At 34.7% G+C, this 209,387-nt stretch carries 165 protein-coding genes, 1 tRNA gene, 5 pseudogenes and 1 riboswitch; of the genes and pseudogenes, 76 read left to right on the plus strand and 95 right to left on the minus strand.

Features of this window, described 5'->3' with window-relative positions; all coding sequences use genetic code 11:
• Nucleotides 1–774, plus strand: a 774-nt coding sequence (locus H6F32_RS01900) for a formylglycine-generating enzyme family protein (RefSeq protein WP_190367652.1), incomplete at its 5' end; no start/stop codon positions are given.
• A gap of 733 nt (nt 775–1,507) precedes the next feature.
• Here H6F32_RS01900 and H6F32_RS01905 read toward each other — a convergent pair.
• From H6F32_RS01905 to lysA, 4 genes are all read right to left on the minus strand, one after another.
• Nucleotides 1,508–2,338: a DUF3598 family protein gene (locus tag H6F32_RS01905; protein WP_190367653.1), complete on the minus strand. Its 831-nt coding sequence runs from the start codon at nt 2,336–2,338 to the stop codon at nt 1,508–1,510.
• Between the two features lie 106 nt (nt 2,339–2,444).
• The gene (locus H6F32_RS01910) at nt 2,445–3,194 is read right to left on the minus strand and encodes an isoprenyl transferase (RefSeq protein ID WP_190367654.1); all 750 of its coding nucleotides are present in this window, start codon (nt 3,192–3,194) and stop codon (nt 2,445–2,447) included.
• Entirely contained in the window at nt 3,191–4,129 is a 939-nt protein-coding gene (cdaA, locus tag H6F32_RS01915; RefSeq protein WP_190367655.1) for a diadenylate cyclase CdaA, read from the minus strand. The genes H6F32_RS01910 and cdaA overlap by 4 nt, the downstream gene beginning before the upstream one ends.
• 391 nt (nt 4,130–4,520) lie before the next feature.
• Nucleotides 4,521–5,912 carry a diaminopimelate decarboxylase gene (gene lysA, locus H6F32_RS01920; protein ID WP_190367656.1) on the minus strand — a complete coding sequence of 464 codons (1,392 nt, stop codon included), beginning with the start codon at nt 5,910–5,912 and terminating at the stop codon, nt 4,521–4,523.
• 185 nt (nt 5,913–6,097) lie between these two features.
• On the opposite strand from lysA, the gene rimI reads away from it, so the two are divergent.
• The 7 genes from rimI (at nt 6,098) to H6F32_RS01955 (ending at nt 11,990) form a co-directional block, all read left to right on the plus strand.
• Complete coding sequence (rimI, locus tag H6F32_RS01925) at nt 6,098–6,625, plus strand: ribosomal protein S18-alanine N-acetyltransferase (RefSeq protein ID WP_190367657.1); 528 nt, start codon at nt 6,098–6,100, stop codon at nt 6,623–6,625.
• A gap of 458 nt (nt 6,626–7,083) precedes the next feature.
• A complete protein-coding gene (locus H6F32_RS01930; RefSeq protein ID WP_242031022.1) occupies nt 7,084–7,533 on the plus strand; it encodes a hypothetical protein in 450 nt (149 codons plus the stop codon).
• A gap of 297 nt (nt 7,534–7,830) precedes the next feature.
• Nucleotides 7,831–8,130 carry a hypothetical protein gene (locus H6F32_RS01935; protein ID WP_190367658.1) on the plus strand — a complete coding sequence of 100 codons (300 nt, stop codon included), beginning with the start codon at nt 7,831–7,833 and terminating at the stop codon, nt 8,128–8,130.
• Nucleotides 8,131–8,464: 334 nt separating this feature from the next.
• On the plus strand, nt 8,465–8,956 hold the full coding sequence (locus H6F32_RS01940; RefSeq protein ID WP_190367659.1) for a hypothetical protein: 492 nt from the start codon (nt 8,465–8,467) through the stop codon (nt 8,954–8,956).
• A gap of 156 nt (nt 8,957–9,112) precedes the next feature.
• Nucleotides 9,113–9,766 (plus strand): pentapeptide repeat-containing protein, encoded by a 654-nt coding sequence (locus tag H6F32_RS01945; protein WP_190367802.1) that lies wholly within the window; start codon nt 9,113–9,115, stop codon nt 9,764–9,766.
• 450 nt (nt 9,767–10,216) lie between these two features.
• Nucleotides 10,217–11,041 (plus strand): NAD-dependent epimerase/dehydratase family protein, encoded by an 825-nt coding sequence (locus tag H6F32_RS01950; protein ID WP_190367660.1) that lies wholly within the window; start codon nt 10,217–10,219, stop codon nt 11,039–11,041.
• A gap of 28 nt (nt 11,042–11,069) precedes the next feature.
• Nucleotides 11,070–11,990, plus strand: coding sequence for an alpha/beta fold hydrolase (locus H6F32_RS01955; protein ID WP_190367661.1), 921 nt, complete (start codon nt 11,070–11,072; stop codon nt 11,988–11,990).
• Between the two features lie 75 nt (nt 11,991–12,065).
• Here the strand turns inward: H6F32_RS01955 and H6F32_RS01960 are convergent, their stop codons facing one another.
• The 4 genes from H6F32_RS01960 to glmM form a co-directional block, all read right to left on the minus strand.
• Entirely contained in the window at nt 12,066–12,920 is an 855-nt protein-coding gene (locus H6F32_RS01960; RefSeq protein WP_190367662.1) for a sulfite exporter TauE/SafE family protein, read from the minus strand.
• Nucleotides 12,921–13,028: 108 nt separating this feature from the next.
• Entirely contained in the window at nt 13,029–13,538 is a 510-nt protein-coding gene (locus H6F32_RS01965; RefSeq protein WP_190367663.1) for a rhodanese-like domain-containing protein, read from the minus strand.
• A gap of 66 nt (nt 13,539–13,604) precedes the next feature.
• Entirely contained in the window at nt 13,605–14,291 is a 687-nt protein-coding gene (locus tag H6F32_RS01970; protein ID WP_190367664.1) for an MBL fold metallo-hydrolase, read from the minus strand.
• 504 nt (nt 14,292–14,795) lie between these two features.
• Entirely contained in the window at nt 14,796–16,226 is a 1,431-nt protein-coding gene (gene glmM, locus H6F32_RS01975) for a phosphoglucosamine mutase (RefSeq protein WP_190367665.1), read from the minus strand.
• A 370-nt stretch (nt 16,227–16,596) separates the two neighbouring features.
• On the opposite strand from glmM, the gene petC reads away from it, so the two are divergent.
• Nucleotides 16,597–17,136, plus strand: coding sequence for a cytochrome b6-f complex iron-sulfur subunit (gene petC / locus H6F32_RS01980; RefSeq protein ID WP_190367666.1), 540 nt, complete (start codon nt 16,597–16,599; stop codon nt 17,134–17,136).
• Nucleotides 17,137–17,229: 93 nt separating this feature from the next.
• Nucleotides 17,230–18,231: a cytochrome f gene (gene petA / locus H6F32_RS01985; RefSeq protein WP_190367667.1), complete on the plus strand. Its 1,002-nt coding sequence runs from the start codon at nt 17,230–17,232 to the stop codon at nt 18,229–18,231.
• Between the two features lie 117 nt (nt 18,232–18,348).
• Here petA and H6F32_RS01990 read toward each other — a convergent pair whose 3' ends face one another.
• The 4 genes from H6F32_RS01990 to H6F32_RS02005 form a co-directional block, all read right to left on the minus strand.
• On the minus strand, nt 18,349–19,041 hold the full coding sequence (locus H6F32_RS01990) for a DevA family ABC transporter ATP-binding protein (RefSeq protein ID WP_190367668.1): 693 nt from the start codon (nt 19,039–19,041) through the stop codon (nt 18,349–18,351).
• Between the two features lie 61 nt (nt 19,042–19,102).
• Nucleotides 19,103–20,278: an ABC transporter permease DevC gene (devC, locus tag H6F32_RS01995; RefSeq protein WP_190367669.1), complete on the minus strand. Its 1,176-nt coding sequence runs from the start codon at nt 20,276–20,278 to the stop codon at nt 19,103–19,105.
• Between the two features lie 61 nt (nt 20,279–20,339).
• Nucleotides 20,340–21,563 (minus strand): ABC exporter membrane fusion protein, encoded by a 1,224-nt coding sequence (locus tag H6F32_RS02000; protein ID WP_190367670.1) that lies wholly within the window; start codon nt 21,561–21,563, stop codon nt 20,340–20,342.
• A gap of 149 nt (nt 21,564–21,712) precedes the next feature.
• Entirely contained in the window at nt 21,713–22,042 is a 330-nt protein-coding gene (locus tag H6F32_RS02005; protein WP_190367671.1) for a hypothetical protein, read from the minus strand.
• A 1,026-nt stretch (nt 22,043–23,068) separates the two neighbouring features.
• Here H6F32_RS02005 and H6F32_RS02010 point away from each other — a divergent pair.
• The 4 genes and pseudogenes from H6F32_RS02010 (at nt 23,069) to H6F32_RS02025 (ending at nt 36,051) form a co-directional block, all read left to right on the plus strand.
• A pseudogene (locus tag H6F32_RS02010) lies at nt 23,069–29,872 on the plus strand (SDR family NAD(P)-dependent oxidoreductase).
• Between the two features lie 111 nt (nt 29,873–29,983).
• Entirely contained in the window at nt 29,984–32,644 is a 2,661-nt protein-coding gene (locus H6F32_RS02015; RefSeq protein ID WP_190367672.1) for a PfaB family protein, read from the plus strand.
• 42 nt (nt 32,645–32,686) lie between these two features.
• Complete coding sequence (locus H6F32_RS02020; RefSeq protein WP_190367673.1) at nt 32,687–34,327, plus strand: PfaD family polyunsaturated fatty acid/polyketide biosynthesis protein; 1,641 nt, start codon at nt 32,687–32,689, stop codon at nt 34,325–34,327.
• A 209-nt stretch (nt 34,328–34,536) separates the two neighbouring features.
• A complete protein-coding gene (locus H6F32_RS02025) occupies nt 34,537–36,051 on the plus strand; it encodes a thioester reductase domain-containing protein (protein WP_190367674.1) in 1,515 nt (504 codons plus the stop codon).
• Nucleotides 36,052–36,275: 224 nt separating this feature from the next.
• Here the strand turns inward: H6F32_RS02025 and bioB are convergent, their stop codons facing one another.
• A complete protein-coding gene (gene bioB / locus H6F32_RS02030; protein ID WP_190367675.1) occupies nt 36,276–37,250 on the minus strand; it encodes a biotin synthase BioB in 975 nt (324 codons plus the stop codon).
• Between the two features lie 179 nt (nt 37,251–37,429).
• Here bioB and H6F32_RS02035 point away from each other — a divergent pair, with 179 nt between their 5' ends.
• From H6F32_RS02035 to H6F32_RS02050, 3 genes are all read left to right on the plus strand, one after another.
• Nucleotides 37,430–38,002, plus strand: a complete 573-nt coding sequence (locus H6F32_RS02035; RefSeq protein WP_190367803.1) for a GNAT family N-acetyltransferase — start codon at nt 37,430–37,432, stop codon at nt 38,000–38,002.
• 80 nt (nt 38,003–38,082) lie between these two features.
• Nucleotides 38,083–39,561 (plus strand): YdiU family protein, encoded by a 1,479-nt coding sequence (locus H6F32_RS02040; RefSeq protein WP_190367676.1) that lies wholly within the window; start codon nt 38,083–38,085, stop codon nt 39,559–39,561.
• Between the two features lie 657 nt (nt 39,562–40,218).
• Nucleotides 40,219–41,289, plus strand: a complete 1,071-nt coding sequence (locus H6F32_RS02050; protein ID WP_190367677.1) for a transposase — start codon at nt 40,219–40,221, stop codon at nt 41,287–41,289.
• Between the two features lie 17 nt (nt 41,290–41,306).
• Here H6F32_RS02050 and H6F32_RS02055 read toward each other — a convergent pair whose 3' ends face one another.
• The gene (locus tag H6F32_RS02055) at nt 41,307–42,251 is read right to left on the minus strand and encodes an ADP-ribosylglycohydrolase family protein (protein ID WP_190367678.1); all 945 of its coding nucleotides are present in this window, start codon (nt 42,249–42,251) and stop codon (nt 41,307–41,309) included.
• Between the two features lie 273 nt (nt 42,252–42,524).
• Between H6F32_RS02055 and H6F32_RS02060 the strand changes: the two genes are divergently transcribed.
• Nucleotides 42,525–43,748, plus strand: coding sequence for an MFS transporter (locus H6F32_RS02060; protein WP_190367679.1), 1,224 nt, complete (start codon nt 42,525–42,527; stop codon nt 43,746–43,748).
• A 101-nt stretch (nt 43,749–43,849) separates the two neighbouring features.
• Here the strand turns inward: H6F32_RS02060 and H6F32_RS02065 are convergent.
• From H6F32_RS02065 to H6F32_RS02075, 3 genes are all read right to left on the minus strand, one after another.
• Nucleotides 43,850–43,923: transfer RNA gene (locus tag H6F32_RS02065), tRNA-Arg, on the minus strand.
• A 172-nt stretch (nt 43,924–44,095) separates the two neighbouring features.
• A complete protein-coding gene (gene ilvN / locus H6F32_RS02070; protein ID WP_190367680.1) occupies nt 44,096–44,614 on the minus strand; it encodes an acetolactate synthase small subunit in 519 nt (172 codons plus the stop codon).
• Between the two features lie 128 nt (nt 44,615–44,742).
• Entirely contained in the window at nt 44,743–45,648 is a 906-nt protein-coding gene (locus H6F32_RS02075; protein ID WP_190367804.1) for an alpha/beta fold hydrolase, read from the minus strand.
• 445 nt (nt 45,649–46,093) lie between these two features.
• On the opposite strand from H6F32_RS02075, the gene infC reads away from it, so the two are divergent.
• From infC to H6F32_RS02090, 3 genes are all read left to right on the plus strand, one after another.
• A complete protein-coding gene (gene infC, locus H6F32_RS02080; protein ID WP_190367681.1) occupies nt 46,094–46,627 on the plus strand; it encodes a translation initiation factor IF-3 in 534 nt (177 codons plus the stop codon).
• Between the two features lie 527 nt (nt 46,628–47,154).
• Nucleotides 47,155–48,801 carry a zinc-dependent metalloprotease gene (locus tag H6F32_RS02085; RefSeq protein WP_190367682.1) on the plus strand — a complete coding sequence of 549 codons (1,647 nt, stop codon included), beginning with the start codon at nt 47,155–47,157 and terminating at the stop codon, nt 48,799–48,801.
• A 307-nt stretch (nt 48,802–49,108) separates the two neighbouring features.
• Nucleotides 49,109–49,579 carry a DUF4079 domain-containing protein gene (locus H6F32_RS02090; RefSeq protein WP_190367683.1) on the plus strand — a complete coding sequence of 157 codons (471 nt, stop codon included), beginning with the start codon at nt 49,109–49,111 and terminating at the stop codon, nt 49,577–49,579.
• Between the two features lie 255 nt (nt 49,580–49,834).
• Here the strand turns inward: H6F32_RS02090 and H6F32_RS02095 are convergent, their stop codons facing one another.
• The 7 genes and pseudogenes from H6F32_RS02095 to H6F32_RS02120 all read right to left on the minus strand — a co-directional run bounded on the left by H6F32_RS02095 (nt 49,835) and on the right by H6F32_RS02120 (nt 60,471).
• The gene (locus H6F32_RS02095; RefSeq protein WP_190367684.1) at nt 49,835–50,512 is read right to left on the minus strand and encodes a DUF1997 domain-containing protein; all 678 of its coding nucleotides are present in this window, start codon (nt 50,510–50,512) and stop codon (nt 49,835–49,837) included.
• 144 nt (nt 50,513–50,656) lie between these two features.
• Nucleotides 50,657–50,998, minus strand: coding sequence for a DUF760 domain-containing protein (locus H6F32_RS02100; protein ID WP_190367685.1), 342 nt, complete (start codon nt 50,996–50,998; stop codon nt 50,657–50,659).
• A gap of 248 nt (nt 50,999–51,246) precedes the next feature.
• Nucleotides 51,247–52,203, minus strand: coding sequence for an RNA polymerase sigma factor, RpoD/SigA family (locus H6F32_RS02105; RefSeq protein WP_190367686.1), 957 nt, complete (start codon nt 52,201–52,203; stop codon nt 51,247–51,249).
• Nucleotides 52,204–53,454: 1,251 nt separating this feature from the next.
• Nucleotides 53,455–54,915, minus strand: a pseudogene (locus tag H6F32_RS21150) (chemotaxis protein CheA); the annotation flags it as partial.
• Between the two features lie 1,740 nt (nt 54,916–56,655).
• Nucleotides 56,656–56,913, minus strand: a pseudogene (locus H6F32_RS21155) (Hpt domain-containing protein); the annotation flags it as partial.
• A gap of 113 nt (nt 56,914–57,026) precedes the next feature.
• Entirely contained in the window at nt 57,027–59,909 is a 2,883-nt protein-coding gene (locus H6F32_RS02115; RefSeq protein ID WP_190367688.1) for a methyl-accepting chemotaxis protein, read from the minus strand.
• A 16-nt stretch (nt 59,910–59,925) separates the two neighbouring features.
• A complete protein-coding gene (locus H6F32_RS02120; protein WP_190367689.1) occupies nt 59,926–60,471 on the minus strand; it encodes a chemotaxis protein CheW in 546 nt (181 codons plus the stop codon).
• A gap of 117 nt (nt 60,472–60,588) precedes the next feature.
• On the opposite strand from H6F32_RS02120, the gene H6F32_RS02125 reads away from it, so the two are divergent.
• Together H6F32_RS02125 and lepB are read left to right on the plus strand one after the other, a co-directional pair.
• Nucleotides 60,589–60,855 carry a transposase gene (locus H6F32_RS02125; RefSeq protein WP_242031023.1) on the plus strand — a complete coding sequence of 89 codons (267 nt, stop codon included), beginning with the start codon at nt 60,589–60,591 and terminating at the stop codon, nt 60,853–60,855.
• 643 nt (nt 60,856–61,498) lie between these two features.
• Complete coding sequence (lepB, locus tag H6F32_RS02130; RefSeq protein ID WP_190367690.1) at nt 61,499–62,137, plus strand: signal peptidase I; 639 nt, start codon at nt 61,499–61,501, stop codon at nt 62,135–62,137.
• Between the two features lie 244 nt (nt 62,138–62,381).
• Here lepB and crtO read toward each other — a convergent pair whose 3' ends face one another.
• From crtO to murC, 7 genes are all read right to left on the minus strand, one after another.
• Nucleotides 62,382–64,064, minus strand: coding sequence for a beta-carotene ketolase CrtO (crtO, locus tag H6F32_RS02135; RefSeq protein ID WP_395939573.1), 1,683 nt, complete (start codon nt 64,062–64,064; stop codon nt 62,382–62,384).
• A 102-nt stretch (nt 64,065–64,166) separates the two neighbouring features.
• Nucleotides 64,167–65,558, minus strand: coding sequence for a cytochrome P450 (locus H6F32_RS02140; RefSeq protein ID WP_190367692.1), 1,392 nt, complete (start codon nt 65,556–65,558; stop codon nt 64,167–64,169).
• Between the two features lie 114 nt (nt 65,559–65,672).
• Nucleotides 65,673–67,064: a cytochrome P450 gene (locus H6F32_RS02145; RefSeq protein ID WP_190367693.1), complete on the minus strand. Its 1,392-nt coding sequence runs from the start codon at nt 67,062–67,064 to the stop codon at nt 65,673–65,675.
• Between the two features lie 762 nt (nt 67,065–67,826).
• Nucleotides 67,827–70,169 carry a DNA helicase PcrA gene (gene pcrA / locus H6F32_RS02150; protein ID WP_190367694.1) on the minus strand — a complete coding sequence of 781 codons (2,343 nt, stop codon included), beginning with the start codon at nt 70,167–70,169 and terminating at the stop codon, nt 67,827–67,829.
• An 83-nt stretch (nt 70,170–70,252) separates the two neighbouring features.
• Nucleotides 70,253–70,603, minus strand: a complete 351-nt coding sequence (locus tag H6F32_RS02155; RefSeq protein WP_190367695.1) for a YbaB/EbfC family nucleoid-associated protein — start codon at nt 70,601–70,603, stop codon at nt 70,253–70,255.
• A 144-nt stretch (nt 70,604–70,747) separates the two neighbouring features.
• Nucleotides 70,748–71,758 carry a UDP-N-acetylmuramate dehydrogenase gene (gene murB, locus H6F32_RS02160; RefSeq protein WP_190367696.1) on the minus strand — a complete coding sequence of 337 codons (1,011 nt, stop codon included), beginning with the start codon at nt 71,756–71,758 and terminating at the stop codon, nt 70,748–70,750.
• 143 nt (nt 71,759–71,901) lie between these two features.
• Nucleotides 71,902–73,362 (minus strand): UDP-N-acetylmuramate--L-alanine ligase, encoded by a 1,461-nt coding sequence (gene murC / locus H6F32_RS02165; protein ID WP_190367697.1) that lies wholly within the window; start codon nt 73,360–73,362, stop codon nt 71,902–71,904.
• 535 nt (nt 73,363–73,897) lie between these two features.
• Between murC and H6F32_RS02170 the strand changes: the two genes are divergently transcribed.
• Nucleotides 73,898–74,302 carry an NIL domain-containing protein gene (locus H6F32_RS02170; RefSeq protein ID WP_190367698.1) on the plus strand — a complete coding sequence of 135 codons (405 nt, stop codon included), beginning with the start codon at nt 73,898–73,900 and terminating at the stop codon, nt 74,300–74,302.
• A gap of 266 nt (nt 74,303–74,568) precedes the next feature.
• On the plus strand, nt 74,569–75,561 hold the full coding sequence (locus tag H6F32_RS02175; protein ID WP_199294445.1) for a CHAD domain-containing protein: 993 nt from the start codon (nt 74,569–74,571) through the stop codon (nt 75,559–75,561).
• Nucleotides 75,562–76,006: 445 nt separating this feature from the next.
• Here H6F32_RS02175 and H6F32_RS02180 read toward each other — a convergent pair whose 3' ends face one another.
• The gene (locus H6F32_RS02180) at nt 76,007–77,014 is read right to left on the minus strand and encodes an N-acetylmuramoyl-L-alanine amidase (protein WP_190367699.1); all 1,008 of its coding nucleotides are present in this window, start codon (nt 77,012–77,014) and stop codon (nt 76,007–76,009) included.
• 234 nt (nt 77,015–77,248) lie between these two features.
• Between H6F32_RS02180 and bchH the strand changes: the two genes are divergently transcribed.
• The 5 genes from bchH to H6F32_RS02205 all read left to right on the plus strand — a co-directional run bounded on the left by bchH (nt 77,249) and on the right by H6F32_RS02205 (nt 85,944).
• A complete protein-coding gene (gene bchH / locus H6F32_RS02185) occupies nt 77,249–80,890 on the plus strand; it encodes a magnesium chelatase subunit H (RefSeq protein WP_190367700.1) in 3,642 nt (1,213 codons plus the stop codon).
• Between the two features lie 567 nt (nt 80,891–81,457).
• Nucleotides 81,458–82,819, plus strand: coding sequence for a nicotinate phosphoribosyltransferase (locus tag H6F32_RS02190; protein WP_190367701.1), 1,362 nt, complete (start codon nt 81,458–81,460; stop codon nt 82,817–82,819).
• Between the two features lie 25 nt (nt 82,820–82,844).
• Nucleotides 82,845–83,438: a nicotinate-nucleotide adenylyltransferase gene (locus H6F32_RS02195; RefSeq protein ID WP_190367806.1), complete on the plus strand. Its 594-nt coding sequence runs from the start codon at nt 82,845–82,847 to the stop codon at nt 83,436–83,438.
• Nucleotides 83,408–84,175, plus strand: a complete 768-nt coding sequence (locus H6F32_RS02200) for an NrtR DNA-binding winged helix domain-containing protein (RefSeq protein WP_190367702.1) — start codon at nt 83,408–83,410, stop codon at nt 84,173–84,175. Before H6F32_RS02195 ends, H6F32_RS02200 begins: the two co-directional genes overlap by 31 nt.
• Nucleotides 84,176–84,246: 71 nt before the next feature.
• On the plus strand, nt 84,247–85,944 hold the full coding sequence (locus tag H6F32_RS02205) for an NAD+ synthase (protein WP_190367703.1): 1,698 nt from the start codon (nt 84,247–84,249) through the stop codon (nt 85,942–85,944).
• Nucleotides 85,945–86,022: 78 nt separating this feature from the next.
• On the opposite strand, the gene H6F32_RS02210 is transcribed toward H6F32_RS02205, so the two are convergent.
• The 3 genes from H6F32_RS02210 to uvrA form a co-directional block, all read right to left on the minus strand.
• Nucleotides 86,023–87,450 (minus strand): LCP family protein, encoded by a 1,428-nt coding sequence (locus H6F32_RS02210; RefSeq protein ID WP_190367704.1) that lies wholly within the window; start codon nt 87,448–87,450, stop codon nt 86,023–86,025.
• A gap of 317 nt (nt 87,451–87,767) precedes the next feature.
• Nucleotides 87,768–88,130: a hypothetical protein gene (locus H6F32_RS02215; RefSeq protein ID WP_190367705.1), complete on the minus strand. Its 363-nt coding sequence runs from the start codon at nt 88,128–88,130 to the stop codon at nt 87,768–87,770.
• Nucleotides 88,131–88,255: 125 nt separating this feature from the next.
• Entirely contained in the window at nt 88,256–91,162 is a 2,907-nt protein-coding gene (gene uvrA, locus H6F32_RS02220; protein WP_190367706.1) for an excinuclease ABC subunit UvrA, read from the minus strand.
• Nucleotides 91,163–91,471: 309 nt separating this feature from the next.
• On the opposite strand from uvrA, the gene H6F32_RS02225 reads away from it, so the two are divergent.
• On the plus strand, nt 91,472–92,332 hold the full coding sequence (locus H6F32_RS02225) for a tetratricopeptide repeat protein (protein WP_190367807.1): 861 nt from the start codon (nt 91,472–91,474) through the stop codon (nt 92,330–92,332).
• Between the two features lie 228 nt (nt 92,333–92,560).
• On the opposite strand, the gene H6F32_RS02230 is transcribed toward H6F32_RS02225, so the two are convergent.
• Nucleotides 92,561–95,635, minus strand: coding sequence for a type ISP restriction/modification enzyme (locus tag H6F32_RS02230; RefSeq protein ID WP_190367707.1), 3,075 nt, complete (start codon nt 95,633–95,635; stop codon nt 92,561–92,563).
• A 298-nt stretch (nt 95,636–95,933) separates the two neighbouring features.
• On the opposite strand from H6F32_RS02230, the gene argS reads away from it, so the two are divergent.
• On the plus strand, nt 95,934–97,691 hold the full coding sequence (gene argS, locus H6F32_RS02235) for an arginine--tRNA ligase (protein ID WP_190367708.1): 1,758 nt from the start codon (nt 95,934–95,936) through the stop codon (nt 97,689–97,691).
• A gap of 95 nt (nt 97,692–97,786) precedes the next feature.
• On the opposite strand, the gene H6F32_RS02240 is transcribed toward argS, so the two are convergent.
• The 15 genes from H6F32_RS02240 to H6F32_RS02310 all read right to left on the minus strand — a co-directional run bounded on the left by H6F32_RS02240 (nt 97,787) and on the right by H6F32_RS02310 (nt 110,279).
• Nucleotides 97,787–98,473, minus strand: coding sequence for a hypothetical protein (locus tag H6F32_RS02240; RefSeq protein ID WP_190367709.1), 687 nt, complete (start codon nt 98,471–98,473; stop codon nt 97,787–97,789).
• A gap of 314 nt (nt 98,474–98,787) precedes the next feature.
• A complete protein-coding gene (locus tag H6F32_RS02245) occupies nt 98,788–98,934 on the minus strand; it encodes a hypothetical protein (RefSeq protein WP_190367710.1) in 147 nt (48 codons plus the stop codon).
• Nucleotides 98,927–100,234 (minus strand): ATP/GTP-binding protein, encoded by a 1,308-nt coding sequence (locus tag H6F32_RS02250; protein WP_190367711.1) that lies wholly within the window; start codon nt 100,232–100,234, stop codon nt 98,927–98,929. Before H6F32_RS02250 ends, H6F32_RS02245 begins: the two co-directional genes overlap by 8 nt.
• A 39-nt stretch (nt 100,235–100,273) precedes the next feature.
• Nucleotides 100,274–100,960, minus strand: coding sequence for a DUF3226 domain-containing protein (locus H6F32_RS02255; protein WP_190367712.1), 687 nt, complete (start codon nt 100,958–100,960; stop codon nt 100,274–100,276).
• Nucleotides 100,953–102,050 carry an AAA family ATPase gene (locus H6F32_RS02260; protein ID WP_190367713.1) on the minus strand — a complete coding sequence of 366 codons (1,098 nt, stop codon included), beginning with the start codon at nt 102,048–102,050 and terminating at the stop codon, nt 100,953–100,955. Before H6F32_RS02260 ends, H6F32_RS02255 begins: the two co-directional genes overlap by 8 nt.
• Before the next feature lie 178 nt (nt 102,051–102,228).
• Nucleotides 102,229–102,990 carry a phycobilisome rod-core linker polypeptide gene (locus H6F32_RS02265; RefSeq protein WP_190367714.1) on the minus strand — a complete coding sequence of 254 codons (762 nt, stop codon included), beginning with the start codon at nt 102,988–102,990 and terminating at the stop codon, nt 102,229–102,231.
• A 108-nt stretch (nt 102,991–103,098) separates the two neighbouring features.
• Nucleotides 103,099–103,827 (minus strand): phycobilisome rod-core linker polypeptide, encoded by a 729-nt coding sequence (locus H6F32_RS02270; RefSeq protein WP_190367715.1) that lies wholly within the window; start codon nt 103,825–103,827, stop codon nt 103,099–103,101.
• A gap of 407 nt (nt 103,828–104,234) precedes the next feature.
• Nucleotides 104,235–104,978, minus strand: coding sequence for a phycobilisome rod-core linker polypeptide (locus H6F32_RS02275; RefSeq protein WP_190367716.1), 744 nt, complete (start codon nt 104,976–104,978; stop codon nt 104,235–104,237).
• A 166-nt stretch (nt 104,979–105,144) separates the two neighbouring features.
• On the minus strand, nt 105,145–105,981 hold the full coding sequence (locus H6F32_RS02280; RefSeq protein WP_190367717.1) for a phycobilisome rod-core linker polypeptide: 837 nt from the start codon (nt 105,979–105,981) through the stop codon (nt 105,145–105,147).
• A gap of 260 nt (nt 105,982–106,241) precedes the next feature.
• Nucleotides 106,242–106,838: a HEAT repeat domain-containing protein gene (locus tag H6F32_RS02285; protein ID WP_190367718.1), complete on the minus strand. Its 597-nt coding sequence runs from the start codon at nt 106,836–106,838 to the stop codon at nt 106,242–106,244.
• Nucleotides 106,839–106,856: 18 nt separating this feature from the next.
• Entirely contained in the window at nt 106,857–107,687 is an 831-nt protein-coding gene (locus H6F32_RS02290; RefSeq protein WP_190367719.1) for a HEAT repeat domain-containing protein, read from the minus strand.
• A gap of 16 nt (nt 107,688–107,703) precedes the next feature.
• The gene (locus H6F32_RS02295) at nt 107,704–107,943 is read right to left on the minus strand and encodes a phycobilisome linker polypeptide (protein ID WP_190367720.1); all 240 of its coding nucleotides are present in this window, start codon (nt 107,941–107,943) and stop codon (nt 107,704–107,706) included.
• A gap of 93 nt (nt 107,944–108,036) precedes the next feature.
• A complete protein-coding gene (locus H6F32_RS02300; protein ID WP_190367721.1) occupies nt 108,037–108,897 on the minus strand; it encodes a phycobilisome linker polypeptide in 861 nt (286 codons plus the stop codon).
• A 284-nt stretch (nt 108,898–109,181) separates the two neighbouring features.
• Entirely contained in the window at nt 109,182–109,670 is a 489-nt protein-coding gene (cpcA, locus tag H6F32_RS02305; RefSeq protein ID WP_190367722.1) for a phycocyanin subunit alpha, read from the minus strand.
• Between the two features lie 87 nt (nt 109,671–109,757).
• A complete protein-coding gene (locus H6F32_RS02310; RefSeq protein ID WP_190367723.1) occupies nt 109,758–110,279 on the minus strand; it encodes a phycocyanin subunit beta in 522 nt (173 codons plus the stop codon).
• 686 nt (nt 110,280–110,965) lie between these two features.
• On the opposite strand from H6F32_RS02310, the gene H6F32_RS02315 reads away from it, so the two are divergent.
• The 9 genes and pseudogenes from H6F32_RS02315 to H6F32_RS02350 form a co-directional block, all read left to right on the plus strand.
• Nucleotides 110,966–111,286, plus strand: a complete 321-nt coding sequence (locus H6F32_RS02315; protein WP_190367724.1) for a CU044_2847 family protein — start codon at nt 110,966–110,968, stop codon at nt 111,284–111,286.
• Nucleotides 111,287–111,299: 13 nt separating this feature from the next.
• The gene (locus tag H6F32_RS02320) at nt 111,300–112,169 is read left to right on the plus strand and encodes a trypsin-like peptidase domain-containing protein (RefSeq protein WP_190367725.1); all 870 of its coding nucleotides are present in this window, start codon (nt 111,300–111,302) and stop codon (nt 112,167–112,169) included.
• A 101-nt stretch (nt 112,170–112,270) separates the two neighbouring features.
• A complete protein-coding gene (locus H6F32_RS20825; protein WP_277875024.1) occupies nt 112,271–112,399 on the plus strand; it encodes a hypothetical protein in 129 nt (42 codons plus the stop codon).
• Nucleotides 112,400–112,432: 33 nt separating this feature from the next.
• On the plus strand, nt 112,433–113,533 hold the full coding sequence (locus H6F32_RS02325; RefSeq protein ID WP_190367726.1) for a hypothetical protein: 1,101 nt from the start codon (nt 112,433–112,435) through the stop codon (nt 113,531–113,533).
• Entirely contained in the window at nt 113,530–114,516 is a 987-nt protein-coding gene (locus H6F32_RS02330; RefSeq protein WP_190367727.1) for a MoxR family ATPase, read from the plus strand. Before H6F32_RS02325 ends, H6F32_RS02330 begins: the two co-directional genes overlap by 4 nt.
• A complete protein-coding gene (locus H6F32_RS21055; RefSeq protein ID WP_313926224.1) occupies nt 114,495–117,371 on the plus strand; it encodes an SUMF1/EgtB/PvdO family nonheme iron enzyme in 2,877 nt (958 codons plus the stop codon). Before H6F32_RS02330 ends, H6F32_RS21055 begins: the two co-directional genes overlap by 22 nt.
• Nucleotides 117,372–117,609: 238 nt before the next feature.
• The gene (avd, locus tag H6F32_RS02340; RefSeq protein ID WP_190367728.1) at nt 117,610–117,972 is read left to right on the plus strand and encodes a diversity-generating retroelement protein Avd; all 363 of its coding nucleotides are present in this window, start codon (nt 117,610–117,612) and stop codon (nt 117,970–117,972) included.
• Entirely contained in the window at nt 117,969–119,027 is a 1,059-nt protein-coding gene (locus tag H6F32_RS02345; RefSeq protein ID WP_190367729.1) for an RNA-directed DNA polymerase, read from the plus strand. Before avd ends, H6F32_RS02345 begins: the two co-directional genes overlap by 4 nt.
• Before the next feature lie 18 nt (nt 119,028–119,045).
• Nucleotides 119,046–119,195: pseudogene (locus H6F32_RS02350) on the plus strand (SUMF1/EgtB/PvdO family nonheme iron enzyme); the annotation flags it as partial.
• Between the two features lie 481 nt (nt 119,196–119,676).
• Here H6F32_RS02350 and H6F32_RS02355 read toward each other — a convergent pair.
• Complete coding sequence (locus H6F32_RS02355; protein ID WP_395939572.1) at nt 119,677–120,618, minus strand: RluA family pseudouridine synthase; 942 nt, start codon at nt 120,616–120,618, stop codon at nt 119,677–119,679.
• A 373-nt stretch (nt 120,619–120,991) separates the two neighbouring features.
• Between H6F32_RS02355 and H6F32_RS02360 the strand changes: the two genes are divergently transcribed.
• Nucleotides 120,992–122,086, plus strand: a complete 1,095-nt coding sequence (locus H6F32_RS02360; protein ID WP_190367731.1) for a response regulator — start codon at nt 120,992–120,994, stop codon at nt 122,084–122,086.
• A gap of 299 nt (nt 122,087–122,385) precedes the next feature.
• Here the strand turns inward: H6F32_RS02360 and H6F32_RS02365 are convergent, their stop codons facing one another.
• From H6F32_RS02365 to H6F32_RS02375, 3 genes are read right to left on the minus strand one after another with little or no spacing between them, the layout of a single operon-like run.
• Nucleotides 122,386–122,991 carry an HPP family protein gene (locus tag H6F32_RS02365; protein WP_190367732.1) on the minus strand — a complete coding sequence of 202 codons (606 nt, stop codon included), beginning with the start codon at nt 122,989–122,991 and terminating at the stop codon, nt 122,386–122,388.
• A 39-nt stretch (nt 122,992–123,030) separates the two neighbouring features.
• Nucleotides 123,031–123,771 (minus strand): uroporphyrinogen-III C-methyltransferase, encoded by a 741-nt coding sequence (gene cobA, locus H6F32_RS02370; RefSeq protein ID WP_190367733.1) that lies wholly within the window; start codon nt 123,769–123,771, stop codon nt 123,031–123,033.
• A complete protein-coding gene (locus tag H6F32_RS02375; protein WP_190367734.1) occupies nt 123,764–124,501 on the minus strand; it encodes a sirohydrochlorin chelatase in 738 nt (245 codons plus the stop codon). Before H6F32_RS02375 ends, cobA begins: the two co-directional genes overlap by 8 nt.
• Before the next feature lie 215 nt (nt 124,502–124,716).
• Here H6F32_RS02375 and H6F32_RS02380 point away from each other — a divergent pair, with 215 nt between their 5' ends.
• Nucleotides 124,717–125,676 (plus strand): orange carotenoid-binding protein, encoded by a 960-nt coding sequence (locus tag H6F32_RS02380; RefSeq protein ID WP_190367735.1) that lies wholly within the window; start codon nt 124,717–124,719, stop codon nt 125,674–125,676.
• Nucleotides 125,677–125,788: 112 nt separating this feature from the next.
• Nucleotides 125,789–126,121 (plus strand): hypothetical protein, encoded by a 333-nt coding sequence (locus tag H6F32_RS02385; RefSeq protein WP_190367736.1) that lies wholly within the window; start codon nt 125,789–125,791, stop codon nt 126,119–126,121.
• Between the two features lie 148 nt (nt 126,122–126,269).
• Here H6F32_RS02385 and H6F32_RS02390 read toward each other — a convergent pair whose 3' ends face one another.
• The 4 genes from H6F32_RS02390 to H6F32_RS02405 all read right to left on the minus strand — a co-directional run bounded on the left by H6F32_RS02390 (nt 126,270) and on the right by H6F32_RS02405 (nt 134,627).
• Complete coding sequence (locus H6F32_RS02390) at nt 126,270–127,091, minus strand: FkbM family methyltransferase (protein WP_190367737.1); 822 nt, start codon at nt 127,089–127,091, stop codon at nt 126,270–126,272.
• 356 nt (nt 127,092–127,447) lie between these two features.
• Entirely contained in the window at nt 127,448–128,548 is a 1,101-nt protein-coding gene (gene ruvB, locus H6F32_RS02395) for a Holliday junction branch migration DNA helicase RuvB (RefSeq protein ID WP_190367738.1), read from the minus strand.
• A gap of 876 nt (nt 128,549–129,424) precedes the next feature.
• Nucleotides 129,425–131,062 carry an SDR family NAD(P)-dependent oxidoreductase gene (locus H6F32_RS02400; protein ID WP_190367739.1) on the minus strand — a complete coding sequence of 546 codons (1,638 nt, stop codon included), beginning with the start codon at nt 131,060–131,062 and terminating at the stop codon, nt 129,425–129,427.
• Between the two features lie 886 nt (nt 131,063–131,948).
• Nucleotides 131,949–134,627 carry an RNA helicase gene (locus H6F32_RS02405; protein ID WP_190367740.1) on the minus strand — a complete coding sequence of 893 codons (2,679 nt, stop codon included), beginning with the start codon at nt 134,625–134,627 and terminating at the stop codon, nt 131,949–131,951.
• A 298-nt stretch (nt 134,628–134,925) separates the two neighbouring features.
• On the opposite strand from H6F32_RS02405, the gene H6F32_RS02410 reads away from it, so the two are divergent.
• The 4 genes from H6F32_RS02410 to H6F32_RS02425 all read left to right on the plus strand — a co-directional run bounded on the left by H6F32_RS02410 (nt 134,926) and on the right by H6F32_RS02425 (nt 139,591).
• Complete coding sequence (locus tag H6F32_RS02410) at nt 134,926–136,485, plus strand: serine/threonine-protein kinase (protein WP_190367741.1); 1,560 nt, start codon at nt 134,926–134,928, stop codon at nt 136,483–136,485.
• Nucleotides 136,486–136,764: 279 nt separating this feature from the next.
• Nucleotides 136,765–137,322 carry a COP23 domain-containing protein gene (locus H6F32_RS02415; protein ID WP_190367742.1) on the plus strand — a complete coding sequence of 186 codons (558 nt, stop codon included), beginning with the start codon at nt 136,765–136,767 and terminating at the stop codon, nt 137,320–137,322.
• A gap of 24 nt (nt 137,323–137,346) precedes the next feature.
• A complete protein-coding gene (locus H6F32_RS02420) occupies nt 137,347–138,183 on the plus strand; it encodes a serine protease (protein ID WP_190367743.1) in 837 nt (278 codons plus the stop codon).
• Between the two features lie 214 nt (nt 138,184–138,397).
• A complete protein-coding gene (locus tag H6F32_RS02425; protein ID WP_190367744.1) occupies nt 138,398–139,591 on the plus strand; it encodes a GUN4 domain-containing protein in 1,194 nt (397 codons plus the stop codon).
• Between the two features lie 342 nt (nt 139,592–139,933).
• Here the strand turns inward: H6F32_RS02425 and H6F32_RS02430 are convergent, their stop codons facing one another.
• From H6F32_RS02430 to H6F32_RS02445, 4 genes are all read right to left on the minus strand, one after another.
• Nucleotides 139,934–140,734: a transposase gene (locus H6F32_RS02430; RefSeq protein WP_190367745.1), complete on the minus strand. Its 801-nt coding sequence runs from the start codon at nt 140,732–140,734 to the stop codon at nt 139,934–139,936.
• Between the two features lie 126 nt (nt 140,735–140,860).
• Entirely contained in the window at nt 140,861–141,436 is a 576-nt protein-coding gene (locus H6F32_RS02435) for a YHS domain-containing (seleno)protein (protein WP_190367746.1), read from the minus strand.
• A 151-nt stretch (nt 141,437–141,587) separates the two neighbouring features.
• Nucleotides 141,588–142,037 (minus strand): hypothetical protein, encoded by a 450-nt coding sequence (locus H6F32_RS02440; protein ID WP_190367747.1) that lies wholly within the window; start codon nt 142,035–142,037, stop codon nt 141,588–141,590.
• 31 nt (nt 142,038–142,068) lie between these two features.
• The gene (locus H6F32_RS02445) at nt 142,069–144,114 is read right to left on the minus strand and encodes an FHA domain-containing protein (RefSeq protein ID WP_190367748.1); all 2,046 of its coding nucleotides are present in this window, start codon (nt 144,112–144,114) and stop codon (nt 142,069–142,071) included.
• A gap of 835 nt (nt 144,115–144,949) precedes the next feature.
• On the opposite strand from H6F32_RS02445, the gene H6F32_RS02450 reads away from it, so the two are divergent.
• Both H6F32_RS02450 and H6F32_RS02455 read left to right on the plus strand, forming a co-directional pair.
• On the plus strand, nt 144,950–146,575 hold the full coding sequence (locus tag H6F32_RS02450; RefSeq protein ID WP_190367749.1) for an RluA family pseudouridine synthase: 1,626 nt from the start codon (nt 144,950–144,952) through the stop codon (nt 146,573–146,575).
• 705 nt (nt 146,576–147,280) lie between these two features.
• Entirely contained in the window at nt 147,281–148,120 is an 840-nt protein-coding gene (locus H6F32_RS02455; protein WP_190367750.1) for an SPFH domain-containing protein, read from the plus strand.
• Between the two features lie 81 nt (nt 148,121–148,201).
• Here the strand turns inward: H6F32_RS02455 and folP are convergent, their stop codons facing one another.
• Both folP and tpiA read right to left on the minus strand, forming a co-directional pair.
• Nucleotides 148,202–149,047 (minus strand): dihydropteroate synthase, encoded by an 846-nt coding sequence (gene folP, locus H6F32_RS02460; protein WP_190367751.1) that lies wholly within the window; start codon nt 149,045–149,047, stop codon nt 148,202–148,204.
• Nucleotides 149,048–149,116: 69 nt separating this feature from the next.
• The gene (gene tpiA, locus H6F32_RS02465) at nt 149,117–149,848 is read right to left on the minus strand and encodes a triose-phosphate isomerase (RefSeq protein ID WP_190367810.1); all 732 of its coding nucleotides are present in this window, start codon (nt 149,846–149,848) and stop codon (nt 149,117–149,119) included.
• 916 nt (nt 149,849–150,764) lie between these two features.
• Between tpiA and H6F32_RS02470 the strand changes: the two genes are divergently transcribed.
• Nucleotides 150,765–150,941: a hypothetical protein gene (locus tag H6F32_RS02470; RefSeq protein ID WP_190367752.1), complete on the plus strand. Its 177-nt coding sequence runs from the start codon at nt 150,765–150,767 to the stop codon at nt 150,939–150,941.
• 37 nt (nt 150,942–150,978) lie between these two features.
• Here the strand turns inward: H6F32_RS02470 and H6F32_RS02475 are convergent, their stop codons facing one another.
• The 12 genes from H6F32_RS02475 to H6F32_RS02530 form a co-directional block, all read right to left on the minus strand.
• Nucleotides 150,979–151,809 (minus strand): transporter substrate-binding domain-containing protein, encoded by an 831-nt coding sequence (locus H6F32_RS02475; protein WP_190367753.1) that lies wholly within the window; start codon nt 151,807–151,809, stop codon nt 150,979–150,981.
• A 33-nt stretch (nt 151,810–151,842) separates the two neighbouring features.
• Nucleotides 151,843–152,199 (minus strand): 50S ribosomal protein L20, encoded by a 357-nt coding sequence (gene rplT / locus H6F32_RS02480; RefSeq protein ID WP_190367754.1) that lies wholly within the window; start codon nt 152,197–152,199, stop codon nt 151,843–151,845.
• Nucleotides 152,200–152,221: 22 nt separating this feature from the next.
• Entirely contained in the window at nt 152,222–152,419 is a 198-nt protein-coding gene (gene rpmI, locus H6F32_RS02485; protein WP_190367755.1) for a 50S ribosomal protein L35, read from the minus strand.
• A gap of 156 nt (nt 152,420–152,575) precedes the next feature.
• Nucleotides 152,576–153,298 carry a hypothetical protein gene (locus H6F32_RS02490; protein ID WP_190367756.1) on the minus strand — a complete coding sequence of 241 codons (723 nt, stop codon included), beginning with the start codon at nt 153,296–153,298 and terminating at the stop codon, nt 152,576–152,578.
• Nucleotides 153,299–153,361: 63 nt separating this feature from the next.
• On the minus strand, nt 153,362–153,931 hold the full coding sequence (locus H6F32_RS02495) for a Uma2 family endonuclease (protein WP_395939574.1): 570 nt from the start codon (nt 153,929–153,931) through the stop codon (nt 153,362–153,364).
• Nucleotides 153,932–154,373: 442 nt separating this feature from the next.
• The gene (locus H6F32_RS02500) at nt 154,374–156,710 is read right to left on the minus strand and encodes an ATP-dependent helicase (protein ID WP_190367758.1); all 2,337 of its coding nucleotides are present in this window, start codon (nt 156,708–156,710) and stop codon (nt 154,374–154,376) included.
• 433 nt (nt 156,711–157,143) lie between these two features.
• Entirely contained in the window at nt 157,144–157,650 is a 507-nt protein-coding gene (locus H6F32_RS02505) for a hypothetical protein (RefSeq protein ID WP_190367759.1), read from the minus strand.
• A 30-nt stretch (nt 157,651–157,680) separates the two neighbouring features.
• On the minus strand, nt 157,681–159,585 hold the full coding sequence (locus H6F32_RS02510; RefSeq protein WP_190367760.1) for a lipase family protein: 1,905 nt from the start codon (nt 159,583–159,585) through the stop codon (nt 157,681–157,683).
• A 371-nt stretch (nt 159,586–159,956) separates the two neighbouring features.
• A complete protein-coding gene (locus tag H6F32_RS02515; RefSeq protein ID WP_190367761.1) occupies nt 159,957–160,403 on the minus strand; it encodes a DUF29 domain-containing protein in 447 nt (148 codons plus the stop codon).
• 208 nt (nt 160,404–160,611) lie between these two features.
• On the minus strand, nt 160,612–162,303 hold the full coding sequence (gene ilvD / locus H6F32_RS02520) for a dihydroxy-acid dehydratase (protein ID WP_190367762.1): 1,692 nt from the start codon (nt 162,301–162,303) through the stop codon (nt 160,612–160,614).
• A gap of 163 nt (nt 162,304–162,466) precedes the next feature.
• The gene (locus tag H6F32_RS02525; RefSeq protein WP_190367763.1) at nt 162,467–163,237 is read right to left on the minus strand and encodes a pentapeptide repeat-containing protein; all 771 of its coding nucleotides are present in this window, start codon (nt 163,235–163,237) and stop codon (nt 162,467–162,469) included.
• Nucleotides 163,238–163,317: 80 nt separating this feature from the next.
• The gene (locus H6F32_RS02530) at nt 163,318–163,620 is read right to left on the minus strand and encodes a hypothetical protein (RefSeq protein ID WP_190367764.1); all 303 of its coding nucleotides are present in this window, start codon (nt 163,618–163,620) and stop codon (nt 163,318–163,320) included.
• A gap of 565 nt (nt 163,621–164,185) precedes the next feature.
• Here H6F32_RS02530 and H6F32_RS02535 point away from each other — a divergent pair.
• From H6F32_RS02535 to H6F32_RS02560, 6 genes are all read left to right on the plus strand, one after another.
• Nucleotides 164,186–165,259 (plus strand): ABC transporter ATP-binding protein, encoded by a 1,074-nt coding sequence (locus H6F32_RS02535; RefSeq protein WP_190367811.1) that lies wholly within the window; start codon nt 164,186–164,188, stop codon nt 165,257–165,259.
• Nucleotides 165,260–166,072 (plus strand): ABC transporter permease, encoded by an 813-nt coding sequence (locus tag H6F32_RS02540; protein ID WP_190367765.1) that lies wholly within the window; start codon nt 165,260–165,262, stop codon nt 166,070–166,072. It begins immediately after the preceding gene.
• A gap of 511 nt (nt 166,073–166,583) precedes the next feature.
• Nucleotides 166,584–168,383, plus strand: a complete 1,800-nt coding sequence (locus tag H6F32_RS02545; protein WP_190367766.1) for a Gldg family protein — start codon at nt 166,584–166,586, stop codon at nt 168,381–168,383.
• 242 nt (nt 168,384–168,625) lie between these two features.
• Nucleotides 168,626–169,483, plus strand: a complete 858-nt coding sequence (locus H6F32_RS02550; protein WP_190367767.1) for a DUF4340 domain-containing protein — start codon at nt 168,626–168,628, stop codon at nt 169,481–169,483.
• 24 nt (nt 169,484–169,507) lie between these two features.
• Nucleotides 169,508–170,362 (plus strand): formyltetrahydrofolate deformylase, encoded by an 855-nt coding sequence (purU, locus tag H6F32_RS02555; protein WP_190367768.1) that lies wholly within the window; start codon nt 169,508–169,510, stop codon nt 170,360–170,362.
• A gap of 15 nt (nt 170,363–170,377) precedes the next feature.
• Nucleotides 170,378–171,112, plus strand: a complete 735-nt coding sequence (locus H6F32_RS02560; RefSeq protein ID WP_190367769.1) for a phytochelatin synthase family protein — start codon at nt 170,378–170,380, stop codon at nt 171,110–171,112.
• A 46-nt stretch (nt 171,113–171,158) separates the two neighbouring features.
• Here the strand turns inward: H6F32_RS02560 and H6F32_RS02565 are convergent, their stop codons facing one another.
• Together H6F32_RS02565 and H6F32_RS02570 are read right to left on the minus strand one after the other, a co-directional pair.
• Nucleotides 171,159–171,779, minus strand: coding sequence for a hypothetical protein (locus H6F32_RS02565; protein WP_190367770.1), 621 nt, complete (start codon nt 171,777–171,779; stop codon nt 171,159–171,161).
• Nucleotides 171,780–171,913: 134 nt separating this feature from the next.
• Complete coding sequence (locus tag H6F32_RS02570; RefSeq protein WP_190367771.1) at nt 171,914–172,708, minus strand: nuclear transport factor 2 family protein; 795 nt, start codon at nt 172,706–172,708, stop codon at nt 171,914–171,916.
• 76 nt (nt 172,709–172,784) lie between these two features.
• Between H6F32_RS02570 and murG the strand changes: the two genes are divergently transcribed.
• The 5 genes from murG to H6F32_RS02595 all read left to right on the plus strand — a co-directional run bounded on the left by murG (nt 172,785) and on the right by H6F32_RS02595 (nt 177,469).
• Complete coding sequence (gene murG / locus H6F32_RS02575; RefSeq protein ID WP_190367772.1) at nt 172,785–173,855, plus strand: undecaprenyldiphospho-muramoylpentapeptide beta-N-acetylglucosaminyltransferase; 1,071 nt, start codon at nt 172,785–172,787, stop codon at nt 173,853–173,855.
• Between the two features lie 112 nt (nt 173,856–173,967).
• Entirely contained in the window at nt 173,968–174,360 is a 393-nt protein-coding gene (locus H6F32_RS02580; RefSeq protein ID WP_242031025.1) for a hypothetical protein, read from the plus strand.
• 79 nt (nt 174,361–174,439) lie between these two features.
• Nucleotides 174,440–175,150 carry a TIGR04283 family arsenosugar biosynthesis glycosyltransferase gene (locus H6F32_RS02585; RefSeq protein ID WP_190367774.1) on the plus strand — a complete coding sequence of 237 codons (711 nt, stop codon included), beginning with the start codon at nt 174,440–174,442 and terminating at the stop codon, nt 175,148–175,150.
• Nucleotides 175,151–175,222: 72 nt separating this feature from the next.
• On the plus strand, nt 175,223–175,843 hold the full coding sequence (locus tag H6F32_RS02590) for a TVP38/TMEM64 family protein (protein WP_190367775.1): 621 nt from the start codon (nt 175,223–175,225) through the stop codon (nt 175,841–175,843).
• A 72-nt stretch (nt 175,844–175,915) separates the two neighbouring features.
• The gene (locus H6F32_RS02595) at nt 175,916–177,469 is read left to right on the plus strand and encodes a mercuric reductase (protein ID WP_190367776.1); all 1,554 of its coding nucleotides are present in this window, start codon (nt 175,916–175,918) and stop codon (nt 177,467–177,469) included.
• Nucleotides 177,470–177,580: 111 nt separating this feature from the next.
• On the opposite strand, the gene H6F32_RS02600 is transcribed toward H6F32_RS02595, so the two are convergent.
• The 6 genes from H6F32_RS02600 to H6F32_RS02620 form a co-directional block, all read right to left on the minus strand.
• Nucleotides 177,581–179,005: a DUF697 domain-containing protein gene (locus tag H6F32_RS02600; protein WP_313926245.1), complete on the minus strand. Its 1,425-nt coding sequence runs from the start codon at nt 179,003–179,005 to the stop codon at nt 177,581–177,583.
• 231 nt (nt 179,006–179,236) lie between these two features.
• The gene (locus tag H6F32_RS02605; protein ID WP_190367777.1) at nt 179,237–179,566 is read right to left on the minus strand and encodes a hypothetical protein; all 330 of its coding nucleotides are present in this window, start codon (nt 179,564–179,566) and stop codon (nt 179,237–179,239) included.
• Complete coding sequence (locus tag H6F32_RS20830; RefSeq protein WP_313926261.1) at nt 179,563–179,943, minus strand: site-specific DNA-methyltransferase; 381 nt, start codon at nt 179,941–179,943, stop codon at nt 179,563–179,565. The genes H6F32_RS02605 and H6F32_RS20830 overlap by 4 nt, the downstream gene beginning before the upstream one ends.
• Nucleotides 179,915–180,499 (minus strand): DNA methyltransferase, encoded by a 585-nt coding sequence (locus H6F32_RS20835; protein ID WP_277875025.1) that lies wholly within the window; start codon nt 180,497–180,499, stop codon nt 179,915–179,917. The genes H6F32_RS20830 and H6F32_RS20835 overlap by 29 nt, the downstream gene beginning before the upstream one ends.
• Before the next feature lie 78 nt (nt 180,500–180,577).
• Nucleotides 180,578–180,805, minus strand: a complete 228-nt coding sequence (locus H6F32_RS02615) for a hypothetical protein (protein WP_242031026.1) — start codon at nt 180,803–180,805, stop codon at nt 180,578–180,580.
• A gap of 81 nt (nt 180,806–180,886) precedes the next feature.
• The gene (locus H6F32_RS02620; protein ID WP_190367778.1) at nt 180,887–181,057 is read right to left on the minus strand and encodes a hypothetical protein; all 171 of its coding nucleotides are present in this window, start codon (nt 181,055–181,057) and stop codon (nt 180,887–180,889) included.
• Between the two features lie 281 nt (nt 181,058–181,338).
• Here H6F32_RS02620 and H6F32_RS02625 point away from each other — a divergent pair, with 281 nt between their 5' ends.
• Nucleotides 181,339–183,309, plus strand: coding sequence for a pentapeptide repeat-containing protein (locus H6F32_RS02625; protein ID WP_190367779.1), 1,971 nt, complete (start codon nt 181,339–181,341; stop codon nt 183,307–183,309).
• 33 nt (nt 183,310–183,342) lie between these two features.
• Here H6F32_RS02625 and H6F32_RS02630 read toward each other — a convergent pair whose 3' ends face one another.
• The 6 genes from H6F32_RS02630 to H6F32_RS02655 form a co-directional block, all read right to left on the minus strand.
• Nucleotides 183,343–183,507: a PCP reductase family protein gene (locus H6F32_RS02630; RefSeq protein WP_190367780.1), complete on the minus strand. Its 165-nt coding sequence runs from the start codon at nt 183,505–183,507 to the stop codon at nt 183,343–183,345.
• Between the two features lie 88 nt (nt 183,508–183,595).
• Entirely contained in the window at nt 183,596–184,969 is a 1,374-nt protein-coding gene (gene thiC / locus H6F32_RS02635) for a phosphomethylpyrimidine synthase (protein WP_190367781.1), read from the minus strand.
• Between the two features lie 6 nt (nt 184,970–184,975).
• Nucleotides 184,976–185,072, minus strand: a riboswitch (TPP riboswitch).
• 626 nt (nt 185,073–185,698) lie between these two features.
• Entirely contained in the window at nt 185,699–187,198 is a 1,500-nt protein-coding gene (locus H6F32_RS02640; RefSeq protein WP_190367782.1) for an Ig-like domain-containing protein, read from the minus strand.
• A gap of 87 nt (nt 187,199–187,285) precedes the next feature.
• On the minus strand, nt 187,286–188,056 hold the full coding sequence (locus H6F32_RS02645) for a TIGR03943 family putative permease subunit (protein ID WP_190367783.1): 771 nt from the start codon (nt 188,054–188,056) through the stop codon (nt 187,286–187,288).
• A 77-nt stretch (nt 188,057–188,133) separates the two neighbouring features.
• On the minus strand, nt 188,134–189,180 hold the full coding sequence (locus H6F32_RS02650; RefSeq protein WP_190367813.1) for a permease: 1,047 nt from the start codon (nt 189,178–189,180) through the stop codon (nt 188,134–188,136).
• A 1,488-nt stretch (nt 189,181–190,668) separates the two neighbouring features.
• Nucleotides 190,669–191,388 carry a Crp/Fnr family transcriptional regulator gene (locus H6F32_RS02655; protein WP_190367784.1) on the minus strand — a complete coding sequence of 240 codons (720 nt, stop codon included), beginning with the start codon at nt 191,386–191,388 and terminating at the stop codon, nt 190,669–190,671.
• 328 nt (nt 191,389–191,716) lie between these two features.
• Between H6F32_RS02655 and H6F32_RS02660 the strand changes: the two genes are divergently transcribed.
• On the plus strand, nt 191,717–192,562 hold the full coding sequence (locus tag H6F32_RS02660; protein WP_313926251.1) for a DALR anticodon-binding domain-containing protein: 846 nt from the start codon (nt 191,717–191,719) through the stop codon (nt 192,560–192,562).
• 23 nt (nt 192,563–192,585) lie between these two features.
• On the opposite strand, the gene H6F32_RS02665 is transcribed toward H6F32_RS02660, so the two are convergent.
• Nucleotides 192,586–193,188, minus strand: a complete 603-nt coding sequence (locus tag H6F32_RS02665; RefSeq protein WP_190367786.1) for a DUF4351 domain-containing protein — start codon at nt 193,186–193,188, stop codon at nt 192,586–192,588.
• A gap of 442 nt (nt 193,189–193,630) precedes the next feature.
• Between H6F32_RS02665 and H6F32_RS02670 the strand changes: the two genes are divergently transcribed.
• From H6F32_RS02670 to H6F32_RS02715, 10 genes are all read left to right on the plus strand, one after another.
• Nucleotides 193,631–194,665 carry a helix-turn-helix transcriptional regulator gene (locus tag H6F32_RS02670; protein ID WP_190367787.1) on the plus strand — a complete coding sequence of 345 codons (1,035 nt, stop codon included), beginning with the start codon at nt 193,631–193,633 and terminating at the stop codon, nt 194,663–194,665.
• Between the two features lie 516 nt (nt 194,666–195,181).
• Nucleotides 195,182–196,546 (plus strand): AAA-like domain-containing protein, encoded by a 1,365-nt coding sequence (locus H6F32_RS02675; protein ID WP_190367788.1) that lies wholly within the window; start codon nt 195,182–195,184, stop codon nt 196,544–196,546.
• 121 nt (nt 196,547–196,667) lie between these two features.
• Entirely contained in the window at nt 196,668–198,800 is a 2,133-nt protein-coding gene (locus H6F32_RS02680; RefSeq protein WP_190367789.1) for an AAA-like domain-containing protein, read from the plus strand.
• A gap of 125 nt (nt 198,801–198,925) precedes the next feature.
• A complete protein-coding gene (locus tag H6F32_RS02685) occupies nt 198,926–199,462 on the plus strand; it encodes a GNAT family N-acetyltransferase (protein WP_190367790.1) in 537 nt (178 codons plus the stop codon).
• Nucleotides 199,463–199,656: 194 nt separating this feature from the next.
• Entirely contained in the window at nt 199,657–199,965 is a 309-nt protein-coding gene (locus H6F32_RS02690) for a hypothetical protein (protein ID WP_190367791.1), read from the plus strand.
• Nucleotides 199,966–200,640: 675 nt separating this feature from the next.
• The gene (locus H6F32_RS02695) at nt 200,641–201,078 is read left to right on the plus strand and encodes a DUF1036 domain-containing protein (RefSeq protein WP_190367792.1); all 438 of its coding nucleotides are present in this window, start codon (nt 200,641–200,643) and stop codon (nt 201,076–201,078) included.
• Between the two features lie 261 nt (nt 201,079–201,339).
• On the plus strand, nt 201,340–201,504 hold the full coding sequence (locus tag H6F32_RS02700; protein ID WP_190367793.1) for a hypothetical protein: 165 nt from the start codon (nt 201,340–201,342) through the stop codon (nt 201,502–201,504).
• Between the two features lie 90 nt (nt 201,505–201,594).
• Nucleotides 201,595–201,750 (plus strand): hypothetical protein, encoded by a 156-nt coding sequence (locus tag H6F32_RS02705; RefSeq protein WP_190367794.1) that lies wholly within the window; start codon nt 201,595–201,597, stop codon nt 201,748–201,750.
• 326 nt (nt 201,751–202,076) lie between these two features.
• Nucleotides 202,077–202,313: a type II toxin-antitoxin system Phd/YefM family antitoxin gene (locus H6F32_RS02710; RefSeq protein WP_190367795.1), complete on the plus strand. Its 237-nt coding sequence runs from the start codon at nt 202,077–202,079 to the stop codon at nt 202,311–202,313.
• Entirely contained in the window at nt 202,310–202,753 is a 444-nt protein-coding gene (locus H6F32_RS02715) for a type II toxin-antitoxin system VapC family toxin (RefSeq protein ID WP_190367796.1), read from the plus strand. The genes H6F32_RS02710 and H6F32_RS02715 overlap by 4 nt, the downstream gene beginning before the upstream one ends.
• Nucleotides 202,754–202,814: 61 nt before the next feature.
• Here H6F32_RS02715 and H6F32_RS02720 read toward each other — a convergent pair whose 3' ends face one another.
• The 3 genes from H6F32_RS02720 to H6F32_RS02730 form a co-directional block, all read right to left on the minus strand.
• The gene (locus tag H6F32_RS02720; protein ID WP_190367797.1) at nt 202,815–203,045 is read right to left on the minus strand and encodes a DUF2283 domain-containing protein; all 231 of its coding nucleotides are present in this window, start codon (nt 203,043–203,045) and stop codon (nt 202,815–202,817) included.
• Between the two features lie 13 nt (nt 203,046–203,058).
• Nucleotides 203,059–203,313: a DUF4258 domain-containing protein gene (locus H6F32_RS02725; protein ID WP_190367798.1), complete on the minus strand. Its 255-nt coding sequence runs from the start codon at nt 203,311–203,313 to the stop codon at nt 203,059–203,061.
• Between the two features lie 250 nt (nt 203,314–203,563).
• Nucleotides 203,564–204,424, minus strand: coding sequence for a Cof-type HAD-IIB family hydrolase (locus tag H6F32_RS02730; RefSeq protein ID WP_242031027.1), 861 nt, complete (start codon nt 204,422–204,424; stop codon nt 203,564–203,566).
• 162 nt (nt 204,425–204,586) lie between these two features.
• On the opposite strand from H6F32_RS02730, the gene polA reads away from it, so the two are divergent.
• Nucleotides 204,587–207,556, plus strand: a complete 2,970-nt coding sequence (gene polA, locus H6F32_RS02735; RefSeq protein ID WP_190367800.1) for a DNA polymerase I — start codon at nt 204,587–204,589, stop codon at nt 207,554–207,556.
• Between the two features lie 332 nt (nt 207,557–207,888).
• Nucleotides 207,889–209,387: pseudogene (locus tag H6F32_RS02745) on the plus strand (type II restriction endonuclease); the annotation flags it as partial.

Genomic DNA, 209,387 nt, shown 5'->3' on the forward strand with positions numbered 1-209,387 from the left:
AGCAGAAGCAACCACTCAGCAAATTACTTTGTGGAGGACTTGGGAAACGGTGTCACCTTAGAAATGGTGGAAATACCCCCAGGTAAATTTATGATGGGTTCACCGGAAAATGAGAAGAAAAGATCATCTTTTGAAAGTCCCCAGCATCAAGTGACAGTACCTCGTTTCTTTATGGCCAGATATCCCTTGACACAGACACAATATTCTGCTATTACGGGAAATAATCCTTCTTACTTTAAAGGTGATAATCTTCCAGTTGAACGAGTCAGTTGGAATGATGCAGTAGCTTTCTGTAAAAAGTTAAGTCAGAAGACCGGAAAAGATTACAGATTACCCAGTGAAGCACAATGGGAGTACGCTTGTCGAGCAGGCACAACCACACCATTTTATTTTGGTGAAAGTATTACCCCAGATTTGGTAAACTATGATGGTAATTTCCCCTACGCTGATGCTCCTAAAGGTCAATATCGTCAACAAACCACAGAAGTAGGTTCTTTTCCCCCTAACGCTTTCGGTTTGTACGATATGCACGGGAATGTATGGGAATGGTGTTTGGATGACTGGCATGAAAATTATATAAACGCGGTTAGCGGTGTACTTACCTGTGGATCATCTTGGTATAGTCAGGATAATAATTCGTATAAGCCTCGCCGTGGTGGTTGTCGGCGCAGTGATGCCCAAACTTGTCGCTCTGCCAATCGCGATTGGTCCGCGCGCGATACTCTTAACGAGGATTTGGGTTTTCGGGTCTTGTTCTGCTCTAGAACTTTGTAGTCATTTATACTTTTACCGTCTTACCCTTTTTCCTTCTTAAACCGTCCGCGTAGCGGAAAAATTTAAAAGAGCAAAAATGGGGTATGGGTATCTTAGGCTTATTTAATTTTTTTACCTTTAAGAATGCAGCAGACTGTGGGGAATGAAATGATTGGTATAATATTGGCATTTTGATTATGATAATGGTAATTTGGGAATTTGTCAAGGGGTTTGCCACAAAGCAGGATACCCAGGATGTAAGGATTTACAGGATTGTTATTTAGAGATTATTTGATTGATCAGAAAAATATTGTATTATTGAGAAGATATGTATAAATATTATTATCTCAACACAAATGAGTTAGAGTCATGAAAATGAAGGTGGGCAAAAATGCACGCACTTCTCTAAATGAGGTAAATCGTTCCGGTAAGTACAAAATCATTTATCCTAGCTTCCTCACCCCCCGGTGTCACAGTCGGTTTTTTCGGATTTTTGAATACATCTGAGGATAATTTTGATACAACATAGTCTAGATATTAGGTGGCGATGGCGAAGCGCTGCTGCAAGTAGTTCGCCAATTCTCAATCTCTAAATGACCGATTTTCGTTGTGTGACAGTTGAGGGTGCCGAATGTGGGGTACAACAATGGGAATAAATTATCTCCTTGATACTCATGTTTTATTATGGTGGGTTTTTGATGATCCGAAACTTGAGATAGTTCCATAATTTCTCCAACTTCCCCACATCCTCAAATCACCTTTTATACTCAATTACATGAGTAGAACTAACCCATTCACCATGATCACTATAATTCCTAATTAAACGCTGACGTTCATTTTCTCTGACTAACCAACCTACTTCTACAAAAAACGGTTTTCTCAATTGTAATTGTCCAGGAACATTATTAGAACAACCATCAGGTAATAATAAAATTTCTCGCTTTATTCCCTGATTTTCAAAAATAATTTTATTCCCATAAATTCTTCCTCTACTACTCATAACTTGCGACGCAAAAGATAATTTTTGTTCTAAATATCCACCATCTACTTCTTTAACTTCTAAATTAGTATCATATCTTTCTGATGGTCTTAAATCTCCATAAAATGTATGGGCTTTACCTTCCCAATTACCAATTAATGATTTTACCGTTAATGGTGGACGTTCATAAGCATCTGTACCATAACGAAATTCCCTAATTAAAGTTAAGCTAGAAAAATTACCCTGTTTATCATATAGTTGTACTAAACGCGATCGCCTATCTTCATCCACAAAACCATATTCTGCACCAAATTCTGTAAAAGGTGCTAATTGTAATGTACCTTTAGAAAATGCACCTGTATTAAAAAAAATATTATGTCTATCTAAAGAATGATATTCCTGTTGATAATCTTGAATTGGAGTACTATCATAATTACTAGAATCAAAACGACGTAACCTAAAAATTACCCTTTCATTATTATCAAACCCTTCTAAATTAAGAATACTCGGAGTAGATTTTAATATTTCCCCATCAGGAGAAATTTGCGTAAAAGAACCACGCCATTCGCCTAAATTTTTGATGAAGTTTTCCCAGTTAGTTGTCATAATTTAATTATTATTTTTGAATGATTATAGTAGTGCAAGCATCTTGCTTGCATTCATGATTAAAAATACAATAACTTATTTTATATCACCAATAACCTATTATTTATTAAACCTTACCAAACCTTCTCTCCCGTTGTTGATAAGCATATAAAGCGCGATGAAACTCATTTCTATCAAAATCAGGCCAAAGAGTATCAGTAATATAAATTTCTCCATAGGCCATTTGCCAAAGTAAGAAATTAGATAACCGCATTTCTCCACTAGTTCTAATTAATAAATCAGGATCACTAATACCTGCTGTGTATAAGTGACTTTCAAAGACTTCTTCACAAATATCATCAGGTTTGAGTATACCCTGTTCTACCTTGTGAGCGATCGCTCGACAGGCTTGCAAAATTTCCTGTCTACCACCATAATTAGTAGCCACAGTGAACTTAATACTGCGATTATCCTTAGTCTCTTCCATAGAACGAGAAATTTCATCCTGTAAAGTTTGGGGTAACGCGGGTAAATTACCTACAAACTGAATTTGCACATTTTCCTCCACCATTTCCCGCAATTCTTGACGTAAAACCCCCTGAAACAAACTCATCAAAAAATCCACCTCTTCCTGTGGCCTTTTCCAATTTTCCGTAGAAAAAGCATAAGCCGTTAAAGCCTTAATCCCCCAATCTTTACAGCATCTTAACAAATCTTTAAGAGCATCTACACCGCGTTTATGACCCATAAAACGCGGTAATCCTTGACGTTTAGCCCAACGGCCATTACCATCCATAATCACAGCCACATGATGAGGAAGTAATTCCGGTTTTAAATCAGCAGGTAAATATAACAATTCAGTATCTTGTATAGTCATTTTTCGGTCTTATTTTTTTGGCGAGAAGCAGCAGATGGTAATCCTAATAAACGTGAAAATACGGTTAATCCTTGATTAATAGCTTGACGCATCCAACTTAAAAGTCCAGGAGATACAGTTTCTCGGTCTACATTGGGAGAAAACTGTGCTTCTAAGGATTCCTTTAGTTTTCTAATCGTCAGTGGTCTGTAGAGAGTTCCTCTTTCCGCTAAAGAAATTGAACCCGTTTCTTCAGATACAACGACACAAATGCAATTTTCCAGTCGTTCCGTAATTCCCATAGCAGCACGATGGCGAGTACCCAACTGGCGGGAGGCAGTACGTCCTGAAAGTGGTAAAATAATTCCTGATGATACAATGCGAGAACCACGAATTAACGTCGCTCCATCATGTAAAAGAGTTTTTGGCTGAAAAATAGTTTGGATTAGTTCTTTAGACACTTCCGCATTTAGCCGCACTCCAGGAACAGAAAAATCTTGTTCATCAATAGGTTCCGTAGTTTCTAAAATTAGTAATGCACCAATACGATTTTTAGATAATTCTTTAACTGCATCAACAATTTCATCTATAACACTATCTGGTTTAGGAACAGAAGAGCGATTTTGTCGAAATAATTGCCAAAATTCGCCCCGTCCCAATTGTTCTAAGAAGCGGCGAAATTCAGATTGTAAGGCCACAGCCATAGCCACAGCACAACCAATCACCAACTTTTCTAGAACAAAATTTAATAGAGGTAATCCTAATCTACCACTGAGAGCCGATGCCAGCATTAAAATTATAAATCCCCGTACCATCCATAAAGTACGACGTTCACTAATAATGACTAGAATCACATAAGTCAGTGCTATAACTAACACAGTATCCAAACTTCCAAGTAGTAAAGACTGTGACCAATCTCCTATATTTATTAGCCATTGTTTCCACCACTCTTTCATGATATTTGGATAATAAGTTACTAGTTAGGAGGGGCGAACAGCCGTTCGCCCGTACAGTACTCAGTAGGGGTCAAGCATGAGATCACTGATATCAAATTAAGTTACAGACAGGCCTATTTGTTTGGCTTCCACACCCGCCAGGTGCTGAAGTACCAGTCTAATAGCTAAAGTAAACTAAAGAATTTCAGAAATTTTCCGACTCTTTTAGTCATTTAAAAATGACTTTTGCTATCAGACACAGTAATTCATTCCCAGTCGGGTTATGTATGGGTTTGAGGTTAACTTGACACCAATGAGCATTACTAAACCCAGAGTAAGAGTCAGAATAAAGAATTTTTACCTGTGATCCCAACTCCCAACTCCCGACTCCCGACTCCCGACTCCCTATTCCCTATTTTAGTCTTTCTGGTAAATAATCTTGGCGAATTAAGTCCTGATAAGTTTCTCTTTGCAAAATTAAATTTGCTTCACCATTAGTTACTACCACAGCCGCCGGTCGGGGTAAACGATTATAGTTAGAAGACATACTATAATTGTATGCACCCGTGGCCATAACTACTAAAATATCCCCTGGTGCGGTTTTTGGTAATTGCACATTTTTAATGAGAATATCCCCTGATTCACAATGTTTCCCAGCTAATGTTACAGTTTCGTTACAAGCCGCACTCATTTTATTCGCTACCACCGCCCTGTACACTGATTGATAGGTGATAGGACGAGGATTATCTGACATTCCCCCATCTACAGATACATAGGTACGAATATCAGGAATTTCTTTACTAGAACCAATGGTATAAGCGGTAATGCAAGATGTGGCAATGAGCGATCGCCCAGGTTCACACAACAACTTTGGCAATGGTAAATTTTCAGATTCACAAGCCGATTGTACTATTTCACAAATTGCCCTAGACCATTCTGCAATGCTTGGGGGATCATCCGATTCTGTATATTTAATTCCTAAACCGCCACCCACATTTAACTCTGTTATGGTTAAACCATATTTGGACGCATCTCGCAACCATTCCACCATCACCGCAGCTAAATCTCTATGGGGTTGACGTTCAAATATTTGTGAACCAATATGAGCGTGTAAACCCACACAATTTAAACTAGGTTGCTGACTGACAAAAGTAAATACTTGATCTAAATCATTGGGATCAAAACCAAATTTACTATCTAAATGTCCCGTGCGAATATATTCATGGGTATGACATTCAATACCTGGTGTCAACCGCAACATAATTCTTACTGCTGAATCTGTTGACAAACCTACTAGATTATGCAGTTCATACCAATTATCTACGACAATGGTACAACCAGACTCAATAGCTAAAATTAACTCATCACGAGATTTATTATTGCCATGTAAGTATATTTTTGCTGGACTGACTCCCGCTTGTAATGCTGTATAAAGTTCACCACCTGATACTACATCAATTCCTAAACCTTCTGAGGCCACAATGGCACAAACCGCTAAACAATTCCAGGCTTTGGAAGCGTAAAGTACCTGAGATTCACCTTTATAGTATTCTTTAAAGGTATTATGATATTGTTTACAAGCAGTTCTTAAAGTTGCTTCATCTAAAATATACAGAGGTGATCCGAACTGTTTTACTAATGTGGTGACATCACAGCCACCAATTTCCAGGTGATCATGCTGATTCACTTTAGCAGTTAATGGCAAAAGTTGTTGATTTGGCGAAATATCAGCCTTAATACCTGTGTTTTCTGGTAAATATTGACTACCAGAATTTTCAACCTGGGGAGGAAAAGTTACTACCATAGCTAATCAGAGTTCTCTTGGTGAAAATGACGCGATTATATGTTGATTTCCAGTTTACAGCTTTATTGGTCAGGATGAAGAATTAAAATGGGAAGTACGGAGTGCGATAATAAAATCTTACCAATTACCAATTACCCATTACCCATTACCCATTACCCATTATCAATTATTTATTAATTGTCTCTATGATTTTATCAGATTTGAAAATTCAAACTCTCACGTCAGAAAATTTAGCTGAATTATTAGAACTAGATCAAATTTGTTTTAATGGTATGTGGACTATGGAAGGTTATTTGCGTGAGTTAGAAAGTCCTAATAGTTGTTTTTTAGGTCTATTTCCTCCTATGGTTAATTCTAGTTTGTTGGGAATGGGTTGTTTTTGGTCAATTTTAGAGGAAGCACATATTACTATTTTGGCTATTCATCCTGAATATCAGCGTCAAGGTTTGGGACAATTTTTATTGTATGCTTTACTAAAAACCGCTTGGGAAAAAGGTTTAGAAAGGGCTACTTTAGAAGTTCGTGCTTCTAATATAGGGGCTATTTCTCTTTATGAAAAATTCGGTTTTAAAACTGCTGGCCGTCGTCGTGGTTATTATCAGGATAATAATGAAGATGCTTTAATTTTATGGCTTTCTCAATTACAAACTCCTGAGTTTATTGAAATTTTACATCAGTGGGAAAATATGGTAATTCAACAAGTTAAATTATAAGTGTTCAGGTATTAGTTAATAGCATCAATAAAAAGGATTCAGAAATTTTATCACAGCATATTATTTAATCTAGTTATTTCCAGAATTTATGCACTCTAGTACACCCTACAATGTGCTATTTGGCTAAATTATGAATCCAGCTATGTTAAGAGGATGTTTGTAAAGTCTAAATTAACACAAAAATCGGCGATTGGAAATCGCGTCTACACAGGCAAAATCTGCATACCCAGGTTAAAAATCCTTGGTTTTTCTCTAGTCCACGCAGGTGGTCTTTGCCTGTATAGTAGCGATAGCGCAGCGCGGCGTAAGCCTTATGATATTCGCCCCATACTTTTAAAACATCCTCTAAGTTTAAAAGTTTTATATTGGTTAAAATTTATCTTTGTTATTTTGATAAAATTTTTGACAAAATTCCTGCATTAATATATACTGTGGATGATAATTTGGCAGTCAAAAATATGATTAATTCCTTTGTAAAATCTTTTATAAAAAAAAATCTTCCTCCTATTCTCGCAGTTGTACTAATCATGCTGACAGCTTGTAGTAGTATTGCTTTATTACCAACTCCAGAATTAATTGAAAAAGCGATCGCTATTCAATTACAACAAACTCAAGAAGAATTAAATCAAAAATTAGATTTACATTTCCAAAAATTACAACTGCAACATTTATATATTATGCAACAGCAACCCCTGACTATTGAAAACTTACCAGCTTACAGAGTTACAGGTAGTTATGATATAAATGCGAGATTAGCAAAACACAGGTTTACACAATTACAAAAACCTTTTGATATCTATTTACAAATTCAAAAAGAAGGTAAAAGTTGGCGTTTATTAATACCAGAAAAATCAGATAAAAATACTCAAAATACTCCATCAAAATGGCAAAGTTATTTAATTTTGTAGTGAACAGAAAGATCCCCGACTTCTTAGAGAAGTCGGGGATCTAGGATATGTCAGTTAATTCTGGTACAATTTGTTTTATATAACTAATCTACACAATAAAAAATATTCAAGGTGACAATTCTATCCTATAATATAACAGGACTGGGGATCAAAGCTATTGCTTGTACCTCAAAGCCCCTTGCTGTACTGTGAGATACAAATATAGGAAAAAATACTTCCTTAATTATTGTAAAATTCTTTTAACAACCCATCAGTATGGTTTTAGTCAGCATCAAAAACTGTTAAGGAGTCAATCAAATGTCAGAAAATCAAGATAACACTAACACAGAATCCAGTTCTCAAGGTATGCTGGTAGTTGCTGGTTCACGCCCTATTACAACAGGTACATTACAAATAGTTAGCACTTATAATAGTATGGGTATCCGTCCCATAGGTGCTAATACTTTTCGAGTTGTAGATAATATCAATTTATCTGGTTTACGTCCTATAGGTTCAAGTGCTATTGTGGTATCAGAAAACTATTCTATATTTGGTAATCGTCCCATAGCATCAAATACTATTGATGATTCAGAAGTTTTAATGGGTTTTCTTGATTAATTTTGCATATTGTTGTTGAGAAACAATTGGAAAAATTGTCAGTAATCGGTAATCAGCCAATAGCATCAACAACAAGGATTAAGAAATGTTAATTTCACAGAATGTTATTTGTATCCGTTTCTTGTGATTCCATTGTTTGTATTTCAAGATTTCAGGTAAATAGCTAATGGCTGATGACTGAATGCTTACGAAAAATTAAACATAAGATCCCCAATTTCTTGGAAAGTTTGGGGATCTATTTATTTATAATTATGAAAAATAATCACATCCCCCACTTCTTCAAGAAGTGGGGGATGTGAATCTCTCAGAAAATCATAATTTAATGATGTTAATTATGTCAAAATCTCAAATTTTCCCTAAGTCTTTAAACTTAAAAGAAGATTATCCTTGTCCAGTGTGTAAAGTGGGTAAAATTACTGAAATGCCGTTAATGGAGGCTATGTATTGTGATTTTTGCCAGGAAATTTTTACTGTAAATATTGAACAACAACAGTTACAAATGCCCAGTCGAGAACCTGCTTTAATTTGGCATTGGAATGGCTTTAAATGGACACAAACACAAATTTTGGGAGTGGAGTTAGGTTGGCCTTATCAATTAGCTGCTATGGCTTTTGTGATTTTACCAACTAGTTTAGTAGCGATCGCTACCTATTATTTTCCCCCTAGTCCTGATGTTACACTATATTGGCTACCTTATCTTTGGACGATATTAACTTTTATCGCCCATTTAACTATTATTATTTGGTTATGGATCGAAATTTATCAAATTCCCGTAACCGCATATTTCCAAGGTATAAATCGTTGGTGGCATAATTTAAGTAGATGATAATCTAATGTATATTTAAATACTTATCATCATACTTGTGATAATCTATTGAAGTTGATGATTAATCATGGGAAAAAATCATGATTCAGGGGAATTTTTGCCGAAAAAATTACCAGAAATAGCTATGATTATTTTATTGTTCAAAAATATATGATGATGAGTGAACTGGAGCGTTACTACAGAGTCTTAGAATTAGAACCGGGAGCAACATTGGAAGAGGTAAATCAAGCCTATAAGGATTTAGTCTTTGTTTGGCATCCTGATCGTCTTCCTAAAGATAACCTACGACTGCAACAAAAAGCTCAGGATAAGCTAAAATTATTTAATGAAGCTCGTGATAAGTTGCGCTCCTTACGTGATCAATTGCAAAACTCACCATCTGCTTCTAAATCTACCTCTAGCTATAATTACTCCCAAACAAAAACTTATCAACAACCACCAAAAAATCCTGATTTAAGTGGTAAGGATTTTAGCCGTGCTAATCTAAGTAATCGAGATTTATCTGGTAGAAATTTGAGTTATGCTAATTTAAGTGGATCTAACCTTAGTGATAGCTTCATGCACAAAGTAATTTTGAGAGGTGCGGATTTATCAGAAGCGAATTTATTTAGAGCAAATTTATTATTAGCGGATTTAAGAGATGCTAATTTGCGTTCAGCGAATTTAATAGGAGCGGATCTCAGTGGTGCAGACTTACGGGGTGCAGATTTAACTGGGGCAAGAATTAGATCAGGCGATCGCTTATTAGTTAAACTAATAGGGGCTAAACTAGCAGGAACAATTATGCCAGATGGAATCATTCACAGTTAATAAAAATTAACTCAAACTAGCTGCAAAAACTTGACAATAATTTTAGAATAAGAAATTCAGGACTTACGCAACTGGCACATTGGTAGGGTGTGGTTCGACAAGCTCACCAAGCACATCAGACAGTATAAATCATGTAAATAAACAGATTCTTGATATCTGACGCATCCTACAACAGATTTTTCAGTGTGACACTTGCGTAAGTAATAATTATGATCATATACGCTTAATTATTTATAATTAGGAAACATATACATAAAATTTAAAAATACATATTTTATAACACTTTTAAAACAGAGAATATCAAGATTCACTGATAATTAAATTTGTGCCTGAGATCCAAACTCATGTACCATGTATTTATTCATCTACTGATTCATGTATTTATTCGTGGGTAATTTGGCAAAAAACATCAATTAATTAAAACATCAATTTAATTCTCTTAAAAAAACCATGAAGATTGCAATTATTGGCTGTGGTTACGTTGGTTATGCAATGAGTAAATATTGGCAAACCAATAGTAATATAAATCTAACTGTCACCACCACAAATTCAGATCGTGTTTCTCAATTAGAAACATTAGCAAATCAAGTAATTGTGACAACAGGAAATGATGTAGAAGGGTTGAAATCCGTTCTTAAAAATCAAGATGTTGTCTTATTAACTGTTGGGGCAAAAAGTCAAGATCAATATGAAGAAGTATATCTGAATACAGCAAAAAATCTAGTATCTATCTTCCCTGAATTTCCCAACATTCACCAATTAATTTACACAGGAAGTCACTCAATTTATGGTGATAGAAATGGAGTATGGGTAGACGAAGAAACCCCGCCAGCGCCAGCAAATAGAAACAATCAAATCCTCAGAAAAACCGAAGATATATTATTATCAGCAGAAAATGAAAATTTGCGAGTGTGTATTTTAAGATTAGGAGGAATTTATGGAACAGGAAGAGAATTACTAAAGATATTTAATAAAATAGCAGGAACAACACGCCCTGGCAATGGTGAAGAAATCAGCAATTGGATACATCTGGATGATATTATTGGTTGTATAGACTTTGCTAGACAACATCGTCTTCAAGGGATATACAATTTAGTTGATGATAGTCATTTTACCAAACGGGAATTAATTGAAAATGTCTTAACAAAAAATAATTTACCTAATGTCATTTGGGATATTACTACCAAAAGTAATCGCCCTATTAATGCCTGGGTATCTAATCAAAAAATCAAAGATGCAGGATATCAATTAATTCATCCTCAGATCATTTTTTAATTAATCTAAAATAGAAAAAACTGAAATTATGTCATCATCTACAATTACTAACCCTAGCACATCTTCCACCCAATTTTACACCTGGGAAAATTATCGTTGTGCTTATGAAATACATCAGTCCAAAAAATCCCCAGTTACAGGTATTCCCCTATTATTAATTCATCCCATAGGAGTAGGATTATCTCGCAAATTTTGGGATAGATTTTGTCAACGATGGTATCAAAGTAATCAGCCAAATATGATTTACAATCCTGATTTATTAGGATGTGGTGAAAGTGATATGCCATTTTTAGCATACAAACCTATTAATTGGGCTAATCAATTGCAATATTTTTTACAAACCGTAGTTAAACAACCAGTCATTATTGTTGTGCAAGGTGCTTTATTACCTGTAGCCATAGAATTAATTAAACAAGAAAAAGAATTAATTGCTGGTTTAATATCTTCTGATCCTACATCAGCACCAGTAATTAATAAAACTGTTTCTGCAACTCAACAAAATTTGCTTTGGAATCTTTTAAAATCTCCTCTTGGTAAAGCCTTTTATTGTTATGCCAGGAGGCGAAGATTTTTACAATCTTTCTCAGAAAAACAGCTATTTGCTAATAAAGAAAGTGTAGATGAAGAATGGTTAAATACCCTGAGAAAAGGTTCAGAAAATATTGCTAGTCGCTATGCGGTATTTGCATTTCTAGCCAGATTTTGGCAACGAAATTATCATGATGATATTTCAGCAATTCAACAACCAACATTGTTAATTGTGGGAGAAAAAGCTAGTAGTGTTAGTTTGGAAGGTAAACAGGAAATACCGGAGGAAAGATTAGCATATTATTTAGAAACTTTACCTAATCCTCAAGGAGTAATAATTAAGGGTAAAAATGTTATGCCTTATGAATCTACAGAGGAGTTTATCACAGCAATTTCTCCCTTTGTAGCTTCTTTAGGATAAATTTAGATCCCCAATTTCTCTGTTAATCTTATCAGTAGGGTGCGTCAGATATCAACAATCTATTGATTAACAAAACTAATGCAGTATGACGCGCCCTACCCTATTTTCTAAAAATACAGTTTTCTTGTTGTGAAAAGTAGTATAATTTTGAAATAACACAAAAGCAGCTACAGCTAATAAGAAATAACCAAAATATTTTTGCAATTTTTTACCATCAATAAACTGAGATAAATAAGCACCAAAAAAACTACCTAGACTAGCAGCAATAATAAATGTACCTATTAATTGCCAGTTTAATTCAACCTGTCCTAAATATCCTAAAAATCCAGCAATAGCATTAACTACTAAAATTAATAATGAGGTACCAATAGCTTCTTTGATATGAGTTCTACCCAAAATTACTAAAGCTGGTACAATGGCAAAACCGCCTCCAACTCCTACCAAACCTGTTAATATTCCTACTATTAAACCCTCCGTTAATAACCATAACCAACAATATTTACACACAGGTGCAGTATAAATTTCTACTGTTTGATTTATGATAGGTTTTAATGATGTTTTTTTACTACTTTTTTGAATCATTAATATTGCTGCTAACAACATAATAATTCCAAATAATAACATTTGTAAAGTATCAGTAATCAATGGTAAAGTAGCAATTTTCGCTCCTAAAAATGCCCCCAACATAGTAGCGGAACCAAAAATAAATGCTTTTTTAAAATTGATATTTTTATTTTGCCAATGGGGAATTAAACCAATGAAACTCACAGTACCAACTATTACTAATGTCATAGCAATAGCTGGTTTAGTAGGTATTCCCATCACATACACTAAAATAGGTAATGCTAATACCGAACCTCCACCACCTATTAATCCTAAACTAATACCAATACCAATGGCTAAAATATGTCCTAATATCCATGTTGTCATAATTATTAAATTTCTATTATTAATGATTAAATTTGCCAAATTAGTTTGAAAATTATACAAACAATATACAGGCAAGATGCCCGTACTACTTTAATATTCACTTTAATATTATTTGTTGTATGGTAATTTGGCTAATAACATAGCCATTCCACAGGTATTAGTTACTCCGGCAAATACTAATCCTGCACCAACAAACCCACTTAAAATTAAAAACCAATCAGAAATAAAAGCACCTAAAATAGTTCCTGTAAATACTAATAAACCTGTCATGATTTGTACTTGTCTCATTAAACTAATAGGTGCATTTCGATTAATTTCTGTAGGGTATCCTGATGTTTTCCAAGCGGTAATTCCTCCTTGTAATTGACTAAAATTAGAAAATCCAGATTCTATTAATTTTTGGGCAGCTTTTTGGGAACGGTTACCAAATTGACAATATAATACTATGGGTTTATTGTTATTTAATGATAATTTTTGAATGCTGAAATCAGATAGTGGTACAATTTGGGAATTAGGAATATGTTCTGCTTTATATTCTCCCATTTCTCGCACATCTATTAATTGAATTTCTTGGTTGTCTAATAATTCTTTGACAGTGCTACAATTCATTAGTTCCATATTTGTAATACTCCTAGTTGATGATTTTGTGTTTTCTCAATCTTTGTTGTTACTGCTATTACCTGATTACTTATTTCCACATTTTTGATTTGCAGGCACTGCGGCCATCATTTTTTTAGGATTTGGCAGGTTTAAATTGTTCATCATTTCTATAAATGTGGTTTTATTTTGATTTTTAAATCTAGGATTATGTTGTATTTCTTCTCCTATGGTAGATACTGTAAAACCTTTGTAGTCATGTCCTGGATAAACTAAAGTTGTATCAGGCAATGTAAAAAGTTTTTCTGTAATTGACTCGTATTGTATTCCTGCATTTCCACTTTGAAAATCTGTTCTTCCACAACCACGAATTAATAAACTATCTCCTGTTAATAGTTTGTCATTGTTGATTAAATATGCTATATGACTATCAGTATGGCCAGGAGTTGCGATCGCTTGAATAATTATTTCTCCTGCTTCTAATCTTTCCCTATCTTGCATATATTTATCAGCACAGGTAGCAGATGCTTTCGTGGGTACAATTCCTAAACATCCCGTTATTTCCCGCAATTTCCCTGTACCTGTAATATGATCTGCATGAATATGAGTTTCTAAACAATATTTTAAGTCTAATCCTAATTCTGTGATTAGTTGTAAATCTCTATCTACTTGTTCCCATACTGGATCTACTAATACTGCTGCCTTTGTTATCTCGTCAGCAATTAAGTAAGTATATGTACTCGATTCGCTGTCAAATAATTGTCTAAATAACATGGAATTTGTCCGCAGTAAGTTTATATATACAATATATAACGATATAGTAATGATGTCAATGGTTAATTAACAGAAATAAAAGATGACTGCGGACTTTGCTAGACTTTATAAATCAAGCAAATAAGTAGATTATTGATGTTGTACTGAGTAGATTTTAAGCTGATGTGCAGCACTCACTGTATAACTAAAAAACCTAAAATTACTGTAGTGCAAGCATCTTGCTTGCATCTACAGCACATTCCATCTACATCAGGTACACTATGAACACAGCAAGATGCCTGTGTTACAAGGGTTTTATCATTAACATCTGTACCTCAGAATAACGGAAACTTGCATAATGGCGGTAGATATTTTGTTGCGCGCATCAGCGAAGCATTTTCAGTGCGTCTTTGCGCGAAACCAGAATCAAAATGTGGTTCATTTACCTGAAAATTGCTGTAATTTGTATCAGGGATGGAAGCAGTTTTTTATTGGTGCATTATGCTACGTTAAAACACCCTACTTCTATATTAAGTAATGTTGTACTTTTTTCACTAGTTCCTGAGTCCAATATTCGGCAAGTTGAGAATTTTCCGCTTCTACCATGACTCTAATTAGTGGTTCTGTGCCAGATGCTCTCACTAATATTCTACCAGTATTACCCATTGCAGTTTCAGCTTGAGCGATCGCTTGTTGTACTGGTTCACAACTTTCCCAGTTTAAGCGTTTTTCTCGATCTTCTACCCTGACATTGCGTAATAATTGGGGGTATGTTTGAAAACTTTGATCTACTAATTCTCCTAGTGATAGGTTAGCATCTTTAACTACTGTGGCAATATGCAATGCCGTTAATAAACCATCGCCAGTAATGCCATAATGTCGACAAAGGATATGCCCTGATTGTTCGCCCCCTAACATCCCTCCAGTTTTGCCCATTTCCGCTTGCACATATTGATCACCCACCGCAGTGCGAATTAACTTACCGCCTATTTTTTGCCAGGCTTTTTCAAAACCTAAGTTAGCCATAACTGTGGAAATTATTAGGTTGTCTGGTAATTTTTGTTGCTGTTGTAAATGCTGACCCCATAGGTAAAGAATGTAATCACCATTAACTGCTCTACCAGTATTATCCACAGCTAAAACTCTATCTGCATCACCATCAAAAGCAAAACCTATATCTGCTTTATGTTCTATTACTGCTTTCTGTAAAATATCTAAGTGAGTAGAACCGCAATTAACATTAATGCGATCGCCATCAGGTAAATTATGTAAAGCAATAACTTGTGCACCCATATCCGTAAATACCGATGGTGCTAAACCCACAGCCGCTCCCCAGGCTACATCTAATACTACCTTCATCCCTTGAAAATTGACCACAGGTTGTAAAGGAGTTTGTAACCCTTGACTATATTGTTTAATCAATTCTGGGCGAGAAAAATGCTTTCCACAGAGGTTATTTTTCTCTGCGGGGAGGTTTCCTCTAATACCTTGTTCAATTTCTGCCTGTAACATTTTTGACAGTTTACCACCATTAGCCCCAAAAATCTTGATCCCATTATCTTCAGGAGGGTTATGACTAGCAGAAATCATCACACCCCCAATAGCCTCGGTAATACTGGTAAGATAAGCAACACAAGGAGTAGGACATAAACCTAAATACCAGACTTCCAAACCTGCGGCGGTTAAACCAGCGCTTAAAGCCATAGCCAGCATATCACTAGAGTTTCTGGAGTCTTGGCCTAAAATGATCGGACCTAAATGGACAGCATCATTTCTTAATACCATACCTGCCCAAAAACCGACTTCTAAAGCTAGAGGAGCAGTTAAGAGTTTTCCTACCTGTCCACGAATGCCATCAGTACCAAATAAAGGGCTTTTGGGCAGGGTGTGGATATTAAAATTTAAACCTACAGCATTAGAAATACTATTTTCAGTCCGACGAATTGATGAAACCATATTTTTTCACTCTTTACACCATTTGATCATGAGGATAGCAGATTTAACCATGTATGGATAACTGGTGAAATAGAAGATACACAGGATAATTTTGTGATTGTCTAAATCAAACACTTTCAAAATAATTTTCTGACTGACTGCTGATATCTGATAGCTGATAGCTAACTGCTGATATCTGATAGCTGACTGCTGACTGCTGATATCTGATAAATAATAGTAATTTGATGATGTGAAGTTCCGTAAGTCCAGTATGATAAGGATAGATGTTAGTATTTCATCTCAGACAAAGTTTGAGTAGAGGTAAACGGCTGTTTATTTTTACCTAATGCTGTCACAATGCTTAACAATTTACACTAAGAGCGCGTGGATTATGGCTCAATTTTCTCAATCGGCTGATGTACCCGATATGGGTCGTCGTCAGTTCATGAATTTGCTGACTTTCGGAACTGTTACAGGAGTAGCATTAGGTGCATTATATCCTGTTGTCAAGTATTTTATTCCTCCTGTATCCGGTGGTGCAGGTGGTGGTACAGTAGCTAAAGATGAACTGGGCAATGCTGTAAGTGTCAGTGAATTTTTGGCGAGCCATACTGTAGGAGGACGCTCTTTAGTGCAAGGTCTAAAGGGAGATCCTACTTATATTGTGGTAGAAAGCAAAGAAGCGATCGCTGATTATGGGATTAATGCTATTTGTACTCACCTGGGTTGTGTAGTTCCTTGGAATGTGGCTGAGAACAAGTTTAAATGTCCTTGTCATGGTTCACAATATGACACTACAGGTAAAGTAATTCGTGGACCTGCTCCTCACTCCTTACCTCTAGCTCATGCAAATGTTGAAGAGGACAAAATTCTGTTAACTTCTTGGACAGAAACAGATTTCCGTGATGGAGAACCAGCTTGGTGGGCTTAATCACTTAAAAGTGATTGGTAAAGGATTTATTTGTAATAGTCTTTTCCCTAATCACGAAACATTAATCACTAATTCAATTTTGTCCTAATAGAGATGAGAAACGCTTGCACAACCGCGAGATTAACTCGCACTGCTAGGGTAATGTTAAATACATTGCTTGTAGCGATCGCTACTGTCACCTTTTTCCTGAGTAGTGATTTATTCACACCACAAACTGCTGCTGCTTACCCCTTTTGGGCGCAGGAAACCGCTCCTGCTACTCCCCGTGAAGCTACTGGGAGAATAGTTTGTGCTAACTGTCACCTAGCTTCTAAAGTCACAGAAATAGAAGTTCCCCAGTCTGTATTACCTGATACAGTATTTAAAGCGATCGTCAAGATCCCTTATGATCTGAGCGCACAACAAGTAGGTGCAGATGGTTCTAAGACTGGTTTAAACGTAGGTGCGGTGTTAATGTTGCCTGAAGGCTTCAAAATCGCCCCAGAAGACCGCATTCCTGAAGAACTTAAGAAAGAAGTTGGTGATCTGAGCTTTACTCAGTACACCGAAGACAAAGAGAATGTGGTTATAGTTGGACCTTTACCAGGAGAAGAATATCAAGAAATCGTCTTCCCCGTACTTTCACCTAACCCTGCTACTGACAAAAATATTCACTTTGGTAAATATGCTGTTCATGTAGGTGGAAACCGTGGTCGTGGACAAGTATACCCTACAGGTGAAAAGAGCAATAATAACCTCTTTACTGCTTCTAAAGCTGGCACAATTAGTACAATTGGTCAAGAAGAAGATGAAGATGGTAATGTATTCTCTTTAGTCAATATTACCACTGCTTCAGGAGAAGTTGTTATTGATAAAGTACCTGCTGGTCCAGAATTAATAGTTAAAGAAGGACAAGTAGTCAAAGAAGGTGAAGCATTAACAAATAATCCTAACGTTGGTGGTTTTGGACAAAAAGACACAGAGATTGTGTTACAAGATAGCTCCAGAGTTGCATGGTTAATAGCTTTCGTTTGTTTAATCATGATGGCGCAAGTAATGTTAGTGCTGAAGAAGAAGCAAGTAGAAAAAGTTCAAGCGGCAGAAATGAACTTCTAATTACTTCCAATAGACTCTAATTTATTTATTTGCTAAATTACTCAGATCCAGGACAGGCTTTAGCCTGTCTTTTTTTATATCATCTGTCAGTGGTCAGCTATTACCAATCACTAATCACTAATCACCAATTAATCTACCATCTTCCATATTAATAATTCTGTCAGCAATATCTAAAATGCGATGATCATGAGTGACTATCAAAATAGTACAATTTTGTTCCTTAGCTAATTGCTGCATTAGATTAACTACATCTCTACCTGACTTACTATCTAAAGCTGCGGTAGGTTCATCAGCTAAAACTAATTGAGGATCACTAACTAAAGCACGAGCGATCGCTACCCGTTGTTTTTGTCCTCCAGACAAATTTTCAGGATAATAATTCATTCTCTGTGCTAAGTTTACAGCATTTAACATTAATTCTGATTTTTGATGAGCTTGTGATTGAGAAATATTTTTTTGCAATTCTAGGGACATTTTCACATTTTGCATCGCTGTTAAAAAATCTAGCAAATTATGGGCTTGAAAAATATAGCCAATTTGTCGACGTATTTGCACTAATTCCTGATTTGTACATCCATATAATTCCTGACCATTAAACTGTAAACTTCCTTCTTGTACAGAACGTAAGCCTCCAATTAAAGTTAATAAAGTGGTTTTTCCTGAACCAGATGGTCCAGTCATAATCACAATTTCACCTGGATAAATAGTTAAGTTAATATCAAATAATGTCTGATTTCTTAATTTATGATTACCAAAATAATGATTAAGATTAGTAATTTTTATTATGGCATCATTACTATAGTAATTCATAATTGATTACCTTTGATTAAGTTGTAAGTTGAAAAAATGCTTGTAAGATGCTTGCACTACTTTAATTAAAAATTTCTGCGGGATCTAAATTGCGTAACTTATTAGTGGATAAAAATCCAGAAGTTAAACACATAAGAATGACAGAAACAAAAATTAAAAATGCCTTATGTGTGTCCATAATAATTGGTAATTTAGTGGCATCTTTAGCAACATCATAGAGTCCTAAGGAAATAGCAAAACCGGGAATATAACCTAAGACAGCTAAAATTAATGCTTGTTGAAAAACCACATTTAAAAGATATTTATTTTTAAAACCCATAGCTTTTAAAGTAGCAAATTCCACAAAATGAGAAGAGATATTACTATAAAGAATTTGATAAACCACAATTACCCCAACTACAAAACCCATAATTACCATCAAATTAAATACAAAACCTATAGGGGTTCTTAAAGTCCAATATCTTTTTTCAAATTCTACAAAATCATGACGATTCATAATCATTACATCTGGAGGTAAATTAGCTTTGAGATTTACTAAAATCTTTTCAGGATCAAAACCTGGTTTAATATGAATTAAACCTATATCTATTTTATTAGCTACCCTATCTTGAAAAATTCTCATAAAGGTAGAAGAACCCACAATTAAATTACCATCTACACCAAAAGAAGGACCAAGACTAAATAAACCACTAACTTTAACTTTATAACCAACAGTACCTAAATAACTAAATATTTCCATATTGACTGGTTTATTTTGGTTGTAATCACTAGCAATAAGTCCAAATTCAGGACGGGATGAGCGATCAAAAAATACCTGATCAGGAATTGTTAATAATTTAAAATCTTGTTGTAATTCTGGTAGTTTAAAGATGGACTTTACTGGGGAAAATCCTAAGACATAAATGGGATATTTTCGACCATTAATAGGATTTTTTAATTTAGCGAATTGGACATATAAAGGATCAACATTTTCCACACCATCAAAACCTAAAACTTGATATAAACGACTGCGGGGAAAACTTTGATTAGAGGTTAAAGATTGATATTGAGAACTAACAATAAATAAATCACCTTGTAAATGATTATGTACTTGGGTAGCACTGTTATAAAGAGCATCTTGAAAACCTATTTGCATAAACATTAAAACTGCAACAAATGCAATTCCTGCCAATGCTACTAAAAAGCGTACCTTTTGTTTTATTAATTGTAACCAAGGTAAAGGTATATTTAAAATCATATTTTTATTCCTAATAATAAAATTGCAGTTGTAGATGTTGGTTTGTGTTCCTTAACCCAACCTACAATATTTGAATAAATGCTTGTACCTGTAAATTAGTTAAATTGGAAACCCGTTGATTATCTTGTGGTTTATCAATGCGAATTTTGACATCAACAATTTTATTATCTGTATCTGCACTAGGGTTATTAGTAAAGATATTTTGTTTACCAACTTGTAAACCAATATCTATCACTGTACCTTTTAATTTTCCCATAAAAGCATCACTAGTAATTATCACTGATTGACCTAAACGAACTTTTTTAATATCCGTTTCATAGACTTCTGCTACTACTAACATCTGTTGAGTTTGACCTAATTCTAGTATGCCATTATTACTAATTATTTCCCCTGGCCAAGCATGAATTTTGAGAATTTGTCCTTTTATTGGTGAATCAATAGCACTTAAATTTAATTCAGCTTGGGCTTGTTTTACAGATGCTTTAGCACTTTCTAAATTAGCTTGAGCTAGTTGTATATCTGTGGGACGAATTTCTTGAATACTAGTAAGTCGATATTCAGCTTCTGTTAATTGTTTTTGTAAGGTTTCTATAGTGCTATTAAGACGAGAATTAGCTTCATTTAGTTGTTGTTTTACTGTATCTCGACGTAGTTTTTTTGTGTCAGCATCACTGGCAGCGATCGCTCCATCTTGATATAATTTTTGATAACGTTTATTTTCTATTTCTGCATTATTTAGTTCAAATTCTAAACGATTAATAGTTGCTTTTTGAGTGGAAATTTCCCCGCGCAATTCAGCTTTTAATCTAGCAATTGTTGCTTTTTGAGCAGAAATATCGCCACTTTTAGCTCCAGCTTCCACTTGTTTAAGACTCGCTTGGGCAACTTTTACTTGACGTTGAGCTTTTTCTAATGCTGCTAAATGAGAATTATAATTATCAAGAATTGCGATTAATTGTCCTTGACTAACTATATCTCCTTTTTTAACAAATAGTTTATCAATTCTCACTCCTGCTTGTAAATTAGGAGCAGAAAGACGAATTACTTCTCCTTGAGGTTCTAAACGTCCTAAAGCAGTAACAGTATTAATTTGGGGTGTACTAACTTTATTAGTAGGATTATTGACTTTGTTAGATGTTAATTGAACAGGTATTTTGAATTTATTACAAAATCTCGAAATACTAGATACAGATAATATACTACTTAATAAAACTCCCGTACCTGCTAATATTATTGTCCACAAACTTACAGGTTTATCTAATAGCTGTTTATATTTGTGTACCATAGGTTTCAGTTAATTATTAATTTGCTGATTATTAGATTAATTAGTAATTTTGTTGATGATGAATATTAAAAGTTTGTGAGGTGCGTCAGAATCACTTCTGAAAAGTAGCAATTTTTATTTTCTGACGCACCCTACTAGAGATTTTGTAACTATTTTTGTAGTGCCACCTCTTTTTCTTTTTTCTTCTTCATAATTGCCAAGTATTCATTGCGTGTTCCATCTATACGATAGTGATCACAAATTTGGCAAAGTTTCAGAAGATCCAAGCGACTAAATATTTTTTGATGTTCGATATTATTATCATTTCTCCAGCGCCAAAAAGTGGTTCTATCAATACGACGATTACTTTCTGGCCACCTTCTTTTTGATAAAAAATCTACCAATTCATCTTCATAAAATGAGTAACCTTTAGGTAATTTGAGGAGTATTTCTCGTAACTCATTTAATGGAATGAGTGGCTCTAAATCAGATAATCTCATACCAGCAAGCCCTTATAATTTGTGTATAGCTCGTTTTCTTGAAGTTCTATAGCTAGTTATTACCTGGGTCAGATACTACCAGTAAAATTTACTCTTTTATACCTGAATTACCTAGCAAATGCTATATTTTGCAATACGGTTTTATTAGCATTCTGCTAAAATCAACAAAGATCAAGAAGTTGTTTATTGTGGGATACACCTTACTGGTTGGTGATGTTGACAAAAGATAGTTTGATAATTTGATATATCAGGTGATTTGGTTAATTTATCCTTTATTTAACCTATTATCAATTACCATTAATCTGATGAAAACACCAGTCTTTGTTTATGGTTTTCAGTAAGCATTCAGCTTTCATTAAGCTTATATTTCTGTTTTTTTTAGCCTTTTGCTGATAGCTGACTGCTAAATGCTTACTGTTTTCAATCATTAATAATAGATGGATTATTTTTGATTTTCAACCCTTATGCAACAATTTGATTTATGAATATAGTATGACGATTTTATTTAATTATGGAAAATCATTGTTCATAAATCATGTTATTGATTATCTCAGAGTTTTGATGAAGTTAAAACTTTTTTGCAAAATAAATCTTATTTTTCTACTTTTAGATATATTTTTTGATGATCAATATGTTAATTAGTTAAAAATATGTCTGGAGATAGATTCATTGCAATTCAAAAAGATGGCTGATTTTTTAATAGCTGTTGCAGGCATCTTGCCTGCACTACTATTATGACTATATGCAATTTATATGCAACTTTGGTAATTTTGTTTTCAAGTCAGATAATAATGAATATATTGGATAAGTAAATATTTCGCAAAATACGAATTTATCAATTTTATTTGCAGAACTTTTTTAAGTTGGGCAGAAGTTGCGTATAAGTTGTTATAAAGTAGTCACCAAAAGGTATTTTTATTGAACCATAGAATTGTGTGAACATTATCTAATTTTTGCTGGTGTTACCTAATTACTTTTAATTATTTTACCCTATTTTACCACTATTGAACTAGTGAAGATACTGTCATAGCTGCGGCCACCAAAATTGAAACTATTTTAGCACAATTGCAAGATGATATTAGCAATTGTGAAGAGATGCTGTTAGAGCTAATAAAGGTGAAGTAAAATATGTCTGATAATTCTCCAAATATCAATTCTGTAAATAGTCAGAGATTGCATGAAATTAATCATAGGTTGCAGAAAACAAATGTAGCAATTATTGGTATGGCGGGTATATTTCCTGAAGCTCGTAATTTGCAGGAATATTGGCAGAATATTTTAGACAAAATAGATTGTATTCGTGATGTTCCTCCTTCTCGTTGGAATATTGAAGATTATTATGATCCTAATCCTAAAGCAGAGGATAAAACCTATTGTAAACGCGGTGGTTTCTTGCCAGATGTTGATTTTAATCCGATGGAATTTGGCTTACCACCTAACATTTTAGAGGTGACAGATATTTCTCAGTTATTGGGTTTGTTGGTGGCAAAACACGCCATGGAGGATGCAGGTTATGGTAATAATCGTGAGTTTAATCGAGAGAAAGTTGGTGTAATATTAGGTGTAGCAATTGGTGGACGATTAGCTGTTCCTCTGGGTGCAAGATTGCAATTTCCTGTGTGGGAAAAAGTTTTAAAAAGTAGTGGTTTATCAACAGAAGATACTCAAAAAATTATTGAGAAAATTAAAAGTGGATATGTGCAATGGGAAGAAAATGCTTTTCCTGGAATGTTGGCAAATGTGATTTCTGGACGCATTGCTAACCGCTTTGATTTTGGTGGTATTAATTGTGTCGTTGATGCTGCTTGCGCTAGTTCTTTAGGTGCGCTAAGAATGGCTGTGAGTGAATTAGTTGAATATCGTGCTGATATGATGTTGACTGGTGGCGTAGATACGGATAACTCTATTTTCGCCTATATGTGCTTTAGCAAAACTCCCGCTGTTTCTCCTGGGGATAAGGTTAAACCATTTGATGTTGATGCTGATGGGATGATGCTAGGTGAAGGAGTAGGGATGTTAGTGTTAAAACGTTTAGAAGATGCAGAACGAGATGGCGATCGCATTTATGCAGTTATTAAAGGTATTGGCACTTCCAGCGATGGTAAATATAAAAGTATCTATGCTCCTCGTGCTGAGGGTCAAATTAAATCTTTAGTTCGTGCATATACAGATGCCGGATTTTCACCAAGCACCGTAGGCTTAATAGAAGCGCATGGTACAGGAACAATGGTAGGAGACCCTACGGAGTTCGCATCAATTAGGGAAGTTTTTAGCACAAATAACCCGCAAAAACAACATATTGCATTAGGAACAGTTAAATCTCAGATAGGACATACTAAAGCAGCCGCAGGTGCAGCTAGTATGATTAAAATTGCCTTATCATTACATCACAAAGTTTTACCACCTACCATTAACGTAACTCAACCTCATCCTAAATTAAACATTGAAAACTCGCCATTTTATTTGAATACAGAAACCCGGCCTTGGGTAACTCATCCCAGTCAACCAAGAAGAGCAGGAGTTAGCGCTTTTGGCTTTGGTGGTACAAATTATCATGTAGTTTTGGAAGAATATCAACATGAACATCATCATTCTTATCGCTTACATCAAACTCCACAAACAATACTTTTATCTGCACCAACTCCCCAAGAATTATTATCTCGCTGTCAAAATATTCACCAACAATTAACAGCAGCAAATCAACAAAATTATCAACAAAAATACTATCAACAATTATTAATTGATAGTCAAAATCAAGAACTTCCTAATAACTATGCCAGAGTGGGTTTTGTAGTTAGGAATTTAGCTCAACTTCAAGAATATTTGCAAATAATCATTGACAATTTACCAAAACAATTAACAACAACATCCTGGGAACATCCCAAAGGAATTTATTACCGAAAAACAGGAATAGAAACCACAGGAAAAGTAGTAGCTTTATTTTCTGGACAAGGTTCACAATATTTAGAAATGGGACGAGAATTAGTAATTAATTTTCCTGATTTTCGTCAAACATACACTCACATAGATAACCTTTTATCTGCCGATGGTTTACAGTCATTATCCACAGTTATTTTTCCAAATCCAGCATTTAATCAACAACAAAAACAACAGCAAATAGCAACTTTGCAAAAAACAGAATATGCCCAACCAGCTATCGGTATATTTAGTGCAGGATTATATAAAATATTGCAAAAGGCAGGCTTTAAGCCTGATTTTTTAGCCGGGCATAGTTTTGGAGAAATTACCGCCTTATGGGCTGGAGGTGTATTAAGTGAAGAAGATTATTTATTCTTAATTAAAACTAGAGGACAGGCAATGGCCACCCCACCAAATCCCACCTTGGATGCTGGAGCAATGTTAGCGGTAAAAGGTGATATTAGTCGGGTAATGGACATAGTTAAAGACTTTTCACAACTGGTAATTGCTAATAAAAATTCACCACAACAACTAGTATTAGCTGGTAAAAAATCGGAGATTGATAAAGTTGATTATCTTCTGAAAAATCAAGGTTTTACTACTATTTTATTGGGAGTTTCAGCGGCATTTCATACTCCTTTAGTTGCCCATGCTCAAAAACCTTTTGCTCAAGCTATTGAAAAGGTAACATTTACAGAAGCAGCGATTCCTGTTTATAGTAATGTTACTGGTAGTTGTTATCCCCAGCAACCACAAGCGATGCAGAAAATCCTCAAAGAACAATTATTAAACCAGGTGTTATTTCAGCAGGAAATTGAAAATATTTATGCTGCTGGTGGTTATATATTTGTAGAATTTGGTCCCAAAAATGTTCTCACAAATTTAGTTAAAGAAATTCTGCAAAATAAACCTCATATTGCTATTGCAGTTAATCCTAATGCACGGAAAGATAGTGATTTTAGTTTACGAGAAGCAGTAGTTCAATTACAGGTAGCAGGATTATCTTTAAAAAATTTAGATCCTTATCAAGTCGTTAATCAAATTCCTGAAGTGCAGCAAAATCGAGTTTTAAATGTCTGTTTAAACAGCACAAATATTAATGAAAAATCACAAAAAGCCTTTGCTAAAGCCTTAGAAAATGGACATAGAATTAATGCTCAAACAGTTGTGCAAGAAGTTCCAAAAGTTAATCAAATAAATGAGGTTAATAAGATAGAAAATGCTGATCCAATTCTGGATAATTTAGATAAATTAATCCGAGAATTTCATCAGCAACAACATGAAATTGTGCAAATTCATCAACAGGCATTAAAAAATCATGCAGAATATACCAAAGCATTTTCTCAATTAATGCAGGAACATTATTCATTATTAAAAAATAGTGAGTTTAATCAGCAGCAAGAACAAATTAAACAATTAGTAATTTCTAATTCAGCATCTAATATGATGCAGTTACATGAACATCAAAGTGATACTATTCGTATTCATGAAGAATATCTTAAATATCAACAGGAATGTACTCAAAATTATTTTCAATTAGTGGAAGAACATTATCAATTACTAAATTCTTCACAAAATTCTTCACAAGATGTTACTAATTCCCCTGTGCTGAAAACTGCTAACTTAGTAAATCAAGGAATTAGTCTTTCTGCTTCCTTTGAGAACAATTTTAATTTTACTGATAGCTTCAATTTTGTTAGTTCAGTTCCAGAAGTTTCAGAAGTTTCAGAAGTAGAAAAAACTCCCATTGAGATAGATATATCTACTTTGAATGAAACATTTTTAAATGTAGTCAGTGAAAAAACAGGTTATCCAGTGGAAATGTTAGAACTTTCTATGGATATTGAAGCAGATTTAGGAATTGATTCTATTAAAAGAGTGGAAATTTTAGGAGGTTTATTAGAACTTTATCCTGATTTACCTAAACCTAATCATCAAGAACTTGGGGAGTTAAGAACTTTAGGCGAAATTGCTGAATATATCCACAATTTAGTTAACAATTCAGGTAATTTCTTTCCCGATAGTTTAACAGTAAATTCAGAGTTAGGAATTTCTACTGTAGACATTTCTTCAGAGCAAATATTAGTTGAAGTTCCTGTTTCTAAAATTGTAGAAATACCTGAAAATATCAGTGATATTCTCTTAAATGTAGTCAGTGAAAAAACAGGTTATCCAGTGGAAATGTTAGAACTTTCTATGGATATCGAAGCAGATTTAGGAATTGATTCTATTAAAAGAATGGAAATTTTAGGAGGTTTATTAGAACTTTATCCTGATTTACATAAACCCAATCCTGAAGAACTTGGGGAGTTAAGAACTTTAGCAGAAATTACTGAATTTATCAAACATCAAGGGTTAGGAATTACCCAGTTAGTCAACGTAGAAACAAGCACAAATATAGAGGATAGTCATCAAGAAAGTAATGATAATATCCTGCGAAATGTAGCGAGATTAAAACCACTTACTGAACCTGATTTCTTAGATTTCTCATTACCTGAAAACCACATTATTTTAATTACTGATGATGGTTTTACTACTGAAAAATTAGCTGTCACTGTCAAAGCAAAAGGTTGGAAACCTGTAGTTTTAAGTTTTCCTGCTATGCAATCAAATATTACTGAAAGCATAGATAGAGTAATTTTAAGTGATTGGAATGAGGAAACTTTAAAACAACAATTAAACTACATTGCAGATAATTATGGTTCTGTAGGTGCTTTTATTCATCTCCATCCAATTATTGAAAGTAGTGATCATTGGGAGAATGTACGCTTTTTAAAACTAGAAAAATCTATTGTTTTGCAGGTGTTTTTAATTGCCAAATATCTGCAATTACCATTAAATAAAGCTGCTAATTTAACTAGAAGTTGCTTTATTAATGTGGTACGTTTAGATGGACAATTTGGACTAGGAAAAACAGACAATAAAACCAATAAAGCAAAGAATTTTGGTGTTATTGGTGCAGGATTATTAGGATTAACCAAGAGTCTTAATCAAGAATGGGACAAGGTATTTTGCCGTAGTTTAGATTTAAGTCCAAATTTAGATCCAGAAACATCAATCAAACATATTCTTGCAGAAATTCATGATCCTAATTTGTTGATTCAAGAGGTAGGATATAGTGATCAAGAAAGAGTTACTCTAGTTGCAGATTCTCCCACAGTATTAACTAGTAACCAATCATTAACTATTACTAAAGATGATGTATTTTTAGTTAGTGGTGGTGCAAAAGGAATTACAGCTAAATGTGTGATCAAAATTGCCAAAGAATATCAATGTAAGTTCATTCTTTTAGGACGTTCTGCTGTGGAAATATTACCTCCTTGGGCAGAAAATTGTGATCAAGAAGGGGAATTGAAAAAGTTAATTTTAGCAGATTTTCAAGCAAGAGGAGAAAATATTACACCAATAATTATCCAAAAACACTATCAAAAAATTGTTTCTCAGAAAGAAATTAATCAAACGTTGCAAGCAATTGAACAAGCAGGAGGAAAAGTCAAATATGTAAATGTAGATGTTACTAATGGAGTGTTATTAGCGGCTAAAATTAGGAAAAATATCGCTGATTTTGGAGAAATTACAGGTATAGTTCATGGTGCTGGAAATTTAGCAGATAAACGCATTGAAAATAAAACAGTTGAAGATTTTGAAACAGTTTATGGTGCGAAAGTTAAGGGTTTAGAAAACCTCCTGCAATGTGTAGAATTAACGCAATTAAAACATTTAATTCTCTTTTCTTCTGTCGTGGGATTTTATGGAAATGCAGGACAAACAGATTATGCGATCGCTAACGAAATTCTCAATAAAACTGCCCATATTATCAAACATAATTACCCCCATTGTCATACCCTAGCTATTAACTGGGGACCTTGGGAAACTGGGATGGTATCAGCAGAATTAAAAAAGGCATTTCAAGCAAGAGGAATTAACACTATTCCTCTAGAAATAGGACCCAGCAAATTAGTTAATGAACTAAAAAATCCTGTTTTAGATACACCACAAATCGTCATTGGTAGTCCATTAAATTACATTCCTTTCTCCTTAGATAGTGAATTAAAGAACTATCGCATTACCCGCAAATTAACATTAGCAGAAAACCCATTTTTGCTAGATCATGTTATTGCTAATTGTCCCGTACTTCCTGCTACTTGTGGATTATCTTGGATGGCTAATATTTGTGAACAAATATATCCAGGATTTCATACTTTTGCTAGTTATAACTTCAAAGTTTTAAAAGGCATAATCTTTGATCTAAACCTAGCAGATGAATACATCCTAGAATTACAGGAACTGCGAAAAACAGACAATCAAGAAATAGGAAAAGAACTAGAAATAGCGGTTAAAATTAGTAGTAAAACACCTACAGGTAAAATCAGATATCACTTCTGTAGTAATCTGATTTTAAAACAACAAAATACCGCAGTATTGCAATATGATAATCTTAACTTGAAGCAGGATCAAACCTTTGCCCAAATCAACCAAGGACTATATCAAAAAACTGCTTCTAGCTTATTTCATGGTGCAACATTCCAGGGAGTAAAATCAGTATTAAATGCTAGTGAAAAACACATTACCATTGAATGTTGCTTACCACAAGTAACCGAAAAACAACAAGGACAATTTTGGTTACAAACCTTTAATCCTTTTATTGCAGATGTCCAGATTCATGCACTATGGATATGGGCACAATACTTCCATCAAATTGGATATTTACCATCAGAAATGAAAACCTTTGAACAGTTTAGAAAAGTTCCCTTTAATGAGACATTTTATGTCACTTGTGAAGTAATTAGTAAAACAGAATCCGCAGTTACAGCTAACGTAATTACCCACAATAATCAAGGTAAAATTTATAATCGGATCATTGGTGCAAAAGCAAATGTTTTACCAGTAAATGTTGTTGAACTTCGATAATTATGTACTTGTGATCCGCAATAGACATAAACATCTTAGATCCCCCTTTTGGGGGATCTAATTCTCAGATAATTTAATTGCAAATAGTGGTTTAAATCATGGAGAATAATCATGGAAACAAATGCTAAAAATATCAAATTAGCTATTGTAGGTATGGATTGTTTTATAGACAATTACCAAACATTAGATAGTTTAGAAAGGCTAATTTATGAAACAGAGAAAACAACCGAAAAAAGTTCTCAACATACGCAATTTTTAACACAGCAGATTTTTAAACAAGTATTAGGAAAAGCCAAAATTAAATCAGACAGTAAAATAGGATTAGTTCTTATTTCTCCATCAGGAAATTATCAAGAACCATCTCCATCTATCTCTCATAAATTCACCATAATTATCCAAGAAAAATCCATCTTATCTGCATTATTTAGCAGTCAGCAATTATTAATAAATAAAGAAGTTAACACTGTTTTACTAGCAGAAATTAACCTAGAAAATGAAACAGCAACTACTAGCAGTATTGGCGTAATTGTATTACAACTCTATGAGATAGCGCAAAAAAGAAATAATCTTATATATGCTTCATTAGATGTAATTAGTTACACAAAAGAGCATAGTGACAATGCAACTAATCCTCAAGAATCAATTATTAAATGTTGTCAGAAAGCATTAGAAATAGCACAAATTGAACCGAGAGAAATCGGTTATTTAGAAGTAGTAAATAGTGGAATTATACCACTAAATCGAATAGAAATTTTAGGCTTAATAGCTGCTTATCAAAAAGGAAATGAAACCTACAATTGTGCTGTAGGTTGGGTAAAAGCTAACTTGGGAAATATTAATAGTAAATCGGCCATATTTAGTGTGATAAAAACAGCATTATGTTTATATCATCATTATATTCCTGGCGTTGTTGAATCTGAGATTAATCCTCAAACAGAAATTTGGGAAAATAGTCCATTTTATCTTCCCCAAGAATCTCGTCCTTGGTTTCTAGAACCTCATGTTAGCAAAAGAACTGCTGCAATTAATATTATCGAGAAAGATGAAGAAAATCATACCTATGGACATTTAATTTTGTCAGAAGAACCAATACAAATACAGTATAATAGCAATTATTTGCAAGAAACACCATATTATTTATTTGCGATCGCAGGTAATAACCGCAGCGAATTATTATCACAAATCACCTCATTAGAACACAAAATACCCGAATCATTTTCCTTGGGTAAACTAGCAAATCAAACATTTAAAATTTTCCAAAAAAACCAAGAATCAAAACATATTTTAGCCATCGTTGCACGTCATCCCCAAGAACTAACTAAAGAAATTGAACGTGCCATCCAAGGAGTAAATATAGCCTTCGATCATCACAAAGATTGGCAAACACCATCAGGCAGTTATTTTACCATTAAACCCCAAGGAAAAATAGGAGAAATAGCCTTTGTTTATCCTGGCGCTTTTACATCTTATATAGGATTAGGACGTAAACTTTTTCGTTTATTTCCCGAACTTCATGATGATTTGATCATACAAACAGGTTATGATCGTGTTGCCAAAATTGAAAAATTACTCTATCCTCGCAGCATCAGTAAACTATCAAGAAGACAACTAGAAATCATCGAACAAAAATTAATAGATGATCCCGTTTCCATGCTAGAATCAGAAGTAGTATTTGCCCGATTAATCACTGCAATTCTGAGAAATTATTTTCAAATTCAATCGCCTTATGCTTTTGGATATAGCTTAGGTGAAATCAGTATGATGTTAGCCCAAGGAGTATGGACAAACTTTAAAAATACCAGTGATTATCTCAACTCATCCTCCTTATTTAAAACCCGTATTTCTGGTCCAAAAAATACAGTTCGTCAATATTGGGGATTACCTCAAATTCATAATCAACAATATACAGAATTTTGGAGTAATTATATTCTCCTTTGTTCACCAGAAGAGGTTAGAGAAATCCTTAAAACTCAATCACAGGTTTACATAACATTAATTAATACCCCTCAAGAAGTAATTATTGGAGGTGAAACTCAAGCCTGTAAGAAAGTAATTTCTCTACTCAATTGTGATGCCTTTCCCACATCAATTAATCACGTCATCCATTGTCCACCAATGGCATCAGAATATCCCGAACTCCTGAAAATAAACACCTTACCTACACAACCTTCAAAAACTATCTTTTATTCCGCTTATGAATATGCACCAATGACAATTGATAGCAATTTAGTAGGAGAAAATATTGCCAAATGTCTATGTAAAACCCTTGATTTTCCTGAACTAGTCAACCGTGTTTATAATGACAACATCAGAGTATTTATTGAAGTTGGAGTTGGTAGTAATTGTACACGCTGGATTGATGAAATTCTCAAAGATAAAGAACATATAGCTATATCTTTAAATAGAAGAGGAGTAGATGATTACACCTCCATAATTAAAGCATTAGCTAAACTTTTGAGTCATCAAGTAAAATTAGATTTATCACCCTTATATTCCCATCAAAATCTCATCTATCATAACCAACCATCTTTAGTAGAAACCTCCGCCAATACCGTAGCTAACTATCGCAATCTTAAATCTATTCCTCTGCATTTACATAACTTCCAAGAACAGCATTATCAAAAATTAATTGATAATCATTTACATATTGCCAAATCACACGCATTTTTATTACATTATCGTCAAACATCACTGCAAAGAATTAGTCTGTTTTTGCAACAACAACTAGAATTTTATAAACAAGCAACAGCAGAAGCCAAAAAAATCAAATAGCTATCAGTAATCAAGATTACCAATTACCCATTACCTAAAAATATGTTTCAACAAAATCATAAACAACTGCAATTTTCTGAATTAACCATCAATAATCACCAAACATGGCAAGGAGAATCAAATTCCATAGCCTTCGATACCATCAACATAAAAAATAAACTGATGAACCTAGATCATCCTTGCTTTATTGTCAGAAATAATGGGGAAATTGGTGTTACCAATCAAGGCAAAGTAGCCTACACAAGTAACGGCAAAAATAGCTATTTAGAATTATTAATTACTGCCCCAAAAATCAGCCTAAATCAACTAGGAGATGCCAACTTTTTAGAAACTTATCAAGTCAAATACGCCTATAAAACAGGTGCAATGGCACAAGGAATAGCCTCAGAAGAAATGGTCATTGCATTAGGTAAACAAAACATTTTAAGTAGTTTTGGTGCAGGAAGTTTATCATTATCTCGCATAGAAACAGCCATTCATCGTATTCAAAAATCTTTACATCATCAGCCCTATGCTTTTAACCTGCTATATAATCCTAGCGAACCAATCATGGAACGCCGACTAACTGAACTATATTTACAACATCAAATTAGAATCATTGAAGCCTCAGCATTTTTAGACATAACAGACAATTTAGTATACTATCGTGCTGCCGGACTAAGTTTAAATTCAGCCCATAAAATTGAAATCAAAAATAGAATCATCGCCAAAATTTCCCGTCGAGAAGTAGCAATTAAATTTCTACAACCAGCACCCACAAAAACTCTTAAACATCTGGTGCAACAAGGTTTAATTACTGAATTACAAGCCTCCTTGGCTGAGAAAATTCCCCTAGCAGATGACATTACAGTAGAAGCAGATTCAGGAGGACATACAGATAATCGTCCCTTAGTTTGTTTACTACCTTCAATATTAGAATTAAGAGACGAAATTCAAGGTAAATATAATTATGAAAAACCCGTAAGAATTGGAGTAGCTGGAGGCATTTCTACACCCCAATCAGCCCTAGCAGCATTCATGTTAGGGGCGGCTTACGTAGTCACAGGTTCTATCAATCAAGCCTGCATAGAAGCAGGGACATCAGAACACACAAAACAACTATTATCCCAAGCAGAAATCACAGATATGATGATGGCACCAGCAGCAGATATGTTTGAAATGGGAGTTAAATTGCAAGTCTTAAAACGTGGAACACTCTTCCCAATTCGTGCCCAAAAACTATTAGAATTATACAAAAAATATAACTCTATTCACGAAATTCCTACCACTGAAAAAGAGAAACTAGAAAAACAAATATTCCGCAAACCAATAGCAGAAATTTGGCAAGAAACAACCCAATATTTAACACAACGTAACCCCGAAAAATTAGCCAAAGCAAATAATAATCCTAAAGTGCAAATGGCCTTAATATTTCGTTGGTATTTAGGACTATCTTCCCGATGGTCAAATAATGGAGAACCAGGAAGAGAAATGGATTATCAAATTTGGTGTGGACCGGCTATAGGTAGCTTTAATAATTGGGTAAAAAACTCCTATTTAGCCCATCCAGAAAATCGGCAAGTGGTGGATATTGCAGATCAAATTATGAAAGGTGCAGCCTACTTATACCGTATTCACAACTTAAAAATTCAAGGATTAAAACTACCAGAAGAATACTATCAATATCAACCAAAATGTCAATAGTTAGAAAACTCAGAACATTAGAAACCAAAATGGAAATCCTCAACGAACGCGCTAAAACTTGGAATATTGACATCAGCAATGAATCATGAAGAATTAATGAATAATTAATGAATAATTAGTGATTTAATAGTTGCTAAATTCAGTGATTATTGAATATCAGACAATAAAGTTATAATCAACATCATTACTTTCAAAACTAGAGAAAAATAATGAATTTAACACAACAATATACAGCAGAAGATATTCAAAAATTTCTAGTATCTAATCTTGCTGAAGCTGTGGAACTATCTCCAGAAGAAATAGATGTGAAAGAAAATATAGGAAATTATGGTTTAGACTCTACTCAAGCCATGATGATTATTGGTAAATTAGAAAAATTATTAGGATTTCAACCTTCTCCTGTTTTGTTATGGAACTATCCTAATATAGCTGATTTATCTGACAGATTAGCAGAAGAATATCAAGATAATTCTGAATTACAACATATTGATAAAATAAGCAATCATAATATTAATACACCTTCTTTATTGGATTTAGGTGCAGAAGCTATTCTTGATCCAACTATTCAACCTATTGGTAATTATACTGGTTCAATTACTCATCCTCAAAATATCTTTGTCACTGGCGGAACAGGATATTTAGCTGCATTCATTATCAAAGAATTATTATTAGCAACTGTAGCTAAAATTTATTGTTTAGTTCGTGCTGATAATATCTCAGAAGCTAAAAATAAATTAGTCAAAAACTTAGAAAACTATGCAATTTGGGATGATCAGTACCAAGAGAGAATTATTCCCATAATTGGTGATCTAGCAGAACCATTTTTAGGAATTGCATCAGCAGAATTTGCCAATTTAGCAGCTAATATTGATACTATTTATCATAGTGCTGCCTTACTCAATTATGTATATCCCTATTCAGCATTAAAACCCGCTAATGTTTTAGGAACTCAAGAAATTTTACGTTTAGCTTGTACAACTAAAACTAAACTTTTTCATTATGTTTCTAGTATTGCCGTTTTTGAATCTCCTTTTTATGCTGGTAAAGTCGTAAAAGAACAGGATGCATTTAATCATTGGGAAGGAATATTTTTAGGTTATTCTCAAACAAAATGGGTAGCCGAAAAGTTAGTAAAAATTGCTGGATACAGAGGATTACCTATTACTATTTACCGACCACCTTTAATTGCTGGAGACAGTCAAACAGGAGTTTGTAATCCTGATGATTTCCTTAATTTGATGATAAAAGGTTGTTTTCAAATGGGATATTTTCCTGATGTAAATTATATGTTAGATATGTCTCCAGTTGATTATGTGAGTAAAGCAATTGTTTATCTATCAACACAAGAAAAATCTCTTGGCAAGGCTTTTAATTTACAACATCCTCAACCCGCTTCCTTAAAGTATTTAGTTGAGTGGATACGTTCCTTTGCTTTTCATATTAAAATGATTCCTTATCAAGAATGGCAAAAGCATTTAGTTAATAATGTCACATCTCCTGAAAACCCTTTCTATACTTTGCGTCCATTTTTATTAGAACGTTGGTCCGATGAACAATTAACTGTTCCTGATTTGTATTTGCAAGATAAAAGACCTATTATTAGTTGTGCAGAAACCTTAGAAGCATTAACAGGAAGTGGAGTAGTTTGTCCTAAAATTGATTCTCAATTATTAACCACTTATGCATCATACCTAATTCAAAGTGGCTTTTTAAGTCTTTCTTAATAGTATGTAGCCCAAATTGGTTATAATGCCTTAATTTATGGTCAAATAAGCAATAAAATTTCTTAAAAATTATTGCTTATTCTCGTGTATTTGTATTCTGTACTTGTAAATATATATCAAGATATATACTTATATAATAGCTAACCCATTACCTTATCCCTATTCCCTGTTTACAAATTATTAAATGATTATCAGATGCTACATTTTTTATTTACTACTTGTATTTACTCTTTTTGAAATGGTGGGCGCATTTCTAAACCCAATAAGTTTAACATTTCCCGATCTTCATCATAATCAGGACATGGTGTAGTTACTGTCAGCATTTTCTGATCATCGCTAGAAAAAATCGAATTTGCACCTGCCATAAAGCATAATCCTTGTTCTACATAAGATAGTCTTGCTCTTCCAGCACTCAATCTTACATCAGATTGTGGCATGATTATTCTAGCTGTAGCTATCATTCGCACTATATCCCAAATGGGAACATCTGGCTGATTTTCTAATGGTGTACCTTCGACTTGGGATAAAATATTGATGGGTACAGATTCGGGGTGGGGTTGTAAATTGGATAATGTATGTAACATTTGTACACGATCCGTTACTGTTTCGCCTAATCCTAAAATACCACCAGAACATACTGTTACCTTTGTTTGTCTTACGTTAGCAATGGTATTTAACCGATCATCATAAGTTCTAGTTGTGATGATGGTACTGTAATGTTCTCTTGATGTATCTAAGTTATGATTATAAGCATACAATCCAGCATTTTCTAAACGTTGTGCTTGTTCTGCTGTTAACATTCCTAATGTACAGCATACTTCTAAACCCATAGAGGTGACACCTTGCACCATATCCAACACTTGCTCAAATTGTCTATTATCTCGCACTTCACGCCATGCTGCACCCATACAAACACGACTAACTCCCGTTTCTTTAGCAATTTTAGCAATATTTAACACCGTTTCCTTTTCTAACAGTGCTTCTGGTTTCACTTCTGTTTTATAATGCGATGATTGAGCGCAATAACCACAATCTTCTGGACATCCACCAGTTTTAATGGATATTAATTTGCAAACTTGTATCCGTTGGGGATGATGATATTGACGATGTACACTAGCTGCTTGATAAATTAATTCTAGCAATGGTGTATTATATATTGTTAATATTTCCGTTGTTTGCCAATCATAACGTATTGTCACTGCTACTATCCTTTGTGTAGAGATTTTGGTTTAATGTCAAATTAGTATAACCGATATGAAAATTTATGGAAATTATAGCTAAAAATTCTAACCTAGAAATTACCGCTAGTAGCTAAAAATAGCAATTACTAAAAGTCAAAAAATCGCCATAATAGTCATAATTAGTTATTGAGAAAATGATGATTTCTGAACCACCAATTTTAAAAAGCGATCGCTTATTTGTGAGAATGGCAACTTTAGAGGATGTACCTTATATTGTGAAATATTTTCATGAAAATAAACAATATTTAACACCTTTTTACCCTCAATGGGTTGATAATTTCTTCACTGAAGAATATTGGCATTATCAAGTAGAAACTAGTTTTTTAGAATTTATCCATAAGAGTTCTTTAAAAATGTTTATTTATCAAAAACAGCAACCTAGAAAAATCATTGGTACAATCAATTTCAACAATTTCATTTACAGTGTTGCTTATTTTTGTAATTTAGGTTATAGTTTAGCAGAATCAGCACAATCTCACGGTTATATGACGGAGGCTTTAACTATCTCTATTAACTATGTTTTTCAAGATTTGAATTTACACCGCATTATGGCTAATTATATGCCCCATAATCAACGTAGTGGTAATGTTTTAAAAAGACTAGGTTTTGTAGTAGAAGGATATGCTAGAGATTATTTAATGATTAATGGAAAATGGGAAGATCACGTTCTCACAAGTTTAATAAATCCTCATTGGCAGTACAATGTTTAGAAGTTACCAGAAAAAATAATTTATAATAATTTATATTTTATTGCCATTGTCAATCACCAATCACCAATTACCCATCACCAATGAATATAACTGAAACTGCAAATAATATCAATTCCGAAAACCCCCTCCTAACGCTAAAGTATGAACCTGCTATAGAATCATTAGGTAATGAATATTATGATCAAGTTATAGCAGAACAATTTCCTCAACATACTTTACGGTGGCGTAATGATGCGATCTTACCCACATTAGGACTTAATCCCCGATTTGTCAAAGATGAGGATTTTATTAATGCTTTTGGTAAATTTCAAGGACGTGAACCCTTTTTAGCCTTGCGTTATCATGGTTATCAATTAGGTCAATATAACCCCCAATTAGGAGATGGTAGAGGCTTCCTCTATGGACAAGTTAGGGGTACAGACGGACAATTATACGATTTTGGGACAAAAGGTTCTGGTAAAACTCCGTATTCTCGCGGAGGTGATGGAATGCTGACTCTCAAGGGTGGTGTCCGTGAAGTGCTTGCAGCAGAAGCATTACATCGTTTAGGAGTGAGGACTTCACGCTGTTTAAGTATGGTAGAGACAGGGTTAAATTTATGGCGTGGAGATGAACCTTCTCCTACTCGATCTTCCGTCATGATCAGAATGAGTAAATCTCATATTCGTTTTGGTACTTTTGAAAGATTGCATTATATTCAAAGACCTGATTTAACTAAGAAATTATTAGATCATGTAATTGAGATTTATTATCCCCATTTGCATAACTCCCAAGATGCACTAGAAGATAAATATGCTTTGTTTTATGCTGAATTAGTCAAAAGAGTAGCTGAGTTAGTAGCACAATGGATGGCAGCAGGGTTTTGTCATGCAGTGTTAAATACTGATAATATGTCTATTACTGGAGAAAGTTTTGATTACGGTCCTTATGGGTTTATTACCACATACGACCTGTATTTCACAGCAGCATATTTTGACTATTATAAACGTTATTGTTACAGTCAACAACCCGAAATTTGTAAGTTAAATTTAGAGTTATTACAAGAAACCTTAAAAGGGATAATTCATGAAAATGATTTAGATGTAAGTTTATCTAAATTTGGAGAATATTATCAAGCTGAATATCGGCGTTTAATGTTGCAGAAGTTAGGTTTTGCTAATTTAGCTAATTTACAAATTAATGAAGTTGATCATCTATTAAGTTTAACTCTGACTTATTTGCATGAAACTCAAGTTGGATATCATCAATTCTTTTATGAAATGGCCAATAGTTTTGATATAAATTGGCGAGATGATCAGGCTTTAGTCATGAGTAAATCAGAAATTTTTCCTGGTATTGGTAAGTCAGAAATTTTTGATAATTGGTGTTTCTTATATCATCAAATTCTCAATAATTTACCAATAGAAAAAATAGAACAAGTTGCGGAAAATCTCAGATATTATAATCCCAAAACCGCATTATTAAGACCTGTAATTGAGTCAGTATGGGAGCAAATTACAGAAGTAGATAATTGGCAACCTTTTTATGACTTAGTAACTACTTTACAGGAGGGAAAATAACCTAATTCCATTTAATTAACTAGCGCAGGCATCCTGCCTGCTTATAACTGTCTATTTAAGTATAATGTATATGAATATTGACAATATTTATCAGATAATTCCAGGACTTACGCAACTGGCACATTAGTAGGGTGTGGTTCGACAAGTTCACCAACCACGTTATACAGTATAAATCATGTAAATAACCAAATTGTTGATATCTGACGCACCCACTGAACAGATTTTTTAGTGTGACACTTGCGTAAGTCCTAAATACTAGCAAAGCCTGTGGATTATTAAAAGCTACAGAGAAAGCTACAGACAGTTATATCATCTGGAAAAGGGTTAAAGAAAGATAAATTTATAAGCATAGCAGTAGTTATTAGTTAGACTCCTAGATGTATGTGAAATTTTATGAGGCTTTTTTCTCTCTAACAAAGATGTCTTAACTAGTAGAAAAACTAAACAACTAGTTTTAATCCTTACCTGATTTTACATGGTCAGGGATGTGTTACTGTTAATTATAGCCACCACTATGCTTTTAGCTTTTTGGGGTTTTGTGAATGTTTAGTGGAGTACTATTTGGCATAGGTGGTATTTTAGGATATAACGCATCTTTAAGCCTGAAGCGTCGAGAAAGTGGACGCAAAACAAATTAATAAATAAATGGTGTCTACAGTGAAAAAACTAACTGATTCTGATAAACAAGAAATTCTCAAATTATATCGAGAAACGGCAGAAACTACCTCTACTTTAGCAGAACGCTATGGCGTGAGTAACTCTACTATTAGCCGCTTACTCAAAAGCACCTTAGTGGAAGAAGAGTATGAATATCTGGTTTCCTTAAAACGCGCTGCTAGAACCCCTGAAGGCAGGGCGCAAGTCAATTATGACCAAATACCACTTCTAGTCCAACAAACACCGGTTTTAGAGCCTTCTAGTGGTGTTAGCAGTAATGTAGAGTTACCCATACCAGAGGTACAACAGCCAATTATTGCTTCAGAACCAGAAATAGCTACTACAGCTATTACAAAAGATATAATGCCTGAATCTGTAGTGACAAGAAGAGTAAAAACTCGTTCATCGGCAGTAGAAAAACCTAAATTATCTACAGTCAAAGAATTAGAAATTGTCAGACATCAACCCACAGAACCCACAGAACCCACAGAACCCACACAGGCAAAACAAAGTATACAGGTTGTTAGTACCCCCAAACCCAAAATTGAACCACGACAAACCAAACCAGTGGCCACGAATAACACTGCTAATTTATTTGCAGAAATTTTAGCAGAGGAAATACTGGAGGAAGATACTGATGATTTAGATGATGATTTAGATGTTGATTTGTATGATGATGAGGAAGACTTTGATGAGGAGGAGTATGAAACTCCCAAACTACTCATCACTAGACGTAAAACAACCACTGGAGAAGCATCTGTCCAAGTTTTACCATTGTCTCTAGCACATTTACCCAAAACCTGCTATTTAGTAATTGATCGCTCTGCTGAGTTAATTACTAGACCATTAAAAGACTTTGGTGATCTCGGACAAATTCCTACTTTAGAAAATCAACAACGTACTTTACCGATTTTTGACAATCATCGTGTTGCCAAAAGGTTTTCTACAAAGCGCGATCGCGTGATTAAAATTCCTGATAGTCAAATGCTACATAAAGCTAGTAACCATTTACAAGCTAAGGGAATTACCAGGTTGTTAATTGATGGTCAGGTATATTCTTTATCTGTGTAGTAGTTAAGTGTTAATTTTTAACCGTTACAGATTTTCATAGCTAGGTTATTAGCTAGATTAATAATATCTTGCCTTCTAGCTATTTGTTCTATCCATGTGTGGGGAATATCATCTAAACCATAGTATATTCCCGCCAAACCTCCAACCACAGCCCCAGTAGTATCCGTATCTTCCCCTAAATTCACCGCTTTTAATACTGCTGTGGAATATGATGTACTATGCAAAATACACCATAAAGCAGCTTCTAAAGTGTGAATAACATAACCACTGGAATATATAGCTTCTATGGGTAATTGTGCAATTTCACCACTCAAAACTCTCTGAAAAAGATGTATTTCAGTAGAGTACTTGTCCTGACTGTAAATTTTTTGAATGCTGTTAATACCTTGATGGTAGGCTGTAAGTAAGTTCGCGCCTTGAAGTAATTCCACCGCTATACTGATATAAATACCGCAGGCCATTTGTGATCTGAGATGGCCATGAGTAATAGCAGAAACTTGATGAACCTGTGTAATTAATTCTGTAAAAGATACAGTTTCATATAAAAAAGCCATTGGTAAAATTCGCATTAATGAGCCATTGCCATTACTACGTTCACTAGTACCACCTGCGGCTAAAGCCGGAACACCTTGGGCAAACCTGTTAATTGCTGCTTGTGTAGTATAACCAATATCAAATACTTGACCATGAGGAGTCCAATAGTTCTCTGTATACCATAAAAGAAAAGATTTGGCAACATCATCTACACAATAGCCATGACATAAACTTGCGGCTAAACACAAGGTTAATGAACTATCATCAGACCAAGTACCCGGAGGTTGATTATAAGTACCATAACCCATCATAGTAGTTACTGGTGATATCATCCGTTCTTGACGGCTAGTAAATTCTACAGGTACACCTAAAGCATCACCTACACATACACCCATTAAACCAGATAAAATAGTTTCCGCATTGATCATTAATTCAATTCACCTAAATATAGACAGCAATGTATATTTTAGAATAGCAAATGCAATACCAAATTAGCGATCGCTCAAGGATCTTATTTAACTTATTTAATTTAAAACGTTTTTGCTTTTAATGCTTTTAATTTAGATGATAAACACACGCAAAATGCTTGTACTACTGTAATTGCGTCAGATAAAGAAAATTTGTCTATTTACAGGATTTATACATCTACAATATTATAATAAACACAACCTAGCAATAAACTCAAGGTAATTGCATCTACCGTGAAAATATTAGATACTGATGACACTAAACTGCGGCAAAACTTGATTTTGCTATTTGCAGCAGGACTGTTTTTTTGGTCAAGTCTAGCCTCCCTATTACCTACCCTACCACTATATATAGAAGAAATTGGTGCGAATAAACAACAGATAGGCATAGTTATGGGTAGCTTTGCTTTAGGTATGTTTATTTTTCGTCCATCAATGGGGATCTTAGCAGATCGGCGTGGACGAAAACTAGTAATGTTCATTGGTATGGCAGCAGCAGCGATCGCTCCTTTAGGATATCTAGTAGTTAAATCTATCATCCTTTTAAGCATGATTCGCAGTTTTCATGGTATTAGTATAGCCGCCTTTGCTACGGCCTATATGGCTTTAGTGGGAGATATCACACCACAACACCAACGTGGTCAAATAGTTGGTTATATGAGTTTAGTTAACCCTATGGGAGTAGCAATAGGTCCAGTCATAGGAGGCTTTTTACAAGCCAATATGGGTTATACTCCATTATTTCTTTTTGCCTTTACATTGGGAATTTTAGGCTTATTATGCCTCATACCCATTTTGAACCCCCCAGCGATCGCTAAACCCACAGATATTCAAGAAGAACCTTTTTGGCAAATATTAACTAGTCCTCGTGTGCGCGTTCCTGCCATAGTCTTGTTAATATCAGGATTAACATTAGGTAATGTACATACTTTTATATCTTTATATATCAAGTCAACAGGAGTCCCACTAAACCCAGGATACTTTTTTACAGTGGCAGCTATGTCTAGTTTTAGTTGTAGACTATTTACTGGTAAAGCATCCGATCAATATGGACGTGGTTTATTTGTCACTGCGAGTTTAATAGCTTATAGTCTAGCTATTCTATGTATTTCCACAGCCAATAGTTCTACTATGTTCTTGATAGGAGCGTTAATGGAAGGAGTAGCTTCTGGTACACTCATTCCCATGATCTCAGTATTAATGACAGATAGAGCATTGCCCCATGAGCGTGGTAGAATTTTTGGTGTATCATTAATGGGATTTGATGTAGGGTTAGCGATCGCAGGTCTTATTTTTGGACAAATAGCCCAAATAGCGGGTTATCGTGCTATGTTCGCCACAAGTTTGATATTAACTATTATTGCTATGATCATCTTTATCACACAGTCAAGCCGTAACCTGCGTGACTCCTTGCGTTTTGCTACTGGTCGTGGTATAGATATTTATGCAGTAAAATAGGTGATTGGTACACTCCACAGAACTCCGGACTCCTTGATCTCCTATAAATGAAAAACACAAACTATACTACAGTATAGCTTGTGTTCACTCTTTCTTCTTAACGGGCGAGGAGGGATTCGAACCCCCGACACCGTGGTCCGTAGCCACGTGCTCTAGTCCACTGAGCTACACGCCCTTACTTCTTTCAACTCACAGTTCTCATCATAGCATGAACTTCTGAAATTATGCAAGCAAATTTTAGAAATTTTCCCAAGAATTTTTGAGATCATCTCAAAAAAACCTGAAAAGCCTTATCAGCTACCACTGATAGCTGACCACTGATAGCTGACTACTGATAGCTGACCTGACTAAACCTTCGCTTGTAAAGACTTGAGTAACTCAGTATTTACACCAGACTCACGAGTTAAGCAAACCTTACCAGTGCGAGCAATTTCTCGCAGTCCGAACTTTTGTAAAACCTGGACAATAGCTACCATTTTACCAGGATCACCGACCACTTCCAAAGTTAGAGAATCTTCTGACACATCCACAACTCGCGCTCGGAAAATCTGAGATAATTCAATCACCTCAGAACGATTACTAGTAGTAGCATTAACCTTTAATAGCATTAATTCCCGTTCTACACAAGGAGTTTCTGTCACATCCTGTACTTTAAGCACATTAACCAACTTATACAATTGCTTAGTAAGTTGTTCAATAATGCGATCGTCACCAGGTACAACCATAGTAATACGGGAAATACCATCTTGTTCTGCAGGTCCTACAGCAAGACTTTCGATATTAAAACCGCGACGAGCAAATAAACTAGCAATACGGGATAAAACTCCCGCTTCATCTTCAACAAGCACAGATAACGTATGTTTCATTTTCCCAAAAGAAAGTTACAAGAGCATGATCACAATATCATGAAGGAGATCGAGGATTCACCGACTCACCGAGTCAGGAGCGGGGAGTGGGGAGTCTGGTGCTGGGGGAAATATATTTTACCCACCAATTACCAATTACCCATGATCCAATCCAAAATAGTTTGATTAACCTGTTCAGGGGATTCATCATGGGGACAATGGCCTACATCTTCTAAATACAAAACCTGTAGCCTCTCATTATAACCCGCAAATTGACTAGCTAAAGCCGGTGGTACAAATTTATCTTTTGTTCCCCAAATTAACAACATTGGTATATTTAAACTTGGTAAAATTTTCTTCACACTAGGACTGAAATTAAGCGAAATACTGCCTTGAAATAACGCTTTAAAAGCTCGTGCTGATCCTCTATCCTGGGGAGGACCTGCCAGAATATCTATTAATTCATCCGTAATAGCTTCAGGATTAACATAAGCTAAACCTGCCCAACGTTTTAATACACTAGGACGACGAATAAAATAAAATAAGGGTTTTAAAACAATTCGGGAAGCAAAGATACTTTTAATTTTACTCACTATAGGCTGTAATACTTTAGGAATCATTTCTTGTTCTATACTAGGATCGGGTAAACTCATCATAATGATACCTTTAACCATTTCAGGATGAGTAGCAGCAGCCACTAGAGAAATTAATGAACCTATAGAATTACCAATTAAGACTACTGGTTCATTAATAAAGGTTTTCCAAAAATCATAAACTTGTTCTACCCATAATTCAATATTATAACTAGTTGCTGCCTTTGTAGAAGCTCCAAAACCTAACATATCTAAAGCATAGACAGTATGATAATTAGCTAATATTTCTAAATTATGTCGCCAATGGCCAATAGAAGCACCAAATCCATGTAATAAGATTAAAGGAGGATTTTGCAGATACTGTGGTGATGGACGTAGATAGGTATAGCGAGTTTTCCAACCTCTCCACATCCAATCTCTTTGATTGCCAACTCTTTGCCGCCAAGGTATTGTAGTCATAATTGGTGATTGGTGATTCTGTAAAATATATTTCCCCCTGCACTCTGCACTCTGCACTCTGCTCCCGACTCCCGACTCCCGACTCAGTGACCCCTCCACATTAAATAATGTAAAATATTATGTGATTTAGATAAGATACTGACAATTTTATCTTTAATTTGGTTATACTCAAACTATGCCGTCAAATTTACTATTTGCGCTGTGATGGTTAAAAGTTACAAAAAATAACACTTAATTTATATTGTGTGAATTTTTGTTATCTCTTCACCTTTCACTAGTGATCTATCCATTTGCAGGATACAGATCACTAAAAAATTAGCTACTGAGGAAGTGGACTCATTCTCCATTTCTAAGTTATTATTGCATTTTGCCTTAATTGGCATATCAAAATAAACTAAGCAACCTAAATTAACCCCAATTCTTACCTAAAGAGCAGCCACTAATCATAATGCCTGTGATTGAGAAAAAAAGAACTCGCGATCTGCCCCAAATTAACGAACGGATTCGCTACCCGAAAATTCGGGTAATTGACACTGATGGCGCACAATTGGGAATCCTAGTTCCCCAAGAAGCGCTACAATTAGCCGAGGAAAAAGAATTAGACCTAGTGCTAATCAGTGACAAGGCCGATCCCCCAGTCTGTCGGATTATGGACTACGGAAAATATAAGTTTGAGCAGGAGAAAAAAGCGCGGGAAGCCCGAAAGAAACAACACACAGCCGATGTGAAAGAAGTGAAGATGCGCTACAAAATAGAAGAACATGACTATAATGTGCGTGTCAAACAAGCGGAACGCTTCCTGAAAGATGGTGATAAAGTAAAAGCTACTGTGATGTTTCGGGGTCGGGAAATTCAACATAGTGACTTAGCGGAAACTTTGCTCAAGCGGATGGCAACAGATTTAGAACCTTTTGGTGAAGTTCAGCAAGCGCCTAAGAAAGAAGGGAAAAATATGATGATGCTGATATCACCGAAAAAGTAATTTTCTCTCATTGTGTTGTAAGATTTATTCTGTGAGATACTAAAATCCCCGATTTCTTCAAGAAGTCGGGGATATTGTTTTTTTGTTGAAGTTGAGTTGTTCTAAATTAGGTTTGATGTAGGACTTATGCAAGTGTCACACCAAAAATCTAATATAGGATGCGTCAGATATGAAGAATATGTTTATCTACATGATTGATATTGTCTGACGCACCCTACAACTTGAGTTCAGTAACCCCTGTTTATTTTTTTTCATATTCTTGATCAAAATCTCAAATTATTGCTATAATGTAAATTCTGTTATAAGCATATACAGTAGCAGAAATTAATTATGTAAAAACTTGTAACAACTTTCAATACTTCTGCCCAAATTATTTAATGCAATAGACATCTTGTAATAACTAAGTATGCGTTTTCTGCAACCCTTCTAGAGACGTTCTATAGAACATCTCTACATATCAATTATCGGACAGGTCTAATTAACTCACTAATTACAGTGATATAAAACATAAACCCAGGACATCTGCAATGAAAATGATTGCTTTATTAGACATCTCCACAAATGAGGTATTAGACGTGACTGAACAAGGCTTTTATCTTCTTTTTCGGAGATGTCTATTCATAATTTTTTGTAATAGTTTACTAATTCAAATTAATATAGAAAATGCCCATGCACAAAATGTAAAATTACCCAATTCTCTTGCTCAAAATCACCTAGAAACTACTAAAAAAGATATGGTATCTGATCACCCAGAAATACCAATAGGTGTATATGAGTTAATCAAAAATTATTTAACTAGTGGTCAGGATCATGAAAATCTTGATAAATCTAGGAAGATATTTTCTCATTTACAAAGCGATCGCTTATGTTATTTTATGGCATCTAACAATAAATTCTTTTTCGGTAAGTTGGCAATTTTACTGTTAACGAATAGTTGGCATAATGATCAATATCATAAACATTTTATTCAGGATTATTTACGGTTAATTATTGCCCATGAAGTGGGACATACCTTAGGTTTACGTCATAATTTTCGCGGTAGTAATTATCTTTCTCCAGAGGAATTAAACAACCCGGAAATTACTAAGAATAAGGGTTTAACAGCTTCAATTATGGATTATGTACCTCCAAATATTGCCCGATATGGTACAAAACAGGGAGATTATTTTCCTAAGATGGTTGGACCCTATGATCAATGGGCAATTGAATATGGTTATACTCCCAGTAATTCTCAAAATACTATGGGAGAAAAGCCTTTTTTAAATTCTATTGCTGCTAGATCCAATCAACAAGAATTAAGCTATGCTACTGATGAAGATGTAACTAATAATGATCCTACTGTTTCTCCCTGGGATCATAGTAATAATGTCTTGGTTTATGCTGAAAATCAGTTAGCTAATTCCCGGTTGATGTGGAGTAAATTAGATCAGTATTCTCGAAATTTACAAAGTTATAGTGATGTTTCTGCTAAGTTTATGAGAATTTTAATCAATTATTCAGACAACTTAAACTATACTACTAAGTATATTGGAGGTCAATCTTTTTATCGCTTAAAACCAGGAGATAATCAAGGTCAATCACCATTTGTTATTGTTCCTATCACAGAACAAAGACAAGCATTAAAAAATCTCCAAAAATATGTCTTTGCGGAGGATGCTTTCAATTTTTCTCTACAATTATTAAATCAATTAACACCTTCCAGATGGGGACATTGGGGAAGTAAAATTCCTCAAGGACGTTTAGACTATCCCGTTCATGATTTAGTGTTAGATATGCAAACTATGGTTTTAAATGATTTACTTTCAGGCGATCGCTTACGACTTTTAAAGGATTTAGAATTTAAAAATCCTCCAGGACAAACTTTAACTTTATCTGAACTATTTAACACTTTACTAACAGGAATTTGGACTGAGATTTTACAACCACAAGGTAAGGTAAAAATTTCTAGTTTACGTCGTGGTCTCCAAAGAAAACATCTGGAAATATTAGCAGCTATGATATTAAGAAAAAAGCCAGTACCGGAGGATGCCAGAACTTTAGCATGGTATCAATTAAAGAAATTAAATCAACAGTTAAAAAGAGTTAGTTCTGATGATCAATATACCCAGGCTTTTTTATTAGAAACTAGTGATCGTATTCACAAAATACTCAGTTATTCTCTAGTAGCAAATTAAGTTGTAGGGACAATTCATGAATTGTCCCTAGAAGGGTTTGGTAGTTATGCATATTTCAGGCGTTGCTGAACTCAGGTATGAAATTGAGAAATTCAAAATTTGAAACTTTGCGTCTAACGCAAGTGCTTCGCTGATGCGCGAAATAAACGCGAAATAAATATCATACCCCAATTCAGCAACGCCGTGTAATGATCACGACTTACGCAACTAGCATATTGATAGAGTGCGTCAGATATCAAGAATCTCCTCAAAATTCTCAAGATTTATGCTAAGTTTTATTAAGATTTAATAATTGGAAGTAAAGAAGATGGTTTTAGAAATGTCACCAACCGCTAAACTAGCTCTAGAGTTTGTCCATCCCCTAATTATGTGGGTGTTACTAGCGTTGTCATTGTATGCAGCTTACTTAGGACTACAAGTACAACGTACTAGAAATGCTGACGCTGAATTAAGAAAAGAATTAATAAAAGGACGCTATAATCTCAAACATTATCAAATAGGTTCTATTATACTAGCCCTAATGGTAGCAGGATGTATAGGAGGTATGGCTGTTACCTACATTAACAATGGTAAATTATTTGTTGGTCCACATCTATTAGCTGGACTAGGTATGACAGGTTTAGTGGCGTTTTCTGCATCCCTATCACCTTTCATGCAAAAAGGAGCAAATTGGGCAAGAGTAAGTCATATATTACTAAATTTTGGCATTTTAGGTCTATTTGTTTGGCAAGCATTCTCAGGTGTAGAAATTATCCAAAAAATTCTCAGCCCAGCATAGTTTTTCCCACAGTGTAGAGTGCAGACTACAGAGTATACATCTGGTGGTAATTAAATGTGTATGAATTGAAACTGTTAATTAACCCTTGTAGAGACGTTATATCAAATGTCTCTACTTTCTTTTTCAGGCGTTGCTGAACTCAGGTATGAAATTGAGAAATTCAAAATTTGAAACTTTGCTTTGCATCTAACCCACTGAAAGTGCTTCGCTGATGGGGGAAATAAATATCATACTCCCATTTAGCAACGCCCTTTTTCACTTTTTATGGCACTTTTTGCCAAAAGGTATCCCCAAAGAATAATGAAAATCCTTTTGTACCTTGTGGGTTAAATGACGGGATACTTGACGGACAATTTGATTAAGTAAGCGATCGCCAGTAGACTGAATTAAATTATGGGGTAACTTGCGAATAAACCAAGGAAAATGCAACTCTACCACCAAATCTAAATTCCATTCTACCTTAGTGATACCATGACCATCATCTACCAAAAAAGTAGATGATTTATAACTGACATTATAACCAGGTGGTTGATAATCAGGAACAGGAATAGTAATAATATCATACCTGCGATTTTCTGGAGGTAATAATTGTAACCCTACCTTGGGTTCTATCTCATAACCGAACGCACCAAAACGCCCTACCACCAGAACATAACTATTTTCACACAGAGAACAGACTTTTATCGGTTCAGCACAACGCACAAACCATAAACCATGAGAATTAAAATACTCCTCTACCTGTTCCACAGGAGCATACATTTCCATAAAATCTTGATAATGACCATAAAACTTAGTTGGGGTTTGACTATTGGGACTATGGCTTTGGTGATGTCCCTCCTTTACAATAGTTTCATCAACTATCATCATGCCATTTAAAGATACATGAGAATTAAGTATTTCTAATGACTTATCATCTTTATTATCTATCATCATAAATGGGGTATTTCTATAATTGGTGAATTTGGTTACATATAATTATAATTCCCCAATTTCTACCAGAAATTAGGGAGATCATCATGAAAAAAATAATTTTCCTTTAGTTTTATGGACTTTTCTTGACTTTCATTTACATTAAATTTATAGGTTGCTATTGCTATCCTCAGTTCCTTGTAGAACAGCATCAAAACTCATTCTTTGTTCTGCATTACGTAAAAAATAACCACTAATCATAGCAGATGCTAATAAACGTCCTAAACTTTCCCTACTAGTAGTGATAGTCACACCAAATTGTTCAGGAGGCAAATTTCCCAAAAGTCCGATAATATTACGTTCCATCACTTGAAATACTTCAGGAGAAGTGGGTTTAGATAACTGAGTCACAGTTTCAGGACTTAAAGACCTCACATATTGCCATAGTAAGTTACTAGTCTCTGCATCACTGTTAAAAAATTCTGATACACGATTAGAAGAATTACTCACCTTTAACCTCCGTTATTATCACTACGTGCTGTGGTGTTTTGCTGGAATTAATCAATAATCTATTATTTACTTATCTTTAACCAAAGTAACAGGTGAATGTTAGATATGCAATAGGTTTAACCGTACCATGATCGGCGTGTTTTTGCGAATTAGCTGTCAGAAGTCACCGAGTCACCAAGTCAAGTGAATAATAATTAACACTGATAGCTGACTGCTGATAGCTGACTGCTGACTGCTGATAGCTAACATTAACTAGCTAAATATTCATTCATACCAGCCTTATACTTACGAAGTTTATTTAAGGCTTCCCGTTCTATTTGTCTCACTCTTTCCCGACTAATATTGAGTTGTTCTCCAATTTTCGCTAGTGTGAGAGGTTTACCATCAGTTAACCCAAAACGCAGAGAAATTACCTCTTGTTGTTGGGGGGTAAGTTCTGACATCAGCCGTTCTAACTCATAAGACAGAGAAGACTGCATCACAAAATGCTCTGGTGTGTTATTTGTATCTTCTAACATCTCCCCTAGTTCAGTATCGTAATTATCTCCCAGTCGCAAATCTAGAGATAATGGTAAACGAGCTTTTTCTAAGTAGTCTCTGACCTGTTTAGGTGTTAAATCTAATTCTTCCGATAATTCTGCTGCTGTGGGCGCACGTCCCAAGGTTTGTGATAGTTGTCTTTGTGCTTTTTTGATTTTGTTCAGTTTTTCCGTAATATGTATAGGTAAGCGGATAGTGCGGGCTTTTTCCGCTATCGCACGAGTGATAGCTTGACGTATCCACCAGTAAGCATAGGTAGAAAATCTGTAACCTTTGGTGGGGTCAAACTTTTCTACTCCCCTCTGCATTCCAATACTACCTTCTTGAATTAAGTCCAGCAAATCTACATTGCGCTTAATGTATTTTTTGGCAACAGATACTACTAGCCGTAGGTTCGCTTCTACCATTTTCCTTTTCGCTAGTTCACCTTCAGCGATCGCCTGATTAAGTTCTGCTACTTCTAAATTAGCTGCTTTTGCCCAATCTTCTACACTTGGCTGATAACCTAATTCACTGGCTAAACCTTGGCGAATATCCTGTAAAAGTACAGATCGTTGTACCTGTTTACCATAAAAAATCTCTTCTTCGTGGCTTAGGAGTGGCACACGGCCAATCTCCCGCAGATAAGTCCGCACGAGGTCGGTGGCTGTTTGAGAGGTCTTCATGGCACTACTCTTTAATAATAATGGGTTGGCGGATAGGGTAGTTAACTGATAGCAAAATCCAACATAAGCTATTTCACGCTTTAGTCTGTAAATATTTGGTTAATTTACGCTTAATTTTAAATTTTATCTATGGGATTTTAGCTATGATTAGCTATTAATTATACCCAGAATCAATCTAAAACTAATTAAGCTAGAAAATACGCTATAGCTGGGAACTGACGCGCCCGATCAAGTCGGTTACTCATTTTTAAGAAGATCAGGTGTTCACTCGTAAAAGTTCCACCATTTGGCAATAGACATCTCGAATAATTAAAATTTTCTTACAGTAGATTAGGCTTCTAGCCTAATTTCTACAAGATGTCTAATGGGAATTTGATCTTTGCTTTAGCTTTGTTGTTGAGATGTGCAGGCTATCAAGCCTTTCATCCTAGTCTAGTAATCTTGCATGGAATGTGTATTTGATTTACCTCCCGTTTTGCACAAATATCTGTAATGAGATACAAGGTAGCAACTTAGACCTAGTTTGTCTTTTTTTTATTGTAAATAATTGTAACATTTATGAGAGTGAGTTGACTAGTCCCAAAGCCAAAATTTTTTGGTTATTGAGAGTGAACCTGTCTAAGAAGGCTAGATATCATTGATTTACAGGTATTTACAGCCAATAGTATAAATCTTAGGGATAGGAAATACATCCTCATATTTGTTAAGATATCTCAATAGTAACTATAGAAAGTGTTCTTATAATTATTGCTTAATGTTTAAAGGTTCAGATCCCCGACTTCTTCAAGAAGTCGGGGATCTTTTTGTGGATAGTTCCCTTTAACCTGATTGGGTGACAATTTAAGCTATATGTAAATGAGATCAGTTTGCTAATGACTGCACCATAAAACTCGCCAAAGAGCAATAACACTGCTAGAACAATTTCCATGATAATCCTTAGAATCTCTTTTTCATGAGTTCTTAAAGTAATAAAAAGTGTCCAAGACGCGAAATAGCAAATCTGCTTTATTGTAAATTATTGAATGTCGTTTATTTTTTTAAACAACATAGGTTACAGCACATTCCATCTACATGAGGTACACTATAAACACAGCAAGATGCCTGTGTTACAAGGGTTTTATCATTAACATCTGTACCTCATAATAACGGAAACTGCTGTATCTTATTTGCGTCAGTAAAATGAGAATGTCCATTTTTTCTGCACTTTCAGATACAAGTAGGTAGTAATGTATTTTTCTGCTAATAATTACCACCAATATATTTAGACATCTTACCATGAAAGATATCAATAATTTCTAACACATCGGCTATGGGCATAATCATCCCATCCCTTAGCACTGTGGCACCTGCTACACCTATGGGTTTAGGTACTGGTCCTTCAAACTGCTTAATAACTATTTCCTGTTCACTTAATACCTGATCAATTTGCAAGGCTACCATGTTATTGCCAGAACGTACTACAATCACCGAAATCATGTCATCATCACTTATACAACCATAAACACTATTACGACTGATTTGGCGATTGAATACTAAAATGTCTTTTAAAGGCTTAAATGGTAGTATAGTGTCACGCCACTTAATAAATGATTGTCCATCAGTATTTTTCTTAATATTTTTAGCAGGTATATCTAATGTATCTTCAATACCATCCATTGGGAAAGCTATTCTTGCTCTGTCTGAAGTACATAATAACGCTTTACAAATACTTAATGTTAATGGTAAGCGGATTGTAAAGGTAGTTCCTTGACCTAATACAGAATCAGTGGTAATTGTACCACGAATTTCGCTGATTTTTTTCTGCACAACGTTCATGCCCACTCCACCGACTTTAATATCATCTAATTCATCTGCGGTACTAAAACTTGGCAAAAATAACAATTCATAGATATCACTACGACTCATGGTTCTAGCTTGTTCTACCGTAATAACACCTTTTTTAATGCCCTTTTGCTTGACCTTTTCATGATCAATACCTGCTCCATCATCACTCACGGCAATAATAGTTTGGTTTCCTTGTTGTAATGCTCTGATGGTAATTTTTCCTACTGGTGGTTTGCCTCTACTTTGACGTACTTCTGCTGTTTCAATGCCGTGAGCGATCGCATTATTTACCATCTGCGTTAATGGATCTTTGAGATGATCTAAAATCGTCTTATCTATTAAGGTATCTGTACCTTCTGTGACTAGTTCTACCTGTTTACCATATTGATTATCTGGCATTCCTTTCCACAGTAAATCAATAGCTTGGCTAAATGGAACCATGCGTGCTTTGGTCAACCCCTCTTGTAACTGACTAGTTGCTTGTCGTATTTGTCTAGCTACCTGTTCTGTTTCTTCCAGTACAAAGTCTATATCACTAGCTGAGTCTTGCACTCCTACGATCAACTCAATCATTTCCTGGGCTAAACTATGAAAAGGTGTAAATTTATCCATTTCAATGGCACTAAAACCCCGATCTTGATGAACATTGTATTTCTGTTCTCGATGACGATAACTAGCTAATAATGAAGATTCTAACAGCGATCGCTCATAATATTCCTGCATCCGCGCTCCCACATCTGATAAATTCTGTACTTGAATCAGCAAATTATTCAAGGATTTTCTTAACCGTTCATAATCTTGCTCTAAAATATTACGATTAACTACTAACTCTCCCACTGAGTTACTCATATCATCCAGTTGCTTAACTGGAATTTTCATAGTTTCTTCGTCTGCAATTCTATGGGTAGTAGTCTGGGTAATTTTACTAACAACATTTTTATTAGCTGGAGATGTTTCACTAGATATATTTTCATCTGTTTGTTTGAGGAAGTTTTCCAATTCATCAAACTCATCATTAATTAATGACTGTGAAGGGCTATGGGCTGTACCCACTGACTGTGGACTGCTGACTGCTAGTCCATCATCTACTAAGGAAATAAAATCTGGTAATAATTTAAAATCCTGGTTTGCATAACTACCAACATTAGTAAAATTAGCAAGTTCAGCAAATAAATTATTCTCTAATTCATCTAAACTACTATTTTCTTGCTGATTTTCTGTTCCTAATAAATCTAAAACAGAATCTTGTGGTAATGTTAAATCAAAGTTATTCTCTACCGAAATATTAAGATGATTCCTATCTACTGAGTCGTTGCCAAATATATCTATTTCTGTATTAGGTAAATTATCAGCAGCAGAAAACAAACTAGCTTCTAATTCTTGAACTACTTCTGTATTACTGGGAACAGAAAACTGTTGTATTGTGGCTATTTCATCCCAGAAACTATCTAAGTTAACTTGTGCATGATCACTATTATTAGGTATTTCTGAAGCAGCAAATATATCATCAATATCTAATTCATTGTTGATTAATGATATATTTTTCTGTGCATTTGCCAATAAATCATCTAATGGCAAACTAGCATTGCCTGATGATTTTTGTGCGGATATATTGGTTTGTAAATCTTCTAAATATTCTAAATTTGTTTCTACATTTGGCAGTTTTACTTCTAGTTGATTATTGTCTTCTGGAAATATAGGTAATAATTCACTAGTAACTGCATCTACCTCCGTTTCTGATCTTATTTCTAGTACATCTGCCAATGATCCTGCTATATGGACTCCAGAATTTTGACGAGATTTTTGGGAAATAGCAATTAATTCTACAAGAACATCATCCGAGGGAAAAATCAAGTCCATACTTTCTAAATCTGAACTGATTGATGTTACTTGCTCATTGTTGCTTTGTGCAATATTTCTAGGCAGAAAGTCATCCTCAAATAATTGGGTAACATCCTCGCTATCATCACTATTTTCTGGGGATTTTACTTGATAAAATGCTAATAAATCTGCCAAATCTACATCATTAACTTCTGCATCCAAATCTTGATTTGGTAATTGTATATCACTAGTGTTGAAAATTTCTTCTTGTTGCCAACTTTCCTCTAATTCTGTAGATTCACCTTCAAATAAGTCTGCTAGGGTATTTAATTCAGAGATTCCTGCTTCTGGTTCTTTATCATTTACTGATTTTGATATCAAGGATGAAAAATCTAGTTCTGAGGTAATTTCGTTGTTATCAGTTAATTGATGACAATTATGTTGTAGTTTTTCCCGTAATTCAGGAACATTAACTTGTTTAAAGAGTTGTAATATTTCCCGCAATATTTGCAGAACTTGAGTTTCAAATTCGCTTTTTATTTGGCTTTGGTTAATAGTAATCCCTGGTGTTATAGGTGTAACTGGTGGAGCAATTGTATCAGCTTTTTTTGTGTCTGATACAGCAGTATGTCCACTGGCTTTTACTGATTCTAGCAGATGTTGGTTAAGTTGCTCAATTACTGGTTCTGTGGCGGCCATTAAGGAATTAGCTTGATCTTCTGGTAGATCAAAGTTACTGCTGAGATAATCAATTAAGGTTTTTAATGTGTTAGAAACTTTGAGGAAGAGATACTCTAGTTTATGATCTACTTGAATAGGATGTTCTTTAAGAATTTTCAAGCACTCTTCGAGACGATGAGCAGTGCGTTGAATACTAGTTAATCCCAGCATAGCAGAACTGCTTTTGATAGAATATACAGCTCGAAAGACTTCATTAATCATTTCTGAGTTCTCTAATGTACTCTGAATATTGAGCAAACCATTTTCAATAGTAGCTAGGTCTTCTCTAGCTTCTTCCAAAAAGTATCCTAAAATCAGTTGTTGTTTTTCTTCTTCTGATTGCATAGTTGTAAGCTCACTACTAATGATTGATATCAGCTATCAGGAGTAACCGAGTCATAATCAAGAATTTTGACTTTTCCCCACTCCCTCCCAACTCCTCGATCACCTGACTCCTATTACCTTGTTTCTATAGTTTCTACACGAAAACGTTCTACTGAGGCAATTAAGTCACGGGATACGCCCACTAAATGCTGTAATGCTCCTAAAACTCGCTGCGCTTCTTGTGATGCTTCTTGGGCTGTTAGTTCCACAGATTGCATAACTTGAGCAACTGCGTGAGATGTTTCCGTTTGTTCTACGGTATCAGTAGTAATGGAACGTACAAGAATATCAATCTGTTCTACCACTTGAATAATATCATCAAGCGATCGCTTGGCTTCTTCTGCCAATTCAGTTTGATGAATTACCTGCTGTGTCCCCTCTTCCATTGCCATCATCACTGAGCTAGTTTCGCTTTGGATTTGCATAACTATTTGATCAATTTCTTTTAATGACTTAGCCGATTTATATGCTAATTGTCTTACTTCATCAGCTACTATAGCGAAACCTCTACCTGCTTCTCCTGCCCTAGCTGCTTCAATACTAGCATTGAGAGCTAATAAATTGGTGCGGGAAGCAATCTGAGAAACTATAGCCACGATAGAGCTAATTTCTTGGGATGATTCCGCTAATCGTTTTACTTTACGGCTAGTTTTTGCCACTGTTTCCCGAATTTCCAATATCCCTACCACCGTATTTTCTACAGATTCACCTCCCTTTTTGGCAATGTCACTAGCTTCACGGGTTACTGCCGCCGCTTCTCTAGCTGCTTCTGCTACCCGTTGAATGGAATCTGTCATAACTTCCACAGAATTTAGCGTTACTTTTAGTTCTTCTGCTTGTTGTGACGCATTCCTAGATAAAGCTCGCGCAAAAGTTTCAGAGTTGGTTAAGTCTCTGGTTACGTCTTTAGTAGCAAATTTCACCTGTTGTACAATATCCCGCAGGTTTTGAATAGTCAGGTTAAAAGCATCTGCTACTTCTCCTAAAACATCAGTTGTAACTTCAGCTTGGACGGTTAAATCTCCTCTAGCAGCACCTTCTACATCGTCTAGAAGGCGAATTACCTGACGTTGCAGGTTTTCTTTAGCTTCTTCTTGTTCAATAGCCTTACGTTGGGCTTCATTGGTGGTGGTGAAAATGACCCGTGCCATGTCGTTAAACCCGGCGGCCAAATACCCTAATTCATCTTCTGAATAAACTGTAGCTTCCACATTCAACTTTCCTTGACGTACAGCATCAAATTGAGCTTGTAAATCTTGAGTAGTGCGGCGAATTTGCTTGAGGGTAAGATTAGCCATAAACCCTGCGGTTGCTCCTCCAGTGAGTCCTGCTGCTAATACCATTAACCAACCAGTGTTTCTAGCCGCTTCTCGTTGAGATGCTGGTGTAAATGAAGTAGCGATCGCACTAGCTAAGGCTAAAACTATGGCAGATGCTAAACCTACCGTACCGGCTATATACCAATGTTTAGTATGGAGAGGGGCATTTTCAAAGAAGCCAAATAATCCCTGTTTAAAGGATACATTGGGTTCCGCTCTAGGTGTATCTGATTGAGTCAATCCAGGCACTACTTCTTGTGCGCCAGTGATTCTGAATAACTCTTCATCACGATCTGTATCATTATGAATTGATGAGTCAATAAATTGACCAGCAAAACTAGCAGCACTATTATCCTCAGAATCAGGTATTTTGCTGATCATATCTAGTGGTTCTGACATTAACCCCACATCACCACAGGTTGTTTCATCCCTGAGTTCAAATCCTGAAATATCACCAATATCATCAAATTCGTCAAAATTGTTTAACAACTCTACGTTATTTTTATTGGAAGTCTCTTGACTAGAGGTAGGAGAATTACTATTAGTGCCAGCAGGAGTATTAAAATTTTCTGATACCTCACGAGACGGTGTAAAAGTCATACTAAAATCTATGGGGTTATCTGCACCAAAGGCTGATTCAAATAACTCCATATCAAGATTATCATCATCCTCAAGACTGTTTATTTCTGCCCTAATGTTATTATTTGCATCTGGTTCTGATGCCATAGCATAGGACTGTTTTATCAATTGAGGATCCAAGTGATTCATTTCCAGTGAAATATGATGATTTAGAGGTTCTGCTGATGCAGACACCGGTGGATTTTGAGTTAATTCTGAGGTAGATAAGGGTTCTATTTCTTCGCTGATATCGTCCAACCAGCTATCATCATCTCCAAAGGACTGACTTAAATCTCCTGAATAATATCCTTGATTTTCTCCTGCATTATAATCATCGAAATTAACTGCTAGATTTTTACAGTTTAAATGGCTAAAATCATTACCAGCAGCAACGCTACTATCTAAGTTTTCTATGTGAAAAGTCTGAGAATTATTTTCCTCCTGATTTTCGTGATTATTAATATTAATTTCTGCAAAAGGATTTTCTGTAAATGGTGAATAGCTGCCATTTTCATTAATATCTAATGGGCCACTGTTGCTATTTGGATCATCTTCATGTTCTCTAAAAGGTGACAGTTCTAATGAAACAGATATTTCTTCATTACTAATATTTCCATCTGCTATAACTGCAAAAGGATCATGAATATTTTCAGATTGCTCTAAATGATTATTGTCAAAATTCAATAGATTCAAATTTGTATCAAAGGGATTATTGAGAACAGATGAATTTGATAATAGTTCTACGGTTTCCTGATGAATTGCTGATAGACCATTATTGGCAATAATGGTAACTTCTTCTTCATCTGAGAGATATAATACTGTTTGATATTCCGCCTGTGCAACTTCGTACTGTTGTAACACATAATAGATGTGTCCTCTAAGTAAATGCGAATTAGGATCATCTGGTGTGTCCCGTATTGCTTTGTCAATTAATGTAGCAGCAGTTTCATAGTCTTCTTGTTCATAAGCTATTCTTGCCTGATCATAAGTTGGATTATAATCATTTATATTTAATGCCATTTCCTCCCTCCCAAATTCATCCTGCCCAACGCGCACTCCGTAAAATTGCTATCTGATCTAGTAATTTCAGATATTTCTTTTGCCCATTTTTTGCAGTTTCAGTATCCAAGATCCATTCACCACGTAGAAATGGGGACATATTGTCAGGTATATTAGTAACTGGTAACAGACATTGAATATCCAGCCAGTGCATACCATTAAGTTGTTCGACTGCTAGACCAACTATTGTATCCTGATCCTGGATAGCAATTACCGATATTTCTGAGCAATCAGTATTTAATGGTGTTGTTTCTCCCAGAAATTGACCTAAATCTGTTACCCAAACTAATCTACCCCTTAAATTTAGAGTACCCAAAAGCAAAGGTGATGTATTAGGTATGGGAGTAATTCTATCGGGATTAAGTTCAATAATTTCTTTAATTCCTGTAGCTTGCAGTGCAAACTCCTGTCTTGATGATACATAAAACCTGAGATGTAATTCACACACAGGGCTTTCTAGGTGTAATTCAGGACGAAGTTGATTTTGTCTGCTACCGCCAAAAAAGTCTCCTTGATTAACCATGTTGTTTCATCCTTAACCTCCCAACAATTGTTTAACTATTCTACAACAGAACGAAAGTAGGGGTAATTCATGAATTACCCCTACACAAGAGTCAGGTTTTGAGTCCAGTTGTAGGGTATGGTTAAAAATCGTCAACTTGCCAGATCAATTAGTCTGGAAGGATGGAAAGAATTCAGGACGTTATGTGAAGCTAAATCACAAAAGTTTCATAGGGATTTCCGTGTTATTAGTAGATGGGAAGCAACAAGTCAAATTTGCTCTAAATGTGGATACAAATGGGGTAAACTTGATTTAAAAATTCGGTCGGTTAAGTGTTTGAATTGTGGAACTCAACAGGAACGAGATGAAAATGCTGCCAAAAATATAAATAAAAAGTCGGGATAGGGCATTGCCGCGACTCTAAACGGGCGCAGAGACAGAGTAAGACTACTTAGGTAGCGTCCGTCGGTGAAGCGTCAAGAATCACCGCACCTTCAGGTCGGTGAGTATGTCAATCTATGAGCTATAATAAAAAGTAATTAGTGAACAAGTTGGTATAATTTTACTAATTTTGTGTAAATTATAACTGTAATATTTACAGATGTTGATGTTACTGTTTATAAATCGTCATGATTATTCTTGATATAAGCAGTTATAAAGGCAAAACAAATGCCACCTATGCTAATATTTTGTAATATCATGGAACAGATAATAATTACACGCAAATTTATATGGAGGTTAATTTCCAAAGTAATGAAAATCAATCAGGGAAAATAGATTTAGTGAATAGTCACGAGTGGTTAAATAGCTGGTAAATAATCGCTAAATCATACACAGTTTGCCCTAAATGGTGCGGTGCTAGATAAAATCCAAAGCCAGAGATTGAAATAGTTGGGAACTTGGAGAAAAAGCTATAGAACCAGCTAATTATTATTGTATAGTTTCTGTATATGATTTGTTGAATGGTGCATAAAATTAATTGGGATTAAACTCCTATTTACTATATCATCCTACCCCTACACACCTTTACTACTTTTTGAGTAAGTTTATGCAAGATAAAGTATCTGTTAAAAAGTCTAGTGAACAAAATGATCATTCCTGGTTCTTAGAATTGGGGAAAACCGTTACGTTAAGTATAATTTTAGCCTTGGGTATCCGTACTTTTGTTGCTGAAGCGCGTTGGATTCCTTCTGGTTCAATGGAACCCACTTTACATGGTGTACCGGATCAGTGGAAAGCGGATAAGATTATTGTGGATAAGTTAAAGTATAGGTTTACTCAACCGCAACGGGGAGATATTATAGTATTTTCACCGACAGAAGAGTTAAAAAGAGAACAATATCAAGATGCTTTTATTAAAAGAATTATCGGTTTACCAGGAGAAACTGTAGAGTTAAAAGACGGTAAAGTATTTATTAATAATCGGCCTTTAACAGAGAAATATTTATATCCTAATCAACAAACTGTGATTAATGTTTGTAGTTCTAGTCCACAACCACCGTTTTTAACAAAAGCCACTACTATTCCGCCTAATTCCTATTTAGTTTTAGGTGATAATCGTAACAATAGTTATGATGGACGTTGTTGGGGTGTAGTACCTCGTGGCAATATTATTGGTCAGGCTGTGGTTCGCTTTTGGCCTGTTAATAAGATGGGAACGATTGATAGGGAGCCAGTGTATCAGTAGTCAGCTATAGGAATAGTCTTAGAATTTTGAAAAAATCTAAGTATTTGTAGGGTGTGTTATTTTTATTCGTAACGTACCCTACGTATCTTTCAAGAATCAAATATTAGAGGATGTTTGTAAGGTCTAAATTAACACAAAAATAGGCTATTGGAAATCGCGTCTACACAGGTGGTCAGTGTATAGTAGCGATAGCGCGGCGTGGCGTAAGCCTTATGATATTCGCCCCATACTTTTAAAACATCCCTTACTTTCTTCTGAACACAGATTGTAAACCTCTAAAAATCGAGTTTTGACTCTGCAAAAATACCCGCGCACAATTACGCCCCGGCATCCCGGAAATTGAGCCTCCTGGATGTGTTCCTGCACCAGTTAAATAAAGATTTTCCACAGGGGTTTTATAATTAGCTAATTCCGGCAAAGGTCTAAAAAATATCATTTGATCCATCGTCATATCAATATGATAATAATTACCTTTATACGCTCCTAACCTTTCACCTAATTCTGCTGGACTTTCTACCCTTCTGGCAATAGTAGCTTGTTTGATATTTGGTGAATAAACTGCTAATTTATCTATCACTTTATCTGCCACTTGATTTTTTAATTCATCAGTCCAACCAGTGCCATTTAAACCGGTTCCTTCCTTGCCAGCAATTTGATAAGGCGCGAAAAATTCAATCCATAAAGTATGTTTTCCTGGCGGTGCTAAACTAGGATCGAGGGCACTAGGCATTACTACATACATGGAAGGATCGCTATCAGGAATTTCACCAATTGTACATAAACTATGAGCTTTTTCTACATGATTCATAGAGTCAGCAATTAAAATTGAACCTATCAAATATTCATCCTGGTGTTGATGGTGGACAAAGTTTAAAGGTTCATTCAATGCTATATCTATTTTTAAAATAGTTTCATTATTATTAACTATTCTTCTGGTTAATCTTTCCCTTAATTGTAAATCAATATCATCCTTTTCTGTCATTTGTAAAAACAAACGTTGAGCATCAATATTAGAAATTACTCCATATTTTGCCTGATATTCTTGACCATTTTTAACCCGCACTCCCACAGCTTTATTATCATCAATTAATACCTGTTTTACCTGTTGTTCTGTGAGAATTACACCACCTTTACTAGTAACTAATTTCACTAAAGCAGCTACTAGCGCACCTGTACCACCACGAGGTCTAGCCATACCAGGATTATGACGCATAGACATCATCATTACACCAATGGCCAGATTTTTCTGGGATGGAGGCGCACCTAATTCTGACGCTAAACGTGATAGCGGAGCTTTCAAAAATTCCTCATCAAACCATTCATTTAAAATATCTTCTGCACTATTTAACATTGTTCGCACAAAATCCATACTTTTTTGTGTTGAACCAACCACAGAAAATAAGTCTTTATATTGTTGTAATGTAAAGTTACTAAAAATATCTATAATTGACTGTGGAGGTGCATTAAACATGGGAGTCATGGCGTTAATTGCCCGTAGCCAATAATTAGTAAATTCGGCATATTTTCGCGCATCTCGTTCATTATATCTGGCAATTTCTCCGCAGGTTTTTTCTAAAGATTTATGGGCTAAAAAGTATTTGCCATCGGGATGGGGACAAAAAACAACGGGATCACATTGTAAATATTCTAAACCATATTTAGTTAATTCTAATTCTTGTACTACTGGTGCTAAATGAATAAATTCATGGTCAATAGCACAGAGATTAAATTTAAAACCTGGTGTTTCGGGAATACATTCTTCTGTAGTAGCAGCACCACCAGGAACGGGGCGTTTTTCTAATAATAAGACACTGTAACCTGCTTTAAGTAAATAAGCAGCACATACTAAACCATTGTGTCCAGCACCGATGATAATAACGTCGTATTCTTGCATTTTTTTTGAGAGGGTAATGGAGTTTCTGGGAATATTTTTAAAATCCCCAATTTTTGATATTATCTCATATTAATTGATCATTTTTTGCAGATAATTAAGAAGATTTTATTAAAAAATTCGGGGATCTCGCTATATCTAAACTACTGTTTTCTCCGTTGTTATGATATGACTAGATTTTGGCGATCGCACATTCTCAATTAATAAATTAATAGGAGCATTTGGTCCAGTAACTAAACCCCGTCTTTGTGGTTTAATTTCCTGAGTGTTCACTAATTTCATTGACCAGGTTTTGACAATTTTAGCTAGTACTAACTTCATTTCAAATTGGGCAAATGCTAAACCTAAACAACGTCGCGCACCACCACCAAAAGGGAGAAATTCATAAGGGGAAAATTGCCTTTCTAAAAAACGTTCTGGTTTAAACTTTTCTGGTTCTGGATAAATATCTTCTCTACGATGGGCTAAATAAATTGAACCCATAACAATTGTACCAGGTTCAAGTTGATAACCAGCGACAGAAATAGGACTTTTTACCCTTCTAGGAAAAGTTAGCATTCCTACAGGATAAATTCTTAGAGTTTCATTACAAACTGCTGTTAAATAAGGCAACTTAAAGATAGTATTACAATCAAAATTATCTCCTAAACTATCCAATTCTGCTAATAACTTTTCTCGGACTTCTGGTAATTTATGAATCCAATATAAAGCCCAAGAAATTGCGGTAGCTGTAGTTTCATGTCCAGCAACTAATAAAGTTATCAGTTCATCTCTTAATTCTTGATCTGTCATAGCTTGACCATCTTCATCTCTAGCAGACATGAGCAAATTAAGAATATCTGTTCGATGAGGATCAAAATTTGCTCGTCTTTCTTCAATTTCCTGATAAATGAGCTTGTCAGCTTCTTCTTGCTTTTTCATTTGTCGGTTCCAAATTTCCGAAATACCAAACATTTTTTTCAATTTTGGAAAATAGAGAAAAATCACTCTCCACGGGGTACTACCTTGTTCTAAAATTTCAAAAAGTAAATGTTCCAGTTTTTCTGCACGTTCCCCTTCATAAATACCAAAAACAGCTTCCATCATTACCTGAAGTGTAATTTCTTGGGCAACATTTCTCACATTAAAAGATTTACTTTTCGGTTGTTTATTGATATTTTTCGTGGTAATATTCTCAATTAATTCTGCATAATTTCGCATTCTTTCACCATGAAAAGATGGCATCATTAATTGACGTTGACGTTGATGTGCTTTACCACTAATAGTAATAACCGAATTTTTGCCAAGTAAATATTCAAAAATACTATTTATTTCTCCTGGTGCTTCTAGTTCTTTCTGATCATTACTTAATACTTGTTGCATAGCTTCAGGACTATGAACAAATAAAAGTGGTGGTAAATTACTTTGTAATTTCAGTGCAAATAAATCTCCATATTTTCTCGCACATTCTACCATATAAGGCATGGGTCTGAATACCCAATTTAACACTTGAATAAAATTTGGTTCTGGAGGTTTGGGAAATGTAGACATTATATTCTCCGATTTTTTATTGGTTTTGTATTTGACAATTCATGATAGAGTATTTAACACAATTCCCACTATAACACATTTGAGGATAGTTGAAAATCCAGATTCCCGAATTCTTTAATAAGTCGGGAATCTTAATTTTACAGAGTTGCGAGAAACTGATGAACGACTACCTTTAAGTAACATCTTAATTTCTCGATTTTGCCCGATAGTTAAACCACGACGTTGAGGTAAAATATCCCGACTAGGAATTAATTCTAACTCCCAATGTTTGACTATTGTAAAAATAGCTAATTTCATTTCCATTTGGGCAAATGCTAAACCTATACAACGTCTTGCACCACCACCAAAAGGTAGAAATTGATATGGTGAAAATTGCTTTTCTAAAAATCTTTCAGGGTTAAATTTCTGAGGTTGTGGATAAATATCTTCTCTGTGATGAGTTAAGTAAATTGAACCCATAACTATGGTGCCTATTTCTAATTCATATCCACCGATAGAAATTGGCTTTTCTACTATCCGAGGAAAGGTAGACATTCCCACAGGATAAATTCGCAATGTTTCACAATAAACTGCATTCAAATATGGCAATTTAAAGATGGTATTAATATCTGTATTGTCTGGTAAACTATCTATTTCTGCCTGTAATTTTTCCAGTATTTCAGGATTTTTATAAATCCAATATAATGCCCATGATAAAGCTGTAGCTGTGGTTTCATGTCCTGCGGTTAATAGGGTAATTAATTCATCTCTTAATTCCACATCTGTCATAAATTCACCATTTTCATCTTGTGCTTGTAATAACAGAGTAAAAATGTCATTTCTGGAGGAATCTAATTTATTTCTACGTTCTTGAATCTCTGTGTAAATAATCTGATTTATGGCTTCCTGACGTTGTACTTGTTTACCCCATAAACTAAGATTACCAATACTTTGCTGTAAGGCAGGAATATGTAATAAAATGGCACTAAATATGGAGGTTCCTTGATCTAAAATCTCCTTAATTAGTGCTTCTAATTTTTGACTGCGTAAACCTTCTTTTATTCCAAAAACTGCCGACATAATTACTTTTAAGGTGATATTTTGAGTTAAAGCACGAGCGGAAAATGGCTGATTTACTGGTTGTTGATTAATTACTTCTTTGGTAATATTATTAATAATATTTGTGTAATTTTTCATTCTTTCACCATGCAAAGATGGCATTAATAATTGGCGTTGTCTTTGATGTTCTGTTCCACTTAAAGTAATGACAGAATTTTGTCCTAAAAGTAAAGAAAATGCTTGATTTAATTCTCCTGGTGCGGTTAGTTCTTTAATGTCATGAGTGAGAATTGTTTGCAGTGCTTGGGGGTTACTAACTATGACAATGGGAGGAGTATTTTTATCAAATCTCAGGGTGAAAATATCCCCATATTTCTTAACACATTCATCCTGAAAAGATAGGGGAGTGGTTATCCATTTGACAAATTGTAAAAATGCTGGTGTTTGTGGACCTTTTGGTAAAGACATAAGATATTCCCTGGTATCAGTGTTAATGCTATTTTCTTACATTAACCGAAAAATTACTAATTATGGGGTTGAGTATGCAAAAATCAGATCCCCGACTTCTTTAAGCAGTCGGGGATATTATGGTTCATGGTTGTATTTAATTATGTATTAAAAAAGTTCAACAAAACGACAATGTACTTCAGCAAAAATGGGCGTTGCTGATTAAGGGTATGATGAAAGTTTCACGCAGAGGCACTCCAGGTACACAAGAGTAAGATTTTCATTTTTGTAACTTTTCCATTTCATACTCTAATTCAGCAAGGACACTTACACAAAATATCTTTGCAGACTTTCATCAAAATATCCCCAACTTCTTCACTAAGTCCGCGATATAAATCTTTACGACTTGTCACGCTTATGCGATAGAGATAGTTCTTCATCATTAAATTCAGCATATCAGGTTTTTTCAATGGTGTCAAGGGCAAAAAAGATTTTTGCGGGGCTTTTTTTGAGTGATAAATGTTAGGGAATCTTTAGTAACTTAACTTTTCTTAACAAAGATGCCTATTTTATGCAAAATTCTTAATAATTCTTTATATTTGAGAGATTTATTGAACATTTTTCTCAATAAATTAACGAATTTTGGTCTTTTCAGCCATTGCTCTTGACAAGGTTTTCAGAAATGGTACACTTTTGATAGTATAATTTGGGACTATCTATATTTAGAAATTTAGACCCCCGACTTCTTTAAGAAGTCGGGGAATAGGATCTAATATTTGTTTTTTAACCTACAATTTTTTGTAATTGTGCTATTTTGGGATCTACAATTTTTTGACCGACAGTAGCAAATTTGATGGCTACAGAAATTTTATTTCCTGTACCAAAAATATGGGTTATTTCTCCAATTCCAAAAGATTTATGTAAAACTCTTTCTCCTACTTGCCATATTTCATTATTTCCATTATTACTATTTTGGGAAGGTTTTACTGTGGGAGTTTTTGTCATGGGACGAGTAACTTTATGGGTACTAGTTAATAATTCCTCTGGTAATTCATCGAGAAATTGCGATCGCATAGCAGGTTCTCTAGTACCATATAATCGTCGTTCTCGAGCATAGGATAAATATAACCTTTCCTGAGCGCGAGTTATACCCACATAACATAAACGTCGTTCTTCTTCCAATGCGATAGGATCTTGTAAAGAACGATAACCAGGAAATAAACCTTGTTCCAAACCCACCAAAAATACCACTGGAAATTCTAAACCCTTAGATGCGTGTAAAGTCATCAAAGAAACAGCAGTTTGTCCTTCCTTTAAATTATCCAAGTCAGAACTTAAAGCAGCACTTTGTAAAAATGCCTGTAAAGAAATATCATCCCCTTCATTTTCTTCTTGAAATTGCAAAATAGCATTATTTAATTCATTGACATTACTAATTCTATCATCAGCTTCATCCGTTCCTTGATTTTGTAGATCTTCAATATATCCAGAGTCTTCTAAAATTCCCTGTAACACATCCGCAGCAGGAATAATTTTCATTTGTTCTTGCCATTTTTGTATAATTGCGGCGAAATTATTGACAGCTTTAGATGAACGTCCTGCTAAAGTATTTACAGAAGTTTCATCACTAATAATTTCCCAAAAAGTTGTACCTAATTGTTGTGCAGCAGCAATTAAATTATCAACAGTTGCTTTACCAATACCACGACGAGGAGTATTAATAACTCGCATTAAACTAACAGTATCTGATGGATTATTAATAGCACGTAAATAAGCAATAACATCTTTTATTTCCTTGCGATCGTAAAATTTCATTCCTCCTACTACAATATAGGGAATTTGATATTTTAATAATGCTTCTTCAAAAGGACGAGATTGAGCATTTGTGCGATATAATATAGCAAAGCTACCCCAATTTAACTCTGGGTTTTTATTAGTTAAAGTGCGAATTTGCTCAATTACAAAACCTGCTTCATCAACTTCATCATCTGCTTTATGACAATAAATGTCTTCCCCTGCATTTCTGGTAGCTCTGAGAATTTTATCAATGCGTTGAGTATTATTTTCAATTAATTCATTAGCAAGCTGGAGAATATTTTCACAAGAACGATAGTTTTCTTCTAATTTGACCATTGTTCTGGTATCGTCATCATGCAAACCATCACCAAAATCTTGATTAAATTCTAATAAGATGGTAAAGTCAGCCATTCTAAAACTATATATTGATTGGTCTGCATCTCCTACCACAAATACAGATCTGTTTTGCCAATTCCACTCATGTTTTTTTGCTTCTCCGTTAGTTACTAACAGATGAATTAATTCATATTGAGTACGGTTTGTATCTTGATATTCGTCTACTAAAATATGACAAAATTTACGATACCAATAACCTAAAACCTGTTCATTTTGTTGAAATAACCTCGTAGGAATTAAAATTAAATCATCAAAATCTAAAGCGTTATTTTGAGCTAATTTGTCTTGATAAAGACTATAAACATCTGCTATAACTCTACCGCGATAATTAGGCTGTTCTCGTTCAAACTCTTTGGGGGAAAAACCTTGATTTTTGGCGTTACTAATGGCATAACGTACAGAACGAGGTTCAAACTTTTTACTATCTAAATTTAATTCTTTAGTAACAATTTCTTTAATTAAACTTTGGACATCTGACTCATCAAAAATAGAGAAATTTCTATCCCATTTTCTACCCTTTTCATCTTGATATTTTTCGATATCAAATCTCAAAATACGGGAAAATAAACTATGAAAAGTACCACACCACATATCTTTTATATAAGTGCGGTAGATTTTTGATTTTAATAAACTTTGTTCATATTCTGTTAATAAATCAAATTTTTTCTGATATTCTGTAACAGCTAATTGTTCAGCAAATAACCGTTGAATACGATCCTTCATTTCTCTAGCAGCTTTGTTAGTGAAAGTAACAGCGAGAATGTTTTCAGGATGGACGCGATGGGTAAGAATTAAATTAGCAATACGATAGGTTAAAGCGCGAGTTTTACCAGAACCAGCACCAGCAACGACTAATAACGGACCACAATAGTGTTCCACTGCTTGACGTTGACTGGGGTTAAGATGGTTGAGGAAATCAATGGTTTTAGTCATAGAGGTAGATTTAAAGACAAGTATGAATTTAATTAGGGAAAAGAGAAAAAAATCCTCTTTTCCCTAGCTGTGCTTTATCTTAACTATGATAAACCAGGTAATTCCAAACCACTGGTTAAGTCTTCCATCCGTTCGCGCATGGTTTGGGTAGACTTTGTATAGGCATCTTTCATAGCCGCAGTGAGTAAATCAGAGAGTACTTCTGCACCTTCATGTAAAGCCGCAGGATCAATTTCAACTCGTTTAGGTTCTTGGTTGCCAGTAACAGTTACTCTAATTAAACCACCACCGGATTCACCAGTAATCTCCATTTGCTCTAATTCTTCTTGGAGTTTTTTTGCGCCTTCTTGCACTTGTTGTGCTTTTTGAAAAGCTGCGGCTAATTCTTTCATTTTGCCTAAGCCAAAGCCAAATCCCTGTCCTTTTCCTGTCATAATTAATTTACCAATGTGTTATCAAAAACAATTCAAATCTCATTATAAGTGCAAGGAGTCACCGAGTCAGGAGATTAAGTAGTCAGGAGTGAGGAGGGGAATTTTCCTCCATAGTCTTACTGTCCACTGTCCACTGTCCACTAATTAAAACTCACCTAACATTTTAACTTCTGGTTCTAAGCAAATTGACCAACGTTCTTGTACTTCATGTTGTATATGACGAATGAGGTACAAGATATCATTAGCTTTAGCTCCACCACGATTAACGATAAAGTTAGCATGAAGTTGGGCTACTTGCGCTCCCCCTACTTGATAACCCTTGAGTCCGGTTTGTTCTATCAACCAGCCAGCAGAGTATGGTTTAGGGTTTCTAAATACACTACCACAACTGGGGTAACTATAGGGTTGTGTGCTGAGTCTATGTTGTTTGTGTTGTTTGGTTTTTGCTGTAACTTGAGCAGGATCAGATCCTGGTTGTAGTTGCAAAGTGGCTTGTGTAACAATTAATTTACTGCCCTGTAATAAGGAACTTCTGTATCTATAACCTAATTCTGCGGCTGTGAGTGTTTTTAGTTGACCTTCTGGTGTAAATACTTCAGCACTAATTAACATATCCCCTATACAGCTATTATGCGCTCCTGCGTTCATGACTACAGCACCACCTATTGTACCGGGAATACCTACAGCCCATTCTAATCCTTCCCAACCTAAGGAAGCGGCTTCATAAGCTAAACTGGGAATGGGTTCCCCTGCGGCCACGGTAATTTGACCTGTATGCTGATCAAATTGTTTAGACCTAAGATGACGGGTAGAGATGACTAGGCCGGAAATACCGCGATCGCTCACCAATAAATTAGAACCTGCCCCTAGAATAGTGATGGGTAAATCCTGTTTGTGAGCATATTCAATACTGGCCTGTAATGATTCTATATTATGAGGTGATACATACCATTCTGCTGCACCTCCCACACGATAGGAAGTATAGGCTGATAGGGATATTTGAGATTGCACAATACAATCAGTACCAGGTAGGTGATTAATATTACTATTCCCTTGATATTTGGCGGAACTATCAGCGTGATAATTCTGTGTTTCCTGCCCTGGGTTTAATTCAGCAATTTTAGAGATTTTGCCAGATTTCTGGGAAATTATCATCTTTATCTCAATTTGGTAAGTTTTTGATATTTGTTACTCATAGCGAGGTGCAAAGATCTAGAGGTGCAGAGGTGGAAGTTCCTTATTCTGACTCCCAACTCCCGAACCGCTAGGTCTGCGAAGGGTCTCCCGACTCCCGACTCCTAAGATGTAGCCTTTAGCGGTTCACAGAGGGAAGTAATAAGTTCAGGAATAGTTTGATTTAAGTTACCTGCACCTAAAAATAAGGCCAAATCTCCAGGACGTAAAGCTGATAATAAAAACTCACTCACTAAGGCTAAAGTTGGTTGATATACTACTTGAGGATGATGTTTATTAATAGCTGTGGCTAATAATTCTCCGCTAATTTTGTCTAAATTGGCTTCTCCTGCGCTATAAATATCTGTTAGCACCACTAAATCAGCATAAGTAAAAGATTGGGCAAATTCTTCTAAAAATGTTAAGGTTCTTGTATAACGATGGGGTTGAAAAATCGCTACTACTCTTTGTCCTGGTCTAGCTTGTAATTTTGCTGCCGCTAAGGTAGCACGAATTTCGCTAGGATGGTGAGCATAATCATCTATAAAAGTAATTCCTGTAGCTTCCCCTCGAAACTCAAACCGTCTTCTTGCTCCCATAAAGGTGGCTAAACCTTTAGCTATTTCTCCGAATTGTAAACCTACGTAACGACCTACCGCTACTGCTGCTAAAGCATTACTTAAATTATGTCGTCCTAAAAGTTGTAAGTTTAAAAGTCCCAGTGCTTTACCTTTTTCCCATACTAAGGCTGTTGTGCCATCAGCACGATAATCTATATTGGTAACGCTATAATCTGCTCCTGTTTCTGGATGTAAACTGTAACTAATGGTAGGTTGTAGACTATCACGCACTGTTTCACAATCTATGCTACCTACTAATATCTGACAATTTTGGGCAAAGGTTTTAAAAGTATGAACTACTTCTTCTAAACTTTGATAATGATCGGGATGATCTAATTCTATGTTAGTAATAATCCCTATGGCTGGGGAGTGTTTGACTAGTGAACCATCAGACTCATCCGCTTCTGCTACTAAATAACGGCTTTCTCCCATTCTAGCGTTACCTTCCCAAGCCTTGACTTCCCCCCCTACTAAAATTGTCGGGTCAAGACCTGCTTCGAGTAACATATATCCAATCATACTACTAGTGGTGGTTTTACCATGAGTTCCTGCCACCGCAATGCTATAATAATCGGCAATTAAGGCTGCTAAAACATCAGAACGGTGGAAGATGGGACATCCTAGTTCTAAGGCTGCTTTATACTCCAAATTATTGCTGTTAATGGCGGTAGAACAAACTACTTGGGGTAAGTTCGTTTTTGCGGCTGATAATTTTTCTGGTGATGTTGATAGTACACCATTAATAGGAGTATCAGATAGGAAAAACTCTAGGTTATCCGCTTGTTGCTGACTAAAAATATGAGCGCCCAATGTCTCTAATTTGTGCGTAATATGGTTAGGTCGGGAATCTGAACCAGATACGGGAAATTGACGTTTTGTGAGAATGTATGCTAATGCTGACATTCCAATACCGCCAATACCAATGAAATGAAACGGTCTGCCACTAAAGTCTATACATTTATTCATGCTATACTCCTTTTACACCACACCACTCTATAATCTCAAATCTCACGGGTATCATAACAGGATTTTGATTTTTACAGATACTACATTACATTTGTCAATTTTGCATTTCAGCTTTGAGCTATCAGCTGTCAGCAGTTAGCTGTAAGTAGTCAGCAGTCACAATAGAGAATAAAAAATTTTCTCCACACTCCCAACTCCCAACTCCCAACTGCCGACTCAACACTCAAGAGTCAGTAGATAAGTTACCTTACTTTCAGGTTGTTTGATTACTTTTTACTACATTTTGTCCATAATTTACTTTATCAATGATTTAATTGTTACTTATGTTTTTTATTTAGTCCCGATTTACCCCCATAGGTAAAATGATCAATACTACTGTCTATGCTAAGATTATTCTGACAATTCCTATCACTTCGGGAAAATTTTTCAGTTAAGTTGAATACATCTCATTAACCTTTACGAGAGTTGGAATTCGGTAAGATGGTAGAATAATTATCACTATCATTTGCAAGTTAACTATTACCTATTATAATTTATGAAAAAACGAGTTACTTTGACTTTTCCTAAACGTGCTGTGCAAATGCCGATCACTTACCGACTTGCTAAGGATTTTAATGTAGCTGCTAATATTATTCGCGCTCAAGTTGCGCCTAATCAAATTGGTAAATTGGTAGTAGAATTGCTAGGAGATATTGATCAGTTAGATGCGGCTATTGATTGGATGCGATCGCTCCACATTCACGTTTCTTTGGGTTTAGGTGAAATTGTCATTGATGAAGATGTATGTGTTCACTGTGGTTTATGTACTGGAGTTTGTCCTACGGAAGCATTGGGGATTCATCCAGAAACTTATAAATTGAATTTTACCAGATCACGTTGTATTGTGTGTGAACAATGTATTCCTACTTGTCCAGTACAAGCTATTTCTACTAATCTTTAGGAGTCAGGAGTTCCAGGAGTTAGAATAAAGAATTTCAACTTTTGACTTTCAACTTTTGACTTTCAACTTTTCCCTGCACCTGAGACTAAATCGAAGTATCTGAAGGTTAAATATAAGTTAAAAATAGTTAAATTAGCAATTAAATTTACAATTTTTGATGTTCATTTCTCACTTTCTAATCTTTAATTTAATGTTTAATTTTGAACTTTTAATTTTTAAAAGTGATATTATGCAAAAACTAGATTATAGAGTTAATGGTTATATTTATGGAAACCCCCACAAATATCCAAATAGAAGTATCAGTAGAAATACCAGTTAAAACTTTAGCTGACTATGCATATCAAGCCATTGATAAGCATTTCCAGAAAACTATGAAGTGGGAAAAATCTGTTAAAAAAGATGAAGATCCTGAAGCATTACATCAAATGCGCGTAGGAATACGGAGATTAAGAACTGCTATCAATCAATTTTCTCGATATTTAGATTTACCAGAGACAATTAATGATAAAAATATCCGTAAAATTGCGCGTATTTTAGGGAATTTGCGAGATTTAGATGTATTAAAACAAATGATCGAAAATGATTATTTACCACATTTATTAAAGAAAGAAAAAACATCTTTAAAAGTTGCGTTTGCTGCGTTAGAAAAACAGCGAGGAATTGCAGTAACTCATGTTTATCAAATGTTTAAAGATGAACTTTATAGGTGTTTTAAGGTAGAATGTCAAAGTTGGTTAGATCATCCTATTTATCAACCTTTTACATTTATCCCAGTTAATCATATATTACCAGAGTTACTGATGCCAATGGTTAGTGAATTTTGTTTACATTCTGGATGGTTAGTAGGTACAGAAATTCTAGGGTCACAAATTTTAATAAATGAAAAAATTACACCTATGGAGTTAGAAAAAACTGTGGATAAGCATGGAGAAATTTTGCATGGACTCCGCAAAAAAGCTAAGAGTTTACGTTATCAGATGGAGTTATTTTCTGAATTATATAGTGATGATTTTAGTAATCAAATTTTAGCAGTTAAACAAATTCAAGAAGTTTTAGGAATGTTGCAAGATATTGTGGTTTTACAGGGTTGGTTAAGTAATATCTTTAAATCAGAGATGGATAGTGAATTGGGTGGTTTAAAGACGCTTTTAGCGGTAAATCGTTATAAATTATGGCAGGAATGGCAACCTATTCAAAAACATTTTTTACTAGCGGAAACAAGATATGATTTACATTTAACAGTTTTGCAAGTCAATTAATAAAAATATTGTGAAAGTAGGGGTAATTCATGAATTACCCCTACAAAAGAATCAGATTTTTGATGACCAGGATATCCAGTGATTATAAGCTGTTGTGCTTTTAACTTGAATAATTAATACAAGCAAGATGCTTGTGTTACAAGGGTTTTATCATGAACATCTGTACCTCATGTAGATGGAATGTGCTGTAGTTTTTTTGTATCGGAGTAAACTAGTAAATAAATATTGTCATCTCACAGACAATTAATCAATAACCATCCTGAAAATCCTTAAATCCTGGATATCCTCATTCTGACAATTATGTTATAATCAAAATAATGTCTATAAGAATTTTAATTACAAATTAATCAACATTTAATAACTATCCTGAAAATCCTTAAATCCTGGACATCCTGACTCTGACAAAAAAAGGGTTTAGCATTGCTAAACCCCTACATTATATTGACTAACCTATTAATTTCTGCCAAGTCATAGAACCAATAATACCATCAGCAGTTACACCATTTTGTTGTTGAAATCTTTTAATTGCTGCTTCCGTTTTCGGACCATAAATACCATCAGGATCAGCGCCTACACGATATTGTAAATAGCGAATAATTACACCACTAGCATGAGTTCCTTGTATTACTCTTTTAGCTAATATTTCATTAATAGCATTCCAAGTGCTTTGATTAGCTGTTCCTGCGGGAATAATACCCACAATTTTCTGAAACTTTTGTACAGCAGAAGAAGTAGCAGGTCCAACAGAACCATCTTCTACTAAAGGCTTACCATTTCTATCAGTAATTTTCAAACTATTGAGGGCTTTTTGTAATCTGAGAATGCTTGTATCTTTATTATCAGCAGGGTTAGGAATAATATTACTAGAACTTGCAGAAGATGGAGTTGCAGGAGATTGAGGATCTGCCGCAGGTTTAGGATCTGGTTGGTCATTGTCACCTACTACTTTACCAGTTAAACCTTTAACTATAGCGGTTGCCATTTTTTCACCATCATATAAATCGGTGTCTTTTTGTGAATCAATAAAGCAACATTCTATTAAAATTCCTGGCATATTTGTATTTCTTAAAACATACAAATGTGAACCATCTTTGACACCACGATTAAAAAATCCTAATTTAACAATTTCATTTAATACAGGTACGGCATATTTTCTACCTGCGTCACTAGCAGCAAAAACTTCTGTTCCATTTGCTTTACCATTAAAGGCATTAAAATGAATGGAAACATAAAAATCCACTCCTGCACTATTAGCTTTACTACAACGTCTTCCTAATGATTGACTCACAGTACCAGCACTATCGGGTTTACAGGGTATTACTGTATGTCCTAAACTTTTTAACTTATCTATAACTTTATTTCCTACCTCCATAGTTAATCTATCTTCTGATTTAATCCCAGTTGCACCACTATCAGGAGGGCAATTATGTCCAATATCAATACCAAATTTCATCAGTGTGTCCTCTATTTATCTGAATTTACTCTTAAAATAATACAAAACATCCCAAATTATATCATTATTTCATTTTTTTGATTAAAATACTCAAATTTCCTAGTTATTTAAGAAGTTAGGGATCTTGCCTAAGATGGATATTATGCGATTAATGCCATTAATTGCTAATTATGTTTAAAATTAAAGTTAAAATTAAAATAAATCCATATTTCTTAATATACAATTGTCAAATCTATGAAACGTATTGTGTTAATTGCTGGTTTTGAATCTTTTAATGCTGAATTATACCGCCATGCGGCTTTTTTGGCAAGTTCTCGCTGCGCTGAATTGGATATTAGAATTTTTAGCGATCGCAATATTACCACTAATTCCGACGAAGTAAAAGCTGCTTTAGAAGGTGCTGATGTATTTTTTGCCAGTTTAATATTTGACTATGATCAAGTTTTATGGTTACAAAAACACATTCAAAATATTCCCATTCGTCTGGTTTTCGAGTCGGCATTAGAATTAATGAGTTTAACAAAAATAGGAGAATTTGCTATTGGAGATAAACCTAAAGGAATGCCTAAACCTGTTAAATTCATTCTCGATAAATTCAGCAATGGTAAAGAAGAAGATAAACTGGCAGGTTATATTAGTTTCTTAAAAATAGGGCCTAAATTATTAAAATTTATCCCTGTGCAAAAAGTCCAAGATTTGCGTAACTGGTTAATTATTTATGGTTATTGGAATGCCGGAGGAGTAGAAAACGTAGCGGCATTATTTTGGATCTTAGCTGAAAAATATTTACAGTTAAAAATTGGGGATATTCCTGAAGTAATAGAAACCCCAAATATGGGATTATTGCATCCAGAATATCATGGATATTTCACGTCACCAAAAACTTATTTAAAATGGTATGAAAATAGGAAACAAGGAACAAAGAAATTACCCATAATTGCTATTTTATTATATCGCAAGCACGTAATTACAAAACAAGCCTATATTCCCCAATTAATTCAACAATTTGAAAAAGCAGGATTAATACCTTTACCAATATTTATTAATGGAGTGGAAGGTCATGTTGCTGTTAGAGATTGGATGACAACTGAATATGAAACCCAGCAAAGACAACAGGGAAATATTGCCACTCCTTCCTTATCTGCCGAAGCTGTAAAAGTTGATGCCATTGTTTCTACCATTGGTTTTCCCCTTGTTGGTGGACCTGCGGGTTCAATGGAAGCAGGAAGACAAATTGAAGTGGCAAAACGTATTTTAACCGCGAAAAATATCCCTTATATTGTGGCAGCACCGCTATTAATTCAAGACATTTATTCCTGGACTCGTCAAGGAATAGGAGGTTTACAAAGTGTGGTATTATATGCCCTGCCTGAATTAGATGGCGCAATTGACACCATCCCTTTAGGGGGTTTAGTAGGTGAAAATATTTATTTAGTTCCCGAACGAGTGCAAAGATTAATTAATAGAGTCAAAAATTGGGTAGAATTGCGGAAAACATCGCCACAAGATCGCAAAATTGCTATTATTCTATATGGGTTTCCTCCAGGATATGGGGCAACAGGAACAGCAGCTTTATTAAATGTTCCTCGCAGTTTAATTAAATTATTAAATGCCATGAAATCACAGGGTTATCATGTTGCTAATATTCCCGAAGATGGAGAAGAATTAATTAGACAAATTAAAGCAGCAGATGAAATTAACCCCATTTTAGAAACGTCAGAAAATACAAATACTATTCACGCGAGAACTTTAGAAAAATGGTTAGGATATTTACAAACATCGCGCATTGAAAAACAATGGAAATCTCTTACATCTAGCGGTATTAAAACCTATGGAGATCAATTTAATATTGGAGGTGTACAATTAGGAAATATTTGGATTGGAGTCCAACCACCTTTAGGTATTCAAGGCGATCCTATGCGGTTAATGTTTGAAAGAGATTTAACTCCCCATCCTCAGTATGCAGCTTTTTATAAATGGTTACAAAATGATTTTCAAGCTAATGCAGTAATTCATTTAGGAATGCACGGAACTGTAGAATGGTTGCCAGGTTCACCATTAGGAAATACGGGGTATTCTTGGTCAGATATTTTGTTAGGAAATCTGCCTAATTTATATATTTATGCTGCTAATAATCCTTCAGAATCAATATTAGCTAAACGTCGGGGTTATGGGGTGTTAATTTCCCACAATGTTCCACCTTATGGCCGCGCTGGTTTATATAAAGAATTGGTGAATTTACGGGATTTAATTGCGGAATATCGAGAAGATCCAGAAAAGAATTATTTGTTAAAGGAAGGTATTTGTAAGAAAATTGTTGATACTGGTTTAGAAGTTGATTGTCCTTTTGATGATGCGAAAAAGTTGGGTATTCCCTTTACTCCAGAAAATGTAAGAATGTTTAGTCATCATGCTTTTGAGCATTATTTGGTGAAGTTGTATGAGTATTTACAAGTATTAGAAAATCGTCTTTTTTCTTCTGGTTTGCACATTTTAGGATCAGCACCAAATCAGGAGGAGTTAAATAGTTATTTGGATGCTTATTTTGCAGAAAATGAACGAGTAAATGAGGTGGAAATTACTGATTTATTAAATCAATCTACAGATGAAATCACCAATCTTTTAAGGGGTTTAAATGGTGAATATATTCCTCCTGCACCTGGTGGAGATTTGTTAAGAGATGGTGCGGGAGTTTTACCAACAGGACGCAATATTCACGCTTTAGATCCCTATAGAATGCCCTCTGCTGCTGCTTATGAAAGAGGTAGGGAAATAGCGAGAAAAATTATTGATCAACATTTACAAGAACATCACAAATACCCAGAAACTGTGGCGGTTTTATTGTGGGGTTTAGATGCTATTAAAACTAAGGGTGAATCTATTGGTATTCTCTTAGAATTAGTAGGCGCTGAACCGATGAAGGAAGGTACGGGAAGGATAGTGAGATATGAATTAAAACCTTTGGCAGAAATTGGCCGTCCACGTATTGATGTTTTAGGCAATTTGTCGGGAATTTTTAGAGATAGTTTTGTGAATATTATTGAATTATTGGATGATTTATTCCAACGTGCTGCAGAAGCTGATGAACCGGAGGAAATGAATTTTATTAGAAAACACGCTTTGGAATTAAAATCAAAAGGTGTGGAAAATTATGCAGCGCGATTATTTTCTAATCCTGCGGGTGATTTTGGTTCTTTAGTTAATGATAGAGTGGTGGATAGTAATTGGGAAAACGGTGAGGAATTGGGGAATACTTGGGAAAGTCGTAATGTGTTTAGTTATGGGAGAAATGATAAGGGAAAAGCGCGGCCGGAGGTATTACAAACATTATTACAAACGAGCGATCGCATAGTTCAAGAAATAGACTCGGTAGAATATGGACTAACAGATATTCAAGAATATTATGCTAATACTGGAGGTTTGAAAAAAGCCGCAGAAAAACAAAGTGGTAAGAAAGTTACAGCGAGTTTTGTAGAAAGTTTTTCTAAAGATACCACACCTCGCAATTTAGATGATTTATTAAGAATGGAGTATCGCACTAAGTTATTAAATCCCAAATGGGCAAATTCAATGGTTAACCAAGGTTCTGGAGGTGCGTTTGAAATTTCTCAACGGATGACGGCGTTAATTGGCTGGGGAGGAACTGCGGATTTTCGTGATCATTGGGTGTATGATCAAGCTGCGGATACTTATGCGTTAGATGCAGAAATGGCGGAAAAATTGCGTCAAGCAAACCCAGAAGCATTTAGAAATATTGTGGGGAGAATGTTAGAAGCAAGCGGTCGTGGTTTATGGGAAGCTGATAAGAATAAGTTGGAAAAATTGCGTCAATTGTATGAATTGAGTGATGAACAGTTGGAAGGAGTGACGGTTTAGAAAATTAAAAACGTAGGTTGGGTTAAACGAAGTGCAACCCAACACATTTACAGTCAAATTAAATTTGATGTGTAGCACTCACTGTATAACCAAAAAACCTGAAATTACAGTAGCGCAAGCATCTTGCTTGCATTCATTATCCAAATTAAAAGCACAACAGCTTAATAAATTGTAAATTTGAGTAGTAATAGGATGGTATTGAATCATACAGCACATTCCATCTACATGAGGTACACAGCAAGATGCCTGTGTTACAAGGGTTTTATCATTAACATCTTCTAATCAATATTCATAGGACTTACGCAAGTGTCACACTAAAAAATCTGTTGAGTGGGTGCGTCAGATATCAACAATTTGGTTATTTACATGATTTATACTGTCTGATGTGGTTCGTGAGCTTGTCGAACCACAACCAATGTGTTGCGTAAGTCCTGATTCACTAAAATTATTCCCAAATTTAGTACATTAGTACCTTTTTATACAATGAAAATATTTTTCCCTGCACTACTTGACAATATTTATGGTGAAAGTTACCATAAATAGATGAAGTTAATAGTAGATAAGAAAATGACTACATTAAGTGACCGGGAATTAAACCTGCATCCAGAAGATTATAGCCTATTAACAGACCTTTATCAGTTAACCATGACTGCCTGTTATGCAGGAGAACAAATAGCACAAAAAACAGCCAGTTTTGAGCTATTTGTGAGAAGTTTACCCAACGGTTTTAACTATTTAATTGTCATGGGTTTAAGCCAGGTTTTAGAATATTTAACTAACTTTCAATTCACAGATCATCAAATTAGTACCTTAAAAAATACTGGCATCTTTGATCATGCAGATGAGCAGTTTTGGCAATTATTAAAAACCGGATCTTTTGCTGGTAATGTGTGGGCAGTACCTGAAGGAACAGCTATATTTGCCCATGAACCCATATTAAGAATTGAAGCCCCATTATGGCAAGCACAAATAATAGAAACCTATCTATTAAACACCATTAATTATCAAACATTAATCGCTACCAGAGCAGCAAGAATTAGAGATATCGCCGGTGAAAAAGCTACTATTTTAGAATTTGGTACAAGAAGAGCTTTTAGCCCCCAAGCCTCATTATGGGCTGCTAGAGCGGCATTAGCAGCAGGTTTAAATGCTACTTCCAATGTGTTAGCAGCCATACAATTAGGAGAAAAACCTAGTGGTACAATGGCTCACGCTTTAGTTATGGCATTATCAGCATTAGAGGGCAGTGAGGAACAAGCATTTATGGCTTTTCATAAATATTTCCCTGGTGCGCCTTTATTAATAGATACTTATGATACTATAGCAGCAGCAGAAAAATTAGCAGTACAGGTAAATTGTGGTAATTTACAATTATCAGGAGTGCGTTTAGATTCAGGAGATTTAGTTACTTTATCCCAAAAAGTGCGATCGCTTTTACCAAATATCTCAATTTTCGCTAGTGGAGATTTAGATGAATGGGAAATACAAAGATTAATACAACAACAAGCCGCAATTGATAGTTATGGTATTGGCACAAAACTAGTTACGGGAACACCTGTAAATGGAGTTTATAAACTAGTAGACATTGATGGTATTCCCGTGATGAAAGAATCAATTGGTAAATTTAATTATCCTGGTAAAAAACAGATTTTCCGCCATTTTCAAGCAGATAAATTTGTCTTTGATACTCTCGGTTTAACCACTGATAATTATCCAGATGCCCAACCTTTATTAAAATTAATGATGGAAAATGGAAAACCATTACAAACCATAGAAAGTTTAGCCGTAATTCGAGAAAGAACGAGAATTTCAGTTAATAGTTTACCTGTCCAAATGCGAACATTAGAAAATCCCCTTCCTGCAAAAGTTGAAATATCACCAACCTTAGAAAAATTAACCACAGAAACTAGAAGAAATATCAAGAAATAACCCAAAATAATCATTGAAAACCATGATGAAAATTGCTTTATTTGGCACTAGTGCCGATCCCCCAACTACAGGACATCAGATGATCATGAAATGGTTATCTACACATTATGATTTAGTGGTAGTGTGGGCAGCAGATAATCGTTTAAAATTGCAACAAACGCCCTTAGAACATCGCGCAACTATGTTAAAATTACTCATTGATGATATTTCTCAAAATCATCAAAATAAAGTGGTTATAAATCAAAATTTAAGTAGTTGGAAAACATTAGAAACTGTTGCTAAAGCCAAATTAATTTGGGGAGAAAATGTCGAATATACCTTAGTAATTGGCTCAGATTTAATTAATCAATTACATCGCTGGTATCATATTCATGATTTATTAACACAAGTAAAATTATTGATAATTCCTCGTCCGGGATATATCATAGATCATGATAGTATAGAAAAACTAGAAGAAATAGGAGGAAAAATAGCGATCGCTAACATTACTGGTTTAAATGTTTCCTCCACTGCTTTTCGTGAAAAAAGAGATATTAACACCTTAATACCTCCTGTAATTGCCTATATTCATCAACAGCATTTGTACGAATGCCCATACCTAACCCAAACTCAGATTTAAACATCGAAAATCAGCCCAGAAATCAACAAACATTAGCTGATTTTAAAGTGGGAGTTGATAACGTAATTTTCTCTGTAGATACCATGGAAAATAGGTTATTAGTTCTATTAAGAAAAAGACAACAAGAACCATTTTTGAACTTGTGGAGTCTTCCAGGAACATTAGTTAGACAAGGAGAATCTTTAGAAGATGCAGCATATAGAATTATGGCGGAAAAAATCAAAGTCAATAATCTCTACTTAGAACAACTTTATACTTTTGGTGGACCAAATAGAGATCCGCGAGAAAAAATTGATAGTTATGGAGTGCGTTATTTATCAGTAAGTTATTTTGCCTTAGTCAGATTTGACGAAGCACAATTAATAGCTGATAAAATTGATCAAAATTCTCGTGTTTCTTGGTATCCTATTAATAAAATTCCCCAACTAGCATTTGATCACAATGAAATTATTGCCTATGGCCATAGAAGATTACAAAATAAATTAGAATATAGTCCTATCGCTTTTGAAGTATTACCTAAAACCTTTACTTTAAATGATTTATATCAACTATATAGCGCCGTTTTAGGAGAAAACTTTTCTGATTATTCTAACTTTCGTTCCCGGTTACTAAAGTTAGGTTTTTTATCAGATACAGGGATTAAAGTATCACGAGGTGCGGGAAGGCCAGCAAGTTTATATAAATTTGATGCAGAAGCATTTGCACCATTTAAAGATAAACCATTGGTGTTTATTTAGCCCGACTGGGAATGATAGCGCAGCGTGGAAGCCAAACAAGTAATCCATATTCAATTTATATCATAACTACGATGAAAATAGCCATTGCCCAACTTAACCCTATTATTGGTGATTTACCTGGAAATGCTGCCAAAATATTAGAATTATCCCAAGAAGCAGCAGCTACAGGAGTGCGTTTATTACTAACACCAGAATTATCTATTTGTGGTTATCCACCTAGAGATTTATTATTAAATCCTAGCTTTGTAGAAATGATGGATTACACATTACAAAAATTAGCAACAGATATACCTCAAAATTTAGCTGTGTTAGTGGGAACAGTAGCTAAAAATGATCAAGCACATCTTACAGGAACTAAACCATTATTTAATAGTATTGCTTTATTAGAAAATGGCAAAATTCACAGATATTTTCATAAAAGGTTATTACCAACCTATGATGTTTTTGACGAAAATCGTTATTTTACTCCAGGTTTACAACCCAATTATTTCACTTTAGATAATGTAGATATTGGAGTAACTATTTGTGAAGATTTGTGGAATGATGAGGAGTTTTGGGGTAAACGCAGTTATACTGTAAATCCTATTGCTGATTTGGCAATTATTGGCGTAGATTTAATTGTTAATTTATCGGCTTCTCCCTACACTGTGGGTAAACAAAAAGTTAGAGAAGCAATGTTAAATCATAGTGCTGTCACTTTTAAAAAATCTGTGATTTATGTGAATCAAGTGGGAGGAAATGATGATTTAATCTTTGATGGCTGTAGTTTTGCTATGAATAGTCAAGGGGAAGTTATTTGTCGCGCTAAGGCTTTTTATAGTGATTTTATTAATATTACATTTGATGTCGAAAAGCAAGATTTAGCATTAAGTAAAATCACAGAATTAGCAAATTCAGCAGATGAGGAAATTTGGCAAGCATTGATTTTAGGAGTAAAAGATTATGTGAGAAAATGCCGTTTTTCTAAAGTTGTGATTGGGTTAAGTGGAGGAGTTGATTCAGCTTTAGTAGCAGCGATCGCTAGTTATGCTATAGGTAAAGAAAATGTATTAGGAGTCTTAATGCCTTCCCCCTATAGTTCTGAACATTCTATTAATGATGCTTTACAATTAGCCAAAAATTTAGATATTAGTACCCAAATTTTACCCATTAGGGAATTAATGCAAGGTTTTGATCAATCATTGGCAGAATTATTTAAAGATACAGAATTTGGCATTGCTGAAGAAAATTTACAAGCGCGGATTCGTGGTAATTTATTAATGGCGATCGCTAATAAATTCGGTTATTTACTCCTATCCACAGGCAATAAATCAGAAATTGCTGTTGGTTATTGTACTTTATATGGTGATATGAATGGAGGTTTATCTGTAATTGCAGATGTTCCCAAAACGCGAGTTTATTCATTATGTCACTGGTTAAATCATCAACAAAATAGGGAAATAATTCCCACCCATATTCTTACAAAAGCTCCCAGCGCAGAATTAAAACCTGGACAATTTGATCAAGATTCTTTACCAGCATATCATATATTGGATGATATTTTACAAAGATTAATCAATCAACATCAATCAGCCGCAGAGATTGTTAATTGTGGACATGATGCACAGATAGTTGATAAAGTATTAAAATTATTATTTCGTGCGGAATTTAAACGTCGTCAAGCCCCTCCAGGATTGAAAATTACAGATAGGGCATTTGGCACAGGTTGGAGAATGCCCATAGCCAGTAGTTGGGAGGCTTTAAACAATATGAAATCAAATCATAAATAAACAATATCCCCGACTTCTTGAAGAAGTCGGGGATGTCAAACATAACTCTTAATTCTTTCCCCTCATAACTGTCAGCTATCACCTACTATCAGAACTAGAATTTTCAAACATCGCTTGATTTTCCAACCAATCTTTACCCAATTGAATACTAATATCGGAAGCAATATTACCAGTGCTTTCCACTCGCACCTCACCAAAACCTAAAATATTCCGCAAAGATTCCGCGCTATCTGCATCACCTTGTTGAGCGACAATATGAGTCACATCTAAAGGCTGTCCCCAAGGTTTAGAAATAAAAATATTAGTATATCCAGCCTTTTCTAAACTTCTAATTAAAGGACGCATTTTTGATCTTTCACTTCCTGTACTATCTTGAATAGCTACTTTTAAATTACTCAGATTTTGTATTTTTTCCTCCTCTAATACATTGGACTGCACACCAAAATGTAAAGACATTAATTTAGCAATATCTCTTTCTTTAGGTATCCAATAACTAGCCTTAAATTCACCATTTTCACTAAAACGACCAGGTAACATTAACATTTGCATATTCGAGCGATTAATTTTTGAACCAAAACCTAATAAAGCTGCTAATTCCTCTACCGATAAATTAGTATCAACATTTTCTTTCACCACATTTAAAATTTCCGTTAATCGTGTCAAAGTGTTGGGATTTAATGTTTGTTCTATTAAGGCTCTAATTACCATTTGTTGACGCTGTATTCTGCCAATATCTCCTAACTCATCATGACGATAACGCAATAATTGTAAAGCCTGTTCCCCATTCAAATGTTGCTGACCAGCCTTTAAATTAATATATAAATGTTGGGAATCATCCCGATATTTCATATCTTTAGGTACATAAACATTCACACCACCTAAAGCCTCAATCAGTTTACTTACTCCTAAAACATTAATCCGCACATATCTATCAATTGCCACCCCACCTAATAAATTACTCACAGTTTTTGCTGTTAATGCTGGTCCACCATCTACATTAGCTGCATTGATTTTTTTCGCTCCAAAACCTTCTATTTCTGCGCGAGTATCTCTAGGAATAGAAAGCATGACAATCTTCTTCGTATCTGGATCAAATTTGATCAACAGCATCACATCTGATAGACCATCAAAGGAATTTACTTGTGGTAAATAACGCAGATTTTTACTATCCGATGGCGGATTTTGTATATCTGGAGGAAGTACACTCATACCCATTAAGAGAATATTTACAGGACGAGTTAATTCAGAAAATTGAAACCCTACTCTAGAAATGGGATCACTATCAAAAACCTCCGCCTCTTTCTTGCTTAACTGTGCCTGCTGTAAAGGTGTGCTTTCCCAAAACCATGCTAATAAAGCCATGGACATTCCTGATGCTATTGCAATACTACCCATGGCAATTCCAAACCATACCCAGCGCTGTGATTTGGATGATCGAGATTTTTTACGCTTTAATTTTTTCTTAGCTGCTTGTTGGTCTTCTGATGATGCTTTTTGACTAGTCACAAAATTCCTCACGTATAATATGATTGAATATTTTAAATTAACTTATAAGCTAATGTGCAGCTAAACTGTATAATTAAAAAACCTGAAGTTACAGTAGCACAAGCATCTTGCTTGTATTAATTATTCAAGTTAAAAGCACAACAGCTTATCTCCACCAGATCAGACTATATTAACCAAATTTTTCTCCAGATTCCCACAGTAAATTACATAAATCCAAAAAATATTTCCTGGTACTGATCACTGATCAGTCATTATGGGGTATTTTAGCAACTCACCCAGCTTTGTATAAATCTTGCTTGGGCAACTTGATCATTACCTCATTTTGGGAAAATTCGTGTTGCTAAACCACTAAAACCTGATAAACGGGCTACTTTTCCCTGAAATACACGCCAAATTAACCATAAACTTACTAAAAAATAAGCAGAAGTAAGAAAGCTGTTTAAAATCAACAATCTCAACGCCAGAAAATCAGAAGTTGCTGCACCAGTCCCTAACAGCAAATAAGTCACTATCCAACTAAAAGTCAAAGTTACAGACAAACGACTAACTCGTAATTTTTCCTTGTCACCTTGATGATGGTATAGACTCCATAGCGACGGTACAACACCCATAACAGGAATTAAATATAAAATTAGTTCTGTTTTGGAGATGTTAGTATCTTCTGATGCTAAGTGATTCATAATTAGTTGTAGCAAAACTATCTTGAGTATAGCATGATCAGGAGTCAATAGGGGTTTAGTAGTGCTGATTGCTGTCAACTTAACAGGTACGGAAGAACCAAATTATCAAAGAAGTTGATCATTTTTTATGCCATGGCCGGATATTGTTCCAACACTTGCCTTAAATATTCCCCAGTGTAAGAACGCGGATTTTTCGCCACATCTTCTGGTGTTCCTGCGGCAATTATTTCTCCTCCTTTATCTCCTCCTTCTGGTCCTAAATCTATCACCCAATCTGAACATCTAATCACATCTAAATTATGTTCAATTACTAAAATTGAATTACCTTTATCTACCAATCTTTGCAATACATCCAATAATTTATGTACATCATAAAATGATAATCCCGTAGTTGGTTCATCAATTAAGTATAATGTCTTTCCCGTTGCCCTACGTGATAATTCTGTGGCTAATTTTACCCTTTGTGCTTCTCCTCCTGATAAAGTGGTTGCTGGTTGTCCTAATTGTACATAACCTAAACCTACATCCACTAAAGTTTGCAATTTGGCCACTGCTTTAGGAATATTTTCGCAAAATGCTAATGCTTCCTCTACTGTCATTTTCAAAACATCAGAAATTGATTTATCTTTATATTTCACTTGCAATGTTTCCCTGTTATATCTCGCACCTTTACACACCTCACACTGGACATAAACATCGGGTAAAAAATTCATTTCAATCACATTTACACCTTGTCCACTACAGGCTTCACATCGGCCACCTTTGACATTAAAAGAAAATTGTCCTGGTTTATAACCTCTGGTTTTGGCTTCAACTGTTTGGGAAAATACATCACGAATAATATCAAATACTCCTGTATATGTGGCAGGATTAGATCGCGGTGTTCTACCAATGGGAGATTGATCAATTACTATGACTTTATCTACAGAACTTAAACCTTTAATTTCATCTATTTCTTTAGGTAAAGGTACTCTTTTTAACAGATGATGTTGTAAGGCTGGATAGAGTAATTCGTTAATTAATGTGGATTTTCCTGAACCAGAAACTCCAGTGACAGCAACTAATTTTCCTAGGGGAATTTCCACAGTCACGTTTTTTAAATTATTGCGATGGGCATTTTTTAAAGTTAAGGTTCTCCCATTTCCCTCTCTTCTTTTGGCTGGGGTATGAATTACTCTTTTTCCTGATAAATATGCACCAGTTAATGAGTCTTCCGCATTTAATAAGTCTGCTAATGTTCCCTGGGCAATTATATTTCCTCCATGTATTCCTGCACCAGGACCAATATCTACTATATGGTTGGCTGCGCGAATGGTTTCTTCATCATGTTCTACTACTATTAATGTGTTGCCTAAGTCTCGCAATTTGGTTAATGTGGTTAATAATCTACCATTATCTCTTTGATGTAAACCTATACTTGGTTCGTCTAAAACGTAAAGAACTCCTGTTAGTCCTGAACCAATTTGTGTCGCTAGTCTAATACGTTGTGCTTCTCCCCCTGATAAGGTCATGGCAGGACGATCTAAGGTAAGATAATCTAATCCTACATCTAATAAAAATTGTAGTCTGGCTTTAATTTCTTTGAGAACTAATTCCCCTATTTGTGCTTGTCGAGGACTTAATTGTAAGTTTTCTATTCTTTCTCGACATTCCCGAATTGCTACAGTGGTAAAATCTAAGATTCCATACTGTCCTAATTTCACTGCTAAGGCTTCACGTTTTAATCTTTTACCTCCACACATTTCACAAGGTTGATCTATTAAGTATTCTTCTAATTTCTGTTTAATTAATTCTGTTCCTCCTTCATATTGTCTTTGTAAAATGGGAATTACTCCTTTAAAATTTTGCTTTTTATCTTGGGTGATTTTTTCTTCTCCATATAATACTATTTGTTGCTGTTCTGCTGTTAATTTGCCCCATTGAGTTTGTAATTCAAAACCATAAGTTAATCCCACTGCATATAATAATTCTAAATAATAGGAATTTTCTTTTTCAGACCAAGGAGCGATCGCTGCATACATGGGAGAATTTTCATTGGGTATTAATAATTCTGGTGAAAATCTCCTTAATGTACCAATTCCATGACAATTTGTACAAGCACCATAGGGCGAATTAAAGGAAAATAATCTCGGTGATAATTCTTCCATTATTGCCCCATGTTCTGGACAAGCAAAATTTTCTGAAAATACCATTTCTCTATGGCTTTCTACTTGGGAAATATCCTCATTTTTTGCCGGTGTTCCTGTTTTTTCCGGTGTATCATGTAATATTTCAATCATGGCAATTCCGTGAGATTGCCGTAGGCAAGTAGTGAGAGAATCTACTAAACGCTCTTGAATGCCATCTTTTTTAACTAGTCTATCAATAACCAGTTCTATATTATGTGTATTATTTTTATCCAGTTCTATGGAGTCGGACAGATCAAACACTTCACCATCTATCCGCACTCGGACAAAACCTTGAGATGCTAAACTAGATATAAGTTTGCGATGTGTACCTTTTTTACCACGTACCACAGGAGCAAGAATTTGAAAGCGGGTACGATCAGGAAGTTCCATAATACGATCGCACATTTGATCAATAGTTTGCGGCGAAATACAGCGATCGCAATGTGGGCAATGGGGCTCACCAGCCCGACCATATAATAAACGTAAATAATCGTAAATTTCTGTGACTGTACCCACTGTAGATCGGGGATTATGGGAAGTAGACTTTTGATCAATGGAGATAGCCGGACTTAAACCCTCAATAGCTTCCACGTCAGGTTTGTCCAACTGTCCTAAAAATTGCCGAGCATAAGCACTTAAAGATTCTACATAACGGCGTTGACCTTCTGCAAAAATGGTATCAAACGCTAAAGATGACTTACCAGAACCTGATACACCTGTAAATACAATCATCTGGTCACGAGGCAGATCCAAATCAATATTTTTCAGATTATGCTGCCTAGCACCGCGTATGCGAATACTATTTTGTTGTGGTTGAGGATAGGGAAGATGATCACTAAGGGATGGTGTTAGGTTTTTGGACATATTCACATTTGCTCAAATTTTGGGCAGGTAACACAATCCTTAATCATACTATTTTTTATCAGGTTATGCTAAGACTTAGTTGGAACTTAAAACTTAAACAGGACTCACTCAACTGGAACATTAGTAGAATGGTCAGACAACATAAATCAAGCAAGTAACTAAATAGATTTTTGATATCTGACGCAGCTTACATCAGATTTTTGGTGTGACGCTTGCGTAAGTCCTATTAAAATCAGAACCATAACGAACGGTTTGAAATAAAAAAAGGATATGCTATATTTAATTAATTTGTGGTTAAGAGGCGGTATTGTGCCAAAACAGATTGGTTTAATTTCTCTTTTAGTACTCTGTAGTCTGTGGAATATGCCCAAAGCTCAAGCTCAAGCATTAATACCTCACACAGTACAAATTGATACGGCCCAGTTAGAAAAACAAGGTCTAATATTAGCAGAAGAAGCAGCAAGTTTAGCCCAATTTCAGCAAATTCAACAGGCATTAATTAGAGCTAATTTTGCTACTCAACTTGCTCCGCAAAATGATAAAGTGTGGTGGTTGTTAGGTACATTGTATTTGCAAACTAAAGAATTTGATCAAGCAGTTAAATCTTTAAAAAAATCCCAAACTCTCAACCCCAAAAACCCTGAAGTAATTTTTGCTCTAGGTTCAGCGAGTTTTCAACAAAAAGACTATCTAGAGTCTATTAAGTATTATGAAGCAGGGTTAAAATTAAAACCCAAATATGCTGGAGGTTTGTTTGACTTGGGTAATGCCTACTATATGCTCAGTAAATACCCAGAGGCTATAGGTTATTTTAATCAAGCAGTACAGCAAGATGAGAAATTTTGGCCAGCAATTAATAATATAGGTTTAATTAAATATGAACAAGGAGATATTAAAGGTGCAATAGATAAATGGGAAACCGCAGTAAAGATAAATAATAAAGCAGCAGAACCATTATTAGCATTATCAGTAGCTATATATAGTCAAGGCGATCGCCAAAAAGGGGTCAACATGGCCATCTCAGCATTGCGTATTGATGAACGTTATGCGGACTTGGACTTTTTGAAAGAGAACCTGTGGGGGCAAAAATTACTTTCAGATACCAAGAAATTTTTGGACTTACCAGAAATTCAAGCAGCATTAAAACAAAGTCAAGAAATGCCAAAATAAAGAAGATCGAGGAATCACCAAGTCAGCATGGGTAAAGCATGAGCTCATTGGTGTCAAAATAAGCCACATATGGCTTATTTTGTTTAGCTTGTGCACTACCCTGGAAACAAATTTCCACAGCTAATAATCAAAATTTACGGACGCAGAGGCAGAGTAAGACTACTTAGGTAGCATCAGTCAATGAAGCGTCAAGAATCACCGCGCCTTTAGGTCGGTGAGTATGTCAAATTATCCCATTTCTTTAATTATTTTCATCGTTTCTACACTCACTGTACACACTCTCATTAATAAGTCTATTACCTGTTCTTTATAATCTGCAAAACGATAGGTATTAAACTTTTCCGCAATGGTAGGATCTTTTGGTTTCTTTTCTTTATATTGATCTAATATCCATTCTAATGCACTACGATTTCCTAGCATATATTCCCAGGCTATTTGGGGAATGTTTGATAATGTGGTGATGTCATCTAAAATGATTTTACCTGTGGTTTTATCTGCTTTTAATTTCACTTTGATGGTTTTTTGACGTTCACTGAGCGAAGTCGAAGGGGTGTCTTTTAAGGAAATATCCACACGGGTTAGGTTATAAGGGGTGACTGTTTCATAATTGATATGAAGTTCCATGAGTTGTTTTCCCCAGATAACCCATTGGTGGAAGTTTTCATAATAGGGTAAACGGGGAAATTCGCGTTTTAAATTCAGTTCATATTTTTTGCGGTATTCAGGGTTATGTAAGACTGCGTAGGTATAATGAAAGATGTCTATTTTGGTAATTGTTTCATCTTGATAATGGGTTTGAATTTGTTTTAGTCCCCAGTCTGTGATGTTATCAATGCGTTTTCCTTCTTTGTCGTAACGGTAGAGGGGGAGACATTGTGTACCACAAGCTGCACCGTTTAAATGTAAATCAGGAATAGTATTACTAGCAAGAGTCATAAAAGGTTTTTGTGAACCAGTATCAGTAAAAGTAATTATTAAATTTTCAGAATTACTGTTTATCGGAAAAATAGAATCTTGCTGATATAGTCTATGTACAATAATTTTATCATAATATACATATTGTTTAAAATAAGGACGATATAATCCAATACTTAAACAATTACTATTGTATTCTAATTTAGATCCTCTTATTAAATGCTGTTCTAATTCAGAAGTCCATTTAATAGTTCTATCAACAAAATCATTTATTGATATTTTAGAATGATGGGGATAATTTAATTTTTCCCACCTTAATTTTTCTTGATAATAAATTCTATAAAAATAGTTAATTTTATTGGTTAAGTTTTTTTGTGATATATCATAATTCCAATCATCTCTATTAGTGACTATACCTAATGAAAATAATTTGAAAATAGCTTGTTCATCATCAGCATTTTTGCATAATTTAGTTTCTTTATTCACTATAGGTAATAGTTCAATAAAATTATTATCTGTATCTGTATTTTGAATCCAGTTGTAATTATTATCAGGAATAATATGTTGAAACACAATATCAGAAAATTTCAACTGAGAAATATATTTTAGCTTTGCATTAGCGGCATTAACATTAGGAATTTTACTATAGAATATTTTACATGGTAAATTCTTATTATTTAATTTTTTAATCATAAAACTAATTGCTATTCCTACTTTAACATTAAATACATTTCCACTTTTGTCTCCCTCCCAAATATTTCCACCTAAATCAATAATATAAATTTCACTAAATTCATTAGCAACAGCTTTTCTAAAACCATCAGCTTCTTTAGAATGTATAAAAGAAGAATTAGTAATAAAAGCTAAAATTCCGTTTTTATTTAGTCTATTTGTAGCCCAACGAAAGAAACGAGAATACATATCATATCGCTTTGTTTTTTGAGCATTACTATATTTTACATAACTTTCTTTAATCAATTTATCTATTGTTGGATAACTTCTATTTTTATTATTATCATTTTCATTAGCTTGATTTGCATTATAAGGAGGATTACCAATAATTACAGAAATAGTCCGATCATTTTGTCTTTTAATTCTCGCAGTATTCTCCACAGTCATCGCAAACAAATCCATTTGCTTACCTGCAAATAGCGTATTATCCAAAGTATCCACAAAACAAATATTTTCAAACTCCTCATAAACTCCCATCTTCTGTTTATAAGTATATTCAATATTCAAATTCGCAATATAATAAGGTAAAATAGCCACCTCATTACAATGAATCTCATGTTTATATTTGTGCTGTAAACTATGGGTTGGTAAATAATCAATTAACTCCGTAATAAAAGTCCCCGTACCCGTCGCAGGATCTAAAATCTCTACATCTTTATCTGCTAACAACTTCCCAAAATGTTTATGTACTAAAAAATCCGTACTCTCTATCATAAACCGGACAATTTCATTCGGAGTATATACAATTCCTAATCTATCCGCCGCTTTAGGATTATAGGCTTTATAAAAGTTCTCATACAATGCTTTTAAGAATTTCTGTTTCTCTTGATGATTGACAATATTAGCCGCAGTTCGTTTAATTACTGCATAATATCTTTCAATACTTCCCAATGTATTCCGCTTTAAACTTCCGGTAAAAAATGTGGAAATTACCCCTTGTAATTCCCGCGCTACATTATTTTCTTGATGAAATTGTGACTCACTAAAAATATTAATAAAAATGTCTTCCGTTAAAATATGTTGAATAATCATTTCCCGAATATCTAACAAAGTAATTTCCGGGTTAATAGACTTTTTACAAAGTTCCCAAAACTTGTTTCTAGCGGTTTCAAATAATTTATTATTGCCCTCTTGACAATCAATCAAATTTCTGAGAGAATCTAAAATAATGGGGATATCTTGTTTAAAAATTTCTATCGCTTCTCGAAAGTCCCGCACTTCAGGACGCACAAAATTAATAAAGTTATTAATGATACCATCTAGCGCGTCCGCATCTTTCATGGAAACGCGCATAGTTTCCGTACCCGCTTGAATTAAAACCGCAGTTTGAGAATCTTCAAATAGGATGTTACTATCGGGATAACCTTTATTGAGTTTAGCCTCAATTTCCTTATCCAAATTATCATACTGGTCTTTACTTTCCCAGTATCCCCAATCCAAGCGTAAAGCGTCTTTCACAGTACCATCAGGATAGACTAATTTACCATTGGGTAGTTTATAATCTAATTCGGGAATGAGGAGAAAATCACGGGGTTTACAATATTCATTTAACAGGTTTTGAAAGGCAAAGCGGATGGAAGTTTCTTTGCGTGAACCTCCATATTGAATAATTTTTGCTACTTCTGTTTGATACTGAGTAATTAAGAGTCTTGACATAGCTACATTCTCTAATATATATCTTTCCAGATCCCGGACTTCTTAAATAAATCCCAATAGATCCCGGACTTCTTAAATAAATCCCAATAGATCCCGGACTTCTTTAAGAAGTCCGGGATCTTTCTTAGAAGTCCGGGATCTTTCTTTTCTTTATCTTAAATCAAAAACTTTGGAAAAATAACAGATTTAAAAAATATTAACATTTATCAAATTTCAAGGTAAAATAGTCAAAAACCAAACAGTGAATTACCATTTTCACTAAATTTTCACTAACATTACTAAAGATACAACCAACATCATGAACAGTACACAACAACAACTAAAAAACAAATTAAGTCAAGCATTAATCGCCGCTTTTGGTGCAGAATATAGTTATACAGATCCTATCTTAGTTAATGCTAGTAACCCAAAATTTGGCGATTATCAAGCAAATGTTGCCCTATCTTTAAGTAAAAAATTGGGCAAACAACCGAGAATTATCGCCTCAGAAATAGTAGATAAATTGGATGTTTCCGAAATTTGTGAAACTCCAGAAATAGCAGGACCAGGTTTTATTAACCTGAAAATTAAAACATCCTATTTAGAAAATCAACTCAATACAATTCAACAAGATGCACGTTTAGGAATACCCAAAACTCCAACTCCTAAAAAACAAATTGTAGATTTTTCTAGTCCTAATATTGCCAAGGAAATGCACGTTGGCCATTTACGTTCTACAATTATTGGTGATAGTATCGCCAGAATTTTAGAATTTCGGGGACATGATGTATTAAGATTAAATCATGTGGGTGATTGGGGTACACAATTTGGAATGTTAATTACTTATCTTAAAGAAGTTTATCCTCAAGCATTAACTACCGCAAACGCTTTAGATATTGGTGATTTAGTCACATTTTATCGTCAAGCAAAACAAAGATTTGATGAAGATAAAAACTTTCAAGAAATTGCCCGTCAAGAAGTGGTAAAATTACAAGCTGGTGCACCAGATACCATTCATGCGTGGAAATTGCTGTGTGAACAATCGAGAAAAGAATTTCAAATTATTTATGATATTTTAGATATTAAATTAATTGAAAGAGGAGAATCTTTTTATAATCCCTATTTATCTAAAGTTGTAGAAGACTTAGAAAAAACAGGTTTATTAGAAGAAAACCAAGGGGCAAAATGTGTATTTTTAGATGGTTTTAAAAATAGAGAAGGTGAACCCTTACCCCTAATTGTGCAAAAATCCGATGGTGGTTATAACTATGCAACCACAGATTTAGCAGCTTTGCGTTATCGCATTTTACAAGATAATGGAAATCGCATCATATATGTTACAGATGAAGGACAGTCTAACCATTTTTCGCAGTTTTTCCAAGTAGCTAAAAAAGCGCAATGGATACCAGAAAATATGGAATTAGTTCATGTTCCTTTCGGGTTAGTATTAGGAGAAGATGGTAAAAAGTTCAAAACTCGTTCTGGAGATACAGTAAGATTAAGAGATTTATTAGATGAAGCAATTTCTCGCGCTCGTCAGGATATTGAAAAAAGATTACAAGATGATGGTAGAATAGAATCTGAGGAATTTATTACCAATGTGGCTGAAATAGTGGGAATTAGTGCGGTTAAATATGCAGATTTAAGTCAAAATCGCACTAGTAGTTACATCTTTAGTTATGATAAAATGTTGGCATTAAAAGGAAATACAGCGCCTTATATGTTGTATGCTTATGTGCGAACTCAAGGTATTAGCAGAGAGGGTAATATTGATTTTACTAATTTGGGAACAGATGCCAAAATTTTATTAACAGAAGATACAGAATTAACCTTAGCAAAACATCTATTACAACTGGATGAAGTATTAACAGAAGTGGAACAGGATTTATTACCAAATCGTTTGTGTGATTATCTATATCAACTGAGTGATAAGTTTAACAAATTTTATGAAAATTGTCCTGTGTTGAAATCAGAAGAACCTGCAAGAACATCAAGATTAATGTTATGTGATTTAACCGCCAGAACATTAAAATTAGGGTTAAATTTGTTAGGAATTAGGGTTTTAGAAAGAATGTAATTAACATCTCTTGCATATCAAGATGCAACCTCCTCTAAGATACAAGGTTGGGTTAAGCGTAAGCGCAACCCAACATGATGATAAATCTAAATATATTACTGTCCAACTACTTGAATTAATTTCCAATCTCTAAAAGTACCAATTTCCCGTTTACTAGTCAATAAACCTACTTCTGGTTCAGGACTAACCCAAGCATAACTATTAATAGGAACATCTGCAAGTTTTTCAAATCTTTTACCCCAATGGGGAGTTTCAAAAGTGAGTAATAATAAAGGTTTAACACCTCCTGTTATCAAAGTTTCTGTTTCTTGAACTACAAAATTAATAGATTCATTTTTCAAAACATTAGCAATTTCTGGCTGTTTGACAAATAATTTTACATCAGGACTATAATTGCTTAATAAACCATTACTACCAGCTACAGCTAAAGCTAACCATGTAGGTATTAACCAACCTGCTAACCAATAATTAGCTGTTAAGAATTTCTGACTAAAACGATGACGTGCAACCCAAATTACTGGTAAAAATAACCAACCTAATCCTAATGCTAAACCGATGGATGAATAATGTTTAATATCTGTACCATCACTCACATTAATTTTAATAATTCCTGTATTCAAAATTATACCTGCAATAAAAATAATAGCACCTAAACCGCCAAACATATAACTTAAATTTCGGGGTAGGAGAAAATATTTTGTTTGCTGAAATTGCTGATTATAAATTTCACCTAACCAATTTAATGCTATTGCTGCTAAAATAGCCATCCAAGGGCAAAGCATGAGGGTATAGTGAGGTAAACGAGTGGAAACTATACTAATTTCTAGGAATATGATTATAGGACAAATAACCAATATAAAAATATTTTTACTTGATGAATGACGACACACTAACAATAAACCCAAAATACTAAATAAAGGCCAAGGAAATGCTTTAATAGGTAGATTCCATAAATAATAAAAAGGTGAATTTCCATGCAGTTGTTTTGTAGTGATTCTAGTTACTAAATTAAAAAACTGTTCAAAAACTATTTCTCCATAACGTTGATAACTTAACCAAAACCAGAGAATTACAGGTAAATAACCAATTACAAAACCTACATATAACAGAGGATTTTTAAGATGTTGACAACTGCTTTATCACCTTCACAAACAATTAAAAACCTTTCTCTAAGTTCCTTAATTCCTACTTTCCTATCTGCATAACCACGATTAAAATTTCCCCTGGTATTTTTTCTATTCATGAGATACACCAATAATTTCTGTTAAATTACCAATAAAAGGAATAGCCCCATATTTACCATTAATATAATCACGTTCATAACTATGATCATTTTTGATTTTATATTCAACCAAAGAATATAAATCTGTTGCACCATACTTATTTTTTTCAGTAAACCAAATTTGATCTCTGCGGAAAAGTTGAGAACTTAATAAATTAGTATCATGAGTCATAAATATTAATTGTGCATGATTATAATTAGTTTCTTGAGAATTAAATACTGTAACAATTGCTTTACTAATTAAAGGATGCAACCTGGCATCAAATTCATCAAAAATGAGAACTTGACCATTTTTTAAAGTATCTACCAAAGCTCCAGCTAAAGCAACTATTTTTTGAGTTCCTTCTGATTCATGATGTTGTAAATTAAATCTTTCTAATTCTACATAATTTCCTTGATGATCAAATTTTTGATGAAATGTATTAATAGCACTTGATTTAACAGCACCAGTTTTGAGAATTATTCTTTTTAATTCCTCTGGTATATCTTTTGGTAAAGAATCATAATTAACTTCTGTTTCTTCCAGACTAATTTCTCTAATACCTAAATCTAACTTTTTGATTAAATTAATCACTGATTCTCGATTTTCATGATCTGCTGATAAATACTTAATTGTATAAGCTAAATATTTTTTATCTTCTAATCCAGAAATTAAATGTAATTTTTGTGTGAGTAATTCTAATATTTGCTGTGCTATTTTTACATTAAATTGAGCAGCTACAGATATAAAAAGTGCATTATGTCTAGTTTTTGCATGAATACCTTCACCTTTAAATCTTTTAGATAAATATTCCATTTTATCAGAATTTCCATCATAAAATCTGGCAAAAATTCGAGTTTCTTTACTCGTGGGTACATAAAATAACCATTCTGAAATTACTCTTTCTTGAGTAGCTTCAAAACCATATCTATACTTTTTTCCATCTAATAAAAATACAATTTCAAAAAAAGATGGTGCTGTTTTAGTATCTGTATTTAATTCAAATGGTTCAACTCCTATTTTTTCCGTACTTTGAGTTTCTTTAGAAGAATTAATCATAAACCATTTCATAAAACTTATGGCTTTTGCTAAATTACTTTTGCCACTAGCATTAGCACCATAAATAGCAGCACTTTTGAGTAGTTTTAATTCATCATCTACTGCAAAAACATTATGATTATCTATTTCTTGACTATGGGAATTAATATTACTGGCTACCATACTTAAGGTAACTGTATCTTTAAATGATCTGTAATTACCAACACGAAATTCTATCAGCATATTGATAACAAGGAATAAGTTTACTCAATAAAAAAACAACTAACTAAACATCTGTAAAAAATCCTTTAAATCATTTAATATAGGATGTTCAAAATCCCATATTTCTGCTTTTTCCTTCATTGCATATTCAAAGCTACATTTTTTCTCTGCTTGCCTTTTTTCTTTATTTGAACAAGTATCAAATCTTAAATACATAGAAACCCAAAATTTGTTCACATCCTTAATCTTGATTTCCTTTCCATGAGTTAGTAAACAATTTCTCCAACTGTCTAAACAGTCAGCATAAATTGAATCTTTCTTCTTAATCATTTTTAAAACTGTTTCTAACTCTCCTTCTCCATTAACATTTGTAAAGTAACAAGCTATTTGAAAATTAAAACCATCAAAATTGATATCAATAAAATTCTTAATTTCTTTCAATAATTTTGTTTCTGGAAAAACTGCTTGAAGACAATCATTAACAAAATTAATTCTCTCAATTTCTTGCTTATCATCAATATCAATAACAATACCTATTTTTTCAATTTTACCTTTTTGTATATCTGTTTTTAAATCATTGAGAGCATCTTTGAGTTTTTTAGGATTTAATCCTTCCATTGATTTATAATCATCTTCCGCAATCATAATCGCAGGAGCAACTTCTATATTAAAATTAAGGTAACGAATAATTGCCTGTAAAAAATATTGATCATTTTTACTTTCTACAATCAAAATATTACTACTCACCTCTTACCTCCTTATTATGACTTATACCATACTCTAAAGTATCTAAATCTCTCTTAATAGCAACTATTTGACCTGTTTTAAAATTTCTGGTTAGCTCAAAATGAGCAGCCATATTTTCATACATATTTTGATATTCAAAACCAGCTTTAATAAAAGATTTAATCATTTCTAAACTGTGAGTTGTAGCAAATATTTGGACATTTAACTCCCTAGTTAATCTGTACAAAATACTCCAAAAAGCAACTTGATTTGAGTGATGAATACCATTTTCTATCTCATCAATTAATATAATACTATTTTCATTATTCACAATCCTTAACATAATATCCGCAATACGATTAATTCCATCACCAAACAAGGATAAAGGGAATCTTTTCTTGCTTTCCTTTTTAACCCAAATATTTCCTTCACCAATAGTCATTGTCTCTATACTAATAATAGAAGAATCAATAATTTGAAAGGCTTCTAAAACTTCACTTTCTTTCTCATTTAAACGAGATTTATCAAATTCCTGTGCTAATTCTCTACTACTAACTCTTAAAAAGGAGGGAATAAAGAAAGCATTTTTTATGTCAGGAACTTTAATATCTCTAGCTATAATACCCTTAGAACTAGATATGATTAATGCTTCAAAAGCCTCTCCATTATTAATTTTTGTTTTTAGGTGCATTACAGATTTTACAGACTCACTTCCTGAAAAAAGATTGATAAGTTTTTCGTTATCATCATCATCGTGTTGATATATATCTTCTAAATTTTGCAAAGATTCATCTACAAATAATTCAACTCTTTTAGAATAATCATTTTCTAGGATAGCTTCAATCTCTATTAAATTATTTTTATTTTCTTCAAAAAAGAAGTAGTTCCAGGTATTTTCCGGCAAAGATTGTCTAAACTTTGATGATTCTCTTCTTACTTGTCTTAGCAAAAAAATAGTATCTGGTCTTGGTGTACTATTGATAAATAATGCTTCTAATAATGCAGTTTTACCAATATTATTTTTTCCACTAATTAAATTAATTTTCTCAAAACCGGATATTTTTAATTCCTCAAAACATCTAAAATTTTGAATTTTAATATTTTTAATCACTGTAACCTCCATGTAAAAACATACTTATCTCTTCCTGAGTAACTAGCATAAAACAACTGGGTCTAGTTTTAATCTTACATAATGCTAAACTAACAAAAAATTGCCAGATAATCATTATATAAACAGCAAAACTAGATCCAGTATTAAATCCCAGTTAATTAACAGTTAATTAAATTACTTAGCGTCTACCACGATAGGGAACAGCATTTAAGTAATCAATATCAAAGGAAGAAAGTTTTTGCGCGTAGTTACCTTGACCACTGACTGCCGCAGCCATACCAGCAAAGGCGCGAGGATCTCCAGCGCGTAAAGGTTGTAAGTCCAACTTGCGGCTGTAGAATTTCTGTAAGGTAATTTGCCAGTCGGTTTTGACAGTACCTGCTTTTTCTTGGAAATCTTCACCATAACGAGGAGTTACCAAGTTAAAAGGACGATCTACAAAACGTTTACGTTGGTAAGGTACAGTATTATCACCAAAGTTTTGACTATATTCAGCACTGTCAACTAAAGCATCAACAAAACCGCTAAATCCTTTGGTACAAATCACAATGGACCAAGCAATCTCTTCTTCTTTGTTGTAAGCAGCACGACCTAGTAAGCGTTTAAGAGTAATATCTACTAAACGGTAGTTATTATTAACGGAAACAACTAAACGGTAGAATGCTTCAGACTTAGCTAAACCACGAATAAAGTCACGAACAGATAAAGAACCATTTTTTAATTGAGATTCTAAAGTACCTTGACGGTTAAATTTTAATATCTCATGTTCGCTGAAAACTTGACGGTATGCAGCCCAGATAATGCCTTGAATGTCAGTGGAAGAACTAACATCTTCTAAACGGTAGATGTATGGAGTATCTTCATTTTGATCTGCTACACCAAAACTGATAACTCGGTGATTTTGACTGCTGGGTTTGTATTGAAGTAATGGCAGTGCCATGTTTTTCCTCTTATTATCAAATTCAAAAAAATTGGTTTGAGAAAAATGAAGGAGGGTTGATTTCTCAAACTCCTCTTTCATCGTTATTAATTATTTTCCCCTATTTGGTTAGTAGCGATAACTAATTCCTAACCAATTTAAAACCAGCAAGAAACTAATACCTACGGTTATTGCTACCAATACAGCTAACAATGCCCGTTTATCAACATTTTGCCCATAAATAGGAGATAATGAACGACCCCATAAGGAACTATATCGCTCTTGAGGCGCGAAACCTATTTTATCGCGGTAGTCAGCACCATAACGAGTTCTAAAACTCAATAATTTGTCTGTACTCATAGCTTTGCGTTGATAGGGTACTGTAAAATCTCCAAAGCATTCTGAATATTCTACACTATCAACTAAAGCATCTACAAAACCATGCCAACCCAAAGTAGCAATTTTTATTGACCAAGCAATTTTTTCTTGCTGATTGTAAGGAGAACGACCTAAGACCCTCTGAAAAGTAATTTCTACCAAGCGATAATTGTCATTTACACTAACAACTAATTGATAGAATCTTTCGGATTTTAGCAAACCACGAATAAAGTCTTTAACGGAGATTGATTTATTTTTGAGTTGGGTTTCTAAAGCAATCTGACGGTTAAATTTGAGGATCTCTTGTTCGTTAAAGATTTGCCGATATGCTGCCCAAATTAAGGCGTTAATTTCGCTAGGGGAGTTGGCATTTTCTATGCGGTAGATGTAAGGCGTATCTTCATTAGTATCAGCCGTACCAAAACTACTAACTCTTTGGTTTTGGGTTGTCAGTTTGTATTTGAGTAAAGGAATTGCCATCTGAAAAACCTGCCTTTTGGTAAAGTTGGCTTCTTAGATTAGAAATTAATAATTTTGGCAAAATAAACTCTTTAAAAAATGCAAACTTTTTCCCAAAAAAATAGCGAATTTAGGGAATACAGCAAATCCATATTCAGCTAAAACCGTATTTTTGAATCAGTTTAAAATTTTTGAGTCTAATAAACTGATACCAAAAATACCAAAAATACCAAATTTACCAGTTATCAGTTATGAGAATATTTATAAATTGTTATGAATATTTCTAACTATTCGGGACTTGGGCAAAAGGGAGGGAAACTAGGGGTAATTCATGAATTACCCCTACAGAATAATCAGGGTTTTAGCTACATCTTGCCTAAGTCCTAACTATTTACAAGTCTCGTTTAACTGATAACTGAGTGCTGATTTTAGCCAACGGGGAAGTTAGCACTAGGACTAATAGAAACAGGAATACCTACTGGTTTTCTGTCTCTACTAGTGTCAGGAATTTGGATATTAGCAGTGCTAACAGGTGTATAGGTAACTGTCTTAATATTAATCCCTTTTGCCATATCCAAAAAGTTTTTAATGTCACCCCATTTGTAACGGGCATCTTCTAATTTATCCCGCCAGTAATCACTGTATCTTGGTGTTACTAAATTAAAGGGTCTATCTTTGTAGCGTCTTCTTTGGTAGGGAACTATATTCTCTCCAAAGGTGCTGAGATATTCTTCTGAATCTACTAAAGCATCTACAAAACCACTCCAACCAACATTAGCAATGGTGATGGACCAAGCAATTTCTTCTTCTTTGTTATAGGGTGCACGTCCTAAGATCCTTTTTAGTCCAATTTCTACTAATCTGTAGTTAGAATTGGTTTGAATTACTAAGGTTTGAAATGCTTCAGATTTAGCTAATCCTCGCACAAAATCACGGACGGAAATGGCTTTATTTTTAATTTGGGATTCTAAGTTACTTTGACGGTAAAATTTCAGGATTACGTGCTCACTAAAAAGTTGCCGATAAGTAGCCCAAATCAATTCTTCAATTTCTCCACCAGCAGCATAATTTTCACTGCGGTAAATTACTGGTGTATCTTCGTTGGGAACTTCATAACCAGCAACGCGCTGATTTTGAGAACTGGGTTTGTATTCTAATAAAGGTATGGACATTTTTCTGGTTTTGTCGTGTATTTTTGTAATTTAGTAGCCATCAGCCGTCAGCTATCACCTATCCCTATCCCTATCAGTCGGTAGGGGTAAACTAGTTTCTGGTTGCCGGTTTTAGCACTGCTAAACCTCAACTCCCAACTCCTCACTCCCCACTCCTTCATCTTTTTTAGTAGGTTTGAGTTCCAGGAATATAACGATAGGGTAGGGAGACTGCTACAGGTTTAACTGTGGGTTGTTCTTGGTTATCTCTGCTGGTATCAGGTATAGCAACGCTATTAACGTAAGATTGCGCTGTAGCTAAACTACGTTGGTAGTTCTGTTCATTGGTGATTATTGTTCCGGCCATGGCAAAGAAGTTAGCAGGAATAGCACGCCGTATATCTGCTGTGGTCAGTTGTCCAGAGGTACGAATGCTGTAGAAGGATCTGCCACTGTACTGCCGCATGGCTTGAACATCGCGCCAATATTGGTTGTATCTAGGATTAACTAGGTTAAAGGGGCGATCGCCAAAACGACGACGCTGGAATGGTACAATGTCATCACCAAAATTTTCTAAATATTCATCAGAGTCTACTAAAGCATCTACAAAGCCATGATAACCTTGAGTAGAAATGACAATAGACCAGGCTATTTCTTCATCTTTGCTATAAGATGAACGGCCTAAAAATCTTTGTAAACTAATATTAACTAAACGATAGTTAGAATTTGTATCCACAATTTGACTGCGGAAAACTTCTGATTTTCCTAAACCGCGAATAAATTCTCGGACGTTAATTGCTCGGTTTCTCAGTTGAGATTCTAAGCCAGTTTGCCGATAACTAGCTAATATTAAATGTTCGCTGAAAATTTGCCGATAGGATGCCCAAATCACAGCATCAATATCTTCACTGGAAGTAGCATTAGCTAAACGATAAATAGTAGGTGTATCTTCGTTAGCAATTTCGTAACCGTCTACTCTTTGGTTTTGTGTTGTTGGTGCGTATTCTAATAATGGTATTGACATCTTTACTTTTACCTTGTTATATGGTATGTAGATTGTTTCAATTTTGGGTATTGCTGATTAATATCTCACGCAAAGGTGCGAAGAAAAAGACTGTTCCAGGTTGTTTTTTTTTGGTTTGATCCTGTATTGATGCAATGTGCAATTTTTCAATTATTTCACTAAGCTGTTGTGCCTTTAACTTGAATAATTAATACAAGCAAGATGCTTGTGCTACTGTAACTTCAGGTTTTTTAATTATACAGTGAGTGCTGCACATTAGCTTAGTTGTTAGCCATTAGCACACGAGCGCGAACTGCTTTTTCTGTGTCGTTGGTCAGCATTTCCTGAAATTTGCTCAATATTGGTGATCTCACTTCAGGTATTTTGGCCATTGCTTGTAATCCTACTACGGCTGCATAACGAATTGACCAATCTGTGTCTTGACAAATCCACAGTAAGGTTTCTACGGCGCGGTTGATAGCTGTGCTTTGTTCACTAGCTGGTAATTTTTGCCATTGTAGGTTTCCTAATCCTTTAATTGCAGCACGACGCACACTGGGCGCAAAGTCAGTTAAAACTATAGAGATGAAAATATCTAAAGCACGGGGATCAGCGATCGCTGCCAAACTGCGAATCGAGTAAGCCCGTGCGCCATAGTTATAATCATCTATTTGAGACAGTAGTTGTGGTACTGCCTGTTCTCCTAACTCTATTAACCCTGCTACTGCGGCCATAGCTGCTCCTGGGTTGTTATAGCCAAAGACTTTAATTAAGGTAGGAATAGCGGCGGGATCTTTTGCTGCTGCTAGGTTTTGGACTGCTTGCACCATTTGTGCTGGTGTTTGTGCCAGATTAACTGCTTGAATTAATTCAGTCATTTGCTTCAGTCATGAACCTTACAACAGTGAATCCATCAAATTCATTACTTGGATAGCATCAGGGGAAATACTGAAATTTTCAGGATCATTTCCTAGTTGATATTCTAGTAAGCCTTTGAGGGACATGAGTTTGAAACTATTTTCTGCTTGTGCTTGAGCGATCGCCTTGGCTGCTGCCAGATAGCCAATAGCCCCCAAATCTCCCAAAACCACTCTACGCAACTTAATATCACCTTCTGCCAACCATTTCACTAATTTTTCCCCATAAGTGGAATCTTGAGTTAGTTGGTACATTGCTCTATTAGCTGCACATTCTACCCTGGGGATAGGATGCTGTAAAAATGGTTCAATCAAGGAAATAGCCTCAGTTGCGCCAATAGCTCCCAAGGCTTCTAATACTGCTTCATAGGGCTGGGTCAGATGGGGGCGGCCGGGTATTTGCACTGCCCGGGCTACTCCCCCATCTAATAGCTTGATCAATGAGGTAATAGCTGATTTATCACCCAACATAGCTAATGATTGGGCTGCGGCTTCGCGCACGTAAAAATCATCACATTCCAAACACTTAATCAAACCTGGGACAGCTTTCAAATCACCCAATTTACCTAAAGATCGGGCTGCATTGCGGCGGAGAGGATAACCGCCCAATTCTGTGCGATCGTCTTCATCTTCTAAAGCTGCAATTAATTTATCTATAGCTTCTGGTTGGTTGATCTGATAGTGTCCTAGCCACCATGCAGCATAATAGCGGAGACTTAAATCTGATGATTGCAGATTAGCAATGGCTAGTTCTGGTGTGAGTTGAGGTGCATTCTCAGCAGAATATTCTTCTCCAGTGGTTTCTATCATTGCTAAGGCGTAATGCTTATTCTGCCACAGTCAAAGGCTCAATTTTAACAATTCTGCCACCTAGACGGCTAATGCGCTGCATTTCTTCATTCATGCGGCTGTAGGGTACGGTAATAAATACGCTACCACTATGACGAATGCTGAATTGATTTTTGTCAGTTTCTTGGTTTTGCTTTAAACCGACAACTTCATAACGAAATACACGGCTGGCAGATGAAGAAACGCTACTTGCACCAAGTGTGGTTTGACCAAACATTACTCTAGATCTCCTATGTTTAAGGTTTAAGGTTTAAGTCTAAAACCAAAATCACCTATTACAGCGATTTTCATTTATCGCTCAACATTGACCTTAGGTTGAAGTGACGCTGACAATTTTGCCACCCATTCTATGAATTTGTTGCATTTTGTCTGAAAGGCGCTCATAAGGTACAATGAATACTGTGCTACTCCGACGCACGCTGGGGTATCCCGGATTGCGAATGCCTGCCACTTCCAGACGGTAAACGCGATCCGATGTCCCTACAGCATTGCCTAGGTTTTGTTTGGGTGCTACATCCGCAGATGCACGGAATCCCCAACCATTGTTAGTTCCTGATGGTCCAACAATAGAGGAAGATTTACCACTAGCTAATTCCCGTGCTAAACGAGATTTAGTACCTTCTACTTGAGAGGTATCACTGTTAGCATATCCTCTGTATAAACGGAACATCCGAGTAAAACTAGCAGAGGTTTGGCCGGCTTGAAAGTTAAAACCGCGATAATAGGGAACTACATTATCACCGAAGTTGTTTTGATACTCTTCCGAATCAATGTAGGAGTCTATTTCTGCGTCGTAACCTTCGTTAATATATAAGTCTAAGTGGTATGTTACTTCAGACTCATCTATAGGAGCGCGACCCAACAGGTGTTTATAGTTGAGTTCGATTAATCTGGTTTGGAAACTGTTATAGAAGAACTTATTTTTGTACAGTTCTGATTTAGCCACGCTACGGACAAATTCCCGTACTGTCAGATTACCGTCTCTTAATAAAGACTCTGGACCTACCAAGCGTTCAGAAGCCATCAAGTAGTCGTTACCTAAAACTTGCCGATAGACAGCACGAATCACTAACTCTACTTCATCTCTGCTGGCGTTAGCGCGAAGTTCTACCTTCCGTCCTTCGCTAAAAGGCTCTGTGCCTAATCTGGATGCTGCTGTTGTAATTGCCATTTTTTCCCCTTTATTTTGCCAAGTTTGGGCTGAATAAAGATTGCTAGAGATAGCAAATCTGCATTACTGCATAAAACTAAATAAAACTAGATAAAACCACATAAAACTACATAAAACTATGCCCGGAGCTAGATCCAACTGCTAGGTGAATGAGGTTTTGGAAATTTTCGCCACGTTTTGATCACATTGAATCTGAACGCAGTGATTCCCCCATAAATCTCTGGCGAACCCCTTAGGGTTAATTTCCATCTAGCAATTACATCCCTCTCCGGGCATGAAGCTATCTAGCTTAGTGCGTTGATAGCGTAGTCAATGTAGGTGTTAGCTTCGTTAGCAGCTTGACCGCCTAAACCGTGATTAGCTTTGATATATTTTAAAGCTTCTACATACCAGCTAGGAGACAAGTTGAAAGCACCGTTGATTTCAGCTAAACCAGCGATTAAGATTTCATCCAAAGGACCAGTTCCACCAGCTACTAAGCTGTAAGTGATGATGCGTAAGTAGTGGCCGATGTCACGAGCGCACTTAGCTTTACCGCGAGCATCAGAAGCAAATTCTGCACCGGGGGTAGAGGTGGTGTAAGGATATTTTTGGTAAACAGCGTTAGCAGCACCGTCAATTAATTTTTGAGCGTTTGCGGTTAAACCACGAGCAGCTTCCATGCTGGCAACGGCACGTACAAAACGACCATTAACAGCTTGTAATTCGGTGTTGCTTAAGAAACGTCCTTGGGTATCAGCAGCTGCAATAGCTTCGGTAATTGGGGTTTTCATGGTTGAATATCTCCTAGAATCTTCTTTGGGTTTTTGTTGGCAGAAGCTATTATTTAGCCTCTAAGTGTTCTGAAAGTTTTGTAATGATTAAGCAACAGCAGCCGCAGCGCGGTCAAAGTAGCTTGCTAATTCAGAAACTAAAGAACTACAATCACCTTTGGTGATACCGTTAGGGTCATTAACGATGGAAATTGCAGCTTCTTTCATTTTGCCAACGCCAACTGCCACAGAAGCACCAGGTACGCCTAATGCTTGGTAGGTTTCGCGTAAGCCATTTAAGCAACGGTCATCCAGAACACTAGCATCACCAGCGATCGCAGCGTAGGTAACATAGCGTAAGATAATTTCCATGTCGCGTAAGCAAGCAGCAGCGCGACGGTTGGTGTAAGCGTTACCACCAGGAGCTACTAATTGAGGTTGATCTGCAAATAAGGAACGAGCAGCACTGGTAACGATGTCTTTAGCATTGCTTGTAATACGGTTAACAACGTCTAAACGTTTGCTGCCAGCACTTACAACTGCGGTTAAAGCATCTAGTTGTTCGGTGCTTAAAAATTCGCCTCTAGCGTCAGCTTGGGAAACAACCTTGGTGAATACATCTAATGTCATGGACTCTAAATCTCCTAAAATTAATGGATTGAGAGATGTCTAGATAAATACTAATTTTTGGGATCAATGTTTAATTCAGATTGCTTGTGTTTACAAGCGTGCAATTATGAGAAACAGATAGGAATTTATGAGAAACTAGCTAACTGGTTTGTTTTGCTGGTTTATGCAACTTCTGTCTGTTGTTTGACCCCTACAGTTTATGTTTATACAATGTCTTTGGGTCATTGTTTGTTACAAATTATGAATAAATAAGATGCTGTAATAATAAATCCCTCAAATCCTTTACATATAAGGCATAGAGATGATAAAAATCTCAGTTTTTCGTTACATAACTTTACAATAATTGTAAAGAATCAGAAATTTTCATAGTTTAATATTATTTTTATAATTGCTGTAAGCCTTATCATGATTGCGTTTGATCCAGTTTGTTGTATCTGTATTGATTGCTAAATTTGTCAAGGTTTGTAAACTTTATCTTTCTTAATTTTTGGAAAAAATTTGAAAAAAATTTTTACAATATCCCCCTAGAGGGCATCCCAGTGAATAAAAATCTTTATGCACAGTTTAGCAAGGATCTGAAATATTTTAAGGAAATTTTAAGAATTAGGAGATCAAGTTTATACCTTGCAAATATGTTATCCGTGTTATATATTTGATGATATATAACCTAATTAACAGTATTGTATATGGCAAATAAGCAATTAGTTGAGTTCGCTTTAGATAGCGGCACTATTTTGGTAGAAGTTGAAGAATCGGTAGATATAGCTATTGAGAGAGTTGCTTTACCATCTGGGCGAGAAATTGCTAAAGCACAAAAGTCTTTTGAGGAAGCCATAGATAATATTAAGCCATTGGTAACCAATATTGCTAATAAGTTTCAAGACTTAGAACCAAAAGAAATGGAAGTTAAGTTTGGCATCAAACTAAGTGCTGATGCAGGTGCGTTTATAACTTCTGTAGGTGGGGAAGTTAATTTTGAGATTACGGTGAAGTGGAGTAAAGATTAGACTCGTAGATTTTATGTCAAATGAAAATTACTTTCAGGTCTTTAAAAGTGCGATCGCTCGCATTTATAATCAAAACGGTAAAGTTGTTGGTGCTGGTTTTTTAGTAAGTCAGTACCATTTTCTTACCTGCGCTCATGTGGTGACAGCAGCTTTAAGTATTGTTACCAGCACACAACAATCACCAGATGGAATTATAGAGGTTGATTTTCCCCTCATTGCACCTGGGCAAAAAGTAAAAGCCAAAGTTGTATTTTGGCAACCTGTCAACCCAGGACAAAGTAAGGAAGATATTGCCGGACTACACATACAGGATACTCTACCAACAGGAGTGAGTCCTGTAAAACTTGTCACCACATCAGATTATTGGCAACATAAATTCCGCATCTTTGGCTTTCCCCAAGGACATGATGCTGGTGTTTGGGCTGACGGTGAACTGCGTGATATTCAAGCTACACGCTGGATACAGATAGAAGCCATTAAAGTTCCTGGGTATCAAATTGAACCTGGTTTTAGTGGATCTCCTGTGTGGGATGAATCATTACAGGGAGTTGTGGGAATGGCTGTGGCCGCAGAGAAAAAGCGAGAGAATGTGAAAGCGGCATTTATGATGCCTACAACAGTGTTAGTGGAAACTTGGGATTTTTTAAATCAAACTGTTGAACAACAAGCAATAAATTCGTTTCCTTCTTTAAGTCGAGTCCAAGAAATTAAAGCTAAGGAATTGAACAAAAGATTAGTAATTTTAGAAGGCGATTATGAAGCAGTTTACAACCAATTGAATTATACAGAAAATGCCGAAAGTCGTAATAATTTACAACGACAATTAAATAGAATTGAACAGGATATGAATAAGATTGTCGAACAGTTAAAAATGATCAAGTGATCACCATTTTAAGTGATAAAATAAAACAGACATGATATTTTACACCCTGCTTCAAAATCTTCCTAGTGTTTTATTTGAAATTCTAAAAGAGGATTAATTTGGTGAAAACAGCAGATGCAGAAAACAGTCGTGATCTTTTAGAATTACTTTTAGAATTAGTAGAGAGAATGCTGATTTACAAATTTTCATCTATTTGTAGGGGTTTAGCAATCTTAAACCCCTACTTATAGAATCAAATAATTAAACAATTTTGAGTATAAATTATGGAGATTTTTTATAACATGAAAAAAGCTGACAATATCAGAATTAAAAAGTTAGAAGAAGAATTTAATCAGAAGAAAAAAGATTACGAAGATACTTGTGACAAATTAAATGAAACCTACGATCCTGAAATCAAAAATAAACTAAATTTAAAAAAAGATCGTCTTGAAAGAGAAATGCAAGAAAAGGAGGACGAAATAGAAAAACTAAAATCCTCTACTTCCTATAAAGATGTTACTGAAAAACCAATTTCTCCCTATTTAACAATTTTATGTAACCGCACAGAACAAAAATCTCAAATAGAAGAAGAATATAAAAAATTTAAACAGCAAAATTCATATCGTTCCTTGGTTTTTGTCGTTCATGGTGATGAAAAACAATCTCATGAATCCTTTTTAATTCGGATGCAAGAGTTTATCCTTCCCAAATCAATAGAATCTATATCATACAGATTTAGAAAACATTTCCTAGAATGGCCTTTAAAATTTGATAATCTCAGAAATCGCTTATTGAAAAATCTATATGAAAATATTTTTAAAAATACGGATGTTTCTCACGATAAAATTAAAGATTATTTTATTCAATCATCTAGTGAAGAGTTGATTTTTTATACTGTTATCACAACTAAAAATTGGCAAGAACAAGGATTTAAAATTCTGGATGAACTATTAAATTTTTGGCAATGGTTGTATAATGAAAATATCATAGAAAAACAAGTAATTATCTGTGTTTTAATTAAATACAAAAATGATGGTAAAAAAATTAATATAATAATTGAATGGATTAAATCTATCTTCAATTTTAAAAGTCATCATATAACTAATAAAAAAATCTATGCTCATCTAAAATCAATAAACAGAGACAATAAATTTAATGATTTATTGATCATTTCAGTAGAAGAACTAAATTCAATAACTATCCAAGATGTGAATAACTGGACACATCGTGAGATTATAGATTTTATTGACAAAACTAAGATTAATAAATTAAATAGGAAAATTAACCAAATATTTCATGATTGGAAAAAACAAAATTCATCGGAATCAATTCCTATGATGGAATTAGAGGAACATTTGTCAAAATTACTAGAGGAATTAACATGAAATTACCAATTTACACAGGTACAGGAAACCGTCAAGGAGAACTACCCAAACAACTTCCAAATTCTTCCCTTTCTCGATTACTCAATCCAGAAAAATACATTGCTGATCAAGGTTTGCGAGATGCTTGTAATGTGGCATTATTATTAGGACAACCTTTATTACTCACTGGAGAACCAGGAACAGGAAAAACTCAATTAGCTTATAGTCTCGCTTGGGAATTGGGACTTGGTGAAGTTTTAAAATTTGAAACTAAATCTACTAGTATTGCGCGGGATTTGTTCTATACTTATGATGCCTTAAAGCGATTTCAAAATGTACAAACTGGCTTTGCTTCCACTCAAATTTTAGATTACATCACTTATCAAGCATTAGGAAAAGCAATTTTATGTACTCGCAATTTGGAAGAAGTTAAAGAATTTTTACCATTAGAATTTTCTGATAATGGACAGAAGCGTTCTGTAGTTTTAATTGATGAAATTGATAAAGCACCCCGTGATTTTCCCAATGATTTACTTAATGAATTGGAATTGATGTATTTTCGGATTCCAGAATTAGGTAATCAAAAAATAGAAGCAGATGCAAAATTGCAACCAATTGTAATTATTACTAGCAATTCGGAAAAAGATTTACCAGATGCTTTTCTGCGACGTTGTATTTATTATCATCTGCCTTTTCCTGATAATGAACGACTGAAGAATATTATTGCTAATCGGTTAGGAATGAATATTAATGATCCCTTTTTGCAATCAGCTATTAGTTTATTTGAAAAATTACGTAAAAGTGGTTTGAACAAGCAACCTGGAACTGCTGAATTATTAAGCTGGATTGTTGCTTTACAAAGGTTTAGTAGTATTCCAGATAATCTTTTAATTCAACTTAATGCTGATTTAATTAACTCTACTCTCAGTAGCTTAATTAAAACTCAAAATGATCAAGAAAAAGCTAAAAAGGTTGTAGAACAATGGATAAAAGAACAGAAATAGAAGATAACTTAGATTGGCTAAATCCTGATGTTTTGCTAGAGTTTATTGATAATCTGAGAAACGCAGGTTATAATATCGGCATATCTCAATATATTGCAGCACAGGATTTAATTTTGATTCTGACTTCTCAGGGTGAAAATTTGGATAATCCAGAAAATTTGAGAAATTTACTAGCACCAATATTTTGCAGTTCACCAACTGAACAGGAACAATTTAACCAGTATTTTGATAGCTCTTTTAAATCTGTTCATAAAATTAGTGATTTACAAGAAGAAACAACACTAGAAAACCCAATATCTTTAGAAGATGAGAAAAAACTAAAATCTCGTTCTCTTTTGTTAATCTTAATTTTGTTAATCTTAATAGTTATTGTTGCATCAGGAATCCCTTTATTTTTAAAATTCAGTGGTTCTGATAATAATACACCAGGTACAGGTTCTACTAAAACACCAACACCTATTCCTATACCATCAACATTACCAACAACAAAACCTACCAATATACCAGATAAAACTTCTATAAGTTGTACTGATAACAAACCCCCAAATCCTATTAACTGGCCAAGAGAAATAGCATTTTTCTTAACTCCTGCTACTGTGTTTTTTATTATTAGAATGTGGTGGTTTTGGTTAAGTCGTCAGTTGTTTTTACGACGTTATGGAACTACAACTCAACCTGAATTACAGAATATTTCTATTGCTGATTTTGATATTGAGCAAGAATTATTCCCAACAATGATTTTTATGCAAATCGCTCGCAATCTCAGACGACGTATTTCCATTCCTTCTAATGAATTAGATATAGAAAAAACTATTGATGCAACTTTGCGTCAAGGAGGATATTTAAAACCAATATATCGTAATTATCAAATACTTCCAGAATATTTGTTTTTAGTTAATCGTACCAGTTTTCAAGATCATCAAGCTCAATTTATAGAAGAAATAATTAAGCGTCTTAAACAAGAAAATGTTTTAATTACCAGTTATTTTTTTGATGATGATCCTTTAATTTGTTTTCCTAGTCAGGGAGAAAGTTCTCCTCTCAGACTGGAGGAAATTATCCGTAAATATCATCAGCATTATCTAATTTTAGTTTCAGATACAGAGAATTTTTTTAGTATTATTAGTGGTGAATTAGAACCTTGGGTAAGTGAATTAATAAATTGGCAAAGTCGAGCTTTTCTTACTCCCAAACCCATAAATAATTGGGGTTATCAAGAGTTTCAAATAGCTCAACAATTCATCATTTTACCTGCTACACCAGCAGGGTTACAGTTATTTAGCCTATTTAGCCAAAAATCCTGGAATCAAGATACATTGAAGTTTTTATTTTTGCAGGAGACAAGTTCAGCAATACCCATACCACAAACGCTGCGACTTCAATCTTATCGCTGGTTACAACGTAATTCTCCAGAACCGGAAAAAATTGCAACAATGCTAATTTCTCTACGGGAATATTTAGGTGATGATAGTTTTTATTGGTTTTGTGCTTGTGCTGTTTTTCCTGAGTTGCAATGGAATATAACTATTTATTTGGGTAATGTGCTGAAAACAGAGTTAGGAAAATCTCTTTTAGAGGTTGATTCTTTGACTACTTTAGCTCGTTTACCTTGGTTTCGTTCTGGTTATATTCCTGACTGGTTGCGTGTTTATTTGATTAAAGAATTGACTCAGAAACAAGAACAGGAAATTAGAACGGCGCTAAAAAATTTACTCAATCAGGTTAATGATACTTCTGAAAATAAGTTGAAGTTATCAATAGTCAAAACATCTGTAAAAACTATTGCTGAAGATGGTCTATTAAAAGATTACCTGTTTCTGGATTTTATGACTAAACCATCTTTACTTGATTTTAAAGTACCAGAAAAGTTTAATAAGTTATTACCAAAATCCAAAAATCAAGGTTCTAAAAAAACACAAATCAACCGCAGACGATTTTTGCAGATGCTTGGGTTAGGAAGTGCAGGTTTTGTTGCAGCAGTAGCAGGTAATCAGGTTTTGAAACCGAAAGAACCTACAATAGCTTCTCGTAATTGCAAGTTTGAGGTATTAACAGTAAATTCTCAAGGACAAATTATCTCCCGTGTCTTTAGTCAAGCAACGTTTTTTACTGAAGATTTGGGTAATGATATTACTTTGGAGATGGTGGAGATTCCTGGTGGTTCTTTTAATATGGGTTCACCAGAGTCAGAAAAGGGTTGGAATAATAATGAAAGTCCACAACATGAGGTAAATGTACCTGCTTTTGCTATGGGTAAATTTGCGGTGACTCAGGAACAGTATCAACAAGTTATGGGCGAGAATCCTTCTGGGTTTAAAGGAGCAAAACGTCCTGTAGAAACCGTTTCTTGGAATGATGCGGACAAGTTTTGTAAGAAGCTGAATCAAATTACTCAAAAAACTGGACGTAGTTACAGATTACCCAGTGAGGCAGAATGGGAATATGCTTGTCGTGCAGGGACGACTACACCCTTTCATTTTGGGGAAACGATTACCAGTGACTTAGCTAATTATGACGGCACTGTGACTTATGCTTCTGAGGCACAAGGTATATATAGAAAACAGACAACAGATGTCGGTAGTTTTGCGCCTAATAGCTTTGGTTTGTATGATATGCATGGTAATGTTTGGGAATGGTGTCAAGATAATTGGCATGATAATTATAAAAATGCGCCTAAAAATGGTAGTGCTTGGACTAGCCAAAGCGATGATAGACAAGTGCTGCGTGGTGGTTCGTGGTTCAGCCTTCCTGATAACTGCCGTTCTGCCATCCGCAGCAACTACTTCAACCGCGATAACAGGAGCATCGATTTCGGCTTTCGCGTTGTTTGTCTTGTCGTAGCGAGGACTTTTTAGCTCTTTGCACTCTTGCGCTTTTGCGCTATACTCTTTCTTTTCTTTCTTCTATGTCGAGCGTAGCGAGAAAAATTTTTTTTGTCAGAATCAGGATGTCCAGGATGTAAGGATTTACAGGATGGGTTGATAGTTTTATGGATGGGTTTTTAGATTAAAATTATTATTAAGTGATATTTAACCAAAATAGTATATAATATATAAGTTGTAAATAATCAAGTCAAAATTTTTCATAAATTCAATGAGCGAATTATCCATTATCCAAAAAACCTACGATTTGATTAAATGGTATGTACCAATTATCAATCGTCTTCCTAAAGAGCATAAATTTACACTAGGTGATAGAATGATCAATAGTTTATATGAACTACTAGATGGGTTAATTATTGCTCGGTATGCTAAGGAAAAATTGACAAAATTAGAGGTGTTAAATAGTCAGTTAGATATTCTCCGCTATCAAACGCGATTATTATTAGATTTTCAATTAATTCCTGGTCATCGTTATGAATATGTGGGAAAATCAATTAATGATATTGGTATGGAATTAGGTGGCTGGATTAAAGAACAAAATAAAAGCAAGAGTATTAATCTTAAAACAAAATGAAACGATACGGTAATCTTTATTCTCAAATTGTTGATTTTGAAAATATCCTCACAGCCAGCAAAAAAGCCCAAAAAAGTAAGCGATTTCGCCCAAATGTTCTGGAATTTAATTATAATTTAGAAAGTAACCTCAACAAATTACAACAAGATTTAGTCAACAAAATTTATCAACCAGGTGAATATAGAACATTTTATATTAAAGAACCAAAAACTCGGATGATTTCTGCTGCACCATACCGAGATAGGATAGTTCACCATGTCTTATGTAATATTATTATGCCTTTAATTGAACCAACATTTATTGGTGATTCCTATGCAAATCGTCAGGGTTTTGGTACTCATCGTGCTTTACGTCGGTTTGTAAAGTTTGCTCGTTCTAATCGCTATGTTCTTCAATGTGATATTGAGAAATATTTTCCTAGTATTGACCATGAAATTCTCAAGATTTTGTTACGACGTAAATTAAAATGTCCTGATACATTGTGGTTAATAGATACTTTAATTGATAATAGTAATGAACAATTTTCAGTAGTTGACCATTTTCCAGGAGATAAATTATTAGAACCATTACAAAGACGACGCGGTTTACCCATTGGTAATTTAACCAGTCAGTTTTTTGCTAATGTTTATCTCAACTATTTTGATCATTTTATTAAAGAACAGCTAAAAATTGAGAAATATTTACGTTATGTGGATGATTTTGCTTTGTTTTCTAATGATAGGGAATTGTTAGTTGATGCTAGATATGCTATTGAAGAACACTTAGCAGGATTAAGGCTTAAAATTCATCCTACAAAAAGTCAATTATTTGAAACAAAACATGGTGCTAATTTTTTAGGTTTTCGTATTTTACCAAACCAGATTCGAGTCCGCACAGAAAATTTGCGTCGGGCAAAACGCAGAATAAAAAAAATGCAGGATGACTATATTGATGGTAAGATTAGTTTAGAAAAAGTATCCCAATCAATTCAAAGTTGGTTTGCTCATTTAGAGCATGGGGATACGTGGCAATTAAAACAACAGCTATTTGCTACTCTCACTTGGATGAGAGGGTAAAGAAGGGATGGGCAGCCCCAAGTGCTGCGTGGTGGTTCGTGGAACAACAATCCTGAAAACTGCCGTTCTGCCAACCGCAACAACAACAACCGCGATAACAGGAACAACAATATCGGCTTTCGCGTTGTTTGTCTTGTCGTAGCGAGCGCTCTTTTGTACCAGAACTGACGGATGTGAATGCGTTAGGCGTGTCAAAGAAGAGTCCAGACCTGTTCCTGTGATGTTGGTGACAACATCCGAAAATCAAACTCGGTGGGGTAGCTTAGTAAGTTTGCTGAAAGGTTGCTTCACCCTCTAAATAGGGCTTGCTGAATAAATGTAAAACCTAGATAAATCAAGGGTTTGAGGTGGAAAATAAGGAAATAGATGCAAGATTTTCAAGGGGGAGACTCTGAAAAGCGTGCATTTTGGGTTGAATAAATCACAAAATTGAGGGATCGCAGATAGTCCTTTCCTCTTACCGGCCTCCACACAGGTAAAACGGGTGGTTCTTGGCGGCGTTTTCTCAATGATGCGGGATATTAGGTTGCATAAACCCCATCCTCAAAATATTCTGAAACGATATCAGATTGAACAGATTATTGAGATTCTCCAAGGGGAAGAATTGTTATGAATAATATGATGGAAGATAGGATTTAAAAGGTGTAATTTAATTAACACGCCGACGTAATACTTCTAATAGGGTTTGAAAGCTAGGAGGAGGAGGAGCGATCGCTTCTATCCATTCTTGGGAAATAGGATGTTGTAACCGCAGTTTCCAAGCGTGTAATGCTTGTCCTGGAATATTGACTCCTAAAGAACGTCCAGAACCATACACAGGATCACCTATGATGGGATGTCCGATTTTGCTAATATGTACTCTAATTTGATGGGTTCTTCCTGTTTCTAAACGAAAATACATTAATGTATAATTTCCTAATCTTTCTTCAATGCGCCAATGAGTAACTGCACTACGTCCTCCTGACTCTAGGGGAACGATGGCCATTTTTTTGCGATCTTGGGGATGACGGCCAATGGGTAGGTCTATTGTCCCACTGTTGGTTTTGGGGACTCCATATACTAAGCCTAAATATTCTCTTCTGGCGGTTTTTGCTTGTAATTGTGCTTGTAGATGTTGATAAGCTAGGTCTGTTTTAGCGATCGCTATTGCTCCTGTGGTATCTTTGTCTAATCTATGAACTATTCCAGGGCGTTGTATTCCACCTATTCCTGGTAAATTGGGGCAGTGAGATAATAGAGCGTTTACTAACGTTCCATCATGGTGTCCAGGTGCAGGATGAACTACTAAACCCGCAGGTTTGTTGAGAATGAGGAGTTGATCATCTTCATAGAGGATATCTAAGGGGATATTTTGGGCTGTGATTTGTAAAGGTTGACTTTCAGGGATTGTGATGATGATGCGATCGCCAATTTTGAGTTTATCTTTTTTAGAAGTGCAAATTTTACCATTGACTTGTACGCAATTGTCACTAATTAATTGCTGAATACGAGAACGTGAGAAATCTGATAATGTTTCTGATAAATACCGATCTAAACGTTCACAATTAACAGTAACTTGAATATCAATTACAGAATTAATGACAGACATCATAGAAAATAGATAAAACTACTGATTTGACTTAGTGATCTTATCACAAAATTTAGGGTAATTAGTAAGGACTGAGAATTGAGGGATGGACATGGAAGATTAAAATCATGAAGAATAAAAAGAAACAGATATAGATAACTGTGTTATTGTTGCTATTGGGTGACTACTGATTAATTACAGATAATTTAATATTTACTTCAATTTTTCATGAGAAATTTAAGATACTTTTTTATTTTACGAAGAAATATATAGTAACCTAGTGATATAACATCCCCAATTTATGATATTACTTGATCATTTATTGACAATAGTAAAAAACCAGTTAGGGGTGTGAAATTTTGTTGTTTTTTAACTCATTTAACTCATTTTTAACAATATGAAAACCATACCTATTAGTAGATATAGATTTTTTCAAAAATTACAGCCTGTGAACTTATTAACTAAGATGGCTAATAAGTGTTTTACTGGTTGTTTGCAGGTATTTAGTGAGTTTGGTACGTGGTCAATATATATGGATAAAGGTAAAGTAATATATGCTGGTTATTCTGAAAAGATGTTTGAACCACTGTATAGAAATTTGCAAATTTTAAGTAAAAGAGTTGCGACAATTCCCCAGGGAATTAATGATAAGTTAAGAATAATTTTTGAAAAAAATAGGGAAAATTCTTCTATTGCGAACCCTGAATATTTAGCTATTTGCTGGTTAGTTAAGGAGAGGTATATTAGTGATTTACAATCTGCGATATTAATTGAACAATTAGCAATTGAAACTTTACAATCTTTGTTAAAGTTAGAATATGGTAGTTATGAGTTTATTCCTGATACTTTTTTAGATAATTTACCTAAATTTTGCCATTTAGATTTAACATCTTTATTAGATTATTGTCGTTATGGTGCCAAATTTAATCCAGAGGAGAGATATAATTCTCAATATAATATTTATGATCGTTATTATGATTCCGATGAAGGTAAAAAAGAACCAGTAGAGACATTTCAGGAGGAATTACCATCAGTAGATCAGATAGAATTAGATTATAAAGATGATCAAAGTCAAAGTCAACTTCAATTATTTAGTTATCAAAGTAATTACCAAAAAAGTGATAAGAAGAAATATTGTGTTTTTTGTGTAGATGAGAATTTACAAATGTTAAATAATATTCAAGATTTTTTGGATGAACAAATATTTGCAGTGGTAAAATTTACTAATTCGTCTCAAGCATTAATGGAAATTTTAAATGTCAAACCGGATATGATTTTGTTAAATATTGCTATGAGGAATTTAGATGGTTATGAGGTTTGTTCATTATTAAGAAAAAATCCTAATTATCAGGATATACCTGTAATTTTAATGACAGAAAGAATGGGTTTAAGGAATCGAGCGAAAGCGAAAATTGTCAAAGCTAATAGTTATTTAGAAACACCTTTTACTCAAGAAGATTTATTGAAGAAAGTTTTTGAGCATATTGTTTAGAGGCGGTAATAAAATAAGTAGTAGTAGGGTACGTCAGATATGAAGAATCAATTTATTTGCAGTGCAGTGTAGCGCAAGCATCTTGCTTGCATTAATGTAAAAAAGTAGCGCAAGCATCTTGCTTGCATTAATGTAAAAAAGTAGCGCAAGCATCTTGCTTGTATTAATTATGGAAATTAAAAGCACAACAGCTTAGGATGCATCAGATATTAATAATTAGTTTATATAATTTAGTTTATTTGCAGGATTGATGCAGTGTGAAGTACCTTACCAATGTACTATTGGTGTAGGTGATGATTCTATAACCAGTGTTTAGGATAAGTTCGGCCTGGGGCTAAATTATTAAACACAAAAGTCCAAAAAACTGTAATAATAGAGCCTGCTAATACAGGAGTGAACAAAAACTGCCAAGATGCATGACTCATTACTCCAACCAGTGCGACAGCGCCTCCTGGTGGATGAAGTGTTCTTGTTAACTTCATGAGTTTAATTGTAGTTGCAACTGCTAAAGCCATTACCCAAGGAGCAGTACCGAAAAACCTGACACATAAAATAGAAATTGATGCTCCTAAAAAGTTTCCACCGAGTACGTTTCGGGGTTGTGCTAAAGGACTAGAGGGAGTGCCAAATACTAGAACCGCAGTTGCTCCCATAGGAGCAGCAATCATGGGATAATGGGTATAAACAGAAAGATAAGCTAAAATTGAGATCCCCACAAAACTACCAAACCAAGATAGCAGAGTTTGAGGGTAGGAAAAATGAGGTTGATAGGCTATACCACGTTTTTGGGAGTTTCGTAGATAGACTCTAAATCGTTTATATCCTCTCAAGGTAAAAGTTTTGTGTAATTTTCTCAAGAGAGAGAGTTTTTCTAGCAGCACCTTGAAGCGGTTAATATTAGACATTTTGAATAGACCTCTTGAAGAAATATTGCAGCAAGAATTTTATGTTTTATGTGATAATAATTGATGGATGTGAACTACATTACCAATGATGGCGATCGCTGGTGCTGAAAAATTAGATGCTGCGATTTTATCAAGAATATTTCCTAATTCACCAATTAATTGTTCTTGTTGTGGAGTTGTTCCCCAACGTATTAAGGCGATGGGAGTTTGTAAGCTTAAACCTCCTAAATTTAATTGTTCAATAATGTAGGGTAAATTATGAATACCCATGTAGATAATAATAGTTTCTGAACCTTGAGCAAGTGCTGTCCATTTTACCGCAGGTTTGTATTTTCCTGCTGCTTCATGTCCCGTGACAAAAGTTACGGAAGAACTATATAAACGATGGGTTAAGGGAATATAGGCATAAGCTGGAGCGGCGATGCCAGAAGTAATTCCAGGGACAATTTCTACGGGAATATTTGCTGCCATTAATTCTATCATTTCTTCGCCACCACGGCCAAAAATAAAGGGATCTCCTCCTTTAAGTCTGACAACTATATGATGTATTTGGGCTTTTTGAATTAATAATTGGGTGGTATCTTCTTGTAATAAGGAATGTCTTCCCATGCGTTTACCGGCGTTAATTTTTTCTGCTTTTGGGTTGATCATTTGCAGAATTTCTGGACTAACTAAAGCATCATAAATTACCACATCAGCACAAGCAAGAAGACCATGACCTTTAATAGTCATTAGTCCAGGATCTCCAGGTCCTGCACCAACTAAATAAACTTTACCCAAGGGTTTTTTCCTCTTTAATGATCTGGTAAATTAAGCCTGGGAATGTTTCCTGTTCTGCTAAGGTGTTAGCTAGTGGAAAACATACCTGGGGAAATTGTAATTTTAACTTTTCTACAGTAGCAGCGATGGCATCAGTAATACCACCTGGGAATAAAAAATATGGCAAAATAGCAATTTGACGATATCCACATTTGACTAACTTTTGTACTTGCAACTCTAAACTACCTTCGCGTCTCAAAAAAGCTGGAAACGCGCCTATATTTGCTGCTATATTTTCTACTAATATTTGAGAAGCCGCTAGACGACTACCATGAGCTAATAATATATTAGCTTGACAATTGAGATGATTAATCATTTGCAAAAGTAAGTTTATGATTTCTGGATGACTACCTAAATATGGTCGTAATTCCAGAGTTATTTGGCCATTAACAGCCCTTTGAGCTAAGTTTACCTCATTTGGGATATCTTGAGTAACATGGACTCCTGGCAATAAAAACAGGGGAATAATGATTAAATGTTGATCATTTTGTTGATCATGAGAAGTTTTGAGAGTATGGATAAAAGTTTGAATTTGTTGATGTAAAGGTTGAGAGTTTAATTCTAAAGTAGCTGTACCTACTAAGTTTTTACCTGGAGATAGTTTATTAGCAACCCATTGAGCTAATTTTTGCATAGCAATATCTGGACGAGGATCATTACTTCCATGAGATACCAGTAAATAAAATGCCATAGATAGAAGCCAGTGAAAGTTTTTGAATTATACAATAACTAAGTCATATTACTCGCTTATGCTATTGATAATAATTTGTAATGATAACATTTGTTAACTATTGTAAATTTTTGTGTTATTGTAACAGAGTACACAATAATAATTTTCTAGTTCACCAGCGTTACCATATTTCCGCAATTTGCAAATTTAATTTAAACACTCAAGGTTTACATATCATGTCCATTACCATTGACTCAGCTCGCAGTATTTTCCCCAAAACTTTATCTGCGGACGCTGTACCAGCAACTATCGCTAGATTTAAACAACTCAGTGCCGAGGATCAATTAGCATGGACTTGGTTTGCTTATTTAGAAATGGGTAAAACAATCACAATAGCTGCTCCTGGTGCTGCTAGTATGCAGTTTGCGGAACCAACGCTTAATCAAATTCGGAATATGACTTTTGCTGAACAGTCACAGGTGATGTGTGACTTAGCAAATAATGCTGATACACCGATTTGCCGCACCTACGCTGCTTGGTCTGCAAATATCAAATTAGGCTTTTGGTATCAACTTGGACAATGGATGGATCAAGGTATCGTTGCTCCTATTCCAGCCAATTACCAACTTTCTGCTAACGCTGAAGCAGTTTTGCAAGCAGTTAGAGAACTAGATCAAGGTCAACAAATTACTGTTTTACGCAGTTCTGTAGTTGATATGGGTTATGATGTGAATAAGTTAGGCAATTACACTAGAGTTAGTGAGCCTGTTGTTGCACCCAAAGAAATATCACAACGCAGTAAAGTAACTATTGAAGGTGTGAATAATTCAGTGGTATTAAGCTATATGAATAATATGAATGCCAATGATTTTGGTAGTCTAATTCAATTATTCGCAAATGATGGTGCTTTACAGCCTCCTTTTCAAAAACCTATTATTGGTAAAGATGCAATTCTGAGATTTTTCAAAGAAGAATGCCAAAACCTGAATTTACTTCCAGAACGGGGAGTTGTTGAAGCCGCAGAAGAGGGTTATACTCAGATAAAAGTTACTGGTAAGGTGCAAACTCCTTGGTTTGGTGCTGCGGTAGGAATGAATATGGCTTGGCGATTTTTACTCAATCCAGAAGGTAAAATTTTCTTTGTAGCAATTGATTTATTAGCATCTCCCAAAGAACTTTTAAATCTGATTCGTTAACATACTTTTTAGCAAGCTAAATAATTACTCAGGCGCTCTTTATTAGAGAGCGCTTTGTTTTTTAAGTAGTTTTTTAAGTAGTTTTTTAAGTAAATATTGGAGAGCAGTACAAGTGAATGAAGTAGAATGGTCTGATACGGAGAAAGAAATAGCAAAGGAAGCATTTAATAAAGCTTATGTTAGAGAAGTTAATAATTTGATTAAAGAAGTTCGTGAACTAGCAAATTCAATTTCTGAATTGAATCATTTATGGCAATTACACGATTTTTTAAGTGCCAGAAGGCACGAAATAGATGGTAAGTATGATTACCGTGACTCAGTGCTGATTTTTGTTTTTGCTAGACTGGTTAATGAAGGTTTGTTGGATATCAAGGAACTAGAAGGATTGAACAAAGATAAACTGATTAAAATAGCTGCTCTTGCACGTATGCAAAATTTTACTTGATTAGCCTTGATTAGCATTAGCTATTTAGGGTGCGTTAAATTAGACTAATTCTATTTAACGTACCTTTTTAATATCACTAGAAGAGGTTAAGCTGAAAACAAATACGATTGTTTAATTTTGTTTAATTTTGTTTAATTTTTAATTTTTTTTACCAAGCATATAAGCCAAATATATTAGTTCCGGTTAATTCTACTTCTTGTTCAACTTTAATATTTTCAAATCCCTTCTCTTTGAGTAAATTTGTCATTTTTTCTAACCGAAAATCAATATCATGTATTTCTATAAATATCTGTTTGATTTTTGGCCAGTCTTTTGTTTCAATTCCTGATATTACATCCATTTCAGCTTTTTCTACATCAATCTTTAAAAAGTCTATTTTCTCAATTTGATGTTCTTGAATAATTTGAGAAATGGTTGTTACTTGACAGTTGACTTCTTTTCCTTGAAAACCAGTGGTAAATTTATAATTAACGAGGTATGAAGATAGGGATTTTGGTAGATAGGCGAACCAGCAAATAGGTGCAGGAAAATGTTTTAAATTCTGAATAGAAATTTCCTGTAGTTTATCTATCTCTTGTTTATCTAGAGGATATATTGTAGAACCAAAACTCATAGTTGGATAATAATTGAATTTGATATTTCCTGGTTTTGCAGAAAGTCCATAGGGGAACAATTTTATATTCTGAGAGTTTAATGTTTCTACATTCTTTTTTAAAACTTCATAAACATCTGGTATTGGTTCAAAGGAATAAATATTGATTTGATCGTCAAATTTGTCTGCTAACAATAATGTAAATAGTCCAATATTTGCACCAATATCAAAAACTGTATCTCCTGGTTTTATCTTAATCCCAGATTTTAAATAATTTTCTACTGTTTTGTCTAGTAAACGTGCTTCACCTTTTGATAAACAAAACACTTTTTTACCACTCTTTAAACGAGTTTCCTGTATTGAAGTTGATGCTGACATAGTGCTTCTTGATCTTAAATATGGGCAATTATGGCAATTGTACTACATAAAACCATCAATGTCAAGTATTATTTATATGCTTATACCCCTACATTATTTAAGAAGTTGGGGATATTAAGGTCTATGAGTGAATTATTAATTACCACTATATACAATAAATGCTAACTAATGCACTCTTATAAACTGATTTGACGTGATTTGACACAAAACGTTAGTGCGATAAAGATAGTTCTTCCTCATCATATAGTATGATATCAGATTTTTTGATATTTGTCAACAAGGGTGAAAATTTGGGCGCGATTTTTTTTATAGTTAATATCAAGCTACTTTTATAGTATCTGCCATTGAGTAACAGCCTATAACAAAGATAATTGATCACTGGGAGGTGTAAAACCTAAATGTTTATAGGCAGCTTTTGTAGCAATTCTACCTCTAGGAGTGCGACTTAAATAGCCAATTTGCATTAAATACGGTTCATAGACTTCTTCTATGGTTTGGGTATCTTCTCCAGTAGTGGCCGCAATAGTTTCTAAACCTACAGGACCACCATTAAAATTCTCAATAATGACACTGAGCATTTTTCTATCAGTCCAGTCTAAACCACCTGGATCAACTTGAAACAGTTGTAATGCTTCTGATGCAACATTTTTATTGATTTCTTGGCATATTTTAACCTCCGCATAATCACGGACTCTTTTTAGTAGTCTATTCGCTATTCTTGGTGTTCCTCGTGAACGTTGAGCAATTTCCGTAGCACCATCTAAGCTAATAGATGTTTGCAGTAATTCCGCAGTACGTAATACTATTTGAGTTAATTCTTCAACTTCATAAAAGCGCAACTTTTGAATTAAGCCAAAGCGATCGCGCAATGGAGAGGTCAAAGCTCCGACGCGAGTTGTGGCTCCCACTAGGGTAAATTTAGAGAGGGGAATACTTCTTATTTTCGCTGTTGGACCTTTACCCACTGTAATATCTAAGCGGTAATCTTCCATTGCGGGATAAAGAATCTCTTCTGTCATCCGTGATAACCGATGTATTTCATCTATAAATAAAATATCACCTGGTTGAAGATTAACTAATAAACCGACAATATCACGAGGACGTTCTAAAGCTGGTGCGCTGGTAATTTTGTAATTAACTCCCATTTCCGATGCTAAAATCATGGCCATAGTAGTTTTACCTAAACCTGGTGGTCCATAAAGTAATAAATGATCGAGTGCATGATTTCGAGAACGTGCAGCTTTAATGGCAATATCTAATACATCTTTTAAATCTTTTTGTCCGATATAATCAGCGAATTTTTGCGGACGAATACTTTCTTCTGGCTTTCCTTGTTCGTCAAAAGCTGCTTCTGACTGTAGAATTTTGTCGTTGACGGTTTTTTTCTCAAGTTCTGTAGTTAACTGTGGTTCTCTATTTGGTTCAGAAGGCTGTTTTTTCGAGGAAATAATGGCCATAATTATCAACAAGTAGAAAAAAGAAGCACCAAGGTTATTTTTACACTAATTATTCAGGTAAGTTTCAAATCGGTAATTAATATTTGCAATTAGTTGCAAAACTTTATAAATTTTCATGAGAACTGTGGTGAAAATTACATAAGTGTTTTCTACAACCCTTATAGAAATTTTCTATAGAATGTCTCTATAATACAGCACATTCTATCTACATGAGGAACAGGCAAGATGCCTGTGTTACAAGGGTTTTATCATTAACATCTGTACCTGATAATAACGGAAACTGCTGTAATTACCACCAAATGTTTATTAGAGATATGTTTTATTACTGGCACAGGTCAACAGACAAGAAATGATCAGTTAGAAGTAGAGTAGAAGTAGAAGTGGAGCGATCGCTGAATATTACCACAAAGCAAAACTCTAACATAGGTCTATTAGAGATATGTTTTATTACTGGCACATTGGTAGGGGTGCGTCAACAGACAAGAAATGATCAGTTAGAAGTAGAGTAGAAGTAGAAGTGGAGCGATCGCTGAATATTACCACAAAGCAAAACTCTACAGTTGTGGACTTATCAAATTTGGCGTTGCTGAATTGGGGTATGATGTTTATTCGCGTATCAGCGAAGCATTTGCGTGAGACGCAAAATTATATTGTACGGGTTTTAGGATTATACATATTAATGCGTAACTGCTTTAAGTTTTGATTTTGATAGATTGCGTTTTGATTGGTCTAGCTTATGCGATAGAGATAGTTCTTCCTCATCAAGACTAGCATAACAGGTTTTTTCTATCTTGTCAAGGGGTAAAAATGTTTGGGTGCTGGTTTTTTGGTGATAAATCAGAGTTTTTGGGTATTTTAAGATCAAGGAACTATCAATTATTTGTTGTGGTTATTTATTGTGGTAGAAATTTCCTTACCCAGAGTGACAGGTTGATGAAAATTAGATGTGTAACTAGAGATAACTTTGATGCTGGGTTGGATAATTCGTAAAGTGAGAGAAAGACGAACCTTACCACTGGTATTATATACCGAACGATGGATAAGGTGATCGGTAAATAAGATAAATTCTCCAGGTTGTAGACATACAGGAATGGCATTTTCTTCTACTGCTGGAGGTACTTGAAAAAAATGATTACCACTAAAGGGGTCAGAAATTTTAATTTGACATTGGTTAATTTGATGTTTAGGGATATATTCAAAACCATTGGTAGAGGTTACTTCTGTTAAAGCGATATAAACATTGAGAGTTTTTCCTTTTCCTGAAAGTAAGTTAGGATAAATGTCCCTGTGCCAAAAAGGTATTAATTGATGTGCGGGATAGTTTACCCATAATTCTGATCTCCATAGTTGTAATTCTGTACCCAAATAATGTTGTAATACTTGTAATAAAGCCTGATTTTGACATATTTTCCAGATTACATCAGAATCTAAATGTCTTTCCATATAAAATTGACGTTTATACAGTTGAATTAATAATAAGATAATTGATCCGAAATTTAGACTTAGCAAAGATTTTACTGCTTGTAATAGGAGAATTTTAACAGGAGGCTTGCCTAAAACATTTTTAAATATATGATCGCAAATCATGGTAATTTCGTCTTGACTTAATTTGAGACTGTACGGACCATAAATTTGATCATCGTGATTATCATGTTGCTGATTTTTGATTATAGGTTGAATGATAGTTTGATGACTCCCTGTCCATAGTAAACTTTTCTCTAATAGTTGTTGACATAATTGCTGATCTTGTGTTAAAATAGGCAGTGTAATTTCTTGACCATTTTGATTTAAAAATTTACCTGTAATATTGGCAAATTCTGGAGAAGTGGCGCATAAAATATTAGGATAAGCTCCTTGTTGTGGGGTAAGTCCTATACCTAAATATTTGCTTAATTGATGACCTATTGTAATATTAGATTGTACAAAACCTGGATGAACTGCATTTACAGTAATATTAGTAATTTTTTGATTAATAAAATGCTGAGAAAGTTGCTGAGTTAATAGCAATAAACAAAGTTTAGATTGATTATATGATGCAATAAAATTTAAGGGTGTTTTTTTAATAAATAAATCCCAGTTTACACTGGTGGGTTTTAATGCTAAATCTGAGGATACCATTATTATCCGACTAGGAGCAGATTCTGCTAGTTTATCTAATAATAAATATGTGAGGAGAAAATGACCTAAATAGTTTGTTCCCCAAATTAATTCAAATCCTTCTTCCGTAACTCCTTTGCCATAAAATATACCCGCATTATTGATGAGAATATGTAGGGGTAGGTTTTTTTGCTTAAAAATGTTAACACAGTTTCTAACTGATTCTAATGATGATAAATTTAATGGTATGTATTCTATATTTGGATTATTTGTATTTTGACGAATATGTTGTATAGCTTGTATAGCTTTTTTCTGTGAACGACAAGCAATATAAACATGATATCCCATTTTAGCTAGTTCTAGGGATGTACTGAATCCTACTCCAGAATTGCCACCTGTTACTAAACAAACTCGCATAGTTAAATCCTGATGAATGCTTTTACTGATAAGACTATGAATTATACTATAGCAATCTGGTGCACTATAGTTATATTTAGTCTGGTAATTTTTCCTAGCGATGTCGCACAGTAGACGCAAAACTTTGATGTTTTAATTCAGCTAGTTCAGCAATATGATATTTTTCTAATCTTTCTATCTATAAGTCTTTAAGTATTAAATATTTTAGTTTTGATAAGTCGCGTTTTGATTAATTTAGCTTATACGATAGAGATAGTTCTTCCTCATCAAGATTAGCTTAACAGGTTTTTTCCATCTTGTCAAGGGATAAAATTTTTTGGGACCCCCTTTTTTATTGATTGTGACTTGACAGGTCAAGATGTATAGTGTTGAGACGATTTAATATTTTAATAGAATATGATGATTATTTTGTGATGATGTTGTAAAGAGGTTGAGAGATGGTAAAAAATGATCAGTTAGAAGTGAAGTAAAGATAGAGCGATCGCAGTAGTACAAAAGCACAAGTCAACACTATAACATTTCCTAGTCTAATGAAATAGAAAATTATCTGGGTTCAATTATTTACCCTTTACTATAGTAGTGTGAGGAGTTGTTGAATTGGGGTGTGGTTATGATATTTATTTCGCGTATTAGCGAAAAAAGCACTCACATTAGGCGCAAAGGTTCAAATTTTGAATTTGTCAATTTCATACCTGAGTTTAGCAACGCCAATGTGATTTTTTTGTAAACCTTTAAATCTTGGATATTCTGATTCTGACAAATTGTATTTTGATTAATTTAGCTTATACGATAGAGATAGTTCTTCCTCATCGAGATTAGTGTAACAGGTTTTTTCCCTCTTGTCAAGGGGCGAAAAAAATTTCGCACGGACAAAAATTACATACTTCTAGTCAGTAATTTCATTGACAGGGAAACGATCAATTAAATACATTGCCCGTTGAGCATTACGTTGGAGAATATCTGGTAAATTAGGAACATGAGGAATTTGCGATAATAAGTCCAGAGTACGGCGTAAAATTCGCACCACATCACCTTCATCCAAAGTGGTATTTTCACATAATTTTGACCATTCCATTCCTAAAGCCCATTGTTCGACTAAAGAAACCAAAACAATATACTTACTTTCTAAACCCACTGGTAAGGTTACACCATGACGATACTGTATTTTTAACACAGCGCGGCGAATAGGTTGTAATCTTGTCCAAGTTGTATCTATTTCAGAAGATAGATTTAAGTTAATTTTGGTATCTGGACGAGGAGTTTCCATGACTAATGCTGCTATTATTGCTGCAAGGTGATGAGGTGCGATATGATTTAGTTCACCACTAGCAATAGCTAAACCTAACCATAATTCATTTTCTCCACGAATAGCTGCGGCTATTTGTCCTAGTTCTGTGGGAATTAAGTTATCTAAACATTCAAAAGATTGCAAAATTTCAATCAAACAGAGAAATTCTTCCCAATATCTTTGTGAGTGTATTTGTATTTGTTCCTGTAGTGTTTCAATTTCTGCTTCTAATTCTACACATAAGGCACGACGTTTATAAATATCGCCAATATTTCCCAGTTGATGTAAAGGATGTGTTTCTAGTTGTTGTTCTAAGGCTATGACGCGGTTTAGTTGCATCTGTACTTCATAAGGAAGATGGGATGTTTGATAGGGATCTGGTATATTTTCAGCAATGATGGCTGTATTTTGATTGCCACGGGCTGAATGTCCGCGTTTTATGGTGAGTTCTGCTGGAGGTAGAATATCATCTGGTACTTGAACTTTGGGTATTTCCGCGTACAAATCTACAATATCTGTAAATGTTGCTACATACCAACGATTTGTTTTACTTAAACAAATAAAGTAGGATGTGTCAGGACTGATGGCTTTATCAACTAAGATAGCTGTGATGGGAACTGGTGAAATTGCATTTTTATCGCTAATGCTTAATATTGTTCCTGGTATGGCAAAATCTAGCAACATGGCTAGTTGTGCTTGTCTATCTTCCTTTGCTTGTTCCTGAAGAGTTTTGAATAGTTGTCTTTCGACTTTTAACCTTTGTTTTAATTTTTCATAAACTACTAATTCATTTTCGTTGATGTTTGCTAGTTGACTTTTTAGTTGTGTTAGTTCGTTTTGTAGTTGGTTTAATTGTAAATATTCTGGTTCTAGTTCTAGGTTGGACATATATTGTCCAAAACTACGTTCTACTAATTCTCTAGCTTTTTCAATGGTATGAGTTTGGAGGAGGTTTAATACCATTCCATAACTAGGGGTAAATTGACTTACTAAGGGATCGGCTTTAGATGTAGCTAAATAGGATGCTTCTCTGGCTCCTTCAAAGGGGGTTTGCAGTGTCACGACATGGCCTTGTAAGTCCATACCTCTGCGTCCAGCACGTCCAGCCATTTGTAAAAATTCAGAGGCGTTTAACAGACGATGTCCGTTATCGGTACGTTTAGACAGTGTAGAAATTACTGTAGTTCGTGCTGGCATATTAATTCCAGCCGCTAGTGTTTCTGTGGCAAATACAACTTTGATTAAACCTTGCTGAAATAGTTCTTCAACTAATGTTTTCCAAGCTGGTAATATTCCAGCATGATGGGCGGCAATACCTTTATACAAAGGTGATATTTGTCCAGAACGTCCTGCATCGGGGTTTCGTCGTAAAAAGTCGTCTATTTGTTCTCTCAATATTTGTGATTCTTCATTGTTAACTAACCAATAATCACCTATTTCTGCTACTGCGCGATCGCATCCTCGACGACTAAAGATGAAATATATTGCTGGTAACATATCCCGTTCTTGTAGTTGATTGATAGTATACAGGAGATTAGGTGGTTCAGGACGGTTATTCATTCCTTTTTCCCAAAAACCCTTTTTACTTTTTTTGACAAGTCGGGGGTTAATTTTGGTTTTGCTGTCGTTGAGAAGTGGAAATAAACCTTTGGGGTTACAAAAATGAAATTCCAAAGGAACGGGACGAAAATCAGAATATATTAAGTCTGTCGGACCATGAACATGGTTTAACCAGTTTGTGAGTTGATCGCTATTAGCCACTGTGGCAGAAAGTGCTACTAATTGGATACTTTGAGGACAGTAAATGATAGACTCTTCCCATACAGTACCACGTTGGCGATCGTTCATGTAGTGACATTCATCTAGTACTACTGCTTCCACATCTGTTAAGGATATGCCAATTTGTCCTATGGGTGTACCATAAAGCATATTGCGGAAAATTTCAGTAGTCATGACTAATATAGGTGCATCTCTTTGGATAGAAGCATCACCTGTAAGTAATCCTACTTGATCACTGCCAAATTTTTCGCGGAAGTCTCGTAATTTTTGATTAGATAGCGCCTTGAGAGGGGTAGTATAGAATACTCTTTTCCCGTGGGATAAAGCGCGATAAATTGCATATTCCCCTATTAAAGTTTTGCCAGAACCCGTAGGCGCACAGACTACAACAGAACGTTTTGCATTGAGGGAGGCGATCGCATCTAGTTGGAATTGATCTAATTCAAAGGGAAATACAGATTCAAGGTTAATTTGGGAATTTAAGACAGGATAATTCACTCAATCATTATGTACAATCATTCTATTTATATCTTAACTGCTATTGTCATTTATGTGGTAGATTGAAAAATTGAGATAGATACCGGACTTCTTAAAGAAGTCCGGTATCTAAGAGTATCTAAGTGATCAATGTTATTGTCCTAAAAAACCAGTATTTTGGTAGTTGCCTTTTACCTTTTGTCATACATTCAAGTATGGTGCAACTAGCACTCCTGCTAAACTGGAAAATTGTTTAAACCTCCGCTATGATAATTATTGAGGTGTTAGATCAAGAGTGTAGGAAACTAGGGGTAAGAAAATGACAGAGAGTCAAGGACAACTCCCGATTTTAACTGGAAACAAAGGAAGATACCAAATTCTCAAACCTTTGGGAAAGGGGGGCTTTGGGGATACTTTTCTCGCTATTGACTTAGACACGATGAATCAACGCCATTGTGTTGTTAAGCGATTACGAATTGATCATCATTATTCTCCTGAAACGGTTGCAGGGATTAAAAAAGCCTTTGAAAAGGAGGCTAAGGTTCTGGGAGATTTAGGAGATAGAAGCGGTAACATTCCCTGCTTGTATGATTATTTTTCCTCAACTGTAATTGACCTCCAACTCCATACCCCACAAGAGTTTTATTATTTGGTTCAACAATATATCGAAGGAGAGGATCTGAAAAAGGAACTGGAACAACAAGGACGTTTCTCATCAGCAAAGGTTTTGGCTCTATTGAATAACATTTTACCTGTTTTAGAATTTATCCATAAAAATAACGTTATTCACCGGGATATTAAACCTAGTAATATTGTGCGATCCAATACAGAAGATAACAAATTCTATTTAATTGACTTTGGAGCAGTTAAACAAGTAATTGAAGGTAATATTGAAACCACAGAAACATCTATGGTCTTTGGAGATTATAATTATGCTCCTCCAGAACAAATCAGAAAGGAAAAGGTTGATTATTCCAGTGATTTATATGCTTTGGCTGCTTCTTGTGTGGAATTATTAACAGGTGAATCTCACCAAAAGTCCCGTGATGTTAAAAATCTTTGGAATTCGCAAAAATATCCCCATATTAGCGAACATTTAGGTAAGATACTGAGCCGTATGCTACGAGAAGCTCCTCGTGATAGATTCCAGTCAGCACGGGAAGTAATGGAAGCTCTGAAGAAACATGATGATGACTCAAAACAATTGGAGTGGTCTAATAAAGGTGATAATGGAAAGACAACAATTATCCCTAATCCCCAACCTCGATTTATTCAAGTTTTATTGATCACAGCAGTTATTTTGACGATTCCTGGGGTTTTAATAGGTATTTATCGCCATCAAAATCAAGACTTACAAGTAAATATTAAAACTATTCGTGGTCAACTATTTCAGGATAAACAATTTGGAATTAAGATCAAATATCCTCAAGATTGGAAGGTTGATGAACAACAATATAGTCCGTTAACCGGGGGAACTATTGCCAAAATATTCCCTAATACTTCTAGTCAGAATCTCGAAGTAGGGCTATTCATCCGTATTGAAGATATACAAAAATCTCAGACTTTATCAAAGTATAATCAGGCTGCTATCGAACAAATTAAAAAATCCGTTAAAAACGTCCAAATTCTCGAACAACAATCGAAAAAAATAGATAATCGAGACGGATATCAAATAGTTTATACAGGTCAAGATCAAATTAATAACTTTAGGTTTAAAACTATGGAAGTTTGGACTATTAGTGGTTCAAAAGTTTATATTCTGACCTATCGAGCAGAAGAAAAGCTCTATGATCCCTTTCTCAAGGATGTAGAACAAACCATGATTAAGTCCTTTCGTTTGCCGTCTACTTCGTCTACTTCGTCTACTCTAGTTATATGAGTTACAACTGAGTAATATATCTTCAGGACTTACGCAACTGGCACATTAGTAGGGTGTGGTTCGACAAGCTCCACCAACCACGTCAGACAGTATAAATCATGTAAATAACCAAATTGTTGATATCTGACGCACCCTACAAGAAATTTTTTAGTGTCACACTTGCGTAAGTCTTAACCTTGCCAGTTGACATTTAGACACTAGTTATACTAACATAGAACTGACTCAAATCATCAACTTTTTGTAACCTTCTTAATAACCTGATTTCTTATGCATTTAGTTATGAAAAATAACCTATCAGCACCCTTAACTGGTCTGGCTTTAGCCTTGAGTGTCACTTTAGCCAGTAATCAACCCAGTCAAGCTCAAAGTCGTCAATTTACTTGTGCTTTGACCGATAACTATCCTGCAACCGTAGTTCGTCACCCAAGCAAAGGTAGTGTACCCTTAATTGTGTGGACAAAAACAAGTCAGATTAATGATCAATGGACACCGCAAAAACGTTGTCAAGAGGTATCAGATCGTTTTCAGAAACTGCAAAATCAAGGTCAACTGAGAACCCTAAAAACGGGAACAGTTAATGGTCAATCTGTTATCTGCGGTTTGCAAACTGACCAGGGATCTTGTAATAGGAAAAACGTTTTATTGACCATGACAAAGGATCGTGACCCTAAGCAAGTTCTTGAGATACTGTTGAATACCCGTGTTTCCGCAAGCGGAGAACCTGTTTACCTCAGTGGCAGTAAAGAGGGATATATTAAAGTAAAAATCAACCGTGATGGCACTGCCAGCGTTGACATTGATCAGATTATTGACAGTAAGACAGAGCCAGTGTGGTAAATTTGAGATTATGGGGGGAAAATCATGAGTTGGCACATAGGAATGGTCACTGTTTTTGCATTAGCTGGTTCTGTTTTGTCTTTGACAACTCCAGTGTCATCAGTTCAAAAACCCCCTTTTTTAATGGTTAATTGGGTCTCGGACCAGGGAAAAATTCAACTTGAACAAGAAGCCCGTTTAATTACAGTTAAAATTCTCAGTAGCCCTAGAAAAATAGGTTCTAATAATCGTTCTTTAGGTTCTGGTATACTTTTTTATAAAGATCATAAAAATAATAAAAATCAATTAAATTCAACCTATGGAGTAATTACCAATAATCATGTTTTACAAGCTGGAGAAGCACCCTATTTTATTCAAACTCCTGACAGAAAAATTCACCGTGCTAACCTTGTATTCAGAAAAAAACAACTGAGGGGAAATGATTTAGCCTTATTAGAATTTGTGGACGATTCAGAATACAAAATTGCCACCAAATCAAATCAACAACCTGCCAAGGGAGACTCAGTAATAGCCGCAGGTTTTCCCCTCAAAAATAGCCAAAGCAAATCTGGGGGGTTTGTGATTAAACCAGGTAAAATCGAACTGGTGCTAGATAAAGCCCTAGAGGGAGGATACCAAATCGGCTTTACCAATGATGTAGAAAAAGGGATGAGTGGCGGACCTCTATTGAATCGCGCGGGGGAATTAGTAGGAATTAATGGACTTCATGCTAACCCAATTTGGGGTGATCCTTATGTTTTTGAGGATGGTTCTTACCCAACAGACGCACAGCGAGAACAAATAAGTCAATATAGTTGGGGTATTCCCCTAGAAACAGTCAAGCAATTATTGATTGCTAAAAGCAATGGCGTTGCTGATTAAGAGTATGATTTTATTTCACGCAGTATTGTAGCAGTATTGTAGGGTACGTTAGGATGAAATCCGTAACGCACCGAATCATTGATAATGGTGCGTTACTAGTCGCTAACACACCCTAATTAAAAGCTTTTAAAACTTTGCGCTTTTGCATGAAGTACAAAGAAAGGGTATTATAAAATATAGTATTATACAAAACAATTATAACAGATAAAAAACTATGAAATTTCCCCAAACATTAGGAGTAATTTTAGGGACAACAACCCTGGCTTTAGTACAATATCAATACGTATCTGCTTTAACTGCGGTAGAAGTTAGTGATATCGCTAAACCAATTACTGTGATGATTGGTGGACTAGATGGAAAAGGTTCAGGAGTAATTATTGCTAAAAACGGTAATACCTACACTGTTCTAACAGCTAATCATGTGGTTACAAAAGCGCAATATGGTCTTTATGAAATTATTACCCATGATGGGCAAAAATACGAGATGGAAAACAAAGCTCAAATTCTGGGAAAGTTAGATTTGGCCTTAGTTAAATTTACCAGTTCCAAAAATTATCCCATTGCTAAAATTGGTGATTCTCGCACAGTTAAACAAGGAGAAACAGTATATATTTCGGGATTTCCTATTCCTTCTAAAATAAATAATCAACAGCGAACTCACTTCTTTATTCCATCCCAAATTACAGCTAGAGGAAAGGGAGAAAATTTGGGATATGATTTATTTTTTAATGGTAATCCAAGACAAGGAATAAGTGGTGGTCCAATATTAAACGACCAGGGGGAAGTAATTGGTATTTATGGTAAAGCTGAATTTGGTAGTGATGAAGACGCGTTGGCAAGAGATGGAGTTCAGGGAATACCCACAGAAAAATTCTCGAATTTAATTAGTAATATTCAAAATAATATTCCAGATAACACCCAAGCTAATACCCCTCGCAATAATCCTAGTTCTAGAACGGAATCTACACCTGTTATATTTCAAAAATTAGAAGCACTATTAAAAGCAGGAAAATGGCGAGATGCAGATTTAGAAACTTGGAACTTGATGCTAAAGTTAACTAAACGAGAACAGGAAAAATGGTTAAGAGTTGAAGATGCGAAAAATTTTCCCAGACAGGAATTGCGGAAAATGGATCAATTATGGGTAAAATATAGCAATGGTAAGTTTGGCTTTTCTGTACAAAAGCAAATTTGGCTGGAGTTGGGTGGTAAGTTAGATGGAGAACCTGACTGGGATACTTATCAAAAGTTAGGCGATCGCGTTGGTTGGAGACAACAAAGTAGGTGGCTCGCATATTGGGAACTGAACTTTAGTACAAATGCACCATCGGGACACCTCCCCGGTTCTGCGGTTTGGGTTTGGTTTGGGGGCAGAGTGGACTGGGAAGTACTCTTTTCTCTTCTCTAAACTATAACCCATAAGCGTTACACAAAATTATAAGTATTTCTATCAAAAAATAAACAACCAATTTATGAGGCTTTGGGGATTTCATTACCTGTTAGTGTAGGTTGGGTTGAAGCATGAAACCCTCATTACCTCGGTTGAAGCATGAAACCCAACATTGCAGTGCTGTCGCTGAACCCGACTTACAAAAAATAAAGTATTACCTGATACAGAAATATTTGATTAAATAGGCATATAGACACACTACACCTATAAACCTTAGTAGGGTGCGTTAGGATGAAATCCGTAACGCACCGAATCATGTTGGTGCGTTACGAATAAAGCTCGCACACCTAATAGTCATAGTCAATAATAAGAATAATTTTGCAAAAACTCTCCAACATGATGAGGATTGTAACAATTAGCAAAGATAAACTTTTCCGCAATCTTGACTATTTCAGGATTATTTTCTCGCCAAACTTCATACAATCTTTTAGCATCTTCATCTGTTTGCTGTTGTTGACTTTTTTTGTGAGTTTTATGATTCTTCTTTTTTTTATTGGTTAATTTAGGTAATAATTTATCCCCCCAATAAAATTTTTTACCTTTTTTCTCTTGAGATTTATATTGATGACAAAATTTTTTATATTTACGACTACATTCCTCTAAATCTTCTCCTAAAGCTAAAAAAGCAGGATGCCAGGTGGTAATTCCATCATCACCTAACCTTTCATAAACTCCATAATTACTAAAATCATAGAAAAAACCATTTTGCATACCAGCAGCTTGGGGATTAGCATGAATATATCTAATAGTATTTAAAGCTCTGGTTCTATCATTGTTAGAAAAACTGGTACTATGGTATCTTTTCTCCCAAAAATGTCCGCATCTATTTAACATTCTATTAAAACACATAGCAGAATACCAATTAATATAGTGCATTATTTTCGGTATTTCTTCTGCTTTTTGTGGTTCAATTAAATAATGAATATGATTACTCATAATACAGACACTATATAGTTTAAAACTATATTTTTCTATGGCTTTTTTGATTACATATAGAAATATTTGACGACATTCTAAACGAGTTAAGCGAAACTCTCTATTGTTACAGCGAACTGTAATATGATAGGAATAGTTACAATGTAGTTGAGTTTGTGATGACATAAAAAGTAATTTATTGTAGGGTGCGTTAGGATGAAATCCGTAACGCACCGAATCTTTGATGATGGTGCGTTACGAACAAAGCTAACACACCCTACTTCAATGAAGGTCTTTCTCGCTAATTATTTATTAACGGCGAATTTTTTTGGCTATACCAGGCCAATTTTGATCACCTTTTTGAATATTGCCAGGAATGTCTTTTTCCCAGCGCTTTTGAGTGTCTAAATTAACATTTAAGTACAGCTTACCATTGACTATTTTCCAGGCATTCGGGTCAATAGGTGCAGTATATCCTCTACTGACAGCCCAAGCACAAAATCCTCCATATTGAGGAGCGTATTTTTCAGGATTTTTAATAAATAGGTTGCGGTTTTCGGCGGTGGAAAATCGCCAATTGACATCCTGCCATTTATAGGTGAAATTAGCATTACCTGGAATCGCTTTTCCTTGTTGAAAATAGGCAACGGCATCAAAACCTTTTAAAACGAAAGAGTCTTGGACATTAAACACCTTACCAGCCAGCTTTAAAGGGGCATTAACGGGGGTATTTTGCCCTTGAATAGCATTTGGATCAAAATTACCATGGTTGGCGGGTTTAAGGCTGGGAATAACGGTTGTAGTGGTTGATTGAGAACGACAACCTAAAGTCAATCCCACCATGAATATTGAGGATGTGACGAAAGCGAGAAAGTGCTGGTGATTCATAGAAAAGTTTATTTTTCTAGCGAAATATAAAACCCCTTGTAGGGACAATTCATGAATTGTCCCTACATGAATTGTCCCTACATAAATTGTCCCTACATGAATTGTTACCACAAGTCTAATAGAATGATGGAAAAGTGGTAAGAATTAATTTCTAAGAAATTCTCGGCCATTTACCAATCCATTCGCCACCGCGAAAACGCCACCGGGGAAATAACAAACGCATGACTACCCAAGCAGATAAATAAACTGCTAACCAAACTAAACCATAATGTTGAATAAATCTGATTAAATCAAATTCGGTTTTAGGAATATGAGGTAAACCGATATTGGCAATTATTAAAGCCAGAAATACCCCTTCTATAACTCCTGCATAAAGTTGAAATATTCCCGGCCAGTCATGGTCCCAGAGATATTTTTGCAGAAAATCGTATAGGATATCCCAGGCCATGCCAAATAAACCTACATAAAACACAACCCAAAAGTAAACTAAATTAGAGGCAGTGCCTAAATATCCTTTATAAAAAAGCAGAGAAACTAACATTCCCACCGTTGCTAACAAAAAAATTCGTGTTTGCCAACGTCCGAATAAAGTTGGAGTCATAATAATCTTATTATCCTATAATATTTCTAAATTAAGGCTTTTGATTCAGTACCCATTTTAGCCATTGCCAAAGGGAATAAATTCCCTCAATATAGCGGACTCCTGGAGATTTTGCATCAGCCAAAGCTTCGATAGAACGATGGGCAGCATATTGTAGTCCTAAAAATGTGTCTACGGGGGCGTAGGGACCGCCTAAAGTGATAATTCCTGCTGCATATATGTGAGAACGACCATTTCGCAGTTTTTTGATTTCAAAGTTGTTTTCTACATGAAAACGTTTTTCTGGGTTAAGATCTAGGTCGTAATGCAGTATTAAGTCTTTTAAAAATGGACTTTGTAAAGGATCGGAAGTCAATCCTGTACAGTCAATAACAAAATCAGCAATTAGGGTTTTTGGACCTTTGGTAGTGTAAATATGAGTAACAACTTGATTTTGGGAATTACGTTCTAGTTTGTTGACTTGACCTAAACGAATTTCATACCATTTGTTGGTTATTCCTTGATGAACAATGTCGCGCCATTTTTTGCGACTAGCTGTGGTTGTTCCTCCCCACAATTTCAATAATTCCTTTCGTCTGAAGGGGTCAGCAGCTTCTAACATTGTCCGCATATCACCGCCCCAAGTTCCTTTTGGCCAGTTAAAAGGTTGAAATTCCCAGTCATTTTCCACATAGCGTTTAGCTACCCCAAATTTATTACCTTTGTGGGGATCTCGGTATAAGTGAATTACCTGAATATTACCTGTGATTTTTCGGGCTTCATAGAGTCTTTCTAAGATTTGTGAGGCGACAATTCCTGACCCTCTCAGGATAATAGTACCGCCTTTTTTTTCTAATTGTTGGTAAATATAATCATGGGGTTCATAACCTTGAACTACAGTTGGATGATTTCTTTCTTCGGGATATTGCTGACGATATCTTTGCAGGTCTGGTAGTAGTTTAATTGCGGGATAACCTGTGCAAAGATGGACGTATTTAGCTAATAAAAATTGGTGATTTCCGTCTTCTTTTTCGGAAGTGGAATAGGCAATACAATAACGCCCGTCTTCCGTTTGTCGTAAACTGCGAATACTGCCATATTCTAACATTTTACCCCAACTAATGCGATCTGCTTCCCTATCCATAGATTCAAATACATCTTTTGCACGGGGGGTGTAAGTATCTGCATAAACAGGTTCAGAAAAAACTTGCCACAAAAATCCCAAAGCTGCACCAACTTGTCCAGAAAAAAAGGCTCTCCAAGCATCTCTGAAAGCATATCCTGGCCATCCCCAAATATTATCAGGACAGGAATCTGAACCGGAACGAATTCGTTTATATCGGGGAATTTGACAATTTTTCAGTAGGCTTTCATAGCGTTTATAAGGTTTGTCTTGAACACTCAAAACTTTAATATTTTCCGGTTTAACTCCCGCAATTCTCAACATATCCACCCAAACAAAACTGCCCATTCCTCCCCCACAGGCCAGGTATTCTGTTTCTCTGACTACAATACCACTGCGACGAATAGCTTCTAGGGAAACCTTTTCTGCATTCCAAAAGTTGAGATTATAGGGAAAACCCGCAGGTTGACTAGGTACAGTGTTAGGATTTTGCTGTTCTAAGGCATCGGTATAAGGGTTAAAAATGATGGTCGATTGAGAATCTAGTGACTTCCGCACCCTAGATGCGGGAATAATCTCAGATTGGGGGTTAAAAATTGTGGAATTATTTTCAAATACAATGGTAGCGTCATCATCGCCGGCTTCAATGAGAATAACGGTAATGCTGTAATTACCTATTCCCAGTCTATCCCCACTCTTTAAAGTCTGACGTTGTTTAAGTAGCTTTTGATCGTTGATTCTAGTACCATTGGTACTTTTGTCTTCTAAGTAAACCTGATTGTTTTCTAAGGTAATTTGAGCATGAAACTGAGAAATTTGTTTATTAGAGTCTAATAATTCTATAGGAGACACGATTTCACCATTGATAACCGCAGGAAGTTGGGTCATTTTTCGTCCGATAGCTACTGGTAGGTTAAAAACCTCTTCTTCCTGCTCCTGTGTCAGTTTATTTTCGGAGATCAGTTTGATTTGCATGGTTTTAATTTTAGCATTTAGAACTTAATTATCATAATTATCTAATTATCATATTAGACATCTTGTGAAAATTATGGTAAGGACAATTTATGAATTGTCCCTAGAAGGGGTTTCAAGTTATGCAGATTTAATTACCACAGAATGTATATTAATAAGCTGTTTTGCTTTTAATTTAAAATAGACGCGGTATTGCTGAATTGGGTTACAATGGGGTATAATATTTATCTTAGAAGCAATATCTGATGTTTGTTCATTACAATTAACAGGTTTAAGTTCAACTCTTGATCAGGAAGAACTATCTTGTTTGCATAAGCGATTACAATTTCATTCTTACGAGATACAATATACAGTATTTAATAATTGACAAGACCAGATACCGGACTTCTTAAAGAAGTCCGGTATCTAAGTGTAAACAGACCAGATACCGGACTTCTTAAAGAAGTCCGGTATCTAAGTGTAAACAGTAGAGGTAAAAATATCAAAGCTGCTACAATTATAATAGAGTTACAGGATCTATTTTCATCTCATTTTTGTCTGGTTGTGACATTGTTTTATTCCTCAATGAATATCTTTATCAACTAACAAATAAATCATAATAAATGGTAAAAATATAAATATTAAGCTAAGGATAAAGTTGACTATACAATTTTCGATAATTCCTATGATCATCATTAATAAAGGAATGGGAAAAAAATAGTAAGGTGTAAATAACAAATAATTATATTGATTGTTATATTATATAATCAGTTTCCTAATTTTTTTGAGAAGTCAAAAATTACAGTATTGGTAATTCTTTAGTTTAGCTGTTAGTTATAGTTGTTAATTTTGCCATTTTATGCTTTATAATATCACGGATTTTATCAATAATACTACAAAAATAAGTTTTGCAATTCCTAGTTATTACTACCAAGGATATTCTAAAAATGGAGAATTGTTAAAACTTCCCCGTACTATTTTAGCTGAAAATATCGCTCAGGGTTTAATGCAGCAATTACAAGAAGATGAAATTTATGCACGGGAAGGAAAAATGTATGGTATTTTATTAGTTGAATTACCTGATGGTGAACAAAAGGTAATTAAGGCTTTTTCTGGTTTACTTAATGGCAATAGTGTGGTTCCTGGTTGGGTTGAGCCTATTCCTAAAAGTTCAGATATTATGTTACAAGAACAAGCAACTTTAACAAGGTTGGCAGAAATCAAACAAGAAATAATTAGGTTACAAGAAATTCCTGCAAGGGAAGAATATCAAAAGTTATTATTAGGGTTTTCTGAACAGTTAAAGGTGATGAATTTACAACATCTGGAAAATAAGAAGTTGCGAGATCAACAAAGAAAGATATTATCTACTAAATTAACTGATTTAGCTTTAGAAACTGCTTTAGAAATATTGGCTAATCAAAGCCGTAGGGATGGGATAAAACTGCGTAACTTCAAAAGTGAACAAAATCAAGTTTTACAGCCATTGCGGGAGGTTATAGCTACCGCAGATGAACAAATTAGCTGTTTAAAGCAAAAAAGAAAGGAGTTATCGAGAGAATTACAAAAACAAATGCACGCTACATATTATCTAACTAATTTCTATGGTCAGTCTCAACCTCTACAAGATTTATTTCCATCAGGACTTCCGACAGGTACGGGAGAATGTTGTGCTCCTAAATTATTGCACTATGCAGCAATTCATCATTTAAAACCTGTGGCTATGGCTGAATTTTGGTGGGGAATTTATGACGAAGTTAATGATAGAATACCTGGTAAATTTTATGGTGCTTGTGTGGAAAGATGTCAACCAATTATGGGTTTTATGCTATCAGGTTTGTCTAGGGAAAGATTAAAGGTAAATCTGGATATTATTTATGAGGATCAATGGTTAATTGCCATCAATAAACCTCCAGGTTTATTGTCAGTACCAGGACGTTATTGTTATAATCAAGATAGTGTAGTTAGTCGCTTATCTAGTTTTTATAATCAAGATTTTTTTGCTGTTCATCGTTTAGATCAAGATACTTCTGGTATTCTACTTTTAGCTAAGGATCGTGTTACCTATTCTCAATTTAGTCAGTTATTTGCTAGGAGAGAAATTCAGAAGGTTTATGAAGCTATTCTTGCAGGTTTATTAACTATTAATCAAGGTACTATTAATTTACCTCTATGGGGAGATCCGGAACATCGTCCTTATCAAAAGGTTGATTGGGAACGAGGTAAACAAAGTATAACTCATTTTCGGGTAGTTACGCGGGAAAATTCCTATACTCTTGTGGAATTTATACCTATTACTGGACGTACTCATCAATTACGAGTTCACGCTGCTGATGTACAAGGTTTAAATATGACTATTTTAGGCGATCGCTTATATGGTTGTCATGAAAATGTTAGTCGCTTATATTTACACGCGAAGAAGTTAGTTTTCCAGCATCCTTACTTACAAACTACAATAAATTTAGAGATAAAAACACCATTTTAATGATTATCTGTTGCTTGTTTAATTTGGATAAGAAATACAAGCAAGATGCTTGCGCTACTTTAATTTTAATTTGGATAAGAAATGCAAGCAAGATGCTTGCGCTACTTTAATTTTAAAGAAATGCAAGCAAGATGCTTGCGCTACTTTAATTTTAGTTATTTAATAAAATAAAGGAATTTAAAAATCCTCCTATACTTTTAGTGAGGAATTTTTCTCTGTTTGTAGTTGTTTCCGCCACTATTTGATAACTAGTAATGATCATATCTTGTCCATGACCTTTGATCAACTCTGCTTTTTTTCAAGACTCAGATCCCCGACTTCTCTAAGAAGTCGGGGATCTGGTAGTTTGCAGTAATTACTAAATTAAGCCAGAAAATAAAGAGTAAAATACAGCAGTTTCCGTTATTATGAGGTACAGATGTTAATAATAAAACCCTTGTAACACAGGCATCTTGCTGTGTTCATAGTGTACCTCATGTAGATGGAATGTGCTGTAATACAATATTACTGAAAAAAGGTAATTTATGATAACAATTCTGAGATAATACGGAAATGATAGCTAAAAAACTCTTGTCATCCAAGTTTAATTGTAGACTTTAAGGTTAGTTAGCCCTGAAATCTCACAAATCTGAGAGGTTAGCTATATAATGTGAACGTTTACTATCAACTTTAAAATCAATTCTACCGCCATCCACAGGAGTGTATATGGAACCAATTATTATTATACTTTTAGCCCTTACTGGTTATGCTTTAGGATCTGCTAAAATGGTCAATCAGGGTAATGCTGCTTTAGTAGAACGTTTGGGCAAGTATCATCGCAAACTTACCCCGGGATTAAACTTTATTGTTCCTGTACTGGATCAGATTGTGATGGAAGATACCACGAGAGAACAAATATTAGATGTGAAACCACAAAATGTGATTACTAAAGATGGTGTTTATTTAGAAATAGATGCAGTGCTTTATTGGCGAATTAAAGATATTGAAAAAAGTTTTTATGCTATTGATGATTTACAACAGGGTTTGAGTAATTTAGCAACTACCACATTACGAGAAATTGTAGCTCAAAATACTCTTAATGATACTAATATGTCAAGAACAGATATGAACAATGCTATTTTGGGAGAATTAAATTCTATTGCTAAAGATTGGGGGGTAGAAATTATTAGATTAGATATTCAAAGCATTAATCCTCCAGAAAGTGTGAGAAAATCTATGGAGGAACAAAGAAATGCAGAAATTAAACAAAAAGCCATGATTACTGCTGCTGAAGGAGAAAGACAAGCAGCAATTAAAAAAGCTGAGGGTACTAAAATGTCTATGGAAATTATCTCCCAAGCAATACGTAATAACCCTGAAAGTAAGGAAATTCTCAGATATTTAGCTACTCAAGATTATATAGATGCTAGTCAGAAATTAGGGGAAAGTAATAATGCGAAAATAGTATTTGTTGATCCTGCTAATTCAACGGAGATGTTTCAAGAGTTAATTTCTGATTCTCTTGAGACTGGTAATGATGGTAAAAATGGTAATGGGGCAAATTAGCTTTTCCGTAGTTGGGCTTTAGCACCCTGTCAACTATCAACTATCAACTATCAACTGTCAACTGTTAGCACCTGTTTCGTGTTAAAGCCCAACTACAAACGCATCCGCTACTAGTGCTACTTCTACCATTTCTTTGACATCATGTACTCTCAATATGTCTGCACCATAAAATATGGCTGCACTACAGGCGGCCGCGGTTCCCCAAATTCTCTGTTTGGGGTTATTTTGATTTAATATTGTGCCTATAAAACTTTTTCTTGATACTCCTATTAATATTGGACATTTTAATGTTTTGAATTTGCATAAGTTGCGAATGATTTCTAGGTTCTGTTGATGATTTTTGGCAAATCCAATGCCAGGATCTATAATAATATTATGGTGTTTAATTCCTAGGGCGATCGCTTTTTCCGTCTGTGTCCATAGGAAGTTATAAATTTCTCCTATGATATCTTCATAGTCTGTTAATTGCTGCATTGTCTCTGGGTTTCCTCGGATGTGCATTAACACAATTGGCACATTCAATTCTGCTACTGTCATCAGCATTTGCGGATCAAATGTTCCTCCGGAAATGTCATTCACTATATCAGCACCAGCTTTTATAGCTGCTTTTGCTACTTCTGACCTTGTGGTATCTACGGAAATGGGAATATTGCTTTCTGTTCTAATTGCTGTAATGATGGGAATAACACGCTCTAATTCATCTTCTAAACTAATTTGTTTAGCACCAGGACGGGTAGATTGTCCACCAATATCTATAATGTCAACGCCATTACTTATCATGTTCTGAGATTGAATTAAGGCAGAGTTGATATTATTAAATTGACCTCCATCACTGAAACTATCGGGAGTGGTATTTAATATGCCCATTATATAAGTTTTTTTGCCCCAATGAAAAGAGCGATCGCGGATAGTTAAAGAATGAGACATAGTGTAATTTAAGTAAATAAAGATTGAGATCCCCGACTTCTTGAAGAAGTCGGGGATCTGATAGTCTTGCTAAATAATTGTGTAGTTAACAATTCTAGCAAAACTATCAGCTTCTAAACTAGCGCCACCTACGAGAACACCATCAATTTCTGGTTGTGCCATAATTTCATCAATATTATTGGGTTTCACAGAACCACCATATTGAATTGATACCAAAGGATGGGTTAATTGACTGCGAATTAAACCTATGACGCGATTTGCTTCAGAAGATTCGCAGGTATCACCCGTTCCAATTGCCCAAATAGGCTCATAAGCAATAATCAAATTAGTTTGATCTATTTCTACCAGTCCTTGTTTTAACTGATTGATAATAATTGATTCAGTGTGTCCTGCATCTCGTTGTTGCTTAGTTTCGCCAACACAGAGGATGGGAGTAAGTCCAGATTTTTGGGCGGCTTTGAGTCGGAGATTCACTGTTGCGTCAGTTTCTCCAAAATATTGCCGTCTTTCGCTATGGCCAATAATGACATAGCGGACACCAACTTCTGTAAGCATATTGGCGGCAATTTCGCCAGTATAAGCCCCAGATTCTTCCCAGTGGACATTTTGTGCGCCTAATTTTACACGACTGCCATGTAAAGATTGAGATAACACAATTAAATCAGTGAATGGAGGACATAATACCACTTCTCGACTTGAAGGTGTATCCTCCAGATGAGGCAAGAATCCAGTTAAAAACGCTCTAGATTCTGCCTGGGTTTTAAACATTTTCCAGTTACCGGCAATAACGATTTTCCGCACAGGTGTTTTAATCAATATTCTAATGCTACTAGATGCACTTTTTACTGTACTACTTTTTAGAACTCATGAAGCACAATTATGGCAGATCACAGGAAACCTTTCATGATAGGATAATTTAAGCATTAATTGATTTTAATATTTTAAATTGCTTTTACTTACACAATAGTCAGATCCGCGACTTATGATATAATTCGAGAATCTTGTTGTTAATCACCCTATTTATCTTTTTCTTCCACACATTCCATCTGCGTTTTTAATAAGTCTATACCGAAATTTTTCCCACCTGTGACTGTAAATTTTTCTGATGTTTTTGATAATGGGATAATTGTAAACGCAAAGAATCTAATTCTGTTGCCATTTTTACCCATTTTTACTATTTGCGACTCCAAGTTTTGCCATAAATAATTAGATTGTTCTAATTGTAATGTTAAGTCTTCTAATTGTTGGGATACTTTTTGTAATTAAAGCGGTGAAATATTCCGTCCTAAACGACGCTGTTCTGCTGTATACTCACTTTCTGAAACAGTAGTTGCTTGTTCTGATAAAGAACGAGGATTAATATTATATGTTGATAGTAACTGAATATTTGTATTAGCTAGATATGCTGGTATATTTGCCGATTGATATGAATTACTAGTTACTGGTTCTATGGGTTGTGTATTTCGTGAAATTGGAGTAACATGACTCGATAGAAACTGAAAAATTTGATGAGTTTGCTAATAAATTTACAGTTGTTGATAGTAATTCTGAGTTGAACAATGCTACTGAAATTAAAGATTGACAAGTTATTCCTGGAGAAAATAAGTTAAATTTTTTTTGCTGTTATTAATCCTGGTAAATTTCCTGAACCGGGAGTTTATAAGTTAGAGTTTAATATTTTTAGCCCAATTTTAGAAGTTCTTAGTTGGTGGAAAGAATGGGATTTTGGCAAAGTAAAACTAGTGAAGAAGATGACGTAAAAACTCATAATGTGGAAGAATTTTTTACAGGTTTGAAAAATAGAATAGAAACTATGAAAACTGAACAATTACAAAGTGGTGAAGATCATCAATCTTTGGTGGGGCACTTATGTTATGCTGTGCAGAAGAATTAAAGGTTAGTGTAGGTGTTTAACCTTGAATCTGAGTAAGTTACAATCCCCAATGCTGATAACGCTCTTTTAACCAACCTATTACAGTATAACGGGCGATCGCTTCATTTACTTTCCTTCTTAAGTCATCATACTGCAATCCCTTGGGCATCACTACTGATAACGGTTGGGCAGATAACTTGATCGGTAAAATTCTATATTCTCTATTTTCCTGACTCCATCCTGTGATCACACTGGTATCTGCTGCTAATGCAGCAACTAACTGGTTATCTATTTTTTCCCGTGCTTCTCCATAAGAGTTTACACTGATTAATTCAGCTTGAGGTATAAAATATTGCACATAGCCTATACTGCTAGAATGGTTAAGAACTGCTATTTTCTGGTTTTTTAAGTCTTGTAAAGATTTAATACTAGTATTTTTTGTTACTATTCCCGTGCTATCGTAATAATAGGGAACGCTGAGACTAACGACACGGGAACGAGATTCTGTAGCTGTAACATCGGCGATCGCCAGATCCACTATATGATTAAATACAAAAGGTAAGCGATCGCTATTTACTACTGGTTGTAATTTTACACTATCAGCTTTACCTAAAATATCTTCAGCCAATTTTCTGGCTAAATCAATTTCTAACCCTTGTAAATTGCCTTTTTGATCTTTAAAAGCTAAGGGACGGATGTTATCCTTAACGGCAATGGTTAAATAACCTCGCTGTTGAATTTCTGGTAAAGTTGCAGCTAAAACCACCGAATTATTTACCAGAAAACACGCACATAAACAGAAAATCAAAGTCGCGGATAATACCAGATGTAACCGACTTTTCCACGAAAGAATTATCGAGAGAAAAAAATTTTCCTGTTGTTTTCTCATCACTGTTACATCCGTTATACATCCGTTAGCACTTTAACCTTTCACAGACTTAGCTAGTTCAGCCACTTTAGCAAAACTTGCAGGATCAAGAACAGCTAATTGTGCCAACATTTTCCGGTTTAATTCCACATTAGCTTTTTTGAGATTACCAATTAATTGGCTATAGCTCAAACCTTGTTCTCTGGAAGCTGCATTAATGCGTGTAATCCATAGACGACGGAAATCACGCTTTTTCTTTTTGCGATCGCGGTAAGCACTACGTAGTGCCTTCATTACCTGTTGATTAGCGGTTCTAAACAAAGTAGAATGAGAACCACGAAAACCCTTAGCTAGTTTTAGTATCTTATTGCGGCGTTTACGAGCCACATTACCGCGTTTTACACGAGTCATATCTTATTACTACCTGACAAATTTACAAATAGGGAAGCATTAAACGCACATTTTCTTCATCGCGTTCATGGACAATAGCCATTTTGGACAAACTGCGTTTTTTACCAGAAGATTTATGTTCTAGTAAGTGGTTTTTAAAAGGTTTACGACGGACAATTTTACCGCTACCAGTGGCACGGAATCTTTTTGCTGCCGCCTTACGGGTTTTGAGTTTAGGCATAGTATGGCATGGATTACACACAATCCATTATTATATCAGAAAGTTGGTAATTTGATCAATTTTCAGCCAAAAAATAATTATCCTCCAGATCCCGGACTTCTTGAAGAAGTCCGGGATCTAAATTCTTCAAGAAGAAGGGTATCTTATGATTCAACTTTATTTATTACCACCAAAACCCAATTTTGTACCAGTTTTATCTATATGATAAATCCAAGATTTACCTTGAGCATCAACAATTACTTCCCAACCAAAAACAGGATCATATTGTTGCGTACAAACTTCCCCAAAATTGAATACACAACTATTACTAAAAGTTTTGTCTGTTGCTTGGGTAATTTTCACAGCATTAAGCGGTAAATTACTACGTTTGGCGGCATCTTTTAAAACAATATTAGCCAGATTTTTTGGTAATTTAGTTAACTGATTACTGCTAATTTTCGGATCAAGTAAAATCTGTGAACCAGGTTTATTAACATGATAAGTCCAAGATTGATCCTGCACATTTACCACAACTATCCAACCGGAAATAGGGTTATATTCCTTAGTACAAATATCATTAAATTTAAAAATGCAGCGATTACCAAAAGTTGTTGGTGTAACTTGGGTAATTTTCACCTGAGAACTTTTTACTGTTGCGCGTTTAGCAGCATCTTTAATAATTGCTTGTTCAATTCTATTAGGTAATTGACTTGAGAACTTTTTAGCTAAATTGTAGTGATTATTGTAGTGATTAACTTGTTGTTCCTGTGGTTGAGGAATAGCTAAAGCACTTTCAGAACTAGTAATTACTAATCCTGGAGTTAATAAACTACTTAAAGCAAGTCCTAAAACTAAAGAATTACTGATTTTGCGGATGTTTAGAGATGATACAATTAACATATTGTTTTCCTATTTTTATCTAAAGACTGTGATCATCCTATTCTTTGTTCCCTGCTATTACAACTAATAACAATTTAAACTTAAACTAAATCCTGGTAGAACATCTTCACCCAATAATTTAGTGGGTAAACTTCTTAGTTCCACATCTTTACCTAAACGATAAATTTCGACTTGTTGCTGTTGAGTATTAATTAACCATCCTAATCTTACTCCTGCATCCATATATTCTTCCATTTTCTCGCGTAGAGTTTTTAAATCATCTGTTGCTGACCTTAATTCAATGACAAAATCTGGTGCTATGGGAGAAAATTTGCGTTTTTGTTCAGGAGTTAGTGCTTCCCAACGTTCTTTTTTAATCCAGACCGCATCAGGAGAGCGATCGCCACCATTTGGTAACTTAAATATGGTAGAAGAGCTAAAAGTGTAACCTAGTCCAGTTTGACGATTCCAAATGCCTAAATCAATAATTAAATCAGCTTCTCTATTTCCACTTTCTCCTCCCACTGGTGAAATAATAATTATTTCTCCTTTAGCTGTACGTTCAAATTTTAAATCAGTGTTTTTGTAACATAGTTGATAAAACTGTTCATCTGTGAAATTCACAGTATCTAGGTTTAGTTTTACAGGACTCATTACCATAGAAATATCCTAGTTAAGAATAATAGATCCTACGCAAGTGTCACACTAAAAAATGTGCTAGTTGCGTAAGTCCTGAATAATATATTTTAATATATTTTAACAAATAATTATCTTCTTGATCAATTATTGTCTCTTAATAATTCTTATTCTTTTCTTAACAATTCTTAATATCCTCTGAAAATTATTGATTATTATTATCAACAATTTAACGAATTTTGGTCATTTCAGCTATTGCTCTTGACAACGTTTTTGGAAATGATATACTTTTGACGTTATAATCCAAGGGTTTTTTGTTGTCAGAAAATGTACAAGATTCCTATTTATCAATTATTGAACGCAGATAAACGCGGATAAACGCGGATATTTTTTATTTCTTGTCTTGAGACTAGGGAAGGATATGAATAATATACCCATCCTGTAAATCCTTTAATCCTGGTTATCCTGATTCAGACAAATATATATTATCAGAAAACTGTTTTCTCAAAGCTAAAAATACAGGGGATGCTGCTTGTGGTTGTAAATTTTCCGGTTTACTCCATGTAAAAGGTGCTTGTTGTGCAGCAGATAACCATAGGAGTTTTTTCGATCTAGTCATAGCAACATAAAATAAACGATATTCTTCCGCTATTTTTAAATATCTTGCTTGTTCCCATGCTTCATTAATAGGAGGTATGGGTTTTTTATGTAGTTTAGCACGAATTTGAGCGCGGGCTATTTCTGATAGGCTAAAATCTCCTAAAAATTTAATTTGTGGGGGTATCCAAAAAGTTCCAGGAATTAAATTTTCATGCAAAAATGGTAAAAATACATAATTCCAATCTAACCCTTTAGCTTTGTGCATGGTAATAATTGTAATTTGCCCTTTTTTGACATATTTTGCTTCTAAGTCTTCGGTTTCTACAGGTTCAAATTTCTCTGAATTAACTATTTCACTTAATGCTGATAACATGGTGTTTATGGAATTATTTCCAAACATTTGTTGATTAACTCTTGCAGCTAATTTATCAGCAGTAGCTAATTCTATTTGATCATATTTTAATGTTAATGCTAAAAAGGAAATGATTTGATAAAAAGGTAATTCTATATAAGCCTTTAACAAACTACGACATAAATGGCCAGCTTGTTGAACTGTTTCCGTTTGTGGTGGAGATAGGGGACTAGGATATAAAAACTCCTCTGGTAAACTGGCCAATGTATTAATATCTTGCGTGGGTATTAGTTCTCTATTTACTAATACTTGTAATGTGGCTTTTAAATATTCAGGAGAATGAGGGCGATCGCAAAACTGCAATAATGATAAAATTTCCTGTGGTACATGGGAACGTCTTTCTCTTTCTCCCACATCATACAATTTTAAATCATGTTCTTGACATATTGGTTTTAAAGCATTTGCTAACCATCTTCCTTGACGGTTTTCTCTGACTAAAATAGCACCCTGAAAGTTTTTTCCATCTTGTTTAAATAATTCAATTATTTTCTTTCCTAATAATTCCACTGTATGATGAATGTCACGAGGAATATAAATTTCTAATCCTTTTCCTATGGGTTGAGGATTACCATTTTCTTGATTTACTAGTTGAATATTCTGAGGAGTAAATGGTGGATTTTGCTGATGTTTAAATTGACTATTTACCCATTGTAAAGTAAAATTAGCCGCATCTATAATTATTTGGCTACTACGTCCAGCTTGTGTCATGTTAGCCAGACGATTTTTAATTTCGCATTGTTGACAAAATTCACGGAAATAAATAGGATCAGCAGGTGTAAATGTAGAATTAATTGCTTGATTAGGATCGCCAACTCTAATCAGATTATATATCGTATCATTGTTATTTTTTTTCTCTGCTAATATTTCTAAAAGTTCCGTTTGTAAAGGACTAGAATCTTGCGCTTCATCTTCAAAAACTGCTAATATTTTACTTTGTTCTATTTTGCGAGCAGTTTCATTTTTTAATACTTTCAGTGCGCCTAATATCATATCATCATAATCAATAAATTCTTGTAATGCCATGATTTCTTGATATTCGGCATATAAACCAGCCGCGATTAAGAGAATATTATATTTTTCCACATTCTCCCCGTCTTTATCTGACTTTATTTGACTCCAATTTTGCAATTCTGCCACTGTTATTCCTGAACTTTTAGCTTCATGAATAACCGTGTATGCTAAATCTGGTAATATTTCTGTACGTAAAACTGATTGACGACGTAATTTTTCTGTTTCTTCGCCATCAAAGGATTTTCCAGTTAATAGTAAATTATAAATTTCAGGATGTTTAATAATCCATCTTTCCACAGCATCCCGAATAAATTTATGAGTTTGATTTGGTGTAATTAATTTACTGTTTTCTAATGTTAAACCGGATAAATTTGGATAACGATTGGCAATATTTAAAGCTAAACCATGTAAGGTATAAACTGTAAAATTAGTTTGGGGTAATGCTAATTCTTTTAAATTTGTTTGAATTTTTGATTTAATATTAGCAGTAGCAGAACGGGTAAATGTGACTACTATTAATTGTTTATTCTGTTTGGTTTCTATTTTGATGTTATTTTGATGTTGACGAGCGATCGCAATTGCCGCAGCAGCAGCCATTCCCGTAGATTTTCCCGCTCCAGGAACAGCAGAAACCGCTAATTCTCCATTTTGCCAATCAGCCATTTCTGTTTGTCCAGGACGCAATAATTGGCGTATTTTTAAAATACTATTTTCTAATTTTTGAATAGTCAATTTTTGCGATTTTTGTGATTGTTTAATTTCTGGATTGTTCATAGTTAATTAAAGGAAAGAACAGGCAGCAGTAAATGGTATATTGACAATTATAGTTTAGCTCTTTACTGCGTTACACTGTCGCTAATACATCCCAGAGGTAACGCTGAGTTTTTAACAATTAATCGCAATAACCCATTTTTGTAGGTCTACTCTCCGCACCATGTGCATGAAATAATTGTTATGTCCATGATTTCGCCAGAATACTATTACTATTTTCCAATATCTGGTGATAACTTGGAGATTAGTATAAAAAATTTACATTTCTACATTATTCCCACTTCTTATTTTGCGATTTTATTGGTAAAAAAACAGATCATAGTTTGTTTTGCGCCTGTAAATCGTAAATTGGACAATTATCTACAAGTTTTAGTAAAGTAGGTGGACATGAAATAACCCAAATATGCGAAGAAAAGTAAAATGGCTCAAAGCTTTTTCACTCTTGCCTTATAAATCGCAGAGATCGCATTGCTTCATTTAAAATAGGTAAGTATAAATCTTGATCTTCTGCTTTCATAATTGCCACTAAACCGCATACACCAATTTCTAATTGAACAGTTACCTGGTATTGAGTTACTACTATTTTAGTCTCTTCATCAATCATATTAAAAATATCAATTCGAGCAAAATGATCATCAATATTTTCCATGCGTTGCTCTAATATTTCCAAAGGTTGTGAACAACTATATTGTGCCTGTTCCGCCAAAAGAATCTCTGACAACTCTTGATAATTATTCTGATGATATTCAGTTTCAGGAACTTCAATAACTTTAACTGTGATACAAGGCGAATATGGTTCTCCCAAAGATTTATAATATATATCAGTAGGATAATTTATATCTTCATTGCTTTCCTGATACCATCCCATAGGCAAGATGATGGAAATACCTGTTTTTTTACCAGAAAATCGTAATTTGTGATCTGAATTATTAGTAATGTTCATATTTCTTAGCAAGTTTACTCTTGTTTTTGCTTAAATATCTCTTTTCCAGCGTTTCCACAAAGATCGAGGTATTGCAGAAACTCCTCCAGCAACGCTACCTAAAGCACCACCAGCTACACCACCAATTCCAGCAGTTACACCACCGGCTAATGTACCTACACCACCACCGATCATTTTACCAACACCTTTAGTTTTATTCCAAAATCCTCCCTCCCGCCAATTTTCCATTCCTTCATTTGCCAGTCCCTTTCCACCACTTATTAATGCCCTACCTGGAGAACTGCCCATCTTCGCACCTTCGGATAAACCTTCTATCGTTCCTTCAACAGTTTTATGTGCGCCTACAGTAATTGTTCCAGCTAATCCTCCCACTAAACCACCAGCTAATGCACCTACACCTCCTACTCCTCCCAATACACCACCAGCTAATACACCTAAACCGCCACCAATCATTGTACCAACACCTTTAGTTTTATTCCAAGCTCCTCCCTGTCTCCAATTTTCCATTCCTTCATTTGCTAGTCTCTTACCACCTTGGTAGAGTTCCTTGCCACCAAGCAGTAATGCAGCACCAGGAGCAGCCACTTCTCTACCGCGTTCAAAAATGAATTGATTACCAGCAAAGGGATTATCATTGTACTTTGTAACTTTTTCATTTGTGCCAATTTGATCATCTTTTAAACCAACATGATTACGGGCTTCATCATCAATGCCCATTTGATCTTGTTGTTGTTTAAATGCTTGATCTTGGAGCAAGAATTTCGTATGATTCATCGGACCACCACTTTCTAAATGGTGTAAATAAAATTTAGCATTTCCTTTACCTGTATATAAACCTGATCCGCCTAGATGTTTACCACCTGCTAGATCAACAATGTCGCCTGTGGCAAGATGATGTACAACTTCTGGCCTTTGATTTCCTTGCATATCATTCACATTGTTATTAAATTGTCTCACTTGCTCTTGAGTAATTCCGGGAGCTTGAAATGTGACTACTTTACTAACACTACCGGTGAAAGCAGAAGCTGCGTGCTGTGCTAATGCACCTCCTAAGCTATGCCCTGTGACGACGACTTTTCCGCCAGCTTGACTAATTAATTGTTGAATTTGATCTCGTTTTGATTTAAAAGCTATAAAACCAACTGCTACTGGATCAGCATCAGCCAGAGCATCACCTGTTTTACTAAAATCAGTTCCTTTAAAAGCTAAAACAGGTTGTTTATTAGAGCCAGGTTTAGGCATTATCAACCCACAAAATAAACCTGAACCTTGTACTGTACCCAGCCAATTTTTTTGATAACCTTGATTATCTAACCATTTTTGCATATCGTCTGGTATTCCATCTATACCATTATAAGCCAATTTATGAGCAATTAATTCATAAACAACATCTAAAGAGTCAACTTTATCTATCGCTTCTTGACCCTGTACTGTTGATTTTGCCTGTATTGTCTCTTCCTCTTCATGACGTTGTACTGGCTGCCCTGGTGCTGACTCAGATGTGGGAGAATTGATTTGGTTGACTACCTGGGATGCTACATGATCCGCCTCTTGTTCATATTTATCTCCAGGCTCTCCTATAGTCATCTTTGCTTGTATTGGTAATCGTGAATAACCCTGGAAATTAGGGTTAAAAAATTGATAATTTGGTTGTCGGTTTTGATTTCTCTGAATGATCTGGGCTTGAATTTGTCTAGCAACTATACTTTGATTAGGAATTGGTGGTTCTTTTCCAGGTAGAAATACCGGAATTTCTGGACTATTCAATCGTCTCTGTTTAGCTTCTTCATAGACTGTATCTAATTCTTCTTGACTGGTTGTTTCGCTCTGTTGTGGAGTATCTTCACCAAATGACCTTTGTACTAAGGGGTTGGTTTGTGGTGTAAATGTATGATTTTGGTTGGTGTTCCTGGTCTGAAAAGTTCGGCTATACATTTTAGATATCTCCATAGACTATATCAGCATCATAAGACGTTACATGGACTATGTACTGCTTATACTTATCGAGGATGTATAATTTTTATGTCCATGATTTAGCCACAATATTCTTTTTCTACCATATCTGGTAATAACTTGGAGATTCGTAAAAAAAACTTTACATTTCTCAAAATACCAAGATTAAACAAAATGCTAAACTCTAACTAAATTTAGGATTAAGGATGGATATTACAGCAGCGATCGCTCACCAAGGAGGTAAGTAAACAAACCCTTAACCATTGACTAATTATAATTTAGTTTTTTGGTGCATTACACTGTAGCTAACCTATCCTAAAACTCGTATAATTTTCAATATTGAAAACAAGTATTTAAGGCAACCAATTTTGATTTAATAATTGTTCAAGACTGTAGGGACAATCTTCAGGACAATCAATGAGCATACCAGTTTTCTGTTTCACGTATTTTAATGCTTTTTCATATATTTTCTCTTTGTTGTCTTGCAGATGATTGAGTAAATTTTGGGTTATATCCTCGTTAATTTGGGTTCTAAAACTCATAATTTCTGCTCGCCAGTGATTTGAATTATACTCTTGTTCAGAAGTCCAATATTGTAGCAGTAGTAAATGTCTAATAATCTGTTCTAAAAATCTTTCTACTGTTTTTTTGTCTCGCCGACTCAATTCTTCTAATTCCTCAATTAAATGTTCTATGTCGAGACTTTCTAGTTGTTTTTCTTTTAATAGTTTCAGGGTTTTTTCTAACCATTTCTCATTATCAATTTCATACAGAGAATATAGTTCATTCACTTGAGTCATTGCTGTACTCTACTCACTTTTTTACTCATGAATAATTTATTTCACCTATTATTTTACCATATTATTGTTCAGAGAGGGGATTCACTGTACTCCGCACTCCGCACATCATCATGATTATAAGCAACTTGTGTTATTTATTGAGATAAGTTACCCAAACCGCCTAGTTTCAGTTCAGTATATATTTGCAGGCAAGATGCCTGCACTACTGTTAACCAGGGAATAGGTCTAAGTCTGTCAAAGCCCCAACACTACTAGAGGATACTAATTTGGCATATTTGCCCAAAATACCTTTTGTATAACGTGGTGGATGGGATACATATACAGCACGCCGTTTTGCCAATTCTTCATCACTAATGTTAACTTGTAATAGGCGATTATGGGCATCTATGGTGATGCTATCTCCTTCTTGCACTAGGGCAATATTACCACCTACGGCTGCTTCTGGGGCTACATGGCCTACTACCATCCCATAAGTACCACCAGAAAAGCGGCCATCGGTAATTAACCCAACGGAGTCCCCTAATCCTGCTCCTATGATAGCTGATGTGGGAGCTAACATTTCCCGCATTCCTGGTCCGCCTTTTGGCCCTTCGTAACGAATAATAATCACATCCCCAGCAACTATTTTACCCGCCAATATGGCATCTAAACATTCTTCTTCTGATTCAAATACTCTGGCTGGTCCGGTAATTACAGGTTTTTTAACTCCTGTAATTTTTGCTACTGCTCCTTCCGTAGCTAAGTTGCCTTTGAGAATGGCTAGATGTCCTTGGGGGTACATGGGGTTTTCCCAGGGACGGATAACATTTTGGTTACTTGCTGGTGTACTGGGTACATCTGCCAAAATTTCGGCGACGGTTTGACCAGTGATGGTGATACAGTCGCCATGTAGTAGGTTATGGTCAAGTAACATTTTCATTACTTGGGGAATACCACCAGCTTTATGTAAATCTGTGGCTACGTATTGTCCACTGGGTTTTAAATCACATAACACCGGTACACGGGCACGGATGGTTTCAAAGTCGTCTAGGCTTAATTCTACACCTGCTGTGTGGGCGATCGCTAAAAAGTGTAGTACGGCATTGGTGGAACCACCCACGGCCATAATTACGGATATGGCATTTTCTATAGATTTACGGGTGATAATCTGCCGAGGTAATATTTGTTTACGAATGGCTTCTACTAGTACCTGGGCTGATTTTTCGGTACTTTCTGCTTTCTCCGCATCTTCGGCCGCCATGGTGGATGAGTAGGGTAAACTCATTCCCAAGGCTTCAAAGGCTGATGACATAGTATTTGCTGTGTACATTCCGCCACAGGATCCCGCACCAGGACAAGCACGCTTTTCTACTTCTATGAGTTCCTTTTCGTCAATTTTACCTGCGCTATATTCACCAACTGCTTCAAAGGCACTGACTACGGTTAAGTCTTTACCTTTATAATGTCCAGGTTTGATTGTTCCTCCATATACAAAAATAGCAGGTATATTCATCCGTGCCATAGCGATCATTGCACCAGGCATATTTTTGTCACAACCACCTATAGCGATGACTCCATCCATACTTTGTCCAGTGCAAGCTGTTTCTATGGAGTCGGCAATAACTTCACGGGAAACTAGGGAATATTTCATACCTTCTGTTCCCATGGAAATACCATCACTGATGGTAATTGTACCGAAAATTTGCGGCATTGCTCCGGCATTTTTTATACCTTGTTCTGCACGCAATGCCAATTGATTAATGCCCATGTTACATGGTGTAATGGTACTATAGGCATTAGCAATACCGACGATCGCTTTGTTAAAATCTCCATCTTGAAAACCTACAGCACGTAGCATAGCACGATTAGGCGATCGCTGCACCCCTTGTGTGATAACCTGACTCTTTAAATTTTCGGACATGGATCTTGTTCTTTGTAAACTATAAATTTAGATATAGATTATATTAACTCAAGTTGCTAGTTAGGAGTCAGTAGGGGTAAAGCACCGCTAAACCCGTGCAGAGAGTCAGTTTTCCAGGAGAGGCGAACGTCCGCCCCTACTGACTTGGTGAGTTGTGACTCGATTAAAAAGGTAGAAACTGTAATAATACTGATCCTAAACTGCCCACAAAATCCATAAAACTGGGTTTACCAGCGCTAATGTTTTCTGTGTATGGTGTTTTTAATTCTTTGACAAAAGCCTTAGCTGTGGCTATTCCTTGAGTATTTTTTTCCCTTTCAAATAGCACAGCAGCTATTGTTGCATCTTGTAATGCACTTTTGCGATCTAAACTTTGATAACTAGCTATTCCCCGCGCTAAATATGCACCTGCATAGTCTGGTTTAAGAGCGATCGCTTGACTAAAATAATCAATAGCAGGTTTTAAATTACCTTTATCTGCTGCTGCAACCCCCAAAGCATAAAAATCTTCTGGTCTAGCTATTTGCGATGGTATTCCTAGAGCACCTTGTAAATTTGCCCCAGTGAGATTAGCGCCTTTTAATTCTGCATTACTCAAGTAAGTATTTCTTAAATCTGCACCAGTTAAATTCGCGCCACTTAATTTTGCTTCAGTTAAATTAGCACCGAATAAACTTACACCACGCAAATCTGCACCACGTAAATCTGCACCTGCTAAATTTGCCCGACTGAGATTAGCACCTACTAAATTAGCACCAATTAAATTAGCACCTGCTAAATCAGCCATAACTAAACCTGCATTATTTAATACACATTTTTGACATTGTTTAGTTGCTAATAACTGTCTAATATTATCATAGCCACTAGCTTGAACTACAGTAGGTAAACTCATTGTCAGTAAAAATACGGTAGTGACTAAAGTGTGAATTTTCATAAGTTTTCATAATTTTCTATAAGTTTTTAGTAATATAACAAAAAGATCCTCGACTTCTTAAAGAAGTCGGGGATCTGATATTAATAAATGTGATCAGACTCAGGCAAGGATTTTTGTATATCCTCTGTGAGTGAAGTATTAACAGGTAAAGAAACAGAATTTTCAGAAGTAGGTATTTCTGTTAATTTTACTGAAGTTACTACTGAATTAGTAGAGGTGGTACAATGAAAATAAGTACCAAAAATTTTATCATAATTAGAAACTACAGCTAAGAATGTTCCCGCTACAATAGAAATAGGTAATGGCAAAGAAAAACCTTTAACCCAATTAAATAATTCTGCTAAAGCGAAAAGTACAAAAAAGCAAACTAACCAAACCGCCATAATTTTTAGTCCTAGTTTAAGAGGTGATCATCTTGTACAGGACTTACCCAACTGTTACATTGGTAGGGTGTGGTTCGACAAGCTCACCAACCACGTCAAACAGTATAAATCATGTAAATAACCAAATTGTTGATATCTAACGCACCCACTCAACAGATTTTTTAGTGTGACACCTGCGTAAGTCCTATTATAGATCAAGTGTGATATTGACAGTTAGTAGTTGGAACTATTTGACATACTCACCGACCTAAAGGCGCGGTGATTCTTGACGCTTCACTGACTGATGCTACCTAAGTAGTCTTACTCTGCCTCTGCATCCGTTTAGAGTCGTGGCAATGCCCTATCCCGACTTTATTGATATTTTTGGCAGATGCTAAATCATCACTTTACCTGTTCCCAAAGAAGCAGGTAAAAAATTACAGGACTTACGCAAAACATAACAAAAGTAGGGATAATTCATGAATTATACCTACGCAAGAATCAGGTTTTGAGTCGAATCTTGCCTAAGTCCTAAAATTAATTAGCTAAAATAATGTAGATGTTTAGTAATTTAGCAGATTTTGTAATGATTGAAGTTGAACATCTCAGTAAAGTATATGGTTCTACCCCTGCAATTACAGATGTGACTTTTAGGGTTGAACCTGGAGAAATTGTGGGGTTTTTGGGTCCTAATGGTGCAGGTAAAACTACCACTATGCGAGTTTTATCGGGATATTTACCTGCTACCAGTGGTACAGCCAGAATTGCGGGTTATGATGTTCATGATCAATCTTTAGCTGTACGTCAACGCATTGGTTACTTACCCGAGAATCCTCCTTTATATCCTGAAATGACAGTAAGAGGTTTTTTACATTTTGTTGCCCAGATTAAAGGAGTTGCAGCAGGCGATCGCTCTGAAAAAGTCCAAGCAGCCATCCAGCGTTGTAATTTACAAGATAAAGAAAAAGTCATTATTCGCAAACTGTCTAAAGGATATCGTCAAAGAGTGGGTATTGCCCAAGCGATCGTTCATGATCCACCAGCTATCATCTTGGATGAACCTACCGTTGGTTTAGACCCAAGACAAATTATGGAGGTACGCAACCTGATTAAAAGTTTAGCTGGAACACACACAATTATTCTCTCTACCCACATCTTACCAGAAGTGAGCATGACCTGTAGTCGAGTAGTGATCATCAATCGCGGTAAAATAGTCGCTATCAATAGCCCAGAAAACCTGATGACACAATTAACAGAAGGTTCTGGTTATGAATTAGAAATTGCTGGAGATGTATCTTTAGCTAAACAAATGTTAGAAAAAATCCCCGGTATTAATTTAGTAGTATCCATGTCTAGTCATCATTATTCATCCACAGATCATACCTGTTTACGAGTGATATCTCAACCAGGAAAAGAACCAGGTAAAGACATAGTAAATGCCTTAAATAACGCCGGATTTGATTTGTATGAAATGCGTCGTGTAAATGCTACCCTAGAGGATGTTTTTCTGGAACTAACCACATCAGAAAAAACCATTTCTTCAAATATTGATTCAGAAGTTAACCCTGATATTCAAGATGAACAAAACCCTACCATGAATCTTAATCAAGAGGTAGAAACAACAGAAAAAGATGCAGAATCACCAGGAGAAAATCTTTAAATGGGTATAGTTATTGCTAACATTATTGCTATTTATCGTCGTGAATTACAAAGTTATTTTGTATCACCTTTAGCCTACGGTATCACCAGTGTATTTTGGCTATTAGCTGGGTTATTTTTCGTGATGATCTTACTAGGTCCCCAAGGAATTTTAGTCACAGTAGCAGCTTTTGATTTACAAGGACAACAATATGGTATTCAAGTACCACCAGTAGATGTTCCTTATGAATTTATGTTAGCATTTTTTGATAGAATGGGGTGGTTACTACTATTTATCCTGCCTATTTTGTCTATGGGATTATACACCGAAGAACGTAAACGAGGAACTTTAGAACTATTAGCCACTTCCCCGGTGACAAATTGGGCTGTAGCTATTGCTAAATTATTAGGAGTAACTACTTTTTTTCTAACAATGATATTACCACTTTTAGGATTAGAAATTTTCACCTTATCTAAATCTAATCCTCCTTTATCTCCCATAATTCCTATTCTCGCCCATGGAGGTTTATTACTATTTGCCACCGCAATTTTATCATTAGGAATGTTTATTTCTTCCTTGACAGATAGCGCAATTTTAGCCGCAATTCTCACTTTTGCTTTAATGGTTTTGCTGGTATTTATAGATTTAATTGGTAATAGTCTTCCTAGTCCTCTTGGGAGCGCAATTAGTCATTTATCCATCCTCAAACATTACAATACTCTCATTCAAGGGATTTTTGATACTAGTTCATTAATTTTATTTGCCAGTTATATTATTTTAGGCATATTTCTCACAGCACAATCAATTGATACACTACGTTTTCAAAGACAATAGTACAGGAGTTAAGCAACCGGAACATTAGTAGGGTGCGTCAGACAGCATAAATCATGTAAATAAACATATTCTTGATATCTGACGCACCTTATCGTACTGGAACATTAGTAGGGTGCGTCAGACAGCATAAATCATGTAAATAAACATATTCTTGATATCTGACGCACCTTATCGTACTGGAACATTAGTAAGGTGCGTCAGACAGCATAAATCATGTAAATAAACATATTCTTGATACCTGACGCACCCTACATCTAAATTGTATTATCAGGCGTTGCTGAATTGGAGTATAATATTTATTTCGATTTCGATTTCGATTTCGATTTCGATTTCGCGCATCAGCGAAGCGAAGCACTTGCGTTAGATGCAAAGTTTCAAATTTTGAATTTCTCAATTTTATACCTGAGTTCAGCAAAGCCTTGTATCATCAAAAAGCCGACAATTAAAGTAGTGCAAGCATCTTGCTTGCATCGCTTATCTAAATAAAGACTATAATCTCAAATCTCAAACAATGCTGAAAAGTAAATTTGCCAATACACTTGTAAAATTATTAGTCAAACTATTCTTTTTGCTTGGACCATTTCTATTGACTGCTGGTTTAACCATAGGAATAGCGTCAGAAAAATGGGGAATTATTCCTTTATCACTGTTAATTACAGGTATAGTTATTTGTGGTTTATGGCTAATATTAAAACTGCGAGAAACTCAATGGTTAGAAAAACGTTCCACTCAGTCAGGTACTAATGCTATCATTGCTACTTTATCAGTTCTGGCAATTTTAGCCATGATTAATTTTCTCGGTATTCGTTATCATCTACGTTTAGATTTAACAGATAATCAATTATTTACCCTTGCACCACAATCACGAGAATTAGTCACTAATTTATCACAACCTGTAAAACTTTGGTTATTTACCACCCAAAAAAATCCCCAAGATCAAGAATTATTAAAGAATTATACTCGTGAAAGTAGTAATTTTCAATATGAATATGTGGATCCCCAATTAAAACCAGGACTAGCGAAAAAGTTTAATGTTAAACAAGATGGTGATGTTTACCTAGAAGTTAATAATCAACAAAAATTAGTCCAAAATATTAACCAAAATCAACCACTTTCTGAAGTAAGAATAACTAATACTCTCCAACAAATTACCACTTCTACTAATGTTAAAATTTATTTTCTTCAGGGTCATGGAGAAATTCCAATTTCCGATACTCAAGAAAAAATTCCCGAAGCCATTCAAGCATTAAATGAGAGAAATTTTACCACATTACCTTTAAATTTAACATCACAACCTCAAGTTCCTGTAGATGCTGCTGCTGTGGTAGTTGCTGGACCGCAAAGAGGACTTCTGGTAGGAGAAGTTACTGCTTTACAAGATTATTTAAAACGTGGTGGTAATTTATTATTAATGCTTGACCCTAATAAAGATTCTCAACTTGATCCTCTTTTAAAAGACTGGGGTATTACTTTAGATCAAAGGTTAATTATTGATAATTCTGGAGAAAGTTTAGGATTAGGACCTGCTGCTATTTTAGTGACGGAATATGGAGAACATCCTATTACTAAAGATTTTGGTAATGGTATTTCTGTCTATCCTTTAAGTCGTCCTATAGTTGTTACTTCTGTTCCTAATGTTGAATCTATGACTTTATTAAAAACTAAGCCTTTTCCTAATAGTTGGGCTGAAAGTGATCAAAATTCTGAAAAGTTGGAATTTAATGAAGATAAGGATCTTAAAGGTCCTTTGACTTTAGGGGTAGTTTTACGCAAAAAGTTATCAGCAATACCTACAGTTTCTCCTAGTTCTCCGATTTCTACACCTACAGTTTCTCCTAGTTCTCCGATTTCTACACCTACAGTTTCTCCTAGTTCTCCGATTTCTACACCTACAGTTTCTCCTAGTTCTCCGATTTCTACACCTACAAATTCTCCTAGTTCTCCGATTTCTACACCTACAAATTCTCCTAGTTCAACGAGTGTCATAGACACTAATAAAAATACTAATACAAATACTAATACTAATACAAATACAAATAATAAAGAATCACGTTTAGTAGTATTTGGTAATTCTAGTTTTATTGGCAATGGTTTATTTAGACAACAATTAAATGCAGATGTATTTTTAAACTCTGTAACTTGGGTAAGTCAACAAGATCAACAAACCTTATCAATTCGTCCTAAAGAACAAAAAAATCGCCGGATTATCATTTCTACCAATGAGGCAAATATATTAACCATAGTAGCAATTTTGGTATTACCTTTACTTGGTTTAATAGTAGGTGTTATTATTTGGTGGATACGACGTTAACAGGACTTACGCAACTGGCACATTGGTAGGCTGCGTCAGATATCAACAATCTGTTTATTTGCAGGATTGATTCTGAAGTAGTTGGTAAGCTCGTCGAACCACACCCTACAAAAGATTTTTGGTCTGACACTTGCGTAAGTCCTAGTTAATTGTAGAGATATCAGCTATTAAGCTGTTGTGCAGCTAGTGGGTAAGATACTTACTCTTAATTAACATCATAAATTAACAACATCATTAACAACATGAGATTACCACGTTCTACCTTAGTTTTAATATTTTTAGCTGTGAGTTTAGGAAGTTTTGTTTATTTTTATGAAATTAAAAACAAAACTGCACAACAGCAAGTTAAATCACAAACATCAAAAATATTTACTTTTGCTGCTGACGATGTACAATCTTTAACTGTAAAAACTAAAGATATGACATTACAATTAGCCAGAATAAATAGCAATAAAACATCAGATAAAAAACCACAGTGGGAAATAAAATCTCCTGTATCTGCACTAGCTAATGATGGTGTTGTCTCTTATTTGATGGATTTATTAATTGATGGTAAAATTCAGAAAACTACCTCTATTTTACCATCTCAATTATCAGAATTTGGTTTAGATAAACCTTTGGCTACAATTGATGTTACACTGAAAAATCAGCAAAGTCATCAGTTAATTTTAGGTAAATCTGATTTTAATAATGAATTTATATATGCTAAAGCTAATCCTGGTAGAAATAGGGATTTACTTTTGATATCTAAAGATTTTGCTAATGCAGTTAATCGGAATTTGTCAGAATGGCAACTATCAGGACAAAATCAACTAGATATAGATAATAAATCACAATCTTTACCCAGTTTACCTAGTCTTCCTCCTATAACTGCTACTCCTAGTTCTGTTGTTTCTCCTGCTATTTCCCCTACTTCAGCTAGTTCTCAAACTACATCCCAAACTATGTCAACTCCACCTAAGAATACACCTAAAAATACACCTAAAAATACATCAAATTCTCCCAATAAGACATCTAAAACTACATTAAACACACCTGAACATACATCTGGAATTACACCAAACAATACAGAAAATACCTCAAATGTTCCACTTAAATAAAACTATAGGATAGATTAACTTCTGATGATAAAAAAAACAGCAACATTGTTAATTTCTTGCCCAGATCAACAGGGTTTAGTAGCAAAAATTGCTAATTTTATTTACGCTAATGGTGGCAATATTATTCATGCAGATCAACATACAGATTTTGAAGCTGGATTGTTTTTAACTAGGATAGAATGGGAGTTAGAAGGCTTTAATTTACCAAAGGATCTCATTAGTCCTGCTTTTAATGCTATTGCCCAACCTTTAGGGGCAAAATGGGAATTACATTTTTCAGAAACTATACCGAGAATTGCTATTTGGGTTAGTCGTCAAGACCATTGTTTATATGATTTAATTTGGCGATATCGTGCTAAAGAATTTCAGGCTGAAATTGCTTTAATTATTAGTAATCATCCTCATTTACAGGCAATAGCTAAACAATTTAATATTGACTATTATCATGTTCCTATTACTAAAGATAATAAGTTAGAACAGGAAGAGAAACAGTTAGAGTTACTCAAACAATACAAAATTGATTTAGTTGTTTTGGCTAAATATATGCAAATTATGAGTGGGGATTTTATTGAAAAATTTCCGCAAATTATTAATATTCATCATTCATTTTTACCTGCATTTATTGGCGCAAATCCCTATCATCGTGCTTTTGAAAGAGGTGTAAAAGTAATTGGGGCAACTGCCCATTATGCTACTGCTGATTTAGATGCAGGTCCTATTATTGAACAGGATGTGGTGCGTGTTAGTCATCGAGATGATGTGGATGACTTAATTAGAAAGGGTAAAGATTTAGAACGGGTTGTATTAGCGCGTGCTGTGAGATATCATCTGCAAAATCGGGTTTTAGTATATGGTAATAGAACTGTAGTTTTTGAATAAAGGAATCTAACTGTAATGAATAAGTTCACATATCAAACATTAAAAATTTCTCTACCTATAATTTTATTAAGTATTTGTCTAGGAGGTAGAAGTACCTTATCCCAAACATTACCACTAACATCTAATTTGATTAGTTTTAATACTCCCGCAGGGGAGAGATTACTATTAAGTAGTAGATCAAGAAGTGATTTTTTTCCTTTAAGTACACAATTTGTTACTCAAGAAAATCAAGCATTTTGTGGTGTTGCTAGTATGGTAATGGTATTAAATAGTTTACAAGTTTCTGCACCAGAAGCACCGGAATATAAACCTTTTAAGGTATTTACTCAAGGTAACTTTTTTAATAATCCTAAAACCATAAAGGTAGTGAGTCGTGATATAGTTGCCCGTCAAGGGATGACTTTACAACAATTAGGAAACTTATTAGCAAGTTATGATGTAAAAGTAGAAGTTTATCATGCGGGTAATTCTAGTTTAGAAAGGTTTCGTCAATTAGCACAAGAGAATTTGAAAAGTTCAGATAATTTTATTCTTGTGAATTATTTGCGTAAAGAAATAGGCCAGGAAAGTGGTGGACATATTTCACCTTTAGCGGCCTATAATGAGTCGACGGATAGATTTTTGATTATGGATGTTTCTCGTTATAAGTATCCACCTGTTTGGGTAAAAACTAGTGATTTGTGGAAAGCGATGAATACGCAAGATCAATCATCAGGAAAAACTAGGGGTTTTGTTTTGGTAAGTAAGTAATTTACCAATTACCTACCAATTACCAATTACCAATTACCAAAGAAAGTTATTTATAGGATTTATCTATGGGAAAAGTTCCTAATATTTCATCAACTCCCGCGCCTCTACCTGCTTCTCCATCAGAATTCCAATCATTATTTGAATCTATGAGTGTTACTCCTGCTTGGTAATAACATTGTAGTTGTATAGATTTCTGATCTTCTGAGATTAATAAGTTGAAGTTTCCGCTTTTTGTGGCACATTGAAATTGAGCTTTTTTAATTTGAGTTCCATATTTTTCTTCTAAATATTTAGTATAAGGTGTATCGCTGGGTAATGGTGTGAGAAATTTGCTTTCGTTTCCTGGTATTGGTAATGCACCTAAAGGTGATCCATAGCGATCGCCATTTTTTTGTTTTTTAGCTTCCCAACAGGCAAAATACACTTTTTTATTTTGATCGCCTGGATAAGTTCTTAAACCAATAATTTGATTTTTTGGACATTCTTTTGTATATTTTTGGGTATATTCTGGATAGCGATCGCTTAATTTTTTAAATAATATTTCACATTTTTGCTTTCCACAATTACCTTTAATGATCGGTTTTTTAGTAATCTGCGCTAAGGCAATTTCTGAGTTAACTAATAATGGGATAATTGGTAAAAGGAGGATTAATTTCCTTAGTTTCATATTTTTATATCAAGATATGTTTATGTTTGTCTAGTGTTTCAGTTCTCAGGTGCGTCAGAATGCTTACTTTTAAATAAGCTAATTTTTGATATCTGACGCACCCTACTAATAATGAATGTGTGTTAATTTTCCACTTACTTCTTCACAACATTTAAACGTTGCGTGATAATTGTCATATTTTCCCCCCGACGAATTACGGCGGAAATCCATTGACTACCAGGTGTAGATGGTGCGCGTCCAACTTTAAACAGTCCACCAGCATCGAGGAAGGTTAAATTAGCCATTGTGGGATTAAGTAGCTTTGTAGGTTTAATAGGTTCTTCTAAAGCAGCACCTAATAACATATCGTCTCCTAAAGGTTCTTCCACAATCGCATCAAAGATATATTTCTCTCCTACTTTGACCTGCTGTGGTAGTTTGATTTCTACTTTAGGAGGTTTACTACCCATAGTTAGTTCAGTACGTTCTAAGAGAATGTCTTGACGGACAATTTTCGTTCCAGAAATGCGTTGACGTGATTTAATGGTTGATTTTAGTTTAAAATCGTTAGATTTAGAAGGTACACCTGTGATATTTGTTATAGTTTCCGCTACAATGCTATTACCTTCAGATTTCCAAGATTCTAACTTTGTGCTGTACTGTAATTGAGGGTAACGCTTCCATAATGCTGTTAAGGCTTGTTCCATAGATTTACGGTTTAAACCATCGCCATGAGCAAAATTATTGCTGTAAAATTGCATTACACCTCTAACGTTACCTTCACTGGCTGCTTTGTCAATCTGAGTTAATAGCTTAGTGATTTCTGCAGGAGAGTTCTGAGGTTTAGCTTCTGCAATGGGTAGACTAATAGTCAGCAACAAGGAAATAAGGGAAAGACCAAATGGTAAAGTTTTGTTACGTTTGATTAATAAATTGGTAATTTTAGGCATTAGTCACAGTTTAGTGATTTAAGGTAGGGAATTTGTTTTATCTTAATGAAGCTAGGCGATAAATGGTATAGCTTTCATGATAAATGCAAAAAAAATTAAATTACTTATAGCAGCTAGTGGTACAGGTGGACATTTATTTCCGGCCATTGCCCTAGCGGAAAAACTTTCTGACTATGATATTCAATGGTTGGGTGTTCCCCATCGCTTAGAAACTGAACTTAAACTTCCATATACGTTAAATATTATTGATGTGGAAGGTTTTCAACAAGGTTTAAGTTTAGCTTCTTTGAGAACTTTATTCAAGTTAATTAGGGGAATTTTAACAGTAAGAAAACTTATTAAACGCGAAAATTTTCAAGCTGTATTCACCACTGGTGGATATATTGCAGGTCCAACTATATTAGCTGCGCGTTCTTTGGGTTTACCCGTGATATTTCACGAGTCTAACGCTTTACCAGGTAAAGTAACTCGTTTTTTTGGTCCTTGGTGTGATACAGTAGCGATTGGGTTTGAGGTTACTAGTCAATATTTACCCAAAACAAAAACTGTTTGTTTAGGTACTCCTGTGCGATCGCAATTTCTAGCAGAAAGTCAGGATCACCAGCTAGACTTACCTATTCCCGATGGTGTTCCCTTAATAGTGGTTTTTGGCGGAAGTCAAGGTGCAGTAGCTATAAATAAGCTGGTGCGAGAATCAGCACAATCATGGTTTGATGCAGGTGCTTATATTGTGCATTTAACAGGAGATAAAGATCCTGATATGAACAGCTTACAGCATCCCCAATATATCGCCTTACCATTTTATGATCAAATGGCGGGTTTATTGAAAAGAGCTAATTTAGCTATTAGTAGATCCGGTGCTGGTAGTTTAACAGAATTAGCGGTATGTGGTACACCTGCGATTTTAATACCCTATCCTTTTGCGGCGGAGGATCATCAAAGTTATAATGCAGCAGTATTTAGTCAAGCAGGGGCGGCTATAACTTGTAAACAATTGGAATTAAGTAAAGATATATTAACAGAAACAGTTTTAAGACTACTGAAATCACCTACAGAATTAACACAAATGGGAGAGAGAGCAAAAGCGATCGCTATTCCTGATAGTGCAGAAAGACTAGCATCTTTAGTGAGAAAAATCCTAGAATAAACCATTGGGGATCAAAAATGTTATCATAATTTAATAGATAACATGATTCTCATTGAGGTAAGTACAAATGTTCAGGGGTAGATCAAGAAAAAAGGGTAATTATTATCCAATAATGGCTGCATTAATTGTTATCTTTGTAGGACATTCAACTATTGATTCAAGTTTTACTAATGAGACGCAAAAAACCCTAGCATTATCTCAAAATACTAACAATATAGATGCCAAAAAAGCCCTAGAATTAGTTTGGAGTATTCCCCAAATAAGGAAAAAAGCGCGAGAAATTGAAAAACTTTCTCAAGGTACAATTAGAGTTAGCATTGCTGTGGATAGTTCTCCTAGTGCTGAACAACCATATTATGTGATTAAAACATTAGAAAATCATGCAGATAATAGTACCATTCCTATTTATTGGTTGCGGGTATTTCATTCTGGTAAAATAGAGGCTTTAGACATTGTTAATAATCAATATATACCTGTGGAAAAATGGCATCCTGATGGTAGATAAATAGGGTGAAAAACAATACTCCTATATTAATTTAGATGATACTGTTTATCATAATTTAGCAACAGATAATCAAAAATAGATGATAATTAAAAAAAATGTGATGATTTCCATAATTATTCCCACCTTAAATGAAGCTGAAAATATTGCCACAATTGTCAAAGTAATTAATCATAGTAACTCTACCAATACTATGGAAATGATCATAGTTGATGGAGGTTCACAAGATGATACGGTAAAAATAGCCGAATCTTTAAATATCAAATTACCCCTAAAAGTGATTAATTCTGCTCCCGGCCGTGCCATGCAAATGAATAATGGTGCTATAATTGCTCAAGGTGAAATTTTATTATTTCTCCATGCTGATACTCTATTACCAAATAATTTTGCAGAAATGATCCTTAGCTGTATGCAAAAATCGGGAATAGTCGCTGGTGCTTTTACTTTGAAAATAGATAGCAATAATTGGGGTTTACGTTTAGTAGAATGGGGTGTAAAATGGCGATCGCTATTTTTGCAATTACCCTATGGAGATCAAGCTATTTTCATGAAAAAAGATACATTTAACCAAGTTGGTAAATTTCCTGAACTTCCCATCATGGAAGATTTTGAAATTATCAAAAGATTAAAAAAAATGGGAAAAATAGCAATTATATCTGATCCGGTAATTACCTCATCAAGAAGATGGTTAAAAAAAGGTATATTCCACACTACAATATTAAATCAAATCATCATTATTGCCTATGTATTAGGAATTTCTCCCGCAACAATTGTAAAATGGTATAGATCCTAGATCCCCGACTTCTTTAAGAAGTCGGGGATCTGAATCTAATCTATTAATCTATCACCACTAGCACATTAAATTATGAACTACATACAACAACTATTAATAAATACCTTAGAATGGATTAATAATTTAGGTATAATTGGGGGAATAGCATTTATTAGTTTATATATTATTGCCACAATTACCATTTTACCCGGTTTAATTTTAACATTAGGTGCAGGAGTAATATTTGGAGTAATTTGGGGATCTATATATGTCTTTATTGGTGCTACCATAGGGGCTGTATTTGCATTTTTAATAGGACGTTATTTAGCCAGAAATTGGGTAAAATCAAAAATATCTACTTATAAAAAATTTGCGGCTATAGATCATGCAATAGGTAAAGAAGGATTCAAAATAGTCTTTTTAACCAGACTTTCTCCCCTATTTCCTTTTAATATCTTAAACTATGCTTTAGGTATTACTAGTGTTTCCTTAAAAGATTATTTTCTAGCTTCTGTAGGGATGATACCAGGAACAATTATGTATGTTTATCTTGGTTCATTAGCAGGTAATTTAGCATTAATTGGTACTGCTAATCAACCTAGTAATTCTACTATTCAATGGGTATTAAAAATTATTGGTTTCATAGCAACATTGATAGTAACAATTTATGTAACAAAGATAGCTAAAAAAGCGTTAGAAACAATTGATAATTGATATTAAAAAACTAAAGATACCCGACTTCTTTAAGAAGTCGGGTATCTAACTAACTACAAAAGGTGAAAAGAAATGACTAATTCAGAATATGAGAGAATTATAGTTAGGCCAACAGATGAATATAATCAAAAATTGGTACAAAATACCCATCCAGAAACATGGATCAATCCGCAACCAGTAGAATGTTATGATTTAGTTATTATCGGTGCGGGAGTTGCTGGTTTAGTAGTTGCTGCTGGTGCTGCGGGTTTAGGTATAGGATTAAAAATAGCATTAATAGAAAAACATTTAATGGGAGGAGACTGTTTAAATTTTGGTTGTATTCCTTCTAAAAGTTTAATTCGTTCTTCTCGTGTTATTGGAGAAATTTGGAAAAGTAAAGATTTAGGAATGAATATATCCCCTATTTCTCGCAAAATTGATGTTGATTTTGCCTCAGTTATGGCTAGAATGAGAAAAATTAGGGCTAATATTAGTGAAAATGATTCGGTGCAAAGATTTAAAAAATTAGGTGTGGATGTTTTTTTAGGATCGGGTAAATTTATTAATCAAAATACTATTGAAGTTAGTGGTAAAAAACTCAAGTTTAAAAAAGCAGTCATAGCTACTGGTGCGCGGGCTAAAAAACCTGATATTCGCGGTATTGAAGAAGTGGGATATTTAACTAATGAAAGTGTTTTTTCTTTGATTCAAAAACCAGATAAATTAGCAGTTATTGGTGGTGGACCTATTGGTTGTGAACTCGCGCAGGTGTTTAGAAGGTTAGGTTGTGAAGTTACTTTATTTCATCGTGGTTCACATATTTTAAATAAAGAAGATCCCCAAGCAGCAGCAATTTTACAAGAAGTATTAGTTAAGGAAGGTATCCGCTTAGTTTTAAACTGTAAAATAGAAGAAGTTGTCAAGGTTACTGAAGGTAAAAGATTGTATTTTAGTAGCAATGAAGATCGAGATTCTATTACGGTTGATGAGATTTTAGTGGGAGTGGGAAGAACACCAAATGTAGAAGATTTGGATTTAGAAAATGTGGGAGTTGCATATAATGAACAGGGGGTAATAGTTAATAATTATTTGCAAACTACTAACCCGAAAATTTATGCAGCAGGGGATATCTGCATGAGTTGGAAATTTACCCATGCGGCCGATGCAGCAGCAAGAATAGTGATTAAAAATGCTTTATTTTCACCTTTTGGAATTGGTAAATCTCGGTTTAGTGATTTAATTATTCCTTGGGTAACTTATACAGATCCCGAAATTTCCCATGTGGGAATTTATCCAAGTGATGCGAAAAAATTAGGGTTAGAAATAGAGACAATAAAGATTAATTTTAGTACAATAGATAGAGCGATCGCTGATAGTGAAGAATTTGGTTTTTTAAAAATTTATCATCGAAAAGGTAGCGATGAAATTTTAGGCGCTACCATAGTTGCCAGTCATGCTGGAGAAATAATTTCCCAGCTAACCACCGCTATGGTTAATAAAATAGGATTAAGTCAACTTAGTAGCGTAATTTATCCCTATCCAACCCAAGCAGAAGCAATTAAAAAAGCAGCAGACGCTTATCGTCGCACTTTATTAACAGATAAAACTAAACAATTACTGGGATTTTTACATAAGTTATCTTAATTTATCTTAATTTATCTTACACTTTAGCTGCACATCAGCTTAGTAAATCGAACTGTTAAATTTTAGTTAATTAAATTATGGTGCGTTATACTAATATAACGCACGCAAAAATTAACTAACAACTTCAACGGTTTTAGTTTCTGGTAATAACCGTTTTACACTTTGTTTAACAAAAGTTTCCAAAACAGCTAACTTCTGATTTTGTTGGAAAACATTTTGCAAAATTCCCTTGAGTTGTTCCAAGTTTAAACCATTTCCTGTTGCTATTGCTATTTCCTGCTGTTCAAAATATGCAACTAAACTTAAACCCGCAATTCGAGTCAAATAAGCTGCACTTACTCCTTCCACTAATCCCCCAGCTATAAACGTGATAGCATTAGTTTTGAGAATACCTGTAACTGCTCTGGTGGATAATTCAACTAATCCTAATTTTGCCATACTAGTTCCCATTGTTCCCGCAATAGTTTGGGCCTGTTCTAGGGAAAATTTTTGTTGATAAATGTTTCCTAAATCCATTACCATTTGTCCAGTAATGGCCGCAGTTGCTAATATATCTAATGCAGGAATGGGGTTAGCAAATGCAGCCGCCGCAGCTATCCATTGATATTGTTCAATAATCGGATTTGCGCGATCGCTCCGCACTTGATTTAAACTATTCTTAGCTGCATTTTTTAGTAGTAAAACTTTCCGCATCGTAGTTTTACAAACTAACTGTTCTCGCTGTTCTGTGCAAATAATTGATAATTGTTCCGTCAACTGTTGCATATCAGAACTTGGTTTTTCTATCCATTCTTGCACAGTGGTATCATCATTATATTTTCGCACTTTTACAGGTACAGGATCAGCCGCAATACTAACTACATTATTACCAACTCGACCTTTTAAAGATTGTAAAATAGTAGCGCGTTCATCTATCATATATTGGTCTTGTTTATTGAAAACCAATAAAGTAGATTGTTTAGTTTTTTGCAATTGTTCCCAAACTTTAAATTCTGAATCAGTCAAATCTCCATTAGTTAAAAACAACACAAAATCAGATTTTTGCATTGTTAATAATGTTGCTAATTCACAATTCTCTTGCAAGTCTGTAAATAAAGATGCAGTTTCTTGAAAATGCCAAGACTTGTTGATCTCAACATCATGCAGATTTTGAATAACTTTACTTTTACCTACAGACTTACCACCAGTAACAGCAATATTTAACTCCTGTCTATTTAGTTCTAATGGTAACTGAACCACTTCCTCTTTAAAAGTAGTTATAGCTGGATGATTGACAGATTCCTGTGCTAATTGATTAATGATAATGTTAGTTTGAGCGATCGCCTTTTCCACCGCTTCCCGATTTATAATCATATCATCTGGAGTAGGTGTACCATGATGATTTTGTTTCCATAACCACAAACTACCACCCACAACTACCGCACCTAATAGGCTAAATTCTCCCACATTAGCCAGGGTATCATACCAACTATCTAACATCCACAGGGAAAAAGACAAACCCAGTCCTCCCACTAATATTGGTTTATGTAACTTCACAATTTTAGTTCTCCACGTTTGTGATGATTATTCTTGGAACTAATCCAATCTTTATTTTAAAATAAAAACTACTCTTTAATGAGTGCTTGTTGATTAAATTGTTGATATTTCTTAATGGTTATGTTGGATCTTTAATTGATGGTTTTGTTTAGTTAGTGATCAAATTATTGTATTTTGGGCATTTTGTCGGCTATTATTGTACACCATTTAGATGAAATTTGCTGTATTTATTTACTCTCTTTGATTTTCACGTTCCTCAATTTCCACTTCTTCTAAAGACTGTCCATGACGACTCAGAAAATTCCAAATATCACGATAAAAGAAATTATCAATAGTTTGAATATGTTGAGAAAGTAATCTATCTGTAATCATATTTGGGCGAATATCACAGTAATATACACCGTCAAGTGGATTTAGTTTAATGGTGTAGGCTTTAAAGTATCCTGACAAAAATGTTGTATTAATCCCATAGCGATTTTGTGGCTTTGTTTTCTTTCTTTGTACATCGTTTAAAAAAATGGCATTATCTACTGCATGATTTACCAAATCTTCTAGTTTCATCGAATAGACTCCCTAGGTTCTGCATTTTTGCGATCAAAGGCGATCCATTCTTCTTTGGTCATGCGACGGACATTTTCTAATCTTTGAATTGCCCAATTATTATACTCAATATTGAGATCACATCCCATCCAACGACGGTTAAGTTGTTCTGCAACTACAAGAGTTGTTCCTGATCCGGAAAATGGATCAATAATTAAATCTCCTTCCTGGGATGATGCAACAACAAATTTTCTTAATAGTTCCTCTGGTTTTTGAGTTGGATGAGGTGTTGTTTCTCCCATACCATTACAAGTAGTGGGAATTTCTATAACATCTTTGGGTTTTGCACCTTTTGGGTGAGGTGTCCAGTTATGTTTCTGCTTGGGGATGAGATGGATATTTTAACGTATGTGCGCCATAATAAATTTGCACATCATCAATATTAATCTTGGTTTTTTCAGATTTACGAAAATGGATAATACTTTCATGAGAACGACCCCAATCACTACCTAAATTAGCTTTATTTTTATAATGCCAAATTAACCAACGACAATTTTTGAAATATTTGGAAGCAGGATATTTCAAATCAGCTAATATTTCGGAAAAACCACAAATATAAAAAGAGCCTGTTGATTTGAGAATACGTGAAACTTCAGTAATCCATTTAATTGACCATTCAATATATTTTTCTTGGTTTTCAAAGTTATCCCAGGCAGATTTTTTAATATTATAAGGTGGATCTGCAAAAACTAGATCAACGCTTTCTGATTCAATTGATTTGAGCCATTCTATTGAATTACCTTGATATATTTTCCCGTGAGGATGTGTATATTGTAATTGAAAATCTTGGGTTAAAGGTTCTAAATTATGTTCTATTTTTGGTGATTCTACAAGTTCAAAATCTAGGAAATGTTGTATTATTTTTAATGTACTATTAGAATTGTTCAATGTCATCCATCCTTGCTAATTCAATAAACAACGGTAATCAGAGTAACAAAAGTTAAAACTGCGTTTGAGAAGGGGTTTCTTTAACTAAACGCAGACAATCTTCCAGATCATTACCTTGCCAAGTTTCAGCATAATGTAGTAAATCACCTGCTTTTTTACCTCGCTTAATGGGGAAATACGACGTAATAAGCGTTGATTTATGGTGATTTTTTCCTGGATAGAGTCCAGAAAATCACTAACTAAGGAAAGTTGTTCTGGTGGTAGATGGGATATCTGTTTTTCAATTTTTTGATGTAGTTCTAAATAATTCATTTGTGCCTCGTTTTGATATAAAGAATGGGGATAATTCTATTTTATCTTTTTATTTTATAGCGATACCTTCTCCGCTTCTTCCTAATCTAAATCCAGAAAAAGTCCCTCAGCATTCATCACTAAATCTTCATCAGATAAGGGCGAAAAATCTAAATCAACTGTGCGTTTTAAAATCTCTAATGCTAAATCTAACTGTTCTGAGTCTTTCAAACGGTCGAATGTGTTCAGAAGTTCTTGTACTACAGCAGTCATAACTTTTTTCCTAGATATAGAAATATCATAATATGAGCTTGATAAGGAAATTTTGTCAACCTATATCAATGATAAGTGCGATTACTACGGTGCGCTTCGCTATCGCACTCCCAAAATCATCCTACAAGCACTGATTTATCAGATCCCTCATCTTATTCAAGCTGACTTAAAATATAAAACCTATGTATAAAAATCACAATAAACCTCTTGCAAGGTTCTAAATTTGTTAGAATATCAAGGTAATTGGAAACAAACTATACCGCATAGAAGGATAAAATACTATGGATGCTGAGGAACTTTTAGCACTTTATGAAGAAGGAAAAAGAGATTTTCAGGGTTTAGATTTGGAAAATATAGATTTAAGTCATGTTTATTTAAGAGATGCTGATTTAAGTCATGCTTATTTAGCTGATGCTGATTTGAGTAACGCTAACTTAAATAATGTTGATTTAAGTCATGCTTATTTAACTGATGCTGATTTGAGTAACGCTAACTTAAATAATGTTGATTTAAGTCATGCTTATTTAACTGATGCTGATTTGAGTAACGCTAACTTAAATAATGTTGATTTAAGTCATGCTTATTTAACTGATGCTGATTTGAGTAACGCTAACTTAAATAATGTTGATTTAAGTCATGCTTATTTAACTGATGCTGATTTGAGTAACGCTAACTTAAATAATGTTGATTTAAGTCATGCTTATTTAACTGATGCTAATTTAACTGATGCTAATTTAACTGATGCTTATTTAACTGATGCTTATTTAAGTGGTGCTGATTTGAGTAACGCTAACTTAAATAATGCTGATTTAAGTGGTGCAATAATTGATAGCGAAACAAAATTACATTATAAATGGTATTGTGTATGGAAACTTATTAATTCAAAATTCAATATTTTTGATATAAATTTAACTTATGATGATACAGATTTAGAAGATCATGATATTAATTTAGTTATTAATGGTATAGATTTAACTGTTGGTGATATTAATTTAAGTAATGCGGACTTGAGTTGTGCTAAATTATACTTTATTAATTTAAGTAGTGCAAACTTAAGTGGAACTAACTTCAGTAATTCTGATTTGAGTGGTACTAATTTAAGTGGAGCTAATTTAGAAAATGCTGATTTAAGTGGTACTAATTTAAGTGGAGCTAATTTAGAAAATGCTGATTTAAGTGGTACTAATTTAAGTGGTACTAATTTAAGTGGAGCTAATTTAGAAAATGCTGATTTAAGTGGTACTAATTTAAGTGGAGCTAATTTAGAAAATGCTGATTTAAGTGGTACAATAATTGATGATAAGACAAAAATAGATGATAAGTGGTATTTTGTATGGAAAATTGTTAATGGAGAATCAGATAATGTAATAAAAAGATATTATCAACTTTCTTTATTTAATCTACTGAATAATTCATTTGATCATAATCAATATGTAGGTAAAGATTTAAGTAATTCTTATCTTCAGCATTTAGACTTTATAGGTTCAAATTTAAGTTTTTCTATTTTTTATCGTGCTGATTGTGAAAATGCTAATTTCACAAATACTAACTTATACTGTGCAAACTTTCATGATGCAAATTTAAGAGGTGTAAATTTCCAAAATGCTGATTTACGATATGCTAATTTTATAGGAGCTAATCTTCAAGGAGCAGATTTAAGCAATGCTGATTTACGATATGCAATTTTAATAGGTGCTGATTTAACAGGAGCACAGTTTACTAATGCTGATTTACGATATATAAATTTACATGGAGTAGACTTAACAAAATCTAAAACAGAAGGAGCAAAATTTACAATGTTTGATGATATATCATGTTCTTGGAATCAAATTAATGATGAACAATTTGAAAAACTTTGTTACGATATTCTTCTGAAAGAACATAATTTAAAATTGACTAATATAGATAAAATTGGTAACTCTCGCTCTCGTGATGGTGGTAGAGATATTGTATTTTATAAAGGTGTAGATATTAATAAAAAACCTATTAAATGGATAGCTCAATGTAAATTAAAAAGTGATAAGCGATCTCTTGGAAGTTCACAAGTTACTGATATACTTGATATGCTACTAGCAAAAGAAGCTAAGGGTTTTTGTATTATGACTAGCAGTATAATTGATGCAACTTTACATGATAAATTAGATGATTTAAGAGATAAAACTGGTATTGAAGTAGAAAAATGGTCATATTTAGAAATAGAACGTTTCTTAGCAGAACATCCAGAAATCAAAGCCCGATATTTTAAAGATTAACTTGATAAAACTTGATAAAAATTATTCATAAAATTAGCCTACGTAGGTAGGCTCTTCATAAACCTCAATAGTAATTAAAAATATATCCTTCTCATACGCATAATTTTCAATCTTCTTTCGTGCAAAAGGACGCACAAAAAAAGGAATATCTTTCACCTTTGCTTCCGCTTCCGCAGTCCATTTAACTTGTTCACTCATAGATTTTTAAGTTTTAATATTTGTTTAATATTTGGTGTTTTCAGATCCCCGACTTCTTGAAGAAGTCGGGGATCTGATTATTTACTAATTAAACGTGAGCAACAGGTTCTTTCGCCAAAAACTGCTCTAAATCAATCAAAGCCTCGGCATCAATTTTACTTTGCATGGGACAGAATTTAGGACCACACATAGAACAAAACTCCGCCTTTTTATAAACATCTTCTGGCAAAGTTTCATCATGATATTCCTTAGCCCGCTCCGGATCTAAAGATAACTCAAATTGACGATTCCAGTCAAAATTATACCGCGCTCTTGACAATTCATCATCCCGATCTCTGGCACCTGGCCGATGTCTCGCTATATCCGCCGCATGAGCCGCTATCTTGTACGCAATCAAGCCATTACGCACATCTTCAGGATTAGGTAAACCTAAATGCTCTTTAGGTGTAACATAACATAACATCGCTGTACCATACCATCCCGCCATCGCAGCACCAATAGCAGAAGTAATATGGTCATAACCAGGAGCAATATCTGTCACCAAAGGACCAAGCACATAAAATGGAGCTTCTGAACATTCCTCCATTTGCTTGCGGACATTAAACTCAATTTGATCCATCGGCACATGACCAGGACCTTCCACCATTACCTGTACATCATGTTCCCACGCTCTACGAGTCAGTTGTCCCAAGGTTTTCAACTCCGCTAACTGGGCTGCATCCGTCGCATCATGGGTACATCCAGGGCGCAGGGAGTCACCTAAACTGAAGGTAACATCATATTTCTTAAAAATCTCAATGATGTCGTTAAAATGCGTATAAAGTGGGTTCTGTTTACGATGGTGTAACATCCACTTCGCTAAAATTCCACCACCACGTGACACAATTCCAGTAATACGAGTCTTAACTAAGGGTAAATGCTCCAGTAACAAACCTGCATGAATAGTTTGATAGTCTACCCCTTGCTGGGCGTGCTTTTCGATGATATGCAGAAAGTCGTCAGCAGTGAGATTTTCCATTCTTCCATGGACGCTCTCTAATGCTTGGTAAACTGGTACTGTACCGATAGGTACTGGTGATGCTTTAATAATGGCGGTACGAATTTCGTCTAAATTACCACCACCTGTGGATAAATCCATCACAGTATCAGCACCATATTTAATGGAAAGCCTGAGTTTATCTAATTCCTCTTCAACATTAGAAGAGTTAGGAGAAGCACCTAAATTAGCATTTACCTTACACCTAGAAGCAATACCAATGGCCATCGGTTCTAAATTCGTGTGATTAATATTCGCAGGAATAATCATTCTACCCCGCGCCACTTCAGCCCTAATTAGTTCAGGCTCTAGGTTTTCCTGCTTGGCCACATAGTACATTTCTTCAGTAATTACACCTTGGCGGGCGTAGTGCATTTGACTAACATTTTCTTGCCCACGTCGTTCCGCTATCCACTCAGTTCGCATATTTAATTCCTCAATAAACGGCTTCCCTTCGCTGGTATTATCCAGAGTCAGGTGTTAAGGGTGTGATCTCAGCTTGGTTTTCCAAGCACCCCTAGCATTTTTGACTTCTGACACGATGCAGAGATATTACAATCTATTTCCAGAAGTCTATATTTGATTCTAACACTTTATTTTTAGTTGGAGGTGAATTAGATCAATTATGGAAATTTTAATTGCAAATTCTGCAAGATAAATAGTTTGTAAAAAAGTTTGTAAAAATACATATCAGTCTTGTTGTATTTAATTTGTGTAATTCTACTAAGCAAGATATGTATAATACTATAAATTATTATTTACAGCACATTCCATCTACATGATGACAGTGGACAGTGGACAGTGGACAGTTGATAGTTGATAGTTGATTATGTTATGATCTTCAGGCGGTCAAGAATTAGTTAGAAATATTAAAGGAATATATCAAAAATCAAGAAAAGCCGTCCTAGAAGGACGGGGCTTGTATCCCATTATTTTCGGTCAAGAATTGGTTTTGGAAATGATGGCATCTGGTCCCAATAAGATGCCATTTTATCGGCAGGGTATGAGGGCTGTAATGCTTATCCAGCAACCTCTTTAGCTCCTTTTTCGCCCTTTCAAGCGTCAAACATCAAGAAGCTGTTTATTTGCGATTATTTGCGAGATTTATGCAGTCTGACGCACTCTACCAATGTTCCATCTGTGTAACTTAAATGATTAAGGCAACCATTGAGGGCTATAACCAATTAATGGCAACTTCTCCGGTTTAATTTCATTATTTGTACCATCTGGCACAGGCAAAAGCGGCATTAACCATAAACTACTAGTAGCGATGGGTTCGCCATCATCTGTTTTTAAAGTATTTGCAGGAAATGGTACTGTAGTATTAGTTATGGGAACAACTTGATCAAATAGAAAACCAAGTCCATCTGGTGATAAACTAGTTTGTACGTTGCGTTGTCCTGGTGGTAATAGTAAAAGCGGTTTTTGTTCTGCTGTTTTCAAATTAATAGCTACTAAATAAGGTCGTTCTAAATATTGTTCCTGAGAAATTAGTTCTGTGACTAAACAATACAGAGTAGGTGAAGCTAAATCAAATTGACAGCTAAGAATTGAACCAGTAGTTTTTAATAACTGTTTCTGAACACCTTGATTAGTAACTAAAAATAAATCTCTGGTATAGTCTGTATTAAACTTGACCATTGCCGCTTGTGAACCATCTTTAGAGAAGGCTTGAACTAGACCAAATTGAGGTAAAAAGTCCAGGGGTTTATTGCTATTGCCTTCTAAGGATAATATTGCTGTTCCTTGTCCTTGGGCGACAGCAACGGCCTTACTATCAGGTGTAAGAACGAAATCTCCAGCAGGTTGACCTTCTAAACGTTGAGGAGTGGGTTTTTCCCCTTTAATATCTAAACTAGGTGTTAATGTCCACAGGGCAAAATCTCCAGGATTATCTCTTTTTCCCCTTTGAATAACCAGGGTTTTACCATTGGCCGCCAAATCAAATTTCAGGTTTTGATATTCTTTATTATCTAAAATGAGGTCTACCTTGCCCGCTGGTTCTGTAGGTTCATCTAGCTGACTGGGAATGCCAGTGGTAACAGTATATACTTGGGCAGACAGGAGATCGGAATTTTTGGCAGAACGGGCAGTAAAGACGATTTTTTCACCATTGGGAAATGGTTCAAAGTCCATCACGATCAAGTCTTTAGGGGTCAGCACTTGAATTTTACCCGCAGTGAGGTTGTAAAGGACTAGTTGTCCCAGGGTTTGAGGATCTGCACCTATATAAAGCAGTACACGGTTACGAGTGGCAAATTGGGCTGTAAAGGGATCCATGAAGCGGTTTTTGCCCTCAGCTTGAGAAAATTTATCTTTACCGTTTTCTATCTTTATTTGGTAGTTTGTGCCGTAGGGCGCAGGTGTAAGTAATGTATAAACCATCCTTCTACCTGCCCAGCTAATTTTCCCTGCCAGGGGTGGTTCTATTTTCAGGTTTTCTTCTACGCTTTTTCTGTCCATGGGACGACTAAAGGTGAGGGTAAAAGAAACATCATCTGCGCCAATTTGCTTATTTTCCCAGCTAAAATTACGGATGGTAGGTTTTACTGCGTCTCCTTGCCAGATAATTATACCAATTAATACACTGAGTATTAGCATGAAGGCGATCGCTACTCGATCTAATGGTTGAATAAATTTGTAGGTTTTGGTCATAAGTTAGGATATCAAGGAGTCAGTGAGAGTTTAGCTCTGCTAAACTCGTACAGGAAGTCGGGAGTCCTGATAGCTGACGACTGAAAGCTAATAACTGTAAGGATTTTTCGGCTGCGAAATTTTCTTCACACTACTAGCTTTAATTGTTAGCTGTCTTGTCTGTGCAATATTTTGTGTTGTCATTTCTCCTTCTATTTCTAACCACGTATCAGGCGGATATTCTTTTATTGATCCGCTTAGTTGTACAGGTAAACCAATAGGATAGGCATCAGCCGCGCAGCAAGTTAGGACAAACCTTGCTAAAAACAAATATTCTTCTGTGACATCAGGAGGATAAATCACAAAGCCTTGTACCCTGACTTTTTGCCCTGTGTATGCATCCGGTTCTGGATAAACATTTAATGTTCTTACCCAGTCCACCAAACTTCTGTCCTCTGGGCGCACTGTAGCGCGAAATGATTGGGGTTGGGCGCGAGTTGTACTAACTAACTCCGTTACTCCGCGATTTAAGGCTGTTTGACTACTAAAGGGTTTAGGTGTAATCAGAAATCCTATAATTGCTGCTGCCAAGAATAAAGAACTTCCCCAACCAGGTGGAAATACAGTAATATGTTCTTGATTATTCACCACTGGCGGACGGCGACGTTGTTGCCACAGTTGTCCACCTTTTATACATCCAATTATTAATAAGGCTACCCCACCGGATATAGCTAACCAAAAATAATCAGGGTGAATTAACAAATATAATTTACTCGTTAACCAGTATTTCAACATCAGTACACCCCAAGCTGTGATAGCTAGGACATCTATCCAAGGTGCAATATTATTGGCTTTTTTGCTACGGTTATTAGTGGCCATGGGTAATTAAAATGTAAAAGTCACCGAGTTAGGAGTCAGGATCTCAAAGAGTCAGTTTTTTATTATCCGCTGATAGCTTATAGGAAGTGTAAATTGACTATGAGAGTGAACAAAAACGCTAATTGCGCTGCTAGGATAAATAAATAAATCAGGGCTTTGGGTTTGAAAATTGATAACATCAAACCTACCCCCTTAATGTCTATCATTGGTCCAAATACTAGGAATGCTAGTAAGGAACCACTGGTAAAGGTAGAAGCAAAGGATAGGGCAAAAAATGAGTCCACTGTGGAACAAATAGAAACCACTGCGGCTAGTATTAACATAGCTATAATGGAACTAATTGGTCCTGCTCCTAAACCTAGAATCAGTTCCCGAGGCGCTAAAATTTGTATGGTAGCAGCGATTGCACTTCCTATCACCATCACTGCCCCTAATTCCCGCAACTCCTGAATAATGTTATCTAATAAAGATTGTAGTTTTTGTGCCAAGGGTTCCTTACTATTAGCTGTGCTGTCACTCACAGTAGCGTCTATGCGTTGTATTCCTCCTGTACCTAAAAAGTAGTTTCCCGACTGCAATAAGACAGATGCGTTACCAGTATTAGTATTTCTAGTAGTGGAAATTTTACCACGACGTTTACTATCTTGTTTCCCTGGGGGGTTAAACTTGAGATATCGAGCGATCGCTGGTTGTAAAAACGGAATTAAGTCTGGTTGAAAACTAAAGATAAAACCTACAGTAGTAGCAATGATCAGGGAAAACAGCACTCTTAAAACTACTATTTCTGGTTGATCACGAAATGCAGTCCATGTTGACCAAATTACTATGGGGTTAATTGTTGGTGCTGCTAATAGAAACCCAATTGCTACAGGTGTAGGTACTCCCTGCATTAATAAACGTCTTGCCACCGGCACATTACCACATTCGCACACTGGGAACAAGAACCCGATCATACTACCAAATAAAGCTCCTAGCAAGGGATTTCTCGGCATTTTCTCTACTAATTTTCCTTCATCCACGAAAAACAGTAGCAAACTGGAGAAAAATACCCCTAGCAGTAAAAAAGGTATTGCTTCCACTAGCAAACTAAGAAATAATGTAAAACCATTGTTAAGTTGATTTATCATGGGTTGTATTCAACAGCCATTTTAAGTTTTAGGGAGTTAGGATATCGAGGAGTCAGGATATTAAGGAGTTTTATGTGTTTTGATAAGCTGTTGTGCTTTCAATTTAGATAATGAATGCAAGCAAGATGCTGATACTACTGTAGTTTTAGGGTTTTTTAGTTATACAGTAAGTGCTGCAAGTCAGCTTATCATATATTCTGACTCAGTGACTCGGTGAGTAGGGAGTGTGGGGTGCAGAGTAAAGTGAGTGGAGACAAAATTCTTTATTCTCACTCCTGACTCTTCGATCTCCTGACTCATCATAATAACCTAATTATTCTTAGCCACCTTCTCTTTTAATAGATATCTGGTGCTAATTCAATGTCCCCCTGCCTGTCTGCCGACAGGTGATTTGAAACCCTTGAGTGGGACACACCTAGCAAGACTACTGGCAATCCATAAGTAAATATATGAGTTAATATACAGCAGTTTCCGTTATTATGAGGTACAGATGTTAATGATAAAACCCTTGTAACACAGGCATCTTGCTGTGTTCATAGTGTACCTCATGTAGATGGAATGTGCTGTATCATTAAAATTCAGCTAAACCACGTGAATCAATCATACACTACCTGTAAACAAACTTTAATATCATCACCTTGCCACTTACCAACATGACTTAGAATTGATTTACCTGAACCTTGACGTTGAGGAGTTTTTGCTTTTTTTTATTTTCATCTTTTTAACCATCATCAGAACTTCTGGTATTTGTTCTTCCGTGGCAAGTGCTGTAATATTTAGGACTTACGCTTAATTCCCCAAGATTTTGGTTATTATAAGGTATTATTCAGGTTATAAACTTAACAAATTACTGAGAAATTGAGTAATATTTTGAATAGCTGGAATTTCTGCTTTGCAATTCAATCTCTACACACAAGAAAGCATTTCATTACCCGCAACTTGGGTAAAATACATATTTTATAAGTGCTTTTATAAGTGCAGAATTTCGGCTGAAACAGTCCTTTCGTTGAGGTTAAGGAGAATGGCTAATGACGGGCACTTCGCTATCCAGGAGTCAGTAGGGACGAACGACTGTTCGCCCGTACAGGAGTTCAAGGAGTTTTTTGTATTTAAAAATTTTGATTTCCCAGACTGAAAATCCTTTGTTTTGGTACCATACCCCTCAAAACCCTTACACCTATTTTCTTTTTTAGCAGCCCGAAACCTTTGATTTATCTGGATTTTTAGTTTATTCATCAAGCCCCACTTATCCACAATTAATAAAAAATTCTAGATGTAAAGGAGTAAGGAGTGTGGACTCCTGAAAGCTGACGGCTAATAGCCATTAAACAAACCCAATTACCCAAAATATGTGACTAAACATTAAGGTGTGAAAATCTGCTGATTTATAGTATTAATGTGCTTAAAACAGGTTTTTTTCAAGCTAACATTGCTAAAACTATTGATCATCAGATTTTTTTAACCTCCTCGCTTCAGCTGGAATTATTAGCTTGCTCTATTAATAGATTCTGCAGGTAAGCAGATAAGATTATCACCCTGGGTAAGAATTAATCCACGTTGACGTAATTTACCCATTAACCGAGTCACTGTGACACGGGTTGAACCAATAGCACTACCAATTTGCGCGTGAGTAAGGGGGAAAGGTAGGCAATAACCGCGAATTACATCGGGGTCAGTTTCACTCATGGCAGGTTCACCATATTCTTCTACTAGGAGTGTTAAAAAACCCAAGAGTCTGTCAATAGTGCGGCGTTGCCCTAAAGCACTTAGCCACAGGAGTTTACGCTGGTGTTGATATCTAAAGGCATCCATAACTTCACGGCGGAAGTGAGGCCAATTGTCCAAATCATGCCAGTACATCCACAATACCGCAGTTTGATCAACGTGAGCGTAGGATTGTAGCGTAAATGGCGACTGGGCGACTATTTCAAAGGGTTGTCCAGCACCAACAAAACCTAAAAATGCTTCCTCTGGAGTACGGTTAATTCTCCGAGAGGTTAATTGACTGGCGGTAGCACTAACTTGGGCTGTACCAACCATGCGGATAGCACCTCTTTGCACTAAATATAGCAAACCAGGTCTAGCAGGAATACGTTCGTCTTTGCTGAAGGTGCGGCAACGGTAGTGTTCTTGCGCCCAGTCCAGGATACGCTGCCAGGTGAGAAATGGACGTGATGCTTCGGAAAAGGAAGATGGAGATTGCATAATTTATAAACTCAATTTTGTGGTTGAAAACAAAGACTTAGCAGAAAAAGTGAATCGAAAGTGCAAGGAGTGTCTTTGTATGATGAGGGTAGGGAAACGCCTGTGGGCGTTGGCTGTCCGATGGTGTAAAAAGCAAATTTGCTTTCTACTTTTTTTCTTATACTTCCTACTGTACAACGAAGGTAGTAAAGTTTACTCATTTTTTTCTTGATTATTCATCAAATTTTATCCTACTCTCATTTTTCTTTACCTAGACTAACCTTCTATCCACAGGTAGATGGAACAGGATAAAATAACTCTGTCCATCAATATATTTACAAAATTATACGTGAATCTGTTACTACTTTTCCGGGAAAAAATAGCAATTAGGGACTTTGTATATAGATTTTTAGCCTCTAGTGTCAGTGTTTGCACTATACATGGAGAAATTAGACCCATAGAAGTTAAAAAAGTTCCTCTATATCAGGGTAGATATAATTATCAAGTTTTGTATATTTCTGGGGTAGTATTGGCGATGTCACTGTCTCATAATTCTTCTGTGATGGAAGTGGCTCAAGCGATCGCTGGCCATTTATCTCACAATTGTGATAATTTACTTAATGTTGTGGTAGTTCCCCCTGGTTGGATTCACATACACTTAACTGATTTTACTTTGGCGGCTTGGTTGCAAACTGTTACTCTTGATGGTTTTGATGTTCCTGAGTTAGATTTTTCTCGTGAACAAGATTTGTCAGTTATTTTTAAAATTCAATATGTTCATGCTCGTTGTGTGTCTTTGTTACGCACAGCAGACAGAGAAAATTTAATTAAGTTAATATATACTAATAGTGGCAATGTCCTTAGTGCTGAATCCTTACCTTGGTTAAATGGCAATAATCAATTATATTTACATCACCATGATGAGCGTTTTCTCTTACATCAATTAATTAAAATGGTAGATATTTTATTTGATAATGATTGTAAACACTATAAATCTATGAATTGGTTAGAAGCAGGTTATAAGTTATGCCAGGCTTGGGAGAAATTTTGGAGTAGTTGTCGTATTTGGGGAGAAGTAAAAACTGATACTGTGGAATTAAGTCAAAGTAGATTAGGATTATTAATTGTGACGCATCTAGTTTTAAAGTCTTTGTTAGAAAGGAGATTAGGGGTTGTTGCGCCGTTGGAATTGTGAAGTTAGTTGTCAGATATTAGTATTCATTCTTTTTGTTCTGTTAACCAAATTTCTAAATCTGCTAAAATGGAAAACTCAAATATTATCTCTCTTAACAGTTCTAACTTGTTTAAAGGTAATAATTGTATCTGTTCTATGATAGATAAATTAATTTCTTGAAAACGATAATTTATCAACATGATAATCCATTTTATACATTGTTGTTTTTCACCTTTTTGTAAAATATGCTCATAAAATATTGATTCTTGTATGCTATCTTCCCGTAAAATTTGACTAATAATAATCACATCTTTTTCAAATTTTAATTCTGCTATAAGTTCTGTACATTTGATATTTTGTTTTTCATTTTTTTGTCGTTGTGCTATTTTTGTTAATACTTTGTTTATGTTATTTTTGGTGATTTTTTCCTCTAAAACGCGGGAAAGCGATCTCCATAATTGCGAACCAACGTCTTTAATATACCCTGGATCGTAATCATACTTTATAGCTATGTTGAAGTACGTCTCTCCTTTCCAAGACTGACTGAATACAATTTCTTGAATTGTTGTTAAGCGTCCTCGCTTTAATAGTTGCTCAACTAGTGCTATCGCTTCACTAACTGTAAGCATCTCTTCTTCAACCATCATTTACTCTTTTATAAAAATTAAGTAAAGTTTAAGTAAAGTTAGTATGACAAGGGTGATTTGATTGCTGTATTATACGGAGTGCATAATTTCACTCAGTTGTAATTGCAATTTGGTTTGTGACATATCAGATTTATTCACAATCGTGACATAAATGCTTGTTTTTGTCAAGTTTTTATCAACGCATCAAAGTCAATTTTGTAATTTTTTTATAAATTTTTCTATAAGTACAATTGCACTAAAGTTAAAAAATAGCAAATTTATGGCTGATATTTGGTCAAATTAGAAAAAATCAGCATTTTTACTCAAGAAAGATACGTACAATATTATATGATTTTCCTTTGTTTTAGGCACAGATGGAAGTTGAGAATAATTCTAAATAATTCTAAAAAATAGTCACATCCGTGATAAGATACTGATATAATCAACTGAGTCTAATGACAAAATGAACCAAGAACAGTTTGAACTCATATTTGAAAAACTGACAACCAGACTGAAGGAAGTGTTGCAAAGGATACTCGCAGGAGAAACAGATGCAGATATAGCAGCAGCTATGGAAATTGGAGAACCTACAGTCAGAAAACATATTGAAAGAATATGTGAAAAATTTGGATTGAGTAATGAAAATTCTGATATTCGTCGCCATAAACGCTCAGACTTAGTAACATTAGTTGCTAAATATAAGCCTGATTTATTAACTGAATACCAGCTTAAATTTACACATCAAATAGAAGCAATAACCGATAAAAATGATCATAATATCTGCGATTTTATCTTACAATTGCTATCAGTTAATCATCCCATAAACGAAGAATTTAATAAATTTATCCTACGTTTTAATTGCAATGAACAGGAGAAAAAACAAATTGCTAAATCTCTGAATAAAATTGGATATGAACATTATTTAAACAGTGATTTTAATATAGCTTTATCCTATTTAAAATTGGCAATTGAATTTAAACATGATTTCGCATCTGCTCATTATAATTTGGGCGCAACCTACGAAAAAATAGATCATTGGATTCCAGCTTGTGAACATTATAAAGTTGCTATGCGATATCAAAATCGCGCTGGAGAAGCGGCAATTAATAATTTAGCTAGGTTGGAAATTTTACAAGGAAATAGTGCTGCTGCTGTAGAAATGATTGCGCCAATTTTATCCAAAGTTAAAGATCACACAGTTAAAGCTGCATTACATAAAAACCTTGGTTGGGCTTATTTTCAGCAAACTTTTTATGAACTAGCAAAACAGCATTTATTCATATCTTTAGAATTGGAAAATGATTACCCTCCAGCTTATTGCTTATTAGCACAAGTTCAAGCAGCAGTAGGAGATAAAGAAAATTCTATAATATTCTGGAGAAAATTCCTGGAATCTTATGCCCAAGAGCAAAAATTAAAAAGTGTTCGATCTCATTTACCAGAATTAGAAATTTGGAAACTTGATGCTATGAGAAATATTATGGAAACAGCGATTTAAAAGGTATATAATTAGGATAATCGCTGTGTTTTTTTGTTTGATATATTTGATATATTAATTGGGCGGAACGATTGGATCATCATCCTCATCATCACCATTAATTCTGTTTCCTATGATTGATAATATTGATAATGTAAATATCATGGCTCGTTTCTCCATTAAGATTAATTGATGAATAAATCAAGAAGAAGCGAGGGTACCCATTTCGCTGTTTAAGTTTCTTGTTTCATATCTTTTGATTTGATGTTTTTATTATGCGTGGATTTAGATAAAATTCAAACACTAAAAAATAGGGAATATTTATCTAAGTTTAGGACCAATTTAAACTAAAATAAGTAGTAAAAAATAAGTGGGAGTTATATTGATTAGTTAAAAAGTAGGGAAAAGTAAGGTAGAATCAGAAAATCCCCGATTTCTTAAAGAAGTCAGGGATATGAGCCATAAATTAGGATAATTGCTTGATCCAATAATCAAATTACGGTAAAATTATAAACATTGATTTTATGTATATTATTTATGTCATTCAAAGTAGATATATCTTGGGAGCAAATTCAAGAATTTGTGGATGAAGTTGTCTGGAAATATACTGATAAACATCTAACCGATGTGGAAGTACAGGTACTCAAAGGAAGTTGGGAAGGGAAAAAGTATGAAGATATTGCTACAGAACTACATTTAACTACTACATATATTCAAAATGATGTTGGTGCTAAATTATGGAAAAAGCTCACAGATATTATAGGAGAACCAGTGAGTAAAAGTAATTTTCGTCAAGCACTGTATCGGGAAAGAGAAAAACGAAAAACGCCACAAATAGTCTTATCTATGAACAGACTGGAACTTCCTCATAACCCAGTATCCCTAAATTCTCCTTTTTATGTAGAGCGATACTCTATTGAATCTCAAAATTATACCATTGAATCTTTATGTTATCAAGCGATCGCTCAACCTGCTGCACTTATCCGCATCAAAGCACCAAGACAAATGGGAAAAACCTCACTACTGGACAGAATTTTAGCTCAATCACGTAAATATGATTATCTAACAGTACGCTTAAATATACAAGATGTAGATGAATCAAACTTTAGCAACCTAGATAATTTTTTACGTTGGTTTTGTACATACATTAGCCTAGAATTAGGTATTACAGATCGTGTTGATGATTTTTGGAAGCAGCCAATTGGTAGTAAAATTAGTTGTAAAACTTATCTGCAAAATTACATTCTTAAAGAAATTAATACTCCTTTAGTGTTAGCTTGTGATGAAGTAGATCGAGTTTTTAACTACCCTCAAATTGCTCAAGATTTTTTTGGACTGTTGCGAAGTTGTCATGAAGAAGCTAATAATCGAGATATATGGAAACAAATGCGCTTAGTTGTAGTACATTCCACAGAAAATTATGGATTATTAGATATTAACCATTCACCTTTTAATGTGGGAGAACCAGTAGAATTAACTGAGTTTACCGCAGAACAAGTACAAGATTTAGCACAGCGTCATCAACTGAATTGGAATCATAGTTTAGTGCAACAATTGATGACTATGATAGGAGGTCATCCATACTTAGTGCGATTAGCATTTTATCACCTCGCTCAACCTGCTCCCGGAAAGTGGGGAAATATCAAACGGTTATTACAAGACGCGCCTACCGATGCCGGAATTTATACTCAGCACTTACGTCGACTTTTAGGAATGCTGAGGGAAAATACCAAACTAGCAGCAGCATTTACCAGGGTTATTAACAGTAGTGAACCAGCGCAATTAGATTCTATTCTGGCATATCAATTGTACAGCATCGGGCTAATTAAATGGCAACATAATCAAGTTATACCTCGCTGTGAATTGTACCGACAGTATTTTCGAGAAAGGTTAGAAAATTGACCATCTCAAAGTGATATATTAATTATGCAAGTTGCTAATCATCTAGTTGAGATTGGTAATTAGTAATTAGTAATTAGTAATTGGTGATAAAATACCAGTTTAAATCCTGTACATCTATAATATGCAACGCCATTTTAATTATTACAAAGTTGGGGGTAGTTTACCATCTGATATTCCCAGCTATGTAAAACGACAAGCAGACGAAGAACTGTATCAAGGTTTAAAAAATGGAGATTTTTGTTGTGTGTTCAATTCCCGACAAATGGGAAAATCTAGCTTGCGGGTACAAACCAGAAAAAAACTTGAATGTACAGGAATAAAATGTACTTCTATTGATATGACAAGTATAGGTAGTTGTGAATCCACTGCTGAAAAGTTTTATGCTGATATAACCTTTGAATTGTGGTCTGGTTTTTTTGATGATTCATATACTTTTTCTCAATGGTGGGAAAACCATAAATTTTTGTCACCAGTACAGCGATTAAGTCAGTTTATTGACAAGGTTTTGTTAACCACATTACCCGAAAATATTGTAATTTTTATTGACGAAATTGATAACTTAATCAACAGAGAAACTAAAGATGAATTTTTAGAATTTATTCGTGCTTGTTATAATCAACGTGCAGAAAAAACAGAATATAAACGAGTTACTTTTTGTTTACTGGGAGTAGTAACACCATCAGATTTAAAAGATAAAACAGGTACACCTTTTAATATTGGTAGAACAATTGAGTTAACTGGTTTCAAAATACAAGAAGTGATTCCATCTTTATCTCAAGGACTGCTGGAAAAAGTAGATGATCCCAAAATAGTTTTAGAACAGATATTATATTGGACTGGAGGACAACCATTTCTCACTCAAAAATTATGCAAATTAATTATTGAAAAATCTGAAACCCGAAAACCTAATATTAATAATTTAGTGCAAAATTATATTATTGAAAATTGGGAATTTCAAGATGAACCGGAACATTTAAGAACTATTAGAAATCGTCTGGTTACTGAGAAAGAATTGATTTATACAAGATTGGAAATTTATCGGCAAATATTGAGAAATTACAGTATAGATACTGATGATAACCCTGAAAAAATGGCATTAAGATTATCAGGATTAGTGGTTAATCAACAAGGGAAAATGAGTGTTTATAACCCCATATATGAAAAAGTTTTTAATGAAGATTGGATTGATAAGCAATTATTTATCAAGTCAACATCTGCATCATCGGAGATAAATACTAATGCAAAAAATATCAAATTTTTAAACAAATTTTTAAGTTATGGTGTATTAGCAACTATAGGAATTATTCTAGCTGTAATTAGTGTCACATCACTAGCTTTTTCATATATGATAATTGACAGTAAACCTTGGCAGCTTGCATTTAATAAAAATGGGATGGGAGTGATATATGAATTTATTCGTACTTGTTTTTTATTAATGTTAGAAGTGTATTTAGTAGGTTATGAATTTAAGCAAGATGTCATTCATTTGATTTTGGATAAAAAGTTTGTTTTCAGACGCAAGGTAATGTTTGCTATAGCCTTAATATTTTTAACTATTGTCCTATTTCATCACTTGTGGTATGGTCCTCATGAATTATTGGGAAATAATCAAGTTAGCAACAATGAATATTTTTATCATTATCTACTACCCTATATATGTTATTTGCCATATTCCTTAATTAACTTTATTTGTATAGGTTCTGTTGTAGCCAATTTGAGTATCAATATTGTCATAGAAGATTGTAAATGGATTGGTTTAAAAATGCAAGAATATAAAACCTATCTGCGAGAAATTAGTAAGGATTCAGAAAAATATACTGCTGAGGATATTGTTGTGATTAATCAGAGAATTATTCAGCAATTAAAGCAAATATATTTAGAGTTTATTCAAAAAACTCAACCGCATCTTAATCTATTTTTAGGGATTCAAATTGCTATTTCTACATTGAATACAAGTAATTTTTCAAAAAGTGCCTATACATGGACACAATTATTTTTTACATTTAGCTTAGTTCCCCCTATAAGTACATTGATTCTATGGGGATTATTAGGATACAATAAAATATTAGATCAAACTAACGAAGTTTTATTTAATTTAAACTGTGATTTCAGTGAAATTGAAAAAAAGTATAATCCTTTAAATTTATTAAAGAAAATTCTTGTATCAAATTTTTTCTTTTGGATAATTTGTATAATATATATTTTAAAAATTATCTATTTTATGTTTACGTCTTATTTCAAATGGTCTACTTGATATAGCAGGGAACAGGGAACAGAGTTGAAAATCCTGTATGGTTTTTTAGTTAAATTCTCTATCTCATTTAAGTGCATACTGTTATATAATGCCAATAGAAAAATTTTCACTAAACCCTTTGATTTATGTTTAAAATATCCAAAAGAAAAGTTACCAAAGCAGAAGCGGAGTTACTTGTTAGAGAAATAAAACTAACACCTAATATTATGGGTTATTCATTAAAGGAATGGATATCAGCCGAATATATTATAGTTGCGGAAGATGAACATGGTAAGATGGTAGGAGCTTGTTTAAATTATGATTTTGATGCAAATTGGTATAAGATAGCTGCATTATTTGTGATGGAAGAGTATAGGGGTATGGGTTTGGGAAAAATGTTATTTTATGAATCATGTCAGGATGCGATAATTAGGGGGAAAAATATATATACTATGAGTATTAATGAAATTGTGATTAAAATGATGCAGGATTTAGATTTTTTGACTTTTAATAGTTTATTACAAATGCCACAAATAACTAATGGAGATAAGTTAATATTTTATTCTCATTCTCTTGTATGGTTGATGAATTTTTACAGGGTTAAGGAAATTATCAGAAAAACCATAGTTTATAATCATCACAAAACTTTTGTTTATGGAATTAAGTATTGCAGTAGTAAATAATCAGTGCTAAACCCCTATCTATATAATTAAATCATAAAGCAATTTTGAATATCATGAATCTTTTTGTTGTTTTAACCAAGGGTTACGTAAATTTACTTACCAAAAAGATCAGACCTTTTCTGACCTTTTTCTGACCTTTAATTTTTATACAAAGCTATATCATCTTCTTTATAAACAATTATGGAAGATTGATCATGGGTAAGTTGCTTTCTGTGTCGGCTGTGCCAGTTTTAGTTGTTGCTTTACTAACAACTGGGTTTAATTCCCAGAATCTTAAAGCTGAAACGCCTAAAGTAACAAATCAAACATCTCAAAATACTACCCCAACACTGTTAGCTCAACGTACATTGAGACGTTCGTTTTTAACATCAAGAAAATGGCGTTTTGGACGTGACAATGGGACAACTATTGCAAATTCAATCCGCTTGAATGAAGATGGCACAATTACTGGTTATTACAACCAAAATGAAGATCACTGGGATATTGAAGTTAGTTTTCTATAACCCCAATAACGAGCCGACAACTCGTTTTGGTACATTTCGTAAAGATGGTAATAGATGGGTTTTGATTGGCGTACTACCAACAGGCGATCCTTCTAATCCTAGAATTGTTCTCGTATTGACCGAAATCAAGTAAATACAAGACTTTCCAAAGTTACATATTTTACTAAGTAGCAATCACTAGTGGTCTGTCAAGCGTAAAATTGTCTGTGTCCAATTTTTGGAATCTTTTTTTGTGGGAATTTGATTTTTGATGACTTTTAGGGAGGATTCATCATATAAATAAGTGGGGTTGAAAACAGGTTAGTTAATCTACAACTCAATCTAACGCTGGAATAGCGATCTCTATGAATAGCGATAGCGATCGCTCTTTTAAAATAAATATTTATCTCAAACGTAGAAAAATGTGTTTTGAGTATCATTAATCTTTTTGTTGTTTTAACCAAGGTTTACGTAAATTTGCTTACCAAAAAGATCAGACCTTTTTCTGACCTTTAATTTTTATACAAAGCTATATCATCTTCTTTATAAACAATTATTAGGATTTTAGGACTTAGTGGATTAACGGGAAATGCCAAATATGGCGTATCGCTTTCAGGGATTCAAGCCTGATTTTTAGCGATGATTGCGGTTTTTGTGCAAATTTGATTTTTGATTACTTTTAGGGAGGATTCATTTATGCGTAAGTTGCTTTCTGCATTCAGCATACCGCTTTTAGCTGTGGGATTTTTATTAGCTAAACCTCAAGAAGCAAAAGCTTGGTTTCGAGTTTGTAATGATACAGGGCAAGATGCTCATGTTGCCTTTGGATATCCAGAAGGCGGAAAATGGTACAGCCAGGGATGGTACGTCGTATCTGCGGAAACTTGTCAAGAAGTATATCCCCATGAACTACGCAACAGAACTTATTATGTTCATGCACAAGACTATGATGGTAACACATGGGGGGACGATATCAATTTCTGCAATTATTGGGTGCAGTTTCGCCGAAGATTTAAAAGGGAACAAACTGATAAAACCCGTAACAACTGCTTTCCTCCTAATCAAGGTTTAATGGGTTTTGTTGAAGTAAACACAGGTGGTGCTCGCAACTTTACATTCCGTTTAACAGATTAATCTGTAGATTGATCCGATACCTACAACTCAACCTAATGCTGGAATAGCGATCTCTATGAATAGCGATAGCGATCGCTCTTTTAAAATAAATATTTATCTCAAACGTAGAAAAATTCGTAGTTCCTGATTACTAATTTGACCATTAATTCTACCACTTGTGGACTTGTTTTGTGGTTCATAATAATCTGGTAATACTGTTCCTATGTATGGTATTTAGTCTATATATTATTGCATAGTCATCAACAATTGGACTCATTAAGTATGAAAATCAAAAAACAGTTATCTACAATTGGTAGTGTGGCAATTTTGAGCTTATGTTTAGCGACTGGATTAATTCTTAATTCTCCTAACACCACATTAGCTATTCAGCAAAAAGATGTTTGTGGTAAAGTGCAACAAACCGGAGGCTATGCGGGTTTTGGATGAGAAACAACGCACTACTCAATCTTTATTTGTGGTAGTAAGTCACGCACATATTATTTTGGAACAGATAAAAGGGATGGTAGTCGTATTGCAGTGAAAGGTACTGAGATTAAACCAGGAGAAAAATATATATTCCGCAATGGTAAATACACTTATACTGTTACTAACAAAGTTTTAACTATCACTAAAAATGGAAAAGTTGTTCTTAAAGAAAAATTTCTCAATGGAGGTTTATATCCTAATGACTAGGGGATTAACTATTAATTAATTTGATACTTACTGGGTTTTAGGAAAAAACACCAATCAAATATCCTCAAATTTATAGCATTTCCTAGTCTAATAGACCTGTCCGAAAATTAAATATGCGTTTTCCAAAACCCTTGTAGAGACGTTATATAGAACGTCTCTACATTAATTACCGGAAATGTCTAATGAAATACAAAATTATTTGCGTTTATCTGCGTTTAATCGTTTCTTGTTGTACCTCACTTAAACGGAAATTAGTATAATAAAATTTACAAAAAATCTATCTCTGTTATATAATTCGAGTACATTTGTAAAATATTAAAATAGTTATGACTCAGATTACAATTGAAGAAGCTACTAAAAATTTATCTAATATTCTAGAGCAAGTAGCTAAAGGTGAGCAATTTGTTCTGATGAAAGAAGGTAAAGAAGTAGCTCGTCTTCTTCCTCCTCAGCAGGTAAGAAAAGCATTTCCTAGTTTAAACTCTTTTAGAAAATCTATAGTTTTAAAAGGGAGTACAATGAGTACCACAATATTAGAAGAAAGAGAGAACGAAAGATATTGATTTATTTAGATACTAGTGCCATTGTTCCTTATTATGTACCTGAAAAATTAAGTAGTGTTGTTGAACAATTATTACAAAAACAAGAAGATCAACCAATCATTAGTCAATTAGTTGAGGTAGAATTATTTTCTGCTTTATCTCGTAGGGTAAGAATGGGCGAAGTTTCCCAAAATGACGCTAAACGAATTAGGGAATTATTTGCAAATCATCTTAATGAAGGTTTATATCGTCTTGTTTTATTGGAAAATCAACATTACAGTTTAGCTAGAGATTGGATATCCAGGTTTGATCTCCCTTTAAGGACTTTGGATGCTTTACATTTAGCAGTGTGTAGCATTAATAATTTTTCTCTGGTAACAGCAGATGAGAAATTAGCTCAATCTGCTACCATTTTAGGTATAAATATTCTTTTGTTAACTTCCGATCTCAATTTTCAATAACAGGAGCTTAACCATTAGATAATATTCTGGTAGTTAAGTCACAAAAGCTATTTCTATGGCTTCAAGCTGCTGTTGATATAACCTGAAATGGGATATTCTCTAGCACAATTTTTGGTAACTGACCTGATCCCAGTACCTCTTTTGCATCCAGAATTTCTATACCAACTAAAACTTCACTAGCACCAATATTTAGTGCTATTTCTTCGCTTAAACGCAAAGTACGACATTCATGATATCCATCAACTAGGCGAATATAAAGTGAATCAGTTTCTTGGTCATAACTAATTTTCATAGTGTCATTTTCCTCAAAAATAAAATGTATATACAGTAATTACTACAATCTCTGTATCATTTTCGGCAATGATTGGCGAAACTCGTTTAATAGAATAGGAACGCCCTTGCCATTCTCCATTAAACTGAAAATCGTAACGATATTCAAGTCTACCTTGCTTGGCTGGCTTTTGATTGCCATTAAGAATTGCTTCAGTGACTTCTAATTCATTCGTACCACGCTCTAAACATTGCAATAAAGCGTGTTTAGTAAAACGAATTGGCTTCATAACGTTTGCTTGAATCTGCTCCTACCAACAACACATACTATATAAAAGAAAAACTTGATCAATCAAGAGATTCAAATTCTTAATCTTTAATTAACAATTCCCCTATTGACATAATCCAACTCTTGAATTATATTTACAACAGTGTGAGGAGCGAACCAGTAAGGACACCGAGACGAAACACGGCCAGTCGTCGGTGTCCTTTCTGATGTCTAGGCATTTAATACCACGAAATCCTCAAGTGAAAATTAAATTAAGATAGTAAAAATTTTTCCATAGCTATAGCTGCTCCATCTAACTCTACATCAGGAGCTACCCAATTAGCTAGTGCCTGCACTGGTTCTGGTGCATTACCCATAGCCACACCAATACCAACATATTTTAACATTTCCACATCATTAAAATTATCACCAATAGCCATCACATTGTGACTTTGCAAACCTAACATTTCTTCTGCTAGGTAACGCACTGCTGTACCTTTATTAGCAAGAGGATTAGTCGCTTCTAAAAATGTAGGTACGGAAGTGGTCATATATAATTCTGATGGTTTGTATTTTAATCTTAACTGTCCTAAAAGTTGTTGAATTAATTTAGCATCATTAGATAAAGCTAAAACTTTTGTAGGTTCATGAGTATTTTCATCATTTAATATTTGTCGTAAATCGCCAATAGGAATAGGTGTTACTTGACAACGCTCTCCATAACTTTTGGTATCTTCTGTCATTTCTCTGACAAAAAGTTGATCATTGATATAAAAATGGATAGAGAGGAGCGATAGGGAAGCGCTCCGTAGGAATCGCAAATGTTGCTGTTCAAAGTAATCTAGTAGTTGATGGGCAATTTCCCTAGAAACAGGTAAATGACGATGAATTTCCTGTGTATGAGGATCTTGAATCCACGCGCCCTGATAAGCTATTAATGGCATTGTAGAACCTATGTCTTGATGAAACCGCAAAGCTGAACTATACATTCTCCCTGTTGCTATAGCGACTTTAATTCCTTTGTTTTGTACTGCATCAATAGTTTTTCTGACCTTAGCACTAACAGTATTAGATTTTCCTGATATTGTTCCATCTATATCTAATACTAAAAGTTTAATATCATTAACGTTCATAGAAATATCCTGTGGTAAAAGTACATTTTTCATCAAAAATATAACTTACGTAAGTGTCGCACATAATTAGCACATTTATAATTGATTGTATAATTTATTGGAGCTAAAGCTCAACCACTGGTATATTTCTCGTTTTTTGGAGCTAAAGCTCAACTACGAACTATGATTGGTACAATAGATCAGTTTCCTATTGCGGTTAATAATTTGAGCAGTCTTTCTGAAATTACCACAAATCCTACATTCATCTTAATTGATGGACATTCTTTAGCTTTCCGTTCTTTCTTTGCTTTTGCTAAAGGTAGAGATGGCGGTTTGCGTACAAAAACGGGTATTCCTACTAGTATCTGTTTCGGTTTTCTGAAATGCTTGTTGGAACTAATAACTACGGAAAATCCTCAAGCGATCGCCATAGCATTTGATTTAGGTGAACCAACTTTTCGCCATGAAGCTGATGAAAATTATAAAGCAGGTCGGGCAGAGACACCGGAAGATTTTATTCCCGATTTAGCGAATTTACAGGAATTATTGCAAGTTTTAAATTTACCGATTATTACAGTACCAGGATATGAAGCAGATGACATTTTAGGGAGTTTAGCGCAACAAGCCTCGGCTGCGGGATATCAAGTAAAGATTTTTTCAGGAGATAGAGATTTATTACAGTTAATAGATGCAGAAAAGCGAATTTCTGTATTAAATTTTAGTCCCCATGCTTGGAAAAGTTCTAATTATAGTATTACTGAATTTAATAGCGAGAAAGTATTAGAAAAATTTGGCATTTTACCCACACAAGTAGTAGATTTTAAATCATTATGTGGTGATAAATCCGATAATATTCCAGGAGTTAAAGGCATAGGAGAAAAGACAGCTTTAGAACTATTAACAACTTATAAAAATTTAGATAATATTTATCAACAATTGGATAAAATTAAACCTGCGGTACAAAAAAAATTAATTGCAGGTAAGGAAGATGCTTATAAATCACGTTATTTAGCCACAATAGTGGTAGATGTACCTTTAGAAATTAATTTAGCAGATTGCGAATTAAAAGGATTTGATAATAATGCCATTATTCCTATTTTTGAGAAGTTAGAATTTAAGAAATTTATTGAACAAATTCAAGATATCCAAAGAAAATTTAATGGTGAAATTAATGATGAAGTTGTAGAAAATGTCATTACTGCAAAAATAGAAGATGTTGATAATAATGAAGATACCTGGTTTTGGAGTGCGGAAGAAACTCGCAACTTTAAAAAATCAGAAAGATTAAATTCACCAATTAACCCAAATATCATTAATACAGAAGAGAAATTAATTGAATTAGTTGCATTATTACAAACATTAACTAACCCCAAAAAACCCACAGCATGGGATACAGAAACAACAGACTTAGAACCCAGAAACGCGGAATTAGTAGGAATTGGTTGTTGTTGGGGAAAAAAACCGGAAGATGTGGCTTATATTCCTGTTGGGCATAAAATGGGAGGTAATTTAAGCAAAGATTTAGTATTAACAAAACTGCGACCAATTTTAGAGAGTGCGGAATATCCCAAAGTTTTACAAAATGCTAAGTTTGATAGATTAATTTTCAAATGTCAGGGAATTAATTTAAATGGAGTTGTGTTGGATACGATGTTAGCTAGTTATGTGATTAATCCTGATCATAGTCATAATTTAACAGATTTAGGGATGAGAGAATTAGGATTAACTGCTAAAAGTTATACAGATTTAGTTCCCAAAGGTAAAACCATTGCGGATATAGATATTATATCTGTTGCTGATTATTGTGGTATGGATGTTTATACAACTTATGGGTTAGTGGAAAAATTACAAAGTAAGTTACAAAAAACTCCAGAATTATATAAATTACTGTTAGAAGTTGAACAACCATTAGAAGCTGTTTTAGCAGAAATGGAATATACTGGAGTGCGAATAAATTCTGATTATTTAAAAGAACTTTCGCAACAGTTAGAAATAGATTTAGCTAAGTTAGAAGATACTGCAATTAGTTTAGCAGGAGAAAAATTTAATTTAGGTTCTCCTAAACAATTGAGTTATATTTTGTTTGATAAATTGGGTTTAAGTACCAAATATTCTCGAAAAATTCAAAGTGGTTTTTCTACCGATGCAGCAACTTTAGAAAAATTACAAGAAGTGGATAATACTGGGTTTGTCAATGCAATTATTGAATATCGTACTTTAGCCAAGTTAAAATCTACTTATGTGGATGCTCTACCAGCGTTAGTACATCCTGTAAGTCACAGATTACATACTGATTTTAATCAAACTGCAACTTCTACCGGAAGGTTATCTTCTTCCCATCCTAATTTGCAAAATATTCCCATTAAAACCGCTTTTAGTCGGCAAATTAGAAAGGCATTTTTACCTGAGTCTAATTGGTTAATGATAGCTGCTGATTATTCTCAGATTGAATTAAGGATTTTAGCACATTTGAGTCAAGAACCTGTGTTAATTTCTGCTTATCAACAAAATGAGGATATTCATAAAGTTACAGCTAGGTTAGTGTTTGAAAAGGAGGAAGTTACCGCAGAAGAAAGAAGATTTGCTAAGACGATTAATTTTGGGGTAATTTATGGTATGGGAGCGCAAAAATTCGCACGGGAAACTGGTATAGAACAGAAGGAAGCGAAGTTATTTATTGAGAGATTTAATCAAAGATATGCTAAGGTTTTTGAATATTTGGAGAAGGTGAAAAAACAAGCTATTTCTCAAGGTTATGTGGAAACAATTTTAGGAAGAAGACGTTATTTTGAGTTTACAAATAATAAGTTAAGGGAGTTAAAAGGTAGAGATATTGATGATATTGATTTGAGTAGTTTGAAAAATTTAGGTGTGTATGATGCGGGTTTATTACGTGCTGCTGCTAATGCACCAATTCAGGGTTCTAGTGCGGATATTATTAAGGTAGCAATGGTACAATTAGCGAAGGTTTTACAGCAATATCAAGCGCGGTTGTTGTTACAAGTACATGATGAATTGGTGTTGGAAGTTCCGAAAAATGAGTGTGAAGAATTGCAGGTACAAATTAAGTCTGTGATGGAAAATGCAGTAAGTTTAAGTGTTCCTTTAGTGGTGGATGTACGTGCGGGGGATAATTGGATGGAGACGAAGTAATATAAAACTTTTTAAAGACGGAATTAACTGCTAATTATCATGAAACTTGAAAAGAGGTTATAGCAGACTATTTTCAGCCATTCCTGGCATTTTCTATCTTGAGATACTGCATCTGCAAAAACCAAAAAACGCCATGCAGATACACTATTTCAAGTTTGGTTATTAGATAATCAAGTAGTTTGGATTTTAATTCATATTGAAGTACAAAGTCAATATGATAAAGACTTTCCTGAAAGAATGTTTATCTATAACTATCGAGCTTTTGACTTGTATCATACACTGTGCTAAACTAAATGTAATCAAAATATAATCAATATCAAGGTGTACAAAAAATGAATTTACTAAAATTACAGCCTAGAGTAGCTTTAAATAAAGCATTTCTGAAAATTAACCCCTTTAGAAATGACATTGAAAATTTTAAAACTCATCTACAAAATCTACTTAATAGAATAAATGAAGCAGAATCTGAGGAATTTCATAAAAATCTCATTTCTGATTTTTTAAAGCATACTTTTTATGGTGCCAATCATTTTATTAATACTAAGGGTAAAAATGATTTAGTTATTCATAATGGTAAAGATGCTAAAAGTAATGTAGGGGTAATTTTAGAATTTAAAAAGCCAAATAATAAAGGTGAAATGTTAAAGGAGGACAATCTCAATACTAAAGCATTTCAGGAATTAGTTTTGTATTTTCTGAGAGAACGTATCCTAGAGAAAAATTTAGAAATTAAATATTTAATTGCTACTAATATTTATGAATGGTTTATTTTTGACGCTCAGATGTTTGAAAAGTTATTTGTTGAAAATAAGTCTTTTCTTAAACAATTTAATGATTTTGAAGAAGGAAGATTAACTAGTAAAAAAACTGAATTTTTCTATAAAGAAATTGCCCAACCTGCTATTACTGAAATTACCGATAAAATTATATTTACCCATTTTGATATTAGAGACTATCAGGAATATTTACAACCTGGTAAACATCCAGATGAACATAAGTTAATTTCCCTGTTTAAACTATTTTCTCCAGAACATTTATTAAAATTACCTTTTACTAATGATAGTAATACTCTTGATAAGGGTTTTTACAGTGAATTATTACATATTATCGGTTTGGTAGAAACTAAGGAAGGTGGTAAAAAGTTAATTCAGCGCAAAAAAGAACATGATAGAAGTATTGGTTCATTAATAGAAAATGCTATTTCTCAAATTGATAGTTTAGATAAAATTTCTCGTTTAGAAAAACCAGAACAATTTGGAGAAACTTATCAAGAACAACTTTTTAATATAGGTTTACAATTAGCGATTACTTGGATGAATAGAATCTTATTTTTAAAATTATTGGAATCTCAATTAATTAGATATCATAAAAATGATTTGTCTTGGGGATTTTTGAATTTAGAAAAAGTTGCAAATTATGATGATCTCAATAGTCTATTTTTTAGTGTTTTAGCGCGTAAACCACAGGAAAGAAGTCAGAAATTACAAGAAAGATTTGCTTATGTTCCTTATTTGAATAGTTCTTTATTTGAACCTACAGAACTTGAACAAGAAACTATTGTGATTAGTAACTTAGAAAATGAGAAATTACCGATTTTTACAGGTACGATTTTAAAAGATAACAATGGTAAAAAACTTACTGGAGAAATTAATACTTTAGAATATCTGTTTGCTTTTCTCAATGCTTACAATTTTGGTAGTGACGCTGGGGAAGAAATTCAGGAAGAAAATAAAAGGTTAATTAATGCTGCTGTATTAGGTTTAATCTTTGAGAAAATTAATGGTTATAAAGATGGTTCTTTCTTTACTCCTGGTTTTATTACTATGTATAT

Origin of the sequence: Anabaena sp. FACHB-1237 (genome assembly GCF_014696225.1) — a bacterium.
Taxonomy (GTDB): Bacteria; Cyanobacteriota; Cyanobacteriia; order Cyanobacteriales; family Nostocaceae; genus FACHB-1237.

Coding starts and splice junctions, on each gene's coding strand:
- lepB (WP_190367690.1), top strand. CDS start 61,499: ATGCAAGATAAAGTATCTGTTAAAAAGTCTAGTGAACAAAATGATCAT.
- H6F32_RS02290 (WP_190367719.1), bottom strand. CDS start 107,687: ATGATAGAAACCACTGGAGAAGAATATTCTGCTGAGAATGCACCTCAA.
- H6F32_RS02510 (WP_190367760.1), bottom strand. CDS start 159,585: ATGTATAGCCGAACTTTTCAGACCAGGAACACCAACCAAAATCATACA.
- H6F32_RS02545 (WP_190367766.1), top strand. CDS start 166,584: ATGCTGAAAAGTAAATTTGCCAATACACTTGTAAAATTATTAGTCAAA.
- H6F32_RS02450 (WP_190367749.1), top strand. CDS start 144,950: ATGCTTTATAATATCACGGATTTTATCAATAATACTACAAAAATAAGT.
- H6F32_RS02525 (WP_190367763.1), bottom strand. CDS start 163,237: ATGAAAATTCACACTTTAGTCACTACCGTATTTTTACTGACAATGAGT.
- H6F32_RS02630 (WP_190367780.1), bottom strand. CDS start 183,507: ATGAGTGAACAAGTTAAATGGACTGCGGAAGCGGAAGCAAAGGTGAAA.
- H6F32_RS02620 (WP_190367778.1), bottom strand. CDS start 181,057: ATGACTGCTGTAGTACAAGAACTTCTGAACACATTCGACCGTTTGAAA.
- H6F32_RS02295 (WP_190367720.1), bottom strand. CDS start 107,943: ATGTTTGGTCAAACCACACTTGGTGCAAGTAGCGTTTCTTCATCTGCC.
- H6F32_RS02640 (WP_190367782.1), bottom strand. CDS start 187,198: ATGACCAAAACCTACAAATTTATTCAACCATTAGATCGAGTAGCGATC.
- H6F32_RS02125 (WP_242031023.1), top strand. CDS start 60,589: ATGGTTAAAAATCGTCAACTTGCCAGATCAATTAGTCTGGAAGGATGG.
- cdaA (WP_190367655.1), bottom strand. CDS start 4,129: ATGAAAGAGTGGTGGAAACAATGGCTAATAAATATAGGAGATTGGTCA.
- H6F32_RS02505 (WP_190367759.1), bottom strand. CDS start 157,650: ATGAACATTACTAATAATTCAGATCACAAATTACGATTTTCTGGTAAA.
- H6F32_RS02410 (WP_190367741.1), top strand. CDS start 134,926: ATGACAGAGAGTCAAGGACAACTCCCGATTTTAACTGGAAACAAAGGA.
- H6F32_RS02690 (WP_190367791.1), top strand. CDS start 199,657: ATGGGTAAGTTGCTTTCTGTGTCGGCTGTGCCAGTTTTAGTTGTTGCT.
- petA (WP_190367667.1), top strand. CDS start 17,230: ATGAGAAACGCTTGCACAACCGCGAGATTAACTCGCACTGCTAGGGTA.
- H6F32_RS02645 (WP_190367783.1), bottom strand. CDS start 188,056: ATGGCCACTAATAACCGTAGCAAAAAAGCCAATAATATTGCACCTTGG.
- devC (WP_190367669.1), bottom strand. CDS start 20,278: ATGATTTTAAATATACCTTTACCTTGGTTACAATTAATAAAACAAAAG.
- H6F32_RS02440 (WP_190367747.1), bottom strand. CDS start 142,037: ATGACTCCAACTTTATTCGGACGTTGGCAAACACGAATTTTTTTGTTA.
- H6F32_RS02140 (WP_190367692.1), bottom strand. CDS start 65,558: ATGTCTACATTTCCCAAACCTCCAGAACCAAATTTTATTCAAGTGTTA.
- H6F32_RS02085 (WP_190367682.1), top strand. CDS start 47,155: ATGAAAATGATTGCTTTATTAGACATCTCCACAAATGAGGTATTAGAC.
- H6F32_RS02310 (WP_190367723.1), bottom strand. CDS start 110,279: ATGACATTAGATGTATTCACCAAGGTTGTTTCCCAAGCTGACGCTAGA.
- H6F32_RS02680 (WP_190367789.1), top strand. CDS start 196,668: ATGCAACGCCATTTTAATTATTACAAAGTTGGGGGTAGTTTACCATCT.
- H6F32_RS02115 (WP_190367688.1), bottom strand. CDS start 59,909: ATGGCATTAAATATAAATGATTATAATCCAACTTATGATCAGGCAAGA.
- H6F32_RS02170 (WP_190367698.1), top strand. CDS start 73,898: ATGAAAAAACGAGTTACTTTGACTTTTCCTAAACGTGCTGTGCAAATG.
- thiC (WP_190367781.1), bottom strand. CDS start 184,969: ATGCGAACTGAGTGGATAGCGGAACGACGTGGGCAAGAAAATGTTAGT.
- H6F32_RS02270 (WP_190367715.1), bottom strand. CDS start 103,827: ATGGCAATTCCTTTACTCAAATACAAACTGACAACCCAAAACCAAAGA.
- rimI (WP_190367657.1), top strand. CDS start 6,098: ATGATTTTATCAGATTTGAAAATTCAAACTCTCACGTCAGAAAATTTA.
- H6F32_RS02240 (WP_190367709.1), bottom strand. CDS start 98,473: ATGCTTTGCCCTTGGATGGCTATTTTAGCAGCAATAGCATTAAATTGG.
- H6F32_RS01970 (WP_190367664.1), bottom strand. CDS start 14,291: ATGTTATTTAGACAATTATTTGACAGCGAATCGAGTACATATACTTAC.
- H6F32_RS21055 (WP_313926224.1), top strand. CDS start 114,495: ATGGATAAAAGAACAGAAATAGAAGATAACTTAGATTGGCTAAATCCT.
- rplT (WP_190367754.1), bottom strand. CDS start 152,199: ATGACTCGTGTAAAACGCGGTAATGTGGCTCGTAAACGCCGCAATAAG.
- H6F32_RS02355 (WP_395939572.1), bottom strand. CDS start 120,618: ATGATGTCTGTCATTAATTCTGTAATTGATATTCAAGTTACTGTTAAT.
- H6F32_RS02090 (WP_190367683.1), top strand. CDS start 49,109: ATGGTTTTAGAAATGTCACCAACCGCTAAACTAGCTCTAGAGTTTGTC.
- pcrA (WP_190367694.1), bottom strand. CDS start 70,169: ATGACTAAAACCATTGATTTCCTCAACCATCTTAACCCCAGTCAACGT.
- H6F32_RS02025 (WP_190367674.1), top strand. CDS start 34,537: ATGAATTTAACACAACAATATACAGCAGAAGATATTCAAAAATTTCTA.
- H6F32_RS02390 (WP_190367737.1), bottom strand. CDS start 127,091: ATGTCAGCATCAACTTCAATACAGGAAACTCGTTTAAAGAGTGGTAAA.
- H6F32_RS20835 (WP_277875025.1), bottom strand. CDS start 180,499: ATGACATTGAACAATTCTAATAGTACATTAAAAATAATACAACATTTC.
- H6F32_RS02625 (WP_190367779.1), top strand. CDS start 181,339: ATGGATGCTGAGGAACTTTTAGCACTTTATGAAGAAGGAAAAAGAGAT.
- H6F32_RS02375 (WP_190367734.1), bottom strand. CDS start 124,501: ATGGCATTTTATTTACTGGTATCTCATGGAAGTAATGATCCTCGTCCA.
- H6F32_RS02035 (WP_190367803.1), top strand. CDS start 37,430: ATGATTTCTGAACCACCAATTTTAAAAAGCGATCGCTTATTTGTGAGA.
- H6F32_RS02535 (WP_190367811.1), top strand. CDS start 164,186: ATGATTGAAGTTGAACATCTCAGTAAAGTATATGGTTCTACCCCTGCA.
- H6F32_RS02095 (WP_190367684.1), bottom strand. CDS start 50,512: ATGATGATAGATAATAAAGATGATAAGTCATTAGAAATACTTAATTCT.
- H6F32_RS02590 (WP_190367775.1), top strand. CDS start 175,223: ATGAACTACATACAACAACTATTAATAAATACCTTAGAATGGATTAAT.
- H6F32_RS01990 (WP_190367668.1), bottom strand. CDS start 19,041: ATGAATTACTATAGTAATGATGCCATAATAAAAATTACTAATCTTAAT.
- H6F32_RS02285 (WP_190367718.1), bottom strand. CDS start 106,838: ATGACTGAATTAATTCAAGCAGTTAATCTGGCACAAACACCAGCACAA.
- H6F32_RS02380 (WP_190367735.1), top strand. CDS start 124,717: ATGTCCATTACCATTGACTCAGCTCGCAGTATTTTCCCCAAAACTTTA.
- H6F32_RS02685 (WP_190367790.1), top strand. CDS start 198,926: ATGTTTAAAATATCCAAAAGAAAAGTTACCAAAGCAGAAGCGGAGTTA.
- H6F32_RS02585 (WP_190367774.1), top strand. CDS start 174,440: ATGATAATTAAAAAAAATGTGATGATTTCCATAATTATTCCCACCTTA.
- H6F32_RS01910 (WP_190367654.1), bottom strand. CDS start 3,194: ATGACTATACAAGATACTGAATTGTTATATTTACCTGCTGATTTAAAA.
- H6F32_RS02430 (WP_190367745.1), bottom strand. CDS start 140,734: ATGTCATCACAAACTCAACTACATTGTAACTATTCCTATCATATTACA.
- H6F32_RS02710 (WP_190367795.1), top strand. CDS start 202,077: ATGACTCAGATTACAATTGAAGAAGCTACTAAAAATTTATCTAATATT.
- H6F32_RS02435 (WP_190367746.1), bottom strand. CDS start 141,436: ATGAATCACCAGCACTTTCTCGCTTTCGTCACATCCTCAATATTCATG.
- H6F32_RS02605 (WP_190367777.1), bottom strand. CDS start 179,566: ATGAAACTAGAAGATTTGGTAAATCATGCAGTAGATAATGCCATTTTT.
- H6F32_RS02725 (WP_190367798.1), bottom strand. CDS start 203,313: ATGAAGCCAATTCGTTTTACTAAACACGCTTTATTGCAATGTTTAGAG.
- H6F32_RS02415 (WP_190367742.1), top strand. CDS start 136,765: ATGAAAAATAACCTATCAGCACCCTTAACTGGTCTGGCTTTAGCCTTG.
- lysA (WP_190367656.1), bottom strand. CDS start 5,912: ATGGTAGTAACTTTTCCTCCCCAGGTTGAAAATTCTGGTAGTCAATAT.
- uvrA (WP_190367706.1), bottom strand. CDS start 91,162: ATGTCCAAAAACCTAACACCATCCCTTAGTGATCATCTTCCCTATCCT.
- bchH (WP_190367700.1), top strand. CDS start 77,249: ATGAAACGTATTGTGTTAATTGCTGGTTTTGAATCTTTTAATGCTGAA.
- glmM (WP_190367665.1), bottom strand. CDS start 16,226: ATGGTTTCATCAATTCGTCGGACTGAAAATAGTATTTCTAATGCTGTA.
- H6F32_RS02265 (WP_190367714.1), bottom strand. CDS start 102,990: ATGGCACTGCCATTACTTCAATACAAACCCAGCAGTCAAAATCACCGA.
- H6F32_RS02495 (WP_395939574.1), bottom strand. CDS start 153,931: ATGAGTCCTGTAAAACTAAACCTAGATACTGTGAATTTCACAGATGAA.
- petC (WP_190367666.1), top strand. CDS start 16,597: ATGGCTCAATTTTCTCAATCGGCTGATGTACCCGATATGGGTCGTCGT.
- H6F32_RS02420 (WP_190367743.1), top strand. CDS start 137,347: ATGAGTTGGCACATAGGAATGGTCACTGTTTTTGCATTAGCTGGTTCT.
- H6F32_RS02425 (WP_190367744.1), top strand. CDS start 138,398: ATGAAATTTCCCCAAACATTAGGAGTAATTTTAGGGACAACAACCCTG.
- murG (WP_190367772.1), top strand. CDS start 172,785: ATGATAAATGCAAAAAAAATTAAATTACTTATAGCAGCTAGTGGTACA.
- H6F32_RS02595 (WP_190367776.1), top strand. CDS start 175,916: ATGACTAATTCAGAATATGAGAGAATTATAGTTAGGCCAACAGATGAA.
- purU (WP_190367768.1), top strand. CDS start 169,508: ATGATAAAAAAAACAGCAACATTGTTAATTTCTTGCCCAGATCAACAG.
- avd (WP_190367728.1), top strand. CDS start 117,610: ATGAGCGAATTATCCATTATCCAAAAAACCTACGATTTGATTAAATGG.
- H6F32_RS02400 (WP_190367739.1), bottom strand. CDS start 131,062: ATGCGAGTTTGTTTAGTAACAGGTGGCAATTCTGGAGTAGGATTCAGT.
- infC (WP_190367681.1), top strand. CDS start 46,094: ATGCCTGTGATTGAGAAAAAAAGAACTCGCGATCTGCCCCAAATTAAC.
- H6F32_RS02560 (WP_190367769.1), top strand. CDS start 170,378: ATGAATAAGTTCACATATCAAACATTAAAAATTTCTCTACCTATAATT.
- H6F32_RS02190 (WP_190367701.1), top strand. CDS start 81,458: ATGACTACATTAAGTGACCGGGAATTAAACCTGCATCCAGAAGATTAT.
- H6F32_RS02470 (WP_190367752.1), top strand. CDS start 150,765: ATGGGATTTTGGCAAAGTAAAACTAGTGAAGAAGATGACGTAAAAACT.
- H6F32_RS02325 (WP_190367726.1), top strand. CDS start 112,433: ATGGAGATTTTTTATAACATGAAAAAAGCTGACAATATCAGAATTAAA.
- H6F32_RS02615 (WP_242031026.1), bottom strand. CDS start 180,805: ATGAATTATTTAGAACTACATCAAAAAATTGAAAAACAGATATCCCAT.
- H6F32_RS02105 (WP_190367686.1), bottom strand. CDS start 52,203: ATGAAGACCTCTCAAACAGCCACCGACCTCGTGCGGACTTATCTGCGG.
- H6F32_RS02565 (WP_190367770.1), bottom strand. CDS start 171,779: ATGAAACTAAGGAAATTAATCCTCCTTTTACCAATTATCCCATTATTA.
- H6F32_RS02175 (WP_199294445.1), top strand. CDS start 74,569: ATGGAAACCCCCACAAATATCCAAATAGAAGTATCAGTAGAAATACCA.
- argS (WP_190367708.1), top strand. CDS start 95,934: ATGAACAGTACACAACAACAACTAAAAAACAAATTAAGTCAAGCATTA.
- H6F32_RS02215 (WP_190367705.1), bottom strand. CDS start 88,130: ATGAATCACTTAGCATCAGAAGATACTAACATCTCCAAAACAGAACTA.
- H6F32_RS02665 (WP_190367786.1), bottom strand. CDS start 193,188: ATGATGGTTGAAGAAGAGATGCTTACAGTTAGTGAAGCGATAGCACTA.
- polA (WP_190367800.1), top strand. CDS start 204,587: ATGATTGGTACAATAGATCAGTTTCCTATTGCGGTTAATAATTTGAGC.
- H6F32_RS02205 (WP_190367703.1), top strand. CDS start 84,247: ATGAAAATAGCCATTGCCCAACTTAACCCTATTATTGGTGATTTACCT.
- H6F32_RS02490 (WP_190367756.1), bottom strand. CDS start 153,298: ATGTTAATTGTATCATCTCTAAACATCCGCAAAATCAGTAATTCTTTA.
- H6F32_RS02280 (WP_190367717.1), bottom strand. CDS start 105,981: ATGTCAATACCATTATTAGAATACGCACCAACAACACAAAACCAAAGA.
- H6F32_RS02320 (WP_190367725.1), top strand. CDS start 111,300: ATGTCAAATGAAAATTACTTTCAGGTCTTTAAAAGTGCGATCGCTCGC.
- H6F32_RS02670 (WP_190367787.1), top strand. CDS start 193,631: ATGAACCAAGAACAGTTTGAACTCATATTTGAAAAACTGACAACCAGA.
- H6F32_RS02550 (WP_190367767.1), top strand. CDS start 168,626: ATGAGATTACCACGTTCTACCTTAGTTTTAATATTTTTAGCTGTGAGT.
- H6F32_RS02360 (WP_190367731.1), top strand. CDS start 120,992: ATGAAAACCATACCTATTAGTAGATATAGATTTTTTCAAAAATTACAG.
- H6F32_RS02040 (WP_190367676.1), top strand. CDS start 38,083: ATGAATATAACTGAAACTGCAAATAATATCAATTCCGAAAACCCCCTC.
- H6F32_RS01935 (WP_190367658.1), top strand. CDS start 7,831: ATGTCAGAAAATCAAGATAACACTAACACAGAATCCAGTTCTCAAGGT.
- H6F32_RS02540 (WP_190367765.1), top strand. CDS start 165,260: ATGGGTATAGTTATTGCTAACATTATTGCTATTTATCGTCGTGAATTA.
- H6F32_RS02005 (WP_190367671.1), bottom strand. CDS start 22,042: ATGAGATTATCTGATTTAGAGCCACTCATTCCATTAAATGAGTTACGA.
- H6F32_RS02515 (WP_190367761.1), bottom strand. CDS start 160,403: ATGACTCAAGTGAATGAACTATATTCTCTGTATGAAATTGATAATGAG.
- H6F32_RS02530 (WP_190367764.1), bottom strand. CDS start 163,620: ATGGCGGTTTGGTTAGTTTGCTTTTTTGTACTTTTCGCTTTAGCAGAA.
- ruvB (WP_190367738.1), bottom strand. CDS start 128,548: ATGGCCATTATTTCCTCGAAAAAACAGCCTTCTGAACCAAATAGAGAA.
- H6F32_RS02195 (WP_190367806.1), top strand. CDS start 82,845: ATGAAAATTGCTTTATTTGGCACTAGTGCCGATCCCCCAACTACAGGA.
- H6F32_RS02700 (WP_190367793.1), top strand. CDS start 201,340: ATGAAAATCAAAAAACAGTTATCTACAATTGGTAGTGTGGCAATTTTG.
- H6F32_RS02180 (WP_190367699.1), bottom strand. CDS start 77,014: ATGAAATTTGGTATTGATATTGGACATAATTGCCCTCCTGATAGTGGT.
- H6F32_RS02695 (WP_190367792.1), top strand. CDS start 200,641: ATGCGTAAGTTGCTTTCTGCATTCAGCATACCGCTTTTAGCTGTGGGA.
- murB (WP_190367696.1), bottom strand. CDS start 71,758: ATGATAATTTCCCAGAAATCTGGCAAAATCTCTAAAATTGCTGAATTA.
- H6F32_RS02250 (WP_190367711.1), bottom strand. CDS start 100,234: ATGCTGATAGAATTTCGTGTTGGTAATTACAGATCATTTAAAGATACA.
- H6F32_RS02120 (WP_190367689.1), bottom strand. CDS start 60,471: ATGGTTAATCAAGGAGACTTTTTTGGCGGTAGCAGACAAAATCAACTT.
- H6F32_RS02580 (WP_242031025.1), top strand. CDS start 173,968: ATGGCTGCATTAATTGTTATCTTTGTAGGACATTCAACTATTGATTCA.
- H6F32_RS02145 (WP_190367693.1), bottom strand. CDS start 67,064: ATGTCTTTACCAAAAGGTCCACAAACACCAGCATTTTTACAATTTGTC.
- H6F32_RS02315 (WP_190367724.1), top strand. CDS start 110,966: ATGGCAAATAAGCAATTAGTTGAGTTCGCTTTAGATAGCGGCACTATT.
- H6F32_RS02275 (WP_190367716.1), bottom strand. CDS start 104,978: ATGTCCATACCTTTATTAGAATACAAACCCAGTTCTCAAAATCAGCGC.
- H6F32_RS02300 (WP_190367721.1), bottom strand. CDS start 108,897: ATGGCAATTACAACAGCAGCATCCAGATTAGGCACAGAGCCTTTTAGC.
- H6F32_RS02020 (WP_190367673.1), top strand. CDS start 32,687: ATGTTTCAACAAAATCATAAACAACTGCAATTTTCTGAATTAACCATC.
- H6F32_RS02500 (WP_190367758.1), bottom strand. CDS start 156,710: ATGAACAATCCAGAAATTAAACAATCACAAAAATCGCAAAAATTGACT.
- cpcA (WP_190367722.1), bottom strand. CDS start 109,670: ATGAAAACCCCAATTACCGAAGCTATTGCAGCTGCTGATACCCAAGGA.
- H6F32_RS02570 (WP_190367771.1), bottom strand. CDS start 172,708: ATGCCTAAAATTACCAATTTATTAATCAAACGTAACAAAACTTTACCA.
- H6F32_RS02475 (WP_190367753.1), bottom strand. CDS start 151,809: ATGAGAAAACAACAGGAAAATTTTTTTCTCTCGATAATTCTTTCGTGG.
- H6F32_RS02245 (WP_190367710.1), bottom strand. CDS start 98,934: ATGAATAGAAAAAATACCAGGGGAAATTTTAATCGTGGTTATGCAGAT.
- H6F32_RS02720 (WP_190367797.1), bottom strand. CDS start 203,045: ATGAAAATTAGTTATGACCAAGAAACTGATTCACTTTATATTCGCCTA.
- H6F32_RS02330 (WP_190367727.1), top strand. CDS start 113,530: ATGAAATTACCAATTTACACAGGTACAGGAAACCGTCAAGGAGAACTA.
- rpmI (WP_190367755.1), bottom strand. CDS start 152,419: ATGCCTAAACTCAAAACCCGTAAGGCGGCAGCAAAAAGATTCCGTGCC.
- H6F32_RS02055 (WP_190367678.1), bottom strand. CDS start 42,251: ATGATCAATGCGGAAACTATTTTATCTGGTTTAATGGGTGTATGTGTA.
- ilvN (WP_190367680.1), bottom strand. CDS start 44,614: ATGAAACATACGTTATCTGTGCTTGTTGAAGATGAAGCGGGAGTTTTA.
- H6F32_RS02730 (WP_242031027.1), bottom strand. CDS start 204,424: ATGAACGTTAATGATATTAAACTTTTAGTATTAGATATAGATGGAACA.
- H6F32_RS02445 (WP_190367748.1), bottom strand. CDS start 144,114: ATGCAAATCAAACTGATCTCCGAAAATAAACTGACACAGGAGCAGGAA.
- H6F32_RS01960 (WP_190367662.1), bottom strand. CDS start 12,920: ATGACAACATGGATATTAGGACATATTTTAGCCATTGGTATTGGTATT.
- H6F32_RS01930 (WP_242031022.1), top strand. CDS start 7,084: ATGATTAATTCCTTTGTAAAATCTTTTATAAAAAAAAATCTTCCTCCT.
- H6F32_RS02230 (WP_190367707.1), bottom strand. CDS start 95,635: ATGTCAAGACTCTTAATTACTCAGTATCAAACAGAAGTAGCAAAAATT.
- H6F32_RS01950 (WP_190367660.1), top strand. CDS start 10,217: ATGAAGATTGCAATTATTGGCTGTGGTTACGTTGGTTATGCAATGAGT.
- H6F32_RS01905 (WP_190367653.1), bottom strand. CDS start 2,338: ATGACAACTAACTGGGAAAACTTCATCAAAAATTTAGGCGAATGGCGT.
- folP (WP_190367751.1), bottom strand. CDS start 149,047: ATGTCTCATTCTTTAACTATCCGCGATCGCTCTTTTCATTGGGGCAAA.
- H6F32_RS01945 (WP_190367802.1), top strand. CDS start 9,113: ATGAGTGAACTGGAGCGTTACTACAGAGTCTTAGAATTAGAACCGGGA.
- murC (WP_190367697.1), bottom strand. CDS start 73,362: ATGAATAAATGTATAGACTTTAGTGGCAGACCGTTTCATTTCATTGGT.
- H6F32_RS02000 (WP_190367670.1), bottom strand. CDS start 21,563: ATGGTACACAAATATAAACAGCTATTAGATAAACCTGTAAGTTTGTGG.
- H6F32_RS02655 (WP_190367784.1), bottom strand. CDS start 191,388: ATGCAATCTCCATCTTCCTTTTCCGAAGCATCACGTCCATTTCTCACC.
- H6F32_RS02675 (WP_190367788.1), top strand. CDS start 195,182: ATGTCATTCAAAGTAGATATATCTTGGGAGCAAATTCAAGAATTTGTG.
- H6F32_RS02155 (WP_190367695.1), bottom strand. CDS start 70,603: ATGACAGGAAAAGGACAGGGATTTGGCTTTGGCTTAGGCAAAATGAAA.
- H6F32_RS02365 (WP_190367732.1), bottom strand. CDS start 122,991: ATGTCTAATATTAACCGCTTCAAGGTGCTGCTAGAAAAACTCTCTCTC.
- H6F32_RS02200 (WP_190367702.1), top strand. CDS start 83,408: ATGCCCATACCTAACCCAAACTCAGATTTAAACATCGAAAATCAGCCC.
- ilvD (WP_190367762.1), bottom strand. CDS start 162,303: ATGTCCGAAAATTTAAAGAGTCAGGTTATCACACAAGGGGTGCAGCGA.
- H6F32_RS01955 (WP_190367661.1), top strand. CDS start 11,070: ATGTCATCATCTACAATTACTAACCCTAGCACATCTTCCACCCAATTT.
- H6F32_RS01940 (WP_190367659.1), top strand. CDS start 8,465: ATGTCAAAATCTCAAATTTTCCCTAAGTCTTTAAACTTAAAAGAAGAT.
- H6F32_RS02455 (WP_190367750.1), top strand. CDS start 147,281: ATGGAACCAATTATTATTATACTTTTAGCCCTTACTGGTTATGCTTTA.
- H6F32_RS01965 (WP_190367663.1), bottom strand. CDS start 13,538: ATGGAACTAATGAATTGTAGCACTGTCAAAGAATTATTAGACAACCAA.
- H6F32_RS02015 (WP_190367672.1), top strand. CDS start 29,984: ATGGAAACAAATGCTAAAAATATCAAATTAGCTATTGTAGGTATGGAT.
- H6F32_RS02345 (WP_190367729.1), top strand. CDS start 117,969: ATGAAACGATACGGTAATCTTTATTCTCAAATTGTTGATTTTGAAAAT.